This window comes from Leucobacter komagatae, assembly GCF_006716085.1.
GTDB lineage: Bacteria > Actinomycetota > Actinomycetes > Actinomycetales > Microbacteriaceae > Leucobacter > Leucobacter komagatae.
The window spans coordinates 1,494,694-1,725,379 of sequence record NZ_VFON01000001.1 but is presented as its reverse complement, the minus strand read 5'-3'; the positions used below and the strand labels follow the sequence as shown (position 1 = coordinate 1,725,379).

General features: G+C 66.7%; 194 protein-coding genes, 5 tRNA genes and 1 pseudogene (2 of these 200 running past the window's edge). 125 read left to right on the top strand and 75 right to left on the bottom strand.

Translation table 11 applies throughout. The annotated features are described in order from the left end of the window. From FB468_RS07915 to FB468_RS07905, 3 genes are all read right to left on the bottom strand, one after another. Nucleotides 1-1,047, bottom strand: the 5' portion of a protein-coding gene (locus FB468_RS07915; protein ID WP_141886857.1) for an LppP/LprE family lipoprotein. It extends 6 nt beyond the left edge of the window; only the first 1,047 of its 1,053 coding nucleotides appear in the window; it begins with the start codon at nt 1,045-1,047; its stop codon lies off the left edge, out of view. Between the two features lie 192 nt (nt 1,048-1,239). Beyond that, a complete protein-coding gene (locus tag FB468_RS07910; RefSeq protein ID WP_141886856.1) occupies nt 1,240-2,028 on the bottom strand; it encodes an alpha/beta fold hydrolase in 789 nt (262 codons plus the stop codon). 83 nt (nt 2,029-2,111) lie between these two features. After that, the gene (locus tag FB468_RS07905; RefSeq protein ID WP_141886855.1) at nt 2,112-2,969 is read right to left on the bottom strand and encodes an alpha/beta fold hydrolase; all 858 of its coding nucleotides are present in this window, start codon (nt 2,967-2,969) and stop codon (nt 2,112-2,114) included. Nucleotides 2,970-3,199: 230 nt separating this feature from the next. Between FB468_RS07905 and FB468_RS07900 the strand changes: the two genes are divergently transcribed. Together FB468_RS07900 and FB468_RS07895 are read left to right on the top strand one after the other, a co-directional pair. Continuing rightward, nucleotides 3,200-4,288 carry a GNAT family N-acetyltransferase gene (locus FB468_RS07900; protein WP_141886854.1) on the top strand — a complete coding sequence of 363 codons (1,089 nt, stop codon included), beginning with the start codon at nt 3,200-3,202 and terminating at the stop codon, nt 4,286-4,288. A 12-nt stretch (nt 4,289-4,300) separates the two neighbouring features. Continuing rightward, complete coding sequence (locus tag FB468_RS07895; protein ID WP_211359105.1) at nt 4,301-4,819, top strand: GNAT family N-acetyltransferase; 519 nt, start codon at nt 4,301-4,303, stop codon at nt 4,817-4,819. 72 nt (nt 4,820-4,891) lie between these two features. Here the strand turns inward: FB468_RS07895 and FB468_RS07890 are convergent, their stop codons facing one another. The 3 genes from FB468_RS07890 to FB468_RS07880 form a co-directional block, all read right to left on the bottom strand. After that, on the bottom strand, nt 4,892-5,374 hold the full coding sequence (locus FB468_RS07890; protein ID WP_141886852.1) for a GNAT family N-acetyltransferase: 483 nt from the start codon (nt 5,372-5,374) through the stop codon (nt 4,892-4,894). A 111-nt stretch (nt 5,375-5,485) separates the two neighbouring features. After that, nucleotides 5,486-6,565: an NAD(P)/FAD-dependent oxidoreductase gene (locus FB468_RS07885; RefSeq protein WP_141886851.1), complete on the bottom strand. Its 1,080-nt coding sequence runs from the start codon at nt 6,563-6,565 to the stop codon at nt 5,486-5,488. 9 nt (nt 6,566-6,574) lie between these two features. After that, nucleotides 6,575-7,087 carry a GNAT family N-acetyltransferase gene (locus FB468_RS07880; protein WP_141886850.1) on the bottom strand — a complete coding sequence of 171 codons (513 nt, stop codon included), beginning with the start codon at nt 7,085-7,087 and terminating at the stop codon, nt 6,575-6,577. 101 nt (nt 7,088-7,188) lie between these two features. Here FB468_RS07880 and FB468_RS07875 point away from each other — a divergent pair, with 101 nt between their 5' ends. Genes FB468_RS07875 through FB468_RS07865 form a run of 3 tightly spaced genes read left to right on the top strand, consistent with a single transcriptional unit; the run spans nt 7,189 to nt 8,798 of the window. Then, nucleotides 7,189-7,692, top strand: a complete 504-nt coding sequence (locus FB468_RS07875) for a hypothetical protein (RefSeq protein WP_141886849.1) — start codon at nt 7,189-7,191, stop codon at nt 7,690-7,692. Between the two features lie 56 nt (nt 7,693-7,748). After that, nucleotides 7,749-8,135 (top strand): hypothetical protein, encoded by a 387-nt coding sequence (locus tag FB468_RS07870; protein WP_141886848.1) that lies wholly within the window; start codon nt 7,749-7,751, stop codon nt 8,133-8,135. A gap of 54 nt (nt 8,136-8,189) precedes the next feature. Then, on the top strand, nt 8,190-8,798 hold the full coding sequence (locus FB468_RS07865) for a class I SAM-dependent methyltransferase (RefSeq protein ID WP_141886847.1): 609 nt from the start codon (nt 8,190-8,192) through the stop codon (nt 8,796-8,798). Here the strand turns inward: FB468_RS07865 and FB468_RS17105 are convergent. The 4 genes from FB468_RS17105 to FB468_RS07850 form a co-directional block, all read right to left on the bottom strand. After that, complete coding sequence (locus FB468_RS17105) at nt 8,795-8,935, bottom strand: hypothetical protein (RefSeq protein WP_170219664.1); 141 nt, start codon at nt 8,933-8,935, stop codon at nt 8,795-8,797. The genes FB468_RS07865 and FB468_RS17105 overlap by 4 nt on opposite strands. Nucleotides 8,936-9,056: 121 nt before the next feature. Then, nucleotides 9,057-9,548 (bottom strand): SUKH-4 family immunity protein, encoded by a 492-nt coding sequence (locus tag FB468_RS07860; RefSeq protein ID WP_170219663.1) that lies wholly within the window; start codon nt 9,546-9,548, stop codon nt 9,057-9,059. 136 nt (nt 9,549-9,684) lie between these two features. Further along, nucleotides 9,685-10,746 (bottom strand): LLM class flavin-dependent oxidoreductase, encoded by a 1,062-nt coding sequence (locus tag FB468_RS07855; RefSeq protein WP_141886845.1) that lies wholly within the window; start codon nt 10,744-10,746, stop codon nt 9,685-9,687. 66 nt (nt 10,747-10,812) lie between these two features. Further along, complete coding sequence (locus FB468_RS07850; RefSeq protein ID WP_211359104.1) at nt 10,813-11,628, bottom strand: sulfite exporter TauE/SafE family protein; 816 nt, start codon at nt 11,626-11,628, stop codon at nt 10,813-10,815. Nucleotides 11,629-11,710: 82 nt separating this feature from the next. On the opposite strand from FB468_RS07850, the gene FB468_RS07845 reads away from it, so the two are divergent. Next, entirely contained in the window at nt 11,711-12,499 is a 789-nt protein-coding gene (locus tag FB468_RS07845; RefSeq protein ID WP_141886844.1) for an AraC family transcriptional regulator, read from the top strand. Here FB468_RS07845 and FB468_RS07840 read toward each other — a convergent pair. Beyond that, nucleotides 12,496-13,140, bottom strand: coding sequence for a TetR/AcrR family transcriptional regulator (locus tag FB468_RS07840; protein ID WP_141886843.1), 645 nt, complete (start codon nt 13,138-13,140; stop codon nt 12,496-12,498). The two genes, FB468_RS07845 and FB468_RS07840, sit on opposite strands and share 4 nt — an antisense overlap. A 79-nt stretch (nt 13,141-13,219) precedes the next feature. Here FB468_RS07840 and FB468_RS07835 point away from each other — a divergent pair, with 79 nt between their 5' ends. The 12 genes from FB468_RS07835 to FB468_RS07780 all read left to right on the top strand — a co-directional run bounded on the left by FB468_RS07835 (nt 13,220) and on the right by FB468_RS07780 (nt 24,093). Further along, a complete protein-coding gene (locus tag FB468_RS07835) occupies nt 13,220-14,680 on the top strand; it encodes an MDR family MFS transporter (protein WP_246055804.1) in 1,461 nt (486 codons plus the stop codon). Nucleotides 14,681-14,958: 278 nt separating this feature from the next. Next, nucleotides 14,959-15,723, top strand: coding sequence for an ABC transporter ATP-binding protein (locus FB468_RS07830; RefSeq protein WP_141886841.1), 765 nt, complete (start codon nt 14,959-14,961; stop codon nt 15,721-15,723). After that, the gene (locus FB468_RS07825) at nt 15,720-17,120 is read left to right on the top strand and encodes an ABC transporter permease (protein ID WP_141886840.1); all 1,401 of its coding nucleotides are present in this window, start codon (nt 15,720-15,722) and stop codon (nt 17,118-17,120) included. The genes FB468_RS07830 and FB468_RS07825 overlap by 4 nt, the downstream gene beginning before the upstream one ends. 82 nt (nt 17,121-17,202) lie before the next feature. Further along, entirely contained in the window at nt 17,203-18,756 is a 1,554-nt protein-coding gene (locus tag FB468_RS07820) for a leucyl aminopeptidase family protein (RefSeq protein ID WP_141886839.1), read from the top strand. A gap of 4 nt (nt 18,757-18,760) precedes the next feature. Next, nucleotides 18,761-20,050, top strand: coding sequence for a M18 family aminopeptidase (locus tag FB468_RS07815; protein WP_141886838.1), 1,290 nt, complete (start codon nt 18,761-18,763; stop codon nt 20,048-20,050). A 96-nt stretch (nt 20,051-20,146) separates the two neighbouring features. Beyond that, the gene (locus FB468_RS07810; protein ID WP_141886837.1) at nt 20,147-20,431 is read left to right on the top strand and encodes a hypothetical protein; all 285 of its coding nucleotides are present in this window, start codon (nt 20,147-20,149) and stop codon (nt 20,429-20,431) included. A 130-nt stretch (nt 20,432-20,561) separates the two neighbouring features. Beyond that, nucleotides 20,562-20,634: transfer RNA gene (locus tag FB468_RS07805), tRNA-Glu, on the top strand. 26 nt (nt 20,635-20,660) lie between these two features. Then, nucleotides 20,661-20,734: transfer RNA gene (locus tag FB468_RS07800), tRNA-Asp, on the top strand. Nucleotides 20,735-20,819: 85 nt separating this feature from the next. Then, nucleotides 20,820-20,892: transfer RNA gene (locus tag FB468_RS07795), tRNA-Phe, on the top strand. Between the two features lie 128 nt (nt 20,893-21,020). Beyond that, a tRNA-Asp gene (locus FB468_RS07790) sits at nt 21,021-21,097 on the top strand. Between the two features lie 222 nt (nt 21,098-21,319). Further along, a complete protein-coding gene (locus FB468_RS07785) occupies nt 21,320-22,558 on the top strand; it encodes an MFS transporter (RefSeq protein ID WP_141886836.1) in 1,239 nt (412 codons plus the stop codon). A gap of 65 nt (nt 22,559-22,623) precedes the next feature. Then, a complete protein-coding gene (locus tag FB468_RS07780; protein WP_141886835.1) occupies nt 22,624-24,093 on the top strand; it encodes a flavin monoamine oxidase family protein in 1,470 nt (489 codons plus the stop codon). 96 nt (nt 24,094-24,189) lie between these two features. Here the strand turns inward: FB468_RS07780 and FB468_RS07775 are convergent, their stop codons facing one another. From FB468_RS07775 to nrdI, 4 genes are all read right to left on the bottom strand, one after another. Then, nucleotides 24,190-24,789 (bottom strand): NADPH-dependent FMN reductase, encoded by a 600-nt coding sequence (locus FB468_RS07775; RefSeq protein WP_211359103.1) that lies wholly within the window; start codon nt 24,787-24,789, stop codon nt 24,190-24,192. After that, nucleotides 24,770-25,798, bottom strand: a complete 1,029-nt coding sequence (nrdF, locus tag FB468_RS07770) for a class 1b ribonucleoside-diphosphate reductase subunit beta (RefSeq protein WP_141886834.1) — start codon at nt 25,796-25,798, stop codon at nt 24,770-24,772. The genes FB468_RS07775 and nrdF overlap by 20 nt, the downstream gene beginning before the upstream one ends. A gap of 49 nt (nt 25,799-25,847) precedes the next feature. Next, a complete protein-coding gene (gene nrdE, locus FB468_RS07765; protein WP_141888196.1) occupies nt 25,848-28,028 on the bottom strand; it encodes a class 1b ribonucleoside-diphosphate reductase subunit alpha in 2,181 nt (726 codons plus the stop codon). 64 nt (nt 28,029-28,092) lie between these two features. Further along, a complete protein-coding gene (gene nrdI / locus FB468_RS07760; protein ID WP_211359174.1) occupies nt 28,093-28,536 on the bottom strand; it encodes a class Ib ribonucleoside-diphosphate reductase assembly flavoprotein NrdI in 444 nt (147 codons plus the stop codon). Between the two features lie 287 nt (nt 28,537-28,823). On the opposite strand from nrdI, the gene FB468_RS07755 reads away from it, so the two are divergent. Beyond that, nucleotides 28,824-30,671 carry a phosphoenolpyruvate carboxykinase (GTP) gene (locus tag FB468_RS07755; protein ID WP_141886832.1) on the top strand — a complete coding sequence of 616 codons (1,848 nt, stop codon included), beginning with the start codon at nt 28,824-28,826 and terminating at the stop codon, nt 30,669-30,671. Beyond that, nucleotides 30,668-31,369, top strand: a complete 702-nt coding sequence (locus tag FB468_RS07750; protein WP_141886831.1) for a metal-dependent transcriptional regulator — start codon at nt 30,668-30,670, stop codon at nt 31,367-31,369. Before FB468_RS07755 ends, FB468_RS07750 begins: the two co-directional genes overlap by 4 nt. Here FB468_RS07750 and FB468_RS07745 read toward each other — a convergent pair. Next, entirely contained in the window at nt 31,366-32,427 is a 1,062-nt protein-coding gene (locus FB468_RS07745) for a lysylphosphatidylglycerol synthase transmembrane domain-containing protein (RefSeq protein WP_170219662.1), read from the bottom strand. The genes FB468_RS07750 and FB468_RS07745 overlap by 4 nt on opposite strands. Further along, nucleotides 32,424-33,176 carry a glycosyltransferase family 2 protein gene (locus tag FB468_RS07740; protein WP_170219661.1) on the bottom strand — a complete coding sequence of 251 codons (753 nt, stop codon included), beginning with the start codon at nt 33,174-33,176 and terminating at the stop codon, nt 32,424-32,426. Before FB468_RS07740 ends, FB468_RS07745 begins: the two co-directional genes overlap by 4 nt. A gap of 116 nt (nt 33,177-33,292) precedes the next feature. Between FB468_RS07740 and FB468_RS17555 the strand changes: the two genes are divergently transcribed. The 3 genes from FB468_RS17555 (at nt 33,293) to FB468_RS07725 (ending at nt 36,796) form a co-directional block, all read left to right on the top strand. After that, complete coding sequence (locus tag FB468_RS17555; protein WP_141886828.1) at nt 33,293-34,042, top strand: GNAT family N-acetyltransferase; 750 nt, start codon at nt 33,293-33,295, stop codon at nt 34,040-34,042. Between the two features lie 102 nt (nt 34,043-34,144). Then, nucleotides 34,145-35,350: a Fic family protein gene (locus FB468_RS17550; RefSeq protein ID WP_141886827.1), complete on the top strand. Its 1,206-nt coding sequence runs from the start codon at nt 34,145-34,147 to the stop codon at nt 35,348-35,350. A gap of 36 nt (nt 35,351-35,386) precedes the next feature. Further along, nucleotides 35,387-36,796 (top strand): DUF6138 family protein, encoded by a 1,410-nt coding sequence (locus FB468_RS07725; protein WP_141886826.1) that lies wholly within the window; start codon nt 35,387-35,389, stop codon nt 36,794-36,796. Between the two features lie 8 nt (nt 36,797-36,804). Here FB468_RS07725 and FB468_RS07720 read toward each other — a convergent pair whose 3' ends face one another. Together FB468_RS07720 and FB468_RS07715 are read right to left on the bottom strand one after the other, a co-directional pair. Beyond that, nucleotides 36,805-38,148: a permease gene (locus FB468_RS07720; protein ID WP_141886825.1), complete on the bottom strand. Its 1,344-nt coding sequence runs from the start codon at nt 38,146-38,148 to the stop codon at nt 36,805-36,807. Continuing rightward, nucleotides 38,145-38,855 carry an ABC transporter ATP-binding protein gene (locus FB468_RS07715; protein WP_141886824.1) on the bottom strand — a complete coding sequence of 237 codons (711 nt, stop codon included), beginning with the start codon at nt 38,853-38,855 and terminating at the stop codon, nt 38,145-38,147. Before FB468_RS07715 ends, FB468_RS07720 begins: the two co-directional genes overlap by 4 nt. Before the next feature lie 194 nt (nt 38,856-39,049). Here FB468_RS07715 and FB468_RS07710 point away from each other — a divergent pair, with 194 nt between their 5' ends. The 7 genes from FB468_RS07710 to FB468_RS07680 all read left to right on the top strand — a co-directional run bounded on the left by FB468_RS07710 (nt 39,050) and on the right by FB468_RS07680 (nt 48,335). Continuing rightward, nucleotides 39,050-40,303, top strand: a complete 1,254-nt coding sequence (locus FB468_RS07710; protein WP_170219660.1) for a sensor histidine kinase — start codon at nt 39,050-39,052, stop codon at nt 40,301-40,303. Continuing rightward, nucleotides 40,300-41,019, top strand: a complete 720-nt coding sequence (locus FB468_RS07705; RefSeq protein WP_141886822.1) for a response regulator transcription factor — start codon at nt 40,300-40,302, stop codon at nt 41,017-41,019. The genes FB468_RS07710 and FB468_RS07705 overlap by 4 nt, the downstream gene beginning before the upstream one ends. A gap of 270 nt (nt 41,020-41,289) precedes the next feature. Beyond that, nucleotides 41,290-44,955 carry a Calx-beta domain-containing protein gene (locus FB468_RS07700; RefSeq protein WP_141886821.1) on the top strand — a complete coding sequence of 1,222 codons (3,666 nt, stop codon included), beginning with the start codon at nt 41,290-41,292 and terminating at the stop codon, nt 44,953-44,955. Nucleotides 44,956-45,257: 302 nt separating this feature from the next. After that, a complete protein-coding gene (locus FB468_RS07695; RefSeq protein ID WP_246055803.1) occupies nt 45,258-46,724 on the top strand; it encodes an amino acid permease in 1,467 nt (488 codons plus the stop codon). Between the two features lie 216 nt (nt 46,725-46,940). After that, nucleotides 46,941-47,444 (top strand): FBP domain-containing protein, encoded by a 504-nt coding sequence (locus FB468_RS07690; RefSeq protein WP_141886820.1) that lies wholly within the window; start codon nt 46,941-46,943, stop codon nt 47,442-47,444. 20 nt (nt 47,445-47,464) lie between these two features. Beyond that, nucleotides 47,465-47,893, top strand: coding sequence for a DUF6389 family protein (locus tag FB468_RS07685; RefSeq protein WP_141886819.1), 429 nt, complete (start codon nt 47,465-47,467; stop codon nt 47,891-47,893). A gap of 13 nt (nt 47,894-47,906) precedes the next feature. After that, nucleotides 47,907-48,335 carry a hypothetical protein gene (locus tag FB468_RS07680; protein ID WP_141886818.1) on the top strand — a complete coding sequence of 143 codons (429 nt, stop codon included), beginning with the start codon at nt 47,907-47,909 and terminating at the stop codon, nt 48,333-48,335. On the opposite strand, the gene FB468_RS07675 is transcribed toward FB468_RS07680, so the two are convergent. Continuing rightward, complete coding sequence (locus FB468_RS07675) at nt 48,332-48,757, bottom strand: ester cyclase (RefSeq protein WP_141886817.1); 426 nt, start codon at nt 48,755-48,757, stop codon at nt 48,332-48,334. The two genes, FB468_RS07680 and FB468_RS07675, sit on opposite strands and share 4 nt — an antisense overlap. A 141-nt stretch (nt 48,758-48,898) precedes the next feature. Between FB468_RS07675 and FB468_RS07670 the strand changes: the two genes are divergently transcribed. Next, on the top strand, nt 48,899-50,083 hold the full coding sequence (locus tag FB468_RS07670) for an MFS transporter (protein ID WP_141886816.1): 1,185 nt from the start codon (nt 48,899-48,901) through the stop codon (nt 50,081-50,083). Here FB468_RS07670 and FB468_RS07665 read toward each other — a convergent pair. Continuing rightward, nucleotides 50,064-50,762, bottom strand: a complete 699-nt coding sequence (locus FB468_RS07665) for a TetR/AcrR family transcriptional regulator (RefSeq protein WP_141886815.1) — start codon at nt 50,760-50,762, stop codon at nt 50,064-50,066. The two genes, FB468_RS07670 and FB468_RS07665, sit on opposite strands and share 20 nt — an antisense overlap. 32 nt (nt 50,763-50,794) lie before the next feature. After that, on the bottom strand, nt 50,795-52,009 hold the full coding sequence (locus FB468_RS07660) for a serine hydrolase domain-containing protein (RefSeq protein ID WP_141886814.1): 1,215 nt from the start codon (nt 52,007-52,009) through the stop codon (nt 50,795-50,797). 305 nt (nt 52,010-52,314) lie between these two features. Between FB468_RS07660 and FB468_RS07655 the strand changes: the two genes are divergently transcribed. Beyond that, nucleotides 52,315-52,776: a tRNA (cytidine(34)-2'-O)-methyltransferase gene (locus FB468_RS07655; RefSeq protein WP_141886813.1), complete on the top strand. Its 462-nt coding sequence runs from the start codon at nt 52,315-52,317 to the stop codon at nt 52,774-52,776. Between the two features lie 15 nt (nt 52,777-52,791). On the opposite strand, the gene FB468_RS07650 is transcribed toward FB468_RS07655, so the two are convergent. Further along, the gene (locus FB468_RS07650; protein ID WP_246055802.1) at nt 52,792-55,140 is read right to left on the bottom strand and encodes a helix-turn-helix transcriptional regulator; all 2,349 of its coding nucleotides are present in this window, start codon (nt 55,138-55,140) and stop codon (nt 52,792-52,794) included. A gap of 418 nt (nt 55,141-55,558) precedes the next feature. On the opposite strand from FB468_RS07650, the gene FB468_RS17240 reads away from it, so the two are divergent. The 6 genes from FB468_RS17240 (at nt 55,559) to FB468_RS07610 (ending at nt 64,036) form a co-directional block, all read left to right on the top strand. Then, nucleotides 55,559-59,023: a choice-of-anchor G family protein gene (locus FB468_RS17240; protein ID WP_211359101.1), complete on the top strand. Its 3,465-nt coding sequence runs from the start codon at nt 55,559-55,561 to the stop codon at nt 59,021-59,023. 153 nt (nt 59,024-59,176) lie between these two features. After that, complete coding sequence (locus tag FB468_RS07630) at nt 59,177-59,995, top strand: DUF5819 family protein (protein ID WP_141886812.1); 819 nt, start codon at nt 59,177-59,179, stop codon at nt 59,993-59,995. 38 nt (nt 59,996-60,033) lie between these two features. Continuing rightward, a complete protein-coding gene (locus FB468_RS07625; protein WP_170219659.1) occupies nt 60,034-61,074 on the top strand; it encodes an HTTM domain-containing protein in 1,041 nt (346 codons plus the stop codon). Nucleotides 61,075-61,338: 264 nt separating this feature from the next. Beyond that, on the top strand, nt 61,339-62,316 hold the full coding sequence (locus tag FB468_RS07620) for a metal ABC transporter substrate-binding protein (protein WP_141886810.1): 978 nt from the start codon (nt 61,339-61,341) through the stop codon (nt 62,314-62,316). Next, nucleotides 62,313-63,056 carry a metal ABC transporter ATP-binding protein gene (locus FB468_RS07615; protein ID WP_141886809.1) on the top strand — a complete coding sequence of 248 codons (744 nt, stop codon included), beginning with the start codon at nt 62,313-62,315 and terminating at the stop codon, nt 63,054-63,056. The genes FB468_RS07620 and FB468_RS07615 overlap by 4 nt, the downstream gene beginning before the upstream one ends. Next, nucleotides 63,053-64,036, top strand: a complete 984-nt coding sequence (locus FB468_RS07610) for a metal ABC transporter permease (RefSeq protein WP_141886808.1) — start codon at nt 63,053-63,055, stop codon at nt 64,034-64,036. Before FB468_RS07615 ends, FB468_RS07610 begins: the two co-directional genes overlap by 4 nt. Before the next feature lie 95 nt (nt 64,037-64,131). Here the strand turns inward: FB468_RS07610 and trxA are convergent, their stop codons facing one another. Continuing rightward, nucleotides 64,132-64,527, bottom strand: a complete 396-nt coding sequence (gene trxA / locus FB468_RS07605) for a thioredoxin (RefSeq protein ID WP_141886807.1) — start codon at nt 64,525-64,527, stop codon at nt 64,132-64,134. A gap of 286 nt (nt 64,528-64,813) precedes the next feature. On the opposite strand from trxA, the gene FB468_RS07600 reads away from it, so the two are divergent. Further along, nucleotides 64,814-65,335 (top strand): hypothetical protein, encoded by a 522-nt coding sequence (locus FB468_RS07600; RefSeq protein WP_141886806.1) that lies wholly within the window; start codon nt 64,814-64,816, stop codon nt 65,333-65,335. A gap of 8 nt (nt 65,336-65,343) precedes the next feature. Here FB468_RS07600 and FB468_RS07595 read toward each other — a convergent pair whose 3' ends face one another. Then, the gene (locus tag FB468_RS07595) at nt 65,344-66,852 is read right to left on the bottom strand and encodes a SulP family inorganic anion transporter (protein ID WP_141886805.1); all 1,509 of its coding nucleotides are present in this window, start codon (nt 66,850-66,852) and stop codon (nt 65,344-65,346) included. Between the two features lie 21 nt (nt 66,853-66,873). Further along, nucleotides 66,874-67,461: a GNAT family N-acetyltransferase gene (locus FB468_RS07590; RefSeq protein WP_246055801.1), complete on the bottom strand. Its 588-nt coding sequence runs from the start codon at nt 67,459-67,461 to the stop codon at nt 66,874-66,876. A gap of 163 nt (nt 67,462-67,624) precedes the next feature. Here FB468_RS07590 and FB468_RS07585 point away from each other — a divergent pair. Continuing rightward, nucleotides 67,625-68,706, top strand: a pseudogene (locus FB468_RS07585) (fatty acid desaturase family protein). A gap of 83 nt (nt 68,707-68,789) precedes the next feature. Next, complete coding sequence (locus FB468_RS07580; protein WP_141886803.1) at nt 68,790-70,256, top strand: phytoene desaturase family protein; 1,467 nt, start codon at nt 68,790-68,792, stop codon at nt 70,254-70,256. Between the two features lie 412 nt (nt 70,257-70,668). Here the strand turns inward: FB468_RS07580 and FB468_RS07575 are convergent, their stop codons facing one another. After that, the gene (locus FB468_RS07575) at nt 70,669-73,257 is read right to left on the bottom strand and encodes a LuxR C-terminal-related transcriptional regulator (protein WP_141886802.1); all 2,589 of its coding nucleotides are present in this window, start codon (nt 73,255-73,257) and stop codon (nt 70,669-70,671) included. A gap of 148 nt (nt 73,258-73,405) precedes the next feature. Next, nucleotides 73,406-75,157: a bifunctional 3'-5' exonuclease/DNA polymerase gene (locus tag FB468_RS07570; RefSeq protein ID WP_281290271.1), complete on the bottom strand. Its 1,752-nt coding sequence runs from the start codon at nt 75,155-75,157 to the stop codon at nt 73,406-73,408. Between the two features lie 319 nt (nt 75,158-75,476). Between FB468_RS07570 and FB468_RS07565 the strand changes: the two genes are divergently transcribed. Further along, the gene (locus FB468_RS07565) at nt 75,477-75,683 is read left to right on the top strand and encodes a cold-shock protein (RefSeq protein WP_141886801.1); all 207 of its coding nucleotides are present in this window, start codon (nt 75,477-75,479) and stop codon (nt 75,681-75,683) included. A 149-nt stretch (nt 75,684-75,832) separates the two neighbouring features. Further along, complete coding sequence (locus FB468_RS07560; RefSeq protein WP_211359100.1) at nt 75,833-76,414, top strand: CueP family metal-binding protein; 582 nt, start codon at nt 75,833-75,835, stop codon at nt 76,412-76,414. 262 nt (nt 76,415-76,676) lie between these two features. Here FB468_RS07560 and FB468_RS07555 read toward each other — a convergent pair whose 3' ends face one another. After that, entirely contained in the window at nt 76,677-77,399 is a 723-nt protein-coding gene (locus FB468_RS07555; RefSeq protein WP_141886800.1) for a glucosamine-6-phosphate deaminase, read from the bottom strand. An 11-nt stretch (nt 77,400-77,410) separates the two neighbouring features. Beyond that, nucleotides 77,411-77,905, bottom strand: coding sequence for an inorganic diphosphatase (locus FB468_RS07550; RefSeq protein WP_141886799.1), 495 nt, complete (start codon nt 77,903-77,905; stop codon nt 77,411-77,413). 151 nt (nt 77,906-78,056) lie between these two features. Here FB468_RS07550 and tilS point away from each other — a divergent pair, with 151 nt between their 5' ends. From tilS to FB468_RS07500, 10 genes are all read left to right on the top strand, one after another. Further along, a complete protein-coding gene (gene tilS / locus FB468_RS07545; RefSeq protein ID WP_425460821.1) occupies nt 78,057-79,076 on the top strand; it encodes a tRNA lysidine(34) synthetase TilS in 1,020 nt (339 codons plus the stop codon). Between the two features lie 35 nt (nt 79,077-79,111). Next, nucleotides 79,112-79,669: a hypoxanthine phosphoribosyltransferase gene (gene hpt / locus FB468_RS07540; RefSeq protein ID WP_141886798.1), complete on the top strand. Its 558-nt coding sequence runs from the start codon at nt 79,112-79,114 to the stop codon at nt 79,667-79,669. Nucleotides 79,670-79,775: 106 nt separating this feature from the next. Beyond that, nucleotides 79,776-81,788, top strand: a complete 2,013-nt coding sequence (gene ftsH / locus FB468_RS07535) for an ATP-dependent zinc metalloprotease FtsH (protein WP_141886797.1) — start codon at nt 79,776-79,778, stop codon at nt 81,786-81,788. A gap of 5 nt (nt 81,789-81,793) precedes the next feature. Further along, nucleotides 81,794-82,384 (top strand): GTP cyclohydrolase I FolE, encoded by a 591-nt coding sequence (gene folE, locus FB468_RS07530; protein ID WP_246055799.1) that lies wholly within the window; start codon nt 81,794-81,796, stop codon nt 82,382-82,384. Further along, entirely contained in the window at nt 82,381-83,586 is a 1,206-nt protein-coding gene (folP, locus tag FB468_RS07525) for a dihydropteroate synthase (protein ID WP_141886796.1), read from the top strand. Before folE ends, folP begins: the two co-directional genes overlap by 4 nt. Further along, nucleotides 83,583-84,116, top strand: a complete 534-nt coding sequence (folK, locus tag FB468_RS07520; protein ID WP_141886795.1) for a 2-amino-4-hydroxy-6-hydroxymethyldihydropteridine diphosphokinase — start codon at nt 83,583-83,585, stop codon at nt 84,114-84,116. The genes folP and folK overlap by 4 nt, the downstream gene beginning before the upstream one ends. After that, a complete protein-coding gene (locus FB468_RS07515; protein ID WP_141886794.1) occupies nt 84,116-84,616 on the top strand; it encodes a DUF3180 domain-containing protein in 501 nt (166 codons plus the stop codon). Before folK ends, FB468_RS07515 begins: the two co-directional genes overlap by 1 nt. Beyond that, the gene (locus FB468_RS07510) at nt 84,613-85,110 is read left to right on the top strand and encodes a PH domain-containing protein (protein ID WP_141886793.1); all 498 of its coding nucleotides are present in this window, start codon (nt 84,613-84,615) and stop codon (nt 85,108-85,110) included. The genes FB468_RS07515 and FB468_RS07510 overlap by 4 nt, the downstream gene beginning before the upstream one ends. Before the next feature lie 89 nt (nt 85,111-85,199). Beyond that, on the top strand, nt 85,200-86,876 hold the full coding sequence (locus FB468_RS07505) for a PH domain-containing protein (protein ID WP_246055798.1): 1,677 nt from the start codon (nt 85,200-85,202) through the stop codon (nt 86,874-86,876). Continuing rightward, nucleotides 86,857-87,558 (top strand): DUF2520 domain-containing protein, encoded by a 702-nt coding sequence (locus FB468_RS07500; RefSeq protein WP_141886792.1) that lies wholly within the window; start codon nt 86,857-86,859, stop codon nt 87,556-87,558. The genes FB468_RS07505 and FB468_RS07500 overlap by 20 nt, the downstream gene beginning before the upstream one ends. Before the next feature lie 26 nt (nt 87,559-87,584). Here FB468_RS07500 and FB468_RS07495 read toward each other — a convergent pair whose 3' ends face one another. Both FB468_RS07495 and FB468_RS07490 read right to left on the bottom strand, forming a co-directional pair. Next, nucleotides 87,585-88,028, bottom strand: a complete 444-nt coding sequence (locus FB468_RS07495) for a hypothetical protein (protein WP_141886791.1) — start codon at nt 88,026-88,028, stop codon at nt 87,585-87,587. Beyond that, nucleotides 88,015-89,613: a multicopper oxidase family protein gene (locus FB468_RS07490; protein WP_170219658.1), complete on the bottom strand. Its 1,599-nt coding sequence runs from the start codon at nt 89,611-89,613 to the stop codon at nt 88,015-88,017. The genes FB468_RS07495 and FB468_RS07490 overlap by 14 nt, the downstream gene beginning before the upstream one ends. 383 nt (nt 89,614-89,996) lie before the next feature. Between FB468_RS07490 and lysS the strand changes: the two genes are divergently transcribed. From lysS to cls, 3 genes are all read left to right on the top strand, one after another. Further along, the gene (gene lysS / locus FB468_RS07485) at nt 89,997-91,544 is read left to right on the top strand and encodes a lysine--tRNA ligase (protein ID WP_141886789.1); all 1,548 of its coding nucleotides are present in this window, start codon (nt 89,997-89,999) and stop codon (nt 91,542-91,544) included. 115 nt (nt 91,545-91,659) lie between these two features. Next, nucleotides 91,660-91,836 carry a hypothetical protein gene (locus tag FB468_RS17095; RefSeq protein WP_170219657.1) on the top strand — a complete coding sequence of 59 codons (177 nt, stop codon included), beginning with the start codon at nt 91,660-91,662 and terminating at the stop codon, nt 91,834-91,836. A gap of 75 nt (nt 91,837-91,911) precedes the next feature. Further along, entirely contained in the window at nt 91,912-93,390 is a 1,479-nt protein-coding gene (cls, locus tag FB468_RS07480) for a cardiolipin synthase (protein WP_141886788.1), read from the top strand. On the opposite strand, the gene FB468_RS07475 is transcribed toward cls, so the two are convergent. After that, complete coding sequence (locus tag FB468_RS07475) at nt 93,376-93,960, bottom strand: histidine phosphatase family protein (protein WP_141886787.1); 585 nt, start codon at nt 93,958-93,960, stop codon at nt 93,376-93,378. The two genes, cls and FB468_RS07475, sit on opposite strands and share 15 nt — an antisense overlap. 132 nt (nt 93,961-94,092) lie before the next feature. On the opposite strand from FB468_RS07475, the gene FB468_RS07470 reads away from it, so the two are divergent. From FB468_RS07470 to FB468_RS07450, 5 genes are read left to right on the top strand one after another with little or no spacing between them, the layout of a single operon-like run. Further along, nucleotides 94,093-95,700, top strand: coding sequence for a carboxyl transferase domain-containing protein (locus tag FB468_RS07470; protein WP_141886786.1), 1,608 nt, complete (start codon nt 94,093-94,095; stop codon nt 95,698-95,700). Continuing rightward, nucleotides 95,700-97,820: an acetyl/propionyl/methylcrotonyl-CoA carboxylase subunit alpha gene (locus FB468_RS07465; protein WP_141886785.1), complete on the top strand. Its 2,121-nt coding sequence runs from the start codon at nt 95,700-95,702 to the stop codon at nt 97,818-97,820. The genes FB468_RS07470 and FB468_RS07465 overlap by 1 nt, the downstream gene beginning before the upstream one ends. Then, the gene (locus FB468_RS07460) at nt 97,817-98,362 is read left to right on the top strand and encodes a MaoC family dehydratase (protein WP_141886784.1); all 546 of its coding nucleotides are present in this window, start codon (nt 97,817-97,819) and stop codon (nt 98,360-98,362) included. The genes FB468_RS07465 and FB468_RS07460 overlap by 4 nt, the downstream gene beginning before the upstream one ends. Then, nucleotides 98,359-99,159, top strand: coding sequence for an HpcH/HpaI aldolase/citrate lyase family protein (locus FB468_RS07455; RefSeq protein WP_141886783.1), 801 nt, complete (start codon nt 98,359-98,361; stop codon nt 99,157-99,159). The genes FB468_RS07460 and FB468_RS07455 overlap by 4 nt, the downstream gene beginning before the upstream one ends. 3 nt (nt 99,160-99,162) lie before the next feature. Further along, nucleotides 99,163-99,963 (top strand): NUDIX hydrolase, encoded by an 801-nt coding sequence (locus tag FB468_RS07450; protein ID WP_141886782.1) that lies wholly within the window; start codon nt 99,163-99,165, stop codon nt 99,961-99,963. Here FB468_RS07450 and FB468_RS07445 read toward each other — a convergent pair. From FB468_RS07445 to FB468_RS07430, 4 genes are all read right to left on the bottom strand, one after another. Continuing rightward, nucleotides 99,960-100,550 carry a TetR/AcrR family transcriptional regulator gene (locus tag FB468_RS07445; protein ID WP_141886781.1) on the bottom strand — a complete coding sequence of 197 codons (591 nt, stop codon included), beginning with the start codon at nt 100,548-100,550 and terminating at the stop codon, nt 99,960-99,962. The genes FB468_RS07450 and FB468_RS07445 overlap by 4 nt on opposite strands. Nucleotides 100,551-100,646: 96 nt before the next feature. Further along, entirely contained in the window at nt 100,647-102,320 is a 1,674-nt protein-coding gene (locus tag FB468_RS07440) for an AMP-binding protein (RefSeq protein ID WP_141886780.1), read from the bottom strand. A 202-nt stretch (nt 102,321-102,522) separates the two neighbouring features. Continuing rightward, nucleotides 102,523-102,753 carry a helix-turn-helix domain-containing protein gene (locus tag FB468_RS07435; protein WP_141886779.1) on the bottom strand — a complete coding sequence of 77 codons (231 nt, stop codon included), beginning with the start codon at nt 102,751-102,753 and terminating at the stop codon, nt 102,523-102,525. After that, on the bottom strand, nt 102,750-103,409 hold the full coding sequence (locus tag FB468_RS07430; protein ID WP_141886778.1) for a hypothetical protein: 660 nt from the start codon (nt 103,407-103,409) through the stop codon (nt 102,750-102,752). The genes FB468_RS07435 and FB468_RS07430 overlap by 4 nt, the downstream gene beginning before the upstream one ends. A 256-nt stretch (nt 103,410-103,665) precedes the next feature. Here FB468_RS07430 and FB468_RS07425 point away from each other — a divergent pair, with 256 nt between their 5' ends. Then, nucleotides 103,666-106,191 carry an ATP-dependent Clp protease ATP-binding subunit gene (locus FB468_RS07425; RefSeq protein ID WP_141886777.1) on the top strand — a complete coding sequence of 842 codons (2,526 nt, stop codon included), beginning with the start codon at nt 103,666-103,668 and terminating at the stop codon, nt 106,189-106,191. A gap of 365 nt (nt 106,192-106,556) precedes the next feature. Here the strand turns inward: FB468_RS07425 and FB468_RS07420 are convergent, their stop codons facing one another. Continuing rightward, nucleotides 106,557-107,135 (bottom strand): methylated-DNA--[protein]-cysteine S-methyltransferase, encoded by a 579-nt coding sequence (locus FB468_RS07420; RefSeq protein ID WP_141886776.1) that lies wholly within the window; start codon nt 107,133-107,135, stop codon nt 106,557-106,559. Then, nucleotides 107,132-108,724 carry a DNA-3-methyladenine glycosylase 2 family protein gene (locus FB468_RS07415; RefSeq protein ID WP_141886775.1) on the bottom strand — a complete coding sequence of 531 codons (1,593 nt, stop codon included), beginning with the start codon at nt 108,722-108,724 and terminating at the stop codon, nt 107,132-107,134. Before FB468_RS07415 ends, FB468_RS07420 begins: the two co-directional genes overlap by 4 nt. An 86-nt stretch (nt 108,725-108,810) precedes the next feature. On the opposite strand from FB468_RS07415, the gene FB468_RS07410 reads away from it, so the two are divergent. Both FB468_RS07410 and FB468_RS07405 read left to right on the top strand, forming a co-directional pair. After that, nucleotides 108,811-109,335, top strand: a complete 525-nt coding sequence (locus FB468_RS07410) for an amino-acid N-acetyltransferase (protein ID WP_141886774.1) — start codon at nt 108,811-108,813, stop codon at nt 109,333-109,335. A gap of 25 nt (nt 109,336-109,360) precedes the next feature. Next, nucleotides 109,361-110,023 carry a hypothetical protein gene (locus FB468_RS07405; RefSeq protein WP_141886773.1) on the top strand — a complete coding sequence of 221 codons (663 nt, stop codon included), beginning with the start codon at nt 109,361-109,363 and terminating at the stop codon, nt 110,021-110,023. On the opposite strand, the gene FB468_RS07400 is transcribed toward FB468_RS07405, so the two are convergent. Then, nucleotides 110,020-111,015, bottom strand: a complete 996-nt coding sequence (locus FB468_RS07400) for an IS481 family transposase (RefSeq protein WP_141886772.1) — start codon at nt 111,013-111,015, stop codon at nt 110,020-110,022. The genes FB468_RS07405 and FB468_RS07400 overlap by 4 nt on opposite strands. A 166-nt stretch (nt 111,016-111,181) precedes the next feature. Between FB468_RS07400 and FB468_RS07395 the strand changes: the two genes are divergently transcribed. Continuing rightward, the gene (locus tag FB468_RS07395) at nt 111,182-112,051 is read left to right on the top strand and encodes a DUF4190 domain-containing protein (protein ID WP_141886771.1); all 870 of its coding nucleotides are present in this window, start codon (nt 111,182-111,184) and stop codon (nt 112,049-112,051) included. Here the strand turns inward: FB468_RS07395 and FB468_RS07390 are convergent. The 3 genes from FB468_RS07390 to FB468_RS07380 all read right to left on the bottom strand — a co-directional run bounded on the left by FB468_RS07390 (nt 112,048) and on the right by FB468_RS07380 (nt 115,435). Beyond that, the gene (locus FB468_RS07390) at nt 112,048-113,796 is read right to left on the bottom strand and encodes an FAD-binding dehydrogenase (protein WP_141886770.1); all 1,749 of its coding nucleotides are present in this window, start codon (nt 113,794-113,796) and stop codon (nt 112,048-112,050) included. The genes FB468_RS07395 and FB468_RS07390 overlap by 4 nt on opposite strands. A gap of 9 nt (nt 113,797-113,805) precedes the next feature. Then, a complete protein-coding gene (locus FB468_RS07385) occupies nt 113,806-114,486 on the bottom strand; it encodes a lysophospholipid acyltransferase family protein (RefSeq protein ID WP_246055797.1) in 681 nt (226 codons plus the stop codon). A 67-nt stretch (nt 114,487-114,553) separates the two neighbouring features. Further along, nucleotides 114,554-115,435, bottom strand: coding sequence for a M15 family metallopeptidase (locus tag FB468_RS07380; protein ID WP_246055796.1), 882 nt, complete (start codon nt 115,433-115,435; stop codon nt 114,554-114,556). A 43-nt stretch (nt 115,436-115,478) separates the two neighbouring features. Between FB468_RS07380 and FB468_RS07375 the strand changes: the two genes are divergently transcribed. Together FB468_RS07375 and FB468_RS07370 are read left to right on the top strand one after the other, a co-directional pair. Next, nucleotides 115,479-116,726 (top strand): CapA family protein, encoded by a 1,248-nt coding sequence (locus FB468_RS07375; RefSeq protein WP_246055948.1) that lies wholly within the window; start codon nt 115,479-115,481, stop codon nt 116,724-116,726. A 46-nt stretch (nt 116,727-116,772) separates the two neighbouring features. Beyond that, entirely contained in the window at nt 116,773-117,357 is a 585-nt protein-coding gene (locus FB468_RS07370; protein ID WP_141886769.1) for a DUF4916 domain-containing protein, read from the top strand. Between the two features lie 219 nt (nt 117,358-117,576). On the opposite strand, the gene FB468_RS07365 is transcribed toward FB468_RS07370, so the two are convergent. The 5 genes from FB468_RS07365 to FB468_RS07345 form a co-directional block, all read right to left on the bottom strand. Further along, nucleotides 117,577-118,044 (bottom strand): SprT-like domain-containing protein, encoded by a 468-nt coding sequence (locus FB468_RS07365; RefSeq protein WP_141886768.1) that lies wholly within the window; start codon nt 118,042-118,044, stop codon nt 117,577-117,579. 2 nt (nt 118,045-118,046) lie between these two features. Beyond that, nucleotides 118,047-118,910, bottom strand: a complete 864-nt coding sequence (locus FB468_RS07360) for a spermidine synthase (protein WP_141886767.1) — start codon at nt 118,908-118,910, stop codon at nt 118,047-118,049. Continuing rightward, nucleotides 118,907-119,179, bottom strand: a complete 273-nt coding sequence (locus FB468_RS07355; protein WP_141886766.1) for a glutaredoxin domain-containing protein — start codon at nt 119,177-119,179, stop codon at nt 118,907-118,909. The genes FB468_RS07360 and FB468_RS07355 overlap by 4 nt, the downstream gene beginning before the upstream one ends. Nucleotides 119,180-119,236: 57 nt before the next feature. Continuing rightward, entirely contained in the window at nt 119,237-119,887 is a 651-nt protein-coding gene (locus tag FB468_RS07350) for a phosphatase PAP2 family protein (RefSeq protein ID WP_141886765.1), read from the bottom strand. Between the two features lie 83 nt (nt 119,888-119,970). After that, complete coding sequence (locus tag FB468_RS07345; RefSeq protein WP_141886764.1) at nt 119,971-121,038, bottom strand: DUF7847 domain-containing protein; 1,068 nt, start codon at nt 121,036-121,038, stop codon at nt 119,971-119,973. A 286-nt stretch (nt 121,039-121,324) separates the two neighbouring features. Here FB468_RS07345 and rpoB point away from each other — a divergent pair, with 286 nt between their 5' ends. From rpoB to FB468_RS07285, 12 genes are all read left to right on the top strand, one after another. Further along, nucleotides 121,325-124,840 (top strand): DNA-directed RNA polymerase subunit beta, encoded by a 3,516-nt coding sequence (gene rpoB, locus FB468_RS07340; protein WP_141886763.1) that lies wholly within the window; start codon nt 121,325-121,327, stop codon nt 124,838-124,840. 78 nt (nt 124,841-124,918) lie between these two features. Further along, nucleotides 124,919-128,809, top strand: coding sequence for a DNA-directed RNA polymerase subunit beta' (gene rpoC / locus FB468_RS07335; protein ID WP_141886762.1), 3,891 nt, complete (start codon nt 124,919-124,921; stop codon nt 128,807-128,809). 518 nt (nt 128,810-129,327) lie between these two features. Continuing rightward, the gene (locus tag FB468_RS07330; RefSeq protein ID WP_141886761.1) at nt 129,328-130,308 is read left to right on the top strand and encodes a hypothetical protein; all 981 of its coding nucleotides are present in this window, start codon (nt 129,328-129,330) and stop codon (nt 130,306-130,308) included. Continuing rightward, entirely contained in the window at nt 130,308-130,790 is a 483-nt protein-coding gene (locus FB468_RS07325; protein WP_141886760.1) for a hypothetical protein, read from the top strand. The genes FB468_RS07330 and FB468_RS07325 overlap by 1 nt, the downstream gene beginning before the upstream one ends. Beyond that, nucleotides 130,787-131,428: a spermidine/putrescine ABC transporter substrate-binding protein gene (locus FB468_RS07320; RefSeq protein WP_342777243.1), complete on the top strand. Its 642-nt coding sequence runs from the start codon at nt 130,787-130,789 to the stop codon at nt 131,426-131,428. Before FB468_RS07325 ends, FB468_RS07320 begins: the two co-directional genes overlap by 4 nt. A gap of 262 nt (nt 131,429-131,690) precedes the next feature. Then, entirely contained in the window at nt 131,691-132,062 is a 372-nt protein-coding gene (rpsL, locus tag FB468_RS07315) for a 30S ribosomal protein S12 (protein WP_119284773.1), read from the top strand. Next, complete coding sequence (gene rpsG / locus FB468_RS07310) at nt 132,062-132,532, top strand: 30S ribosomal protein S7 (protein WP_042544729.1); 471 nt, start codon at nt 132,062-132,064, stop codon at nt 132,530-132,532. The genes rpsL and rpsG overlap by 1 nt, the downstream gene beginning before the upstream one ends. 96 nt (nt 132,533-132,628) lie before the next feature. After that, a complete protein-coding gene (gene fusA, locus FB468_RS07305) occupies nt 132,629-134,743 on the top strand; it encodes an elongation factor G (protein WP_141886759.1) in 2,115 nt (704 codons plus the stop codon). Nucleotides 134,744-134,906: 163 nt separating this feature from the next. Beyond that, nucleotides 134,907-136,100: an elongation factor Tu gene (gene tuf / locus FB468_RS07300; protein ID WP_141886758.1), complete on the top strand. Its 1,194-nt coding sequence runs from the start codon at nt 134,907-134,909 to the stop codon at nt 136,098-136,100. A 182-nt stretch (nt 136,101-136,282) separates the two neighbouring features. Continuing rightward, nucleotides 136,283-138,079: a polysaccharide biosynthesis protein gene (locus FB468_RS07295; protein WP_246055795.1), complete on the top strand. Its 1,797-nt coding sequence runs from the start codon at nt 136,283-136,285 to the stop codon at nt 138,077-138,079. Further along, the gene (locus tag FB468_RS07290) at nt 138,076-139,173 is read left to right on the top strand and encodes an MraY family glycosyltransferase (RefSeq protein WP_141886757.1); all 1,098 of its coding nucleotides are present in this window, start codon (nt 138,076-138,078) and stop codon (nt 139,171-139,173) included. The genes FB468_RS07295 and FB468_RS07290 overlap by 4 nt, the downstream gene beginning before the upstream one ends. 17 nt (nt 139,174-139,190) lie before the next feature. Beyond that, entirely contained in the window at nt 139,191-140,567 is a 1,377-nt protein-coding gene (locus FB468_RS07285) for an MFS transporter (RefSeq protein ID WP_141886756.1), read from the top strand. On the opposite strand, the gene FB468_RS07280 is transcribed toward FB468_RS07285, so the two are convergent. Next, nucleotides 140,564-141,013: a YdeI/OmpD-associated family protein gene (locus FB468_RS07280; RefSeq protein ID WP_141886755.1), complete on the bottom strand. Its 450-nt coding sequence runs from the start codon at nt 141,011-141,013 to the stop codon at nt 140,564-140,566. The genes FB468_RS07285 and FB468_RS07280 overlap by 4 nt on opposite strands. A 204-nt stretch (nt 141,014-141,217) precedes the next feature. On the opposite strand from FB468_RS07280, the gene FB468_RS07275 reads away from it, so the two are divergent. The 4 genes from FB468_RS07275 to FB468_RS07260 all read left to right on the top strand — a co-directional run bounded on the left by FB468_RS07275 (nt 141,218) and on the right by FB468_RS07260 (nt 145,806). Continuing rightward, complete coding sequence (locus FB468_RS07275) at nt 141,218-141,775, top strand: hypothetical protein (protein ID WP_141886754.1); 558 nt, start codon at nt 141,218-141,220, stop codon at nt 141,773-141,775. A 133-nt stretch (nt 141,776-141,908) separates the two neighbouring features. Then, on the top strand, nt 141,909-142,487 hold the full coding sequence (locus FB468_RS07270) for a S24 family peptidase (protein WP_141886753.1): 579 nt from the start codon (nt 141,909-141,911) through the stop codon (nt 142,485-142,487). Beyond that, nucleotides 142,484-143,158: a hypothetical protein gene (locus FB468_RS07265; RefSeq protein WP_141886752.1), complete on the top strand. Its 675-nt coding sequence runs from the start codon at nt 142,484-142,486 to the stop codon at nt 143,156-143,158. Before FB468_RS07270 ends, FB468_RS07265 begins: the two co-directional genes overlap by 4 nt. A gap of 137 nt (nt 143,159-143,295) precedes the next feature. Beyond that, nucleotides 143,296-145,806, top strand: a complete 2,511-nt coding sequence (locus FB468_RS07260; protein ID WP_141886751.1) for a helix-turn-helix domain-containing protein — start codon at nt 143,296-143,298, stop codon at nt 145,804-145,806. Nucleotides 145,807-145,849: 43 nt separating this feature from the next. On the opposite strand, the gene FB468_RS07255 is transcribed toward FB468_RS07260, so the two are convergent. Together FB468_RS07255 and FB468_RS07250 are read right to left on the bottom strand one after the other, a co-directional pair. Then, nucleotides 145,850-147,199, bottom strand: coding sequence for an FtsX-like permease family protein (locus FB468_RS07255; RefSeq protein WP_141886750.1), 1,350 nt, complete (start codon nt 147,197-147,199; stop codon nt 145,850-145,852). Beyond that, on the bottom strand, nt 147,196-147,969 hold the full coding sequence (locus FB468_RS07250) for an ABC transporter ATP-binding protein (RefSeq protein ID WP_141886749.1): 774 nt from the start codon (nt 147,967-147,969) through the stop codon (nt 147,196-147,198). The genes FB468_RS07255 and FB468_RS07250 overlap by 4 nt, the downstream gene beginning before the upstream one ends. Nucleotides 147,970-148,093: 124 nt before the next feature. Between FB468_RS07250 and FB468_RS07245 the strand changes: the two genes are divergently transcribed. Together FB468_RS07245 and FB468_RS07240 are read left to right on the top strand one after the other, a co-directional pair. Next, the gene (locus FB468_RS07245; RefSeq protein WP_141886748.1) at nt 148,094-149,407 is read left to right on the top strand and encodes a sensor histidine kinase; all 1,314 of its coding nucleotides are present in this window, start codon (nt 148,094-148,096) and stop codon (nt 149,405-149,407) included. Further along, entirely contained in the window at nt 149,385-150,032 is a 648-nt protein-coding gene (locus FB468_RS07240; RefSeq protein WP_170219656.1) for a response regulator transcription factor, read from the top strand. Before FB468_RS07245 ends, FB468_RS07240 begins: the two co-directional genes overlap by 23 nt. A 169-nt stretch (nt 150,033-150,201) precedes the next feature. Here FB468_RS07240 and FB468_RS07235 read toward each other — a convergent pair whose 3' ends face one another. The 4 genes from FB468_RS07235 to FB468_RS07220 all read right to left on the bottom strand — a co-directional run bounded on the left by FB468_RS07235 (nt 150,202) and on the right by FB468_RS07220 (nt 155,223). Then, on the bottom strand, nt 150,202-151,818 hold the full coding sequence (locus tag FB468_RS07235; RefSeq protein ID WP_141886747.1) for an amidohydrolase: 1,617 nt from the start codon (nt 151,816-151,818) through the stop codon (nt 150,202-150,204). Between the two features lie 106 nt (nt 151,819-151,924). After that, nucleotides 151,925-152,563, bottom strand: coding sequence for a hypothetical protein (locus tag FB468_RS07230; RefSeq protein WP_141886746.1), 639 nt, complete (start codon nt 152,561-152,563; stop codon nt 151,925-151,927). A gap of 132 nt (nt 152,564-152,695) precedes the next feature. Continuing rightward, the gene (locus FB468_RS07225; protein ID WP_141886745.1) at nt 152,696-153,019 is read right to left on the bottom strand and encodes a hypothetical protein; all 324 of its coding nucleotides are present in this window, start codon (nt 153,017-153,019) and stop codon (nt 152,696-152,698) included. Between the two features lie 152 nt (nt 153,020-153,171). Next, nucleotides 153,172-155,223 carry an alkaline phosphatase family protein gene (locus tag FB468_RS07220; RefSeq protein ID WP_141886744.1) on the bottom strand — a complete coding sequence of 684 codons (2,052 nt, stop codon included), beginning with the start codon at nt 155,221-155,223 and terminating at the stop codon, nt 153,172-153,174. A gap of 267 nt (nt 155,224-155,490) precedes the next feature. Here FB468_RS07220 and FB468_RS07215 point away from each other — a divergent pair, with 267 nt between their 5' ends. The 6 genes from FB468_RS07215 to FB468_RS07195 all read left to right on the top strand — a co-directional run bounded on the left by FB468_RS07215 (nt 155,491) and on the right by FB468_RS07195 (nt 160,478). Then, nucleotides 155,491-155,703 (top strand): heavy-metal-associated domain-containing protein, encoded by a 213-nt coding sequence (locus FB468_RS07215; protein WP_141886743.1) that lies wholly within the window; start codon nt 155,491-155,493, stop codon nt 155,701-155,703. Further along, a complete protein-coding gene (locus FB468_RS17090) occupies nt 155,700-155,861 on the top strand; it encodes a hypothetical protein (RefSeq protein ID WP_170219580.1) in 162 nt (53 codons plus the stop codon). Before FB468_RS07215 ends, FB468_RS17090 begins: the two co-directional genes overlap by 4 nt. Before the next feature lie 56 nt (nt 155,862-155,917). Further along, complete coding sequence (locus FB468_RS07210) at nt 155,918-158,185, top strand: heavy metal translocating P-type ATPase (RefSeq protein ID WP_141886742.1); 2,268 nt, start codon at nt 155,918-155,920, stop codon at nt 158,183-158,185. Nucleotides 158,186-158,235: 50 nt separating this feature from the next. Next, nucleotides 158,236-158,514, top strand: a complete 279-nt coding sequence (locus FB468_RS07205) for a YHS domain-containing protein (RefSeq protein ID WP_141886741.1) — start codon at nt 158,236-158,238, stop codon at nt 158,512-158,514. Between the two features lie 123 nt (nt 158,515-158,637). Next, complete coding sequence (locus tag FB468_RS07200; RefSeq protein WP_141886740.1) at nt 158,638-160,056, top strand: dihydrolipoyl dehydrogenase family protein; 1,419 nt, start codon at nt 158,638-158,640, stop codon at nt 160,054-160,056. Nucleotides 160,057-160,166: 110 nt separating this feature from the next. Further along, nucleotides 160,167-160,478, top strand: coding sequence for a metal-sensitive transcriptional regulator (locus FB468_RS07195; protein WP_211359099.1), 312 nt, complete (start codon nt 160,167-160,169; stop codon nt 160,476-160,478). Here the strand turns inward: FB468_RS07195 and FB468_RS07190 are convergent. Continuing rightward, a complete protein-coding gene (locus tag FB468_RS07190; RefSeq protein ID WP_141886739.1) occupies nt 160,475-161,692 on the bottom strand; it encodes a cysteine desulfurase-like protein in 1,218 nt (405 codons plus the stop codon). The two genes, FB468_RS07195 and FB468_RS07190, sit on opposite strands and share 4 nt — an antisense overlap. Before the next feature lie 166 nt (nt 161,693-161,858). On the opposite strand from FB468_RS07190, the gene FB468_RS07185 reads away from it, so the two are divergent. From FB468_RS07185 to FB468_RS07175, 3 genes are all read left to right on the top strand, one after another. After that, on the top strand, nt 161,859-163,370 hold the full coding sequence (locus FB468_RS07185) for a Na+/H+ antiporter NhaC family protein (protein WP_170219655.1): 1,512 nt from the start codon (nt 161,859-161,861) through the stop codon (nt 163,368-163,370). 133 nt (nt 163,371-163,503) lie between these two features. Continuing rightward, nucleotides 163,504-164,064, top strand: coding sequence for an Lrp/AsnC family transcriptional regulator (locus FB468_RS07180; protein WP_141886737.1), 561 nt, complete (start codon nt 163,504-163,506; stop codon nt 164,062-164,064). A 6-nt stretch (nt 164,065-164,070) separates the two neighbouring features. After that, entirely contained in the window at nt 164,071-164,283 is a 213-nt protein-coding gene (locus FB468_RS07175; RefSeq protein ID WP_141886736.1) for a helix-hairpin-helix domain-containing protein, read from the top strand. Between the two features lie 34 nt (nt 164,284-164,317). Here FB468_RS07175 and FB468_RS07170 read toward each other — a convergent pair whose 3' ends face one another. After that, nucleotides 164,318-165,070 (bottom strand): GNAT family N-acetyltransferase, encoded by a 753-nt coding sequence (locus tag FB468_RS07170; RefSeq protein WP_141886735.1) that lies wholly within the window; start codon nt 165,068-165,070, stop codon nt 164,318-164,320. Nucleotides 165,071-165,127: 57 nt separating this feature from the next. Further along, the gene (locus FB468_RS07165; RefSeq protein ID WP_246055794.1) at nt 165,128-165,883 is read right to left on the bottom strand and encodes a GntR family transcriptional regulator; all 756 of its coding nucleotides are present in this window, start codon (nt 165,881-165,883) and stop codon (nt 165,128-165,130) included. Nucleotides 165,884-166,025: 142 nt separating this feature from the next. Here FB468_RS07165 and FB468_RS07160 point away from each other — a divergent pair, with 142 nt between their 5' ends. From FB468_RS07160 to FB468_RS07140, 5 genes are all read left to right on the top strand, one after another. Then, nucleotides 166,026-166,760, top strand: coding sequence for an HAD family hydrolase (locus FB468_RS07160; RefSeq protein ID WP_170219654.1), 735 nt, complete (start codon nt 166,026-166,028; stop codon nt 166,758-166,760). A 10-nt stretch (nt 166,761-166,770) separates the two neighbouring features. Continuing rightward, nucleotides 166,771-167,712, top strand: coding sequence for a phosphate/phosphite/phosphonate ABC transporter substrate-binding protein (locus FB468_RS07155; RefSeq protein WP_246055793.1), 942 nt, complete (start codon nt 166,771-166,773; stop codon nt 167,710-167,712). 75 nt (nt 167,713-167,787) lie between these two features. Further along, complete coding sequence (phnC, locus tag FB468_RS07150) at nt 167,788-168,612, top strand: phosphonate ABC transporter ATP-binding protein (protein ID WP_141886732.1); 825 nt, start codon at nt 167,788-167,790, stop codon at nt 168,610-168,612. Then, nucleotides 168,609-170,345 (top strand): phosphonate ABC transporter, permease protein PhnE, encoded by a 1,737-nt coding sequence (phnE, locus tag FB468_RS07145; protein ID WP_141886731.1) that lies wholly within the window; start codon nt 168,609-168,611, stop codon nt 170,343-170,345. Before phnC ends, phnE begins: the two co-directional genes overlap by 4 nt. Nucleotides 170,346-170,452: 107 nt before the next feature. Continuing rightward, nucleotides 170,453-173,503 (top strand): LamG domain-containing protein, encoded by a 3,051-nt coding sequence (locus FB468_RS07140; protein ID WP_141886730.1) that lies wholly within the window; start codon nt 170,453-170,455, stop codon nt 173,501-173,503. A gap of 93 nt (nt 173,504-173,596) precedes the next feature. On the opposite strand, the gene FB468_RS07135 is transcribed toward FB468_RS07140, so the two are convergent. Then, nucleotides 173,597-174,973 carry an APC family permease gene (locus FB468_RS07135; RefSeq protein ID WP_170219653.1) on the bottom strand — a complete coding sequence of 459 codons (1,377 nt, stop codon included), beginning with the start codon at nt 174,971-174,973 and terminating at the stop codon, nt 173,597-173,599. A gap of 26 nt (nt 174,974-174,999) precedes the next feature. After that, entirely contained in the window at nt 175,000-175,896 is an 897-nt protein-coding gene (locus FB468_RS07130; protein ID WP_170219652.1) for a proline iminopeptidase-family hydrolase, read from the bottom strand. A gap of 82 nt (nt 175,897-175,978) precedes the next feature. Between FB468_RS07130 and FB468_RS07125 the strand changes: the two genes are divergently transcribed. From FB468_RS07125 to FB468_RS07110, 4 genes are all read left to right on the top strand, one after another. Then, entirely contained in the window at nt 175,979-176,764 is a 786-nt protein-coding gene (locus tag FB468_RS07125) for a FadR/GntR family transcriptional regulator (protein ID WP_141886728.1), read from the top strand. 71 nt (nt 176,765-176,835) lie between these two features. After that, entirely contained in the window at nt 176,836-179,571 is a 2,736-nt protein-coding gene (locus FB468_RS07120; RefSeq protein ID WP_141886727.1) for a YhgE/Pip domain-containing protein, read from the top strand. Next, the gene (locus tag FB468_RS07115) at nt 179,568-181,754 is read left to right on the top strand and encodes a YhgE/Pip domain-containing protein (protein WP_141886726.1); all 2,187 of its coding nucleotides are present in this window, start codon (nt 179,568-179,570) and stop codon (nt 181,752-181,754) included. Before FB468_RS07120 ends, FB468_RS07115 begins: the two co-directional genes overlap by 4 nt. 10 nt (nt 181,755-181,764) lie before the next feature. After that, nucleotides 181,765-182,397, top strand: a complete 633-nt coding sequence (locus tag FB468_RS07110) for a TetR/AcrR family transcriptional regulator (protein ID WP_141886725.1) — start codon at nt 181,765-181,767, stop codon at nt 182,395-182,397. Nucleotides 182,398-182,408: 11 nt separating this feature from the next. Here FB468_RS07110 and FB468_RS07105 read toward each other — a convergent pair whose 3' ends face one another. Continuing rightward, complete coding sequence (locus tag FB468_RS07105) at nt 182,409-184,826, bottom strand: RCC1 domain-containing protein (RefSeq protein ID WP_141886724.1); 2,418 nt, start codon at nt 184,824-184,826, stop codon at nt 182,409-182,411. Between the two features lie 279 nt (nt 184,827-185,105). On the opposite strand from FB468_RS07105, the gene FB468_RS07100 reads away from it, so the two are divergent. The 11 genes from FB468_RS07100 to FB468_RS07050 all read left to right on the top strand — a co-directional run bounded on the left by FB468_RS07100 (nt 185,106) and on the right by FB468_RS07050 (nt 196,425). Further along, nucleotides 185,106-187,802 carry a hypothetical protein gene (locus FB468_RS07100; protein WP_141886723.1) on the top strand — a complete coding sequence of 899 codons (2,697 nt, stop codon included), beginning with the start codon at nt 185,106-185,108 and terminating at the stop codon, nt 187,800-187,802. A 187-nt stretch (nt 187,803-187,989) separates the two neighbouring features. Then, nucleotides 187,990-188,655: a GntR family transcriptional regulator gene (locus tag FB468_RS07095; RefSeq protein WP_246055792.1), complete on the top strand. Its 666-nt coding sequence runs from the start codon at nt 187,990-187,992 to the stop codon at nt 188,653-188,655. 77 nt (nt 188,656-188,732) lie between these two features. Continuing rightward, entirely contained in the window at nt 188,733-189,506 is a 774-nt protein-coding gene (locus FB468_RS07090) for an MBL fold metallo-hydrolase (RefSeq protein ID WP_141886722.1), read from the top strand. 25 nt (nt 189,507-189,531) lie between these two features. Next, nucleotides 189,532-190,317, top strand: coding sequence for an NAD-dependent epimerase/dehydratase family protein (locus tag FB468_RS07085; protein WP_141886721.1), 786 nt, complete (start codon nt 189,532-189,534; stop codon nt 190,315-190,317). Further along, complete coding sequence (locus FB468_RS07080; RefSeq protein ID WP_246055791.1) at nt 190,314-191,306, top strand: phosphoglycerate dehydrogenase; 993 nt, start codon at nt 190,314-190,316, stop codon at nt 191,304-191,306. Before FB468_RS07085 ends, FB468_RS07080 begins: the two co-directional genes overlap by 4 nt. Then, the gene (locus FB468_RS07075; RefSeq protein ID WP_141886720.1) at nt 191,303-192,109 is read left to right on the top strand and encodes a hydroxypyruvate isomerase family protein; all 807 of its coding nucleotides are present in this window, start codon (nt 191,303-191,305) and stop codon (nt 192,107-192,109) included. Before FB468_RS07080 ends, FB468_RS07075 begins: the two co-directional genes overlap by 4 nt. Then, the gene (locus FB468_RS07070; protein ID WP_141886719.1) at nt 192,106-192,786 is read left to right on the top strand and encodes a hypothetical protein; all 681 of its coding nucleotides are present in this window, start codon (nt 192,106-192,108) and stop codon (nt 192,784-192,786) included. The genes FB468_RS07075 and FB468_RS07070 overlap by 4 nt, the downstream gene beginning before the upstream one ends. Next, nucleotides 192,783-194,030, top strand: coding sequence for a 3-oxo-tetronate kinase (otnK, locus tag FB468_RS07065; protein WP_141886718.1), 1,248 nt, complete (start codon nt 192,783-192,785; stop codon nt 194,028-194,030). The genes FB468_RS07070 and otnK overlap by 4 nt, the downstream gene beginning before the upstream one ends. Next, entirely contained in the window at nt 194,027-194,668 is a 642-nt protein-coding gene (locus tag FB468_RS07060; protein WP_141886717.1) for a class II aldolase/adducin family protein, read from the top strand. The genes otnK and FB468_RS07060 overlap by 4 nt, the downstream gene beginning before the upstream one ends. Beyond that, nucleotides 194,665-195,345, top strand: coding sequence for a substrate-binding domain-containing protein (locus FB468_RS07055; protein ID WP_141886716.1), 681 nt, complete (start codon nt 194,665-194,667; stop codon nt 195,343-195,345). The genes FB468_RS07060 and FB468_RS07055 overlap by 4 nt, the downstream gene beginning before the upstream one ends. A 108-nt stretch (nt 195,346-195,453) precedes the next feature. Next, complete coding sequence (locus FB468_RS07050; protein WP_170219651.1) at nt 195,454-196,425, top strand: nucleoside hydrolase; 972 nt, start codon at nt 195,454-195,456, stop codon at nt 196,423-196,425. Nucleotides 196,426-196,500: 75 nt separating this feature from the next. Here the strand turns inward: FB468_RS07050 and FB468_RS07045 are convergent, their stop codons facing one another. The 6 genes from FB468_RS07045 to FB468_RS07020 all read right to left on the bottom strand — a co-directional run bounded on the left by FB468_RS07045 (nt 196,501) and on the right by FB468_RS07020 (nt 201,563). Then, nucleotides 196,501-196,989, bottom strand: coding sequence for a cytidine/deoxycytidylate deaminase family protein (locus FB468_RS07045; RefSeq protein ID WP_141886714.1), 489 nt, complete (start codon nt 196,987-196,989; stop codon nt 196,501-196,503). An 83-nt stretch (nt 196,990-197,072) separates the two neighbouring features. After that, a complete protein-coding gene (locus FB468_RS07040; RefSeq protein ID WP_141886713.1) occupies nt 197,073-198,032 on the bottom strand; it encodes a nucleoside hydrolase in 960 nt (319 codons plus the stop codon). A gap of 80 nt (nt 198,033-198,112) precedes the next feature. Further along, nucleotides 198,113-199,429: an MFS transporter gene (locus FB468_RS07035; RefSeq protein WP_141886712.1), complete on the bottom strand. Its 1,317-nt coding sequence runs from the start codon at nt 199,427-199,429 to the stop codon at nt 198,113-198,115. Nucleotides 199,430-199,631: 202 nt separating this feature from the next. Next, nucleotides 199,632-200,186, bottom strand: coding sequence for a hypothetical protein (locus FB468_RS07030; RefSeq protein ID WP_141886711.1), 555 nt, complete (start codon nt 200,184-200,186; stop codon nt 199,632-199,634). Nucleotides 200,187-200,326: 140 nt separating this feature from the next. Continuing rightward, nucleotides 200,327-201,106, bottom strand: a complete 780-nt coding sequence (locus tag FB468_RS07025) for a thioesterase family protein (protein WP_141886710.1) — start codon at nt 201,104-201,106, stop codon at nt 200,327-200,329. An 85-nt stretch (nt 201,107-201,191) separates the two neighbouring features. Beyond that, nucleotides 201,192-201,563: a hypothetical protein gene (locus FB468_RS07020; RefSeq protein ID WP_141886709.1), complete on the bottom strand. Its 372-nt coding sequence runs from the start codon at nt 201,561-201,563 to the stop codon at nt 201,192-201,194. Between the two features lie 320 nt (nt 201,564-201,883). On the opposite strand from FB468_RS07020, the gene FB468_RS07015 reads away from it, so the two are divergent. Next, on the top strand, nt 201,884-204,547 hold the full coding sequence (locus FB468_RS07015; RefSeq protein WP_141886708.1) for a DUF7507 domain-containing protein: 2,664 nt from the start codon (nt 201,884-201,886) through the stop codon (nt 204,545-204,547). Nucleotides 204,548-204,669: 122 nt separating this feature from the next. Here the strand turns inward: FB468_RS07015 and FB468_RS07010 are convergent, their stop codons facing one another. The 6 genes from FB468_RS07010 to FB468_RS06985 all read right to left on the bottom strand — a co-directional run bounded on the left by FB468_RS07010 (nt 204,670) and on the right by FB468_RS06985 (nt 213,786). Then, nucleotides 204,670-206,607 carry a heavy metal translocating P-type ATPase gene (locus FB468_RS07010; protein WP_141886707.1) on the bottom strand — a complete coding sequence of 646 codons (1,938 nt, stop codon included), beginning with the start codon at nt 206,605-206,607 and terminating at the stop codon, nt 204,670-204,672. Continuing rightward, nucleotides 206,604-206,978, bottom strand: a complete 375-nt coding sequence (cmtR, locus tag FB468_RS07005; protein ID WP_141886706.1) for a Cd(II)/Pb(II)-sensing metalloregulatory transcriptional regulator CmtR — start codon at nt 206,976-206,978, stop codon at nt 206,604-206,606. Before cmtR ends, FB468_RS07010 begins: the two co-directional genes overlap by 4 nt. Nucleotides 206,979-207,124: 146 nt before the next feature. After that, nucleotides 207,125-207,586: a hypothetical protein gene (locus FB468_RS07000; protein WP_141886705.1), complete on the bottom strand. Its 462-nt coding sequence runs from the start codon at nt 207,584-207,586 to the stop codon at nt 207,125-207,127. A gap of 368 nt (nt 207,587-207,954) precedes the next feature. Continuing rightward, a complete protein-coding gene (locus tag FB468_RS06995; RefSeq protein ID WP_141886704.1) occupies nt 207,955-209,142 on the bottom strand; it encodes a hypothetical protein in 1,188 nt (395 codons plus the stop codon). Between the two features lie 135 nt (nt 209,143-209,277). After that, nucleotides 209,278-210,678: a hypothetical protein gene (locus tag FB468_RS06990; RefSeq protein ID WP_141886703.1), complete on the bottom strand. Its 1,401-nt coding sequence runs from the start codon at nt 210,676-210,678 to the stop codon at nt 209,278-209,280. Nucleotides 210,679-211,650: 972 nt separating this feature from the next. Then, on the bottom strand, nt 211,651-213,786 hold the full coding sequence (locus FB468_RS06985) for a hypothetical protein (RefSeq protein ID WP_170219650.1): 2,136 nt from the start codon (nt 213,784-213,786) through the stop codon (nt 211,651-211,653). A 1,279-nt stretch (nt 213,787-215,065) separates the two neighbouring features. Between FB468_RS06985 and FB468_RS06980 the strand changes: the two genes are divergently transcribed. The 3 genes from FB468_RS06980 (at nt 215,066) to FB468_RS06970 (ending at nt 219,527) form a co-directional block, all read left to right on the top strand. Then, entirely contained in the window at nt 215,066-215,305 is a 240-nt protein-coding gene (locus FB468_RS06980; protein ID WP_141886701.1) for a hypothetical protein, read from the top strand. A 676-nt stretch (nt 215,306-215,981) separates the two neighbouring features. Further along, nucleotides 215,982-216,251 carry a hypothetical protein gene (locus FB468_RS06975; protein ID WP_141886700.1) on the top strand — a complete coding sequence of 90 codons (270 nt, stop codon included), beginning with the start codon at nt 215,982-215,984 and terminating at the stop codon, nt 216,249-216,251. Between the two features lie 483 nt (nt 216,252-216,734). Continuing rightward, on the top strand, nt 216,735-219,527 hold the full coding sequence (locus tag FB468_RS06970) for an RCC1 domain-containing protein (protein ID WP_170219649.1): 2,793 nt from the start codon (nt 216,735-216,737) through the stop codon (nt 219,525-219,527). A gap of 357 nt (nt 219,528-219,884) precedes the next feature. Here the strand turns inward: FB468_RS06970 and FB468_RS06965 are convergent. Beyond that, nucleotides 219,885-219,957: transfer RNA gene (locus tag FB468_RS06965), tRNA-Arg, on the bottom strand. Between the two features lie 92 nt (nt 219,958-220,049). On the opposite strand from FB468_RS06965, the gene argS reads away from it, so the two are divergent. Further along, nucleotides 220,050-221,729, top strand: coding sequence for an arginine--tRNA ligase (gene argS / locus FB468_RS06960; protein ID WP_141886698.1), 1,680 nt, complete (start codon nt 220,050-220,052; stop codon nt 221,727-221,729). Nucleotides 221,730-221,732: 3 nt separating this feature from the next. Continuing rightward, the gene (locus tag FB468_RS06955) at nt 221,733-222,479 is read left to right on the top strand and encodes an LmeA family phospholipid-binding protein (protein ID WP_141886697.1); all 747 of its coding nucleotides are present in this window, start codon (nt 221,733-221,735) and stop codon (nt 222,477-222,479) included. A 33-nt stretch (nt 222,480-222,512) separates the two neighbouring features. Here the strand turns inward: FB468_RS06955 and FB468_RS06950 are convergent, their stop codons facing one another. After that, entirely contained in the window at nt 222,513-223,259 is a 747-nt protein-coding gene (locus FB468_RS06950) for a DUF981 domain-containing protein (RefSeq protein ID WP_246055790.1), read from the bottom strand. A gap of 219 nt (nt 223,260-223,478) precedes the next feature. Here FB468_RS06950 and FB468_RS06945 point away from each other — a divergent pair, with 219 nt between their 5' ends. From FB468_RS06945 to FB468_RS06925, 5 genes are all read left to right on the top strand, one after another. Next, a complete protein-coding gene (locus tag FB468_RS06945; RefSeq protein WP_141886696.1) occupies nt 223,479-224,999 on the top strand; it encodes a serine hydrolase domain-containing protein in 1,521 nt (506 codons plus the stop codon). 174 nt (nt 225,000-225,173) lie between these two features. After that, the gene (lysA, locus tag FB468_RS06940; protein ID WP_141886695.1) at nt 225,174-226,577 is read left to right on the top strand and encodes a diaminopimelate decarboxylase; all 1,404 of its coding nucleotides are present in this window, start codon (nt 225,174-225,176) and stop codon (nt 226,575-226,577) included. Nucleotides 226,578-226,600: 23 nt separating this feature from the next. Then, complete coding sequence (locus FB468_RS06935; RefSeq protein ID WP_425460807.1) at nt 226,601-227,926, top strand: homoserine dehydrogenase; 1,326 nt, start codon at nt 226,601-226,603, stop codon at nt 227,924-227,926. Then, nucleotides 227,923-228,879: a homoserine kinase gene (thrB, locus tag FB468_RS06930; RefSeq protein WP_141886694.1), complete on the top strand. Its 957-nt coding sequence runs from the start codon at nt 227,923-227,925 to the stop codon at nt 228,877-228,879. The genes FB468_RS06935 and thrB overlap by 4 nt, the downstream gene beginning before the upstream one ends. A 124-nt stretch (nt 228,880-229,003) precedes the next feature. Beyond that, nucleotides 229,004-230,686: the 5' portion of a hypothetical protein gene (locus FB468_RS06925; protein ID WP_141886693.1), read on the top strand. 228 nt of this gene lie beyond the right edge of the window; the window shows 1,683 of its 1,911 coding nt (coding positions 1-1,683); its start codon is at nt 229,004-229,006; its stop codon lies beyond the right edge, outside the window.

The following is a 230,686-nucleotide window of genomic DNA, read 5'->3' as shown; positions in this document are numbered from 1 at the left end:
GGGCGGGAGCGCGCCCTCGCGCACGACCGACTTCGTCTCTGGGGCCCACGTGAACGTCGAGTGCGCATCGCCCGCATCCGACTGGTAGTCGGCACGCAGCGCGTACTTTGAGACCCGGGTGACGGTCACGGTGCCCTCAAGCGCGGTGTCAGAGTCTGAGCCCACGAAGTCGCCGTAGTGGAACAGGAGCACCCGGGCAGCCGTCGAATCACGATCCGCTGACGCGGGCAGGAGCGCCCACGACAGCGGCATGCACGCGTCGAACGTGTGCTCCGCAAGCTCGATGGCGCGGTGGACATCGTGCCCGTGATCTCCCGCTGCTGCGAGCTGTGCGGCCGCCCGCTCGATCGCCGGCTTCGCAGCGTGGTCAACGCACGACGTCGTCACGGTGCGCGCGAGGCTCGGGTTCGCGGCGAGGATCGCGTCGACGGCTGATTGCTCGTAGGAGTTCGCCGCGTTCTCGATGAGAACGATCCAAACATCGCCCACGAACGAGTGGGAGACGCCGATCGCGCCACGCATATCGCCCGTCGCGATGGTCTTCGTGAAGACCGTGGCGGGGCCGCGAGTGGACTCGGCGAAGTCTGCCCCGCGGAGGTCGTTGATGAGTGGCTGCATTGCAGACTGCGGTAGCTCAGCGGTGAGCTGGTAGAGGTACACGCTGTCGAGGTAGATCACCCAGTTGCAGCTGCGCTCTTGCACAACCGATTTCACCGCCGTGAGCGCGCCGGGGGTCGCGAACTCGTTGAACATGGCCCTGTCGGTCTCGCCGAACTTCGCGGTGATGCGCTCGCGCCCGAACGACGTAAGAAAGTCGGTCTGTTCGGCCTCGGCGGCCGGGTTCACGGCGTCGCACTGCGGGATGGTGATCGCGGCACTCTCGCCGGTGCCGGCTCCCGTATCGACGAGCCCGGGCGGCGTGGGGGTCGCCCCTGTGTCTTCCCGCTCCTCGGGCTGCGACTGGCAGGCGGCGAGGAACGGAGTGAGCGCAATGAAGAGGGCGCCCAGGGCGGCGGCGACCCACGCACTCGCGTGTCGCTGTCTCATGTCGCTACCCCACCCGCCCGGCGGACGCCCGGCGCATTCGTTTCCACGCTAGGGGATTTCTACGAGAAAACCAGGTGAATCAAAACAATCCGAACGTTTCTGGTCACCGAACGCGGGCCCCGTCGGGCATTCTGGGAGCCCGTGCGAGGCCGGCCCGATGATTGCTGCCCGCTCCCGACCGGTCGTTGTGCGTCAGCGTAGCCTGTGACTCGCTGCCCGCGATAGCCATTCCCGCACCAGCGCCCCCACTGCCTCGGGTTGCTCGATGTGCACGTTGTGGCCCGCGCTGTCGAGCACCGCGAAGGTTCCGCGCGGGTAGTGGTCAGCCGCGGCGAGCCCGTCAGCGAACCCGACGACGTGATCTTGCCTGCCGAAGACGTGCAGTGCTGGGGCGGTGAACGGTGCCGGGTGTTCCAGCTCGGGCACGTAGGCGTCGGTATAGGTCGCGTTGAGCCGGGCGAGCACCCGCAGCTTCGCTCCGCGAATGCCGGGCAACACGAACCGTTCGAACCCGCGCAGCGCGGCCTCGGTGTGCAGCACGGCCATCTCCTCGAACTCAGCGCGTGCCTCCCCGGCGAGCTCAAGGACCCGCTCATCGTGGATCAGGATCTCGCGCGGCGGGAGCTCACGCAGCGCGCGGTCGAGTTCGAAGGCGCCGGCGAGGGTCGCGAGCCCCAGGCACTGCGGCGCGAGGGAGTGCGCGACATGGCGCGCCACCATTGCGCCAAACGAGTTCCCGATGATCGCGAAGGGTTCATCGCTGACGATTTCGCGAACCTCGGAGAGCACGGCGTCAGCGACTTCCTTTGGGGTTGCCGCTCCGGTGTCGGTTGCCCCCTCAGCCCAGGGGAGGTCAACGTAGACGCGCCGCCAGCCGGTGTCTCCGACCATCTCCTCGAGCGGCAGCATGATGCGGTGGTCGACACCGAATCCGTGCACCGTAATGAGGGGGAAGCCATCGCCGTGAGTCTCTGCAATCACCCTACGAGCCTAGCCACACGGGGCGCAGCCGCTTGCGAGGGACCGGCCGGCCGAAGCCGTCGCGATCCTGATCTCGTGGCCCGCTACCGGGCGAGTGCGGCCGCGAGCACCTCGCGACCGTGGGTCCAGAGCAGCGCGCCGCCCGCGTCTTCGCGCAGCTTACGCGTCGCGCCCGGGATGCGCGCGGCGAGGGTCGCGCCGTGGTCGGGGGAGTGGCTGAGGTCGTGCGCGCCGAACCACACCTGCACGGGGCAGGCGATGCGGTGAAGATCGAGGCCCCAGGTGCGCATCGCGAGCACGGTGTCTTGCACGTAGCCGGCTCCCGCGTTCGCGAACCCCTCCGCGAGCGCATTGCGGTACCTCGGCAGGAACGTGGGCGACGAGTAGAACGCCCTGTCGCTTTCGTGCGAACCGCCGAGGACCATCTCTTCCATCGCCTGTGCGGTGAAGCCGGCGAGTACGGCGGCGGCCTCGCCCGGGGTGGCCTCTGCGAGATCGGAGAGCGCGGTCGCTTCGGGAGGGAGCAGCGCGTGGATGTCGGGGTGCTGGAGCTCGTCCGCTGGTGAGGCAAGCACGAGGCGTTCGGCGCTACCCGTGAGCGCGAGGGCGAGCCCAAAGATGGCGCCCTGCGAGTTCGCGACGACGGGAAGCGGGCTGGCGTCGGAGCCGAGCACGCCGGCCACGAATGCGAGGTAGTCGGCCGCGGTCGACTCGATCGTTCGTTCGTCCGCGGGTGAGGAATCGCCAATGCCGGGCCGGTCCATCGTGATGAGTTGGACGCCCATCTCGACGAGCGCGTCTTCGCCGAACGCCATCGACTTGCCGGTCGCGGCGCCCGCGACGAACAGCACGGGCTCACCGTCTTTCGGGCCCCAGCTTGAGCCCGCGAGTGCCCGGCCGTCGGGGAGGCTAACGCGGTGGTGCTGCGGCTCGAATTCCATGGGTTCCAGTGTATTTGGGCGAGCGCGGAATCGGCGGCCCGGTCGCTGTTTTCCTGGAAGTTGCTGGGAACCACGCGCCGCTGTTCTGTCAGCAGGTGCGGCTGCAATAGCATTGACGATGCAGCAACTTGTACATACGTCCAAGTTCGGAAAGCCTAAGCGTCGTCACTCCCACTGAAAGCTGCTCATTTTGATCACCTCGACAGCCCTACCGTGAAAGGATCCCGGCCATGAGCCACCGAGCTAACTCGACAACGAAGAACGAACCCGCCGCAGGCTCAGCGGAGCTCGGCCCGCTCTCGGAGCGCGTGAGTGCGCCGGTCGAGCCCGTTATCCCCGGCTCAGAGCACGGCCTCGTCTGGCGCGAGCTGCGACAGACCGACCTCGACGCGCTACTCGAATTCGAGCGGGCGGTCGACGCGTCCGACGACCCCGAGGCCACCACCGACCTCGCAGACCTCGAAGAACGCTTCGATACGCCGGGGTTCGACCCTGGTACGGACAGTTTGATCGCCGTGAATGCTCAGGGCGCGGTCGTCGCGTATGGCGAGGCGTTCCTCGAAGCCACTGGGGAGGCAATTGTCACCGTGCACGTGAATGGGCGAGTGCACCCGGAGTGGCGCCGCCGGGGCCTCGGAACGAGACTGCTGCGCTGGCAGGAAGCACGGGGCCGGCAGCAGCTCGCGGCTTCCAAGCTGCGGCTCCCGGCGATGCTCAGCACGCTCGTTGGAGAGCAGGCCGACGGTCAGCGCGCGTTGTTCGAAGCGGAGGGATTCGTTCCCGCGCGCTGGTGGATCGAGATGGAACGCCCCCTTGACGGGCTGGGGCCCGAGGCGCCGCTTGCGGCCGGACTGAGGGTTGAGCCCTACACCGCACGATGGTCGGAGCAGGCGCGCCTGGTGATCAACGATGCGTTTCGCGATCACTGGGGGAGCCAGCCCACGTTACGCGGAGAGTGGGAGGACGCTCAGCAATCGGAAGACTTCCGTGCGAGCTGGAGCGCGGTGGCAATCGCGACCCTCGAGAATGGCGAAGACGAACTTGTGGGGGCGATCACGGTCGAAGGTGACGAAGACGAGTGGGAGGCCTGCGGATACCGCTTCGGCAACGTTGATGAGCTCGGGGTAACGCGTGACTGGCGCGGTCGGGGCGTCGCGAGCGCGCTCCTTGGACACTCTATGCGGGCGATGCGTGGTGCAGGCATGGATCGGGCAACACTTGACGTCGACAGCGATAGCCCCACCGGCGCACACGCGCTTTATGCCCGACTCGGGTTCGCCGAGACCGGGCGTTCGGTGACCTACGCCAAGACCTTCTGACAGGACAATATGATGCAGATCACCCCAACAATGAGACGGGCAACGATCGATGATGCCGCCGCGGTACTCCAACTGTTCGACGGCGCAATCGCCTGGTTTGCTGAGATTGGCAATACCGAGCAGTGGGGCACTGAACCGTGGTCAACGCAGGAGCGACAGATCGCCCGCGTCGAGGAGGCCTGCGCCCTTCCCGAGGCATGGGTGGCGGTTGATGGCTCAGGCGCAGTCTGTGGATTTATTGCGCTCGGGGACGCAATGCCGTACGTACCTGCCGCGCCGCACCCAGAACTGTACGTGCGCGTGCTCATCGCATCGCGCGACCCTCGGGTCAGGGGCGTTGGCCGCGCGCTGATGACGCTCGCCGACGAGCGTGCACGTGAGATGGGTATCACCGAGCTCCGCCTGGACTGCTTCGGCGGCGGGACTGGCGCGCTCGTGAGGTATTACGAGTCGTGCGGGTACGAGCGCACCAGCACCTTTGACGAGGGAGGTTGGCCGGGGCAAGTGCTCGCACGGTCTCTCGCGCGCTGAGGGGTTTGTGAGAAACGCAGCGAGAGGGAGCCCGCCGTCGGCCGAAAAGAGGTAACGCCGTCGCGGGCGCACTCAGAGCGTCTTACGCATCCGGAAGTTTGTGAGCGCAACGCCGTCGCGCACGACCTCCTGAGGGCGCTCCGCTTCGAAGCCGAGGCGTTCGAACACCGGCCTTGCTGTGATGCTCACGTCGGCAGCAAGTTCGCCCGCTCCCGTGGCACGGGCCCGACCCTCGGCCTCAGCGAGCAGCGCACGGGCGACTCCGCGTCCGCCCCACGCCGGGTCAACGAACAGCATGTCGATGAAGCCACTGCTGCTCACATCCGAGAAACCCACGACCTTCGCTCCCGCGACCGCGACGAAGCTATCGCGGCCCGACATGGCACCGTGCCAGCCCGTGCGGTCGCGCTCTCCAGGCCTCGCCCACACCCAAAGTTGCTCTGGCGAGTAGTCTGCTGCCGCAGTCTCCATGACTGCAGCGGTGAAGATCGCGAGGGTCGCGTCTGCGTCGGCCTCGGTGTACTCACGTATGTGCGAGGAAGCCGGTTCAACCATGCGAATATTCTACGGAGGGCATGCGGCCGATCCAGATCTGCGCTCGCCGCAGCGAAGCTACCCGGAGACGTCGGTGAGGGGCACGAGTTCGGCCGGCATCGGCCACCGTCGTTATGCGAACGGAAGCAGTCGCGCGTGATCCTCAGCGATCCGCCGCCCGATCGCCCCCGAAAGAATGATCGCGGGGTGCGCGACCGCGAGATACAAGCCAGGCAGCTCCGGGGCGGGGCCGACGAGCGGCTCACCGGCGCTGGGCATCGGGCGATCCGCGATCACCGCCCCGTCGAGCCGGATGTCGCCGGCATCGTCAAAGCTCGCGCGGATCGCCGCGAGCGCGGGGGCTGCAAGCAGCGCAGGATCGCCGGTGAACCCTGGCGGCACATCCTCCGCAGCGAGGAGCGTCGTGTCATTGAGCTGCCGGATCTCGAGTTCCGGCGTCGACACAATTCCCCGGACGATCGGCCGTCGGGTGGAGAACCGGAGCAGAGCGCACGGCGCCGGAGCGAGGTCGATGCTGACGCCGGCCGCTGCGGCGAGCGCGGCGGAACCAGTGCCCGCGGCGAGCACGACGCCTGCACCGGTGAGTCGACCGTCGGCTGTTGTGACGCCAGTGACGCGGCCGTGCTCTACGACGAGTCCAGTGACGGCGGTCTCAGGTCGGACCTCTGCACCGCGCATCCGGGCGCTGTCGAGCAGTGCCTCGGTGAGGGCGACCGGATCCACCCCCGCGTCGTCGGGAGCGTACGCGACGACCTCCGGTGCGTCGCGCAGCGTCGGCTCAAGCTCGCGCGCTTCTGCTCCTGTGATGAGGCGCATGGGGTTCCCCGCGGCCACGTGTGCGGCGACGAACTCGCGCGTGAGCGAGTCGGTCTCCTCCCACGAGATCGCCCCGTATGCGCGGTGGCCGACGGTGCTCCCAGCGCTGGGGAGTTCGGCGAGCAGGGTGGCGAAGTCGGCGCGTGCCTGGGAGCGGAGCGGTGACCGTTGTGAGCCTGCGGGGCTCTTAGCGGCACCGACCCACGCAAACGATGCTGCCGTCGTGCCGCGACCGGGCCGACCGGCGTCGAGGACGACGACTTCGTGGCCCGCCTGCGCGAGGCTGTGCGCAGCGACGGCGCCGACGATTCCCGCCCCGACGACGATGATGGGGCTCTGGCCGGGTGCTGCGCTGCGGCTCTCGCTGGTGGTCACAATCGGAGCCTAGCCCTGGGGTCCGTTCTCCAGCGGCTCTGGTTCGCCGCCGCTTGAGAGCTGCTTGCGCATCTTGACGCTCGTCGTTTCGTACCCGAGGGACTCGTAGAGACCCCTGGCGGTCGTGTTGAACCCGAAGACGTTGAGCCCGAGCGTCGCGGCGCCCTGCGAGCGTGCATACTCTTCTGCCAACCGCATGCCCTCGCGCCCGAGCCCACGGCCACGGAAGGCCGGGTCGACGACGATGTCCCAGATCCACCAGGCGGTCGGATCGTCAGAATTGTCGCGGCCCACCCACAGGTAGCCGACAGCCGTGTCTGTCTCGTCGACGATGTTGAATACCGCGTTGGTGAGCGACGGCTGACCCTCCGGGAACGCGGACGCGAGACTGTGCGCGGCCTGACTTGCTGCGGCCTCTGGTGTCGCCCCTGTGGCGATGAGGTCTGCCTCATACTCGGTCTGCGAGGCACTCAGCCAGGCCGGGAAGTCATGCCGAGGGAGCGGAACCAGTCGGACAGTCATAAGAGGTATTCTCGCAGGCTCGCGGTGTCGCGGTGTTCGGGCGTTGGCACTAGAACGCACGTGGTCGTTGCTGCGAGGATGGAGCGCACGGAGGTACGCAAGTGAGTGGATGGCCAGCGACTGACTCGTCTGAGGTGCCCGGCGGGCGTCGGCGGGGCCCAGCCCGGGTGCGCGAGGCGCTGAGCCTAGGCCTTATGCTGCTGCCGCTCGTGGCGGTCGCAGCCTTCCTGCTCGTGAACAGTGGAGTCTGGGTGACGGGCCTCGCCGTGTTTTTCTCGGACGGCGCCGAGACGGTGCGTCGCGACCCGGGCTGGATTCTTGCCGTGCTTGCCCTCGCCGCGACCTTGGCGTGCGCGGTGCTTGGCCTTCTGGGCACGCGTGACCGGTGGAAGTACAACCGCAGGTGGCAGCGTGGGCTGATGGGGTCGATCGCGGCGACGCTGAGCACGGTGCTCTTCTCATCCTGGACGATGACGCAGGCTCTGCAGCACGGGAGCGAGCCCAAGGTGGGACTCTCGATGTTTGTGACGATGTGCGCGATGCTGTACGGCGTGCTGTGTGCGATGGTGTCGCCGCGGGATGCGGTGTTCGAGCCCGAACGGTAGCCTGCTCAGGCAAGGCGAATGCCAATTCGTCCTGACCCTGACGCTCTGGAGGTGCGATGGCCGACCGCAACGATCTCAAGATCGTCGGCGATGAGCTTATTGTCGTTCCGAGGGGGCTCGACAAGCTTTGGGGGTTCCGCAAACGGATCGTCGTTGCGCTCGAAGATATTGCGGCTGTCGAGGTCGAGCAGCGCCCACTCCGTGTGGCCACGGGTTGGCGCGGCCCTGGGCTCGACGCTGGGCTGAAGCGCAGCGGCAGTTTTCACCCCGCGGGCGAGCTCACCTACTGGAACGTGTCTGGGCTGGGCCCTGCGCTCCTCATCCAAATTCGTGGCGGAGCGCCGTTTGACCGGCTCTACCTATCGGTCGCGGATCCCGAGGCGGCGCGAACGCTGATTGCCGAGGCCATTGAGCGGGCCAATGGGCAACAAGTCGCTCACTAGCCGATGCTTCAGCATCCTTGACCGGTCTCACGCCTGAGCTACTACATTTGGCTTATGGCGAGGGAACACGTGCGCAGGGCATACTCTGGGCGCGCGGCAGAGTACACCGAGCTGTTGGGCGGTATCGAGCACACCGCTCGGGCAGATCGAGACTACGTTGCCGCTTGGGCGAAGTCCGTTGATGGCCCGATTGTCGACGTCGGCTGCGGGCCGGGGCAGTGGACACACTTCCTCGCCGAGCTCGGTTCGGACATTGTCGGGATCGACCCGGTTCCCGCGTTCATCGCGGAAGCGCGCGCACGCTATGGCGCTTCGCGTTTTCGCGCGGGAGATGCCGAAACCCTAGGAGTGAGCGACGGGAGTCTTGTGGGCGTCTTGGCCTGGTACTCGCTCATTCACGAGGAACCGTCGTCGATCGGTGCGGCCTTTACCTCGATCGCGAGAGCCCTCAAGCCCGGTGGAACCGTGCTGCTGGGTTTCTTCGACGGTGACGCAAGGACGCCGTTCTCGCACGCCGTGGCTACTGCCTACTTTTGGTCAGAGGAGGCCCTCGGGGAGGAACTCGAGAAAGCCGGGCTCCGTGTGCGCGAAGCGGTTCGTAGGCAGGATCCCGGAGCAAGACCGCACGGCGCCTTGATCGCGCAAAAAGTCGGCCTCGACTAGAGGTACTTCCTTGCAACTTCCTCTGCGGTCAGTGCGTGCGGGTACCTATCGAACTTGTGTCTTGCCTCGTCCCACGCTTGCAGGTCGTAGAGATCCTCGGCGCGCGAGAGTCGCAAAGTGATGGACGTTGTGTTCAAGACGTGCTCCTTTGCCTCAGGATAATGCGGGGCCGGTGAGAACGCCGATAGCGCTTGTGTCTCTCATAAAGGTGGTCTGCCTGGGCTGCGGGCCAAGGCAGAGCACGCTGACACGAGCACCTCAGAGCAGGTCGTCCTTCGCGTTCTCGAGTGCGCCCGACCACCAGGAGTCACTGGACAGTGCGGACCGATCGGCCGTCTTCAGCTCACTGCGGAGTCGCTTGAGCCGCGTCCGGTGGGGTACTGGTTGCTTCTGCACAGCGCGGGCCGAGATCTCACCTCTCGCGAAGCGTTCCAGTCGCTCCCGCATCTCGTCGGCGGAGTAGACCACGGGGCCGGAAATGCTGGGGCCGGCGTCGAGATATCGGCCAAACGCAGCAAGGCACGCGTCGAAAGCTGAGCGGCTCGCGTTGAGCGGCCATTCGGCCGACAGGTCGGCGGCGAGTACCCAGACGGAGCCATCGGCCGTGTCCTCGGCAACGAGGAACTCTGTGGGGCTGTGAAGATGTCCGATCACGGCAAGCTCGCGCCCGGGCCGGCTAGCAATAGCGGCCGCATCGGCCCCATCGGCGTAGAACTGGAATCCCAGAGCACTGCCCCGTTCATCGCCCATCATGCCCCCTCAGCGTCTGCCAATGACCCGCAGCGAGCCTATCGCGTGCGGCAAGCCGCGGGGCGGGGCTAACGAGGGAGAGCGAGGGTGCAAACCCGAAGTTGCGCGAGGGCGTCCCCTCGCGCAACTCAGGGTGCTAGACCGCGTCGCCCTCCGCGGGCCCCTCCGTGTTCGGCTTCCAGCCGAGCGCGGGCGCAACGTGCTTCGCGAACGAGTCGAGAATATGCAGGTTGTACTCGGGCCCGAGCTGGTTCGGGATGGTCAGCATGAGCGTGTCAGCCGCCATCACTGCCTCGTCAGCCTTGAGCTGCTCGATGAGCCGGTCGGGCGTATCTGCGTACGTCTTGCCGAACGTCGAGCGGAACCCGTCGATGACACCGATCTGATCCTGCGACTCCGACCCGGGTCCGCCCCCGCGGAGCCCGAAGTAGAGTTCGTCTTGCTCGGTGACGATCGGGAACACGCTGCGGCTCACAGAGACGCGCGGCTTTCCAGTGTGGCCGGCTTCCCGATAGGCCTCACGGAACGCGTCGATCTGCTTGCGCTGCAGAATGCCGAGCGGTTCGCCCGTCGCCTCGGTAACGAGGGTCGAGCTCATCAGGTTCACGCCCATCTTTCCGGCGTTGATCGCGGTGTCGGTCGAGCCGGCGCCCCACCAGACCCGCTCGCGCAGGCCGGGCGAGTGCGGTTCGATCGCGAGCCGTCCGGGAGGCGACATCTTCGGGTCGGCCTCGACGAGCGCCTCGCCCTCGATCGCGCGGAGGAACAGGTCGAACTTCGGGCGCGCGAGGTCGGCTCCGCGCGGATCCTGCGACCCCGTATACCCGAACGCCTCGTAGCCACGCAGCGCGGTCTCGGGTGACCCCCGGCTCACGCCGAGCGCGAGCCTGCCGTCGGAAATGAGGTCGAGCGCCGCAGCTTCCTCAGCAAGGTAGAGCGGGTTTTCGTAGCGCAGGTCGATGACGCCGGTGCCAACCTCGATGCGGTTCGTGCGAGCCGCCATCGCGGTGAGTAGCGGTATCGGCGACGCGGCCTGGCGCGCGAAGTGGTGCACGCGCACGTAGGCGCCGTTCACGCCGATCTCGTCGGCGCCCTCGGCAAGCTCGATCGTCTGCTTGAGCATGTCGCCCGCGGTGCGCACGCGCGACCCAGGAACGGGGCCGTAGTGGCCGAAAGAGAGGAATCCGAATGATCTCATGCTCGGTGTAACGCGCCCCCGCGAATTACATTCCCGCGCATATAGTTCGGGATCGCGCGACCTCCGCTACCCCCAGAGCGTGCGGGCGAGCACCGTTACGAGAACGGCCACGAGCAGCGCGATGTAGCCCCACGCGTGCACCCCGTCAGGGAGTCGCGGTGGGCGCCTGCGCCAGAGCACGACGACCGGGATCGAACCTACAAGCAGCAGCGCCGCTGCCCCAAGGTCGACCGCGCCGACCGACAGCACGCCGCCGCCGGGCGACGCGTGCGAGGTGAGCAGGAATGCGGCGAGCGCGGGGATTGAGACGCAGAGCGTGAGCGGATTCGCGAGCGCCGCCGCAGCCATCATCGGCTTTCCCGCGCGCCGCAGGAGCGGGACCGTCATGACCGAGCCGCCGACGCCGAGGAATGACGCGAGCGCGCCGATGGGGGCGCCGAGGCCCGCCCGGATCGCGAAGCGCTCACCCGGGGCGTTGTCGCGACCGCTTTGCGCCGGCAGTGGGCGGAGAAACCCGGGCCGCAGCAGCGCATCGAGGATCGTCACCGTCAGGTACGCAACGAACCCCCACAGGATCAGCGCCGGAGGCGCGACGGACGCCGCGAGCGCGCCGAGCGCCCCTCCGGCGCCGAGCAGCATGAGGAGGGGGAGCGTGCCGCGCAGTTCCAGCAGGATCGATCTTGGGGTCGCCGCCGTCGCGACGGCTGCGTTCACGGCCATCACCACCGCCGAGGTCGCGACGGCCGTCACCGCGGCATCGGGGCCGAGCGCGGAATCGAGGAGCAGGATCACGGGGACAGTGACGAACCCGCCCCCGAACCCGAACAAGACCGTGGTTGCGCCGGTGAAGACGCCGACGAGAATAACAAGAAGAATGCTCACTCATCCCATTTCAGCGCTTGGCATCGGGGCTGACAATCGAATAAAAGCCATAAGGATTCGAATTTCGGCCTAGCATAGTGTCATGCGCAACGTCTCCCTCGCGGCGCTCGACAGCTCGGCCCTCTCGGTGCTGCCGATCGCGACCGACTACCCGCCGGGGCACCTGCTCGACTGGCACGAGCACAGGCGCGCGCAGTTGCTCTACGCCGCCACCGGCACCATGCTCGTCGAGACCGCCGACGGCGCCTGGACCGTGCCGGGGGAGCGGGCTGTGCTCATCCCGCCGCGAACGCAGCACCGCGTGCGCATGCTCGACGTGCAAACGAACAGCCTCTACATTGAGCCCGGTGCCGTGCCCTGGTGGCCCGAGACGTGCCGGGCGGTCGACGTGCCCCCGCTGCTGCGTGAGCTGCTGCGCGCCGCCGCCGACCTCGGCAGGCCCGCGGTTGTTCATGGGGGCGACGCGTCGGGCGCCGATGGGCCGCGTGCTCGGGCGATGCTCGACCTGATCCTCATCGAGCTCGAGCGTGTGCGTGAGGCTCCGCTCCACCTGCCGATTCCTGCCGAGCCGCCGTTCGCCGAGCTCTGCCGGCGGTACATTGCAGTGCCCGACGCCGGTGTCACGAACGCGGAGTGGGCGGCCGACGCGAGCATGGGCGAGCGTACGCTTGGCCGTGAGTTTCGGGAGGCTACGGGGATGAGCCCGGCCGCCTGGCGGGCGCGGGCGCGGTTGCTCGTGGCGATCCCGTTGCTGCGCCACCGCACCGTCACTGAGGTGTCGGGTGAGCTGGGCTACGCCTCGCCCGCGGCCTTCTCGTTCGCGTTTACGAGAGCCTTTGGCGAAGCCCCGTCGACGCTGCGCGCCGACTAGCGGGGCGCGCCGCCAATGTCTAAGCGCCCGGGCCTGATGGCGTCGAGCGTCGCGCGCACGAGCGCCATGCGAGCTTCGGGCGTGCGGTCTTCCGAGCGCATGAGCACCTCGGAGAGGACGCCGAGCATCGAGCCCACGAGCGCCCGCAGCACCAGGCGCATGTCGGCCTCTTCCGCCTCGCTGATCACGCGATCCTGCGCCGCTGCCCAGCGCGACCACAGCGCCTCGCCAACCCGATCTTGCGACTCCGACATGCGCGCGTACTGGTGCGCGGTGAGATCTGAGGAGCCCGCAAGGATCGCCTGGTAGCGGCGGCTCCGCTCGTACTCCGCCTCCTGATCCAGCTCGTTGAGTTTCTGCTCGACCGCGTACTGGAGCGCATCCCACGGCGCCTCGGATACCGGGCGCGACAGTACCATCTCGACAACGGCGGCGGTGTCTTCGGCCGCAGTCGAGAAGAACGCCTCGTCCTTCGTAGCGAAGTAGCGGAAGAACGTGCGCTCGGACATCCCAGCCGCCGTGGCGATCTCTTCCACCGTCGTTGCGTCGTAGCCGCGCTCGAAGAACAGCTCGAGGGCGACGTCGGCGATCCGCTGGCGGGAGGCCTGGCGAGAGAGCTCGCGGAGCGTTGGCTTCGGCATGCTCTCAGGTTAACAGCGCGAATATGACATAGGCTGACACTCTTGTCAGTCAATGTCATATTGTGATTTCGGAGGACCCTTGAGTCAAAGCACACACGAAAACGCGCAGCCCGTCGCGGCGCCGGCAGCGCAGGGTGGGCGCGGAACTGCGCTGATCTGGATCCTGCTCGCCGGCGCGTTCGTCATGGTGCTCAACGAGACCGTGATGGGCGTCGCCCTGCCGCCGCTCATGCGCGAGTTCGGCGTGAGCGCCTCCGCCGGGCAGTGGCTCACTACGGCCTACATGCTCGTGATGGCGGTCGTCATTCCGATGTCTGGGTTCCTGCTGCAGCGCTTCACGCCGCGCGCGATCTTTGTTGCGGCGCTCGGACTCTTCACACTCGGCACCGCGGCCGCGGCCTTCGCGCCGGTGTTCGGCATGCTCGTGTTCGCGCGCATCGCGCAGGCCGCGGGCACCGCGATCATCATGCCCTTGCTGTCGACGACGATTCTCACCCGCATTCCGGAGGAGCGGCGTGGGCGCATGATGGGGCTCATCGCAATCGTCATGTCGGCGGCGCCGGCGCTCGGCCCGACCTTCTCGGGCATGCTTATCACTGCGCTCGGCTGGCGCGCGGTCTTCCTTTCGGTGCTGCCGATTGCTGTCGTGGTGCTCGTCGTCGGAGGGCTTCTCATCGGGAAGGGGGAGAAGGGCGCCCCCGTGAAGTTCGACGTGCTCTCGGCGCTGCTCTCCGTCGTCGCGTTCGGTGGCCTGGTGTACGGGCTTGGCAGCCTCGGGCAGGCGGTTGACGGTGGGGCGCCCGTGCCGCCCGCGATCCCGATCGTGCTGGGCGCTGTCGGTCTCGTGCTCTTCATCTGGCGGCAGCTCGCGCTGCAGCGCCGCGGCGCTGCGTTCCTCGACCTGCGCCCGTTCCGAGAGCGCCCATTCTGGGTGGGCATCGTGCTCATCTCGGTCGTGATGCTGTCGATGTTCGGCTCGCTCATCCTGCTGCCGATCTACATGCAGAACGTGCTCGGACTCACCCCGCTCGCGGCCGGCCTCGCGGTACTGCCAGGCGGGTTGCTCATGGGCGTCGCGGCGCCGTTCGTCGGCGCGCTGTTCGACAAGGTGGGGGCGCGGCCGCTCGTCATCCCCGGGGCGTTCGTCGTGTCGGCCGCGCTCGTGCTGTTCATGCAGCTCGGGGCGTCGAGCCCCGTGTGGCTCGTCGTCGTCGCGATGCTCGTGCTGAACCTCGGCATCGCCCTCATGATGACGCCGCTCATGACCTCGTCGCTCGGGTCGCTCGCGCCCGAGCTCTACAGCCACGGCAGCGCGATCTTCTCGACGGTGCAGCAGCTCGCGGGCGCGGTCGGAACCGCGATGTTCGTGACGCTTATGGCGGTCGGCACATCAAACGCTGCGGTGGCCGGGGCTGAGGCCGCTGCTGCGACGGCGCAGGGCATCCATGTGGCGTTCATTGTTGCAGCGGCGAGCTCGGTGCTCGCGGTCGTGCTCGCGTTCTTCGTGCCGAAGAAGCGCCCCGCCACTGTGGCGGGGTAGGGGCCTCGGCCCCGGGGCTGCCGCTCGGCCCCGCTCGCTCGCCCGGCCGCCATTCCCACTCAAATAATCTGTTCCACCCCAAACTCCTTGAGTATTTGGGGGTGAACGGAACATTTGAGTGGGAGCGGGGAGCGGGGAGCCGGGAGCGGGGTGCCGGGAGCGGGGAGTGGGCGCGGAGAGCGGGGCGCCCGAGCGGCGGCGGAGCCGGTACCCGGGTACCATCCGGGCGGCACCGTAGGGCGATCCGCCAGTACCACCGGCCGACGTACCGTCGAGGTATGAATGCACAAGCAGCAGCAATTGAGACCGTCGCTGGGGTCGCAAACCTCGGCAAGTACTACGGGGCGGGCGAGCAGCGGGTCGTCGCGCTGCACGACGTCTCCGTTGGCGTCGGCCGCGGCCAGTTCACCGCAATCATGGGCCCGTCGGGCTCGGGCAAGTCGACGCTCATGCACGTCATGGCAGGCCTCGACACCCCCAGCGCAGGCCAGGTGTGGCTCGGCGGCGACGAGATCTCTGGCCTCGGCGACGCCGAGCTCACGAAGCTGCGCCGCCGCCGCATCGGATTCATCTTCCAGGCCTTCAACCTCGTGCCGACGCTCGACGTGCGCGGCAACATCATGCTGCCGTTCCAGCTCGACGGCAAGAAGCCGAGCCTGCAGGAGATGGCGTGGATCGACGCCCTCTTGAACCAGCTCGGCCTCGCGAGTCGCCTCGACCACCGCCCGCACGAGCTCTCGGGCGGCCAGCAGCAGCGCGTCGCGATCGCCCGCGCCCTCGCGACGAAGCCCGACGTCATCTTCGCGGATGAGCCGACGGGCGCCCTCGACTCCCGCACCGGGCGTGAGGTGCTGAAGCTGCTGCGCTCGGCCGTGACAAACTCGGGCCAGAGCATCGTCATGGTCACGCACGACCCGATCGCGGCGAGCTACGCCGATCGCATCGTGTTCCTCGGCGATGGCCAAATCGTCGCCGACCGCGGCCCGATGACGGCGGAAGAGATCTCGGCGACCATGCTGAACCTTGAAGGGCACGCAGCATGAGCGCCGCGCAGGGATCCGCGCTGCGCGAGCACGCCGCAACCGTCGTCGTCTCGGGTCTGAGCACGCTGTTTGCCGTCGCCCTCATCCTCACCACGGGAGTGATGGGCGCCGCCCTCGACCCCGAACTCATCGAGGGCTCTGGCACGTTCCGTATGACCTTGCTCATGGTGTCGGCGATCTTCATCATCATCGCGCTGTACGTTGGCGCGATCGTCACCGCGAACACGTTCGCGACGATCATTGCGGGGCGCACCCGCACGATCGCGCTGTACCGCCTCATCGGGTCGACGTCGGCGCGGATCCGCTCACGCGTCGCCGGTGAGGGCCTCCTCATGGGGGCGATCGGCGCGGCCATCGGTTTCGTGCTCGCCGAGGCCCTCATCGCGGGTGTCGTGCACTTCGGCGCGGGCTGGGGCTGGCTCCCTGAGGGGCCGAACTACCCGCTGTTCGACCCGCTCGCGATCCTCGCCGTCGCGGTCGTGACGCTCACGACATGGGCCGCGGCGTGGGCGGGATCCCGCCGCGTCGGGTCGGTGTCGCCGATCGCGGCGACGGGCGCCTCGGTCGAGCTGCGCCCGGAGGAATCGCGCGGCAGGCGTGCAAGGACGGTGTGGGCCTGGATCCTGATCGTGATCGGCGCCGCGCTGCTCGCCGGTGGCATCGCGCTCAGCGTGCTCACCCCGATGGCGCTCATGGTGTCGTTCTTCGGCGGGCTGTTCTCGTTCACGGGCATCGCGGTCGGCGCCCACTTCATCATGCCGCCCGTGCTGGGGCTCACCGGCAAGCTCATCGACCGCGGCCCGACCGGCTCGCTCGCCGCGGCGAACGCCGTGCGGTTCCCCGAGCGCAGCGCGCGCTCGACGATCGGCCTCGTGATCGGCGTCACCCTCGTCATCATGTTTGCTGTCGCGCTCGAGAGCTATCGGTCGATGACGCTCGCCGCGTTCGACAACGACCCGGCCATGGCGGCGATCTTGAACGAGACGCTCGCCGTGACGACCGCGATCTTCACAGGCCTCGTCGGTTTCTCGGCGATCATCGCCGCGGTCGGCATGGTGAACACGCTGTCGCTCAGCGTGCTGCAGCGCACTCGCGAACTCGGGCTGCTGCGCGCGCTCGGGTTCACCGGGTCGCAGGTGCGGCGCATGGTCGTCGCGGAGAGCGCGCAGATGACGCTCGCGGCGCTCGGGTTCGGGATCGTGCTCGGCGTGTTCTACGGCTGGGTGGCCGCGCAGTCGCTGCTCGGTTCACAGATCGGGTTCGCGGCGCCGGGGGTGCCGTGGCTCGTGATCGCCGGCGTCGCGCTCTTCGGCGTCGCGCTCGCCCTGGTCGCTGCCGCCGCCCCCGCGCGGCGTGCGGTGCGGGTATCGCCGGTCACCGCGCTCTCCGTCGCGTAGCAGCGTTTCGCCCCCGCAGGCCCTCACGAACTGTTCTTGTGGGGGCCTGCGGTGCGTTACCCCCGAGGGATAGGGTGGGGGCATGAGTGTAGTGATTGACCCATCCTTCGATCCTGTCCCTTCGCTCGCGCAGACAACTGACGTTGTCATCGGCTCCGGCGCCGATGTCACCGCAGCGCCCGTCCGCGCGTGCCTGATCGCCGCCGAGGGGGATCTGCCATCATGTGATCACCTCGAAGGCCAGACCCGCGAGTCGCTTGCGGCCGCCGGATTCACCGGGAAGGCCGGCCAGACGCTGCGCCTCCCCGGCCAGACGCTCTGCGTGCTCGTCGGCACCGGCAAGGGCATCACCTCGGCTGCTGAGCTCCGCAACGCGGTCGCTTCCTTCACCCGCGCTGCGAGCGAGTCGGACGCCCTCGCTCTCGACCTCACCGAAGTGATCTCCGACGAGCTGAGCGCGCGCGACGCCGCGCTCGCCGCAACCGAGGGCGCCGTGCTCGCGCGCTACCGGTTTGAGGCGCTGAAGGGCGAGGCGAAGAACGTCGCGCTGAAGACGCTGACGCTCGGCGTCGCCGACGCAGACCAGGCTGCAGCCAAGGAGGGCGTCGCTCGCGGGCTCGTGCTCGCACGCGCGGCCTCGATCTCGCGCGACCTCGGCAACACCCCGCCGCGTCATCTCACCGCTGAGAAGTTCGCTGACATCGCCGCGAAGCTCGGCCCGGAGTTCGGCCTCGAGGTTGAGATCTTCGACCGTGACGCGCTCATCGAGCTCGGCACCGGCGGTCTGCTCGGCGTCAATGCTGGCTCCGTCGACGAGCCCCGCATGATCAAGCTGCGTTACACGCCCGAGGGCGCGAACGCGAACACCCCGCACCTTGGCCTCGTTGGCAAGGGCATCATGTTCGACTCGGGCGGCGTGAGCCTGAAGCCCCCGACGTCGATGGGTGACATGAAGATGGACATGATGGGTGCGGGCGCCGTCTTCTCGGCGATGCTCGGCCTGCGCGAGCTCGGCGTGACGAACAAGGTCACCGGCTGGCTCATGTGCACCGACAACATGCTCTCGGGCACCGCGACGAAGATCGGCGACGTGCTCACGATCCGTGGTGGCAAGACCATCGAGGTGAAGAACTCGGACGCCGAGGGCCGCATCGTCATGGCGGACGGCCTCGTGCTCGCAACTGAGGAAGCCGATCGCCCCGACGCGATTGTCGACATTGCGACCCTTACCGGCAACGCGATGGCGGCGCTTGGGCTCCGCACGGCAGCGACCTTCGCGAACAACGATGAGGTCGCGGCGCAGCTTGCGGCGGCGGCTGACCTCACCGACGAGCGCGTCTGGCAGATGCCGCTCGATCACCGCTACGCCGACCAGATGAAGTCGAACGTCGCCGACCTGTCGAACATCGGCGGCCCGTACGGCGGTGCGATCCTCGCAGCCCTGTTCCTCAACGAGTTCGTCGCTGACGTGCCGTGGGGCCACATCGACATCGCCCCGACGATGGAGGTCGCGAGCGACGACCTGTGGCGCTCGACAGGCTCGACCGGTTTCGGCGCGCGCCTGCTCACCGAGCTCGCCGCAGCGTTCACGGCTCCCGCCGCGACAGACGCACCGCAGTCAAGCGAGATGAACTAGCGCCATGACCGAGACGCTGCTTGAGAGTCGCGACGACTACATCAATGAGTTCATCGGGTTCGTAGGATCATCGCCGAGCTCGTACCACGCGGCGCGATTTTCGGCAGCGATGCTCGTGGGCCAGGGGTTCACCGAGCTCACTGAAGACGACGCGTGGGGGCCGATCGCATCCGGCGCCCGCGGCGTCGTCGTGCGCGACGGCGCGGTTATCGCCTGGCGCGCGGGCGAGACCGTCTCCGCGACGAGCCCCGTGCGCGTGCTCGGAGCGCACACCGATTCGCCCGGCTTCGTCTTGAAGCCGCAGCCTGACTTCACGGCCGCGGGCTGGTCGCAGGCCGGGGTCGAGGTCTACGGCGGGCCGCTCATCAACTCGTGGCTCGACCGCGACCTCGGGTTCGCGGGGCGCATCGTTACCCGCTCGGGGGAGGAGCGCCTCGTCTGCACGCAGGCCGTCGCTCGCATCCCGCAGCTCGCGATCCACCTCGACCGCGACGCGAACTCGGGTCTGACGCTCGATCGGCAGCGCCACACGCAGCCCATTCTCGCGGTCTCCGCGCCCGACACCTCGGTGATGGAGCTGCTCGCGGCCGCGAGCGACGCCGCGGCCGACGACATCGCGGGCACCGACGTGCGGCTGTACGACACGCAGCCTGCGAGCAGGATCGGGGCGCGCCAGGAATTCCTCGCTTCGCCGCGGCTCGACAACCTGAGCTCGACCTTCGCTGGCCTGGTGGCGCTCATCGAGACCGAGCCCGCGCCCGGCACCGTCTCTGTGTTCGCGTCGTTCGACCATGAAGAGCTCGGTTCGGAGACCCGCTCAGGTGCCGCAGGGCCGTTCCTGGCGGACGTTCTTGGTCGGTTGCGTGCCGGGCTTGGTGCGACGCCCGATGAGGCCGCTCGCGCGCTCGCAGCGTCGTGGTGCCTGTCGGCCGACGCTGGGCACTCGGTGCACCCGAACTACCAAGAGAAGCACGACCCGAACGTGCGCCCGCTCGCGGGCAAGGGGCCGATGCTGAAGATCAACGCGAACCAGCGCTACGCGAGCGATGCGCACGGAGCTGCCCTCTGGCAGCGCGCGTGCGAGGCCGCCGGGGTTCAGACGCAGGAGTTCGTCTCGAATAACACGGTTCCGTGCGGCTCGACGATCGGTCCGATCACGGCAACGAGGATCGGGATCCGCACCGTCGACGTCGGAGTTCCGCTGCTGTCGATGCACTCGGCGCGCGAACTCGCGCACGTCGATGACTTGCACGGGCTCGCCCGCGCGGTCGGCGCGTTTTACGCTGGCGCGTAGCTCCGAACGCGCTGAATGACGCTCAGCTGCGCGCAAGGGTGCGCAGCTGAGCGTTTCTTCATCGTATTTTTTATGTCTGTTCGATAGGATCGGGCCATGAGCGAGGTGCAACGGCAGGGTGAGAAGGTGCTAGCGCTCCCCACAGACCGACTGATGCCAAACATCCAGCGGTTCGGGCAGCAGGCGATTGAGTTCACTTTTCTGGGCCCCAACATGCAAGGTCAGCCCACCTGGATCATGTGGAACGCGAACGAACCGTACCTCATCGGCATGCTCAGCCAGGGCAAGATGGGTTACCACTTCGAGCAGCGCACCGGCGACGGCGTACAGCGGCTCGAAAACATCTCGCTCAACCGAGTGCAGCGCGCTCTCGGCGGATAACGTCGGGTCTTGGCCCCGCTCTGCGGCAGGCGTGCGACACGCCAGGGATACCGGATGGCTGCCGGGATTTGCGTCACCCGGCATTCGTGCCCTAAGCTCATATCTCGGTAGCAAGGCAAGAAATTGCCGCGGCCCCATCGTTTAGCGGCCTAGGACACCGCCCTTTCACGGCGGCAGCACGGGTTCGAATCCCGTTGGGGTCACTATACCGACACAATTAAATATGCATGGCCCTGTAGCGCAGTTGGTTAGCGCGCCGCCCTGTCACGGCGGAGGTCGCGGGTTCAAGTCCCGTCAGGGTCGCTGAATTGAGGAGCCCTTCTAAGGAAGGGTTTCTTCATTCAAGCGGCGATTGCCAGAGTTGGTCACCCAGTTCAAACGATCGTCTGGCTCTGTAGCTCAGTTGGTAGAGCGTTCGACTGAAAATCGAAAGGTCACCGGATCGATGCCGGTCGGAGCCACGTAGCGGCTATTACACCGTTACTGAACCCTCATGAGGCTTCTACTCGTGGGGGTTCTTTTACTTGCGATGTTTCAGCCCGGCCTGCCGGAGCTGTAATTCGCGAGAGCATAACTGAATAACACGTATGGCCCTGTAGCGCAGTTGGTTAGCGCGCCGCCCTGTCACGGCGGAGGTCGCGGGTTCAAGTCCCGTCAGGGTCGCCACAGAAAGAAGCCCCTCTCCGGAGGGGCTTCTTTGCGTTTGTGCTCAGAGTAAATCGCGCCTCGTTTTGATCCCAGGCGCCACGTCAGGCGAATGGCGGGTTGTGAATAAGCAAGTTTCGCTATATGGTTTTGCTCTGGCAGCAAAACATTTGGGGTTTTGCTGCTTCTTAACGAATTCATTGTTGAATTTGTTCTCAATGCCGAGATGGAAAGTGCGCCTTCATGACTAAGACGAGTCCCGCAACCAAGTGGGTGATGCTGAGCCTGTCATACCTGGTTCTCATCGCTTGCTTCATCCCCTACATCGGGTGGACCCCGAGCCTGCTCGAGATCTCCGAGGATCTGTCGCTCAGCGCGAGCCAGGCCGGCCTGCTCGCCTCGATCACCGCCCTCGTCGGCGGCATCATCCTGCCCTTCGCCGGGGTGATCGGCGACAAGATCGGAATCAAGAAGATCATCCTCGTTGGTCTCGTCGCGGCGATCGTCGGCCAGTTCGTCTTCGCCCTCGCGCCTGACTACGGCATGCTCATGCTCGGACGCGCCATTAGTGGCCTCGGCGTTGGCCTGTTGTTCGTCGGCCCGTACACGATGGCGATCAACTGGTTCGAGCGCGAGCGCAAGAGCGGTATCGCGCTCGGCGTGATGTTCACGACCGACGGCATTGGCTCGGTGTTTGCGCTCTACCTGTTCGCAATCGTGCTCGTCGCGTTCGGCTGGCGCACCGGTTCAACCATCGGCGGGATCTTCCTCATTGTCGTCCTCGTCATCGCGGCACTCTTCCTCAAAGACGTACCGCCGGCCCAGGCAGACGAAGCCGCGCAGGAAGCTGACACCAGCGGCCGCTCCGCCCTCAGCTGGCTGTTCAGCCGCAACGTCCTGGTCGCCGCCGCCTTTTTCATCGGTGAGTGGGGCATTTTCGCGGTTGTCGCGGTCTGGATGCCGACGATCCTTATCGAGGAGGCCGGATGGTCGACCACGGCCGCGGGCTTCTTCGCGTCCTGCTACGTGCTCGCTGGCGTCGCGACGTCGATCATCTTCGGCCTCATCTCTGACAGCCTGGGCAAGCGCAAGAACCTGATCCTGCTCGCCGGTCTCGCGATGACGCTCTTCATGGGCGCGCTCACCGTGAGCATCGCCTCCGGCAACTACGTGTTCGCCGCGATTTGCCTGCCGCTCGTTGGCCTGGGCGTCTACACCGGCATGCCGCTCGCCCTGGCCCTCGCGACCGAGTCTGTGCCCGCGCGCATGGCCGGCGCGGTCAACGGCTTCGTGCTCGGCATTGGCTTCATCGTTGGCGGCTTCGTGTACCCGTACGTGATGGGCCTGGTGAAGGATTCCACCGGAGACTACGTGCTCGGCTTCGTCGGCATGGTTGTGGCCACCGCGATCCTGAACCTCTGCTTCCCCTTCCTCGCCAAAGACGTGCGGCGCGCGCAGCCAGCCGAAGCGCTCGCGCGCTAGGCAGCGTGCGCGGCTGACCGCCGCGCACGCACACCGTCACGAGACCGAACAACAAAGGAGTGTTCATGGCTGACGTCTCACGTCGAAGCCTCTTAGTCGGGGCAGCCGCGGTCGCGGGCCTCGCCACCGCAGGAATCATCGCGGGCAACGTCATCACCCGGCGAGCCGGAGCTGACGAGCGCGGCGAGAACTGGGACGTCATCGTCGTAGGCGCAGGGTCGGCCGGGATCGGCGCGGCCCGGCGCCTCGTCGACCAGAACCCGAGCCTTCGGGTGGCGATCGTTGAGGCCAGGGACAGGATCGGTGGGCGCATGTTCACCGATCGCACGTCGATGGGGATCCCGGTGGAGCGGGGCTGCGAGCTCGTGCACGGTGGCCCCTACGCCGACACCTACCCCTGGATCAAGGAGGCCGGGTTCGACATGCGGATGTTCGCCAAGAACTACATTCGCTTGAACGACGCCGACGACAACGCTCCTTCCCACGCGTGGCACGCCCCTGACGCGCCAGCGTCGTGGGCATTCCCCGCGGGCATCCCAGACGGCCTCGTGAAGTTCGACCTCGCGGGGGAGGGCCAGCCGCTGCCCGAGGCGCTGCCGCGGGAGAAAGCCGACGCCTACCTAGCCCGACTGGGTATTGCGCCCGACAACATCCCGAGTGGGCTCCGATACCTGCTGACCGACGACGCGGAACCGCTGTACGCGACCGATGCGGCCGCGGTCGGCGAGGTACTGACAGCGTGCATTCGATACTCCCTGCACCCCGAAGAGGCGCCCGAGCCCGAGAAGCTCGACGCGGACGACCCGAAGCGCAACGACGGCGACTACAAGATCATTGGCGGGTACGACCAGCTGCTGACCTTTATCGCCGACGACATTCCCGTATTCCTCGACACGGTGGTTGAAGAAGTGCAGCACTCGAAAAGCGGGGTGGAGCTGTTCACATCGCAGGGCACCATGTCGGCCCGCCGCGTCATCATGGCAGTTCCAGCCGGGGTCATGCAGCGCAGGGACATCGATTTCTCCGCCGGGCTTCCCGACCGCAAGTGGGTGGCATTCGACGAATTCCAGTACAGCCATATCTTCAAGTGCCTGCTCGAATTCGAAGGGCAGGTGTTCACTCCCGACGGCAGCGCGACCTGGGGCTACGCGGAGTCGATGGATCTCACCCCGACGACGCTGTGGAACGCGTCGATCGCCCAACCTGAATACGGCGGGCAGGTCGTTGTCGGTTGGGAAACGGGCGAGGCCGCTCGGGAGCTCCACGCGCTGCCGGTCGAGCAGAAGTACGAGGCGGTCTTGGACGTTGTGCGTAAGAGCGCGGGCGACTCCGGGCTGCAGTACAAGAAGGCTCTCATGACTGACTGGGCGAACGAGCCCTTCAGCTGGGGAGCCTACGGGCACGGCGGCAACGAGAAGGACATGTCCGCGCCGACCGATGACGTACTGTTCTGGGCGGGGATGCGCACGAGCACGGTGACGGCGTCATATGTGTCAGGCGTCGACCAGGCCGATGAACTCCTGAAGCACCTGTAGGCCCTTGGGCCGCCCCGGCAGCGAACGACAAGCGAGGCCCTGTACGAAAGAGGGGCGCCACGATATGAATTGCGCGGCGCCCCTCCTGCGTGCTGATTACTCTTCCGGTGCTCCCCGGTCGGTCACCGAGACAAGACGGCACAGCCGCTCGACGTAGTCGCGTAGGAATGCGGTCGTTGACCCCTGGACGATGTGCTCGCCCTCAAACAGGTCTGGCGACTGAGAGAGGAAGACCTCGGGCTGGCCGAGCCCAGGCATATCGAAATATGACAGCGCCAGCCGCAGGTTCTTCTGGGCGGAGTAACCGCCCATTCTTCCTACGGAGTGGCTCACAATGCCGAACGGCAGCCCGAGCCACGCGACGTCCCCGTTCGGCTTCGAGCCGACGTCGACAGCGTTTTTCAAGCAGGCGGGAACGGTCCGATTGTTCTCGGGCGTGACAAACAGCACCCCGGCGGAGCGCTTGATGGTGTCGCGGAACACCGCGTAGGCCGCCGGTGTCGGCTTGTCGCCCACGGCTGGGTCGTCGTAGTCGAAATCGTAGAGCGGGAGGTCTCTGATTTCGACGATGGCGGCCTCGAACCCGGGCGGGAAGAGCGAGATGCACTCGCGCGCGATTTTCCGTGCGATCGACCCCTGCCGCAAGCTGCCGACGATGACGCTGATCATCTTCGCATTAGAAATCCCAGTCGGCATCTGTCGTCTCCTCACCCTTGCCCATGACGTAGCTCGAGCCCGAGCCGCTGAAGAAATCGTGGTTCTCCTCGCTACCGGGGGAGAGCGCGGCGAGGATCTCGGGGTTCACCTCGGTTTCCGCGGCCGAGAATCTCGCTGGGTAGCCGAGATTCATGAGTGCCTTGTTTGCGTTGTACCTCACAAACACAGCGACGTCGTCCATGAGCCCGAGCGGCTCGTACAGCTCCCCGGAGTACTGGAGCTCGAGTTCGTACAGCTCCTCGAGTAGCTCGAACGTGAAATCGCGCATTTCGGCCTGCTCGGCTGCGCTGCGAGTTTCCAAGCCGCGTTGGTACTTGTAGCCCGAGTAGTACCCGTGCACGGCCTTGTCTCGCAGGATCAGCCGGATCATGTCGGCGGTATTGGTGAGGGTTGCGTGCACTGAGAAGTGCAGCGGGAGGTAGAACCCCGCGTACAGCAGCAGCGACGAGAGCAGCGTCGACGAAACCTTGCGTTTCAGCGGGTCGGGGCCGAAATAGTGTTTGAGGACCTTCTTGCAGCGTTCCTGTAGCAGGTCGTTGCCAACTGCCCAGCGGTAGGCGTCATCGATCTCGGGGGTCGAGGTCAGTGTTGAGAACACTGACGAGTAGGAGCGCGCGTGCACGGACTGCATGAAGGCGATGTTGGTGTAGACCGCTTCCTCATGCTCCGTGCGGGCGTCCTGGATCTGGCAGATCTCGCCGACGGTGGCCTGCACGGTGTCGAGCATCGTGAGGCCGGTGAAGACTCGCATAGTGAGGGTGCGCTCTACTGCGCTCATTCGTTGCCAGGCGGGGATGTCGTTCGAGAGCGGCACCTTCTCGGGCAGCCAGAAGTTAGCTGTGAGGCGGTTCCACACCTCGAGATCCTTTTCGTCGGTGACTCGGTTCCAGTTGATAGGGCGGAGCCGCGCTGCCGGGTCGGTGCGATACGTGGGCGGGGTGACGGAGATGTCGCTGAGGGGCCTGTCAGTGGCGGGAGTGTGAGTCATCGGACGGTTGCCTTTCTGCGGGGTGTTGCTCGGGGTGTTGCGCCGGGTGTCAGAGCGCGCATGAGACGCAGCCCTCGATCTCGGTGCCCTCGAGTGCTGGCTGACGGAGGCGGATGTAGTACAGGGTCTTGATGCCCTTGCGCCACGCGTAGATCTGCGCCCTGTTGATGTCGCGGGTCGTCGCCGTGTCCTTGAAGAACAGCGTCAGCGAGAGGCCCTGATCGACGTGCTGCGTCGCCGCGGCGTACGTGTCGATGATCTTCTCGGGGCCGATCTCGTACGCGTCCTGGAAATATTCAAGGTTGTCGTCCGTCATGTGCGGAGCGGGGTAGTAGACCCGCCCGAGCTTGCCCTCCTTTCGGATCTCGACCTTCGCGGCGATCGGGTGGATCGACGCAGTCGAGTTGTTGACGTAGCTGATAGACCCCGTCGGGGGGATCGCTTGCAAGTAGGCGTTGTAGATACCGTGTTCGCGCACGGCGCGCTGCAGCTCCCGCCACTCGTCGACGCTTGGCAGCGAGATACCGGCCGCACTGAAGATGTCTCGCACCCGTTGCGTCTCTGGCTGCCACTCCTGCGCGACGTAGCGCTCGAAGTAGCTGCCGTCGGCATACGCGCTGCGGTCGAAGCCGTCGAAGGTCTTGCCCCGCTCAACTGCCAGCCTGTTCGACGCTCGGATCGCGTGGTACGCGACAACCCGGAAGTAGGCATCGGTGAAGTCGATCCCCTCCTCGCTGCCGTAGTGAATGCGCTCAGAGGCGAGGTACCCGTGCAGATTCATCTGCCCCAGGCCGATCGCGTGCGACGCCGCATTCCCCGCGGCGACCGAGGGCACCGCGTCGACCTCGGTCTTGTCAGACACGCTCGTGAGCGCCCGCACAGCGGCTTCCACCGTCTGCCCGAAGTCGGGCGATGCCATCGCCTGGGCGATGTTCAACGAGCCAAGGTTACAGGAGATGTCGTGCCCGACGGTCGCGTACCCAATAGCCGCATCGTATTCGGAGGGGGTGTTCACCTGCAGTATCTCGGAGCACAGGTTCGACATGTTCACCCACCCCTCAAGCGGGTTCGCCCGGTTTACCGTGTCCTCGAACAGAATGTATGGGTAGCCTGACTCGAACTGGAGCTCGGCGAGTGTCTTGAAGAACTCGCGCGCGCTAACCGTGGTTTTTCTGATCCCTGGGTGTGCGACAAGGTCGTCGTAGTGGTCGCTCACGGACAGGTCAGACAGCGGGGTGCCATATTCGCGCAGCACGTCGTAAGGCGAGAACAGGTGCATGTCTTCGTTGTTCTTCGCAAGCTCGAACGTGACGTCTGGGATGACGACGCCGAGCGACAGGGTCTTGATGCGGATCTTCTCGTCGGCATTTTCGCGCTTTGTGTCGAGGAAACGCATGATGTCGGGGTGGTGGGCGTGGAGGTAGGCCGCTCCCGCACCCTGGCGCGCCCCGAGCTGATTTGCGTACGAGAAGCTGTCTTCGAGAATCTTCATGACGGGGACGACGCCGGAGGCCTGGTTCTCAATGTGCTTGATCGGGGCGCCGGTCTCTCGCAGGTTCGTGAGAAGCAGCGCGACCCCTCCGCCACGCTTCGAGAGCTGCAGCGCCGAGTTCACACCGCGGCCGATCGACTCGAGGTTGTCTTCGAAGCGCAAGAGGAAACACGAGACGAGCTCCCCGCGCTGCGCCTTCCCCGCGTTCAGGAAGGTGGGCGTCGCGGGCTGGAACCGGCCCGAGAGCATCTCATCAACCAGCTGTGCCGCAAGGGCCTCGTCTCCCTGACCGAGGAAGAGCGCGGTCGCGACGACCCGCTCCTCGAAGTTCTCCAGGTACTCGGCGCCGTCAAAAGTCTTGAGCGCGTACGAGGTGAAGAACTTGAACGCGCCGAGGAACGTCTGGAACTGATGCCCTGCAGCTGTCGCGGAGGTGTGCAGTCGGTCGACGAAGGCCGGCGGGTACGCGCGAAGGAAGGACTCTTCGTAGTAGTTGTTGGCGACCAGCCAGTCGAGCCGAGACCAGACCGAGCCGAAGCGTTTCGTCGACGGCCCAACGTGCTGCGCGAGATAGGCCGCCGCGGCCTCCCGATCCTTGTCGAACTGGATCGACCCGTCGGCGGCGAAGAGATTCAGCTGCGCGTTGAGCGCGTGATAGTCCTTGCGCTCGCCGATGCCGGCGCGCTGCGGTGCGGGCGGCGCAGGCGGCGCGGTCGCGGAGGTCGCCGGGGGGTTCATGAGTGTCATTGGTCGTGCCTTTCGTCGGGTGGGGTGGGGAGTAAAAGTGGGGAGTGCCCGGGCCTCAGCTGGTCACCGATGGGTGGTGCGTGCGCTGCCAGAACTCTGCGAGGCCATCGTTGACTCGTGCGACGTCGCGGTCGGTGCCGAGAAGCTCGAATCGGTACAGCTCCGGCACCCCGCATTTCGCCGAGATGATGGGCCCCGCGATGCAGTAGTGCTCGCCAAAGTTGGTATTTCCCGCGGTGATGACGCCTCGGATGAGGCCCCGGTTCGCCGGGTCATTGAGAAAGTGGATGACCTGCTTCGGCACGGCACCGGCCTGTTCACCCCCGCCGTAGGTTGGCAGCACAAGCACGAAAGGGTTGGCGACGCGAATCAGCCCCTCCGTACGGGGCCTGAGTGGGATTCGAGTCGCGGCGCGGTCGAGCCGGTCCACGAACCTGCGCGTGTTTTCAGACACGCTGGAGAAGAACACCACGTCGTGTGAATCGATGCTGTCGAGCACTCGGGTGGGTGGCGCCTCCCGGTGTGCTCTGGCCTGTCTGCTGTTCACCAGCTGCCTGCCTTCCGTGTTGCTGCGAGAGACACTGCTCGCTAGATGTTGTGCCAAGTGCCGGATTTTGCACTACATCTAGTGTTAACATGATCGTGGCGAGGGTAACTACGACACGCCAATGTTTGAAGTACGTAATACCGAACATTAGAGTTGGCTACATCGAGTGATTTGTGATTCCACTGGTTTGGGTGCCGAGCCGCGCCCAGTCCAGCGAACGAGAGAGAACGAGGTGACGCATGGCCGTTTGGACCACCGCGCATATCCCAGCCGAGCTGCGACACGAGAGCGTCCGGCAGTTTGTGCGGGAATGGGCCGAGATCACGGAGCCCGACAGGATCGAGCTTGTCTCCGCCGCAGACGACGCCAGGCTGCTTGAAGAGGCTCTGGCCGCGGGCGAACTGCGGCAGGCCGGGGTAGGTCGCTTCTACGCCCGCTCCCACCCGCACGACACCGCGCGTTCGGAAGCACGCACGGTCGTCGCTACCTCGGACGAGGCCGACCGCGGCCGCTACGACAACTGGCAGCCGGCGGCTGAAGTGCGAGCCACCCTCACCGAGCGCATGCGTGGCGCGTCGCGCGGCAAGACGCTGTACGTCGTGCCCTACCTCATGGCGCCGCCTGGCACGCCGCTCGCTCCCTACGCCGCGGGAGTCGAGTTGACAGACGACCGAACGGTTGTGCTCCAGATGGTCCGAATGGCTCGCGTGGGCATCGAGTATCTCGAGGGGCTTGTCGACCCCGATTTCTTCGTCCGAGGGGTGCACGTCACCGGCGAGCTCGACGCGCTCGGCCAGGGCACGGAGGAGGATCAGCGGCTGTTCGCCACGATCGCCGACGAACGCACGATCCTTCACTTCGGCTCCGCATACGGCGGAAATGCGCTCCTCGGGAAGATTGCTCACGGGCTCAGGCAGGCGTCCTACGACGGGCAGGCGTCTGGGCGGTTCCTCGCGGAGCAGTTCCTGCTGCTCGGCATCCGCGACCTCGAAACCGGGCGAACCTATCACGTCTGTGGCGGGTTCCCGAGCGCCTCTGGAAAGACGAACCTGGCGATGACGCTTCCGCCAGATGCCCTCGGCGCACGGTACCGCGTTGACTTCTACGGTGACGACATCGCCTGGCTGTGGGTTGACGAGCAGGGGCGGCTGCGCGGGATCAACCCCGAGAACGGGGCGTTTGGCGTTGCGAAAGACACGAACGACGCAACCAACCCGACAGCCATGGCCGCGATCGCCGAAGGGTCGGGCACGATTTTCACGAACACCGCCTACAACGAGATTACGGGGGAGGTGTGGTGGGAAGGCTTGACACCCGAACCGCCAGCCGAGGTCGAAGGCTGGCTCGACTGGCGCGGCGACCCGATCGCGGGCCGCGGCCCAGAGCGGCGCGACGACCCGTGGGCGCACCCGAACAGCCGGTTCACCATTCCACTTAGCAGGATCCCGAACCTCGCCGACGATGCGGATGATCCCGACGGGGTCGTGATTGACGCCGTCATCTTTGGCGGACGCACGCGCGATCGGGAGCCACTGATCCGGGCGATTGACGACCTCGCCGAGGGTGTCTACGACGGGCTCACGCTGGGCGCTGAGGCAACGTTCGCGGCCGAGGGGCTCGATGGGCAGCTGAGGTACGATCCCATGTCGATGCGGCCATTCTTCTCGTACTCCGAGGGGCGCTACGCCAAGCACTGGCTCGACGTCCTCGGCGCGCTCAATGTCGCGCCCGCCTTCGCCCACGTGAACTGGTTTCAGCGTGACGAGGGGCGCTACCTGTGGCCCGGCTACCGCGAAAACCTCAGGGCTCTCCTTTGGTTGCTGCAATACCGCGAGGGCCAGGTGACGGGTACCCGAACTGCCGTCGGTGTCGTGCCGCAACCTCATGAGCTCGACCTCACCGGCCTCGAGCTTCCCGCGGGCGACCTTTCGCGGCTGCTGGAGGTCGACGGCCCCAGGTGGGCAGAGGAGATGGGGTACCGGCACGAGCACCTCGCGGGGCTTCCTGACATCCCGGCAGAGATCTGGGCCGCTCACGACCGCGTTGCCGCAGCGCTGGCCGCGGGTGGGAGTGACGACGCGAGATGACTGCCGGCGCGAGCCCGCGGTCAGCGCCAGACACTCGCTTCCTCCGCGCAATCTGGACGATCCCAGAACTCAGCGAACACCCTGTGACGGTGTCCCGTCTCGCGCGGAGCCTCGGCCACACGCCGGGAACGGTGTCGGACAGAATCAAGCGGCTCGCGTCGCGGGGCCTCGTCGAACATGAGCGCTATGGTGCCGTCGCGCTCACCCCTGAGGGGAAGCGCGACGCGCTGCGCGCCGTGCGGGTGCACAGGCAGTTGCGGTGCGTGCTCGCCGAGCTGTTCGACTACCCCTGGCCCGAGCTGTCTGACGACGCAGAGGGCCTTGAAGTGGCAGTGACCGACCGCTTCATGACTCTTGCGGCGCAGCGGCTCGGTTCGCCCGAGTTCGACCCGTATGGCGAGCCGATCCCGCGCCTCGACGGAACTGTGCCCGCGCTGCTCGACGGGCCGCTCATGACCGCGAGCACCGCGCACGCGAGGATTTCGCGTGTTGTCTCGGCGTCGAAGGCCGTGCTGCGCACACTCGATGGGCACAGCCTTCGCCCTGGCGCCACGCTGCAGGTTGTCTCGTGGAACCCTTCCGTTGGGGTGCTGCGGGTGACGGGCCCCCGTGGCGAGGCTGAACTCGGGCTCGCTGCGGTGCGGTCGCTGCGCACGCTCCGAGAACCGGGCGTGCAGGCCGCGTTCGGGGCGGGCTAGCCGTCGCGGCCCGGTGCGAGCGCTGCCCGCCGACCGCCCCGCGCCACGCTGTGCTGGTAGAACGCCCACCCGAAGGCGATCGTGCCGACGAGCAGGATCGCGCGAGCGAGCGTGATCGCCGCCAGAACAAGCGCGTTCGGCAGCCCGCCCGACGCGAGTAGGCCGATCATCACCACCTCGTACCCGCCAACGCCGTTCGGGGTCGTCACGACCATGCTCACGACCGTCGCGAGGCCGTAGGCGACGAAGACGAGTGCGGGGTCGGCGCGCATGCCGAAGGCGGCGAGCGCGACCCAGAACAGGCCGGCATCGCAGACGTGCACGAGGAACGACCAGGCGAACGGTGCGCGGAGGGCGCGCGGCGAGCGCAGGATCTCCATGAGTTCGACATGCAGCCCATCGAAGAAGCGCACGACATTCTCCGTCCGCACGCCTGCCGGCCTGCCGATGACTCGGCCACCCCAGTTGGCGACCCGCACAACCACTCCGGCGAAGCGGTGCAGAGGTCGGCGGCGGCGCAAGAGCAGCACGCCCCCACCTGTCGCCGCGAGCGCGAGCGCACCGACCCCCGCGGCTGACCACATTATGAGGGGTGTGCCCTGGCCGCTAGTGGCCAGCCAGGTCGCCGCGGCGAGCAGCATGAGACTGAACGACACGAATGTCACCGCGAAGCGCGCGAGCTGCGCGAGGGTGCCCTTCGCCGCGGGAACCCCCATGCCCGAGAGCTTCCAGCTCGCGTACGTGATGCCGGCGGCGCCGCCCGACGGCAGCATGTGGTTCGCGAAGTTGAACTCGAGCGACATCCGCATCGCCGTGAACGGGCGCATCCCGCGCAGCTCGCCCCTGGCGCGCAAGCACGAAAAGAGTGCCTCCCCGGTGACGGCGAAGCTCAAGAGCTGGACGGGGACGAGCAGCGCCATGATCCACGGATTCACGAGCGGGAGGCTGCGGGCGGCGTCTACGACCGTCGGCCACGCGGCCGCGACGATCCCGGCGACGAGGCAGAGGGCGATCCCGCTGATCCAGAACCTGGGCGAGCGTGCCCAGCCGGCGCTCACGTGATGCGCCCCGACCACCGGGTTCGGTTGCCGTAGCGGTGCCTCGCGAGGGTCATGCTGTCGGTTTCGTAGTACCGGCTGAGCTTCTTCCGGTCGATGGAGCGAAACAGCCGGGCTTGCACGACGAGGGTCGGTGCGTAGCGGAGCCGGTGCCCGGTTCTCAGGAGCGCGATCGTGACGTCCACGTCCTCGCTCACCTGCGCGTCCCCGAGCTCGATGAGGTGCCGCGCCTTCTGCCACGCGTCGCGGCGAAGCGCGCTGTTGAAGCCGTAGAGCATTGGGCTCACCCCGATGCTGCGCTCATGCCAGACTCGAAACCCGCGGTACCACCACCCGAACCAGAGGCGATGACCGGGGGAGAGCTCGGCGATCGCGGCACTCCCGCCCTGGCCGTCGAGGCTCGGGTCGCGAAAGTCCGTGCGAATACGCGCGACCCAGTCGGGTGGCACGACGGTGTCGGCGTCAATCCGGGCGATGACGTCGGAGCGCGCCGCGTCGAAGCCGGTGGTGCGTGCGAAGGTCACGCCCCGTCGGGGCTCAGTCACGACGCGAACCCCGGGGAAGCGGCGCGCGATCTCTGCGCTTCCGTCGCTGCACCCGTTGTCAACGACGATGATCTCGTCGGCAGGCGCCGTCTGCGACACGAGCGCGTCAAGGCAGCGCTCGATGATCCGCGCTTCATTGTGTATTGGGATCACGACCGAGACGGTCGGGCCTGTCGGTTCAGCGGGAATCGGCGAATGTGTCACTATTCCATTCATTCGCGAACGAGGTCGCAGCGCGATGGCCCCGAAGCGAGCCTGGGGGTAGCGCTGGCGCTACCGTTGCTCCCGAAGTTCGGGAGCGCTCACGATAATCTGGAGGAATGAACGACCCCAAAACCGCAACGCTGCACGACGTCCGAGCCGCCATCGACGCGCTCGACGGCCAGATCGTCGAGCTCATCGCGAACCGACAGCGCTGGGTCGAGGCCGCGGGGGCTCTAAAGAGCGACGAGCAAGCGGTGCGGGCGCCAGACCGGGTCGAGCAGGTGATCAGCAAGGTCCGCGGGCTCGCGGTCGAGCGCGGGGCGTCGCCGGAGGTCGTCGAGGCCGCCTACCGCGCCCTCGTCGCAGCGTTCATTGAGCACGAGCTCGCCGTGCACAGTGACGCCGTGCAGGCGGGCGATGCCCGCCTGGCGATCCGGCCCGCGCTCGGGCCCGACGAGTACCCGGCGCTCGTCGATATTTGGCGAAGCGCGGTGCGCGCGACCCACGACTTCCTCGCTGAGGGTGACTTTGCGCGCATTGAGGGGAACCTTGCCGCAGCGTACTTCCCGGCCGTGACGCTCGTTGTCGCCGAGCGCGGCGGGGTGGCCGTCGGGTTCGCGGGGGTTGCCGAGGGTGGCCTCGAGATGCTCTTCGTTGACGACTCCGCGCGTGGTACTGGGGTGGGGAGCGCGCTGCTTGCCCACGCGATCGAGCGACTCGGCGTGACCAGGGTTGACGTCAACGAGCAGAATCCGGGTGCTCACGGCTTCTACGTGAGCCGCGGCTTCGAAGAAGTCGGGCGCAGCGAGCTCGATGGTGACGGGCAGCCGTACCCGATCCTCCACCTGGCGCTCGCCGCGCGCTGAGCGGCCTCCCGGTCGCGCTGACCGGCCTCCTGGCCGCGCTAACCTTGGGTACAGCAACACTTACTAAAGATTAATCGCATAACCTTTAGTAAGATCGCTGCCATGACGAACAGGGGCAGAACAAGCGGGACAGGCGCATGGCCCGCGGTGGAGTACGAACCTCACCCTTGGGTTCGTACCGGGGAGGAAGTGGCGTCGCGTCGGGCGCTCATGCGCGCGAGGGGTGACTACGAGGCAGCGGTGCCGCCAACGATCGCTGATGTAGCGGTGGTCGTGTCGGGCGAAGTTCAGGCACTCGCGGCTGACGCGAGCGGGGAACTCGCTCGATTCGATGCTGAAGTGGGGGCGATCGCGGCGCCGTTCACGGGGATACTCCTGAGAACGGAGTCGGCATCGAGCTCGGAGATCGAGAACCTCACGGCGAGTGCAAAACAGGTTGCGCTCGCTGAGCTGGGCGCATCCGACTCTGCAAACGCGCGACTTGTCGCCGCCAACGTGCGCGCGATGGAGGCTGCGCTCGCGGTTGCCGAGAATATTAGCGAAGAATCGATCATCGCAATGCACGCTGCGCTGCTTGAGGAGAGCGATCGTGACCACACTGGGCGATTCCGTGACCAGCAAGTGTGGATCGGTGGAGGCGGCATCTCGCCCCACGAGGCCACCTTTGTCCCGCCACACCATTCCCGAGTGCAACCGCTGATGCACGACCTGGTGCAGTTTGCCGGGAGGACCGACATCCCGGTGCTGGTCCAAGCTGCCCTCGCGCACGCACAATTCGAGACGATCCACCCCTTCACAGATGGGAATGGTCGCACGGGAAGAGCACTGATTCACACAATACTCAAGCAGGGTGGGCTCACTCGAAACCTCGCAGTACCCGTGTCTGCGGGGCTCTTGGCCAATACCCAACGATACTTCGATGCTCTGGGGGAGTTCCGGTCTGGTAACCCTGAAGCGATTATTGGTGCTGTGGCGCAGGCGGCCTTTCACGCGGTCGAGAACGGTTCGCGGCTCGTCACAGATCTGCGGGAGTGCGAGGCGGCCTGGGCCAAGCACATACCGGCCCGGCGTGGCTCCGCGGTCGCCCGGCTGAGCGACGTGTTGCTCGCACAACCCGTCGTGACGACCCAGATCGTTGCCGAGCGCTTGCACGTCTCGATTCCTGCCGCGCAAAACGCGATCGATCGCTTCGCCGCTGCGGGCGCGCTACTGCCGGTACATGCGCAGCGCCGCAACCGGGTGTGGTTCGCACCGCAAATTCTTGCCGCGCTCGATAGCTTCGGGAGTAGGGCGAGGAGGTCGCGCTAAACTCCGAGCGTCACACCACCTGAGAGGGCGACACGCATGGCTGGCATTGAGTACCTGATCTTCGACGACGCCCTGCGCGACGCGAGCAAGCGGGCGGTGTTCGACCGCACGATTCAGGCGGTGAACGACGGCACCGCTCGCCGAGTCAAACTCAGTCGGGGCCAGGGGGTCGACACCGACGGCGAGAAGCTCCTCGGCTCGGCGGTGCTTGAGTACGCCCTCGGGCTCGTCCCGGCCGACGAGTTCGACGCGGCGGCGGCCCGTGACTTCTCCGAACGCATGCGCGCGCTGTTCGGGTGGTACGACATCACGTACACGCTCACCCAGTGGGTCGAGAAGTGGCTCTGCACGCCCTACTTCGAGAACCGCGGTGGCGACTGGGACCAGGATTGGCAGCTGCGCGCCGATGCCGACGCAAGCCATCTGCCCGAGTCGTTCTTCGAGTTCGCCTGCTACGTCGCTATCGGCGAGCTGAAGCACGGCCCGAGCTACGCGTCGGTGAGCGCGAACCGCATCTTCGACTGGGTGACGAAGCTCGGCAGCGACCTTCCTGAGCGGCTCAAGAAGCACGGCACGGGCGAACTCCCCAAAGAGCTCGCCGCATTCCGGGGCGCGGGCGACGCCGAGGGCGTGACAGCGAAAGCGAACGACGCGCTCGCGACGATCAGGATCACCGTGAAGCACGAGAACGCCGCGAGCTACGGGGCGGCCCTCGACTACCTCACGCGGCTCCTCGACACAACCGACTTCCCCAGGTCGTATGCGATCGAATTCCGTGGGCCGACGAAGCAGTACCTCCAGGCGAAGAAGCTCCCGAAGAAGTCAGTGAACCAGCTCTTCGCTTGTGCCGCCGCGTACCCAGAGCTCTGGCCCAAGGTCGCGGCCTACGCCCGCAGCGCGATGGCCGAGTACAACTGGTACACGAACCTCGACGACGAGGAGTGCGCGATGCCGGGCACCTTTGCCGTATTCGCGCTCGGGATCGCGGAAGCTCAGTCGGGCGGTCACGACTTCGTGCCCCTCGTGCTCGAGTACCTGCGGGAGGTCGACGGCGAGCACCAGTCGCTGCACCAGCACTTCCTCACCGCGCACATCGCTGAGCACGGCTTCGACGACGCCGGGCTCTCCTACCTGCTCGCCTGCGCCGGAAACATCCAACACCTGCAGCACCTGAAGACATACCCTGCGCTCATCGCGAATGAGCGCAGCCTGAACGCGCTTCTCGCCCTCCGCGGTGCGAGCGAGTCGGATGACCCGAGCGGCATCTCGGCGCTCGCCGCAAACCTTCGCGGCGAACCCGTCGAAGACTACGCCTGGCGGCACGCGCTCTACGCGATCTGGGGCGACGCGGCCGAGGAACGGGACGCCGACGGCCGCGTCGGCGCGAAGCTCATCGACGGGGCGCCGACAGAGCTGCGGCCCCTGTACGAGGCGATCCTCGCGTAGCTTCGCGACTACTCCCCGCGCGACGGTGCCGTGATGACTCGCGTGAGCACGGGACCGGTAGCGGCGACTCCGCAGCGAACGAGGAACATACCGAGCACCAGGATCCCGATCGCGGCGGCGAGGAACAGCGGTGCGACGGCCACCGCGATGAACACGACGGGCGCGGCCACCAGCGATGCCGATGCCGCGGACCCCACGACCGCGATCGCCGCGGGGTGCATCACTCTGCGTCTGCGCGACCGGTCGATGACCGCGCGCGGCATTCCGATCCGGTCGAGCGCGACGTAAAGCTCACGTCGCTCGAGCACCGCGGCGGTCTGCGTGAGCGCCACCTGGCACGCAACGACAACGAACGAGACCGCGGTGAGCGCGAGGAGCATGGTCCGGGTGTCGGCGAACAGCAGTAGCTGGTCGCGTGTCATGATCTGGCGACTCTCGCTCCGGCTGATCGTGTCGAGGTAGCCGAGCAGCGACCCCGCGGGCACGAGCACGAAACTCGCGAGCGCGAGCCCCGAGACGGCGCGCCACGCGGCGCGCGGGTCGTCGTCGATGCCGAGGGCTGCCACGAGCGCCGCGGGGTCTGCGGTGCGCGCCGCCGTGACGCGGGCCGCGACGCCCACCGCGAGCGGGCCCACGAGCCCCAGTACCGCCATGAGTGAGAGGATCGTGACCGCGAGCGCCGCGACGATCGCGACGACGCCCCACCCGGGCGACGCGAGTTGCACGAGTAGCACCGCTGCGACGAGCACGACGAGGGCCACCACCGCGCGCAGCCAGCTCAGGCGCGGGGCATTCTGTCGCGTGCGAACACCGAGCGGGGTGAGTGCGACGGCGCGGAGCCCCGCGAGCGCGCTCACTGCGGCGACCGTGACGAGCGCGGGCGGGAGAGCGGCCCACGCCCACCAGGGCAGCCACAGCTGACCGGCGCCGAGTGGATCCCCATAGACCGGCAGCGCCTCGAACGCGAACGGGAGAGCGGCTGCGAGCGCCGTGCCGAGCCCGACACCCGCGGCGGCCATCAGCGTGACCTCGGTGACCGCGATGCGCCGCACGCGAGCGGCCGATGTGCCGAGCAGCCGGAGCGTCGCGAGCCGGTCGTCACGGCTGCGAGCTGCGAGCCTCGCCGTCGAACTTCCGAGCGTCACCAGTGGCACGAGCAGCGCGCCGGCAAGCCCCACCGCGAGAACCGGGTAGCCCGCCTCGGGCGAGGGCACGAGCCAGAACGCCCGTGCGAGCATCGCCACCGCGAACGCGAGTACGGTGGTGAGACACGCGGCGATGAGCTGCATCACCGCGATGGTCGCGGTGCGCTTCCCCGGTCGCGCGAGCATGAGCGGCGCTCGCCTGTTCATGCGCCCGCCTCGATCCGGCCATCGCTCAATCGTACGGTCCGGTCGCAGCGCCCCGCGATGCGCTCGTCGTGCGTGACGATGATGAGGGCGCAGTCAGAGCCCGTACCCGCGGAGAGGAGCTCGCCGAGAACGTCGCTCGCGGTTGCCGAGTCGAGAGCGCCTGTCGGCTCGTCCGCGAAAACGAGCGTTGGCCGCGTGACGAGCGCACGCGCGATCGCGACCCGATGAGCTTCCCCGCCCGAGAGCTGGCCGATGCGACGTTCGTCCGTCCCCGCGAGGCCGAACCTGTCGAGCTCGTCGGTGGCGCGCTGCCGCGCCGCACCGCGTGGCACGCCAGCGAGCAGAAGTGGGAGGGCGACGTTCTCCCACGCGAGTAACTCCGGCAACAGCATGCCCTGCTGAAACACGAAGCCGAACCGGCGGAGGCGCAGCCCCGAGCGCTCGCTATCGGTGAGGGCCGCGAGGTCGTCAAACCCGCTTTCGTTCGGACGACGCAAGATCACGGTGCCCGAGTCGGCGGGCTCGATGCCAGCGAGCGCGTGCAGCAGCGTTGATTTGCCAGAGCCCGACGGCCCCATGATCGCGACGGCCTCGCCCGGCCGCACGGTCACGCTCGCGTCGACGAGCGCGCGAGTTTGCCCGAACGTTTTCGACACGTGCTCGGCGCGGAGGAGCCAGTGCGGGTCGGAATAGTGATGGTTGGTCATGAGGGCCTCTCTTTGAGGGGAGGGGTGTGTGGCAACGCTACGGCCGCGGTGGCTGCGGACGGCAGGGCCCCCGGGTTGATCCAGGCGCGGTGGGCTTCCACCCACGGGTGGTGGCGCTCACCCGGCGAGCGCAGTAGCGTCGAGAGCGGACTCGCGCCGCCACGATGGTGCCGCGGGCGCAGAAGGAGGACCGGGTGAGCTCAGCCGCTAGTGGGGAACGTGAGCTTGCACTGCCTCCCGCGCGCTCCCGGATTGCCGAGTGGTTTGCCTCGAGGCCGCGCATCGGAGACGTCGCCGTCATCCTCGCGTGCGCGGTACCGGCCGGGGTTGCGCTCATCATTGAGTCGCGGGAGCTCGGCTCGCTCGGCTGGGCGTGCGTCTTCGGGGTCGCCGTCACGCTCTGGTGGCGTCGCAGCCACCCCCTCGCCGTGCTGCTCATAGCCGTCGGAATCGCGTCGCTCAACCCTGTCTACGCGCACTCGCTCGCGGGTCCCAGCTCGGAGATGGTCTTCGGGGTGTTTGCGCTCGCGACCCGTGCCCGGCTGCGCACGACCCTCATCGGTGCGGCGCTCGCGGCGGTGGTCGTGCTCGGCGTCTCAGCGGCCGCGGTCGCGATAGGTATTCGAGAGGCCCTCCCCGCCGCGATCATTCAGCCGTTCGGGGTCGCAGCGCTCGCCGCGGGGGTCGCCGTGCGAACGGCGAAGGGTCGGCGTGCGGCCATCGAACAGGTCATCGCCCTGCGCGAGGAGCGCGCGGCAGCCGCCGAGCGAGCGAGAATCACGGCGGAAATGCACGACGTTGTCGCGCACTCGGTCACCGTGATGGTCGCTCTCGCTGGCGGTGCCGCCGCGGGGTGGGAGAAACACCCCGAGCGGGCACGAGCGGCGCTCACCCAGCTCGGGGAGGTCGGGGCGGGCGCGCTCGAGGAGATGCAGCAAATCCTGCGGATGCTCCGCGACGGAGACCCGGTGCTCGACGGCGCGATTGAAGCTTCGGGGCACAATGTGGCGTCGCTTGGGGAGCTCATCGAGGTGTTCCAGAGTGTGGGCCTTCCCGTGACACTCGCGATCGAGGGCGAAGTGCCGGCGGACCCGGGCCTGCGAACAACGGTGTACCGGATCGTGCAGGAGTCGCTCACGAATGCGCTCCGGCACGCACGCAACGTGACGTTTGTCGAGGTGCGGGTCTCGCCGACCGCGGACGACGTCACCGTCAGGGTGACTGACAACGGACGTGGCGGCGCGGGGCTTGGGGCCGGGCCTGGCCCTGGGCTAGGTTCTGTGCCTTGCTCTGTGCCTGGCTCGGGCGTCGGGCTCTCGGCGATGCGTGAGCGTGCGCGCGCGTTCGGCGGCGAGCTCTCGGCGGGCCCGCTGCCCGCCGCCGCGGGCGGGGCAAGCGCCGGCTGGCAGACCAGGGTGACGCTGCCTCGGTCGGGGGTGACGCGGTGAAGCCGGTCTCCGTTGTGGTCGTCGACGACCAGCCGCTCGCGCGTACCGGGCACGCCCTCATCCTCGACTCCGCAGACGGGATAGAGGTCGTCGGTGAAGCGGGCAACGGCCTCGAAGCGCTTGACACCGTCGCGCGGATGGAGCCCGACGTCGTACTCATGGATGTGCGCATGCCGATTATGAACGGCATCGAGGCGACGCGCATTCTCGCCGAGCGGCACCCCCAGGTGCGGGTGATCGTGCTCACCACGTTCGACCTTGACGAGTACGCGTTCGGCAGTCTGCGGGCGGGCGCGAGCGCGTTTCTGCTCAAGACCTCGAAGCCGGCGGCGCTGACTGAGGCCGTGCTCGCGGTGGCGGCGGGCGAATCTGTCGTGTCCCCGCGGCTCACCGCGCAGCTCGTCGCTCACTTCGTTGCATCCGGTTCCCCGCGGTCGGGGGCGGGTGGGCCCAGCGGGCCGGATCCTGCTGGGGGCGATGCAGCCGGGGACGATGCCGGCGGCGGCCTCGCGGGGCTGAGCCCGCGCGAGCGCGACGTGTTCGCAGGCATTGTACGCGGCGAGACGAACGCCGAGATTGCGGCCGCGCTGCATCTTGCGCAGTCGACCGTGAAATCGCACGTGAACGCGATCTTCGCGAAGCTGCACCTGCGTGACCGGGTGCACGCCGTGATCCTCGGCTACGAGCTTGGCCTTTCCGAGGCGCATCGGCCTTGATCGGGGGCCGCTGACTCGGAGCGGGGTCAGCGGGCGTGGTCGCCGTCGGAGTGGCCGCTCAGTGCACATGACCCGCTGGACTCGGCGACCGGATCCCTCCTGAAGCGCCTCGCGCATCGAGATAGCTGATGCATAGGCATTTGCATGATACTGCTTATTGTTTGCGTGCGAATCGCTAGACCGCAACATTGTTCGTGGGTAGGCTGATGGCGGTGTCTGGCCCGCTGGCCAGCCTGAGAACGACACCGGGGAAGCTAGCGAAGGGGAGCGATGTCGCGCGCGCAGATGAAAAAGATTCAGGGAACACGGGGTCTCAAGCGCGGGCGGCGCTTGCTCGCCGGTGTCGCGGCGATCGCCATGCTCGGCGGGGCGGGCCTTGCGACTGCGGCCCCCGCCCTCGCGGACAACTCCGCCACGGGAACGAGCGTCGTGCAGTTCACGGACACCGAGATGCTCGCCTGCGTCAACGACAAGCTCGGCGGCGGGCGGCCAGCGACCGAGCCCGTCACCCATGACGACCTGAACACGATCTTCGGGCTCTCGTGCAGCAGCCAGTTTGCGGTCACCTCCCTCGACGGCATCGAACACGCGCAAAAGATCACCAACCTGTTCTTCGCGGGAGGGAAGCACGATTTCTCAGCCCCCGGCTCGCTCGCCGCTGCTGCGGGGATGCCGAAGCTCAATAGCCTCACCCTTACAGACGCGAACGTCACGAACGCCTCGTTTGCCGACGTCGGCGATATCGCTGGGCTCACAACGCTCAGCCTCACCGGCAGCCCGGAATTCTCTGACCTGGCGCCGCTCGGTAGGCTCGCCAAGCTCAGCAGGCTCGACGTCTCGCGAAACGTGAAGCTCCAAGACCTCTCGCCGCTGCGTGATTCGACAGCGCTGCGTGATTTCACCGCATCACAGAATCCGCTACTCGTTGACCTCTCGCCCCTTGGCGGGCTCACATCGCTAACGTCGGTGAGTGTCTACAAGACCGCTGTCGAGACCCTTGAACCGCTGTCTGAGCTCACCAACCTCACTGACATCAGCGCCGGATACACGAACGTCACGACACTCGAGCCCCTCGCGAAGCTTGTGAAGATGCGCAACCTGAGCTTCGACTACGCGAAGCTGCAGAGTCTTGCCGGCATTGAAGACATGGCGGCCTTGCGCACCCTTGAGGTGAACTACAACTCCGACATTGGCGACGATATCGGAGCGCTTGGCGACAAGCCCGAGCTCAGCCGGATCCACATGAACGCGATCGGCGCGACCTCGCTCAAACCGCTCTTCGGGCTGACGGGCCTGACGAGTCTGCAGGCGCTGGGCAACGGGATCTCGTCGCTCGAGGGGTTCCAGGATGCCCCCGAGACGGCGTCGAAGGGGTCGTTCGCGGTGACCGCGCAGCGTATCACCGGCCCAGAGAAATACGTGCCGAAGGGCGCGAAACTCTTCCGGCATGATGCGACGGGCCAGCTCGCAAACCGTGACGGTTCGTTCCCGGCCCCGGGCGGCAACCTCAAGCCGACCCCTGCACCCGAGCTGCCGCTCATAAATATCGAGGTGATCAAGGCCTGGCCCGACCTCGAGTACACGTTCGCGGAGGAGGGGAAATCGAACGACCGCTTTACCGGAACCGTCGCGATGCCAATCGTGTGGAGCTCGATCACGAGCGACGACAGTGCGACCGTTCCGCTCGGCGAAACGTGGCAGCACGAAGTGACGTTCACGGACGGCTTCCCGATGGCCGTGGTCACGCTCTCTGACACCGCCCCCAAGTGGTTGAGCGTGACGGGTGCCGTGCTCTCAGGGCAGCCAGATGCGGCAGGCGACTGGACCTTTGATGTTCGTGTCGCTGACGCGCTCGGGAACACGATGACGCAGCGGTTCGACATCACCGTGCCCAAGCCGAACACCAGCTTCTTCGAGATCAGCGAGGACCAGGAGGTTGTCGCCGACGGTGACACTAAGGTCGAGTTCGAGGTCTCCCGTACGGACGCTGTAGAGAACCCGTACACCGGCGAAGCGAGCGTTCGAGTTCGCACCGCTGATGGAACGGCGAAGGCTGGCGAGCACTACGAGGCGCTCGATACGACCGTGACGTGGGGCGCGAACGATCCCGAGCCCGTGAAGACGGTGAGCGTGAAGGTGTTCGGTGGCGACGCCGGGAGCGACGAGGTCGCACTCACTGTCAAACTCTCCGACCCCACACCCGACAAGTTCACGGAACTCGGTGGCGGGTTCACCACGGATCTGACGATCGCATACCCGCAGGCGGAGCCGTCGGTGTTCTCCATCAGCAAGCCGCAGCTGGTGACAGCGGCCGCGAAGCAGCCCGGGCATCAGCCCGGCGATGGCGAACAGGATGTCACGTTCACAGTGACCCGAGCAGACAGCGAAACTCACCCGTGGAAGGGTGACGCGAGCGTCGCCGTGAAGATCACCGACCCCCGTGCGGCCGACGGCGACGACTACTCCGCGGTTATCCCGCTCACTTGGAAACGGGGCGACACCGCCGAGAAGGAGATCTCGATCACGGTCAAGCCTGGCAGCGCGGGCGACCCGAAGCGCCTGCTCGCGCTCCGCGTGATTGCTGCCGACCCTCTTGACCCATACGCGAAGCCGGCGACCCTACCGCTGAGCGCGCTGACGATCACCTACCCGAAGCCCGACGCGACGTCGTTTGCGATCAGCGCTGACCAGGGCGGCCTTGCCGGCTCGAAGTTCTCATTCGAGGTCAGCCGCGAGGACGCGGCAGCGAACCCCTGGACAGGGGAGGCGAGCGTGAACGTCGAGACGAAGGACGGCTCAGCGGTCGCGGGAACGCACTACAAGGCCCGCTCCGAGCGTCTCACCTGGGCTGCCGATGACACTGCCCCGAAGACCGTGGTTGTCGAGTCGCTTGAGGTGCCCGCGGGCGACCCGGAGCGCGCGTTTGAGGTCGTGCTCTCAGACCCGGAGCCCAGTGCATTCAGCCTGGTGGCCGACCGCGGCTCGGCCACGGTGACCCTCAAGGCGGCGGTGCCGAATCCGACGGTGTTCGCGGTCGGTGACGATCAGCGCGGCGCCGCGGGTGATGTGTTGACGTTCGCGGTTTCGCGTTCGGACGCGGAGGTTGATCCGTGGACGGGAGAGGCGAGCGTGCGTGTGCGGACCGTTGATGGTTCGGCGGTTGCCGGTGAGCACTATGAGGCTGTCGACGCGGTTGTGACGTGGGCGGCGGGTGATGCTGCGGAGAAGACCGTCGATGTCGCGACGACACGTGTCGCTGCGGGGGATCCGGAGCGGTTGTTCACGCTCACGCTCAGCGACGGGGCACCTGCCGCTTACAGTGAGCTCGGGCGGGCATCTGCGCGTGGAACAGTGTCGGCGGCGGTGCCGAACGCGACGGTGTTCGCGGTGGGTGACGACCAGCGCGGCGTCGCGGGTGACGTGTTGACGTTCACGCTGTCGCGTTCGGACGCGGAGGTGGATCCGTGGACGGGTGAGGCGAGTGTGCGTGTGCGGACGGTTGATGGTTCGGCGGTTGCCGGTGAGCAGTATGAGGCGGTCGACGCGGTTGTAACGTGGGCTGCCGGTGATGCTGCGGAGAAGACCATTGACGTCCTGACGACCCGTGTCGCGTCAGGGGAGCCGGAGCGGTCGTTCACGCTCACTCTTACCGAGCCGAGTGAACACACGGCGCTCGGTGACCGCGGTTCAGCCATCGGAACCGTGACGTACGAGAAGGGTGAGGCCCCCGGTGGCGATGGGGATGACGATGGCGGCCCTGGGCCCAAGCCGGGTACTGACGGGGACTCGGGCAAGGCCCCCGGCCAACAGCCAGGCGGCCCGCTCGCCAACTCAGGGGCGGGCTCGCTGGTGTGGGCGCTCACTGCGGGGGCCGGCGCGCTCGCGCTCGCTGCGGGCGGTCTGATCCTGTTCGCACGCGTGCGCCGCACCCAATAGAACGGCGTCTCGATGGTGGGCCCCGCACAGTCAGCTGCCGACTGGGCGGGGCCCACTTCGTCGCTGAGCGGTCGTTCACGGCCGGGAACCCCCGAAATGGGGGAATTCGTGGCCCCGGAAACCGCTGTCGAAACGGTGTCGGGCGGCGGATCCGGTTGGCAGCCACTGTCGCGGCAAGTGAATTCGCGGGGAAGATGGCTTTGCACGAGAAACCTGAAATCGCTGTGCAGAACTTCGTTTAGCGGGATTCGCCTTGCTGCGTAGCCTGTGGTGATCCGCAGAGACGCGACGATAGGGCAGGTATGCGAGCGAATTACGATAAACCGGTTTCACCAGCGACCTCAGTGGCGCAGGTCGTGCCCGCCAAGGGCAGCGGCAAGTCCAAGAAGCTGGCATCACGCCACATTACGATGATCACGCTCGGCGGCATCATCGGCGCAAGCCTCTTCGTCGGCTCGGGCAATGTGATCCGCTCAGTCGGCCCCGCCGCACTCGTGTCGTACCTCATTGGCGGCGTGCTCGTGTTCCTTGCGATGCGGATGCTCGGCGAGATGGCGGCTGCCCGCCCGACGACGGGCTCCTTCATGGAGTACGCCCGGGTTGGCCTTGGTGACTGGGCCGCCTACTTCGTGGGTTGGCTGTACTGGTACTTCTGGGTTGGCGTCATCGCGTTCGAAGCGGTCGTGAGCGGTGCGATCTTGCACAGTTGGATGCCCGGGGTGCCCGAGTGGGTCTTCTCGATCGCGATGATGCTTATTTTCACGATCACGAACGTCGTCTCCGTGCGCTCCTTCGGCGAGGTCGAATTCTGGCTCGCGAGCATCAAGGTCGTGGCGATCGTCGTCTTCCTCGGCGTCGGCGTGCTCTTCGCGCTTGGCTTCTGGCCCGGCGGGTCATTCTCGCTGCCGAACCTGTGGGAGCACGGCGGCTTCGCGCCGAACGGTGTCTGGCCGGTGATTGCGGGCGTTGCCATCGTGATCTTCTCGTACTTCGGCACCGAGATCGCCGTCATGGCGGCAGCAGAGTCGGAGAACCCCGCAAAGGGCGTGCGGCAGGCGACGACCACCGTTGTATGGCGCATCCTGCTCTTCTTCGTGGGCGCAGTGTTCCTCATCGTGGTGATCGTGCCCTGGAACGAGCTGCCCGACCCGCAGGTTGAGGGCCCCTTCGTGCACGTCTTCACCCTCTACGGCATCCCGGCGGCGGGCGCGATCATGAGCGCCGTCACCCTTACCGCGGTGTGCTCGGTCTTGAACTCGGGCCTGTACTCGGCGGCCCGCATGTTCGCAGCGCTCGCGGAGCAGGGCTACGCCCCCGAGGTCGTCGCGAAGCGCTCGCGCAACGGCGTGCCCATCGCCGCGGTCATCGCGTCGACCCTGGGTGGATATGCGGCCGTGATCGTGAATTTCGCGGCGCCCGAGTCGGGCATTTTCGACTTCATCATGAACTCCGCGGGCCTCGTTGCCCTGTTCGTTTACGCGTTCATCGCCGCGACGCAGATTCGCATGCGGCAGCGGATGTCGAAGGAGGAAGTCGCCGGGCTCGAACTCAAGATGTGGCTGCACCCCTGGCTTGGCATCCTCGTCATCCTCGCCGTCATCGGGATCGTCGTCATCATGGTCGTGAGCGGCGATGGCACCCGCACTCAGGTGTGGACGAGCCTGATCTCGGTCGCGGTGCTCGCGGTGTTCTGGCCGGCGGTTCGGAAACGGCTCGCGCGGGTCCGCGCGGCCAAGGCAGCCGCTGGCGAAACTGACAGCCCCAGCTAGTCTCGCCAGAGTACACTCGGACCCATGAGTTACCGAGAGCTGTACTCGCAGCGTCAGGAGGTCGTCAGCGAAGCCCTTGCTGACGGTGAGTGACTGCACTGCCCTCGCGGTGGGAACGCTTAGCGCGTTCCCACCGCGGCTTCGGTGAACCCACTCCTCATTTCTCTGGGAGTTCTTCCCGCGCACGCTCGCGGACGACTCCCGAAAGGCTGACTCATGCAACCCCTGACAGAATCCTTCATCCGCTCGTCATTTGTGAACGCGTCGAGGCGCGAGACGAAAGAGCTCTCGCTGCCAGCGAGCTTCGAAACCCTCACCGACGCAGATTGGGCCGAGCTCGACTTCTACGGCTGGCGCGACCCGAAGTTCGTGCGCCGCGCGTACGCCGTGCTGCCGCTGCTCGATGGCGACCCGGTCGGCGTGATCTTCATGCAGGCTGAGGCGACGCCCCGCTCGCGGGCCATGTGCAACTGGTGCCAGGACGTGCGGTTGCCGAACGAAGTCGTATTCTGGGCGGCGAAGCGGGTCGGGGACGCCGGTCGCCGAGGGAGCACCGTCGGGATCCTGCTCTGCCGTGAGTTTCAGTGCTCGAAGAACGTGCGCAACGACCCGCCTCCCGCCTACGAGGGCTTCGATGTGGCCGCGGCGCGTGTGCAGCGCATCGACACACTTCGTCTGAAGGCCGCGAGCTTCGCCGACATGCTTCTCGCGGGCAGGTAGCCTCACGCTACGCTGGCTCCATGAACCAGCGTGACTATGAGACCGCCCTCCGGCCACTGCTTGGGGCGCACTCCGACAGCGTTCGGCGGCGCCTCGAGCGGTTCGCCGCGGCCGCTGGAACCAGTGTCGACGCGATCGTTGTGAACGTCTTCGTTGACCAGGATGGCGAGGGCCCCTTCGACGTCGTGGCCCGCTTTGAGGGCCACGAGGGATTCGCGCTCGACCGGCGTTTCGACGACGAGCGCGAGCTGTTCGGAGTCACCTGGGGTGAGCTCGGCTGGGAGCCTGACGTGCCCGCACGGCCAGCTGGCTGGTCGCGTGACGACCTCGAGGACGCGGCAATCGCCTGCGTCGCCTCGTGGCTGCGCCCCCTGCTCCCGGAAGTTCTGGGCGAGACCGTCTGGCGACTGGAGTCGCCAGACGGCTTGGTCGCCGGCGACCTGGGCTGACAGAATCGTTCGCATGGGAGTTCTCACGACGTACTTCATTGCTGGCTCGGACGCAGAGGCCGCCGCCCTCGTCGATACTGGGCCCGCGGGGCTCCCGTCCGTCGATGGGGTCGACGCAACGGTGCAGGCTGGAACGCTGCTCGCGCTTCTCACCGGGCGTGACTACGACGAGATCGTTGAGGATCGGGCTTGGGCGCGACTGGTGAGTGATCCCGACGACGAAAGCGCCTGGGTGGTCTCCATGCCGGAGCCATTCACGAGTGCCCTTGCGTCAGCCACGGACGAGCGGCTCGCCGAGACGGTCGTCCCCTGGTCGCAGACGGAGGAGTTCTGGGGGAACGGGGATCCTGATCACCTCCTCCCGATGCTGCGCGAGTGGCGCGACCTGGCGCGGCGCGCGACGGCGGAGGGCGCGGCGCTTTACTGCTGGATGGCGCTCTAGTTGACCGGCGCGGTGAGCTGGGTCATGAGGCCCGCCGCGTCCTGCTGAATCCAGTACTCGACGATGCGGCCTGCCTCGACCCGGTAGACAGCGCTGCCGACGGTCTCGATCGGGCGGCCCGTGGGCTCGTGCCCGTCAATGTCGCCCACGTGGTGACCGCGCTGAATCCACCGTGCATAGGCGCGGTCGCCGTCGACGAGTAACTCGTCGACCTCGAACTCGAACTGGCCGAACATTTCGAGCATCTCTTCGACGTGCTCCGTGTAGTTCGCGGGCCCGCGCTCGAGCGTCTCGCGTGCGCCCGCCCTGACCTGGTGAGCGAGTACGGTTTGCGACATGTAGTGCTCAGCGCGCTCGGGTGACTGGCCGCTGCGCACCTCGCCGAGAAATCCTCGAACGGTCTCTTCAGTGCTGCGCGTCATGGAGGAATTCTATCGTTTTGCGGTGCACCCGACCGCGCGCCACAGAGCCGCTTTGCGATCGAGCGCTCGCGTGAGAACATTGGTGTCACCAATGGTTACACGCGGTCAGGGTTGACCGCGCTGCGCGAGGGAGCACAGATCATGGAACAGCAGGGAAGCCCAGCGCAGGCGGCGTCAGTCGGGGGACTTGGCGCCGCCGCGCTCGTCGCCCTCGCGTGCGGTACGACGCTCGGCAATGTCGGCGGCAACGTCATGCCCGCGCTGCTCGCCGGGTTCGGAGAGCGGTTCTCGCTCACCGACACCGCAGCGGGGATGGTCGCGGCCGCCCAACTGCTCGCGACGGCGGTCGTGACGCTGCTGCTCGCCGCTCGCGCGTCGCGCTCGGGCAGGGTGCAGCTCGCCCGGATCGGCCTGATCGTTGCCACGATCGGGTTTGCTGCGGCCTGGCTCAGCCCCACCGTCGCGATACTCGTCGGCGCGAACGTCGCGGCCGGAGCTGGGCTCGGCGCGGTGTTCGCCGCGGGGACGGCGGCCTTAGGGTCCACCCCCGACGTCGACCGCGCCACCTTCCGCACCGTGCTCGTCGCGACACTCGCAACCGCGGCGCTCATCCTTGCGGTCTCGTTCGCGAACGAGGCTGGCGGCGGTACTGCCGGGTTTGCGGTGCTCGCGGCGTGCTGCGCCTTCGGTCTTTGGGGCGTTCGCGGGTTGCCCGAGCGGCCCGGCGACCACGCTGCCGAGACCGGCCCGCGGCCCTCGCTGCTGTTTCTCGCCGCCGTGCTCGCGTTCGGGGTCGTCGAGCAGGGTACCTGGTCGTACGCGGCTGTGTTCGGGATGCGGCACGCGGGGCTTGCCGAGGGCGCTGCGTCGCTTGCGCTGAGCGTCGCGGCGCTTGCGGCGCTCGTCGGGGTTCCGCTCGGCACGTTCGCGTCGCTGCGCCTTGGCAGGGTCGTCGCGCTCGTGGGCGTCGCGCTCCTCGAGTTCGCGGCCCGAACGCTCGTCGTCGTCACCGAGAGCGCGGCCGTCTTTTCGGTCGCGACGAGCCTGTGGCAGGTCTGCTACCTCGCGCTCCTCGTGCAGATTCTCGCGCTCGCTGCGGGGCTCGACCGAAGCGGGCGCCTCGTCGCCGCGACGGCGGGCGCCGTGGCGCTGGGAACCGGACTTGGGCCGGCCGTCATCGGGGCGATGCTCGATGCGATCGGGCCTTGGGGCCTCGCTGTTGCGCTTCTCGCGCTTGGGATCCTGGCCCTCGTGCCCCTCGCAAGGTTCGCCGCGCGGGTGCCGACGACCGCGCCCGCCGGTGCCGCTAGCGCCCGGAACGCCTGAACCGGATGCCGTCGATCACCAGGCTGAGCGCCGACTCGAAGATCTCATCGTTCGAGATGCCCGCGAGCTCGGGCGCGGCCTTCGCAAGGTGGGGGAATTCCTGCGCGGGGGCGAGCAGATACTCCCGCTGCATCGCGAGTTCGTCACCCGCGCGCGCAGCGGGATCCATCACGAGCACCGACGCCTCGTAAGCGCTGAGCGCGAGCGTGAGGTCCGTGACCGTGCGGTACAGCACGGCCGCATCGCGGCCCGAGAACCCGGCGCGCTCGAAGGTAGCGAGCACGAGCTCGGCGCCTCGAAACTCGGCCTGGCTGCGCGAGACGCGCGCGGCGACGAGAGAGGCGATCCCGGGGTGCACGAGGTACGCCGCGCGCACCCGCCTGGCGAGCTGCGCGAACGCGTCGTCCCACTCGCCCTGCGGCTCAAACCCCTCGAGCGCCTCCTCGAGCACGCGCTCCGCGAGGCCGAGCACGATCTGATCCTTGCCCGAGAAATGCCGCAGCACGGCCGTGTGGTTCACCCCGAGTTCGGTGCCGAGTTTGCGGAGCGTGAGCGCCGCGGGCCCGTCGCGCTCGACAACCAAGGCGGCAGCGTCGAGAATCAGGGGAGCCGAGAGTTGAGCTCGGCGCGGTCGCGACCCTGACGCCTTGGCAGGGGTCGCGGCGGGCTGGGATGGCATGAGAATGAGCCTACCTGGCGGCGACTTCGGCGCTACTCCGACGCGACGACCGCCCGCACAACCGCGGCGAGGGCGGCGCACGTTTCGGCGTCGCGGGCGTCGTCGTCAGGGTCATTCCAGGCGCTCGTCTTCACGATGACGGTCTCGCTATCGGGGTCGATCCACAGGAATTGGCCGTGCACGCCGAGGCCGGTGTATGCGCGGCGCTCACCCCCGAGCGTCCACCACTGGTTCGAATAGCCGTAGTGGGCGGTGCCACCCCCATCCATGAGAGCGCCGACCTGGAACTGCGGGAGGTCCGAGCCGCGACTGCGTGCCACCCACGCCTCGGGCACGAGCTGGGTCTCACCGACACGGCCCCCCGCGGCCATGATGGAGCCGACCCTCGCGAGATCACGGACGGTCGCGTTGAGCGACCCGCCCCCGAGAGCGGTGCGGGGCTTGCCGCGGGTGAGGAAATAGAAGGCATCTGACTCGGCGCCCATCGGCTCCCAGAGATGCTCCGTCGCATACTGCGCGAGCGTCTTGCCGGTTGCGGCCTCAAGCAGCCAGCCGATGACGTGTGTGTCGACGGTCGAGTAGTTGAACGCCGTTCCGGGCTCGCGCAGGCGAGGGAGCGCGCGGATCACGTCAAGCACCGATCCACCCGTCGTGACGGCCTCCTCGAACTGCTTGATGGGCGCGTCTGGCACCGTCCAGTCCTCGACGCCGCCGACGCCACTTGACATGTTCAGCAGGTGTTCGAGCGTGACACCGTCGTAACCTGAGCCCTTGAGCGAGGGCACGTAGTCAACGACCGGATTGGTGACCGCGCGAATCTCGCCGCGCTCGAGAGCAATGCCGACGAGCATTGAGGTGACCGACTTCGTGAGCGAGAAGAGCTGGAACTTTGCCGTCGGGCCCGCGAACCGCCCCGGGTAGCTCTCGTGGACGACCTCGCCGCGGTGTGCGACGAGGAAAGCGGTCGTGTGCGTGCGATCGTGCAGCTCAGCGATTGAGCGGAGTCGCCCCTCGAACTCGTAGCGTACCCCGGAGACGCCAAGCGGTGTGCTGCTGGTCGGGAGGGCGCGAGCTGCGAGGGGACGGTGCACCGTTTCGGTTGGCATGACCCTGTCCATGTGGGTGAAAGTCCACTCGTTGACCGGGCGGGAGAACGCGATGTCGCCCTGGTGTCGCCAGAGCCAGGCGGCCCCCGCGGCGGCTGCCCCAACTGCCGCTGTGATACCCAGTGCGCGTCCGATTCGCATGTCTGCTCCTTTGCTCGTTGCTGCTCTGGCGTTGTGACTTGTCGTCACTGCGCCCTGTTGCCGCTTTCCTTATTGTAAGCACAGGTTACCGGCGGTGTCACCGATGGTGACATTGGTGCGGGCTGCTTGCCGGGGCGGACTGGATTGGGTTGGGTGCGTTGGTTGTGTCTGGGAAAGGCGCTGCCAATGCCCAGCCCTTCGGGAAAAGTGCATTCCCTCTGCAGAACACAGGCCGTGGTGCTTATCGGATGGGGTGGAAGTGGGCCGCGCGCCTCGGCCCACCCCTCGGAGAGTATTCTGTGTGGGTGACTCGCATTCTCTTCTTTGAGCCCCGCATCGCAGGCAACACCGGCAACACGATCCGCCTCGCGGCGGGCACGGGGGCCGAGCTCCACATTGTGAACCCGCTCTTTGATTTTGAGGATTCAAAGCTCAAGCGGGCCGGGCTCGACTACCACGACCTTGCAGTTGTGCACCTGCACGACTCATTCGAGGCTGCGATTGAGGCGCTTGCGCCCGCGCGAGTTTTTGCGTTCACCGCCCGCACCACGCGACCATACACAGACGTCGCATATGAGCCGACCGACGTGCTGCTCTTCGGGCCGGAGCCGACTGGCCTGCCGCCCGAGATTCTTGCACATGAGGCGGTGACCGACCGGCTCCGCATTCCTATGCTCCCCGGCCCGCGCTCGATGAACCTCGCGAACTGCGCGGCGATCGCGAGCTACGAGGCCTGGCGCCAGCAGGGCTTTGCGGGCGCGGCCTAGCTCAGTCCTAGATAATTATCGTGGCGATTCCGTGCGCCTATTGCCTTGCGAGATCAGTTCGTCCTGATGCTCGCTAGGCGCGGCGAACATTGCCACCTGCGCGAGATCCTTGCGAGACTGCAGCCCGAGTTTCGCGCGAGCTTGAGAGATATGTGACTCCACAGTACGGATGCTGCAGTGCAAGCGTGCCGCGATCTCCTTGTTGCTCAGTCCCTCCGCAGCAAGGCTGGCGGTCTCCTTCTCTCGGTTGGTCAGGCGTATCCTCTCGTCTGAGCGATTCGGGTCAGCCTCATAGTTTGGTATGCGTTTCTCTAGGAATCGTTCGAGCTCCTCAAGCCTGCTCTTGCACTCAGTAGCTGCCGTCGTTGCGCGGCGGCTGACATAGATGTCGCGTGCTTGGCGCAATGCTGACAAGGCTGGCCCCCACGCCTCGAAAACAAGTAGGGCATCGGCTGTGCGAATGAGTTCTTTTGGATTCTCTTCAAGGGCAGCGCAAACGTACTTGTGGAGAAGCGCGGGTACTGGGGCAGTAGCTGCACCCGGTGGAGGTAGCTGGTGCTGCAGCAGTGGCGGCTTGCCGTTTCCAAAACACAGAAAGAGTGCGTAGGGAGCAGAAAAACTTGACGGCGGGAGGTGCTCGTCATGTCCGGAATCGGCTGCAGCCCGCGCTGCGTCCAACGTCGCTAACGTCTCGTGGAGGTACGCCTCGAGGCGAAGCGGTACGAGGTGTGGAGCACACTTCACAAGTTCGGACCACTCGATGACGCTTCTGGCGAGATCACCGCAGGCGATGGCCATAGTCGCAGCGGCATAGTGGCGTACCCAGCGGGCGTGGAACTCATGCAGATGGGTGCGTCTTGACTCCGAACGAAGTTCCTGCGCAAAGCGTGACCCTTGCCCAATGAACAAAGCGGAGAGGGCCTGAGAGAGCAACAAGGTGCCTGACGTATGCGGCAGGTCGGCGAGCACTTGCGTTGATGCCCTGGGGGCGGGTGCGCCAGTTGAAAGCCAGGAACCTGCGATGACCTGCCCTGTCCGTGCAGCTTCGAGGTCGAGTAGGGTATCTGCAAGCAGTCCGAGCGCGTTGTTGCTATCTCTACTACTGATCTCGCGGATCGAATCGAGGTGGTGCGCAACGGGTTCTGACCCGTTCCACACCTGGATGATGGTCTGTGTGGCAGCTTCCTCGGCCCCCATGGTGGGAGAGTGTTCTCGAGCGACAGGAGTGAGAGCAAGCTCATTCAGCTTGGAGTGTAGACCTAGCCAACCAAGATAAGCGTTTGTGCCGGGTTCGCCAGGAGGTGGGCCGATGTGAGCAAGCCCAGCTTCTGGGCTGACGAGTGCGCCAAGTACTGCCGCGCGAAGTGGCGGTGGGATGAGCACAGGGGCATCGGTCTGACGGAGCAATAGTGACTCCGCAAACTTGTGTTCACCGAAGTTTACAAGTTCGACAATTGACTGCTCGATTGCTGCGGTCCGCTGTTCCTCGAGAGTGGGGTCGTTTGCTGCTGCATCATTCTGGAATGGCCGTGTGCAAAACAACGACTCGGCGACGGAGAGCGGGAAGCCCAGCGAGCGGCGCCTCAGGAGACGTCGCTGAACAGCGTCCTCAAACCTTGAGGTCTCCGTTGCTGAGGCCCGACTTCGGACTGCGGCGGCGAGTAGCGGTGGTACGCGGTAGAGTGTCTGAGTTTCATCGCCGATGAGTGCCCCATAACTCACCAGAGCATCGCAGTTATCGCTACCAACCAAGTCCTCAATCCCAGCTAGATCCATCTGGCCAAGCTGAGAAACGACGCTTGCAGCTGCGACGGTGCTTGGAGGCATGTCTCCTACAGAGTCTGCGATGCTCCGCAACACTGACGCGACGATCCCGGCAGGTGTCGAAGTTGGAACCATCGGGCGCGGGAATACCGAGAGTCCTCGGGTATTCGAGAGCTCGAGGAGTGCAAGTGCCCAGCGAGGGCGGCCCTCTGCCAGCGAAACTATGGCATGGATGGTGCCAGAATCTAGGATGCGGGGGCTGTGCTCGTGAAGTAGTCGCTCGATGTTGTTTGCAGAGAGCGGTGGGAGCTGAATTGAGTGGGCAGTGTCAAGAGCTGTCAACAAGTCGTCGCGGCCAGCTCGTAGCGCCTCAACGGAGAGGTGGAAAGAACTGTGCTGGTTATCTGTGTGGAGCACCGCAAGCCCGCGCCCGCCGCGTTGCAGGTGCTCAAGCCACGATCGAACAAACTCGGGGTCTGCGTGCTCCAGTGAGTCAACAAGTATTGTCGCCGTCGGGAGCGCGGTGCGAAGCACGGTCAACGCTGAGGCGTTCGCGGCGTTGATCACGACGCTGTCTTTGTGCCCGATGCTCGAGTTCACGCGTTCCAGAAAGTAGCTTCTACCGATGCCGGTTGGTGCGGATACGACTACTGAATTGTTGCGTGAGAGCTGTTCTACTGAGTCGAGGACGTGATCTGAGTGGAATTCGGTGCGTCTTTGCATACCCTTGCAAATCCTCTCTCAAGTCGGAATCGGATCCAATGAGGGTGCAAAAAGTATCCCCCCAAAGCTGAGAGTACTCAATATGTGCGGATCTTCAACAGCCACCTCATGTATTTAACATTGGATTTCAGTAGTTTTCTGACCGGGAGTCAGTACTACGGAGTTTGCTGGAAGAACCCTGAGAGCCCGACATATGCTCACGAAGGCTGACGCAGCTTTCTCGTGTGACGCCGCAACGCGTTGCCGAGCAGCTGCTGGCTTGAGCCGCTGTTGAGGAAACAAGGGAGCGAACAGTATGGAACTCAGACAACCAGTCGGGAGGGGGCCGTCGCGAGCGCGACCGGTCGCGATCCTCACGGCCGCCGCAATGGTGGCCGGACCGGCAATATTTGGAAGTACGGCGGCCTTCGCCGATGACTACACGACGGCTGCGGACTCTGCGGCGCACGGTCACTGGCTCGCGCTCGAGGGCCTGGGCATTGACGTCGTTGGAGCGGCCTACACAAAGTCGGAGTTTCCGGCCACAGCTGGCCCAGTCTCCGACCCGCTCAACGTAAGCGTGCTGAACGGGCTTGGGAGCATCAACCTCGGAACGCTTGCGCTCCCGCTGATCAAGCCATCGTCATCAGCCCCTGGGCTCCTTGAACTTGGAAACCTCGGTGCGATTGCGAGCTACAGCGCTTCACCAAGCTCGACGAAGTCTGTCGCGTCATCGGGTCTCATCAACTCCGATGGTTCGCTGAACATTGACGTGGCGAACAGTGGCGAGTATGGTTTCGCCAAGCTTGACGCGAGCCAGCTGCTCAGCCAGCTGCTCGGCGATCAGGTGCGAAATGCGCTGCTTGATGAAGCCTCCATCCAGATCGGAGCCTTGGGGTCACAGGCAACCTCAGACGCCGGCGCAGTCGGTAGCGAGTACATGCTGACCGACCTCAAGCTCGATGTGCACAGTCCGGCTGTCGGCGGAGTCGTGAACACGGTGAACACCACCCTCGGTACTGCTCTTCAGCCGATTCAGGATCTGCTCGGTCCGGGCGGTGGGATCGAATCGATTCTGGGTGGTCTCGTGCGGACCATCGGGGCCCTCCCGCTGGTCAACGCGTCTCTGAACGATGCTTCTATTGACACAGCCCCACTGCTTGATACTGTCCGACAGAAGCTCCTCCAGGAGCCCCTCGCGAACACTGACAACAGTGTCATCGTTGACCTGAGCACGGGAGCAATCAGGGTCGACCTCGCCTCTCTTGTCGTGGATCGAAGCGGGGCAACAAGCCTCAGCACGCTGCCGGCAAACACTGAGGTGCTTCACGGCGATACTGTAAATGCAATCCTTGACGGTGTGACCGACGCACTCACAGGCAACGGGCCAAACTCTGCAGTGTCTAAGATTGTTGACACGGTAACTGAGGGGCTCTACAGCGTTAATCTCAACGTCTCAGTCCAGGTGAGCATTCCTCTTGTAGTTAACGCTCCGGTCACTATTCGGGGCACACTTGGTGGTTTTACTGGCGCAGCAGGTCACACGGCCCCTGTCATCGACGTGAGCCAAATCCGCATTGCTGGGGTGTCCGTTGGGACCGTCGTTCAGCCCATCGCTGATGCGTTGTCTGGGGTTGTGACGAGCATCGGCGGTGTCCTGAATGGCGTGCTTGATGGGGTTATCGACAATCTGCAGCCGTTGGTGCACGGTGCTGTTTCGCCTGTGGTCAGCAGTGTTCTCACTGATGGACTAGGCCCCGTGCTCCGAAACGTCGCGAACATCACGATCAACCACCAGCCGACCATGGCGCCCTTTAACGAAAGTGGCGGCGATCTCGGGCCTGGCTCGTTCACCGTTCGCGCATTGAATGTGAGTCTCTTGCCAAACGTTGGCACAAATGGTGCAGTTGCGCTTCAGCTTGGTTCGTCCACGGTGAAGGCGCTGGCAGAGGAGCCGGGTACTGAGCCCGGCACAGATCCCGGTGTCGACCCGGGTGCAGACCCTGGTACTGATCCGGGTACGGACCCTGGCACTGATCCGGGCACCGATCCTGGTGTAGATCCGGGTACCGATCCGGGTACTGACCCGGGTACTGATCCGGGCACGGACCCTGGTACTGATCCGGTAGCGGATCCTGGCACTGATCCGGGTACCGATCCGGGAACGGATCCGGGCACCGATCCCGGTACTGACCCGGGTACTGATCCGGGCACGGACCCTGGTGCTGATCCGGGTACGGACCCTGGTACTGATCCGGGCACGGACCCGGGTACCGATCCGGGTACTGATCCGGGCACGGACCCTGGTGCTGATCCGGGCACGGACCCCGGTACTGATCCGGGTGTAGATCCGGGTACGGACCCCGGTACTGAACCGGGCACGGACCCGGGTACCGATCCGGGTACTGATCCGGGCACGGACCCTGGTACTGATCCGGGTGCAGATCCGGGCACAGACCCTGGTACTGATCCGGGCACCGATCCGGGCACGGACCCCGGTACTGATCCGGGCACGGACCCTGGTACTGAACCGGGCACGGACCCGGGTGCAGATCCGGGCACAGACCCTGGTACTGATCCGGGCGCCGATCCTGGCACCGATCCTGGTGTAGATCCGGGTACCGACCCGGGCACTGATCCCGGTACTGAACCGGGCACTGAACCGGGTACGGACCCTGGTACTGATCCGGGCACGGACCCGGGTGTAGATCCGGGTACTGACCCGGGCACCGATCCGGGTACTGATCCGGGCACGGACCCTGGTACTGATCCGGGCACGGACCCGGGCACGGACCCTGGTACTGATCCGGGCACGGACCCGGGCACGGACCCTGGTACTGATCCGGGCACCGATCCGGGTACTGATCCGGGTACGGACCCCGGTGCCGATCCTGGTGTAGACCCAGGCACCGATCCGGGTACGGACCCGGGCACCGATCCGGGTACTGATCCGGGCACCGATCCGGGTACTGATCCGGGTACGGACCCCGGTGCCGATCCTGGTGTAGACCCAGGCACCGATCCGGGTACGGACCCGGGCACCGATCCGGGTACTGATCCGGGCACCGATCCGGGTACTGATCCGGGTACGGACCCCGGTGCCGATCCTGGTGTAGACCCAGGCACCGATCCTGGTACGGACCCGGGCACCGATCCGGGTACTGATCCGGGCACCGATCCGGGTACGGATCCGGGCACCGATCCCGGTGTAGATCCGGGTACTGATCCGGGCACCGATCCTGGTACGGACCCGGGCACCGATCCGGGTGCGGACCCCGGTACCGATCCTGGTACTGATCCGGGCGCCGATCCTGGCACCGATCCAGGTAGCGACCCCGGCGAAGACCCAAGGGTTGATCCGGGCACCGACCCAGGTACCGATCCGGGCACCGACCCAGGTACCGATCCGGGTACGGATCCGGGCACCGACCCAGGTACCGATCCGGGCACTGATCCGGGTACGGATCCGGGCACCGACCCAGGTACGGATCCTGGTACCGACCCTGGTACCGACCCAGGTACCGATCCGGGCACTGATCCGGGTGCTGACCCAGGGGCAGACCCAGCTGTTGATCCGGGTTCCGATCCGGGCAACCAGCCTGGCGGTAAGCCAGGCGTGAAGCCCGGGGTAAACGGTAAGGGACACCCGCTGTCCGCTACCGGTGGGGCCGACATGCTCGGCTTCGGAATCCTCACGGCGGTGCTGTTGGCAGCAGGCATCACACTGACACTGACTTCGCGGGCGAGGGCCCGTGGAAACGTGCCAAGCAGTGAAGCCTAAGCCATAGCGCAGCGCAGCGCGGCGATCCGAGTAGAAATACCGGGTCGCCGCGTTGCGCTTTTGCGCTACGGTGAAACCAGTCGAACTTTCAGGGAAGAAAGAGCGTGCAATTTGAAAACTTCGGATCAGCCAAGAGTTAGCAATTCACGAGGCGTGAGCTCAGCGCAACGTAAGAAGCTCCCCAAATCGGCGCGAGTCGTTGCCATCGGGGCTGTTGCTTTGTTGGCCGTTCACATGTTCTTCACGGCGGTCTACAACACGCCTTATTCTGACCTCAAGTATCAAGTCTTACCCGGGGCGACCGCAGATCAGTATGTGCGCCCCTACCTCGTGCAGGACTACAAGATCTTTGCCCCTGACCCGGTCGACACCGATCGCCAGCTGTGGGTTCGAGCATGGGTCGAATTGGAAGATGGCGAACGCGTCCGGTCAGAGTGGGTGAATGCTTCAGCGGTGGAGCTTGCAGAGCCGTACCGCCGCACACTGCGGAAACAGCTCTCAGTTGTCGGAGCAGAGCGTCTGATGACGAGCTACCGGGGCCTGAGCGAGGCGCAGCAGCGTGTCGCGGCGGAGAACCACCTCGCCGGAGAAGAACTGTACGGTCTTCGGGATGCGCTGGTGGCTGCTGATGATTCGAACAGCGCTGAAGTTCGGTCGTTCATTCGTGCGACAAACTATACGGCCTCGTACGCGACTCAGGTTGCCCACGCGATGTGGGGCGACAAGGGGGAGGTCAAGGCCGTGCAGGTGCGGGCGGTCTATGACCCAGTAGTTCGTTGGACTGACCGTCACGACCCTGAGGCCAAGCGGCCGCCAAGCAAATATACGGACATGGGTTGGGTGCCGGCTATGGAGTGGCCCGGGCAGGACAGGGAAGCGTTCGCGCGGAGCTTTCAGGCCTGGGCTGACAAGGCAGGTGTGGAAGCGGAACTCGAGGCCGCAGCCACCATCGACGAAGCGGAGGGGGAATGATCATGGCGAGTGCGATATCAAACACATGGGAGCGCCTCATGAACTGGTTCCTTGAGAGTAGACACGCGACTTACGGCCTCGCCCTGCTGCGCATCGGACTCGGTGCTTCGACGGTCGCAATTCTTGCTCTGTACCTGCCGAACTTTTCATACACCTTCGGGCACGGGTCGCAGTGGGGGGCTGCGATGTTCCGCGACTCGTCGGTGCATTCGTACTTCTGGCCAATCACGGCGCTCTTCTCCCGCACCGATCCAGACCCGCTCATTCTCGCCAAAATCATCGTGCTGATGGCAGTCGCGGCAGCCTACGCGCTGGGCTGGCGGATGCGGGTCGTGTCGCCGCTATTTGTTGCGCTCTGGCTGGGGTTCACGACGCTTGACCCGGTAGTGACGAACACCGGGCACTACCAGACCTTCCGGCTCTTCATCATCTTCTTGTTGTTCGCCGACACCTCGTACCGCTGGTCACTTGACGCTCGTCGCCGCGCGAAACGCGAGGCCCGCCGGGGCGTGGCAGCGCGGCCTCTGGGCTTCGGTAGGTGGCGCGTACCGGAGTGGTTCCCGGTGCTGAGCAACAACGTCGCGGTTGTGCTGATCGGGTATCAGCTCTGCGTCATCTATGTCACGAGTGCGCTCTGGAAGTTGCAGGGCGCAACCTGGGTGTCGGGCGTTGCCTCGTACTATCCGCTGCAGGTCGAAGAACTCACTCTGGTGCCGTGGCTCAACCACCTTGCCTGGCAGGTTACGCCCGCCGTGTTTATCGCCTCATGGCTCAGCGTTTACGGTCAGCTGCTGTTCCCCGTGCTGCTGCTCAATCGCTGGAGCCGGATCGTCGGTCTGGTGCTCGTCACGGGGATGCATGCGTCAATCGCGATCCTCCTCGCGTTGCCGTGGTTCTCGCTCATGATGATCCTCGGCGACATGATCTTCATTCGCGACCGTACTTGGCGTCGCGCCGCCGACTGGGTAAACCAGCGCGTGAGGAAGGCGCCCGTCCCGATAGTAGGGGAAGGGGAAGCCGAGGCCACCGGAAAGCCTCAATCGGAGCCAAGCCCCGGGCCCGTTCTGACAGGCGCATAGGAACTGGTAACAGTCTCAGCATGTAGTGAGGGCCGCGATCCGATTCATCGGAGCGCGGCCCTTGCCATTTCCGGTGCTATCGAAGACTGAGTGTCGGCATGGGAGAAGGCGAGTGCGGCGATCGTTGTTGGCCGCGCACAAAGACGGGGTTCGGGCGCCAGGCTTTGTAAGTTCGGCTACCCGAAGTCTATAGTTGTGAATACCAAACCTAGCGTCGAGGATGCTGGGGTTCGAAGTCACAGCTCTCGGAGGAACCACTTGCCCATGCCATTCAGCACTCGCCCATCCGTGCGTGCCACCCTCGCAGCCGCTGCGGTGTCGACGGCCGCCACGTTCCTGCTCGCTGGCTGCGCGAGCCCGACCACGGGCGCTAGCGGCGCCAGCGGCACCAGCAGCAACCCAACCGGCGAAGCCGACGATCGCCCCGTCGTACTCACGACGTTCACAGTGCTTGCCGACATCGCCGAAAACGTCGCGGGGGAGCACCTGCGCGTCGAGTCGATCACCAAGGTGGGCGCCGAGATCCACGGCTACGAGCCAACTCCGGGCGACATCCGCAAGGCAAGCGAGGCCGACCTCATCCTTGACAACGGGATGGGGCTCGAAGCCTGGTTCGAGCAGTTCGTGAGCGACCTCGACGTGCCCCACGCCGTGGTGAGTGAGGGCATCGAAGCGATCGACATCCGCGAGGACGCCTACAGTGGCATGCCGAACCCCCATGCCTGGATGAGCCCGCTGAACGTGCAGATCTACGTCGACAACATGGCCGACGCTTTCGTCGACATCGACCCCGAGAACGAGAGCGACTACCGGGCCAACGCCGAGGCTTACAAGCAGACGTTGCAAACCGTGCAGGACGAGCTCGTCGCCTCGCTCGATGTGCTGCCCAACAACGAGCGGGCGCTCGTGAGCTGCGAGGGTGCGTTCTCGTACCTTGCGCGCGACGCGGGCCTCACGGAGAAGTACATCTGGGCCGTGAACGCCGAGCAGCAGGCGACACCGAAGCAGATCGCGTCGGCGATCGAGTTCGTGCGCGAGAACAACGTTCCCGCCGTGTTCTGCGAGTCGACCGTGTCTGATGCGCCCATGCGGCAGGTGGAGGAAGCGACCGACGCGGTACTCGGCGACGTGCTCTACGTCGATTCCCTGTCCGAGCCTGACGGTCCCGTACCCACGTACCTCGATCTCATCAGGCACGACGCGGATGCAATCGTCGCGGCGCTCTCGGGGGCGCGCAAGTGAGCGCCCCGGCGATCCTGGTCGACGACGTCACCGTGCACTACGGTGAGGTGCTCGCCCTGAACGGTGCGTCGCTCACGCTCGAGCGCGGCCGCGTCTGCGGGCTCGTCGGCATGAACGGCTCGGGCAAGTCGACACTCTTCAAGACCATCATGGGGATGGTCCGCCCTGATCGGGGTTCGGTGCTCATCAACGGCCAAAGCCCCGCTCGGGTGCGCAAGACGGGCACGGTCGGGTACGTGCCGCAGAGCGAGGACGTCGACTGGGGGTTTCCGCTCTCGGTGCGCGACGTGGTCATGACGGGTCGCTACGGGAAGATGGGACTCACGCGCAGGCCGCGGGCGGAAGATCATCGCGCGGTCGACCACGCGCTCGAGCGGGTCGAGCTCACGGAGTACGCGGATCGGCAGATCGGCCAGCTCTCCGGCGGGCAGAAGAAGCGCACGTTCGTTGCGCGCGGGATTGCACAGGGCGCTACAACGCTGCTGCTCGACGAGCCGTTTGCCGGCGTCGATAAGCGCTCCGAAGCGACGATCACGCGCCTGCTGCGCGAACTCGCGGACGAGGGCGCGACCGTGCTCGTCTCGACCCACGACCTGCACGCGCTGCCGAGCCTCGCAGACGAGGCGATCCTGCTCATGCGCCGCGTGCTCATGCACGGCCCGCCCGAAGAGGTGCTGCGCCCAGAAAACCTCGCCATGGCCTTCGGCCTCGACGTCCTCGATCGGAGCGAAACCAAGTGAACCTCGTCGATTTCTTCCTCGAACCCCTGAGCTACGACTTCATGACGCGCGCGCTCGCGACGACGCTCATCGCATCGATCGTCTGCGCGGTCCTGTCGTGCTGGCTCGTCCTCATCGGGTGGTCACTCATGGGCGACGCCGTGTCGCACGCCGTCTTGCCCGGCGTTGTGCTCGCCTACATCGCGGGGGCGCCGTTCGCGCTCGGCGCGGTGCTCTTCGGGTTCCTCGCCGTTGCGCTGATCGGGGCCGTTCGCGACACGAGCAGGGTGAAGGAGGATGCGGCGATCGGGATCGTGTTCACCACCCTCTTCGCCCTCGGGCTCGTGCTCATCTCCGTCACTCCCTCGCAGACCGACCTGAATCACATCATCTTTGGCAACCTGCTCGGCGTCTCGCAGGGCGAGCTCGTGCAGATCGTGATCCTTGGCGCGATCACCTTCGCCGTGCTCATCGCGAAGCGTCGCGACTTCACTCTGTTCGCGTTCGACCCGACCCACGCGCACGCGATCGGACTGAACCCGCGCCTGCTCGGCGCCACCCTGCTCGGGCTGCTTGCGCTCACATCGGTCGTCGCGCTGCAGGCCGTCGGCGTGGTGCTCGTTGTCGCGATGCTCATCATCCCGGGCGCGACGGCGTACTTGCTCACCGACAGGTTTTCTCGCATGCTCATCATCGCCCCCGCGATCTCAGCGCTCTGCGCCGTCGTCGGGCTGTACTTCAGCTACTACCTCGACGCGGCCTCGGGCGGCATGGTCGTGCTCGCGCAGGGAGCCGTGTTCGCGCTCGTCTACCTGTTCAGCCCGCGGCACGGTCTCATCGGCACACGACTGCTCGCGCGGCGCAGGCGGCGCGGGCTTGGGATGGAGCCGAGTGCGGCTGCCGATGCCGCAGCCGGTGTCGATGTGGGTGCCGGTGCCGCCGATGCCGCTCTCCCCGCCGTTTCGGCAGCGGGTGCAGCGCGGGGCGCGATCCAGAACTAAGCAAGCCCGGTCGCGGGCGCAACGCACGAACTGTGCGTACGCGCCCGCGACCGGGCACATCCGGGGCAACCGGGCAGGGCCCGGCCCGCGGACGGCTACTCGGCGGCCGACTCGTTTCCGGCGGCCGCTGCGTTCTCGGCCTGCGCGAGCTGGGTGCGCACCTCGTCCATATCGAGCCCGCGAACCGCGTCGATGAGCTGCGTGAGCGTCGGCGCGGGGAGGGCGCCCGCCTGGGCAAAGACGTTGATGCCGTCGCGGAACGCCATGATCGTCGGGATCGAGGTGATGCCGAACATCCCCGCGAGCTCTTGCTCGGCCTCCGTGTCGATCTTGCCAAACACGATGTCGCTGTTCTCTTCTGACGCGGTCTCGAAGACGGGAGCGAACGACCGGCACGGGCCGCACCAGGCCGCCCAGAAATCGAGCAGCACGATGCCGCCCGCCGAAATCGTCTGCTCGAGGTTGTCCTTGGTGATCTCTACTGTGCTCATAGTGTGCGGCCGGTGAGGGTTGTCTCCCGTGCCTCCCTCTCTGCAATCCAGGGTACGGGGAGGGTAGCGCGCTGGGCGAGCGCTGTTCTCCACTGGCTAAACATGCCCTGGTTCAGCCTGTGAGGCGACCGGGCCCGGGGTTTCCCAGGCCCGGGGTGGCGCGGGGCCCTAAGGTGGCAGGGAGCGCTCCCGATTTGTGAGCGATGCCAAGGGCGCTGGGGCACCCTTGAGCCGCCGCCGCCGCCGGCGGCACTGGCGCGAAACCGACGTCCGAGGAGGGGCACACATGGCTTGGACACCACAGGCTGCTCAGGAACGCCTGACGCTCGCGGCGCGGGCGCTGAAGCTGTGGGGGCCACGACAGTATCGTGTCGCCGTCCTCGTCGCAGTCGGGTTTGCGGCGCTCATCGGGGTCGCGACCGTGATCATCCCGAACCCCTGGTTCTCGCGGGAGATCGCGACAGTGTGGTGGAACTACCCGGTCTGGATCCTGACAGCCATCGGCGCTGGCCTCCTCGCGGCAACCTACATGCGACCCGCGGCGCAGGGTGCGCTCGCTGAGGAGGAGGCCCCGGCGGAGCGCAAGGCCACGCGGATGGGGATTGCGGGTGGGGTGCTGAGCTGGTTTGCAGTCGGTTGCCCCGTCTGCAACAAGATCGCGCTCCTGGCTCTTGGCTACTCCGGCGCAATCACCTGGTTTGCGCCGCTGCAGCCCATCCTCGCCGTCGCCGCGCTGGTGCTCACCGGGGTAGCGCTGGTGTGGCGGTTGAGCGGCCAGATCGCCTGCCCGGTTCGGGTCGCGGCGTAGCCCTGCCGCTACTCCACCCCGAGCCCACCCGAGAGGCGCTCGTGCAGGGTGCGCGTCGCCGCATTCATGCCGACAAGTTCGACGGTGGTGCCGCGCCGCGCGTACTTCGTCGTGATCGCGTCGAGCGCGGCAACCGATGACGCGTCCCAGACGTGTGCGTCTGTCATGTCGACGATGACGCGGGCCGGGTCGCCGGTGTAGTCAAACATTGTTGTGAGGTCGTTGCTCGATGCGAAGAAGAGCTCGCCGGTGACGCGGTAGGTTACCGCCCCCTCGCTGGGCACCCGCTCGACGGCGACGACGTGCGCTACCCGGCGCACGAACAGTACCGCCGCGACGACCACGCCGGCGATGACGCCGATCGCGAGGTTGTGCGTTGCAAGCACGACGGCAACCGTCGCCACCATCACGAACGTCTCGCTCTTCGGGAGCCGCCGGAGTGTGCTCGGCGCGATCGAATGCCAATCGAACGCGGCAACCGACACCATAATCATCACGGCAACGAGCGCCGCCATCGGGATCAGCGACACAAGGTCGCCAAGAACGAGGATCAGGATCAGCAGGAACGCGCCAGCAAGGAACGTCGAGATGCGGGTGCGGGCGCCAGACACCTTGACGTTGATCATGGTCTGGCCGACAACCGCGCAGCCGCCCATCCCGCCAAACATTCCCGCGAGCATATTCGCGACGCCCTGCGCCCAGGTCTCCCGCGTCTTGTTCGAGGGGGTATCGGTGATGTCGTCGACGAGCTTTGCGGTGAGCAGTGATTCCATGAGGCCGACGAGCGCCATCCCGAGGGCGAACGGCCCGATGATGCTGAGGGTCTCCCAGGTGAGCGGAACGCTCGGGAAGAAGAACTCGGGGAGGCTGGCGGGAAGGTCGCCCTTGTCGCCGACCGTCGGCACGTTGATTGCGAACGTGACGGCGGCAGCGGTGATCAGGATCACGGACACGAGCGGCGCCGGCACTGCCCTCGTGATCTTCGGCATGAGGACCATAATGAGGATCCCGGCGGCCACCAGCGGGTAGACGGCCCATGGGACCCCGATGAGCTCGGGAATCTGGGCGCCAAAGACGAGTAGCGCGAGTGCGTTCACGAAGCCGACCATGACGCTGCGCGGGATGAACCGCATGAGCTTTGCGACGCCGAGCACGGCGAGCACGATCTGCAGGGCGCCCGCGAGGAGGACCGTGGCGATGAAGTAGTCGAAGCCGTAGTCGCGCATGACCGGGGCGATGACGAGAGCGACGGCACCGGTTGCCGCGGTAATCATCGCGGGCCTGCCGCCGAGAAACGCGATCGAGACCGCCATCACGAAGGAAGAGAACAGCCCGACCTTCGGGTCAACTCCAGCGATGACTGAGAATGCGATCGCCTCAGGGATCAGCGCGAGCGCGACAACGAGACCCGCGAGGGCCTCGCGGAGGAGGAGCCTGGGGGAGCGCAGCGCCTGGAGGGTCGTCGGCGCCCCGCTCGAGAGCGCGCGGGTAGCGGGGGGCTCGGCTGGCGTGGCCATGCGGGTCCTTTCTGGGCGCGGTCAGGCCTGCGATACCCACTCGTCGGCGAGCAGCGCATAGGTGACGCCGTCGATCCAGCCGAGGTCGCGGTGCAGAGAGTCGCGTACGGAGTACGATTCACGTCGCATCCCGACGCGCTCCATGAGGCGCCACGAGGGCTCGTTTTCCGCGAACGCGCCGGCCTCGATACGGCGGAGCCCGAGATCGGTGAAACAGAGCTCGATCACCGCTCGCACAGCCTCTGTCGCGTAGCCACGGCCCCCGGCATCGGGGTGGAACGTCCAGCCAAGCTCTGCTTGCACACCCGCGGCGCCGTCGCGAACCTCGCGCTGGCCCCAGCCGTCGCCGGCCTTCAACATGATGTCGCCGACGATGCGACCGTCGAGCTCAACGACGAGGTTGTCGAGGTACTTCTCAGGGTACGTCGCGATCCAGTCGGCGTGGTCGATGGGGTGCCAGCCGAGCCACTTGCCGACGTCGGGGAGCTGGCGGTGTTGCCAGATTGCCTCTGCGTCGGTGAGCTCCGCTGGACGAATCGTCAGGCGTTCGGTGCGACGTGGCCAGTCAAGCGAGCGGAACGGTGGGAGCGGGGGCGTTTCTGTTGGCACGAATGCAAGCCTAGCTGCGCGGGCAGCCTCTGCGCATGCGTGCTCGGCACATGTACGGCGTTCTGCATGCCGAACCAAGTATGTTGAGCGAAGCGATCGGCATCTGCCAGTGGCTCGACCAGAGTGGCTCGACGAGCCACTCGAAACCGCATGGGTGCTGATCATGACAACGACAGTTTTACCTACCCTCACTGGCCTCGGGCCGCTCAAGTACACGCGGGCGCGCGCTGAAGACTTCCCGCCCATCGCGAAGGCGTACACGCGACTGTCACAGACCGCGCGCGAATCGGGGCTGTTCGCTCGCACGCCGTGGTTCTACTGGCTTGTCGCGGCAGGGATCGCCGTCGGCCTCGCGGCAACGACCGCTGGCTCGATCCTGCTCGGTGACTCCTGGTTCCAACTGCTGATGGCTGCGGCCTACGCGCTGCTCTTCACCCAGATCGCGTTCCTCACCCACGAGGCGGCGCGCCGTCAGCTCCTCACGACCGGCCCCGCGAACGACAGGCAGGCCCGCGTCCTCGCCGCGAGTATTGGCATGAGCTACGCCTGGCGGGATTCGAAGCACACGAGGCATCACGCCAACCCGAACCGGGTGGGCAAAGACCCCGACATCGAGATCGACACGATCTCGTTCATTGAGGAGGACGCGGTGAAAGCACGCGGTCTCCTGCGCTTCATCACGCAGCGACAGGGGGTGGCTGTTCTTCCCGCTCTTGACGCTTGAGGGCCTCAACCTGCACCGGCACTCGATCGCCTACCTCCTGCGGCGCGAGCCGATACAAGGGGCGGTGGATCGAACTCTCCATCATCGTTGCCCGCTTCGCGGTGATCCTCGTCCCGGTCTTCGTGTTTCTTCCCGTCGGCCTCGCGTTCGCGTTCATGGGCGTGCAACTCGCGGTGTTCGGCGTGTACATGGGGGCGTCGTTCGCTCCCAACCACAAGGGGATGCCGGTTATCGCCCACGATGCGAAGCTCGACTTCTTCTCGAAGCAGGCGCGCACCTCACGCAACATCCGCGGCGGCTGGTGGGCGACGTGGCTCATGGGCGGGCTGAACTACCAGGTTGAGCACCACCTGTTCCCGAACATGGCGCGGCCCAACCTCTCAAAGGTGCGGGCACTCGTGCGCGAGCACTGCAAGACGCTTGGGGTGCCGTATACCGAAACCTCACTGATCCGCTCCTACGCCATTGTGATCGAATACCTCAATCGCGTCGGCCTTGCCGCGCGCGACCCGTTTGAGTGACCGAGCACCGCGGAGTACCGCAGAGCCTAGCGGAGTACCGCAGAGGGTAGCTGGGCTACCGACGCCGACTACACTCAGGGATCATGCGATCCTCACAGCGCGCCGCGGTTATCGGCTCGGGGCCGAACGGTCTCGCTGCGGCGGTGACGCTCGCGCGCGCCGGCGTTCCCGTCACGGTGTTCGAGGCGATGGACACGCTGGGTGGAGGTGCTCGCACGCTCTCGCACGTGGCCCCTGGCGTCGTGCACGACGTGTGCTCTGCGATCCACCCGATGGCGCTCGCGACGGGGTTCTTTCGTGAGTTTGAGCTCACGAAGCGCATCGGATTCGTCATCCCAGACGCGTCGTTCGCGCACCCGCTCGATGGTGCAGCGGGTGATCGGGCCGCCGTCGCCTACCGTGACCTCGCGCGCACGGCAACTGAACTGGGGCGGGACGGCGCGGCGTACGCGCGGCTGTACGGCCCGATCCTGCAGCGACTCGAGGGGACACTCGACCTCGCTCTCGGGGGTGCGCTGCTGCGCTGGCCGCGCGACCCGCTTGCGGCGATCGCCCTCGGAGCGCGAACGCTCGAGCAGGGCTCGCCCGTCTGGAACGCGAGGTTCCGTGAGGAGCTGGCGCCCGCGCTGGTCTCTGGCGTGGCCGCTCACAACATCGGTCCCATGCCGGGGCTCGCGGCGGCCGGGGTGGCGTTCGTGCTTGGCGCGCTCGCGCACGCGTCAGGCTGGCCGGTTCCTGTCGGAGGGTCGCAGGCGATCAGCGACGCGCTCGCGGCCGACCTGCTTGCCCACGGCGGGAAGATCGAGCTCGGTCGCACCGTGACGAACCTCAGCGAGCTCGCCGACTTTGACGTCAAGCTGTTTGACACCTCTGCGCGGGGTCTCGCCGAGATCGCGGGCGACGCGTTGCCGGCAGGGTACCGGCGGCGGCTCGCGCGGTTTAGGTACGGGAACGCGGCGGCAAAGGTAGACCTCGTGCTCGACGGCCCGATCCCGTGGCGCGACGCTCGCGTCGCCGAAGCCCCGACGGTTCACCTCGGGGGTTCTCGCGCCGAGATTGCGGCGGCCGAGCGTGACGTCGCGCGCGGCCGGCACGCCGCGCGCCCGTACGTGCTGCTCGCGCAACCTGCGGCCTTCGACGAAGGGCGAAACCCCCCGGGGGTGCACGCGGTGACGAGCTACACGCACGTCCCGCGAGGGTCAACGGTGGACGTGACGGAGACCGTGCTGGCGCAGATCGAGCGGTTCGCGCCCGGTGCGCGCGACAGGATCACGGCCGTGCGCGCCACGACGGCCGCAGAACTTGGGCGTGAAAACCTGAACTACGTGGCGGGTGACTTCAGCGCCGGCCAGGTGTCGGTGCGCCAGTTGCTTGCGCGCCCGGTGCTCGCGCGCGAGCCGTGGAAGACTCCGGCCGATGGCGTCTACCTGTGCTCGTCTTCGACGGCGCCGGGGCCCGGTGTGCACGGGCTCTCCGGGTGGTACGCGGCGCGGGCGGCACTCGCTCGTGAGTATGGGCAGACCGCCCCGGCTCTCGGGCTCGGACACTAGCTGGCACGTTCGCTGACCGTGTCAGCGGGGAGCGCCGTCTCGGCGCTGCGGAGTGGGCGTGGTGTGCGGAATTGCAGAACCGCCGAGCCTTGCCGCAGAGGGGGAGTGGTGTGGTGTGTGGAGAGTCGCAATATTTGGGGGAAGCGATGGGGGGAAGCCCACTCCCCACACACCAGACCGTTCTCACCAGATACCAGATTTGGGGGAAGGTATCTCATCGTTGATGTGGTGAGAAGTCCTACAGTGAGAACCACCGGGACTAATGAAACAGTACTTGAAACCCAAGCCATACGGGAGGCCTAAGGGCGATATTGGGTGCAGAATCGCCGCTCTTAAGTAGTCGGACTACTCGGCCCCGCCTTGAAATGTGAGTATTTAGGCGTGTTTTGAGGGTCGACGTAGGGGGTTTGCCCTACGACTCTGCGGAACTACCTGAGGATGCAATCGCCACGCTCGACAGAGCCGCGCTCAAGTCCTTCCGAGACGAGAGCCCGAGCTTCTTCATGGAACGAGCGATGTGGTTCTCGACCGTGCGAATGCTCAGTGTCAGCCGTTCAGCGATTTCGCGGTTGCTGAGCGTTGCAGTGAGTGGCGCGATCTCGAGTTCGCGCGGGGTGAGCGTCTCGACTGCGGGGGCCCTGTCGGCGAAACTCGACCTTGCCAGTGGCTCGCGGAACATGATGAATGCCTGTTTGGCCTCGGCGACGGCTTTCGCGTAGGCAGTGTTGCCGGGCACGCCGCGAGTCACCTGAGCACGCTCGATGTCTGCCAGGAAATCCGCAGCCGTCGAAAGCTCGGGGGCCGACGACAGCTGCGACACGTAGAACACCAGGTTCGGGTCTTGATTGAGCGCCGCGCGAGCGAACCGCGAGATTCGCCGCGACCACGCGTACGACGGATGCCGGGAGAACCTGTCGAGGACGCCCAGGGCTTCCTCGCCGGGGTCGAGCTGAAAGGCAAACCGGGCCATTGACCAGGCGGTATCGATGAGTGACCGCTTGAAGCATTCCCTGCCATCGCTGAGAAAGCGCTTGCTCGCGCCGAGGCGATCTCCGCTGAAGAGCACCTCAAGGGCCTCCCCGAACTCGGGCCGCATGCCCGGCATTGTGCCGCGCAGTGACGAGTACCGCTTGCTCTCGTTCAAGAGTGACCGGGCGATGTCTGTGCGACCGTCCCGGAAGTGCAGCAGCGCGGACCAGCGAAGCATCGCGGCGTAGAGCACCGCAAACCTGAGGTCGAGGTCGCCGACTGACAGTGCTTGGCTGAGGGTCTCGCGTGCCTCGGGCAGCCGGCCCAGCCCGAGGAGAATCTGCGAGCGAACGTACGAGTCGACGAGGAAGGGCATCGGGTCGTCCCCTGGAAGCAGACTGATGGGGTCTGCGAGCATGCCCTCGAGTGTGTCGTCAAGCGCGCTGTGCCTGACGACGGTGATGAGATGCGTCTGGTCCGCGAGGGCGCGCTGCAGCGGGATCGGCGCGGGGGGATCCTGCGCCTCTGACGGCGGGAAAATGTGTCCCGTCGCCGCCCGAATATAGTCCGCGACTGTCTCGCTGAAGCCGACGGGGTCAGTGCCAGGCTCAGCGAGCCAGGCGCTGACCTCCGCGGTGAGGCCCTCCTGCGCGAACAGTAGGTACATCGCGTAGGCGTTGAGCGCTGGCGTGAAGTCAGCGTGCTGGGCTCGCAGCGCGGTCGCGTGACGGGGTTCCCACGGGGGCGGCTGTTCGCCCAGCATCTGCTCGTGGAGCGCGAGCTGCAGCAGCTCGACGGCGTTCTCGGAGGTGGGCGGCGTGCGGGTGAGTACCTCAGCGGCTGTGCCGGGGTACCCGCCCGCCTGCATGAGCGCGTCGAGGTAGGCGATCGCGTGCGGCGGATTCGAGAGCCGGCGCCAGTCGCGGGAGGCGGCGATGAGGCGCTGCTCTGCGTCCTCCCGGATGAACCGCGCGAGGCCGGCGTTGTGTGCGTCGTGGGAGTCAGAGTGAACGGCGAGCGGTAGGTGGGGTGTTGCCGGCATCACCGACGGGTATGGCTGCTCAGGCAGCGGACTGGCTAGCCGCCTGAGCAGGGTGAGCGCGGAGAGGTGCAAGACGTCGACGGGCCGCTGCCGGAAGTAATCGGTGATCAGTGCGGGGCGGGGCGACAAGCGGAGCTCGCCGTGCGGGTCCCGAAACGCCGTAACGAGGCCGCTCTGAGTGAGCGTCACGGCAGTATCAGGATCGTGGGCATGGACGCCCTCGGCAGGGAGATTGCCGGCGAGGGCAAGCGCGTGAAGGAGTCTGAAGGCGGAGTCGGGGAGCGACGCCACGAGTCTCTCGACGGTCTCTTCGAGGTGCTCGCTCCAGAACTCGCTGCGGGCTGAGGACCACCCTTGGCCGTCAGTTTGAAAGCTGCTGGAGTCTCCCGCGGCGCGCAGGATATCGGCGGCGACGCCGGTGACTCCTGACGACATTGAAAAGATCTCTGACGCCATTTCGGGGCTGATCGGGGCGCCGAGAAGCGACTCGGCCAGCACGCCCACCTGCTCAAAACTGAGAGGCCTGAGCTCAACCCGTGCGTCGGCCCGTAGGAGGCGCGAGATCATGCGTTGCTCAGTGGTCAACTGTTTGAACGGCGCTGAGGCGAATACACCGGTGACGGTGTCTCGGTGAACGAGCGGCGCAAGGGCCTGGGCCGATGCGAGATCGAGCCACTCGGCGTCGTCGACGAGAATGACAGAATTCGTGCTCCTCGCGAGTTCGACGGAGAGGGCATCTTGGATCTCGTCAGGGGTGCTTTGCGGGTGCAGTCGGTCTGCCTGAACGCCCGACTGCCGCAGGGCCGCGTACTTGACTGAGGACAGCGCTGGCGTCGCGCGGACCCGCATGACGGCAAACCCGAGCGCGGTGAGCGAGGTCTCGAGTTCTTGCAGGAGCGAGGTCTTGCCGAGTTCGAGGTCTCCGACGAGGCGCACTGACTTCCGGGCGCGGACGAGGCCGATGAGCGTATCGAGTTCTTTTGCGCGCACGGTGGACGATCCCCTTTTCCCTGCGATGGGCCGCGTCGGTGGAGGTACGGGAACGACAATATTCGTCGCCTGTAACACAATTGTAACGCGTCTGCGGTTGGATAAACTGCGCTGGTAGCGGAGGTGGGTGCCGCGGGGTGGGGTAAATCTACGACTTCGTCGCGCGATCGGAAATGCTCAGGTCGAGCCGGAAGTCGACGTCGCCGCCGCGAAAGAGCAGCTCGGCGGCGGTGTCGGCCGCGTCGAGCACAACCTGCGCCACCGCGTCAGCGTGCTCGGCCGGGCTGTGCACGATGATCTCGTCGTGCAGGAAGAACGCGAGGTGGGGGCGTCTGCCAAACACCGGCCCCGACGCCGCCGCCGCGCGGTCTGACTGAACCTCGGGGAACGCTGCAAGGTTGCGCCGAATCTCGGCCAGCCAGGCGAGCGCCCACTCGGCAGCGGTTCCCTGGACGACGAAGTTTCGGGTGAACCTCCCGCGATCCCGAGCCGCGCGCCGCGCGTTCTGTTCGTCACGTTGGGTCGCGCCGGGCTGGCTCGCGAGCGACTGCGCCTCCTGCCAGTCGGGCTCGACCGGCGGCGTCGAGCGGCCAAGCCACGTTGACACCGCCCCGCCGCGCTCGCCGGTCTCCGCGGCGCGGTCGACGAATCCCATGGCGGCGGGGAATGCGCGCCTGAGGTGGGGGAGGAGGCGCCCGCTCTCACCCGAGGTGGCCCCGTACATCGCCCCGAGCATTGCGATCTTGGCCTCGTCGCGGGATTCGATGGCGCTTGAGCGCACGATGCCCTCGTAGAGGTCCTTGCCCCGCCCGGCACTGGCCATCGCGCGGTCGCCCGACATCGCCGCGAGGGCGCGCGGTTCGAGCTGAGAAACGTCGGCCGAGACGAGCTTCCAGCCCGGGTCGGCGCGGAGCGCTGGCCGCAGGGAGCGCGGGAGCTGGAGTGCGCCGCCACCGCTGGAGGCCCACCTGCCCGTGACGACCCCGCCGGGGAGGTAGACGGGGCGGTACCGGTCGTCGGTGACCCACTCATCGAGCCAGGCCCAGCCGTTCGCCGTGAGCAGGCGCGAGAGTTTCTTGTATTCGAGGAGCGGGGCGATCGCCGGGTGGTCGTACTCCGCAAGCTCCCACTGCGAGGTCGAGGAGGCGTGAATGCCCGCGCGCCGCAGCGCGGTGAGAAGCTTCGGCGGCGAATCGAGCGAGGCGTTCGGGTCGCCGAGCGCGGCCCGAACGCGGTCACCCGCCGCGGCGAGCTTCGCGGGTTTCTCGGCGTACGTCGCGGGGCGGGGCCCGAGTGACTCGGTAAGGATCCGGTCGTGCTCCCTGGAATCCCAGGGCAGGCCCGCGGCTGCGAGCTCTGACGCGATGAGGGCACCCGCCGACTCTGCCGCGAGCAGCAGCGCGAGGCGACCCGGGCGGGCTGAAGTGTTTACCGCGTTACGCTGCCGCTCGAACTCGCGGAGCACATCAGTGATCTCAAAGGGGTTGCGGCTCGTCGCCGGCTGCGTATCCAGGTCGAAGCGGGCAGGGCCAGCGGTCGCCGCTGTCGGCCCCTGCGGGGGTTCGGGGGCCGCCCAATCGAGCAGCTGAAACGCCGAACGGTCGCGCACGAACTCGGACGAGCGGAGGATCTGGTGGCACAGGGTGAGATCGTGGCAGCGCTCAACCCGAACCCCTGACGCGAGGAGGGTGGCGTAGATCGCGGGTGTGTGATGCCACACCCATCGAGGTGCGCTCGAAGCCTCAAGCCCTGCAACGAAGGCGGCGAGGTCGTTGGCCGGGACGACGACCGGCTCTTGGGGTTCCCCTCCCGCCGCGATGGCTGCCATCATGAAGTCCCCCGAGGGCATCTGGCCGAGCGCGCACCAGTGGGCTGTCGGCAGCGGCGGGTTCTCTTGCACCGTCTAACGGTACCGAGCGCCACCGACAGTTGCGTGAAGCCCGGGCAACTTCGCGCCCCGAGGCTGTTTGAGTGAGGGGTAGCTGACGCCTAGTGAACGCAAAAGTTAAGGATTTATCACGAAAGTTTGTTCGGGCTTGTTTTGGGCGGGGGTGCGGTATGGTTGCTCGTATCGGCGCTTTCTTTCCGATTGCTTCGCTTCAGTGTCTCTCAGCCGCTGGTGTGTTTCCCCGGGCTGTCCCGCTGATAAGTTCAATCCGCGCACATGCGCGACCATTACGAGCCGCCTCGGCGGCTCCGCATCACAAAGGAATGCTCTTATGGCAACCGGCACCGTCAAGTGGTTCAACAGTGAAAAAGGCTACGGGTTCATCGCACCCGACGACGGCTCGGCAGACCTCTTCGCGCACTACAGCGCTATTGAGGGCAGCGGGCGTCGCGACCTCGAGGAGAACCAGCAGGTTGAGTTCGACACTGAGGATGGAGCTCGCGGCCCGCAGGCTGTGAACATCCGCAAGCTGTCCTAAGCGACTTTTAAGGGGGTGTCATCCGCGTTCGCGTGGGTGGCGCCCCCTTTTGTATAGGCGGGCTTACCGCGGGCTCGCAGGCACGCGGACACGCGGGCTTGCAGGTCCGCCTCAGCGAATGCTCGAAGCGTTCTGCGAGAATACCCCTCATGGGTATACGACTTGCATTCGCATCGCTTCTCGCCGCGGCTCTTTTCCTCACCGGCTGTGCCTCGGCACAGGAGACCGCAGAGGAGGCCCCGCCGGCCGCACTTGAGCAGATCGCCGCGCTAGGGATCGGAACCGCCGACGCCAAAGCGATCATCGAGGGGCTCGACACGCTGCCCGTCGACAAGCGGCCGTCTCCGGACAACCTCATTGCGTCCGTGCAGCCTGGCGAACTCGTGTTGCAGCCCGGCAACGTGACGATGCCCATCGACGAAGACAGGTTCTATTTGTCGATCGCGCCCTATGTGAACCAGACGCACCCGTGTGACTTTCACAGTCTGACGACCTGCCTCGGCGAGTTGCAGAACACCCCCGTTGAGCTGACGGTCACGGACGTTGCGTCCGGAGAGACGGTCATCAGCGAGATCACCGCGACCGCTGACAACGGGTTCGTGGGAGTGTGGTTGCCGCGAGACGGGGAGTTCAACGTGCGCATCGTCGGCGAGAACGGTGCTGCCGAGCAGCGCGTCACGACCGGCGCGGAAGACCCGACCTGCCTCACGACGATGCAGCTGCGGGCGTAGGCGGCGCCAGCACGCGCAGAGCCTCTGGTATTACGCCCGAAGCCCCGAGACATCGACCGCTACGCCTGGTTTCTGCCGTCGGTATGCCGAATCTCTCAGGAATGGGGATACCAATGGTAGATCCCATGCGGTGTGTGCGGTGTGTGTGTGTGTGTGTGTGTGTGTGTGTGTGTGTGTGTGTGGCAAACGCCGGCACCCCAGCACACGCAGAAGCGAGGCGAGGCGCGGGTTTCCCCGGCCTCACCTCGCTCGTGCTGAAGCGCTAGGAGAGCTGCGAAGCAGCCGCCCTGTCAATCGCGTAGACGACGTTCTCATGGTGCTGCGCAAGGCTCGCGGGCACGTCGGGGGTGACGGGGCCCTCGATCGCGGCGGCAACCGCCGCGGCCTTCGCCTCGCCGACGGCGACGATGACGAGCTTGCGGGCGTCCATAATCGTCCCGAGGCCCTGTGTGATGGCCTCGGTTGGCACGTCAGCAGCGCTGTCGAAGAAGCGCGCGTTATCGGCGATCGTCTCGGCAGTGAGCGAGACCCGTCGGGTCCGCGAGTCGAGCGGTGAGCCCGGCTCGTTGAACCCCAGGTGGCCGTTTCGGCCAATCCCGAGGATCTGGACATCGACGCCGCCAGCGGCCGTGATCGCCTCCTCGTAGGCAGCCGCAGCTTCCTCGGTAGCCTCCGCGGACGGGACCGCGACGCGAGAGGGCTCGAGGCCCACCGGCTCAACGACGGTCTTCGTGATGACCGAGTGGTAGCTCTCGGGGTGCTCGGGGTCGATGCCGGCATACTCGTCGAGGGCGAACCCTCGAACCGCCGACTGGTCGAGCCCGCGCTCGCGCGCGAGCTCAGCCCAGGCGGCGTAGAGCGACAGCGGGGAAGAGCCCGTAGCGAGGCCGATCACCGCGTCAGGCTGGGCCGAAATCGCGGCGATCACGTGTTCGGCTGCGAACCTGCCGAGCTCGTCGACGTCGTCAAAGACGCGTACTTCCACCGGGGCTAGCCTCAGTGGCCCTGAGCTGCGAGGCGCTCCTGCGCCTCGACGATGAGCTTCTCGGCGTCGGCCGCGGTGCCCCAGGCGTCAACCTTGACCCACTTGCCCTCCTCGAGGTCCTTGTAACGCTCGAAGAAGTGGCCGATTTCCTTGCGGGTGTACTCGGGGATGTCCTCGACATCCTGGATGTGTGACCAGCGCGGATCCTTCACCTGCACCGCGATGACCTTGTCGTCGCCGCCTGCCTCGTCGCTCATCTTGAGCACGCCAACGGGGCGGACCTTGATGCCGACGCCGGGGTAGACGGGGTAGTCGAGCAGCACCAGCACGTCGAGCGGATCGCCGTCCTCTCCGAGGGTCTCCTCGAAGAATCCGTAGTCGGCCGGGTACACGAAGTTCGTGTAGAGCACGCGGTCAAGGTAGACGCGCCCGGTCTCGTGATCGATCTCGTACTTGTTGCGGCTTCCCTTAGGGATCTCGATGACGGCGTCGAATGCGGCGGTCATGCGCGCTCCTTCGTGCTAGCGGTCGACCGGTGTCGGCCTGGTTGCGAAATATTGCCGAAGCTAAGGCTACCCGATGCGCTGGCCGGGGTACCGTTGAGCCGTGGAGCATCCGGAGTTTATGCAGATTCGGCGGGCCGTTCGGCGCACGCTTATGGGGCTGCCGCGCACCGCTCGCGACGCTGAACCGCTTGTGCTCGTCGGGTTGTCAGGGGGAGCGGACTCGCTCGCCCTTGCCGCCGCCGTCGCCGCGGAAGCCCACCGAGCGGGGGTGAGCGCGGGGGCGGTGGTCGTCGACCACGCGCTCCAATCAGGATCGCACGACGTCGCAGAGGCCGCCGCGACCCAGGCAGGCGAACTCGGGCTCGCCCCGGTCGCCGTGCGCCGGGTCGCGGTTGTGGCGGGGAGCGGGCCTGAGGCCGCCGCGCGCGAGGCGCGCTACGGTGCATTCATAGACGTCGCGGCCGAGTTGGGTGCGGTCGCGGTTCTCACGGCCCACACGCGCGACGATCAGGCCGAGCAGGTGCTGCTTGCGCTTGCGCGTGGCTCGGGCACGAGAAGCATCGCCGGTATCCCTGGCAGGCGTGCGCTCGCGGCCGGGATTGAACTGCTGCGCCCGCTGCTTGGTGAGGACCCAGAGATTTCGCGGGCGACGACGGAGGCCGCGTGCGCCGAGCTTGGACTGGCTCCGTGGCACGATCCGCACAACCGCGATACCTCTTACGCGCGCGTTCGCGTCCGCGAGACCGTGCTGCCAGTGCTCACCCGTGAGCTTGGGCCGGGGGTCGCCGCGGGGCTCGCCCGAAGCGCCGACCTCGCTCGTGAGGACGCCGACGCGCTCGACGAGTGGGCAGGCCGGGCCGTGGAAGCGCTGCTGCCCGCAGCGCAGCCAACCGCGGAAGGTCGGGTGATTGACGCCGGGGGCGTGAGCGTGCTGCAGGGGCTCCCCGCCGCAGTTCGACAGCGGACGATCCACCGAATTGCGCGTGAGCACTTCGGCGTCGCCCTGAGCCGTGAGCACACGCTGAGCATCGCGGCGCTCGTCACGCACTGGAAGGGGCAGGGCCCGGTGTTCGTGCCGGGTCTCCGTGTCACGCGCCTCGCGGGAGAGCTCGCGTTTGACCCGCAGCGTGGCTCACCGCGGGAAGACCGCGGTGGCGCCTCGAAAAGCTGATCCACCACTCATCCACAGCGCACTACGATGGACGCATGGACGCGAAACATCTTGGTGATGACCTCACCGTAGTGCTGCACACAGAAGAGGAACTGCGGGTACGCCTCGCGGAACTCGCACGCGAGATCGAGCGCGACTACCCCGAGGAGCCCCCGCTGCTCGTCGGCGTGCTGAAGGGCGCGGTCATGGTGATGGCCGACCTCGCGCGCGAGCTCAACTTCCACGCTCAGATGGACTGGATGGCGGTCTCCTCGTACGGGGTGGGAACAAAGTCGAGCGGCGTCGTGAAGATTCTGAAGGACCTCGACGCCGATATCACTGGGCGCGATGTGCTTATCGTTGAAGACATCATCGACTCTGGCCTCACGCTTTCTTGGCTCAAGGAAAACCTCGAGAGCCGGGGCGCCAAGTCCGTGCGGATCTGCACGATGCTGCGCAAGCCCGAAGCGCTCAAGGTAGAGGTCGATGTTGCCTACGTCGGCTTCGACATCCCCGTCGAGTTCGTCGTCGGCTACGGCCTGGACTATGCCGAGGACTACCGAAACCTTCGCGACGTCGCCATCCTGGCGCCGCACGTCTACTCGGGAGAGTAGCCGAAGGCGCTCCGCCCTGAGCGGACAAGCGCATCGAGGCAGGAGAAGTGTCAGACGCCTCGGATACGCTTAGCTCGCTATATTCTGCCGATCGAAAGGCCCAGACTTGGCTGAAAAATCACCCGAGACCCCGGTAAAGGGACGGCGCCTGCTCAAGGGACCGTTCGTGTACATCGCCATCGCGGTGGTGTTTCTGCTGCTCGGGTGGTCGTTCCTCTCCGGCGCCAACACCCGTGAGGTGAGCACTGAGCGAGGCCTCGAGCTCATTGCCGAGGGCAAGGTCAAGCAGGCGGAAATCATCGACGGTGACCAGCGTGTGAACCTGTCGCTCACGAAGGCGGACAAGAAGGCGGGCAGCGACAACGTCTTCTTCTACTACGTCAACCAGCGCGGTGCCGAGGTCATGAAGGCGATTGACGAGGCGAAGCCAAAGGACGGCTTTAACGATGTCGTGCCGAAGCCGAACCCGTTCTGGTCGCTGCTCGGCTTCATCCTGCCGCTGCTCTTGATCGGCGTGCTGCTGTGGTGGATGATGTCGTCGATGCAGGGCGGCGGCCGCGGCGTCATGCAGTTCGGCAAGTCGAAGGCGAAGCTCGTCTCCAAGGAGACCCCGGTCGTGACGTTCGCCGACGTGGCGGGCGCCGACGAGGCCGTCGAAGAGCTCGAAGAGATCAAGGACTTCCTGCAGGACGCGTCGCGATTCCAGGCTGTTGGCGCGCGCATCCCGAAGGGCGTGCTGCTGTACGGTCCTCCCGGCACCGGTAAGACGCTGCTCGCGCGCGCCGTCGCTGGCGAGGCCGGCGTGCCGTTCTACTCGATCTCGGGCTCCGATTTTGTTGAGATGTTCGTGGGCGTCGGCGCGAGCCGCGTGCGCGACCTCTTCAAAGAGGCGAAGGCGAACGCCCCCGCGATCATCTTCATCGATGAGATCGATGCCGTCGGCCAGCGCCGCGGCCAGGGCATGGGCGGCGGCCACGACGAGCGCGAGCAGACGCTCAACCAGCTGCTCGTCGAGATGGACGGGTTCGACCCGAAGGCAAACGTCATCATGATTGCGGCGACGAACCGCGCCGACATGCTTGATCCCGCGCTCTTGCGCCCGGGCCGATTCGACCGCCAGATCGGTGTCGACGCACCCGACATGCGCGGCCGCCTCATGATCCTGCAGGTGCACGCGAAGGGCAAGCCGCTCTCGCAGAACGTCGACCTTGAGGTTGTCGCACGGAAGACCCCCGGGTTCTCGGGCGCTGACCTCGCGAACGTGCTCAACGAGGCCGCGCTGCTCACGGCGCGCTCGAACGCGCAGCTCATCGACAACCGCGCGCTCGACGAGGCAATCGACCGAGTGATCGCGGGCCCCCAGCGCCGCACGCGCGTGATGAAGGACCAGGAGAAGCTCATCACCGCGTACCACGAGGGTGGTCACGCGCTTGTGGCGGCTTCGCTGAATCACACGGACCCCGTGACGAAGGTCACGATCCTGCCCCGCGGTCGCGCGCTCGGCTACACGATGGTGATTCCGCTCGAGGACAAGTACTCAGTGACGCGCAACGAGCTGCAGGATCAGCTCGCCTACGCGCTCGGCGGCCGCGTCGCCGAGGAGCTCGTGTTCCACGACCCGACCACCGGCGCCGGAAACGACATCGAGAAGGCTACTTCGACCGCTCGCAAGATGGTCACCGAGTACGGCATGACGACCAGCGTCGGCCCTGTGAAGCTTGGCCAGGCGCAGCCCGGTGCGTTCATGGGAGACTTCGGTCAGTCGCGTGACTATTCCGAGGGGCTCGCCGTGCAGATCGACGCCGAGGTGCGTTCGCTCCTCGAGCAGGCGCACAACGAGGCCTACGAGGTGCTCGTCGCGAACCGCGACGTGCTCGACCGGCTCGCGGCCGAGCTGCTCGAGAAGGAGACGCTCGACCACATTCAGCTCGCTGAGATCTTCCGCGACGTGAAGAAGCTCGACCCGCGCGCGACCTGGCTTTCGCACGGGGACAGGCCGGTTTCCGATCGCCCGCCGATCGAGGTTCCCGCCGCAGTTCGCACGGACGGGCCGACAGCAGACAAGGTCGCGGAGAGCGAAGACGCGACCGCGCCGCAGCCTGAGACCCCGTCGGAGTAGCTCGGGTGAGCGCCGGAGTGGATCGGGATCGGGTCGCCCGGGCAGTTCGTGAACTGCTCGGCGCGATCGGTGCCGACCCAGAAAGCGACGAGCTCCGGGCGACGCCGAGCCGCGTCGCCGAGTCGTATGCCGAGTTCTTTGCGGGAGTCGGCGTCGACCCGCAGCAGTTTCTCGCCGACGCCGTGCCCGTCGACGGCGAGACAGGCGAGCTCGTGCTCATGCGCGATATTGCCCTGAGGTCGGTGTGTGAGCACCACCTGCTCCCGTTCCGTGGGAAGGCACACGTGGCTTACCAGCCGCGCGACCGCGTCGTCGGGCTGAGCGCGCTGCCCCGCGTTGTCGACACCCTCGCGGCGCGCCCGCAGGTGCAGGAGCGGCTGGGGGAACAGATCGCGCAGACGCTGCAAGACGGGCTCGACCCGCTCGGCGTGCTCGTCGTGCTCGAAGCAAGCCACGGGTGCGTCTCTGACCGGGGAGTGCGCGAGGCCGACGCCGAGGCCGTGACGATCGCGTCGCGAGGTTCGCTCGCAGACCCGGCGGCCCGCGCGGAGGTCGTGGCGCTCATCGCCCCCGCTGGTTCGCGGAGCGCGCTGTGACCCGCGCCCTCGCCGCGCCCGTCATCCTCGGCGTGCTCAACACGACCCCTGACTCGTTCAGCGACGGCGGTCGCTACCTTGACCCCGCGGCGGCCGTCGCGCGTGCGCGCGACCTCGTCGCTGCGGGCGCCGACGTCATCGACGTTGGCGGGGAGTCGACGCGGCCGGGCGCGGTTGCCGTGCCGCGCGAGGAAGAGCTCGCCCGAGTGCTCCCCGTGATCAAGGAGCTCGCGGGCGCCGGGCTGTCTGTGTCGATCGACACGCTCCACGCCGCGACGGCGGAAGCCGCGGTTGCCGCTGGCGCGCGGTTCATCAATGATGTCTCCGGCGGTCTGCACGACCCCAACATGCTCGCAGTCGCCTCCGCCGCGGCAGCGGAGCACGGGGTCCGCCTGATGCTGGGGCACTGGCGGGGAATCCCCGACCCAGCGCACGAGCGCTCTAACTACGGCGACGTCGTCCGCGAGGTGCGCGCCGAACTCGCAGCGCGCGCTGACGCCGCGATCGCGGCGGGGGTCGACCCCAGCCTCATCGTGCTCGACCCGGGCCTCGGTTTCGACAAGACTGGTGAGCAGTGCTGGGAGCTGCTGCGCAGGCTCGGGGAGCTGCAAGAGCTCGGCTACCCGGTGCTGATTGGTGCCTCTCGGAAGCGAATGCTCGGTGCAGTACTCGCGGGTGTGACGGGAGCACCCAGCGCGCCGTCGGACCGAGACGGTGCCACCGCCGTTGTCAGCGCGCTGTGCTCCCGGGCCGGAGTGTGGGGCGTTCGGGTGCATGACGTTGCCGCAACCGCGGCAGCGATCGCCGTCGAGCGGGCCTGGGCCGGCGACGCCGCGGGCGACCGGATCACGCTCACCGGCCTTGAAGTGTTTGCCCACCACGGCGTGTTCGACTTCGAACGTGAGCGGGGCCAGCGGTTTCTGATCGACATCGAGATCTCGGTCGACCTCAGGGCCGCCGCCGCGGGCGATGACCTGTCGAACACCGTGCACTACGGGGAGCTCGCCGACGCGATCGTCGCGGCCGTTGCGGCTGACCCGGTCGATCTCATCGAGACCGTTGCCGAGCGTGTCGCGCAGCTCGCTCTCGGCTACCCGGGGGTGAGCCGCGCTCGTGTCACGGTGCACAAGCCTGACGCGCCAATCGCCGCGCCCTTCACCGACGTGTCAGTGACCGTCGACCGCGTGAGGGCGAAGTCGTGATCGCGCAGGTGGTGCCGGTGCTGTTCGCGTTCGGCTCGAACCTCGGGGGCCGGGACGACACGATTCGCTCGGCTCAACGGGAGCTTGCGGCGACGCCCGGGATCCAGAACTTCCTCGCATCGCCGCTCCGCGAGACGGTCGCGCTCACGCTCGCGGGCCCCGACCCGCTCGCGCCGAAGTACATCAACGGGGTCGCGCGCGCCGACACGACTCTCGCGCCGCACGACCTGCTCGACGTGATGCAGCGCATCGAGTCAGAGCACGGTCGCGTGCGCGACAAGCGCTGGGGCGACCGCACGCTCGACATCGACCTCATCCTGTTCGGCGGCCGGGTCATCGCTGACGAGCGCCTCACGGTGCCGCATCCGCGAGCGCACGAGCGTGACTTCGTGCTCTCGCCGTGGCTCGAACTCGATCCCGACGCGGTGCTCATGGGGCACGGGCGCGTCGCCGAACTGCTTGCGCGTATCGGCGACACGACGGCGCCGCTCGGCGCGTCTGATGCCGGGCCTCAGGTAGAGGACCGCTGATGGCCGGGCGACACAGGTTTCGCGGCCTGAACCCGCTGCACCTCGTGGGTACGGGCGCGGTCGGCGCGGCGCTCGCGCTGCTCATCCAGGCCTGGCTGTCGTCGCGCGGCCGCCCACCGATCGTGCTGCCGTACTCGCTCCCGGTGACGCTCGTGGCCCTCGCCATCGTGCTCATCGTGCTCGGTCTCCGTCTGCGTCGGCACATTGCAAAGGGCATCGGGGCCGTGAACCCGTTCCAGGCTGTCCGGCTCCTCGCGACCGCACTCGCGGGGCAGATCGTCGCTGCGCTGTTCGCGGGCTTCGGCGGCGGTCTCCTGCTATCGCTCGTCGGGCGAACGGTGCCTGCGCCGACCCCGACCTGGCTGCCGATGCTCATCACGGCGATGGCCGCGATCGCGTTGCTCATGTGCGCGATCATCACCGAGCACATGTGCCGGATCCCGCCCAGCGAGGACCCGGAGGCCGACGGGGACGCGGGTCTGGCTACACTTGAGACGTGACCCATCAGACTCTCCCCGCGCTTGAGCCCCAGTGGCACCGTGTTTCGCCGAAGTACGCTGTCTCCGATCTCGTGATCAATATCGTGAGCTCGTTCCTGCCGCTCATTGTGATTATCATCGTGTCGCTCAGCAATCACGGTGACGTGCCGCTCTGGCTCACGCTCGTGCTCTGGGGTCTCGTCGCGTTCTTCCTCATCAATTCGCTGTTCGCGTTCCGCAGGGTCAAAGCGATCGGGTACGTGCTTCGCGAGGACGACCTGCTGTTCCGCCGCGGGATTATGTTTGAGCGCGTCGTCGCAGTGCCGTACGGTCGCCTGCAGCTCGTTGACATCACCCGTGGCCCGCTCCTGCGTGCCCTCGGGCTGTCGACGCTGAAGTTTGTGACGGCGTCGGCCGCCACGGGCGTGCAGCTTCCGGGCCTCACCGCGAGCGACGCTGAGGCGCTGCGTGACAGGCTTGTTGAGCTCGCCGAGTCGCGGCGGTCGGGGCTGTGACCTTCCACGGAATCCCAGGGGAGGGGCCGGTGGGCCAGCCCGGGCAGCCTGCGCAGCCGCCGGCTCACCCCGCGCCCCAGGCACTGCCGGTGCAGCCGCCCGCACAGCCGACTCCAGTGTCGCTTCCGGGAACGGCCGACGCCGAGGGCTGGCGCAGGCTGCACCCGTTCTCCCCGCTGCTGCGCGGCGGCCTCGTGCTGCTCGTGCTCATCGGCGTGTTTATCGCGAACTTCCGCGACCTTTTTGTGCGCATGATCGTCGGGGCGACGACCCATCAGCCCGTCGGCGAGGACGAGTTTTCCGAGGTGCTCGGCATGCTCTCGAACGGCCAGACGCTCTTGCTCGTGCTCGGCGGTGTGATCCTGCTGTTGCTCGTGATCATGGGCCTCTCCTGGGTCGCGTGGCGGTTCCACACCTACCGCGTCACCGCTGACGCCGTAGAGTCGCGCTCGGGAGTCGTGTTCCGCCAGCACCGTCGGGCACCGCTCGACCGCGTGCAGAGCGTCAATCTGCAGCGGCCGCTGCTCGCGCGGTTGCTCGGGCTCACGAAGATCGAGGTGCTCACGGGCGGCCAGGGCGGCAAGGTCGAGCTCGCCTACCTCGGGCACAACGATGCGAAGGCAGTCCGTGAGCGCATTCTGCAGCTCGCGACCGCCCGCCGCTCGGGCACCGACGTCTCGGTGGCCCCCGAACACATCCAGCCGGCGGCCGCTGTGTCGTACGACGGGCGGGCATACGCGCAGCCGACCGACGCGCTCACGGAGCGCGTGCAGAACTTTGCCGACTTCGACGTTGATCCCGAGGCCGCGGCAACGCAGTCGCTCGTGCGGGTGCCCGTCGGGCGGTTGTTCGGCTCCATCCTCCTGAGCTGGGAGGCAGTGATCACGCTGATCCTGCTGCTCGTCGCCATCTTCTGGGGCGTCGTGAGCTCGGCCATCGGCGCGTTCACCGGAAACAGCGGCTTCCTCGCAGCCGGCGGTATCTCGCTCATCACGGTCATTCCGCTCATCCTGGTGACTGTCGGCATGATGTTCGCCCAGTTCAACAAGGGCTTTAACTTCACCCTGTCGCGCGGCAGAGACTCCGTGCGCGTGGGCTCGGGCCTTACCTCGACCGTGACCGACTCGATTCCGTTCGGTCGTATCCACGCGATTGAAGCGCTCCAGCCGCTCTTCTGGCGCCCATTCGGCTGGTGGCGCGTGCGCGTGACGCTCGCGGGCCACTCGGTGTCTGAAGCCGGGCAGAGCGTCACTCAGAACGTCGTGCTCCCTGTCGGCAGGCACGAAGACGTCGTGCGGGTCATGGAGACACTTGTGCCGGGGGCGGCGACGGGCATCACCGAGGGTCTGATCGGCCGTGGCGAGGGCTACGTCGGCGCGGGCCCGCGGTCGGCCTGGCTGCTGTGGTTTGGCAGGCGCCGTGCCGGGATCCGGATCGAGATTCCCGCCGCACCGGCCGCGCTCACCGACGCGACGCTCCGCATCAGGCGGGGCGCGCTCACGCGCTCCTTCATCATCATGCCGATCGTGCGTGCGCAGTCGGTGCAGCTCAGCCGCCCGATGTGGCACTACCTGATGCGGCTTGGCGCGATCCAGGCGCACACCGTGCTCGGCCCCGTGCGCGTCTCGGTGCGAGGGCTCGCTCTCGCTGACGCCCGCCGCGTGTTCGACGAGCTCGCGGCCGCCGTGTTGCTCGTGCAGCGCGCCGAGTCCGATGGACACCCGACCGCGAGGCGCGGCGAGGGCGATGAGCACCCCGCAGGCTAGCCGCCTCGGAATCGGGATCGTCGGGGCCGGCCGCGTCGGCCCCGTACTCGGGCGCGCCCTCGCCGGGGCAGGGCACGCGATCGTCGGCATCAGCGCGGTGAGCGAAGAGAGCCGCGAGCGCGCCGAGGCGATGCTGCCCGGGGTCCCAATCCTCGAGGTCCAGGAGATCGTGCGCCGCTCGGAGCTCGTGCTGCTCGCGATCCCCGGCAGCGAGCTTCCTGGTCTCATCTCCGGCCTTGCGAAGCTCGGCGCTTGGCAGCCGGGGCAGCTTGTCATCCACACGGCTCCTGAGCACGGCACAGCGGTGTTCGCGGACGCGCCCGGCGTGATTCCGATCGCGCTGCACCCCGGCATCGTGTTCACCGGCACGAGCCTTGACCTCGCGCGGCTGTCGGGCGCGACGGTCGCGGTTACGGCACCAAGCGTGGTGCAGCCGATCGGGCAGGCACTCGTGGTCGAGATGGGGGCAGAGCCCGTGATCGTGACCGAGCAGGATCGCGCGGCGTACGCTGCCGCTGTCGTCGAGGCAGCTGCGGCCGTGCGCGCGGCAGCTAACGGCGCCATTCGCGCGCTTGACGCGCTCGGAATAGGCATGGCCGACCGGATCGTCGGTGGCACTGCCCGGGCCGCGCTCGATGAGGAGCTCGGCCGCCACGGGGGAGACCCCGGGCTCGGGGCGTAGTGCCTTCGACGCCGTGTCCCCGACCGCTACCTCGCGGTGGCGCGCCTCGCGTACTTCACCGCCAGGTAGACGCCGCACGCGAGCGTCGCGATTCCGAGCGGAATGTGCAGCGCCATGCCCAGGCTCAGGTGCCCGAGGGTGAACTGCACGAGTTCGAGGCCCAGCAGTAGCAGCGACAGGTTGAACGCGTCGCGCGGCCAGCCCGCCTTCCCCTTCCACGCCGCGAGCATCACAAAGACCTGCACGATCGCGACCGCGACGACCGTCATCGCGACCATCCGGTGCATGGTCTGCGGGCTGGGGCTCATCGCATCGAGCATCGCCCCGGCGAGGAACGGCTGCGCGGCGAGGAGGGCGGCGTGAATGATCAGGATCCACCGCGCAATCACGGCGACAGCGCTGTCGGTGGGCACCGTCTCTGCGGGTGCCGGGCCCGCCGTGCCCGAGTCGTCTCGGTCAGTGGCCGTCATGTGAACCTCCATCGCGGATAGCTGGGGTGTCGAGCGGACCCGCGGCCTCGCCCGGCCGCACGACAACGAACTGCGCCATCATGCCCTGGTCTTCATGCTGCAGCAGGTGGCAGTGGAACATATACGGCAGGTGCGGGTCGGTCGACGTCCCAAACTCGACGTCGATGATGACCGTGCGGCTCGGCGGCGCGTAGACGGTGTCTTTCCACCCGCGCAGCTCGGCCGCGGGAGTGCGCCCGTCGATCGAGTGCACTCTGAACCTGGCGTTGTGGATGTGCAGGTTGTGCGGCAGGAAATGCTCGTTGGTGACGAACCAGCGCTCGCGGTCGCCGACGGTGACCACCTCGTCGATCCGGGCCATGTTCATGCGCCGGTGGTTGATCTTGTTGTCCTGCAGCGTGACCGTGCGCCGCTTGTCTGGCTCGGCCTCAGCGGGGAACGCGGCCGCGAAGAAGCCCCCCGCGTCGACCCAGTCGGTGAGGTCCGAAAGACTCGCGTGCTTCACGGCGTCTGAGCCCCCGCCCGACCCCGCCTCGCCGCGAGTGAGCTCGAGCACATCGAAAGCGTCGCGGGTGCCACTCGCGCGCTCAGTGGTGCCGAGGAGCCCGAGCGTGTGCGGCACAGAGCGCAGCATCGCGGTCTGGCCGGGTTCGAGCGCGACGACGACCTCGGCCCGCTCTCCCGGGGTGAGTGTGACCCCGGCGACCGACGCGGGCTCGGGCAGCAGCCCAGAGTCGGTGCCGACGAGCAGGAGCGGGCCCGCGTCAAGTTCAAAGCGGTAGCTGCGCGCGGTCGAGCCGTTCAAGATTCTGAGCCTGGTGAGCTCACGGGTCGCCGCAAACGACGGCGATACTGTGCCGTTCACGAGCAGGGTATCGCCGAGCATCCCGGCCGCGTCGCGCCTGCGCTCGTCGAACGAGCCGTCAGCCGCGAAGCTCCGGTCGGCCACGACAACGGGCACATCGTCGACCCCGTAGTCGCTTGGCAGTGGCGAGTCCTCGGGCGAAACCTTGTCGTCGATGATGAACATGCCGGCGAGCCCGCGGTAGACGTGGGCCTCGGTCGTGCCGTGGTTGTGCGGGTGGTACCAGAGGGTCGCTGCCGGCTGCTCGACCGTCCACTCCGCCGCCCAGGTCTTGCCCGGGTGAATGGGCTGGTGCGGCCCGCCGTCGGCGAGCGCCGGAACTTTCATGCCGTGCCAGTGCGTTGTCGTGACCTCGGAGAGCTCGTTGCGCACCACCACGCGCACTTTCTCGCCGTTTGCAGCGCGCAGGGTTGGGCCACCGAAGGCGCCGTTGTACCCCCACGTCGGGGTACGCACTCCGGCCGTGAAGGTTGTCTCGCCCGTCTGTGCAGCGAGTTCGAAGGTGCGCACCCCGTCGGCTGAAATCACTCCCGTGTCGAGCGGCGGGATCGCGAGGGGTGTCCGGTCTAGCGTGTTGCCCGGCCCCGGGCTTGCCCCGGGGGAGAGGATCGGCCGAGGGCTGAGCCGCCATCCCCCGAGCGCGACGATTGAGGTCGTGACGGCGCCGGCTGCGGCGACCGCGAGCACGCCTCTGCGGGTGATCCGCGATGAGCCGGGCATGAATCTCCTTGCCGCGCGCGTCGAGAGGTCGCGCTTCTCCTCCAGTATCGCCCACAACCCCGGCCCCCGGCGCATCGCCCTCGGGAATACGCTCATCTCCCGGTTCCTCTCTCAGCACCCTCCACCCACCACCAGCTCATACCCATGTCTTCTGCACTTGCAATGCCCGATTCTTGAGTTTCTGGCATAGGTATTGCAGTTCACAGGCGCTGGGGCGGTGGCGGGGTGGCTGCGGTGGCTAGGTTTGCTGGGGCGGCTGGGCGGGTGCGGTGGCTGGGGCCGCTGGGCTGAACCTGGCAGCTGCGGCGGGCGCAAATGCGGGAACGGCGTGGGCCTCGCGTAGGATGGATGCCTACGCCTACACAACGGAGGAACCCGCCCAAATGAGCGAGCAGACTGCGCCGAACCCCGCCACTGAAGAAGTTCAGAGCGAAGAGGAAATCTTCGAGCAGAAGCGCATCCGCCTCGAGAAGCGGGAGCGGCTGAACGCCGCGGGTGATCTTGCCGGTGGCGCGTACCCGGTTGCAGTGCCGGTCACGACCACAATCCCTGAGGTTCGCGCGAAGTGGGGGCACCTCGAAGAGACCCCCGACTCGCAGTCGGGCGAGACCGTCGGCATCGCCGGCCGCATTGTCTTCCAGCGCAACACTGGCAAGCTCTGCTTCGCCTCGATCCAGGCCGGCGACGGCACCCGCATTCAGGCGATGCTGTCGCTCGCTGAGGTCGGCGAGGAGTCGCTCGCGGAGTATAAGGAGCTCACCGACCTCGGTGACCACCTCTTCGTAAAGGGTGAGGTCATCTCGAGTCGTCGCGGCGAGCTCTCGGTGATGGTCACGGAGTGGCAGGTCGCCGCCAAGGCGATTGCCCCGCTGCCGAACCTGCACGCCGAGCTGAACGAGGAGACCCGGGTGCGCCAGCGCTACCTCGACCTCATCGCGCGCGAGCAGGCCCGCATCAACGTGCTCACCCGTGCGCGCACGATGGCGAGCCTCCGCGACACCTTCGCGAAGCGCGGCTTCATCGAGGTCGAGACCCCGATGCTGCAGACGATGCACGGCGGCGCTTCGGCCCGCCCGTTCGTTACGAACTCGAACGCGTTCGATATGGACCTCTACCTGCGCATCGCGCCCGAGCTCTTCCTGAAGCGCGCGGCCGTCGGCGGGCTCGAGCGCGTCTTCGAAATCAACCGCAACTTCCGCAACGAGGGCGCCGACTCGACCCACAGCCCCGAGTTCGCGATGCTCGAGTCGTACCAGGCATACACCGACTACAACGGCATCGCCGACCTCACGCAGGAGCTGGTGCAGAACTCCGCGCTCGCCGCAAACGTCGGCACCGAGCGTGAGGGCACGCACGTCGTGAAGTGGGCTGACGGCACACTCTTCGACCTCGGTGGTGAGTGGAACCGCATCTCGATGTACGACTCGCTCTCGGAGGCCGCGGGAAAGCAGATCACGCCCGAGACGAGCGTCGCCGAGCTGCAAGCACTCGCTGACGCCGAGGGCGTCGAGGTGCCGCTCGCGAACCACGGAAAACTCGTCGAAGAGCTGTGGGAGCACTTCGTGATCGACTCGCTCACCACCCCGACCTTCGTCATGGACTTCCCGGTCGAGACGAGCCCGCTCACGCGTCACCACCGCTCGATTCCGGGTGTCGTCGAGAAGTGGGACCTGTACATCCGCGGCTTCGAGCTCGCGACCGGGTACTCTGAGCTCATCGACCCGGTCGTGCAGCGCGAGCGCTTCGTGCAGCAGGCCGCTGAGGGCGCGCGCGGCGACGTCGAGGCAATGAAGGTCGACGAAGAGTTCCTCCGCGCGCTCGAGCACGCCATGCCCCCGACCGGCGGCATGGGCATGGGCATGGACCGCCTGCTCATGGCGCTCACCGGCCTCGGCATCCGCGAGACGATCCTCTTCCCGCTCGTCAAGTAGCGGCAGCAAGGCACCAGTCGAAGGGCCCCCGATTCCGGGGGCCCTTCGTTTTCACGGGAAACGGTCGAGTCGCGCCCAGGTAATCCCAGGGGCGCTGGGGGTAAAGTTGGCAACTATGGATAACTGGTGGATGAATGCGGTCTGGTCACTCACGCCGACCGTGCTCATTGGTCTCTTTTTCTGGATGGTTATGAGGCTCATTCTGCGGGCTGATCGCACTGAGCGACGCATCTACCGAGAGATCGAGAACGAAGAGCGCCAGAAGGCCGGCCTGCCCGCCCGCGAAGAGTAGCTTCCGCTTTTTCGCTACAGTTAGTGCAGGCGCGGGTCCCCGCGTTGCCACTGTAGTTCCAGGGAAAGGGCCGACATGGAGTTCTTTTCCGGCTGGAACTGGCCCGCGATTGGCGCTGCCGTCGCGCTCGCGATCGACATGGCGATTCGCGTCGTTGCGTTGTTCGTCGTACCGCGCAACCGCCGCCCAACCTCGGGAATGGCGTGGTTGCTCGCCATCTTCCTGCTGCCGGTTCCCGGCCTCATCGTCTTTCTCATTATCGGCAGTAACAGGCTTCCGAAGCATCGCGAGGCGAAGCAAGATGCGATCAACGAGTTGGTCTCAAGTCTCGCGGAGCGCGAAGACCAGCGCCTGACCTCAGACATCGACGCGATGGAGCCCGGGCTCGAGAGCGCCGTGCGGCTCGGCCAGACGCTCGGCGCGCAGCCGATGCTGCGCGGCAACCTCGCGACGATGACGATTGACTACGAGCTGTCGTTCCACCAGATCGCTCAGGCGATCGACGGCGCCACAGACTACGTCCACGTGCAGTTCTACATTCTCGTGCACGACGACACGACCGACGTGGTCTTCACGGCAATGCGGCGCGCGGTCGAGCGCGGCGTGAAGGTGCGCGTGATGCTCGACCACATCTCGGCGGTGCGCAATCCCGGCCGGAGACGAACCGCCCAGAGTCTCGAAGAGATGGGCGCCGAGTGGACATACATGCTGCCCGTCCGCCCGTGGCGCGGCGAGTACCAGCGCCCCGACCTGCGCAACCACCGCAAGCTCGTCGTCGTCGACGGAAAGGTCGGGTTCACGGGCTCGCAGAACCTCGTCGATTCGAGCTACAACAAGCGCGGCAACATTCGCCGCGGTCTGCACTGGCGCGACATCATGGTGCGAGTAGAAGGCCCGATCGTGCTCGGGCTTGAGGCCGTGTTCCAGGCCGACTGGTACCTCGAGACCGACACCTACCTCGAGCAGCTCGACATCGAGTCGTTCGAGACCGAGTTTCCGGGCGACCTCGACTGCCAGATCGTGCCGAGTGGCCCGGGGTACGCGGCGGAGAATAACCTGCAGGTGTTCGTCTCGCTCCTGTACGCGGCCCGGCACCGCATCAGCATCACGAGCCCCTACTTCGTGCCTGACGGCTCGATCATGAACGCGCTTCGGGCCGCCACCGCGCGCGGCGTCGAAGTCGAACTCTTCGTCTCAGAGATCGGCGACCAGGCGCTCGTCTACCACGCGCAGCGCTCGTACTATGAGGAGCTGCTGAACGCGGGGGTGCGCATCTGGATGTACCGCCCGCCCTTCATCTTGCACTCGAAGCACTTCACGATCGACGACGACGTCGCCGTGGTCGGTTCATCGAACATGGACCCCCGCTCGTTCGGCCTGAACATGGAGATCTCGATGGTCGTGCGGGGCGCGAGCTTCGTGCGCGACCTCGACGAGGTCACCGACTATTACCGCGCGAATTCGCGCGAGCTGCTGCCTGAGGAGTGGGCGAAGCAGCCGGTGCGCTCGCAGCTGCTCGACGGCCTCGCGCGCCTGACGTCAGCCCTGCAGTAGCGGGGTCGCGGCGGTCGACTCCATGCGAGTCGCCGCGTACCCGGTCGCCCCGCGCCGGAGCAGCCAAATCTCGCCGTTCAGGATCCGCGGGACGTCGTCGCCCGTGAGGCGCTGGATGCCGGCGCGCAGCATCGCGCCGTGCGCGACGACAACGCCGCCCGGGGCAGCGCCGTAGAGCTCTTCGATTGCCTGGGCGGAACGCTCAGCGACGGCCTCGAGTGGCTCAGCGCCAGGGATTCCGTCGAGCCCTGGCCAGCGCGCCTCGATGTCTGCGACCGAGAGGCCCTCGGCCTCGCCGAAGTCACGCTCCCACAGCCCGTCGTTGATCGTGGGGGAGCCGAGGCTGAGCCCGGTCGCGATGATCTCGGCGGTCTCGATCGCGCGGCCCAGGGGCGACGCGTGCACGGACGACCACGCGCGGGCGGAGAGTGCCGCCGCAGCCCCGCGCGCCTGCTCCCTGCCTGTGCCGTTGAGCGGCACCTCGGTGCGGCCCTGGATGCGCCTTGCCCGGTTCCAGTCGGTCTCGCCGTGGCGAACGAGGGCGAGCACGGGCACATCAGCGGTAGTCATACCTCCACGCTAGTCGAGGCGGCCGGTGCGTGCGCTGGGCGGATCGCCGCTAGACAATTCAGTTAGTGACCGCTAACCTAATCTCGAGCGGGCGCACAGACGCGCTCGACCGTGAACCGGAAGGGGACGTCGATGGAGACTCTCGCGAGCCAGGCGAGACCTGCAAGCGCCGAGTACCGCGCGAACGAGGAGGCGCACAGAGCCGCCGTCAAGGGGCTGCGCGAGCGCCTCGCTGAGATCGCGCTCGGCGGCAGCGAAGCGTCGCGCGAGCGCCATGTCGGGCGAGGCAAACTGCTGCCGCGGGAGCGCGTCGAACGCCTCGTCGACCGGGGCAGCCCGCTGCTCGAGGTCGGAGCCCTCGCGGCCGACGGCGTCTACGACGAAGACATTCCCGCTGCGGGTCTCATCACCGCCGTCGGCGAAGTCCACGGCCGCAAGGTGATGATCATCGCGAACGACCCGACGGTCAAGGGCGGCACGTACATGCCGCTCACGGTCAAGAAGCACCTCCGCGCGCAAGAGATCGCCTCCGAAAACGAGCTGCCCTGCGTGAGCCTCGTCGACTCGGGCGGCGCGTTCCTGCCGTTGCAAGACGACGTCTTCCCGGACCGCGAACACTTCGGGCGCATCTTCTACAACCAGGCGCGCATGTCGGCCCGCGGCATCGCTCAGATCGCCGCCGTGATGGGGTCGAGCACCGCGGGCGGCGCCTACGTTCCCGCCATGAGCGACGAGGTCGTCATCGTGCGCGAGCAGGGCACGATCTTCCTCGGCGGCCCGCCCCTCGTGCGGGCGGCCACGGGCGAGGTCGTGAGCGCCGAGGAGCTCGGCGGCGGCGTCACCCACACCCGCGACTCCGGCGTCGCAGACCACCTCGCCGAGAACGACGAGCACGCGCTCGAGATCGTGCGCGACATTATCGCGCAGCTGCCGGCGCCCGCGCCCCGCGCCTGGGACGTTGCCGAGCCGGAGGAGCCCGCCGTCGACCCCAGCCAGCTCTACGGGGTCGTACCGCCAGAGCCGCAGTCGCCATACGACGCTCGCGAGATCATTGCGCGCATCGTCGACGGCAGCCGCTTCCACGAGTTCAAGCGCGACTTCGGTTCGACGCTCGTCACGGGCTTCGCCCACATCGAGGGCCACCCCGTCGGCATCATCGCGAACAACGGCGTGCTGTTTGCCGAGTCGGCTCAGAAGGGCGCGCACTTCGTGCAGCTCTGCGACACGCGCAAGATCCCGCTCGTGTTCCTGCAGAACCTGTCGGGCTTCATGGTCGGCCGCGAATACGAGCGCGGCGGCATCGCGAAGCACGGCGCGAAGATGGTCACCGCCGTCGCCTGCGCCCGCGTGCCGAAACTCACCGTGATCGTGGGCGGATCCTTCGGGGCCGGCAACTACGCCATGAGCGGCCGCGCCTACTCGCCCCGCTTCCTCTGGATGTGGCCGACGTCGCGCATCGGCGTGATGGGCGGCCCGCAGGCGGCGTCGGTGCTCGCGACGGTGAAGCGCGACAAGATCGAAGCCGCCGGGGGCATCTGGACCGCGGAGGAGGAGGCCGAGTTCTCGCGCCCGACCCTCGAGCGGTTCGCCGAGCAGAGCGACGCACGCTACGCGAGCGCCCGGCTGTGGGACGACGGGATCATCGATCCGCTCGACACTCGCGGGGTGCTTGGCCTCGCGCTCGATACCGTTTCGCGGGCGCCGCTCGCGGATCAGGGCTATGGAATCTTTCGGATGTGATGGCGATGTTCTCTTCAGTACTTATTGCAAACCGCGGCGAGATCGCCTGCCGGATTATCAGGACCCTGCGCGACCTCGGCGTCCGCTCGGTCGCCGTCTACAGCGAGGTCGACGCCGACGCTCCGCACGTGCGGCTCGCTGACGAGGCCGTCGCGCTCGACGGCTCAGAGCCCGGCAGCGCCGGCGGCTACCTCAGCGTCTCGCAGATCATCGCCGCGGCGAAGGCGACCGGGGCCGAAGCGATCCACCCCGGCTACGGCTTCCTGTCGGAGCAGCCGGCGCTCGCGCTCGCGTGCGCAGAGGCCGGGATCGTGTTCGTCGGCCCATCGGTTGAAGCTCTTGAGGTGATGGGTGACAAGATCCGCGCCCGCGAGCGTGTGTCGAAGCGTGGCGTGCCCGTCGTACCGGGCGTCTCAGAGCCGGGGCTCTCGAACGACGAGCTCGTCGCCCGCTCCCAGGGCCTCACGTTCCCCGTGCTCGTGAAGCCCGCTGCCGGTGGCGGCGGCAAGGGCATGCACGCCGTCGCGCGGCCGGAAGACCTCGCCGAGGCACTCGCGACCGCGCGGCGCGAGGCGAAGGCGTCGTTCGGTGACGACACCCTGTTCCTCGAGCGATTGATCACCCGCCCCCGCCACATCGAGGTGCAGGTCGTCGCCGACAGTCACGGCACCGTGATCCACCTCGGCGAGCGCGAGTGCTCGCTGCAGCGCCGGCATCAGAAGGTCATTGAGGAGGCGCCGGCGCCGAACCTCAGCGACGAGCTGCGGGCGCAGCTCGCGGAGGCCGCCGTCGAGACCGCGCGCAGCATCGATTACCTGGGCGCGGGTACCGTCGAGTTCATCGTGTCGGCAGACGACCCGAACGAGTTCGCGTTCATGGAGATGAACACGCGGCTGCAGGTCGAGCACCCCGTCACCGAGGAGGTCACGGGGGTGGATCTCGTTGCCGCGCAGCTGCGCGTCGCAGCGGGCGAGCCGCTCGGCATCGAACAGGCAGACGTGCGGCTCGACGGTCACTCGGTTGAGGCGCGCATCTACGCTGAGGATCCGCGGGCGGGCTTCCTGCCAACGGGCGGCGTGCTTGAGGCGGTGTCGCTCCCCGCGGGCGAAGGCATCCGCGTCGACGCGGCCCTCACCGAGGGGTCGAAGATCACCTCGGACTACGACCCGATGCTCGCGAAGGTCATCACCTGGGCACCCGACCGCGCCGGGGCGATCCGGCTGCTGCGCGGCGCGCTCACCGACACGGTGACGCTCGGCGTTGACACGAACGTCGAGTTCCTGCGCCTCTTGCTCGACGATGCCGATGTGCGCGCGGGCCTGCTCGACACCGCGCTCATCGAGCGGGTCACGCCCGAGCTCGCGTTCCGCGATCCTGACGACACCGTGTTCGCCGCCGCGGCGCTCGTACTCCACGCGCGCGAGATCGCCGCATCTCCCCCCAGGGCGGCGGGCCTCGGCTGGCGCGTCGGCGAGCACGCGGCGGCCCGCTTCCGCCTCCGCGTCGCCGGGCAGACGGATACCGTTCGCACGGTGTACGTCGAGGGGGATCCGGGGACCGCGCGCGTGCGCGTCGACGAGGGCGAGTGGCGCGCCGCGGGGGTCCGCGTGACCGACCGCTTGGGTGCCACGGAGCGCCCGGCCGGCACCGCCCAGATCAGGATCGACGGCCGCACCGAGCACGCCCACTTCGTGTTCGACCCGCGCGCGATGAGCGCCCGGCCGGGCAGCATCGCCGGCGCGCTGCGACTCGCGATCGGCGGGGCCACATGGCGATTCGAGGACGTCGTGCTTGAGCGCGTGACCCGCTCGGACGCTGCGGCCCCCGAGCTGCTGTCGCCGATGCCGGGCGCCGTGGTCGCGGTACACGCGGAAGACGGCGCTGCCGTCGCCGCGGGCCAGCCCGTGCTCAGCGTCGAGGCGATGAAGATGGAGCACGTGCTCCGCGCCCCGGTCGCCGGAACGCTCGTGCTGCGCGTCGCCGCGGGCCAGCAGGTCGGCGCGAACGAGGTGCTTGCCGAGGTCACGCCCGACGCAGACGCGACCGGATCGGAGCCAACTCAACTAGGATCGGCCGGAGACCAGCCGAGCGACGCAGCCAAGGAGGGCGCAGCACGATGACCGGACGCATCTTTGAACAGCGGGGGCGATACTTCGAAGAGTTCGAGGAGGGCGACGTCTACGTGCACGCGCCCGCCCGCACCGTCACCGAGGCTGACAACGTGCTGTTTACGACGCTCACCATGAACCCGCAGTCGCTGCACCTCGACGCCGAGTGGTCGGCCTCGACGGAGTTCGGCGAGCGGCTCGTGAATAGCATGTTCACGCTGTCGACCCTCGTCGGGCTTTCCGTCGCGCAGCTCACCCAGGGCACGATCGTCGCAAATCTCGGGTTTACCGACATCCGCTTCCCCTCGCCTATGCGCGCTGGCGACACGATGACGGCCGAAACGCGCATCATTGGCAAGCGCCTCTCGAAGTCCCGCCCCGGTCAGGGCGTGGTCGAGTTTGAGCACACCGCGCGCGATCAGCGGGGCAACATTGTCGCGGTCGCAAAGCGGTCGACGCTCATGCGCTGCCGCCCCGAGGGGGCTTCCGGCGTTGACGCCATAGGTTCAGCCGAATCGGTAACGCCCGGCAACGACGGGGCGGGCGAGGCATGATCACCGGGCCGGCGCTGCTCTTCTGCCCGGGAGATCGCCCAGACCGCTACGCGAAGGCGTTCGAGCGTGCCGACAGTGTCATCATCGACCTGGAAGACGCCGTCGCCCCCGCGGATAAGGAGGCGGCGCGGGCGGCGCTTGTGTCGACGCCGCTCGACCCCGCTCGGGTGATCGTTCGCGTGAACCCCCGCACGTCGGAGTTCTTCGCAGCCGATATCGCCGCCGTCGAGCAGACCGCGTACCGCACGATCATGCTGCCGAAGGCCGAGCAGCCGAGCGATCTCGACGGTCTCGAAGCGTACGATGTGATCGCGCTCTGCGAGACCCCCCTCGGCGTGCGTGACGCCGATGCGCTCGCCGCAGACCCGCGAGTGACGGCGCTCACGTGGGGCGCCGAAGACCTCGTCGCTGCGATCGGTGGGTTCAAGAGCCGCACGCCCGACGGCGGGTTCGGCAAGCTCGCTGAGTACTCGCGAGCGCGGGTGCTCATTGCCGCTGCGGCCGCGGGGAAGCCCGCCTACGACACCGTGCACACCGACCTCGCCGATGACGAGGGGCTGCGCGAGGAGGCATCAGAGGCCGCGGCCTCCGGGTTCAGGGGCGCAATGTGCTTGCATCCGCGCCAGGTGTCGATTCTGCGGGAGGCGTACCTGCCTGACGCCGCGGCGATCGCGTGGGCGACGGGCGTGCTCGAAGCAGCGGCGACGACGCCGAGCGGCGTCTTTGCCTACAATGGCCAGATGATCGACGAACCCCTTCTGCGCCAGGCGCGCCGCATCGCGGAGGCAACGGGCTGACCCATGGCGTTCGAGGCGGGCGGGCGAGGCGCGGCTGATACGCCGCGGCCGCCCGTCGTGCCGCGTCGCTCGGCGTCGCTCTTGCTCGTGCGAGACGACCCCCTGCGAGTACTCATGCTCAGGCGGGGGAGCACGAGGGGCGCGTTCCCGTCTGCGCTCGTTTTCCCGGGCGGTGTGCTCGAGCCTGAGGACAGCGTCGTTGCCGCAGCTCACGGGTACGACGCCACCGACGAGTTCGCGGCGCTGCGCGCGGCCGCGATACGCGAGACGTGGGAGGAAGTCGGGGTGCTGCTTGCCAGGGACCCGAGCGATCGGTTTCTGACCCGGCCCCAGGTTCCGACACCCCTCGCGGCAGGCGCCGGGGGGCTCGGCGGCGTGCTTGGGGCAGCCGCCGCGCGGCTCGCACTCGACGAGGTCGTGCCCTTCGGGCGGTGGATCACGCCGGTTGAGGGGAAGCGCAGATTTGACACCGACTTCTTTCTCGCCCGCGCGCCGGAGGAGCAGGAGCCGACGGCGGACGGAGTTGAGGCGGTCGCGCTGCGCTGGGTCGAGCCAGCCGAGGTGCCCGCGCTCACGAACGAGATGCTGCTGCTGCCGACGCTCATGAACCTCAGGCGCCTCGGTTCGTTCGGGTCGGTCTCCGAAGCGATCGAGGCGGCGCCGAGCTTGCCGCGAGTGCCTGTGACCTCGACGGTGGGGTTCGACGGGGCGGGCAACCCTGTCGTGCGAATCCCTGCCGAGGCGGGCTACGGCATCACCGAGTTCTACCCCAAAGACCTCGGGCACTTCCAGTTCGAGCGCTAGGCCGAGTCGGCAGTAAAGAGCGCGCTGAGCGCGAGGTCCGCGAGGATATCCCGGACCCTCGACGGCGATGCGAGCGACCCGCTGTAGGGGGTCGAATTGAGCAGGCCGAAGACGGCGTGCAGCCTGACCGTGAGGTCGGCCCTGCTCGCGTCAGGCATGAGGCGCTCGGTGATCTGCACCCACCCGTTCACGTACCGGCGCTGCAGGCTACGCACTCGGCGCCGGGGCTCCTCTGGAAGGTTCACGAGCTCACGCTCCTGCGCAAGGATCACGTCGCGCTCGTTCGTCGCGAAGTCGAGGTGGAATCGGACGAGCCTGCGGAGGGTCTCCTCGTCGCTGAGCCCCTCCGCGATGATCGCCTCGTAGCCCGCGAGCAGCCGCTCACTCGCACCCACGAGAAGCTGCGTGAGAATGTCTTCTTTGCTCGAAAAATGACGGTACAGCGCTGGGCCGCTCACGCCGACGGCCGATCCGAGAAGATCGATTGAGACGCCGCTGAAGCCGCGCTCCGCGATGAGCGAAGCAGCGGCCTCGAGATAGCGCTCCCGGCGCTGGGCCTTGGCGACCTCCCTGGGCGAACTGGACATGGCCTCATCGTATCCCAGCACCGCGACTTCGGCGTGATACCGCTGCCGGTCGGTTACCAAGCGGTAACCGTGGCAGGGTAGGCCCAGGGTCGGTGGCTAGTGAATCGCCGCGTCGGCGAGCGCTTGCCTGAGCACGAACTTCTGGATCTTGCCGCTCGGTGTGCGTGGAAGCGCGTCCATGACGACAACGCGTTCAGGCCAGTAGGGCTTCGCGACGCCCTTCTCGTTGAAAAACGACTTGAGGTCTTCCAGCTCGAAGACGGCGTCGGGGTTCTGGAGGGTGACGACCGCGCACGCGATCTCCTGGAGGCGAGGGTGCGGCAGCGCGATGACCGCAACGTCTCGGATGTCGGTGTGCTCGTAGAGCACGTTCTCGACGTAGGCGACGGGAATGTTCTCGCCGCCACGAATGATGACGTCTTTCGTGCGCCCCGCGATCCGGATATACCCCTCCTCATCCATCGTCGCGATGTCGCCGGTCTTGAACCACTCGCCGTCGAACTCCTGCCTCGTCTGGCGGAGCTTGCCGAGGTACCCCTGGAAGAGGAACGGGCCGCGCACCTGCAGGTCGCCCTCAACGCCGGCGGGCACGGCCTCGCCGTGCTGCGAGACGACCCGAACCGCCATCCCGGGAAGAGCCCGGCCGTCGGTGTTGACGATCTTGTCGGTCGGGTCCTGCGGGGTTCCCATCGTTGCGAGGCAGCACTCGGTCTGGCCCCACCCGCCGAACACCGACATCGACGAGAGGAGGCTGTTCGCCCGTTCGACATAGACCCGCGGAATCGGGGCGCCCATGCAGCAGAAGCGCTTGAGCGAGGACAGGTCCCTGTGCTCGAGGCCGTCGGAGCTGATGAGGTCGTGGAGGAAGGGCGTCGCGCCCGACGTGTGCTCGATGCCGTATCGCTCGACGAGCCCGAGGAACTCCTCGACGTCCCACGTTGCCTGGAAGACGCCCGTGCCGCCGAGGATGATCGGTAGCGAGACGCCGTACAGGTAGCCGGTGAGGTGGCCGAACGTCGAGGCCATGTGAATCACCGAGGTCTCGTTCATGCCGAGCCTGTCAGGCCAGGGGAGGGCCCCCGCGATCAGCGTGTTGTGGGTGTGCATCACACCCTTCGGCTGGCCCGTCGTGCCCGACGTAAACATGAGCAGGGCGACATCGTTCGGGTTCGGGCGCCTGGCCGCAAACTCGGAAGGCGAGACGGTCTCCTCCCACGGCGTATCGATGAACGATTCCCAGCTGCGCGTGCCGTCTGGGGAATCACCGTTTGAGTCGACCACGAGCACGTGCTCGAGGCTGGGCAGGTTCGGGCGGAGCCGCGAGATCATCTCAGGGTAGTCAAAACCCCGGAACTCGGCGGCGGTCACCAGCACCTTGGCGCGCGATTTCCGCAGCATGTAGGAGACCTCGCGATCGCGGTAGATCGGGATCAGGGGGCTGGTTACGGCGCCAACGCGCACCGCAGCGTAGTGGGCGATCAGCCACTCGCGGCGGTTGGGCAACTGGATGGAAACCGTGTCGCCAGGCTCGACCCCGAGGTCGATAAACCCGAGGGCCGCGCGATCGACGAGGCGTTTGAACGCCGCATACGTGAGTTCGCCAGCGCCGTCAACGATCGCGAGCCCGTTGGGGGAGGCGGCCGAGGCGGCATCGAGGTAGTCCGTGATCAGGCGATTCTGCCACCAGCCGGCCTCCGTGAGCGTCGTGACTTGCTCGTCTGTGATGAGGGACTCAAAGAGCGGAGCCCCAGCTGTATCTCTGCTGGCCATGATTGATGCTCTCTCGTAACCGCGTGTGTGTGAGGGGCCGGTAACTTCACCGCGTGGGGAGATACCGAGGCGCGGTCGCGGGTCGCGTCATCCCGGACTGCACAACAGGGACGAATGTAGCATGAAATATTAGAGTTTTGAAGTTTCTCTTTTGGGATGGGCTCTCGTGTGGGGTGCCGAGTGGGGCAGGAGTGGGTTTGGTTTATGCGGTGGTGACGAGCAGGTCGCCCACCTCGCAGTTGAGGGCGCGGCAGATTGCGGTGAGCGTTGTGAATCGAATGGCCTTCGCCCGATCGTTCTTGAGTACTGAGAGGTTCACAATGCTCACGCCGACCCGGTCAGCGAGCTCGGTGAGCGTCATGCCGCGCTCGGCGAGAAGCTCGTCGAGGCGGCAATGGATCGCGTGGCCTTCCACGGGCTCGGCCGGGGTCATACGAGCCCCTCGGTCTCGCGCTGCAGTCGCGCCCCGACCGCGTAAGCAAATAGTACGACGGTGAACGCGAGTGTCCCGAGCAGTACGGGTGTGGGGTTGCCGCTAGCAAGCATCCACACCTCGAGATTTCCCTCGGACAGTCTGTGGATGAGCTCGTTCGAGGCCATCTGCTGGAGCAAAGAGGAGAAGAAGTACCCAGCCGCTCCAAGTGTTGCGCCAACAAAGAGAATCGCCGTGTTTGCGCGGCTAAAAACCCTCCCGCGGAACGTGTTTCGGCCCAGCAGGATGAGTGCAGTGACTACTGCGAGGGTGGCAATGTAGGCGACGGTGTGCTGTGCGGTGAGGTAGCCGGTTTCGATTGACGTTAGCCGGTCGACCGTGACCGAGCCTGCGGAGACGTCAATGGGAAAAGGTGTTCCGCTCGTTGTGTCATGCAGCTCTGCTGTCGCATGGAGTCCATAGGTCTTGACTGGCACGGTATGCGACCCCGTAGCGTGTAGTTCCGCGAGTCGGTAGATGTATGTCGAGGTGCGCTCAACGGCCGCAAGTAGCACGATTGCTAGCAAAACCACCAGCGTGACGCGGTCGGCTTTGTTCGGGCGATAGTCATTGGCGGTCGCCTCGGGGTGCGTGGGGTTCGCTGGCCTGCTCCGCATATGTATCCTCCGCTGTCTGGCCGGAGGTACAGCGCACGATCCGGCGATCCTTATCGATAATCGTTGTTATCGCTAATCGATAACTTAGGCGCTCATGGGCCGTCGCGTCAAGCGCGCTGGCCTCAAACGATCGGTCGCGTTGCCGCAAGCGTGCGCCGTAACGCCTCTGGCGAACACGGCCCCACTGACAGGGAAGGGCGCGTAGCCTTTAACCAGCGGCGGTTCCATACCCCGTGGACCGTCAAGGAGGGTATAGATGTTTGAGAGATTCACTGACCGCGCTCGCCGCGTGATCGTGCTCGCCCAGGAAGAGGCGAAGCTGCTCAACCACAACTACATTGGTACTGAGCACATTCTGCTCGGCCTCATTCACGAGGGCGAGGGTGTCGCAGCGAAGGCTCTTGAGCAGCTCGACATTTCACTCGACGCTGTGCGCGCGCAGGTTACCGAAATTATCGGAACCGGTCAGCAGCCGCCGTCGGGCCACATTCCGTTCACGCCTCGCGCGAAGAAGATGCTTGAGCTGAGCCTGCGCGAGTCGCTGCAGCTCGGCCACAACTACATTGGCACTGAGCACATCCTGCTCGGCCTCATCCGCGAGGGCGAGGGTGTCGCAGCCCAGGTGCTCGTGAAGCTCGGCGCCGACCTGAACCGCGTGCGCCAGGCCGTGATCCAGCTCCTCTCCGGCTACCAGGCAGGCAAGGAGAACGCGACCGTTGGTGCCCCCGAGGCCGGCGACGCCCCCAAGGGCTCGCAGGTGCTCGACCAGTTCGGCCGTAACCTCACGCAGGCTGCCCGTGAGGGCAAGCTCGACCCCGTTATCGGGCGTGAGAAGGAGGTCGAGCGGGTCATGCAGATCCTCTCGCGCCGCTCCAAGAACAACCCCGTGCTCATCGGTGAACCGGGCGTCGGCAAGACCGCGGTCGTCGAGGGTCTCGCACAGGCCATCGTCAAGGGCGAGGTTCCCGAGACACTGAAGGACAAGCAGGTCTACGTGCTCGACCTGTCGTCGATGATCGCCGGTAGCCGCTACCGTGGCGACTTCGAGGAGCGCCTGAAGAAGGTCACCAAGGAGATCCGCAACCGCGGCGACATCATCATCTTCATCGACGAGATCCACACGCTCGTCGGTGCCGGTGCTGCCGAGGGAGCGATCGACGCGGCGAACATCTTGAAGCCGATGCTCTCGCGCGGCGAGCTGCAGACCATCGGTGCGACCACGCTCGACGAGTTCCGCAAGCACTTCGAGAAGGACGCAGCGCTCGAGCGCCGCTTCCAGTCGATCATGGTGAACGAGCCGTCGCTGCCGCACACCATCAACATTCTGAAGGGTCTCCGCGACCGCTACGAAGCGCACCACAAGGTCTCGATCACCGACGGCGCAATCGTCGCCGCCGTGAATCTCGCGGACCGGTACGTTCAGGATCGCTTCCTCCCAGACAAGGCCATCGACCTGATCGACGAGGCCGGCGCACGCCTGCGCCTCTCGATCCTGTCGAGCCCGCCTGAGCTGCGTGAATTCGACGAGAAGATCGCCGTGGTTCGCGCCGACAAGGAGCAGGCGATCGAGGCCCAGGACTTCGAGAAGGCCGCGAACAAGCGCGACGAAGAGAAGAAGCTCATCGCCGAACGCCTCCGCCTCGAGAAGCAGTGGCGCGCGGGCGACGTCGCGACGAACGCTGAGGTCGATGAGGGGCTCATCGCCGAGGTGCTCGCGCAGGCGACCGGCATTCCCGTGTTCAAGCTCACCGAGGAAGAGACCTCGCGTCTCCGCTTCATGGAGGATGCCCTGCACCAGCGGGTCATCGGCCAGAACGAGGCAATCTCGGCGCTCGCGAAGACGATCCGCCGCCAGCGCGCTGGCCTGAAGGATCCGAAGCGCCCCTCGGGCTCGTTCATCTTCGCCGGCCCCACCGGTGTCGGCAAGACCGAGCTCGCGAAGGCACTCGCCGAGTTCCTGTTCGACGATGAAGACGCGCTCATCTCGCTCGACATGTCCGAGTACGGCGAGAAGCACACCGTTTCGCGCCTGTTCGGTGCCCCTCCCGGGTTCGTTGGGTTCGAAGAGGGCGGCCAGCTCACCGAGAAGGTGCGCCGCAAGCCGTTCTCCGTCGTGCTCTTCGACGAGATCGAGAAGGCTCACCCCGACATCTTCAACTCGCTCCTGCAGGTGCTTGAAGAGGGTCGCCTCACCGACGGCCAGGGCCGCGTGGTCGACTTCAAGAACACCGTCATCATCATGACGACCAACCTCGGTTCGTCGGCGATCGCCGGTGGCCCGGTCGGCTTCCAGCTCGAGGGCGACTCGCAGGTCGGTTACGAGACGATGAAGGGCAAGGTCAACGAGGAGCTGAAGAAGCACTTCAAGCCCGAGTTCCTGAACCGTGTCGACGACACGATCGTCTTCCCGCAGCTGTCGAAGACCGAGCTGCTGCAGATCGTGGACCTGTTCGTGAAGCAGCTGAAGGATCGCCTGCTCGACCGCGACATGTACATCGAGATCACGACGCCCGCGCGCGAACGGCTCGCAGAGATCGGGTACGACCCGACGCTCGGCGCACGTCCGCTGCGCCGCGCGATGCAGCGGGAGATTGAGGACCAGCTCTCGGAGAAGATCCTTGGCGCCGAACTGCTCGCTGGCGACACCGTGATGGTTGATGTGGAGGAGGGGAAGTTCACCTTCGCCACCAAGCGCGACCAGGAGAAGTCGCACGGCGAGGCCTCGGCTTCGGCTGCGGCAGCTGCCGCCTCGACCGGGCTCACCCCCGGCCAGGGCGAGTAAGCTCCACCGCGTTCACACCCCGGAGGGGGCTCGGCATTGCGCCGGGCCCCCTCCGGGCTTTTGGGGTGTTTGGGTGTTTGGGTGTTTGGGTGTGTTTGGGGCGTGCTCGGTGCCGTCCCTCCGCAGGCGGCGCGCCCTCCGTATGGGATCAACCCTTGCAATGCCCGAAACCGCCAAATCGGGGATTCCTTTTGCAGATCACAGACGGATGGACTGGGAGGGGCCGGAACTGCATGGGTAGAGGGCTTGGGGCCTCTGGCCTGGGGCTTGGAGCCTGGGGCTGGGGCCTGGGGCCTGGGGCCTGGGGCCTGGGGCCTGGGGCTGGGCCTGGGCGCTGGGGCCTGGGGCGGCGCCCGGGCCGGTCTCTACGCCACAGCGCCCTCGTGCCTGAGTAGCCTGTGCTTCACTTCGGTGCCGAAGAGGTACCCACCGAGCCCGCCGTCAGCGCGAACGATCCGATGGCAGGGAACAACCAGTGCGACGAGGTTGGTCGCGCACCCCGACGCCGCCGCCCGAACCGCGGCGGGCCGACCCGCCAGCGCTGCGAGTTTCGAATAGGTGACCGAGTCACCCGCCGGAACACTGCGAAGCGCCCGCCACACCTCACCCCGAAACGGGGTCTCTCGCTGCCCGACCCGCAGCGTATCGATGGCTTGCAGGTTACCGGCAGCGTACGCGGCAAGCGCCTCAGGTATGGCTCCGGAAGTCGTCGGGTGGTCGGCGAGCCCGCGCGCTGCGAGCTCGGGGTCGCTCTTGGTAAGCCGCTCCCAGAGCGGGTCAGAGGTCGGAGTAGTGGGTGTGGTCACCGGGGCCGCGGGTTCAGCCCCAGTGGCAGGCTGCGCGAGGAAGCCGGCCGCGCACACCGCGCCGTCCTCAGGCCGCCACACGGCGAGAAACGGCTGGCCGACGACGTCGACGATCGCATACGAGAGGGGAGTGCTCATGAGTGCTCCTTGCGGGGAGTCGTGGACGAAGAGGGGGCAGTTGCTGGAGTCGCCTTCGCGAGGAAGTCGGCCCACAGAAACTGGGTCGCGTAGCCGCGGAATGGCCGCCAGGCCTCGGCCGCCTGCTCCGCCTCGCGAGCACCGGCCACCCCAAGCGCTCGGCGGAGGATAAGGTCGCCCGAGGGGTACGCGTCGGGGTCGCCGAGGGCGCGCATCGCGATGAGCTCGACAGTCCAGGGGCCGATGCCGCGGAGCGCGATGAGCTCGGCCCGAGCGCGCTCGCGGTCGGCACCCGGGCCGATGTCGAGCCCGCCCTCGAGTGCCCGTGCCAGCCCCTGTAGTGTCGCGGCCCTGGCGCCAGTGATGCGAAGCGTCGCCTGCAGCGTCTCGGGTGTCTCCGCCGCGATGCGCGCGACCGAGATATGGCCCGCGAACGCGTGCTGGCCGTCAGCCGGTGCCGTTGTCTCGAGTTCTGCCGGAGCCGCGTACCCGGCAACGAGCCGACCCTGGAGCGTGCGGGCGGCCGCGAGTGAAACCTGTTGACCGAGCACCGTGGCGAGCGCGAATTCGTGCGGTTCGCGAGCGCCCGGTAACCGCAACCCCGGCCTGGCGGCGACCAGGGGCGCAAGCACTGGGTCCGTATCGAACGCGGCGGCGAGCTGTGACGGGTCAGCATCGAGGTCGAGCATGCGCCGCACGGCCCCGATCGCGGGCATTGTGTCGGCGAGGCTCGGCAGCGCGAGCGACACCGGCACACCGAGCATGCCTGGCTGTTGGAGCGCGACCTCGGGGATGTCGTGCCACGCGATCGTCACCGCCGCTGTTCCACCGGGCACGTCGATCGCGTGCGATGTTGGCGAGTCAGGATCGGCCCCGATCGCGTCGCGCCCGGGGATCGCGTGGGCCGCAAGGAACGCACGGGTCGCGCGCCTGTCGAACGGTGCGCGGGTCTGGAGACGGAGCGCCACACTCGGGCTTCCGAGCGGGCTGAGGCCGGGTCGATCCTGAACGATGCCGCGCGCGAGCTGCGACGGGGCGACACCGAACTCCTCTCGCATCGTTTCCCCGAACTGACGCACGCTGCCGAACCCCGCCGCGAACGCGACGTCGGTGAGCGAGAACGTCGTCTGCTCGATGAGCGTCCGCGCCGCGTGCGCGCGCCTGGTCCGAGCGAGCTGGAGCGGGGTCGCGCCGATCTCGTCGAGCAGCATGCGCCGGAGATGCCGCTCGCTCACGGCCAGCGAGCTCGCGAGCCCGGTGACCCCGACTGCGTCGACAGCCCCGTCGCGGATGCCGCGGACGGCGCGGGCGACGAGGTCGCTGCGGTGATCCCAATCCCTGCTCCCGGGAAGCGCGTCTGGGCGGCAGCGCTTGCACGCGCGGAACCCGGCAGCGACGCAGGCGGCCGCGCTCGGGAAGAACCGGCAATTCTCAGGCTTTGGCTTGCGCGCAGGGCACGACGGTCGGCAGTAAATGCCGGTGCTCGTGACGCCGAGGTAGAAACGCCCATCCCACCGCCGGTCGCGGCCCGAGGCTGCGCGATAGCACGCGTCGAAGCTGAGTGGGAGGGGTGGAGAGGAGGAGGGCACGGAAACATTCTGCCGCGCGCCGCTGGGCCGGGCACGCGGAAATCGGACACGGCGGTGGGGTATGCGGCGCGGACTAGACTTTGTGCATGAGTGTGAGCGACCCTAGCGCTATCAATGTCCGCCCCGCGACGACCCACGACGTCGTGAAGATCGTGAACCTCATGGAGCCCCTCGTTGCCCGCCGAATTCTGCTTGGCAAAGACCTTGTCGAGCTGTATGGCGCCGTTCCCGGGTTCATGGTTGCAGAGGACGCGGCCGGCAAGGTCATCGGCTACGGTGCCCTGCACGTCATGTGGGAGCACTTAGGCGAGGTACGCACTCTTGGCGTCTCGGAGGAGTACCTCGGCAAGGGCGTTGGTCGCGCCGTGCTCCTCGCGCTCGAGGAACGCGCACGCGGGCTCGGCCTGCAGCAGCTCTTCTGCCTGACGTTTGAGACCGAGTTCTTCGGACGCAACGGCTTCGAAGAGGTCGGGGAGAACACCGAGCTCGTGGCCGCGGAAGTGTACGCTGAGCTGCTCCGCTCACACGACGAGGGCATCGCGGAGTTCCTCGACCTCGCGCGCGTGAAACCGAACACGCTCGGCAACACGCGTATGCTAAAGCGCCTGTAGCGACTTTGCGGGGTACGCTGAGGCCATGGCCAGGCGACCACCTCAAGACCCGTCGGAGCAGCACGAACCGCGCTCGGTTCTGCGCGATCCTGTTGGGCCCGAGGACCGCAGCGTCTACGTGCGCCGCAGGCTCATCGTGCTGCTCGGGCTCGTGGCGGTCATCGCCACCATCGTGCTGATCGTCGTGCGACCCGGGTCGAGCACACCGAGTGACACAAAAGACGTGAAGGTTCCCTCCGACGTGGCGGAGACCCCAAAGGCCGACCCAAAGAAGGCGGGGGAGCCTGTCGCGTGCGCCCAGTCCGCCCTCGAGGTCGTGCCGGTGACTGACCAGGGTTCGTACGGCGAGGGCGAGTACCCGCAGCTCTCACTCACCGTGAAGAACACCGGCAAGGACGCGTGCGTCGCCGACCTCGGCACCGCCGGGATGTCGTTCACCGTGTCGAGCGGAAGCGACGACGTCTGGCGGTCGACTGACTGCCAGACCGGCGCGGAGTCGCTGCCCGTTGTGCTGAAACCGGGCGAGACGCTCGAGAGCGAAGCGATTCCGTGGGATCGGACCCGTTCAAGCACCGAAACCTGCGAGATCACCCGCGACCCCGTCGTGGCAGGCGGGGCCTCGTATCACCTCAGCGCGGGAGCCGGCGGGGCTGAGGGCGAAGAGACCGCCCAGTTCTTGCTCTACTAGCTGTACTGCCCGGGGAGGTTGCTCGATAGTCGTGTGACTGGCGGGAGCTGCCCGATGGCCGAGTGGGGCCTGTGCTGATTGTAGTAGTGCAGCCACGCGGGAAGTGCTTTCCGTCTCGCCTGCTCTGAAGAGTAGTGCCGACTGTACGCCCACCCGTCCGCGAGGGTGCGATGGAACCGCTCGATTTTCCCGTTGGTCTGCGGCCGGTACGGGCGTGTCCACTTCGGTGTGATTCCCAAGCCGCTGCAGGCATCACGCCAGGCGTGAGAGCGGTACGCGGATCCGTTGTCCGAGAGCACCCGCTCGACCCGCACCCCGCGATCTTGGAACCAGGACACGGCCCGCTGGAGTACTCCGATCGCGGTCTCGGCCCGCTCGTCATCGTGGATCTCGGCATACGCGACTCGGGAGTGGTCATCGATCACGGTGTGCACGTAGGCGTGCCGCATCAGCACGTCACGCCTACGGCTCCGTTCCTTCCCGGGAGTCGCAGCCCGGTTCTTCCCACCCTGGACTCGTCCGACCGTGCGCCAGCCTCCTCCGTCAGGAATGTTGCCGAGCTTCTTCACATCGACATGGATCAGGGAACCCGGATGCGGGTGTTCGTACCTGCGGGCTGGTTCCCCGGTCTTCCGGTCGATGTGGGAGAGCCGGTTCAACCGTTCCCGCACCAAGACTGCGTGAACCGTGGAGGGTGGAAGCTGCAGGAGACCGCCGATCTCGACCGGGCCGAGTCGGCGCGTGATCCGCAGGTGCTTGATCTTCCGCACGATCGGGCGCGGGGTCTGGTTCGGGTGGGCGTGCGGGCGAGAGGATCGGTCGGTCATGCCGGCGATCCCATGCTCGGCGTAGCGTCGAGCCCATTTCTGAGCGGTCGGCCAGGCGACGTGGAAATAGTCAGCGGCGTGCGCGACTGTCCATCCTTCATTGATGATGAGGCGGGCGATGCGGAGTCGTTGGCGTGGGGTCAGGGCTGCGTTAGCGTGGGACACGAGAACCTCCGGTGTAGAGCTGTAGTGGTAGCAGCTCCACTCTGCCCGGAGGTTCTCGTCTCTGTCACGGAGTCCAGATCAAACAACGACCCTGGACACTACAACTAGCCCGGGCCCCGGTACCTTCACCGTGAGGCCTAAAGGCAATGCCCCGTAGAATTGGGGCATGACTCAGCTGCCCCCGGACCTGACCCCAAACCAGCCGCCTCTCGACGGGAACGCCGACAGCGGTGCTTCGACCCCCGAGACAGCGGGGGCACAGGTTCCCCCGGCGCAGCCTACCTACGAACAACCCTCGTACGGGCAGCCCGCATTTGAGCAGCCCGCGGCGTACCAGGATCCCGCATACCAGGTCCCCGCATACGGACAGCCGGCGTACGGTCAGCCGGGCTACCCGCAGCAGGGCTACCCCGTCGGAACCCCGATGCCGCAGGGCCCGCCACCCACGAACGTGTTCGCGATTGTCGGGTTCGTCGCCGTGTTCTTCTCAGGTATCGCCGGCGTGATCCTCGGCCACATCGCACTGAACAAGATCAAGCGCTCGGGCGAGGGCGGCCGTGGGTTCGCGCTCGCCGCGACGATCATCGGCTACGTGCGCATCGGTCTGAGCGTGCTCGGCACGATCCTCTTCTTCGTCTTCATGGGCGTCTTCGGCGCGGCGGCCCAGACCAGCGGTTGGTCGAGCGACCACGGCAGCGAGTACTACAACGGCGACTCCTCCGAGACCGAGGGCTTCGACGGCGAGTGGGACCCCGAGTTTGGTGATATGCCGTGGCTCGGCACCGAGAACGAGGCCGTCTGCACTGCGCTGCTCGCGCCCGAGGTGTCGATCTTCGACGACGCCAGCACCTACTACCGCGACCTGCTGCGGGCCTCTGGCGACGCAGAACTCAACACGCTGCTCGAAGAGCTCATCGGATACGCCGATGGGGGCGATGTCTCTTCGGACGAGGCGATGGACAAGCGCTTGCAGGCCGAGCTCAAGTGGTCTGAGGTGAGCTCCGAGATGGCAAGCGTCTGCATGGGCGAGCGCTAACCCGCGGCGACCGCGCGGCCGGCAGCGCGCCCGGAGAACAGGCAGCCTCCGAGGAACGTTCCCTCCAGCGCGTTGTAGCCGTGCACCCCGCCGCCGCCGAACCCCGCGGCCTCGCCCACGGCGTAGAGGCCGGGAATCGGTGCGCCATCAGCCCCGAGCGCCCGCGATGACAGGTCAGTCTGTACCCCGCCGAGCGACTTCCGCGTGAGCACGTGTAGCTTAATGCCGACAAGCGGGCCCGCCGACTCGTCGAGCAGCTTGTGCGGTTTCGTTGTGCGCGTCAGGCGATCGCCCAGATAGCGGCGCGAATTGTGCACGCTCATCGCCTGCGCATCCTTTGAAAACGGGTTGTCGAACTCGGCATCGCGGGCGCGTACCACCCGCTCGACCTCGGCGGCGTCGAGGAGCGGCTGGTCGGTCAGTGCGTTCATCTTCTCGACGAGTTCCGCGACCGAAGCCGCGGTCACGAAGTCGGCGCCGCGATCGATGAAGGCTTGCACTGGGCCCGGCGCGCCCTTGCCGAGGCGTGTCTTCATGAGGAGCTTCTTGTCTCGGTTCGTGAGATCGGGGTTCTGCTCCGACCCCGACAGGGCGAACTCCTTCGCCGCGATCCTGCTCGTCACGATGAACCACGAGTGGTCGTGTTCGGCGAGGTCGGGGGTGGTCCGCAGGAGTCGCAGCGTGCCGAGCGTGTCGTGCCCCGGCAGGCCCGGGGCGGGGAGCCGCCGCCCGAGGGCGTCGAGCCAGAGGGGCGACGGGCCGGGCAGGATCCTGATCGCGTGGCTCGGCCAGACCGGATACCAGTTCTTGATGCCCTCGGTGTAGTGCCACATACGATCCTGATTCACCAGGCGCGCTCCCGCCGCCCCCGCGATCGCGAGCATGCGCCCGTCGACATACGCGGGGACGCCGGTCACCATTTCGCGCGGGGGAGCGCCGAGTCGCTCGGGCCAGTGCGCGCGCACGAGGTCGTGGTTGCCGCCGATGCCGCCGCTCGCGACGATGATGCTCGGCGCGCGGAGCCCAAACTCGCCGAGTTCGACGCGGTTGGACGCGGCGCCGCGGTCGCCGTCGTCGTGCGCGAGCACCGTGCCGCGCACGCCGACAACCGCTCCGCCCTCCGTGACGAGCTCGTCGACCCTGTGCCGGTGCCTGAACTCGGTTCGCCCCGCCTCGACTGCCTCGTAAGCGGACTCAACGAACGGGCGCACGACTCCCGTGCCGGTGCCCCACGAAACGTGAAACCTCGGTACGGAGTTTCCGTGGCCCGTGGCGGTGAGGTCGCCGCGCTCGGCCCAGCCGACCATCGGGGTGAGGTCGATGCCGACCTCACGAAGCCAGGCGCGTTTCTCACCCGCAGCCCACTCGACGTAGGCTCGACCCCAGCGCTGACCCCAGGTGTCGGAGTCTGGGGCGGCTGAGCGGCTGCCACCGCTGGCTCCGTCGGCAGCCTCGTCGGCTCCGGCAGCTTTGTCGGCTCCGTCGCTGGGGTGCGCGAGCCGATCCCACTGGGCGCTGCCCTGCCAGTCTTGCCAAGCGAGGTCGAACGAATCTTTTACGCCGAGGCGGCGTTGCTCGGGAGAGTCTACGAGAAACAGCCCGCCGAACGACCACCAGGCCTGGCCGCCGACGTTCTGCGGCCCCTCTTGGTCAACGATGATCGTGCGCAGCCCCGCTGCGTAGGCCTCTCGTGCGGCGACGAGGCCAGAGAGCCCGGCCCCAACGACAATGACATCAGCGTCCATGCCGCCATGCTACGCGCCGGTGCTGCCCTCGGCGAACTTTTCTGCGCACTCCTGCCCCGAGAGGGCCTGGATCGCGCCCATGATCCGCTCCGTTGCTTCACGCCGGGCCCGGCCTCCGGGGAGGGCGCCGAGGTCGCTGAGGTCGAGCGGGGCGCCAAACAGGATCGCGACGCGTTCGCGGCGGCCCGTCTGCGGATTGCGGAGGGCTCGATTGGTGCCCCAGAGCCCCACAGGTACGACCGTCGCGCCCGTCTCGAGCGCGAGCCACGCCGCACCGCTGCGCCCCCGGTAGAGCCTGCCATCCTGCGACCGACTGCCCTCCGGGAACACCACGAACGCGCTGCCTGACTCGAGCACCTCGCGGCCGGCATCGAGCGCCGCCTGCGCCGTCGAGGAGCTGCCGCGAACCACGGGGACGGCGCCGATCCCCTCGAAGAACCACCGGCCGAGCGCGCCACGGAACAGCGATGCTTTCGCAAGGAACTGCACCCGGCGCGGCGTGAACGACGGGATAAGGATCGTGTCGAGCATCGACTCGTGATTGCTCACGAGGAGCAGCGGCCCGGTGCTCGGCACGAGCTCCCGGCCCGTCACGCGCGGGCGGTAGCGGAGCCACAGCGCTGGCCGCAGGATCGCTCGGCCAACGGTGAAGATGGGGCCTGGGCGAGCCGGTTTCGCTGGGATGGTCACCGCACGAGTGTAGCGCCCAGCGCATACCGGGGCGGGGCCCAGGGCCGCGACTCGCGGGCCGTGCCGGCTAGCTATAGTCGGGGGCGGCGGGTAGGCCGAAGAACTCCTCAAGCGTCGTGACGCCCTGGTCGCGCATCTCGAGCGCGAGGTCTGGGCCGACGTACCTGAAGTGCCATGGTTCGGGCATGAACCCGGTGACCTGCTCCTTGCCCTCGGGGTACCGCACGATGAAGCCGTAGTCGGCGGCGTTCTCCGCGAGCCAGGAACCCGCGGGGGTGTCGCCGAAGCAGCCGTCGAGGTAGCAGGAGCCGTGGTCGTCGAGGTCAACGACGAGCCCCGTCTGGTGCTCCGAGTGCCCCGGCCTCGCCGAGTACCTGTCGGCCGCCGCAGCGCCGTCGCGGTTCACGTACCCGTCGTACAGCGCAACCTGCGTGGCGTAGTCGCGGTACGCGCTGATGATCCAGACGGAGTGGCCTGCCTCCTTCGCGCCGCCGATGAGCGCTTCGACCGCGCGCGCCGCGGGTTCCCGAAGTGGCTGGGCGAACTCGTTCTCGACGCCGTTCGTCGCGACGAGGTCGCCAGGCGCCCAGTCGATCGGGTTGAGCGGACGAGCCTTGTTGCTCACCACCCAGAGCGAAGCGGGGTCGTCGATCGACTGTGCGCCGCGGTCGAATGCGTGCGGCTCCGCGGTCGGGGTTGGGGTCGCTGGCTTGTCTGCCTTCGGGGCCTCCGTGCCGGGCGAGGCTGTGGGCGGAGCAGGGTCTGCGGGCGCGCAGGCCGTGAGGGCGCCCAATGCCACGAGTGTCGCGGCGCCCAGGGCAGCAGCTCGGCGCGCGCGTCGCGCCGAGCTCGGCGCTGCGTTCCCAGCTTCGCTCGGAATCATTGCTCCGCTCACAGGGGACGCGGAGGCGGCTGTATCCGGGCGCGTGCCGAGACCGTGAAGCTTCATGGGATCAGCCTAACGAAGGCCTTAAGCTAAAACTGTGGCTGACATGATGCAACCGGACCCCTCCCAGCGGGCCTCGCGGCGCCCTAAGCGCGCGGGGCTCATCGCGATCATTCTCGCGGCGGTGCTCCTGCTCGGCGGGGCAGCGGTTGCGGCGGCGCTGCTGTTGGGTGGAACGACGGATCCGGATCCTGATCCCACCCAGAAACCCAGCCCGTCGCCGAGCGCCGAGACGCCGGAACCGCCCGCGGCGCCGAAGGCGACCCACGTCATCGCGATGGGCGACATGCTGCCCCACGATTCGGTGAACGAGAACGCGCAGCAGCCGGGTGGCGGGTACGACTACGCGCCGTTCTTCGCAGGGATCCGCACGCAGCTCGATGCCGCGGACGTGACGTTCTGCAACCAGGAGGTGCCGAGCGCGGGCGTCGAGTTCGGTGTGAGCGGCTACCCGACGTTCAACGCGCCGACCGAGTTTGCGCGCGACCTGCGCGGGGCCGCCGGCTGTGACCTCGTGAATCTCGCGACGAATCACAACGCAGACAAGGGCACCGAAGGGATCGCCGCGACCCGGGCTGCGTGGGATGCGCTGAGCCCGGCGATCGTGAGTGGTGCGAACCGTAGCGCTGACGAGCAGGGAGCCGTTTCGGTGCTTGAACAGGACGGTAAGACGTTCGCGCTCGTCTCGTTCGCCGAGTTCTCGAACGCGCCGGTCGACAGGGTCTCGATGAACTTCATGGACGACGACGCGCTCGTGCAGAAGCTCATGACGCAGGCCCGCGAGAAGGCCGACGTCGTGATCGTCTCGGCGCACTGGGGCACCGAGGATTCGCACGAGGTGAACGATGCGCAGCGCGCCTTCGCAGCGAAGCTTGCCGGCCTGGGCGCTGACGTTGTCGTCGGCACTGGTCCCCACGTGCTGCAGCCCGTGACCTGGCTCGACCGGGTTGATGGCGGGAAGACGCTCGTCTGGTATTCAATCGGCAACATGCTGAGCACTCAGCTCGAGCTCGACCAGCGCACCGGCATCATCGCCGGGTTCGACGTCACCACTGACGCAGACGGGCGCGTGCAGATCGAGAACCCGACGGCGATTCCGACGTACATGCACTACGAATGGACCGCGGAGCAGGAGGCCGCCGGTGACCTTGCGGCCCGCCACAAGCTGTCGCTCACACCGCTCGCGGATTCGGCAGACCTGCTCGGGCAGGCGCGCTTTGGAGTTACGGCCGAGGATCAGTACGCCGCAACGGCGAGTATTCTTGGGCCCGACGTGACCGTGCTCGAACGATAACCGGCGCAAAGGCCTGAAACTCGGGTCAGCCTGGCAGAATGAGAGCATGGCGATAGGAACCGCAGACCTCCCTGACCTCCCAGACCCCGACGGCCCGGAGGATCGCCCCGCGCCCGCGGGCAACCCGGGCTGGCTGAACGAGGAAGAACTGCAGTTCGTGCGCGGCCGGACGCCGGTGCTCTACGTTGAAGCCGTGCCCGTCAGGCTCGACGGCCTCGGCAAGGTCATCGAGGTAGGGCTGCTGCTGCGCAGCACTGCCGAAGGGCACCTCACGCGGGCGTTCGTCTCTGGCCGCGTGAGGTTCGGCGAGCCGCTGCGCGAGGCGCTCTTCCGGCACCTCGAGAACGACCTCGGGCCGATGGCGTTTCCGCAGATGCCGACCACGCTCATGCCCGCGCAGGTTGCCGAGTACTTCCCGATGCCCGGCATCTCCCAGTACGTCGACGAGCGGCAGCACGCGGTTTCGTTGGTGTATGTGGTGCCGGTGACGGGCAGCTGCGACCCGAGGCAGGATGCCCTCGAGGTGACGTGGATGACGCCGGAGGACGCGCTCGCCGCCGACACGCTCAATGAGTTGCCGGGCGGGCGGGGCGAGCTGCTGCGCCAGGTGCTGAGCACGGTCGGCTGCTGAGCCCTGCTGGTGGCTGACGGCTGACGGCTGACGGCCGACGGCTGGTGCTGGTGCTGGTGCTGGTGCTCGGCCCCGTCCATTCGCCCCAATTATTCTGAAGCACCTCAAACTCCGGGCTTATTTGATGCCCAGGCGATTATTTGGGGTGGAATGGGGCGGCGGTCGGAGCGAGGCGGCAGAGCGGGGCGAGGTGAAGCGGAGCGGCGGGAAAGCCCCACCCTACGCGGCGCGGCGCTCCCAGACGATGAGGTGCGCACGCGAGAAGCCCCGGGCGCACTTCGCGCATGAAGCCTCCCGCACCGGCTTTCGGAAGCGGTAGTGCTCGTGCCCGCCAGGGCAGTGCCCCACCCACGGCGCGCGCTCGTGCGCGATTTCACCCTGGTGGGTGCGCCCGCCGACGTACCCGAGGTCGCGAGCGATGCGCGCCCACTTCGGGCCGTGCGCGGCGGCGGGCCCGGCGATCGCGTGCGCGACCTCGTGGAGCAAGATCTGGTGGACCTCGTCATCGTCGAACTTTTCTGCGAGGTACTTTGAGACGCTGATGCGGCGGTCCGTGTAGTTGCAGAGCCCGGCACGGCGCTTCGCGTTGTCGAACGCAAACGTCCACGAGCCTGCGCCGAACAACGGGTCGAGGTGGTGACGGATCAGCGCCTCAGCCCAGTGCCTCACCCGATGCAGCTCGCTCACGGCTACGCACCGAAAATGCCGGGCGAGGGCGCGGGCGAGTCGACGGCCGTCGCGTCAGTGACGGGCTTGGTCGAACCGATAAGCCCACTGAGCTCCTGGCCCTCAAGTAACCGCGCGGGGTGCGGGCCGCCCGCGAGCAGCCGGGGCAGCCAGTCGAGCTCGCCAACAGGCGAGTCTGCGGGGGAGTTCGACGCAATGATGACAACGTTGCCGAAGCGGCGGCCCTTCAAGACCTGCGGTTCTGCGACAGCGACGACCTCGCTGAACAGCGACTTGAGGGTCGCAAGCTGGCCCCGCACGAAGGGCAACCCCGTGCCGTCTGCAGCATTCACAACGACGACACCGTGCGGCGCGAGGAGCGGGCGCACGAGCTCATAGAACTCCACGCTGGAGACGTGCGCGGGAGTCTGGGAGCCCGAAAAGATGTCAACGACGATGAGATCCATCGCGCCGTGCATGCCGGCGGGCAGCTTGCCGAGCACGGCGCGCGCGTCGCCGTGCCTGACTCGGATACTTGCGCGCTTCGGCAGGGGCGCGGCTTCGCGGACCAGATCGACGAGGGCGCTCTCAAGCTCAACGACCTGCTGCCTGCTCCCGGGGCGCGTCGCCTCAATGTAGCGGGGGAGCGAGAATGCTCCGCCCCCAAGGTGCAGCGCAGAGATCGGGGCGCCGGCGGGTCGGAACAAGTCAATGACGTGACCGATGCGCCGCATGTATTCGAAGAACAGGTCTGATGGGTCGCGCAGGTTGACGTGCGACTGCGGCGTGCCGTCGATGACGAGTTCAATGGCGCCATCAACCCACTTGTCGGCCTCGATCGAAGCGGTGCGCCCGGAGGCAAGCGTGACGGGCGGGGGGAGGATCACACCAGCCCGAGCTCGGTGAGCTTCGCGCGCATGTCTGCGTCGCTCGGCTCGACCTGGTGGGTGCCGTCGGGGTAGGTGATGACGGGAATGTTCTTACGGCCGCTGATGTCGGCAGCGACGTCTGCCGCCTCGGGCGTCTCGACGAGGTCGATCCACTCGTAGGCAACCTGTGCTTCGCCGAACACGCGCTTTGCGCGGCGGCAGTCGCCGCACCAATCAGCGCCGAAGATGCGGATGCTTGGGGTCTCGGTCTGCTGGGTCTCACTCATGCCGCCAATCTTACGTTCTTCCAGCTGCGAGTGGGCGGCGGGGCAGCAGCCTGTGGATTACTGCGGCAACACGCGTCGCCGCCAGAGTCGCTGGGCGATGACGGCCGCGGCGATCCCGATAATTGCCCCCGCTACGGTGTCGCTCAGCCAGTGCACACCGAGCGCAGTTCTGCTCCACATCATTGCTGCGGTCCAGGAGACGGCCGCGATCCACATCCATGTGATCGTTGAGCAGCTCACGAACGTAGCGCCACTCCGCTGAACGGAGGCGACGGCGTACGCGAGCGAGACCGCGAGCGCCGCCGCGCCCATTGAGTGGCCGGATGGGTACGAATACCCATCCCACGGGTAGAGCGCCTCCATCGGTCGGGGGCGCGCGACGAGCAGCTTTATCGTCTCGGAGAGAACGACGCCGAGGATCAGGGCCGTCGCGATCGCGGCGGCCTCCCTGCCGAAGCGGCGCGTCAGTAGGAGCGCGCATGCCACCGCGCCGCAGGCGGCAACGCCGACACTGGAACCGATCTCAGCGAGGAACGCGGCGACGGTGAACGCCGCGGATCGTGGATTCAGTCGCACCGCGTCTCGCCAAGACTCGTCGAGCGGGAGCGGTCCCGTGTGGCCGAAGTGCAGGTATGCGCCGAGCCCGGCTACCGCGAGGATCGCGACGGTCGCCCAGATGATTCCTGGGGCCGCGGGCTTCGAAGTCATAGGAGCCACAGTATCCGGCGAGCCTGCCCAGTCCCTGGCAGCAAACCTCGGATTTGCTGAGACGGTTCGACACGGTGGCGCCGCTAGCCGAGGTGGGAGCCCGGCGGCACGGTGACGAACGGATCTGCGAGCTGCGCGGGTGCGTAGCCCGCGGCGCGGGCCGCGTGGTACTGGTACAGGGACGCAGCGAGAGGATCCTGTCGTGTGCGCGCGTCGAGGTACACATTGGCCGTCGCGGCTGCCGTCACCGGCAGGATCGCGGCCCCTGAAATCACCACCGGTAGCCCTGCAAGGTACGACGCGAGGAAGCGTGGGCCGGTGATGCCGGTCTCCCCGGCCGGGCTGGGCATGAGTGCCTGAGTGAGGCCCCAGAACAGCAAAACCAGGATGCCTGCGGCAGCGGCTGCAACGAGCCCCAGCAAGAGATATAGCCCGACGACGCGCCAGCCTCGGCCGCGGGTCAGGCTCCAGGCCCGGCGAACCGCGTTCCAAGCTGAGGTGCGCTCGCAGACGATGATTGCGGGCGCGATTGAAATGCGCGCCGAGAACCACAAGATCGGGACAAAAATGCCCAGGAGGAGTAGTACGAGAAGCACTACGGCGGGCGCCATTGCCTGACTTAGGCCAGCGACCAGACCGAATATGATGCCGGCAATCACACCCGCGATGCCAGCGGCAATGCCCAATGCGATTGCGAACGCGATGACGAGGCCGCCGTAGCCAACAAGTCTGCCAAACACGGGGCGGGTCGCCGCCCAGAGCTCGGCCGGGGTGCCGCGGTGCCCGAGCGCCTCAAATCTCACGCTATTCGCGACGTAGCCCTGTAGCACCGCGCCGCCCAACACTGAGACGACGTAGTAGACAACCGAGGATAGTAGCGTCAGAAGGAGGATGCCGACTGTGGCTGAGTCGTACCTCGGGCTCGGCTCGTCGTTGAGGCCCGCGGCATCAGAGAGCGCCGTAGGGATCGCAAACAGCAGGTGAACCGCGAGGGGCAGGAGCATCGCCCAGAGCACGAGTGGCTTTGGATTGCGAGCGACCGCAGAGAACCCGCGCGAGAAAATCGCTCCGAATGTGAGCGGCCCCGGGAAGAGGGGAGGCACGGGGGTGCCGGATGGGCGGGGGTGCTGTGCCGAAGGCTGAGGTGTCACTCGCTTCACTGCTCCTGGGAATCGGGATCTATGGTCCGTGTACCCCCAACACATCGCCCAGTCTTGCACGCTTTTGCGAAACCTGAGAATCAGGCCCGGCGAAGCCCTTGTCAGGTGATAACGATGGTGTTACAGTAGAAAGCTGCACTATGGACACGAGTCTGCCTTCATATAGCGGAAGGCCCCGGGAGTTGGCGCGCAGGCGCAGATGAACCCCGTGTGACCGCAGAGCATTTCTTCGCAAGACCAAGTCAATCGGCCCGACGGGGCCCACGGAGGTACTTCCTTGGCTGCTGCGCGCAACGCATCGTCCACCAATAACCCGAAGAATGGTCGCAATCACTCGCGACTCTCATTCGCCAAGATTTCCGACACGCTGTCGGTGCCGAACCTGCTGGCACTGCAGCTCGAGAGCTTCGACTGGCTCGTCGGCAACGACGCGTGGGCTGCACGCGTCAAAGAGGCACAGGCTCAGGGGCGCGACGACATCGCGCTGAAGAGCGGCCTCGAGGAGATCTTCGAGGAGATGTCCCCGATCGAGGACAACGCTGGCACCATGCAGCTCTCCTTCGAGAACCCGATCCTTGACGATCAGAAGTTCTCGATCGACGAGTGCAAGGAGCGCGGCAAGACCTACTCTGCCCCCCTCTACGTTGAGGCGGCGTTCTACAACACCGAGACCCAGGTGCTGAAGAGCCAGACGGTCTACATGGGCGACTTCCCGCTCATGACCGACAAGGGCACCTTCATCATCAACGGCACCGAGCGCGTCATCGTTTCGCAGCTCGTCCGTTCGCCCGGCGTCTACTTCGAGCGCCAGCAGGAGAAGACCTCGGACAAGGATGTCTTCTCGGCACGCGTCATCCCGAGCCGCGGTGCGTGGCTCGAGTTCGAGATCGACAAGCGCGACCAGGTCGGCGTTCGCATCGACCGCAAGCGTAAGCAGTCGGTCACCGTGTTCCTCAAGGCACTCGGCATGACCACCGGCGAGATTCTTGAAGAGTTCGCGGGCTACGAGTCGATCGCCCTCACCCTTGAGAAGGACGGCATCGTCGAGAAGGAAGGCGTCAGCCTTCAGGAGGAAGCCCTCAAGGATATCTACCGCAAGCAGCGCCCGGGCGAGCAGGTTGCGATCGAAGCCGCGCGCGCGCTCCTCGACAACAGCTACTTCAACCCGAAGCGCTACGACCTCGCGAAGGTCGGTCGCTACAAGATCAACCGCAAGCTCGGCCTCGAAGCTCCGATCACCGATTCGGTGCTCTCGCTCGAGGACATCGTTGCGACGATCAAGTACCTCGTTGGCCTCCACGCAGGCACCGAGACCCTGCCCGGCACCCGCGACGGCAAGGCATTCGACAACCGCCTGGACACCGACGACATCGACCACTTCGGTAACCGTCGTATCCGCGCCGTTGGCGAGCTGATCCAGAACCAGGTGCGCACCGGCCTGAGCCGTATGGAGCGCGTTGTCCGCGAGCGTATGACCACGCAGGACATCGAGGCGATCACCCCGAACACCCTGATCAACACGCGCCCCGTGCTCGCGGCGATCAAGGAGTTCTTCGGAACCTCGCAGCTCTCGCAGTTCATGGACCAGAACAACCCGCTCGCGGGCCTGACGAACAAGCGTCGTCTGTCGGCCCTCGGCCCGGGTGGTCTCTCGCGTGACCGCGCAGGCGTCGAGGTGCGAGACGTTCACCCGTCGCACTACGGCCGCATGTGCCCGATTGAGACCCCGGAAGGCCCGAACATTGGTCTGATCGGCGCGCTCGCAACCTTCGCGCGCATCAACGCGTTCGGCTTCATCGAGACCCCGTACCGTCGCATCGTCGATGGCACCGTCACCGACCAGGTCGACTACCTCACCGCTCACGAAGAGGACGAGTTCCTCATCGCTCAGGCAGGTGCTCCCGTTGACAAGGACGGCAAGTTCGCTGAGAAGCAGGTCCTCGCTCGCCCCCGTGGCTCCGAGGTGCAGCTCGTCGACGCCGACCAGGTCCAGTACATGGACGTCTCGGCGCGCCAGATGGTCTCCGTCGCGACCTCGCTGATCCCGTTCCTCGAGCACGACGATGCGAACCGCGCGCTCATGGGTGCGAACATGCAGCGTCAGGCTGTGCCGCTCGTTCGCTCCGAGTCGCCGCTCGTCGGCACCGGTATGGAGGGCTACGCAGCCATCGATGCTGGCGACGTGATCGTCGCAGAGCAGGCTGGCGTGATCCAGGACGTGTCGGCTGACGTCGTCACCGTGATGCTCGATGAGGGCGGCACGAAGAAGTACTACATGCGCAAGTTCGACCGCTCGAACCAGGGCACGAACTACAACCACCGCGTTATCGTCAAGGCTGGCGAGCGGATCGAGGCTGGCGAGGTCATCGCCGACGGCCCCGCAACCGAGAACGGTGAGCTCGCGCTCGGCAAGAACCTCCTCGTAGCGTTCATGCCGTGGGAGGGTCACAACTTCGAGGACGCGATCATCCTCAGCCAGAACCTCGTGAAGGACGACACGCTGTCGTCGATCCACATCGAGGAGTACGACGTCGACGCCCGCGACACCAAGCTTGGTAAGGAAGAGATCACTCGCGATCTCCCCAACGCGAGCATGGAGGCGCTGAAGGATCTCGACGAGCGCGGCATCATCCGGATCGGCGCAGAGGTCAACCCCGGCGACATCCTCGTCGGCAAGGTGACCCCGAAGGGCGAGACCGAGCTCTCGGCCGAGGAGCGCCTGCTCCGCGCCATCTTCAACGAGAAGAGCCGCGAGGTTCGCGACACCTCGCTGAAGGTTCCGCACGGCGTTGCAGGCACCGTCACCTCCGTGAAGGTGTTCGACGCTGAGAACGACAACGACGACGACCTCGGGTCGGGCGTCAATCAGCGTGTGGTCGTCTACATTGCGCAGAAGCGTAAGATCACCGAGGGCGACAAGCTTGCTGGCCGTCACGGCAACAAGGGCGTCATCTCGAAGATCCTCCCCGTCGAGGACATGCCGTTCCTCGAGGATGGCACGCCGGTCGACGTGATCCTGAACCCGCTCGGTATCCCGGGCCGAATGAACTTCGGTCAGGTCCTCGAGATCCACCTCGGCTGGATCGCGAAGCAGGGTTGGAAGGTCGACGGATCGCCTGAGTGGGCTGCGAAGCTCGCTGAGTCGGCGCTCCAGGCAGAGCCGAACACGAAGGTTGCGACCCCCGTGTTCGACGGTGCTTCGGAGCTCGAGATCGCGGGCCTCCTCGACTCGACGACCCCGAACCGCGACGGTGAGCGCCTCATCGACTCGAGCGGAAAGACCCGTCTGTTCGACGGCCGCTCGGGCGAGCCGTACCCGTACCCGATCTCGGTCGGTTACATGTACATCCTGAAGCTGCACCACCTCGTCGACGACAAGATCCACGCTCGTTCGACCGGCCCGTACTCGATGATCACCCAGCAGCCGCTCGGTGGTAAGGCGCAGTTCGGTGGCCAGCGCTTCGGTGAGATGGAAGTGTGGGCCCTCGAGGCCTACGGCGCCGCGTACGCTCTCCAGGAGCTGCTCACGGTCAAGTCCGATGACATCCTCGGCCGCGTGAAGGTCTACGAGGCCATCGTCCGCGGTGAGAACATCCCGGAGCCGGGCGTGCCCGAGTCGTTCCGCGTTCTCATGAAGGAGATGCAGTCGCTTTGCCTGAACGTCGAGGTGCTCGGAGCGGACGGCAACGCCGTCAGCCTGCGCGACAACGACGACGAGGCACACCGTACAGCGGAGGAGCTCGGTATTAACCTTTCGACCCGCTTCGAGGCAGCTTCGGCTGACGAGATCTAAATTGATCGGCGCCCCGCTGTGAGGCGGGGCGCGCAGCCGATCTGATTTTTTTAAAGTTTTCATACCAAGGAGAACAATTTGCTCGAGGGTACGAGTTTCAATGAGCTGCAGATTCGTCTGGCAACCGCCGACGACATCCGTGGCTGGTCTTTCGGTGAGGTCAAGAAGCCGGAGACCATTAACTACCGCACGCTGAAGCCTGAGAAGGATGGTCTGTTCGGCGAGCAGATCTTCGGCCCCAGCCGTGACTGGGAGTGCGCGTGTGGCAAGTACAAGCGCGTCCGTTACAAGGGCATCGTCTGTGAGCGCTGTGGCGTTGAGGTGACGAAGTCGTCGGTACGTCGTGAGCGCATGGGCCACATCGAGCTCGCCGCTCCCGTGACCCACATCTGGTACTTCAAGGGCGTGCCGTCACGCCTCGGCTACCTGCTCGACATGGCGCCGAAGGACCTCGAGAAGGTCATCTACTTCGCTGCGTACATGATCATCGACATCGATGAAGAGGGCCGCCACGAAGATATGGCAGAGCTTGAGGCTGAGCTGCGGCTCGAGCTGAAGGCGCTGTCGGACCAGCGTGACATTGCTGTCGCTCAGCGCCAGCAGCAGGCTGAGACCGATCTCGCTGCGCTCGAGGCGGAGGGCGCGAAGGCTGATCAGCGCCGCCGCGCCGAGGCCTCGGCTGAGAAGGACATGACGCTCATCCGTCGCGGCTTCGACGACGACATCGCTCGTCTCGAGCGCGTCTGGGACGACTTCCGCAACCTCAAGGTTGGCGACCTCAAGCCTGAGGACGCTGTCTTCGCGGACCTCATGGACCGCTACGGCGATTACTTCGAGGCCTACATGGGCGCCGAGGCGATCAAGAAGCGCCTTGAGGCTTTCGATCTTGAGGCAGAGGCTGAGACGCTGCACCTCCAGATCGCTGAGGGCAAGGGCCAGAAGAAGATCCGTGCGATCAAGCGCCTGAAGGTCGTCAGCGCCTTCCTGCAGACCGGTGCAAGCCCGGCCGCTATGGTGCTCGACGTCGTTCCCGTGATCCCGCCCGAGCTTCGCCCGATGGTGCAGCTCGACGGTGGCCGCTTCGCGACCTCGGATCTCAATGACCTCTACCGTCGTGTGATCAACCGCAACAACCGTCTGCGTCGCCTGCTCGATCTCGGCGCCCCCGAGATCATCGTGAACAACGAGAAGCGCATGCTCCAGGAAGCTGTCGACGCGCTGTTCGACAACGGCCGCCGCGGCCGCCCGGTGACGGGCACCGGCAACCGTGCACTGAAGTCGCTCTCCGACATGCTCAAGGGCAAGCAGGGCCGCTTCCGTCAGAACCTGCTGGGTAAGCGTGTTGACTACTCGGGCCGTTCGGTCATCGTTGTCGGCCCGCAGCTCAAGCTGCACCAGTGTGGTCTGCCGAAGCAGATGGCGCTCGAGCTGTTCAAGCCGTTCGTCATCAAGCGCCTGATGGACCTCTCGCACGCACAGAACGTGAAGGCTGCCAAGCGCATGGTCGAGCGTTCGCGCAGCGAGGTCTGGGACGTGCTCGAAGAGATCATCCGCGAGCGCCCCGTGATGCTGAACCGTGCACCTACCCTGCACCGCCTCGGCATCCAGGCGTTCGAGCCGCAGCTCGTTGAGGGCAAGGCGATCCAGCTGCACCCGCTCGTCTGTGCAGCGTTCAACGCTGACTTCGACGGCGACCAGATGGCAGTCCACCTGCCGCTGTCGGTCGAGGCTCAGGCCGAGGCGCGCGTGCTCATGCTCGCGTCGAACAACATCCTGAAGCCGTCGGATGGCCGTCCGGTGACCCTGCCGTCGCAGGATATGATCATCGGCCTGCACCACCTCACCACGGTGAAGCCCGGTGCTGTCGGCGAGGGCCGCGCGTTCGGTTCGATCGCAGAGGCGATCCTCGCTATGGACGAGCACACGCTCGACCTCGGCGCACTCGCCAAGATCCGCCTCACCGGATACACCGACGCTTCGGGTGTGACCTCGGAGAAGCCCGTGCTCGTCGAGACCACTCTCGGCCGCGCGATCTTCAACGAGGCGCTGCCCGCTGACTACGTGTACTTCGAGCAGGTTGCTGACAAGGGCACGCTGTCGACGCTGGTCAACGACCTCGCCGAGCGCTACCCGAAGGTGGAGGTCGCTGCGACCCTCGACCGCATCAAGGACGCCGGTTTCCACTGGGCGACCCGTTCGGGCGTGACCGTTGCGCTGTCTGACATCGTGACCCCGTCGAACAAGGCCGAGATCCTTGCCGCGCACGAGACCGAGGCAGCCGCAGTGCAGAAGCGCTTCGACCGCGGTCTCATCACCGAGCAGGAGCGTCACGCAGATCTCGTGAAGATCTGGACCCAGGCAACCGACGAGGTCGCCGAGGCCATGCGCGACGCGTTCCCCGCTGACAACACCATCTTCCGTATGGTGTCGTCGGGTGCTCGTGGTAACTGGCTGCAGATCCGTAACATCGCCGGTATGCGTGGCCTCGTGTCCGACCCGAAGGGCGAGATTATCCCGCGCCCGATCATTAACTCGTACCGCGAGGGCCTGTCGGTGGCGGAGTACTTCATCGCGACCCACGGTGCGCGTAAGGGTCTTGCTGATACCGCGCTGCGTACCGCTGACTCGGGTTACCTCACGCGTCGTCTGGTCGACGTTTCGCAGGATGTCATCATCCGCGAGGAAGACTGTGGCACGCGCCGCGGCCTCGACCTGCCGATCGCAGCAGAGGTTGACGGACAGATCGTTCGCGACGAGAACGTCGAGAACTCGGTCTACGCTCGTACCCTCGCTGCTGACGCGGTGAACGCTGCCGGTGACGTTGTCGCTGCTGCGGGCTCCGACGTGGGCGACGTCGCGATCGACCTGCTCGTCGGCGCTGGCGTGACCGAGATCAAGGTGCGCTCCGTGCTCACCTGTGAGTCTGCGGTTGGCGTGTGTGCGACGTGCTACGGCCGTTCGCTCGCGACCGGTCAGCGCGTTGACATCGGCGAGGCCGTCGGCATCATCGCTGCTCAGTCGATTGGTGAGCCGGGTACCCAGCTGACCATGCGTACCTTCCACACCGGTGGTTCGGCTTCGGCTGACGACATCACGCAGGGTCTTCCCCGCGTGCAGGAGCTCTTTGAGGCCCGTACCCCGAAGGGTGCGTCGCCGATCGCTGAGGCCGCAGGCCGCATCACGATTGAAGACACCGAGAAGAGCCGTCGCCTGATCCTCACGCCTGATGATGGCACCGAGGAGAAGCAGTACCCCGTGCTGAAGCGTTCGACGCTCATCGTTGAGGACGGCGATCACGTCGAGCTTGGCCAGCCCTTCATCCAGGGCACCCTGGACCCGAAGGACATCCTGCAGGTCGGCTCGACCGAGGGCGGCAAGCACATCCCGGGTGAGCGCGCAGTGCAGAAGTACCTCGTTGAGGGCGTGCAGGGCGTCTACCGCTCGCAGGGCGTGCCGATCCACGATAAGCACATCGAGGTCATCGTTCGCCAGATGCTCCGCAAGGTCACCGTGGTTGACCACGGCGAGACCGAGCTGCTCCCGGGCGAGCTCGTCGACCGGTCGCGCTACCAGCGCATCAACCGCGAGGCGCTCGTCGATGGCAAGCGTGCAGCGACCGCGCGTCCAGAGGTCATGGGTATCACCAAGGCATCGCTCGCGACCGAGTCGTGGCTCTCGGCGGCCTCCTTCCAGGAGACCACCCGCGTGCTCACGCAGGCTGCGATGGAGGGATCGAAGGATCCGCTCGTCGGCCTGAAGGAGAACGTCATCATCGGTAAGCTCATCCCGGCTGGTACGGGCCTGAGCACCTACACTGATGTCGACGTCTCGGCTACGGAAGAGGCTCGCGCCGAGCGTTACCCGAACCGCATGTACGCGGGCGAGGGCACGTTCGACGAGAACGACTTCTCGTTCGTCGACTTCGACACCTTCACCTCTGACGAGTTCAACCCCGGCAACTACAGCTAGCGGGTAGCCAGTTAGACGTAAAGCGGGCCTTCACCTTCGGGTGGGGGCCCGCTTTCGTGTGTATGGGCCGCTCTGCCTGCACCGCTTCTCACCTTCACGGCCCGGGGACGCACACACTGCCTGGGATACGCACATCCAATGCCCCTCCGCGCGGGCTTCGGCTTACGAAGTGCAGAAGCCATACGCAGGGACGGGTGGGGGAGCGCCGGTGCGGGTGGGGGAGCGGCAGTGCGGGTGGGGCAGCGGCCGCCCCGCCCTGGACCGCGGCTCGCTCAGACGTTCGGTCTGGGATCTGCACATCCAATGCCGGCCCGGGCGGACTTGGACAGAACCAGTGCGGATCCCAGACCCAGTGAAGTTGGGAGAGCAGGGCGCCTGGGGCTGGGCTGAAGCCGGGAGAACCAGCGCCACAGCCCCGGATTCACAGTTTCACCCCTGACTTCCGCGCGGGAACGCCCATTTCTCGCACAGAGCTTGTATCGTGGCGGCAGAAACCAAGGCACGCGAGAGGTAGAGCCATGAGCGATGAGCGCGAGACACCCGTCGACCCCGGTGCGCCGGTAGAAGAGCAGGCGGCCACCGAGACGGCGGTGCAGGACGCCGTCGAGCGTGCGACAAACGGGTCAGAAGACCTCGCCGCCGACATTGTCGTTGACGCGCAGGGCACGGTCGTGGACTCAGGCGCCCAGGCCGCCGTCGTCGCAGGCGCCGAAGCGCTCTCCGAGCAGGCCCACCGCGAGCAGGCGGCGAGCGTCGACACCCAGCTCGACCTGGAAACCCCGGGAGAGCGTGCCCCGCTCATCCCCGAGGTCGAAGAGCTCCCGTCAGCGGCAGCAGCCCCAGCAGTCGCGGCCGCGCCGGCGGTACCGACCGGCGTGCAGTTTGCCGAGCCAGCTCGTGACGGCGAAATCAGGATCAGCGCAGACCACCCGATGGCCGCGCTCTACATGCAGTCGCCGATGCCGCCTGATCTCAAGGGGAACCGCGCGGGCGGCGTGCTGATCGCGCTGCTCGGCACCCTCGCCTTCGCGGTGCTGTACGCCGGCATCATCTCGGCGATGATCGCACGTGACTTCCCGCCGTCGACGTTCCTCACCGAGGGGCTGCTTCCGTGGGTAACCTCGTGGGGCTTCATTGCGGGCGTCGTTGGGTTCTTCGTCGGCCTCTCGATTCTCGTGCTGATCTTCGGCCGCGCAGGGTGGTGGGCCTACGTTATTTTCAGCCTGTTCGTTGGCATCGTCGTGTGGGTCGCAACCTCCGCAACGTTCGCGCTGACAGGTACGCCTGACGGGCCGCTCGTTGGTGCCGGTGGGTTCATCGAGACCGCGCGTGTCCTCGCGTTCACCGTGCCGACGCTTGGCGCCGCGATCCTCGCCCGCGAGGTCGCGGTCTGGTTCGGGGCCTGGATCGGTTCGCGCGGCCGCCGCATGACCGCGAAGAACGCCGCGCTGCTCGAGGAGTACGAGGCGGCCCTCACAGAGGTGCGGGCGAAGCAGTAATGGTCGAGGGCGCGAAGCGTGGGGTGACCCGGGGGTACGTCCTCGGGTTGCTCGGCGCCGCCCTCGTTGTGACCGCGGCACTCGTCGTCGCCTCGTGGGGCCTGATTGGTATGGCGCTCGGCCGTGAGCCCGTTGAGAGCGACGGCGTTCCGCTGTGGTTCGGCGTGCTGAGCATCGGCCTCGGCCTCGCGCTCCTCGGGGTTCTGCTCTGGCAGCAGGCCCTGTCCCTCCTCCGCGGCCGCAAGAGCCCGGTCGCCGGAATCATGGTCGTCGCGGGGTTTGGCGCCTACCTGCTGTGGGGCCTGTGCGGCATCGCCGTCGGGCTGGGAACCGAGGAAACGTGGTTTAGTCCGTTCGCCCTCGTCCTGATCCCGATTTGGATCATCGCCGTCGCGCTCTTCTGGCTCGTACTCGCCAGGCGCATCTACACCGACCGCCCAACCCCGAAGTGGCCGTGGGAGCGCCGCGAGGAACAGGGGTGAACCTGGTGGGCGTGATCGACGAGCGGGTGGGCGGCGCGGTTGACGCGTGGCTCGCGTGGGTGCCAAAGTGGGAGCCCGCGGGCTACCGGGCGCGGAGCAGGATCTGCCGCCGGTGCACCGGTTCGCCCGTGTTGATCGCGTCGGGCATCCCTGAGGGGACGCCGCACCAGGTGACGCACGCGCTCGTCTCGCGGATCCAGCGAATCGTCGACAGGCTCGTTGACGAGTACACGGCGGAGCACCTGCCGATGCTGCACGCCGAGCTCGGGGGCGCTGACCTGTGGCGGGTGGGCGGCTACGACCCGGCGGCCGGGCTCGACCCTGAGTATGACGGCCTCGACCCAGACCCCGAGCCCACCGAGGCGAGTCAGCCTTTCCTGTTCACCATGGCGGGCCTCGCTGCCGAGGTGCAGCCTGAACCCCCTCTTCCGCGGCCCCCGCTGAGCGCGGAGGAGAAAGAGCAGCTGCGTCGCGAGATCAACCTTGCCGACCTCCGCGCAGCCGACGTCGGCAACGAGGTGTGCTTTTCGTTGATGGCGCACCGCCCCCGGATCGAGGCTGCGATCGACAGGTTCGTTGAGCCCCAGGTGCGAGCTGTGCTCGACGAGCTGTCGCGCCACCTTGAACCGCCCATGTAGCGTGGGTTTCGACCCTTGCGCAGCGGGCGCGCAGCGCGTAAAGTTGTTCCTTGGTGCACTCCACCTGCTTCGCGCGTGCGCGGATGTGGGCGGAGCGCGCCAAGGGTCACTCGCTCCCAGAGCTGAAACCCCCACGGCATAGCTGCACTCGGATTTTCGATTTCGGTCGGAGAAACAGCAGCTCAGCGCGTGCGCAAGCTCGTGCAAATGCTCGCCCATTTGAAGCATTCCTGTCACCGTGCAGGACCTACTAGGAGAATCAGTGCCTACTATTCAGCAGCTGGTTCGCAAGGGGCGGACGCCGAAGGTCACTAAGACCAAGGCTCCCGCACTGAAGGCGAACCCACAGCAGCGCGGTGTGTGCACCCGTGTGTACACCACCACCCCCAAGAAGCCGAACTCGGCGATGCGTAAGGTCGCTCGTGTGAAGCTTTCGAACGGTACCGAGGTTACGGCCTACATCCCCGGTGAGGGCCACAACCTGCAGGAGCACTCGATGGTGCTCGTGCGCGGTGGTCGTGTGAAGGACCTCCCCGGTGTTCGTTACAAGATCGTGCGCGGCGCACTCGACACGCAGGCGGTCAAGGACCGCAAGCAAGCTCGTAGCCGCTACGGTGCAAAGAAGGTGAAGTAATGCCCCGTAAAGGACCTGCTCCCAAGCGTCCCGTAGTCGCCGATCCGGTTTACGGTGCACCCATCGTCAGCCAGCTCGTCAACAAGATTCTTGTTGACGGCAAGAAGGGCCTCGCAGAGCGCATTGTGTACAACGCGCTCGAGGTCGTCGCTGAGAAGAGCGGCCAGGATGCCGTGGTCGTACTCAAGAAGGCGCTCGACAACGTGCGCCCCACCCTTGAGGTACGTTCGCGTCGTGTTGGCGGCTCGACCTACCAGGTGCCCGTAGAGGTTAAGCCGCACCGTGCGAACACCCTCGCACTGCGTTGGCTGACCAGCTACGCAAAGGCCCGTCGCGAGAACTCGATGACGGATCGCCTGACCAACGAGATCCTCGACGCTTCGAACGGCCTTGGCGCCGCTGTGAAGCGCCGCGAGGACACGCACAAGATGGCAGAGTCGAACCGCGCGTTCGCTCACTACCGCTGGTAGTCATCTGAGTGAGGGGCGGGTCGTTACCCGGTCCGCCCTTCATTTGCGGGTGCGCCCGCGACCCACACTTACATCCCCACCCTGGAGGAGAACCCCGTGGCACAAGACGTGCTCACCGACCTGAGCAAGGTCCGTAACATCGGCATCATGGCCCACATCGATGCCGGCAAGACCACCACCACCGAGCGCATCCTGTTTTACACGGGTGTGAACCACAAGCTGGGCGAGACCCACGACGGTGGCGCGACGACTGACTGGATGGAGCAGGAGAAGGAGCGCGGCATCACGATCACGTCGGCCGCCGTGACCTGCTTCTGGAACAAGAACCAGATCAACATCATCGACACCCCCGGCCACGTTGACTTCACCGTCGAGGTGGAGCGTTCGCTCCGCGTTCTCGACGGCGCTGTCGCAGTGTTCGACGGCAAGGAGGGCGTTGAGCCCCAGTCGGAGACCGTCTGGCGTCAGGCTGACAAGTACGGCGTTCCGCGCATCTGCTTCGTCAACAAGATGGACAAGATGGGCGCCGACTTCTACTTCACCGTAGACACCATCGTCAACCGCCTGGGCGCAAAGCCGCTCGTCATGCAGCTTCCGATCGGTGCCGAGTCTGACTTCATCGGCGTCGTCGACCTGCTCTCGATGAAGGCATTCGTCTGGGAGGGCGACTCGAAGGGTGACGTTACCCTCGGGGCGAACTACGAGACCCAGGAGATCCCCGCTGACCTCGTCGAGAAGGCGAAGGAATACCGCGAGAAGCTCGTCGAGACCGTCGCCGAGACCGACGACGCGCTCCTCGAGAAGTTCTTCGGTGGCGAAGAGATCAGCGTTGACGAGATCAAGGCTGGCATCCGCAAGCTCGTCGTCAACAACGAGATCTACCCGGTCTACTGCGGCTCGGCATTCAAGAACCGCGGCATCCAGCCGATGCTCGACGCGGTTGTTGACTTCCTCCCGAACCCGCTCGACGTTGGCGCTATCGAGGCGCACGACCCGCGCGACGAGTCGATCGTTATCGAGCGTCTCCCGCAGGCCGATCAGCCGTTCTCGGCTCTCGCCTTCAAGGTTGCAGTGCACCCGTTCTTCGGCCGCCTCACCTACGTCCGCGTCTACTCGGGCAAGGTCGAGTCGGGCGCCCAGGTCGTGAACTCGACCAAGGGCAAGAAGGAGCGCATCGGAAAGATCTTCCAGATGCACGCCAACAAGGAGAACCCGGTCGACGACCTTACCGCGGGCAACATCTACGCGGTCATCGGTCTCAAGGACACCACCACGGGCGACACCCTCTCGGATCCGAACAACCAGGTTGTTCTCGAGTCGATGACCTTCCCCGAGCCCGTTATCGAGGTTGCGATCGAGCCGAAGACCAAGGGCGACCAGGAGAAGCTCGGCACCGCGATCCAGAAGCTCGCTGAAGAGGATCCCACGTTCCGCGTGAGCCTCAACGCCGAGACCGGCCAGACCGTTATCGCGGGCATGGGCGAGCTCCACCTCGACATCCTTGTCGACCGCATGAAGCGCGAGTTCAAGGTCGAGGCGAACGTCGGCAAGCCGCAGGTTGCGTACCGCGAGACGATCCGCAAGACCGTCGCGAAGTACGACTACACCCACAAGAAGCAGACCGGTGGTTCCGGTCAGTTCGCAAAGGTGCAGATCTCGCTCGCGCCGCTCGAGGTCGAGTCGGACAAGATCTACGAGTTCGAGGACAAGGTCACCGGTGGCCGCGTTCCTCGCGAGTACATCCCGTCGGTCGACGCTGGTATCCAGGATGCAATGCAGTACGGCATCCTCGCTGGCTTCCCCGTTGTTGGCGTCAAGGCTCAGCTCCTCGATGGCCAGTACCACGATGTTGACTCGTCTGAGATGGCGTTCAAGATCGCCGGCTCGATGGCCTTCAAGGAGGCCGCACGCCAGGCTCAGCCTGTGCTGCTCGAGCCGATGATGGCCGTTGAGGTTCGTACTCCCGAGGAGTACATGGGCGACGTGATCGGCGACCTCAACTCCCGTCGTGGCCAGATCCAGTCGATGGAAGACGCGAGCGGCGTGAAGGTCGTTCGTGCGCTGGTTCCGCTTTCCGAGATGTTCGGGTACATTGGTGACCTCCGGTCGAAGACCAGCGGTCGTGCAGTGTTCTCGATGACCTTCGACTCCTATGCTGAGGTGCCGAAGGCTGTGGCCGATGAGATCGTTCAGAAGGCTAAGGGCGAGTAACATTGCCCCATCGATCGGGGGCGGGCTCGTCTCGCCCCCGATCACCCCGGCTCAGGTCGCGCAGACAGACCAGAGCTTGTAACATAAGTACACACCCTGTGTTCGTGCCCTCTCGAAACCGTCAAGAGGGAATCGACACAAGACTGTCCTGAGGAGGACCATAGTGGCGAAGGCCAAGTTCGAGCGGACCAAGCCGCACGTAAACATCGGAACGATCGGTCACGTTGACCACGGTAAGACCACCCTTACCGCAGCAATCTCGAAGACGCTCGCCGACAAGTACCCGTCGGACACGAACGTCCAGCGTGACTTCGCAACGATTGACTCCGCTCCCGAGGAGCGCCAGCGCGGCATTACCATCAACATCTCGCACGTTGAGTACGAGACCCCGAAGCGTCACTACGCTCACGTTGATGCACCCGGCCACGCCGACTACATCAAGAACATGATCACCGGTGCTGCTCAGATGGACGGCGCGATCCTCGTGGTTGCTGCTACTGACGGCATGATGGCCCAGACCAAGGAGCACATCCTCCTTGCGAAGCAGGTCGGCGTTCCTTACCTCCTCGTCGCGCTCAACAAGTGCGACCAGGTCGACGACGAGGAAATCCTCGAGCTCGTCGAGATGGAGGTCCGCGAGGAGCTCTCGAAGCAGGGTTACCCGGGAGACGACGTCCCCGTCGTCCGCGTTTCGGGCTACCAGGCACTCCAGGGCGAAGAGAAGTGGGTTAACTCCGTTCTCGAGCTCATGGAAGCAGTCGACGAGAACGTTCCCGACCCCGTACGTGACCGTGACAAGCCGTTCCTCATGCCTGTTGAGGACGTCTTCACGATCACCGGCCGTGGCACCGTTGTTACGGGTCGCGCCGAGCGTGGCACGCTGAAGATCAACTCGGAAATCGAGATCGTTGGTCTGCGCCCGACGCAGAAGACCACCGTGACCGGTATCGAGATGTTCCACAAGCAGCTCGACGAGGCATGGGCAGGCGAGAACTGTGGCCTCCTGCTTCGCGGCACCAAGCGCGAGGACGTTGAGCGCGGTCAGGTTATCGTCGAGCCCGGCTCGATCACCCCGCACACCAACTTCGAGGGCACTGCCTACATCCTCAAGAAGGAAGAGGGCGGCCGCCACAACCCGTTCGAGACGAACTACCGTCCGCAGTTCTACTTCCGTACGACTGACGTGACCGGTGTTATCACGCTGCCCGAGGACAAGCCGATGGTTATGCCCGGCGACACCACCGACATGACGGTCGAGCTCATCCAGCCGATCGCTATGGAAGAGGGCCTCGGCTTCGCTATCCGTGAGGGTGGCCGCACCGTTGGCGCCGGCACCGTGACCAAGGTTATTGCCTAAGTTACAGCCGACAGTCTCTGAACTGTAGAAGAACCCCGGAGGGAAACCTCCGGGGTTCTTTGCGTCTCCCGGGGCGTGCGGGGCAGGGAAGAAGCCAGACCGCGCTATCCTTGACTCTATTCATAACGTTCGGGTTACGCCGGGCAGTTGGGGGCACAAGCCCAGACAGACGAGGAGGGCGCGTGCGGAAGCCTGCGAGTGGTCGGTTTGCACACTTCGTTGAGACCTACGGTGGCCTGTACCTGCTGGACGTGATGGCTTGGGCCATCGGCATCATCATCGCGCTCGTGCTGCGATTCGATTTCGCCTTCACGCGCATCCACTGGGGGTGGACGCTCGCGGTCATCGGTGTCGCCGCCGCGCTGCAGCTGCTCTTCGGCTGGGTCTTCTGGGTGTACCGCAGCCGCTACCAAATCGGCAGCTTCGACGAGGTGCGCGCGGTCGTCTTCAACGTCACCGCGGTGACGGCAGTGACCTGGGTCTTCGCCTTTCTCGTCGGGTACGGCAACGGCATCCCCCGCAGCACGCTCGTGATCGCTGCGCCCATTACGTTCTCCGTGATGGGGGTCGCTCGCTACATGATCCGTATCCTCACGGAACGCAGCCTGAAGCCAGCGAAGGCCGAGCGAGTGCTGCTCTACGGAGCGGGCTACCTCGGCATTCAGACCGCGAAGCGCCTGCTGACGGACGCGAAGTCCGAATACCTCCCCGTCGGCTTCCTCGATGACGACCCGGCGAAAAGCAATCAGGAGGTGCGCGGCGTCAAGGTGCTCGGTGGGATTCAGGATCTCGGGCGTTTGGTGCGGTCCACGGGTGCGACCTCGCTGCTCGTGTGCATCGGCGACGCTGACGCGGGCATGCTGCGTCGCCTTGACACCGAGGCCGACAAGCTCGGCGTCAACGTGATGGTGCTGCCGCCGCTGAACCAGATTCTCGACAACTCCGCCTCCATCTCGAGCGTCCGTGAGCTCTCCATTGAGGACATCATTGGGCGCCACCCCGTGCGGCTGAGCACCGAGTCGATCGCCGAGTACCTACAGGGCAAGCGCGTGCTCGTCACCGGAGCGGGTGGATCGATTGGGTCTGAGCTCTGCAGGCAGCTCGTGAACTTCGCGCCGAAAGAGCTCATCATGCTCGACCGCGATGAGACGGCGCTGCAGGAGGTGCAGATTTCCATCGCGGGGCACGGCCTGCTCGACACGAATGATGTCGTGCTCGCCGACATCCGCGACTCCGACTCGCTCCGCGAGATCTTCGTCGAGCGCCAGCCCGAGGTGGTGTTCCACGCGGCGGCGCTGAAGCACCTCCCGATGCTTGAGCAGTACCCCGATGAGGCTTGGAAGACGAACGTCGTCGGCACCTTGAACGTGCTCAACGCGGCGCGTGCCGTAAACGTCGGCACGTTCGTGAACATCTCGACCGACAAAGCCGCGAACCCGACGAGCGTGCTCGGTCACTCGAAGCGCGTCGCCGAGAAACTCACGGGGTGGATGGCTGAGCAGACGGGCAACCGGTATCTCTCGGTGCGATTCGGCAATGTCATCGGCAGCAGGGGATCCATGCTCCCGACCTTCCGTAACCTCATCGAGAAGGGCGGGCCGATCACGGTGACGCACCCGGAGGCCACGCGCTTCTTCATGACGATCCCGGAGGCCTCGCAGCTCGTGATCCAGGCGGGCGGAATCGGCCGCCCGGGGGAGGTGCTGATCCTCGACATGGGGGAGCCGGTGCGCATTCTTGACGTCGCGAAGCGGATGATCGCGCAATCGGGCAAGGACATCGAGATCGTCTACACGGGGCTCCGCCACGGCGAGAAGCTACACGAGGTGCTGACGGGAGACGGTGAGGGCAACGAACGGCCCTTCCACCCGAAGATCTCACACGCCCACATCGGGGTCATCAGCCCCGACATTCTTGACCACGACGGCTGGGTCGCGAGGCTCAACCTCACCGACGCTGCAGAGGGGCGCGTGCAATGACCGCGTTCGCTGGTATGTTCGCGCTCGTGCTCTCGCTCGTACTGCCGTTCGCGGTGAAGCCTCTGCTCGTGAAGCTTGGCGTGATGGACGTGCCGAACGAACGCTCCTCGCACGAAAAGCCCGTGCTTCGTGGGCTCGGCCTCTCGGTGCTGATCGCGATCGTGGTCGTGGAGGCCGTGGCTGTCGTCGACGTCTTCGCGACGTACGGCGGGAGCTTCCCGTGGCAGATGCTGCTCGTCATTGCGCTGGGTACGCTCGCTTCGGGGCTCTTGGGCCTCGGCGAAGACCTCAGAGGCGTCAGCGTGCCAGTGCGGAGCGCGCTGCTGCTCGTCATCGCGGCGTCAACCACGGTCGCGCTGATCTGGATTGTGCGCGGCTCGTTCGGGACGGGGCCCTACTTCGGCTGGATTGTGTCGCCGGGGATGCCCGAAAGCATGCCGTGGGTGAGCCTGATACCGGCGTGGGTGCTCGTGCCGCTCGCGGTGTATGGCGTGCTGTTCATCTCGAGCTACATCAACGTCGCGAACTTCATGGACGGGCTCAACGGCATCAGCGGACTGCACGGCGTCATCGCGGGCCTCGCGTTTGCCGCGGCCGGCTACTTCTGGATGGGCGGGGGGTGGCTCACGATTGCAGGCCTCGTGCTTGCCGCAGGGTTCGCCGGCTTCCTGCCCTGGAACCTCACGAAGCCCGGAGCGTTTCTCGGAGACGTCGGGAGCTATCTACTCGGCGGCGCCGTCGCGGTCACAAGCTTCGCGGCGTTCGTCGCTGGCGTGCCGGTGCTCGCCGCTATCGGCCCGACGATCATCTACTTCGGCGACGTCGGCACGACGCTCGTGAAGCGCGTGCGCGCGGGCCACAAGTGGGACGAGCCGCACAAGGAGCACGCCTACCAGCGGCTCCAGCAGCTCGGCATGTCACACCTCGCGGCCTCGAGCATCAATGCGGCGTTCACACTCGCCGCGTCGCTCCTCGGGCTCGCGTCGATCTTCGTCGCCCCGATCTGGTGGCTCGTGCTGCTCGTGCTCGGCCTCGCGCTCGTTGTGCTCTACCAGCTCACCCCGAGGCTCCTCGCGAAGAAGTTCGCCGCGTAGCCCAGCTGGCTCATAGGATGTTCCCTGTGAGTGAGACCAACCGCACAGTTTCAGAGCGCCTCGACGCGCTGCCGTTTACCCGGGGGCACCTTCGCGTGCTCTCGGGGTCGGGGCTTGGCTGGGCGCTCGACGCCATGGATGTCGGGCTCATCTCGTTCATCATCGCCGCGCTCACCCAGCACTGGGGCCTCACGAAGGGTGAGGGCGGGCTCATCGCGTCGGTCGGCTTCCTGGGCATGGCCATCGGAGCGAGCCTCGGAGGCCTCCTGGCCGACCGTATTGGCCGCCGGCAGGTCTTTGCACTCACCCTGCTCATCTACGGCCTTGCGACGGGCGCGAGCGCGCTCGTCGGTGGTCTCGCGCTGCTCCTCATCTTCAGGTTCCTCGTCGGCCTCGGCCTCGGCGCTGAGCTGCCGGTCGCGTCGACGTATGTGTCCGAGTTCGCGCCAGCGCGAATCCGCGGCAGGATCATCGTCATCCTTGAGGCGTTCTGGGCGGTCGGCTGGACCGCGTCTGCGATCATTGGCTACTTCGTCGTCCCGGCATCTGAGAACGGCTGGCGCTGGGCTTTCGTCATCGGGGCGGTGCCGGCGGTCTACGCGCTCGTCGTGCGGCTCGGCCTGCCCGAGTCACCCCGCTGGCTCGCCTCGCGCGGGCGCACGGCCGAGGCCGAAAAGATCGTCGCGGAGTTCGAGGCGTCCGCGGGCATGGGCGCGGGGTCCGGGGCAGCACCGAGCTCGCCGACCCCCGAGGTGGCACCCCCGCCCGCTCCTGAGGCTCAAGCGGCCGCCGTGCACAACCGGCTGGCCGCGATCTGGGCGCCCGAGTACCGCACCCGCACCGCAGCGATCTGGGCGGTCTGGTTCTGTGTGAACTTCGCCTACTACGGCGCGTTCATCTGGATCCCCTCGATCCTGGTCGACGCGGGCTTCGGCCTCGTCCGCTCCTTCGGATTCACCCTGCTCATTACGCTCGCGCAGCTGCCCGGCTACGCGGTCGCCGCATGGCTCATTGAGAAGTGGGGCCGCAGGCTCACCCTGTCGGTGTTTCTCATCGGCTCCGCGGCGTCGGCACTCGCGTTCGGCACGGCTGAGACCGAGGGCGCAATCATCGCCGCGGGCATGGCCCTCTCGTTCTTTAACCTCGGGGCCTGGGGCGCGCTCTACGCGGTCACGCCCGAGATCTACCCGACGTCGCTGCGCGGCACGGGGGCCGGCTGGGCCGCGGGCTTCGGGCGCATCGCGTCGATCATCGCCCCGCTCCTCGTCCCCGTCATGCTCTCGGCTGGCGGAGCGGGCCTGACGTTCGCGGTGTTCGCCGTGTTCTTTGTCGTCGCGGCAGCCGCGGCGTGGGCGCTCGTCGAGTACCGCGGGAAGGCCCTCGAAGAGGATTAGCCGAGCTGTGCCCGGACCGCTTCGACGATAGCGGCGATCCGGCGATCCTTCGTCTCATCGCGCACCGCACCCGACACGGCGGCGGCGTGCTCTTTCCGCGCCGTGAACGAGAGCGCATCGAACGCCTCGCGCGCGCCAGGATGGCGCGCTAGTGCGCTCGCGAGCGCGTCGGGCACCTCCACCGTGCGCTCCGCACTATCGACCGTGATGCTCGCGGTGACCGTGTCGCCGACCTCGACGCCGAGGAGCGCGCGGTTCGCCTTGGAAATGCCGATGACGTAGTCGCCGCCCATGCTCGCGAGGCGCAGTCTCGCACGCCTGCCCGCGATCTCCACCACTACGGGCGCGCGCTTCCCGCCGCCGAGTTCGAGCATCTGCTCCTCGGAGAGCGTGATTGCCGTTGCCGGGCCGAAGGGTTCAAGAGTGGTTACGACGCATACAGCCATGGGGTCAAGTATGACCCAGGGTTTGCCTGCGTACGCGCTTTTTCGTCACGCGTAGATCTCGGTGCGCGACCCCGCAGATCTTGCTCGAACTCCTGGGGGCACCGCCCTGAGCCGGTTGACTCGTATTCGAGGCAAGCAAGCAAGATCAACACACAGACTCGCACAGGTTCTCACCCACATACCCCCTGAGAAAGGTAAGTCACCATGGCTACGCAGACATCCACCAAGAAGAAGATCGCGATCGCTGGCGGTTCGCTCCTCCTCATCGCAGGCATCACCGTCGGTGGCGCACTCGTTACCCAGAACAGCACGATCTTCGACAACGTGTTCAGCACCGACATCTCGGACACCTCAGCAGACGGCGAGCTCCTCGTCACCGGCGCTCCGATGACCAACACCTTCACCGGCCAGATGGACGGCGAAGCGGTGACCGGGTACTACACGGCGACCAACACCTCGACGAACGCGACGCTCACCGTGACGCTCGCCTCGCAGGTTCAGCCGGGCGGCGCGAACGGCGCGAAGCTCGCAGGCGCACTCGACACCCGAGTCGCGGTTGACGGCGGCACGCTCGTCGGCACCGGCAAGCTCGCCGACATGCGCCTCGACGGTAGCGACTCGTTCGAGCTCGCACCGGGCCAGAGCGCCAAGGTACGCGTCGACGTCTTCGTAGACGACGCCGCAGCGTTCAACGCGGCTGACCTCGACGACTCGAAGGTCACGGCCGACTACCTGTTCAACAGCATCGCCAAGAGCAACTAACACTGCGCTGAATCAAAACTAGCGGCGCCGAGCAGTCCCAACCCCGGATCTCTACTGCTCGGCGCCGCGCGCGCATTCCGCGCACACCCCAAACTTTTCGGCCCCACGCGGGCCGCCTACCCCGGAGGACGACATGCGAAGCATCATTCTGACCCTGCGAACGCTCTCGAGCATTGCCCTGGTGGCGCTCGCCGTCCCGTTTCTCTGGGCGACAGTCAGCGGCGACTACTACATGACCGTGACGGGCGTCTCCATGCAGCCCACCTACGAGGTCGGTGACGTGCTCGTCGTGCAGGCCCCCAAGGGCGACGAGCTGCAGACGCCCGGCAAGCCCGTTGTCGTCTCGTTCTCGGCAGGCGACACGTCTGACCAGTACGTCCACCGCGTCGAGACCGTCACCGAAGACGGCGCCATCCTCAAGGGCGACGGCAACGAGGTCAGCGACCCGCTCCCCGTGACACAGGAGCAGGTGCTCGGCACCCCGCGCTTCGCGCTGCAGGGAACCTGGGCGACCCTCTTCCGCATGTCCGAGCTCTGGGCCGTGCGCCTCATTGTCGGCGCCGTGTTCCTCATCGCACTCTTCGTACCGAGCAAGCGCAAGGACCGTTCGGCGACGGCTGGCCCCGCCGAGGCCTCGGCGGAGCGCGCTGATGACGCGACGGAGGCCGAGCGAGTACTCGCGGGGCTCGTCTCCGGAGGGCAGTCACGATGACGGCGCGGCGACTCCTCGCGACACTCATCGCGGGGGGCTTCGCCGTTACCGCGGCTGCGGTCTCGGTGTCGGCCCCCAGTCCCGCGCTCGCGACGCAGCCCGCCGGCGGTGAGAGCACTGGGGCCCTCACGGTCACACCGGCGAGGCAGCTCTTCAACGTGACGCTGCACCCCGGCGAGGAGGCGCTCGCCACGGCCCAGGTGCACAACGGCTCTGGCGCAGATCTTGAGCTAGCGCTCACGCCCGTCGTCGTAGGCGAAGACGGCCCTGGCGACGGGGCTGACGCGCTGCTCCTCTCATCCCTCCGCACGACGGATTGCACGGTTGCGCGCATGGCGGAGGCAGGCGCAATAACGCTTGCTGCGGCGATGCCGCTGCCGCAGGGCACGATCACCGCCGGTTCGACTATTGACCTGTGCGTGCGGGTGAGCTACCCCGAGGCTGTTGCCGACGAGGGCACAGCGGTGTCGGTCGTCGACCTCGCGTTCACGGGGATTGAGCGCGGCACCCCAGTGCGCCCGGTCACCCCTGTCGGCCCCGACCTGGCAGGTACCGGCGCCACCGGCGCCCCGCAGGTCGCGCTGCTGCTCGGCGCGGCGGGGCTCATCACCGCGGGCGCCGCCTCACTGCTTCGCCACCCCCGGCGATCACCTACTGCGAAGGAGAGCTGATGCGCGATATCCTGCCTGTACTGAACGAACGGGACGGGCGCCCGATGTCCCTCATCCAGCGGGGGCTACCGCCCTGGCAGCAAGAGGGGGAGCCTGTGTACGCTCGAAACACCGAGGTCCAGCGTATAGTCCGATATGTGATCGACGGCACGTCCGTGTCTGTCATCGGCCAGCACTGGTCTGGCCGCACCGAGCTATTGAAGCGGTCGGCCGACGCGCTCCGCGCGATCGGGCTCGCGATCGTGCAGCTCCGCGGCATTGAGCACGCGCGCCCGCTTGAGGCCTTCAAAGTCGCCCTCCCAAACCTCCCGGCGAACCGACGCCCCGACGCCGAGCTCGCCATCGAGCTTCCCCGTGCCATCACAGAGCTCTTGAGCGAGGGCCCGGCCGTCGTGCTCGTCGACGACATCGACCTCCTTGACGAGGCGTCGTGGGTACTGCTCGAGCAGATCCACAAGGCGACGGGCGTGCCGATCGTCGGGACTTCCGAGTCGCGCAGCGACATCGAGCCCGACGAGCGCCTGCTCATTCGGATGGCTCACCCCGTCGTGAAGCTCACGCTCGAGGAGCTTCGCCTCGACGCGATCCACGACCTGCTTGAGGAACGGCTCGGAGACCAGGTCGCGCCCTCGCTGAGCGGCCGGATCCACATGAAGTCTGGCGGGCTCCCCGGCTACGCGATCGCCTTCGCTGACAGCGCCAAGCGGCGTGCGAAGATTCGCAAGCAGGGCAACGTCTGGCACGACGGCGCCGATCTGTGGTCGGACGAGCTTGAGGGCGCGTTCGAGTCGCTCCTCTACCGGTATTCCGAAGAGACGCGCGAGGCGCTTGAGATGCTCGTCGCGACCGGTCCGTTGTCTGTCGACCAGGCGACGACGCTCGTCGGCCAGGAGGAGATCGAGCGGCTCGAGGGCCGCGGGCTCGTGCGGCTCTTCTCCGCGGGCACCGGGCCTCGCGTGACCGTCAACCCACCCGGCATCAGTGACTACTTCAGGCACCGGGCGCCGTCTGTGCGGGGTGTGCGACTTCGTCACCAGATCGAAGAGGTGCTGGGCCCAGAGTTCGGCATGGAGATCGCCGAGCAGCCGCAGGTTCCGCGCCAGTTTGCCGACGTCATCCCGAACCCCGAGGTTCCGCTCGTCGCTCGCGCATTCCGCGACCGCTTCGAGGCAGACCTTGCCCGTACCTGGGCGAACTGGTCTGAGCGGCCCACGCCCGGCACCGGCATCGCGGCGCTCGAGCTTCGCCTCACCGGCGACTCGCCGGAGGGCCAGATCGAGGCAATCGTCGACGGGACCCCACTCGACGCCGCCGAGCCCATCGAGGCGCTGTACTTCCGTTACCTGCACGCGCGCTGGCTCGTGACCCAGCAGCGGCCGCTCGAAACTATCGAGGAGACGCTGCAGGGAAGCTCAGACCTCGGCCACCCCGGTGCGGTCGAGGCGCTCACGATCGGGTTCCGCGCCGAACAGATCGAAATCACCGACGAGATGCTCACCCGCATCGAGGAGATCTCCGAGCTGCCTGGAATGGAGGGCGACGTCGGTGGGCTGATCCTCATCGCGATGCACGCGCTTGGCGGGCGCCCGGCGACCGCCCTCGAGCAGTTCGCGAAGCTCCCTGACACCGGCTGGGTGCCGCGCTTCGCAGCTCCGCTGCGCGGGCTCGCGCTCGTCACTGCCGGGCGCCCGCAGGAGGCGCTCGAGTGGGCGTCGTCGCAGCTCTCTGTCGCCCGCGAACGGTTCGACCGCTCGGCGGTCGTCGCGCAGGCGTATGTCGCGGTGATGGCGCTGCTCACGATGAGCCGCTACGCCGACGCGACGGCCGCGGGCAGCATCGCCGCAAGCGGCCAGTTCCAGGCGGCGAACATGCTGTTCGGCCCCGACCGCGCGCTCATGAACGCGCTCGCGATCGCGGCCCGCCGCAGCGGCCGAATCAGCTCCGTCGGTACCCTCATCGAGCGCGGCGAGTCGTACAAGGGGAGGAGCGACGCGGTGCCCATGGGCGCGCTCGGCTTCCCTGCCGCGATGGTCACCGAGATCGACAGCACGGCTGAAGAGACGAGCGCGGCCTACCGCGCGCTCGCCGCTGAGCTGAGCGGGCGCGGCTACGAATTCTCGGCAGCCGGGTCATCGATGCTCGCGATGCTGCTCGATTTCGACATCGACGCGGCAGTCGCCGAGCGGTCGCGGCTTGAATACCTCGGGGGCACGGTGTTTCTTGCCTACCTCGACGCCAGGATCGCACACCACAACAGGGACGCGGATGGGCTCGTCGAGGCCGCGAGGTGGCTGCGACGTGAGCACGCGAACGACTCTGCGCTGAAGTACTTCCTCGCCGCGGCGAGGCTGCACCGTGAGGCGGGCGATGAGGATCGGGCGACCGAGGTGCGCGAGGAGGTCGCGGCGCTCATGGCCTCGGAGGATCCCGCGACAGAGGTCGCGCTCACGCAGGTCGAGTCGAGCCTCGGGTTCACCCAGCGCGAGCGGGAGATCATCGACCTCGTCGCCGAGGGCATGAACAACCCCGCGATCGCGAGCGCGCTCAGCCTGTCAGTGCGCACCGTCGAGACGCACCTGCGAAACATTCGCCGCAAGTCTGGTGCGCTCGAGCGCGAAGAGATCGGCGAGTACTCGACACACAGGTAGTGGCGGGCGGGCCGGGCCATTGCGGCCCGGCCCGCTTCTCTCCCTACACTGCAGCGAGCTGCGTTCGCACCGACCGACGCCCGCGGGCGGCGACGGGGAGCAGGGTCGCGGTGACCGTGAGCGCGCAACCAATTGCCCCGATGGACCCAGCGTGCGCGAAATCGACGATCGGGGTCGAGGGCGTGAAATTCGAGAGGGCGAGCGCCGACACGGCCGCGGTCGTGACGAGAACCAGGCAGGCGAGCAGCATCGCCGTGCCCACGTGGATGACGGCCTGCAGCGCGGCTGCGGCGATGACCGTGCGCGCCTCGGCACCGGTGGCGCGGAGCAGTGCCTGCTCTGCGCCCTGGGTCCGGTTGCTCATGAAGAGCACGACGGCCGCCCCGTACACCGCGAGCAGGATGGGCCCGCCGAACATGAGCACCACCTGCGATGCGGCGAGCGTGATGCCGCTACTGCCGAGCGCCTGCACCGCGGGGTTCGAGGTCGCCGCCACCGTGTAGAGGCCCCCGAAGAGGGCAGCCCCGGTGAACAGCGGCGTGATCGCCGCGGTTGAGCGACTCAGATGGTAGTTGGCCTCGTGCCTGGCGAGGTACCAGGCCGCGCCCGCGCGGGCAGGGATGAGCGCTGACCAGCCGCGCAGCACGAGGGGGTAGAGCGCGGGCCCGGCTGCGACGAGGACGAGTGTCAGTGTCACGGGCAATATCGGCGCGAGCGAGAAGAACTGCGACACGCTTCCAACACCCGCGAGTGCGGTGCCGCACCAGGCGGCAGCCGCGACCGCCACGCCGAGCGCGAGCCACCGCCACCATCGCATCCGCTTTCCCTCGATCTCCGGCTCCCGGAGCGCCGCGAGTGCCGGGGTGCGTGCGGCGGAGCGGGCGGCGCGGGCTCCGCCGAGCAGCGCGACGACGATTGAGCCGCCAACGCACACGGCGAGTGTGAGCGGGCCCGTCACGATCGGGATCTCGGTGTAGCCGCCCGACCCCTCCTCGAACGCCGAGTGAATCGTCGGCCCGGCGAGGACGCTCGCGAGCCCGTATCCCAGCACCCCGCCGGCAGCCCCGGAACCGAAGACCTGGGTGAGCACCACGGCCGCGGTCTGGCCGGGGCTCACCCCGGCGAGGCGCCATCGTGCATAGGTGGGCTGACCGAGGTTGACCGCGAGTCGCGCAACTGCGGCCGTGACGACGACCCCGGCGGGTGCGGTAAACGTGAGCACCGCGCCCGCGGCTCCGGAGAAGCCCTCAAGGTACTGGCCGCCCGCGATGAGCCCGGTTTCGATCATGCTGACCCCGACGCCGCAGGCGAGAGCGGCCACCGTCGAGACGAGGACGAGCCCGACCCAGGCCTCCCAGCCCGCGCGGAGCTCCGACACCGCGAGGCCGATCATGCGAGTGCTCCATCCCTAACAGCTGGTGCCCCCGTCGGGGCTGAGCGTTGCGCCTCGAGGAGCTCGGCGGCTGAGCACCCGCGCAGCTGCGCGACGACCGCGCCGTCGCGCAGCACGATCGCGCGGTCTGCCCGTGCGGCGGCCTCGAGGTCGTGCGTGACGAGTACCACGCTGCGCTCGCCCACAGCGTAGTCGCGCAGCAGGCCGAGCACTCTCGCACCTGTCACCGAGTCGAGCGCCCCCGTCGGCTCGTCAGCAAAGACGAGGCGAGGCTGGGCCGCGAGGACTCGCGCGAGCGCGACTCGCTGCTGCTGTCCGCCCGAGAGCGCGCCCGGCCGCTTGCGTGCGTGCTGTAGGAGCCCCACCTGGTCGAGGGCGGCGCTGACGTTCGGCGCCCGGCGCCGCGCGAGGCGCGCCGGGAGGGCCACGTTCTCTCGCACCCTCAACGACGAGATGAGGTTGTAGTTCTGGAAGACGAAGCCAACCGTGTCTCGCCGGAGGCGCGCGAGGCGGGCCTCGCTTGCGCGCTCGACCAGCTCTCCGGCGAGCACAATTTGACCGGTGTTGACGCGCTCAAGCCCTGCGAGGCAGTAGAGCAGCGTCGACTTGCCCGAGCCCGAAGGGCCGACGATGCTCACCATCTCGCCGGGCTCGACCGCAACGCTCACGTCACGCAGCACGGATACGCGCTCGGTTCGGCCTGTCGGATAGCTCTTGGAGATGCCCGCTGCCCAGAGCAGCGGGGCACGGGAGGGCGTGGAAGTGTTCATGCGACCAGTCCACCGTTTGGCACCGGATTGCGCAGTGCCCCGGGGGCCATGGCGAGGGTAGACCTGGCGCTACTTTTCAGCGCAGGATGCCTCGTCGCCCCCTCCCGCACCGTAGCCTAGGGGCATGAGAGCTCAGACGGTGTTGCAGGCGCTGATGCTGCCGCCGTGGCGCTACCTCGGGTCGCTCTGGCCGTGGCGCTCGCTCGGGTTCGTCGTGTCGAGCGCGATCCTCGCTCCCGTACTGATCGCGATCCTTGTACCGACGCTCCTGCTCCTGCCGCTCTGGGGGATCGCGCTCGCCTGGCTCGACAGGCGCAGGCTCACGCTGCTCGGCTTCCCGCGCCCGGCGAGCGGTCACGTGCGGGTGCCGCCGGGGGAGCGGCAAAACTGGCTCGGCGTGCGCCTCACCGAGCCGGCGACCTGGCGCGAAACGCTCTCCCTGCTGCTTGGCATCGTGTTTGGTGCGGTGTCGCTGGCCACCGTGGGTATGCAGGGCCTCGTGATCGCGGCAGGCGTGACGATGGTAGGAATGGCGAAGCGTGGCGAGCTGAGCGCGAACCTCTTCAGCGACATCGTGGTGACCCTGGGCCCTGAGAACTGGTGGCAGCCGATTCCTGTCGTACTGCTCGCGCTTCCGGTATTCGCCTACGTGAACGGGTTGCTCGCGGCCCTGCACGGCGGGTGCGTGCGGTGGCTCATCGCGCCGCGCATCGCAGAGATCGACGAGCGGGTCATCCGGCTCACCCGTTCGCGCGCGGCCATCGTGGCAGCAAACGAGGCCGAGCGTCGCAGGCTCGAGCGCGACCTCCACGACGGCGTGCAGCAGGAGCTCGTGGCGATCGCGGCCCGCCTCGGAATCCTTGAACTCGAGCTCGCCCACGGTGACGACGCGGCGCGCGTCGCGGCACTGGAGGCGGCCCAGAAGCAGACCGAGCGCGCGCTCGCGGCGCTCCGCGACACTGTCAGAGGGATCCACCCGGCGGTGCTCTCCGACCATGGGCTCGCTGCGGCTCTCACCGAGCTCGGTGCCCGCAGCGCAATACCGCTGCGGGTCGACGACCGGGGGTTCCCGCGACTGAGTGCGGAGTGCGAGGCGGCCGCCTACTTCTTCGTGGCGGAGGCCGTGACGAACGCCGCAAAGCACACGTCGGCGCCGTTCGTTCGGGTCGAGCTCTCTGCTCGCAGTGGGCGGGCTTTTATCGATGCGAGTGACGCGGGACACGGCGGCATTGACATAGAGCGGGGCGGCGGCAGCGGCAGTGGGTTGCGCGGGCTCGCCGAGCGCGCGGACGCGCTTGGCGGCTCGCTGACCGTCCGGAGCCCGGTCGGTGGGCCCACGCGGTTGACACTGTCGCTGCCGCTTGCCGCTGAGCTCTCGTTCACCGGGCCGGAGAACAGGAAGGGGGCAGAAGCGCATGCGGATCCTGCTCGCCGATGACGCCGCCCTGCTGCGGGAAGCGCTCCAAGCGCTGCTTGAGCGGCTCGGGCACGAGGTCGTCGCCACGGCCGGCGACGCCACGGAACTCGTCGCCGTCTACCGGGCGCTCGAGACCGCGCCAGACCTCGTCGTGACCGACGTACGGATGCCGCCGTCTCGCACAGACGACGGGCTGCGCGCTGCGCTCGAGATCCGTGAGCTGTCGCCCGAGCAGCCCGTGCTCGCCCTGTCGCAGTACGTCGCAGACCGCTACGCCCGAGACCTGCTCACGCTGCCCGAGGGAGGGGTGGGATACCTGCTGAAAGAGCGGGTAAACCGCGTCGCCGACTTCGACCAGGCGCTCGCCGCCGTCACGGCTGGTGGAACCATCATCGACCCCGAGGTGACGCGGCACCTGTTGCGGCAGGGTCAGCCAGGGCCGCTCGCTGAGCTCACCGCTCGCGAGCGCGAGGTGCTGGAGCTCATGGCCGAGGGCGCGTCGAACGCCGAGATCGCGGCGCAACTCTACGTGAGCGACGCCGCGGTGCGCAAACACATCGGCAGCATCTTCACGCGGCTGGGGCTGCAGCCGAGCGACGAGAACCGGCGGGTGCGCGCGATCCTCACGTATCTGCAGGCGCGGTAGCAGCGGGCGGGCCGGGGTTGTGAGCCTGGGCGCCCTCCTTCTGAGTCCTCCTCACTCTCTCCGCTTTCTCGCGCCCACCGAAACTTTCTCTCAGGATTGACGTCGTTCGGCCGGGTGGAGTACGTCAATCGTGAGGGAAAGTGGCCCGTTGAAACGTGGGCTCCCCGACCTACAGCGCGTCGTGGACGAACCGGCCGTCGACGACGGTTGCCGCGATCGCGAGCGTCGCGAGCTCATCGGGCGTCGCTGAGACCGGGTCGCCTGCCCAGACCGTGAGGTCGGCGAGGGCGCCGGGCGCGATGACCCCGCGGTCTTCGTGCCCGCGAGCCTGGGCCGGCCACAGCGTGTAGGCGAGCAGCGCCTCCTCACCCGTCAGTCGCTGTTCGGGCTCGAACACGGGTGCCCCTGCGACACCGGGTGTGCTGCGACCGCGCGCCCACGCCATTCCGATGCGGGGGTCGTAGTGCGCGACCGGCCAGTCCGAGCCGAGCGTCACGCGCGTGCCAGTCTCGAGCACGTCGCGCACCCGGTAGCCGGTAGCCGCGCGGTCGCCGAGCCGCACCGCCCAGTTGTCGCTGTCGTCGCCCTCGCGCCACTGCATGTGCAGGGGCTGCATCGACGCGGTGATGCCGGAGCCGGTGAGCTTCTCGAGATCCTCATCCGCGAGCACCTCAAGATGCTCGATCGAGTGCGGGCGTGCCGCCCCGTGGTCGGGGAGCTCGGCGTACGCGTCGAGCACGCGGTTCACCGCGAAGTCTCCGACGGCGTGCGTCGCGATGATCATGCCGGCATCGTGGTAGGCCCGCACTACCTCGCGGTAGCGGTTCCAGTCGGGCCAGAAGGCGTGCACGCCGTCGCCGCAGCTGTCGGGTTGATGCAGCCAGGCCGTGCCGGTGTCGATGACGCCGTCGCTGAACAGCTTGATACCGTCGGACTCCCAGAGGCGGCCACGCCGATCCTTCGCTGCGATGACGCGCTCGACTGCCGCGTCGTCGTCGGTGACCGCGTGCCAGTGGTGCACCACAAGCCGGTGATCGAGTTCGCCGCGCTCTTCAAGCTCCTCGACGAGGTCGACAGTGCGCGGCTTGCCGTCCATGATCGCGCCACCCGTGAGGCCGGACGCGGCGAGCGTGCGGAACATGTCGCGCAGCGCGTCACGCTCTGCGTCGTGCGAGAGCGCGGGCACGGCGTCGAAGACCAGCTTGTAGGCGCTCGGCTCGCGCAGCTCGCCCGTGAGCGCCCCCGCCTCATCGACGACGACCTCAGACATGTCGGCAAATGAAGGCGCCTCGGTCACGCCAGCGGCCGCGAGCGCTGCGGCGTTGGCGAGCCCCGAGTGCAGGTCGTAGAACATTGCCGCGAAGGGCCTGCCGCCGACGGCGGCATCGAACAGGTCGCCCCGCACGCCGGTCGCCTCAAATGGCTCGAACTCAAGGTTCCAGCCCAGAACCCAGGCATCGGCGGGCAGCGTGGCGGCGTACGACTCGACGGCTGCCTGGAGCTCTGCGACCGAGCCCAGCCCGCCAAGGTCGACGCCGCGCGTCACATCGGCGGCCCAGTGCGGGTGCGTGTGTGAATCAAACAGCCCGGGGGTGACCGTCGCGCCGGCCGCGTCCCGCACCGGGTACCCAGCCGCGGTCGCGAGCGCCTCGATCTCGGTGTCGTCGCCGACCGAGGTGATGCGGCCGCGCTCGACGAGCAGCGCGCTGGCGCCAGCGTGCAGGGGCGTGTTCGTGATGAGCTGTGCGCCTATGAGCGCGAAACCTGTCGGGGTGGGGAGCGTCATGAGCGCCTTCCTTCAAATTGGCGGGGTAAGAGTGTGCGGGCGCGCCGATGCCGACCGGCGCGCGATAGTTCCGGCGGAGCGGGGTGGGAGTGGCTTGTCGCGGCCGCTACGCGGCGATTCTGGATCGGCCCGCGCGAGGCGACCGCCACATCACAACCGTGCTGACCGCGGGACTCGAAAGCTCGCACTGATGCGAGAAACCGAGCGCCTCGTACTGGCTCACGTGCTGCGGGGTACGAGCCTCGAGGGAAGCGAGGGAGCCCGCTTCGTCGATCTCGCGGAGCCTGTGCGAGACGAGGGCGGCCTCGATATCGGGTGCCGTCGCCGGGCGGGTACCGCGCGCATGGTGCTGGGCGGTGCCAACTCCGACGAGGTGCCAGTAGGGTTCGTTCGGGTGCTTGTCTGCGCAGGCGGCGTCGTGGGCGCCGAGTACCCGCAGCCCGCGGCGCCCGACACCGCGCAGCAGCACGCCAGTCTTTGCGGGCAGCTCTGGGAGCCAGCGCGATACGTGCCCGGGCGCGCGCCAGAGTGCGACGCCGACGATGCGGTCGCCCTCAATTGCGACGTCGACCGTGCGGAGCCCCGTGCGACGCATGTTCCAAACGAAGTAGTCGGCTATCTTGCGCTGACGGTGGAGCGTACCAAGGGGGAGGAGCTGAGTGACGAGTGGCTCGTCCGTGAACGCCTCTGCGAGGACCTTCGCTGCTTCGCGCACTCTTCTTGGCTCAAGGGTACGAATCTCCAACTATCTCTCCTCTGTCGGACCCGCCATTGGGTCGAGCCGGCGTTCGCCACCATGCTACTGCTCCGGAGGGCGCCGTGGCTGAGCACTTGATGGGCGTGCCGGCACCGGCCTGAGGCGCAGCCCGTTCGGGCGCTACCCCGAGGGCGTCATCGGGAGTGCAAGTAGTGGCTGAATCCCTGCGAACCAGGGGAGTGCCTGCAGCACCACGACGACCACGCCGACGGTCAGCCCGAAGACCGCGAGGCCCGCGCCGCGCAGCTCGGGGTGAGCGCGAAAATCAGCTCGGCCAGCGAAGGCCGCGATAATGGCCGCAATCGCGCAGACGACGGAGGCCAGCGGGACGGCGAACGCGATGACCCCGATGCCCGCGAGCGCCGCCGTCGCGACCGCGTGCCCTGCGACTCCCTGCTTCGACATGCGCGGCTGCGTATCGTGGTCATCGGTCGCGTCGGTCATGTCCACCTCTCATGCGTTCTCCCTCGATGGCATCGATGCTACGCAGCACCCCGGAGAGTGTCTAGCGTGGCTGCAATGGCTCGGGCCGATCTCCGCCCCGAGAGGAGGCGCAGACCGGCCCGAGGTGCCCCGCGAGACGTGCTCAGTACGCGCTACGCGTCGAGGCGCCTCCGGCTGCGGATGAACAGGTATGCGCCGGCGCCCAGGATGGCCGTTGCGCCGAGAGCGAGGCCCGTAACAGCGCCACCGGTCGAGGCGAGCCCCGCCCCGTCGCCCGTGCCTGACGCGGTGCCCGTGCCGGGCTTCGAGCCGGTGCCGGTACCTGTGCCCGTCTCTGTGTCGGGCTTCGTCCCGGGGACCTCGGGCTCGGGCTTCTCCTCCGTCGGTGCTGCGGTCACCGTGATTGGCTGGCTCAGCTCGGTGCCATCCGCGCGAATCGCGATGATGGTGTGTTCGCCCGCCGGGGTGGCGGCCGGAACGGTGAGCTCGTGCGAGAGCGCACCGGCGGCGTCAGCCGTCGCGGTGCCGAGATCCTGTGGCTCGGAGCGCAGCTCGAACGCGACGACCTCCTCTGGCGCGAACCCGGTGCCCGACGCCGTGACAGTCTTGCCCGCCTCGACGGTCGCTGCCGAGAGGCTCAGCTCCGCGGGCACCGCGGGCGCCTCGCCCTGGCTGACGCGCACCTGGTCGATGACCCAGAACGCGGAGTTGTTGCCGCCATACTCGAAGTGCAGGCTGGCGGTTTTCGGGAGGTCGCCGCCCTCGGTGCGTGGCAGGTCGAATGCGAAGCGCTCAACTTTGTTGACCGGGTTGAGGCGGGTGCCGTCGCCAGGGTAGGTTACGAGGGTGTGCGGGGCGATGCCCGAGGCCTCGTCGAACACGACGCTCACGATCGCCTTCTGCGGGCCGTCGACGGCATAGTCAGACACGAACGAGATGTCGAGCTGCTCAGCGCCGTTGAGCTCGTAGGCGGGACTCTTCAGGGTCGAGTCGAACATGTTGCCGCCTCGGGGGCTCACGTCGGCCCACTCGTCGGAGTCGGCGACGGCGAACACGTCACGAGAGTAAACGTTGTTCTCGCGGAACTGGCCGAGCTCGACGTTCGAGAAGAAGTCGTCGGTCATGAACGTCCAGCCACTGAACTCGGGCGCGCCGCCGGAGGGCATTTTCGAGTTGTCGATGCTCCACCCCTCGGGGGTCGCTGCGGTCCAGCCGAGGAGATCGGCCGGGCCCTTCTCCTGCACAGCGGGCTGCAGCTGGGGGCGCAGCGTGTCGAAGTCGTCGGGAACGAGGTCGTTCACCACGGATCCGTCGAGGTCCCAGGCCGGGTCGTTCGCGATCCCGACGTGCGAGAGCACGGTCGGGGCAATATCGGTCACCTTGACATCGTGTCGCACAGTGCCGGGGGCAAATGGCGAGCCGTTTGCGGCGACAAACGTCTTGCGCTCGAGCTTCGTTGAGCCGCCGTGGCCGCCCGTCGGGGTGTGGCCGTGGTCGGACGTGACAACGACGAGCCAGTCCTCAGCGTTGTACGTCGGGCGCTGCTTGATCGCGTTCACCATCTCGCCGATCTGACCGTCGGCCTTTTGGAGCGCCTTGCGGTATGCCTCGGAGCTTGAGCCGGAGCTGTGACCTGCGCCGTCCACCTCGTCGAGGTGCACGAAGACGTCGTCTGTGGCCTGCGCCGAGAGCGCCGAGACGACCGCCTGCGTGGTGAGCGTGTCGTTGCCAAACCTGCTGCGGCTGTCGACTGCAGCCCCGAAGATCGTCGTCGAGATGGGCCCCCAGGTGCCGACAACCGTGGTGTTTCGGTCCGGGAGGTTCTGCTCGATGCGCGTGAGGTAGTCAGGGAACGCGCCGTAGTTCGGGCTCGTGAAATTGTTGTCAACGACACCGTGCTTGGGGGCCCAGACGCCGGTGGCGATCGTCGACCAGCCCGGGCCAGACACTGTCGGCGACATGGGGGCGCCGGCGAGGTTGCTGGTCGCGCTGAGGCCACCGGCTCGCAGAGCGCTCACTGTCGGGGTGGTGCTGTCGGCCATGATGTCGAACGATGCGCCGTCGACGCCAATGACGAGCGTTTTGGGAGTTTTTGTCGTCTCCTGGGCGATGCCCTCGGCGAGTGCCGGGGTCGCCGCCGTCGCGATGCCTGTCGCCCCGAGAAGGAGCGCGGCCGCTGCTGCGGTGATGTGGGTGTGCTTCAAGTCAGTCTCCTGGAAGTCGGATAGGCGCGCTGGGTAGCGGCCCGGAGACTGAGTTTTCCGGGTGAAAGTTGTCCATACAAGCGGATCGCCAGTTGTATTGACAACCTTCAAGTCTCGGCAAGGTCGCGTTCGCCCCCACGTCGACAGGCCGTAACTTTCGCGTCCAGGGAACGCGGAAATTCCACTTGCGCAGATACCCTAGGGGGGTATATTGTTCTGGGTGTGGAGATACCCGCATGGGGTATCCTGATGAAGGAGGAACAAGCTATGGCTACAACCGAGTATCAGGTCACTGGAATGACGTGCTCCCACTGCGAGATGTCGATTCGCGAGGAGGTCGAGCAGATCGACGGGGTCACCGGCATCGACGTGAGCGCAGCGAGCGGCAAGCTCGAGGTCACCACCGACGGCGCGCTCGACGACGCGGCGGTGCTCGCGGCGGTTGAAGAGGCGGGCTACTCGGCGGTGCGCGCCTCATGAAGCCCCCAGCGCGCCTCGCCCTCTACGGCGCCGGCCTCGTCGTGGCCTTCGGCGCCGCGTACGGCCTCGCCAGCGTGATTGTCCCGGCAAGTTTCGTGGCCGACTGGGTCGCAAGCGGCGAAGCGCACGATCCCGAGCAGACCGCGCACGAGAACTAGCCAATGCCACCCGCTGACACGCTCAGCGGGTGCCGGTGAGAATGAAGGAATTCGAAATGAGTACATCCGCGCTCCCCAGTACACACTCCGGTGTCGAACTCGAGATCGGCGGCATGACGTGCGCATCGTGTGCGAACCGCATCGAAAAGAAACTCAACAAGCTCGACGGTGTCGTCGCGACCGTGAACTATGCGACCGAGAAGGCGAAGGTCACCGTCCCCGAGGGGTACGACCCGGCGCTGCTCATCGCAGAGGTCGAGAAGACCGGCTACACCGCGGTGATGCCGGAGCCGAAGGGGGCAAAGAAAGACACCAAGAGTGGCGACGGGAACGATGCGGAAGACGCCGAGCTGACGTCGCTGCGGCATCGCCTGATCGGCTCGATCGTGCTCACCGTTCCGGTGATCGCGATGGCAATGATTCCGGCGCTGCAGTTCACGTACTGGCAGTGGGCGTCACTCGCGCTCGCGGCCCCCGTGATCGTGTGGGCGGCCTGGCCGTTCCACAAGGCAGCGTGGGTAAACCTCAAACACGGCGCCGCGACGATGGACACGCTCATCTCGATGGGCACCTCCGCAGCGTTCCTGTGGTCGCTCTACGCGCTCTTCTTCGGCACCGCCGGCGTCCCCGGCATGACGCACCCGTTCGAGTTCACGCTCGCCCCCTCTGACGGCGCGGCGAACATCTACCTCGAGGTTGGCGCGGGCGTCACCATGTTCATCCTGGCGGGCCGCTACTTCGAGAAGCGCTCGAAGAAGCAGGCCGGCGCAGCCCTGCGTGCCCTGCTCGAGCTTGGCGCGAAGGAGGTCGCGGTGCTGCGCGGCGGGGTCGAAACCAAGATCCCCGTCGAAGACCTGCGCGTCGGTGACGAATTCGTTGTGCGCCCCGGCGAGAAGATCGCGACGGACGGCACTGTCGTCTCGGGTACCTCCGCCGTTGACGCCTCCATGCTGACGGGCGAGGCGATCCCCGTCGAGGTTGCCGAGGGCGACACCGTCACCGGCGCCACCACCAACGTTGGCGGGCGACTTGTCGTGCGCACCACGCGGATCGGGTCTGACACGCAGCTCGCGCAGATGGCGCAGCTCGTCGAAGACGCGCAGACGGGCAAGGCCGAGGTGCAGCGGCTCGCTGACAGGATCTCGGGCGTCTTCGTGCCGATCGTGATCGTCGTCGCCGCCGTCACGCTTGGTGGCTGGCTCGGCGCGGGCTTCCCGGTCTCAGCAGCGTTCACCGCGGCCGTCGCCGTGCTCGTCATCGCCTGCCCCTGCGCGCTTGGGCTCGCAACCCCCACCGCGCTGCTCGTCGGCACGGGCCGCGGCGCCCAGATGGGCGTGCTCATCAAGGGGCCAGAGGTGCTCGAGTCCACCCGCAAGGTCGACACTGTCGTGCTCGACAAGACCGGCACCGTCACGACCGGCAAGATGACGCTCGTTGATGTGGTGACCGAGCCCGGCTCTGACCGGGCGGAGCTCTTGCGACTCGCGGGGGCTCTCGAGGACGCCTCGGAGCACCCGATCGCGCAGGCGATCGCGAAGGGAGCGACGCAGGAGGTCGGAACGCTGCCCGTCGTTGAGGGCTTCGCGAACATCGAGGGCAAGGGCGTGCAGGGCGTCGTCGATGGGCACGCCGTGCTTGTCGGGCGCGACTCGCTCCTCGCCGAGTGGTCGCTACAGCTGAGCGGCGAGCTCGCCGCCACGAAAGCGCGCGCCGAGGGCGAGGGCAAGACCGTCGTCGCCGTGGGCTGGGATGGCAAGGCGCGTGGGATCCTGGTCGTCGCCGACACCGTGAAGGACACGAGCGTCGAGGCGATTCGCCAGCTCAAGGCCCTGGGCCTGTCGCCCGTGCTCCTCACCGGCGACAACGAGGCTGTCGCTCGCCACATCGCCGCGGAGGTCGGGATCGACGAGGTGATCGCTGAGGTGCTGCCCCAGGACAAGGTGGACGTCGTTCAGCGGCTACAGGCGGAGGGCAAGGTCGTCGCGATGATCGGCGACGGCGTGAACGACGCTCCCGCTCTCGCGCAGGCCGACCTCGGCCTCGCGATGGGCACCGGTGCGGACGTCGCGATCGAAGCGTCCGACATCACCCTGGTGCGGGGCGACCTGCGCAGCGCGGTCGATGCGATCCGTCTGTCGCGGAAGACGCTTGGCACCATCAAGACGAACCTCTTCTGGGCGTTCGCCTACAACGTCGCTGCGATTCCCGTCGCGGCGCTCGGCATGCTGAACCCGATGCTCGCCGGTGCGGCGATGGCGCTCTCGAGCGTCTTCGTCGTCGGCAACAGCCTGCGCTTGCGCGGCTTCAAGAGCACCGCCGTCTAGCGGCAACACTGAACTGCACTGAACTGAACTACGTTTCGAGAGGACACCTCATGACCGAACAGACAACCCCAACGGCGAGCTGCTGCGGTGGCGGCGCGAAGGCAACCACGGTGGCGGCCGATGGCCGCACCGACCTGCTGAGCGGGGGCACCCCTGACGCAGAGATGACCACCTGCCCCGTTATGGTCGGCAGTCCGGTGAACAAAGCGAAGGCAGTCGAAGCGGGGCTCTACCGCGACTTCGAGGGCGAGCGCTACTTCTTCTGCTGCGCCGGCTGCGGCCCCGCCTTCGACGCAGACCCCGCGAAGTACGCGGCGAACATGGCATAGCGCGAAGCCGAAAGTCACGCAAAGGGGTCTGTGGAAACACAGGCCCCTTTGCACGTCGTGCGACAGAATGGCACCCAATTCCCGGCTGGTAGCCGGTCCGCGACAATGGGGAAGGGGACCCGCATGGATACCGCAGAACACACCTCGACCGACTACGACCTCATCGTCATCGGTGCCGGGCCGGTCGGTGAAAACGTCGCCGATTACGCCGTCGGCCCCAATGTGCGCGTCGCGATCGTCGAGGCCGAACTCGTCGGCGGAGAGTGCTCGTACTGGGCCTGCATGCCATCGAAGGCACTGCTGCGGAGTGGCCACGCCATCCGGGCCGCGGGGCGGCTCCCGGGCGCTCGCGAGGCGGTTACTGGTGAGCTCAACGCCGCCGCGGTGCTCGCGCGGCGCGACGCCTTCACGAACAACTGGGATGACTCTGGCCAGGCCGAATGGGTCGGCGCAGAGGGGATCGACCTCATCCGGGGCTTTGGCGAACTCGTCGGGAGGGGGCGCGTGCGGGTGGGGGAGCGCACCCTGACCGCCCGGGCCGTTGCGCTCGCGACGGGGTCAGTGCCAACGCTGCCGGATGTCCCGGGCCTTGCGGAATCGCGCGCCTGGGGCACACGTGAGGTGACGTCGACCGAGGAGGTGCCGCAGAGTCTCATCGTGCTCGGCGGCGGTGTCGCCGGTACCGAGATGGCGTTCGCGTTCGCCGCGCTCGGAACCAGCGTGACGCTGCTCTCGCGTGGGGCGCTCCTCGGGCGTGAGGAGCCGTTCGTCGGAGCCATGCTTGCGGCCGCGCTCGCCGCCGAGGGCGTTGACGTTCGGATCGGTGTCGCGCCCGTGCGTGTTGACCGCGGGGCCGACGGCAACGTCTCGGTTGAGCTCGCTGGTGGCACGACGGTGCGCGCCGCCGAGCTCCTCGTCGCGACCGGTCGCCGCCCTGCGACCACCGGCCTCGGGCTCGAGAGGGTCGGCGTCGACGCGCAGCTGACGGTTGACGACACCATGCTCGTCGCGGGCACCGACTGGCTGTACGCCGTCGGCGACGTGAACGGCCGCGCGCTGCTCACGCACCAGGGCAAGTACCAGGCGCGCGCGGCCGGCGAGGCGATCGCCGCGCGGTTTGCCGGCGATGGCGTGCGTGATGGGGCGTGGGGAGCCCATGCTGCGACGGCAGATCACGTCGCCGTGCCGCGGGTGGTGTTCTCCGACCCGGAGGTCGCTGCGGTCGGGCTCACCGAGGCGCAGGCGCGCGAGGCCGACCTCGACCTCAGAACGGTCGAGTACGACATCGGCCAGGTGGCGGGGGCGAAGCTTCACGCGGACGGGTACGTTGGCAGGGCCAAGCTCGTGGTCGACGAGGCGCGCGGCGTGATCGTTGGGGCGACGTTCGTCGGGCAGGACGTCGCGGATCTGGTGCACGCGGCGACGATCGCTATCGTGGGGGAGGTTCCGATGGAACGGCTGTGGCACGCGGTGCCGGCATACCCGACGATCAGCGAGGTGTGGCTGAGGCTCCTCGAAACGTACCGAAGTGAGGCAGGGTAGCTGGTGCCCCGCGGCGGCATGCAGCCCTGAGCGAAACACCGCCCATGAGATACCCTGAGGGGGTATCCTGATGAATGTGGCGCTTCGCCGCGATGAGGGAGGGCATGGCCATGGAAGCAGTGCAACACACGCAGGGGAGCGCGCACGGGTACATCAGCGATAAAGAGAAGTACCTGCAGCGTCTGAAGCGTATCGAGGGCCAGGCGCGGGGCATCTCTCGCATGGTTGACGAAGAGAAGTACTGCATCGACATCCTCACCCAGATCAGCGCGCTCACGAGCGCGCTGCAGGCGGTCGGTCTTGGCCTGCTCGACGACCACCTGGCGCACTGTGTCGTCGACGCTGCCCGGAAGGACGGGCCGGAGGCGCAGGAGAAGCTCAAGGAGGCGAGCGACGCGATCGCCCGCCTCGTCAAGTCCTAGGCGGCCGTCGGCCCCTCCGCGATAGCTTCGCTCAGAGCGACGAGGAGGCCATCGACCTCCTCTCGGGTGTTGTACGGCGCGAGGCCGAAGCGCACGCCGCCGATCTCGCCGAGGCCGAGCGCGCCACAGACCTCGATCGCGTAGAAGTGGCCGGCCTGAGCGATGAATCCGCGCTCGCGCAGCCGTGCCTCAACCACGAGCGGCGCGATCCCGTCGATGGTGATGAGCAGCGTTGAGGTGCGCTCGCTTGCGCGCGAGAAGCAGGTGACTCCCGGAAGCTCGGCGAGGCCTGCCTCGATGGCGTCGCGAAGTTCGAGTTCGTAGTCATCCATCTCGCGCATGGCTGACAGGATCCGCTCACGGCGCGTACCTTCGGCCCCGCCGAGGCTCGCGATGTAGTCGATCGCGGCAGTCGCGCCCGCGAGCATCTCGTAGGGGAGCGTGCCGAGCTCAAAGCGCTCGGGCACCGTCTCTGGCGACGGGCGCAGCTTGTCGGGGTGGAGCGAGTCGAGCAGCTCGGGCGACGCTGCGAGCATGCCGAAGTGCGGGCCGAAGAACTTGTAGGGCGAGGCGACGAAGAAATCTGCTCCCATTGCTGCGACGTCGACACCCGCGTGTGCGGTGTAGTGCACGCCGTCGACGTAGGTGAGCGCGCCACGGGAGTGGGCGATCGCGGAGATCGCGGCGACGTCCGGTCGAGTGCCGACGAGGTTCGATGCGGCCGTCACGGCGACGAGTTTGGTGCGGTCGTCAACGAGCGCTTCGTATTGCGCGGCGGGGAGCTCGCTCGTTTCGGGGTCGAGCCGCGCCCAGCGTACCTCGACGCCCGCCCGCTCGGCGGCGATGAGCCACGGGGCAACGTTGCAGTCGTGGTCGGCTTGCGACAGCACGATGTTGTCACCCTCGGCCCACGTCCGGCCGAGGGTGCGCGAGAAGTCGAAGGTGAGCTGGGTGGCGCTTCGGCCCTGCACGATGCCGCGCGGGTCGGCGCCGAGCAGGTCTGCAGCCGCGGCGCGGAACTCGAGCACCGCGTCGTCGGCGTTCCGCCCGGGGAGCGAGCCCCGGCTGCGATTTGAAATCGGTGACGTGCCCGCTTTCGCGATGGCCTCCGCGACCACGCTTGGCATCTGTGTGCCGCCCGGCGCGTCGAGGAAGACGAGCTCGTGTGCTACCGCGGGGAAGTCTGCGCGGATCGCTGCGCCGAACTTGGACATCGTTGTACCTCCGGTGATCGTTAAAGAAGTAGGCTTGAAACCACGATAGATCAAAGTTGATGCGCGACAAAACTATTGATTCAAAACCAAATGCTGCTAGAGTCCGATGCATCACGTCGCGGGAACGTCGCGGCCCGAACTTCACCAACGAATGCTGGAGGACACGTTGTCAACTCAAAGCCGCACTGAGGCGCAGCCCTCGAAGCGCCTCGAATTTCGCGTCGGCGCGCTCGGCGCGTTCATCGCCCCGCTCATCTTCGCCATCGGAACCTTCGTCTACTTCGTCGGCTTCGTCGTGCTCGACCTGACCGCGATCGCCGCCGTCGGTTTCCTTGGCCTGTTCGTTGCGTCATGGTTGGCGAAGGGTCAGGAGAAGTTCTGGAACGCCGCTATCGACGGCATCGCGTCGCGCACGTCGGCCACGCTGTTCCTGCTCATGTTGCTGGTCGGCGTGCTCGCCCAGATGTTTAAGGCCACGGGCGTGAGCTCGGGCTTTGTGTGGCTCGCGCAGGAGGCGCACATCTCCGGCGGCGTGTTCGTGATGATCACGTTCCTCATCACCTGCGCGATTGCGCTCGCGACGGGGTCGTCGCTCGGCACCATGCTCGCGATGTTCCCGATCCTGTACACGGCGGGCGCCGCGATCGGGGCCTCGCCGGTGTTGCTTGCCGGCGCGATCCTCTCGGGAGCGATCTTCGGCGACAACATCGCGCCGATCTCCGACACGACCGTGATCTCTGCGACGACGCAGCGCTACCGGCGTCGCGCCGGGCTTGCCGACGTCGGCGGAGTCGTGCGTAGCCGCCTCCGCTACGCACTCCCCGCGGCAGGCATCGCGGCGGTCGCGTTTCTTGTCGCCGGTCTCCTCACGTCGAGCGGTTCGGCGCAGTCGAACATTGTCGCCGATGCGAGCCCGACCGGCCTCTGGATGCTGCTCGCCATCGCCGCGCTCATCCTTGTGGCGTTCATTGCCCGCGACCTCTTCCTTGCCGTCGGCGTCGGCCTCGTTGTCGGCACCGTCGTCGCCCTCGTGACGGGCCTCGCAACACCCGGGCAGGTGCTCGGCGCGGCCGACGGCGCCCCGACCGGCTACATCACCGATGGTCTGTCGAGCATGCTGCCGCTTGTCTGCCTGCTCGTCGCGGTGTTCGCGATGATCGGCGTCGTTGAGTCCTCCGGAATGTTTGACCGGATCGTCGAGGCGATCATCAGTTCCCCGCGGTTCCAGAGCGCCCGCGGCGCCGAGGCCGCGATCGGCCTTTCCGGCGCGCTCTGCACGGTCGTGCTTGCTGGCCTCAACGGGCCGGGTCTCATGTTCGCTGGCCCGCTCTCAGACAAGATCGGAGCGGCAGTGGGGCTGCACCCGTACCGCCGCTCAAACGTCATGGACTGCGCCGCAATGGGTGTCGGCGTGATCGTGCCGATCGCGAGCACCTTCCTGCTCGTTGCGAGCCTCGGCACGCAGGGCTACGAGGGCATCCCCGAGTTGAGCGTGTTCGCGATCCTCGGTGCGGCGTTCTATCCGTTCGCGCTCACCGCGATGACGGTGTTCTCCATCGTCACGGGCTGGGGCCGTCGCTACGAGGGCAGGGATGGCGTCGAACTCGTCGAGCCCGACCCCGAGTGGCAAGCGGAGATGACGGGTACGCTTCCCGTCGTTGGTCTGGAGCGGCGCTAGCCGGATCCGGATCCGTGGTCACCGCGAGGGGCACCGGCGCGCGTCGCGCAGCGGGTGCCCCTCGCGCTTTGTACAATGCAGTGAGCGGCGAAGACGCACATCTCACCGAAATGCGAAGGGGAGTCGGCACGACATGAACGCGAAGAGGTCGACCTTTGGCAGCCTCGCCGACGGGCTGACGAACGACCCGCCTATCGTCGCGCTCGACGAGACAGACATCAAGCTGTTGTCGATGCTGCACGACAACGCGCGCGCCACGCTCAAGAGCTTGGCAGACGCCGTCGGGCTCACTGCCCCTGCGGTCTCCGAGCGCATGGCCCAGATGAAGCAGGAGGGCGTCATCCGCGGCTACCGCGTTGACATCGATTGGCGCGCGCTCGGCTACACGCTCACCACCTACCTCTCGGTCGTCATTCGTACCGGCGCGAGCCGCGATGACGTTGTGGCTGCGCTGCAGGCGATCCCCGAGGTCGAAGAGACGTCGGTCGTGACGGGGTCCTCCGACCTCATTCTGCTCATCCGTACCAAGGGCTTCGACCACCTGAAGCGCATCATTGCCGAGTACGTCTGGGCGCGGGATGACCTCGAGTTCACCGAGACCCGCCTCGCGTTCTTCTCCGAGAGCGCCGCGGGCGTGGAGCAGCACAGGCTCGACCAGATTCTCGCGGAGCTGCGCGCGGGCGACGAAGCCTAGGCACGCATGTCTACACGTGATGTGCCAGAGCAGATTGGGGACCTGCCACGGATCGGTCGGCCGGCGACCTCGGCGCTCCTGCTGGCAGGGATATCGACGCTCGCCGAGGTGAGCGGGCTTTCGCGAGCGGAACTGCTGTCGTTGCACGGGGTGGGCCCGAAGGCAGTGCGAATCCTCGAGGCGGCGCTCGCCGAGAACGGCCAGACGCTCAGGCAGTGACACGGAGACGCGAGAACGCAGTGGCGCTGGCTAGCTAGCCGGTCGCGGCCGGGGCGATGAACCTGCGAACCGGTTCGCGTGCCTCGAATCCGAGGCGCTCGTAGATCCCGGCGCCGTCGGGTGACGCGGTGAGGATCGCGTGACGCACACCATGGCTGCGCCCGACTGCGAGCGCTGCTTCGGCCAGCTGGCTGCCGATACCGCGCCTGCGGTGCGACGCAGCGGTCACGATGTGTTCGACAGCGAGGGCCCTCCCGGCGACGACGGCCGCGCCGCACCCGACGGCGACGCCATCGACCTCCGCGAGGAGGTGGTGGACTGTGCGGTCAGTGCCGAGCCCCGCCGACGCGAGGGCGCGAAGCGTTACCGGGTTTGGGGCCTCGCCCGTCCAGATTTCCTCCCAGGCGGCGAGGTCGCGCTCAGTTTCGACGGGGCGAACGGTGGCCGGCCCCGGTCGCGCCGTGGAGGGGGACCCGGACCCGCTGCCCAGGGCGAGCGTCATGACGGGCTCCTCCTCGACGAACTCAAAGCCTCGCGCGCGGAGCTGCGCCTCGACGTCGAATTCGGGCCGCTCGGGCCACGAATGCCACAGCGCCGGCGTCCTACCAAATTCAGCGACCGCATCCCCCAGTGCTGCCGCGGTCGCGTAGAGCACCCCGTTGAGTTCCTCATGCGGGGCGCCTGTTCGGAACCAGGCGAGCGCCGTGGATCGGGTCGCATCGCCCGCGCGGGCGAGGTGGGTATCGACGTACAGCGAGAACGCGTCTGGGGCTTCGATGGGCGGCACCTTTCTCTCGGCGGGAGTCTACCGGTGACGCCGCGATGGGCGGGCGAACCCGGCCGGCTACCGGAGAAACTCGGCGCGGTTCAGCGCGTTGCTGTCGCTTGAGGTCGCCACCTGAAACGTTACGGTGTCGGGCAGGTACCTGTCTTCGCCGAACTCGATGGGGGCGCCACCGCGCGTGAAGCTCACGCGCCTAACCCGGAGGAGCGGGCTTGACCTGCGGATCCCGAGGAGCTCGGCGTCGGCACTCGAAGCGGGGATCGCGTCGATCGAGTGCTCGGCGTGGGCGGTGTCGACGCCAAAATGCGTGCGCAGTGTCTCGACGACGGACGCTTCATCGTCGGGGATGCTCGCGACCTTGTCGGCGATCCACTCGGGGTAGCAGGTGCGTTCAAGCATGACGGTGCGGCCGTCGAGCGAGCGCGTGCGCGTCACCCGGATGACGCGGGAGCTCGGAGCCACGCGCAGGCTGCGCGCCTCGCCCTGAGACGCCTCGCCGAACTCCGCGAGCCGCACGAGGCCTCCGGGAGTCATCCCCTTGCTGCGCGCCCACTGCGCGAACGAGCGCAGCTCGGCGAACGACTGGTTCTGTCTGCTGGAGCGGACGACCCAACCCGACCCCTGCACGGGGGCGACGAGGCCGCGGCCCTCGAGCGCGGCGAGCGCGTTGCGCACTGTGCCGCGCGCGGCGCCGTAGTGCTGGCTCAGCTTCGATTCCGACGGCAGCGTCGTTCCCGGGGCGAACTCGCCGTCAACGATGCGCGCGAGAAGGTCGCGCATAATCGCCGTGTGCGAGCGTGTGGAATCGGCCGTCATGCTGCCAGCGTACGCCCGGAAATCGGCGCCGGTGGACAGCCGTTCACAGCTGTCCCGCCCTGCGGCGCCTAAGCACCCAGTGTTCAGGTGTCGTTCACCGTCTTGTTGCGAACTGCATACCTGGTCACGGGGTAATGATCAGGTGATTCAGCAGCCAACCTCACCCCATTCGGGCACCGCGCTCGGCGCCGTGCTGTTCGACCTTGACGGCACGCTCGTTGACAGCGAGCGGAGCTGGCTTGAGGCGATCCGGGCCGCGCTCACCGCGAGCACCGGGGAAGCCCCCGAAGAGCTCGTCGCGGCGTTCGAAGGGGTCGCCGTTGACGACGCCGGTCGCCGACTGGTCGAGACGTACGGCCACGCTGGCACGCCCGCGGAGGTGGCCCGCTTGCTTGAGGAGCGTTCGATCGCTGCCTTCGCCGGAAGCCTGCGCTGGCTCGCCGGCGCTGAGGAGACCCTGCACCGGCTGCGGGTCGCCGGGACGCCGATCGGGCTCGTGACGAGCTCGACGCGAACCTGGGTCTCGGCGGTTGACAGCCTCGCTGGCCTCGGCAGCTTCGACACCGTCGTCACCGCCGACGACGTGCCGAAGACAAAGCCCGACCCCGAGCCGTACGCGCGTGCTGCCCGAGCGCTCGGCGTCGCGCCGGCGAACTGCGTCGCATTCGAGGATTCCGAGGTCGGCATCCGCTCCGCACGATCCGCCGGCTGCACCGTCGTGCGTGTGGGGGAGCCGCGGCCCGAGATCGATCTCCTCGCCGACGTGACGATCGCGAGCTTCGCGGGCGTTACTCCCGACTGGATCGCCGCGCTCACGCCGCGCCAGCCGCTCACAGCTTCCATCCGACTCACACCGATTCACACTCACTCGCTTTGAAAGGCACACCGTGAAGAAGAACACACTCACCCGCGGGCTCGCGCTCGTCGCAGGCATCACGCTCATGGGCACCCTCGCCGCCTGCTCGGCAGGGCCCGCAGGCGACGGCGCGAGCGCATCCGAGGGGTTCGCGAAAGACGCTGACACGCTCGTCATGGGCATGGTCCCCGACCAGCAGTCAGTCGAGAACACGTTCCAGCCGCTCGTCGACTACATCGCGGCAAAAACCGGGAAGAAGGTTGAGCTCATCCAGTCGACCGACTACGCAGCGCTCGTCGAGGCCTCGATTGCGGGCCGCATCGATATCGGTAGCTTCTCTGGCTTCACCTACGTTGCGGCGACGAACGGCGGTGCTGAGCTCGAGCCGCTCGGCGTGACCGTCACGAAGGAGGGCGAAGAGCCAGGCTACGAGTCGCTCACCGTCGTGCCGAAGGGCTCAGACATCGCCTCGATCGCCGACCTGAAGGGCCACAAAGTGTGCTTCGTCGACCCGGGTTCGACCTCGGGTTACCTCTACCCGAGCGCCGAGCTGCTCGCGGCCGGCATCGACCCTGAAAAGGACATCACGCCGGTCATGGCGGGCGGGCACGACGCATCCGCGCAGAAGACCGCGCAGGGCGTCGAGTGCGAGGCCGGGTTCGCCGAGGACGCCGTCGTCGAGACGACGGGCATCGCCGATGGCCTGTTCGCCGAGGGCGACCTTGAGGTCATCAACCGCGTGACCGTGCCCGGCGCGCCAATCGTGATGTCGAAGAAGCTTCCCGCCGACACGCAGACGGAGCTGCAGGACCTCATGAAGAACCTGACGCTCGCAGACATCGAGGCCGAGGGCATCGCGGTCACCGACGCGTTCAAGGCGTTCTTCTACGAGCTCGTCCCGGTCGAGGACTCGTACTACGACAGCGTCCGCAAGGTCTGTGAGCAGACCGGCGCGGCGCAGTGCCAGCCGTAACACCCCCTCGGGGTTCGGTCGTCATCGGCCGAACCCCGCCCCACCCCGCCGCGTAGCTCCTGGAGTCTGACCCTCATGCATCATCCCGCCGCCATCCAGCTCGATACCCTCACGAAGCGCTACGGCGCGACCGTCGCGCTCGACGACGTCACCCTCGACATCGCTCCGGGGGAGCAGACGGTTCTTCTTGGCCTTTCGGGGTCGGGGAAGTCGACGCTCCTCCGCCACCTCAACGGGCTCGAACGGGCCGACTCGGGGAGCGTTTCAGTGCTCGGCGTGCACGTCGACGCCGCCCGCGGGCGCTCGCTCAGGCAGCTGCGCAGCAGGATCGGCTTCGTCTTCCAGCAGTTCGAGCTCGTCGGGCCGAGAACGGTGCTCGAGAACGTGCTCACGGGGGCGCTCTCGGAGTTGCGCGGCCCGCGCCTCGGGCTGCTCGCCTACCCCAAAGCGCTCCGCATCCGAGCCGCCGAACTGCTCGCCGAGGTCGGGCTCGAGGAGCGTGCGTTCCAGCGCGCCGACACGCTCTCGGGCGGGCAGCAGCAGCGCGTCGCGATCGCCCGCGCCCTCATGCAGGAGCCCGAGATCTTGCTCGCTGACGAGCCGGTCGCCTCGCTCGACCCCGAATCGTCACAGCAGATCATGGCGCTCATTCAGGAGCTCGCCGAGCGGCGGCACCTCACGGTCGTGTGCAGTCTGCACCAGGTCGACCTCGCGCTCGCGTGGGGGAGCCGTATCGTCGGGCTTCAGGCTGGAAGGGTCGTGCTCGACGCCCCAGCGCGTGACCTCGACGAGGCGTCGGTCATGGCGATCTACAAGCGCGGTGCCGCCGGAAAGCGCGCCGACAGCACCGGGGAGACCCAGCGCGCTCCCCAGCCCGAGCTCAGCGGGGCGGCGGCGTGACCGCGATCATCACCCCCGTCCGCCCGGCCGCTCGGACGGGCGCGAAGCTCCCGCTCCCATCGCGGAACGCGCTCACCGCCGGGGCCCTGCTCCTCGCCCTCCTCGCGGTCGGGCTGTGGTCGCTGTCTGGCGTTGGGCTGTCGTGGCAGCAGATCGCCCGAGGCGTCGACTACGCGGGCAGCTTCCTCGCACGGGCGGTACCGTTCGTGTGGCCTTCCATCCCCGAGATCCTCTGGCTTTCGGCGCTCACACTCGCCATCGTGTTCTGCGGCACAGCGATGGCAGCGATCATCTCGATCCCGGTCGCGTACCTCGCGGCGCGCAATACGACGCCGACCCGCTGGGGCGGCGCGCTCGGGAGGTTCCTCGGGGTTGCCACCCGCGCGGCTCCCGACGCAATCATGGCGATGATCTTTGCGATGGTGATTGGCCAGGGCGCGCTCGCGGGCGTCCTCGCGCTCGGGATCCACTCGGTCGGCATGATTAGCAAACTCACCGCCGACGCGATCGAGCAGGTACCCGACGGGCCCCGGCTTGCGCTGCGCGCGGCGGGGGCCACGAAATCGCAGGAGTTCTGGGGAGCGGTTTGGCCGCAGGTACTCCCGGCCTTCATCGCGATCGTGCTGCACCGCGCAGACATCAACCTCCGGGTGTCCGTGATCCTCGGGTTCGTCGGCGTCGCGGGGCTCGGCCAGCAACTCAGCATCGCGATGCAGACCCTGAACTATCGCGAGGCGCTGCCGTTCGCAATCATCATCTTCGTGCTCTGCGTCGCCTTCGAGATCGTCTCGGCGCTCATCCGCCGTTTCCTGCTTGGCGCGCCCGTCGCGCGCCGCACGCTCGCGCACCGTTTCGTGCGCGCGCTGCCCGGCGCCGAGGCAGGTGCAGGGCAAGACGCTGGCCCCTCCGGGAAGTCTGCGGCGAAAGGTCGCTCGCTTGGCCGCGCGGCGGGTGCCGGTCGGGTGCCGTGGACAGCGGACCGACTGAAATCTTCGGCGCTCGTCTGGGGCACCGCGACCCTCATCGGCGTCTCGATCGCGCTTGCGGCGACCCAGGAGAGTAGCTTCGCGAACTTCTGGAAGAATCTCGGCATCGCCGCGGCGCGGCTCTGGCCGCCGGCGCTGCCGCCCGAGAAGTGGGAAGCGACGGCGGTCGCGCTCACGGAGACCGTGCAGATCGCCTTCGCGGCGACACTCCTCGCGCTCGCCGGGTCCCTGATCCTTGGCGTGTTTTCTGCGCGAAACGTCGCCCCGAATCCCGCGGTGCGCGGCGCCTCACGGTTCGTGCTCGTCGTGATCCGCGGGCTCCCGGAGCTGCTGCTCGCGCTCTTCTTCATCATTCTCACCGGCCTCGGCCCCGGCGCCGCCGTACTCGCGCTCGCCATCGGCGGTGTCGGTCTGCTCGGCAAGCTGTTCGCGGACTCGATCGAGGAGGTCGACAGGGGCCCCGAGGGTGCCCTCAAGGCAGTCGGCGCGACGCGCACGCAGGTCTTTTCCGCGGCGACGTTTCCGCAGGCGACACCCGCGCTCGTCGGGCACACGCTCTACCTGCTCGACACCAACATCCGCTCAGCGACGGTGCTCGGCATCGTCGGCGGCGGCGGCATCGGCTACATGCTGTCGAGTGCCGCGCGCATCAACCAGCACGAACTCCTCGCCCTGCTGCTCTGCGTGCTCGTGATCGTGTTCGCGGTTGAGGGTCTCGCCTCCTGGATCAGGCGGCTCATCGCCTAGCCCAGTCGCCCATCGAGGGCGCTTCAGACCCACTCTCTGCTTTTCCCGCATCACCCTCCCCGGTGGTGGGCCGCCCCCTGCCCGCCACACCCCTGAAAGGAACCCCCATGTTCAACTCCGAACGCACACCGAGTGTGCCCGCGTGCCTCACACGTGCGCAGCGCAAGGCGCCGCGCACGGCGCTGCTCGGAAGCGCCATCGCGGCGATGACCGCAGTGGCGCTCCTCGCCCCAACACTCCCCGCCCAGGCGGTGCCGCAGGCGGTGCCGACCGCAGCGACCGCGGGAGCGCCAGCCGAGGCGATGACTCAGGCCCGAATCGACGCTGCGAACGACGCCTACAACGGGGCGGCGGCAACGCTCGAGTTCATCACGATGTCTGACACCGAGCTCGGCGGCACCGCCACAGCCGAGAAGACCTCTGAGCAGGTCGCGTACGAGGGCATCCAGCCCCACTTCAAGAGCATCACTGACTGGGCGACGGCGAAGGGGTTCACCCCCAAAGTCGTCGTCGACAACGGTGACGTAGTGGGCGCAAACGACCCCGAGTACTCCGCGCACCTGCGCGGCGACTCCGAGAAGGTCGCCGGCTGGTACCGTGCCGTCGAGCGGGTGATGCGCGAGAGCTTCCCCGACGCCAACGTGCTGCTCACTCAGGGCAACCACGACATTGCAGACCTCATGGGGAAGACGTTTGACGACGCGCGCGCCGAGCGCGCCGGCGATAACGCCCCGGAGTGGTTCTACCCGCGGGCTGAGAGCGACTACGTCAGCAACTTCCACACGACGGTTGAGGGCATCGACTTCATCGGGCTTGACTACAACGGTAAGCACACGTTTGGGTACACCGGCCAGCGCACTGGCTACCAGGAGTACCTGAAGCAGACGCTCGCGGGCATCGCAGCGAAGCCCGACTACGACCCGAAGAAGCCGATCTTCGTGTCGATCCACAGCGGCTACGCTGGCACCTCGCTCGGCGGCCCGTTCCACGGCGACTACGACATGGCCGGCCCCGAGCTGCAGCGCATCCTCGCCGACTACCCGCAGGCCGTGCTCGGCTCGGCCCACACCCACTTCTCGTCGAACCCCGAGACGAGCATCTACCAGAAAGACTTCACGGTCTACGAGAACGCCTCGATGAACTACATCTACCAGGATGTGCCGGGGGACTTCATCGGCGGCGGCTACTTCGACGGCAACCAGGGCGACGCAGCAAAGGGTGTGCCACAGAAGAGCGCCAACTTCGTGACGGTGCTCGAAGACGGCAGCACCGTGATTCGCCGCTTCGATGTCACCCACAAGCGCTGGCTCGGCATGCCGTGGGTCGTCGACACTACGAAGGGCAAGGCCGGCTTCACCTACACGAGCGACAAGCGCAGCAAGATTGCGCCGTGGTGGGACAGCGCGGCTGTGACCGCGCGCGACGTGACCGAGACGTCAGCGACGATCGGGTTCGAGCAGGCGAAGGACGACGAGCTCGTCAACTACTACGAGGTGCAGATCGCCGACCAGGCTGGCAACCCCGTCGCGTTCACTGCGAACCAGGTGCCCGACTTCGGCGCGAAGAAGTCGAAAGCGTTCACCGGGAGCTTCAAGGCCTACTCACGCTTCTACATGAGCCCGAACACGATGGGCTTCGATATCGGCGGGCTCGACGCCGCGAAGACGTACACGGTAAACGTGTTCGCGTTCGACGACTTCCAGAACAAGTCTGAGGCGCTCGCGGGCACGTTCCGCACGGCGGGTACGCTCGTGTTCCCTGACTTCCCTGAAGCCGGGGCCGAGGCCCCCGGCGGCGAGTTCTTGAACCTCGCGTTTGAGGGCGACCTGAGCGATGCGGGCACTGCCGCAAAGGTGGCACCGAAGGCGGCACCGGTTGGGTCAGTGAGCTATGTTCCGGCCGACCGAAACGGCGCCGCGGGGCAGGCAGTGCGTATCGGGGCCGGGGCAGGCAGCTACGTCGACCTCGGCTCAAGACCCGAGTTCGACCTCGGCACCGACAAAGACCTCACGATGACTTTCTGGACGAAGGTCACGAACGTCGGCGGCTACGGCGCCATCATCAGCAACAAGAACTGGAGCAACTACTACCGCTCGGGCCTCAACGTGGCACCGCAGGGCGGAGACACCGGCAAGCTCGAGTTCACCCTCGGCGATGACAAGAACGGCGTCTACGCAACGGGTGACGTCACGAACTACAAGAACTCGTGGCACCACATGGCGTTTACCGTCGACCGTGAGCGCAACACGGCGAGCACCTACATGGACGGCCAGCTCGTGAAAGAGGCGAGCATCGAGTCGGTCGGAAGCCTCACGAGCGGCCTGAATATGCTCATCGGCGTCGACGGGGGCAAGAGCTACGGCGTCGGCCTCGACATGGACGACCTGAAGATGTGGGACTCCGCGCTCACCGCTGACGAGATCGCGGCCTTGCACGGCGCCGACGACACGGGGGCTGAGACTGATGCGCTCACACGGGCCGTCGAGTACTCGGACGAGCTACTCACCGCCAACGAGAGCGCGGCCGCAAACGGCCGCGTGTTCGACGAGGCGCTCACGGAAGCGCTCACCGCAGCCGTCGAGCGGGCGCGCGCGGCGCTCGGAGCGGCGGCGCCGACCGAAGCCGACCTGCGCGCGAGCTATGACTCACTGCGCGCGGCGGTCGCCGCGGTTGAGGATCAGCCGGTGCGGTTCACCTATGCCGCCCGCGCGACGAACGGCGCGGTGACGCCGGCCGAGGGCGTCGCGGATCTCGGGGGTGAGCTGCGGCTCGCGCTCGAGCCCGCCCCCGGATACACAGCGGTCGACGCGGTAGTCGCCGTGGAGGGAGCCGAGGGCTTCGCAGTCGAGGGCACGGAGCTCGTGCTGCGAAACGTGCAGGGGCGCGTGAGCGTCGACATCGAGTTCGCGAAGGTCGTTGACGGCGGGCCCGGTGATGGTGGCCCCGGCGGTCCCGGTGATGGCGGCAATGGCGGCCCGGGCTCCGGAACCGGCTCAGGCGACGATAGCTCAGGCAGCACGGGTGTAGGCACCCGCGCGGACATCGCCGCGACCGGCGGTACTTCCGCGGCGGTCTGGGCGCTGACCGGCCTTGCCTCGGCGCTCACGGTCGTGGCCGGCATCGTGCTCGCGCTGCGAGCCCGCCTGCGCCGCCACTAGGCCGCGCACACGAGAGGGGCGGTGGGGATCAAGCGATCCCCACCGCCCCTCTCGCACTGCAACACGGTGCCGGAGAGGCCCCGCGTGAGGCGGCTAGGCTGCCGCGCGCTCGCGTCTTGCGCGCAACGCCCAGTAGCCCGCGAGCAGCGCCCCAAGCCCGAGCCAGCCGAGACCGATGAGCTGCGCGTTCACATTCGCGTTCCAGAGCGCGTACCCGAGTACGGCGGTGCCGATGATCGGGGAGACCCAGTGGAGAAAGACGTTGCGGCCCGCGGCTCTGAGGCCGAAGTGGACGATGACGGCGATGTTGAGCAGGATGTACGCGGTGAGCGCGCCGAACGTGACGAGCGTCGTGAGGAGCTCTTGTTCGGTCGTGCCAAGAATGCCGACAACGAGCGAGAGCCCAGCGATGAGCAGCATCGCGTTGCGTGGAACCTGGCGATCACTCACGCGCGCGAAGACGCGAGGCAACTGGCCGTCGCGGGCCATGCTGAAGACCAGGCGGCTCGAGGTCGCCTGCGAGGCGATCGAGTTGGCGAAGATCGCGATGAGGGCCGAGGTGAGGGTGATAAGGATCTTGAACCACGGCCCGATGATCTCGCCGGCGATGTTGTAGAACGCGTTGTTCGTCGCGCCACCCGACGCAAACGTCGTGCCGGTTGGGACGAACAGGGCGGCCAGGTAGACCTGCACGACGAACAGGAACGTCACCGCGATGAGCACGATGATCGTTGCGCGAGAGACCGTTGCGCCCCCGCCCTTCGCCTCCTCGTTCAGCGTTGAGATCGCGTCAAAACCGATGAAGCTCAAGGCTGCGATCGGGATGGCCCCGAACACGATCGCCCATGAGAACTCCTGCGCCTGGAAGATCGGCGCCAGTGAGAACTCCGCGCGCCCCTCGGCGACGGCGACGAGCGCCCCGACGACGAAGATCGCGAGGACGACAACCTGGATCGCCAGGAAGATCTTGTTTATGCCCGCCGTGAGCGTGATGCCGCGCAGGTTGATTGCCGCAGCGAGCACGACGAACACGATAATCCAGACGAACTCGGGTACGCCCGGCACGACGGTCACCATCGCGGCCGCCGCGAACACCGAGAGTAGCGCAGGCAGAAGCAGATAGTCGAGCAGGATCGCCCAGCCAGCGATGAACCCGAAGAACCGGTTGATACCGAGACGAACGTACGAGTACACCGACCCGGCGACCGGGAAGCGCTTCGCCATCTCCTTGTAGCTGAGCGCGCTGAACAGCATCGCGAAGGCGGCGACCAGGTAGACGAGGGCGGGCATGCCGCCCGAGAAGTTGTAGATGATGCCGAAGACGGCGAGCGGCGCCATCGGCACCATGTAGATGAGACCGTAGACGACGACGTCGAGCAGCGACATCGACCGCCTGAGCTCTTGGGCGTAGCCGAGGTCCTCGAGCGAGGTGGCGCCCTCGGGGGCGTCAGCGGGGGAGGCGTGCGTCATTGCAGTGTGCTTTCTGTGAGGGGTGGTTAGTTGTTGCGCAGAAAGGCTCTGAGCTCTGCGAGATAGGGGCCTGGCTGCTCAAGGTGCACCGAGTGAGTCCCCCCGGGGAACACGTGCACTGAGCTGTGGCTATTCAGCGCAGCGAACGCACGGATGGTTTCGGGGCGGGCCTCGTCGTCGGCCCCCGTCAGCCACAGGTTCGGGATGGTGAGGTCGCGCACGACGCCGGAGCGGTCTTCGTCGCGAAGGTTGCCGGTCTGGGTGAACTCGTTCGGCCCCCACATGGCGTTGTAGGCCAGCGCGTTCTGGCCGGCGTCTGACTCCTGGATCGGCGTGGGCCACGGCTCGATGTTGCAAAAGTGGCGCCTGTAGAACTCGGCCTCCGCGGCGGCGTAGCCGGCGTGCTCAGGCCCCGCTGTGATGGCTGCCTGGTGGGGCGCGGGAAGCTCGGCGATGAGTATCGCGGCGTCTGCGACCCACCGCTTGGTGTCGACGAGGGGGCTCGCCAGCGTCAGCGAAGCTGCGCGATGAGGCTGCGCCTCGTGGAATGCGAGCGCAAGCATGCCGCCCCACGAGTGACCGTAGAGGTGGAAGCGGTCGAACCCGAGGTGACGGGTGAGCCTGTCGAGGTGGTCAACGTGCGCGTCGACTGTCCAGGCAGTGTTATCACCCGCTGCGTCGGAACGCCCGCAACCGATCTGGTCGTAGCGGAGCACCGGGCGGTCTGCTGAGAGTGCGTCGAGCGGCGCGAGATAGTCGCTCGGCGACCCGGGCCCACCGTGGAGCAGGACGATGGGCAGCGGTGCGGGCCCGGTGGCGGCGGTGGGCTGCGCCGGGCTGGTGAGCTGGTACCAGAGGCCGCCGTGCGGGGTTGGGGCGAGGCCGTTCTCGACAGTGGTGGAGGCGGTGGGGCCGTGCGGCACAGGAACTCCTTTGATCGTGATAGACACATCATTGCACAAAAGGTTCCATCATGAGACCTTTTGAGTGTGGGTTAATGGAGCTATGGCATTCGAGGCGGACCAGCGTGGTGGGCGGCAGCTCGTCTCTGCTCGCGTGGAGACCGGGCCGGCGCAGACGCTCGCTGACGAGATTGCCGACCGGCTCGTTACGGCGCTTGCTGTGGGGGACTATCTTCCTGGCGCTCGTCTCCCGGCGGAGCGCGAACTCGCGGCAATGCTCGGCGTCGGTCGGGTGACCGTGCGCGCGGCAATTGAGCGGCTCGTGGGGCTCGGGCTCATTCGCAAACAGCAGGGCCGCGGCGGTGGCAACTTCGTCGTCGAACCCACGACTGACGATGCCCGCGCGTCGATCGCGAGGGTGCTTTCGGCGACGTGGGATCGGCTGATTGATCAGCACGAAGCGCAAACGTGGATGCACGGAGCGATCGCAGCGGCCGCGGCAGATAGGCGCACCGCGGCGGACGTCGAGGTGCTTCGCGAGCGCCTCGACGGGTACCGTGAAGCCGAGTCAGGCCGCGCTGCCCAGAAGGCCGACGAGGCGTTTCACCTCGCGATTACCGAAGCTGCCAACAGCCCGGCGCTCGCCGGGCTGTTGTTCTCGCTCGAATCCCAAATCCACCTCTCGGCGCCGGCGCACCCGTGGGGGAGCGAACGTGGCCGGCGCGATATGGAGGCGCGCGCGCTTCGCGACCACGAGCTCCTGTTCGAGGCGATTTCGGCAGGCGATTCGCCGCGCGCGCACGAGGTCGGGAGGGTGCACGCGCGAATTAACCGTGAGCACCTCGAGAATGCACTCCGCGACGCCCGAGCAAGCGGCACGGTGACCTGACCGGGCGACAGGTTCGCCCGCCGCAAAAACAACTTGCACAGCGATGTGCAAGTATCGGGTACACTGTTTCGGTGCGGCAAAGTTGGAATATCTTTCGGAGAGACGTCGGGCGGCTCGCCCGACAGCGGAAAAGCTGGGTTATCGTCATCGGTATCCTCATCACGCCTGCCCTCTACGCGTGGTTCAACATCAACGCGTTCTGGGACCCGTACGCAAACACCGCGAACGTCAACATCGCCGTCGCGAACCTCGACTCTGGCGCGAAGTCTGAGCTCACGGGCGAGGTGAACATCGGCGACCAGGTCGTCGACCAGCTGAAGGCCAACGACCAGTTGGGCTGGCAGTTCATGAGCGAGGCGAAGGCCAAAGAAGCGGTCAAGCGCGGCGACGTCTACGCGACCATCGTCATCCCAGAAGACTTCAGCAGCGACCTCCTCAGCATGACCTCTGGCGACTTCACGCAGCCCGCGCTCCAGTACTTCGTGAACGAGAAGGCAAGCGCCATCGCGCCGAAGATCACCGACGTCGGCGCGTCAACCCTCGATAAGCAGATCACGAGCGCCTTCAAAGAGCAGGTCGCGAAAGCCGCGACCGAGGCCGTGAAAGACGCGGGCGATTCGGTCGAGCTCAAGCTCTTGAACGCCCGCAACGACACACTCAATGCCTTCGACCGCACGACGAAGACACTCGACGAGGCTGACAAGAACATCGACAAGATGCGCCAGGGCCTCGATACATCGCGCGACTCGCTCGCCTCGACGCGGGCAACACTCGTTGACGTTGGCGCGACGCTCGGAGACGTGCAGGTCGGCGTACGCCAGGCGCAGGCGATCGTTGCTGAGACGCAGCAGCAGGTCGTCGCGTTCGGTGACGCCGCGACCTCGGCCTACCTCACGGGGACCACGGCGCTTGCGGACGCGGCCGGCTCGGCGAACGCGTCGGTCGCCGAGCTCACGCAGCAGCTGAAGCAGGCGAACGTGCGCATCGACGCGTCGATCACCGAGATCACGGCCGTCATCGACGCGAATGACAAGGCCATCGCGCAGCTGCAGGATCTCGTCGACCAGGCTGACCCGACCTCGCCCGTGGTTGGGCAGCTCCAGAGCGCCCTCGACGCGCTCAAAGCGCAGAACGCGGCGCACGGCGAGGTGCTGGGGAAGCTCCAGCAGGCGAACACCGACGCGTCCGGCGCCCTGCAAGCGGTCTCCGATGCGTCGACCGCGCTGAGCCAAGCTATGAAGGATACGCGCACCGCGGCCGCGGGGATGCGGCAGGTGCTCAGCAGCACGGTGCCGACGCTCAACGCAGCGATGTCGCAGCTGTCAGCGAGCGCGGGCGCCTTCGCGTCGGCCCTCACCGCGCAGCAGGCTGTGCTTGAGCAGGCTGACTCGCTGCTCGGCGGCATCGATACCCAGCTCGGCTCGACGGGCGAGGCGCTCGACAGCTTCAAGGCTGACCTGAACGGTATTCGGGGCGGAGTCACGACGGCGCGCGCCGACGTGCTCGCGCTCGGGGCCGCGTCAGAGTGGGGAACGCTGAACACCCTCACCGGGCTCGAACCCGCGCAGATCGCCGAGTTCGTCGCGTCGCCCGTCACCGTCGACGAGCAGGTCGTCTTCCCAATCAACGCGTACGGTTCCGCGATGGCGGCGCTGTTCACGAACCTGTCGCTGTGGATCGGCGCGTTCGTGCTCATGGTCATTTTTAAGATCGAGGTCGACACCGAGGGCTTGCGCGAGGTTACCGTGCGCCAGGCTTACTTCGGCAGGTTCTTCCTGCTCGCGACGCTCGCCGCGCTCCAAGCGCTCATCGTGTGTATCGGCAACCTCGTGATCGGGATCCAGACCGTGAGCGCCGTGGCCTACGTCGCGACGGGCGTGTTCACAGCCTTGGTCTATGTGAGCATCATCTACGCGCTCTCCGTCGCCTTCGGGCACGTTGGGCGGGGGCTCTGTGTGCTGCTCGTCATCATGCAGATCCCTGGCGCCTCGGGGCTCTACCCGATCGAACTCATGCCGGGCTTCTTCCGCGCCATCTACCCGTTCCTGCCGTTCTCGTACGGCATCGACGCGATGCGCGAGACCATCGCCGGGTTCTACGGTGGCCACTACTGGCGCTTCGTCGGAGTGCTCGCGCTCATGGGTCTGCTCGCCATCGTGCTCGGGCTCGTGCTGCGCCGCCGCCTCGCGAACTTCAACCTGCTCTTCAACCGCCAGATCGCGTCGACCGATCTGCTCATCGGCGAAAAGGTGCAGGTCGTCGGGTCGGGCTACCGCCTGAGCGACGTGATTCACGCGATGCAGAACCGGGGCGAGTACCGCGAAGACCTCGAGCGGAGGGCGAAGCCCTTCACCCAGCACTACCCGGCGATGCTGCGAGCCACCCTCATCGTGGGCGCGGTCGGCATGGTCGTGATCGGGGTGATCGCGTGGGCGCTGCCGGGCGGCAAGGCCCCGCTGCTCGGGGTGTGGGTGCTCTGGTGCCTCATCATCATGGGCTTCCTCGTCGTCATCGAGTACATCAAGCAGAGCTTCCTGCACGCCCGGGAGGTTGCGACGCTCGACGACGACGAGCTGCGCGACGCCGTGCTCACCGACCGCACGGGGCTGCACACCGATCCTGAAATGGCGCTCGCCACCGCGCTGCCGGAGACGGTGCCGCTCGCGGTGAGCGGGGCCGCGAGCCCGGGAGGTGACGCGCCGTCGCAGGGCGAAGACATCGATGACGTGATGGCCGAGCTCTTCGGCGACGCACCCGAGCAGACAAACGATACGACCGACACAAGCGAGGGAGGGCCGCGCGCATGAACAACGTACTGAGCCTCATGAGGCGCGACCTGCGCCACGCGACCCGCAACGTGATGGCGTCGATCGTGCTCTTCGGCCTCGTGATTATCCCGTCGCTGTTCACCTGGTTCAACGTGATCGCGAGCTGGGACCCGTTCGCAAACACAAGCAACCTGAAGGTCGCCGTCGCGAGCACTGATGCCGGTTTCCAGAGCGACCTCATGCCCATCCCGATCAACGTCGGCGAGCAGGTGCTCTCGGAGCTGCGCGCGAACGACGGGCTCGACTGGGTCATCACGACGAAGGAAGACGCGATCGACGGCACGAAGTCGGGCGCGTACTACGCCGCGATCGTGCTTCCCCCCTCGTTCAGCTCTGACATGCTCACGTTCTACGCGGACGGGGCGGACCGGACGAGCATCAAGTTCTACACGAACGAGAAGAAGAACGCCCTCGCGCCGAAGATCACCGAGCAGGGCGCCGAGGGGGTGTCGTCGCAGATTAGCGAGGCGTTCACTGTGACGCTGAGCGAGGTCGCGCTCAGCCTCGTCTCGTCGGTCTCCGACTATCTCACCGACGACAACACGCAGGCGGCGCTCACTCGCGTCGAGTCGCGGATCGGGAACATCGCGACGCAACTGCGCGGCGGGGCCCGTACCGCCGAAACGCTTAGCGCTCTCGTCGAATCGAGCGTGCCGCTCGTCGACAGTGCCGAGTCGCTTGTCTCGGCCGCCGGTGCCGCGTTTGACGACAGCTCGACGGCGCTTGGCAGCGGCTCGGCCGCGGTCGGAGACCTGAAGGGGGCGCTGCAGGGCGCGACCCAGTCGCTCGTCGACGCGCTCGGCGCGACGGCGGGCAGCTACGATGCCGTCGCGGCGCGAATCGACGAGCTCTATGCACAGGCGGGGAAGGTCGGTGGCAGCCAGGCGGCCGCGCTGAACTCCCTCGCCGACTCGGTGCAGGTGCAAATCGACCAGACAACCGCCCTCAAGCAGAAGCTCGTCGACGAGGTGCAGCCGCTCGTACCCGAGTCGGGCCAGGCCGGGTTTGCCCGCGTGCTGACGAGCCTCGACGAGTCGATCGCTCGGCAGGAGGGCGTGCGCGACCGCATGCGCCAGTCGGCGGCAGATATTGCGAACGGATCGGGATCCGCGCAGGAGTCGCACGACGCCATCGCCGCGGCGGTGGCCGAAGCTAAGAAAGCGGTGACCGACGCGAAGGACGCGTACGCCTCGGGTCTGAAGCCGCAGCTCGACGCCCTCGCCGGCACGCTCGACACGATCAGCGGCGACATCGCCGGCATCCGCGACAGCCTTGCCGGGTCTTCGTCGGGGCTCGCTGGCGCCGCCGGCTCCGTCCGCACGGTGCTCACCGAGTCGGGCGAGGCCACGACGAAGCTCGCGACCTCGCTGAACGAGACCGCCGACAAGTTTGGCGAGCTGCAGCGCGCGATCGCGAAGGCCGCCGACACCGGCGACCTCAGCGAGATCTCTGAGATCATCGGCGCCGGCCCAGCCGTGCTTGCGACCTCGCTCGCCGAGCCCCTGCGGGTCGAACGCACCGCGGTGTTCCCAATCGTCGGGTTCGGCGCGGGCATGGCGCCGCTCTACAGCGTGCTCGCGCTGTGGGTCGGGGCGCTGCTCATGACCGTCACCATCCGCGTCGACGTGAACGAGGAGTCGCTGCCAGACCGGCCAGAACTCACTCCGACCCAGAAGTATCTGGGGCGCTACGGCGTCTTCGCGCTTGTCGGGCTTGCCCAGAGCACCGTCCTCACGCTCGGGCTCGTGCTCTTCGTGCAGATCGAACCGGCGCACCCGCTGCTACTCATTCTCGCGGGGTGGGTGATCTCGCTCGTCTTCACGATCATCATCTACACGTTCGTTGTCGCGTTCGGTAACGCGGGCAAGGCGCTCGCGGTGCTCTTGCTCGTGATCCAAATCTCTGGATCTGGCGGCGCGTACCCGCTGGAGCTGCTCCCTCAGTGGTTCCAGAACATCAGCCCGTTCCTCCCAGCGACCTACGCGATCCAGGCGCTGCGCGCCGCGGTCGCCGGTGTCTACGGCGGCGACTTCTGGATCGCGCTCGGGATGCTGCTGCTCTTCGTCGTCCCCGCCCTGCTACTCGGGCTCGTGCTGCGGCGGCCCATGATCCCGTTCAACCGGAAGCTCATGGATGCACTCGAGTCAACGAAGCTGATGTGACGGCCTGAGCATGTCGATACAGGAAACGCCGCTCGACGGCCGCAGGAAAGATGCGACGAAGAACCGCGAGCTACTTTTGCGCGCCGCCCGCGCGGCAATCGCGGAGAACGCCGCGGCCTCGCTCGACACCATCGCGCAGGCCGCCGGGCTCACCCGGCGGGCGGTGTACGGGCACTTCCCAGACCGCGACGCGCTTGTTCGCGAGGTGATCGCTGACGGGGCCCGCGAGTTCGACGCGATCGCTGAGGGCGACGCGCTGAGTTCTGACGCACGCCTTGCCCTCGCGCAACTTGCGACTGGGTTGTGGCGGGCGCAGCTCACCGTTCGCGCCTCAGTGAACATCGCTTCGGTCGAGCAGTACCGGCGAGAGTCTGCTGAGGCGTTTGCTGCCCTTCGAAAACGACTTTCGACGGTCACTCTCGAAGGGATCGACTCGGGCACACTCCGCGCGGACTTGGCGGCAGATGTGCTCGCGTTGCTCATCGAGGAAGCTGCGAAGGCCGCTCTCCGCGATGATCGGGTGGTTGCTGGCGCTGACGCGACGACCGTGATCAAAGTCGTACTGAGCATCGCTGGGCTGTCGTGGCGCGAACAGGAAAGCCTGCTGGGCTCACACCCCGAGGTCGTTACCGGGGCAAGTTGAGGCGCCCGGTGCTACTCGCTTGGGGATTCGCGGCCGGCTACTCCGGGTGTGCGCCCGAGGGGCTTGTGCGAACTTTCCGTTGCCTCCGCAGCCGGGGCGTCCGGGGTTTCGACGCCCGGTGACGTCTCGTCGGCAGACGGCTCTTCGTTTCCCTCTGTGTCGCTGATGTCACCGGCTGCATCTGCGCCGTCGTCGAGAACGGGTTCTTCGCCGGGCGTTGGTTCTTCGGCGAGAGTGCTCGCTGTCTTGGCCGCTGCATCAAGCTCGATAAGGATCGGCGTGGCCTGAAGCCCCTGCTTGGCGTTTCCGAGCCGACCGTCAGTTTGCCAGCCCCAACCGTAGAGCTCATTGTTCGCTCCGAGCGCGAACGAGTGGATTTGTCCTGCCGCGATGTCGGTGTACCCACCTGGAATCGCGGGGAGCGGTACGAGAAGAGGCAACGAGGACTGCGCAGGAGCCTCATAGCCGAGCGCCTGAGCGCCCCAGGAGTACACCTGGCCGCGGGTGCTGAGGCCCATGGAGCGGCCCTCGCCGGCAGCAAGCTTGACGAAGCGCACGCCCTCAGGCTGCTGAATCTTTTTCGGCTCCCAGTAAATTGACGAGGTCGAACCATCAAGTGCGAGCCCTGCTTCGCCTGCCTCGTTGAGGCCCCACGCGATGATCTCACCGGTGTCCGTGAGCGCAAGGGTCTGTTGCGCGTTCGAACTACTGTTTGCCGCGATCTGGACGATTCGGGCGTCACCTGGCATCGGCAGCTGCGTGAGCGTGTTGGTCTTACGCACAGACTGTCCGAGGCCCAATTGGCCCTGCCGGTTGGTGCCCATGACCCAGACCCGGCCCTCGGTATCAATGGCGTACGTTGACTGGCTTCCGGCCTCTACCGAGACAAACTTCAGTCCTTTCGGCTGCTCAAGCAAGGAGGGCGCGAGATACCCGTTCGGTTCTGCCCTCGAGCCGGTGGCGCCCTCCGCTCCCGAGCCCCAGCCCCAGATTCGGCCGTCGGTGTCGAGGGCGAGCGAGTGCTGTGCTCCTGCAGAAACCTGGGTGTAAGTCACCCCGCGGTAGGGCACTGCTGGCAGTGGGGACTTGTAGTGCTGCGAGAACTTGTCTATGCCGGTCTTGCCCTGCTCGTCGCTTCCCCATCCGTAGATGTGGCCGTCGAATCCCAGCGCCAGCGTGTGGTCTGCTCCAGCGGAGACTTGCTTGAACGGGGTCGCACCTCGCATGTCAAGTGGCGTGACAGCGGATTCCACGGCAGCGCTCGATCCGGTTCCAGCTTGCCCAAAGCGGTTCGCGCCCCATCCGAATGCGGTTTCGCCGTCAGCGCCGAGAGCGGTTGAGTGGCCGCCGCCCGCGGCGATACGCTGCGGAGCTTGGCCCAGGAGCCGCCCTGGGATCTGCGCCTCGCTGCGAACCTGGTTGCTCAGAAAACGCTCGGGGAGAGCGATGGAGGCGGCCACTGTGTACCCCTCTAGCCACGCGTCGCTCGAGACCTCGACAGGAATCGAGTGGAGTTGTTGTTCGAGCGTGGTTCGCGGTGCCGTTGCGGTCTGGGCGACGGTGACGGTCGAGACGCCCCCTGTGGAAGAGCTCGACCAGACGGTTTCGAAGCCGTTGTCCGTAGTGCTTTCTGGAAGCTGACCGGGGGTGACGCCGCTTGGCAGCGTGAAGGTGGTGGCTACGGCGTCGCCGCGGCGAAGATAGAGGTCTTCGCCGCTGCTTTCAGGGTGTGTCGAGGCCTGAACCTGCATTGTTGCTGGCGAGGTTCCTGTCACATCGAGCCCGTAAACACCCGTCTTCACATTCCAGGCCATCGGCATGATGGCGCTGTCGTCCGGGTGCAGGCTGGTGAGCCCATCGGAGGTTTCGGTCGTCGACCGAATGGTGAGAGCCTCTTCCGGTACAACGGCCGCGATCTCGCTCTCGATGGCGAATGACGCGGCGGGAAGGGAGACAGGCCTGTCATGGGTGATGGTCGTGGTAGCGCGCACAGTGTGTCGCCCCTCAGCCTCAGCGCTGGTCCAAGCGCGGGTGAAGCCGTCGCCTGCTTCGGGTGCCGGTAGATCGACCGGTCGCACACCAGCTGGCAGCGCTACGACGGTGTCGATTTGGTCGCCGACACCGAGCGAAAGGGGCTCCTCGGCCGCGGCCTGCGTCGCGAACGAAACTACGCCGCTCGCAGCGCCCGGGCCAAACGCATCGCCAGTCTCGGGTGTTGCCTCGAGGTTGTATACCCCGGCGTCAATTCGGAGCGACTTCGCAAACCGACTGTTGTGGACAGTGGAGCTGTCAGTTGAGACTGCGCCGACCATGGTTGAGGTGACCCCCAGGGCGGCGACGACGAGTGCTGCGCAAGCCGCAAGGCCCATGCCGACGCGCTTCGCGACGGTGCGCTGCGTGTGTGCGCCGCGATCTGTGTGCTGCCTCATGGTGGCCCCCTTCGTTGTACCCAGTCAATCCGAGGTGGCGGGAGGAACTATGAGTTTGGGCCCGTTCTACGCAACCTGGTGCGCAAACCTACGCGTGCTTGAAAAAAGCCTACGTATACGTGTTGTTCACGCCTTGGCAGAAGGCGAGCAAGTCACGTTGACAAAATTTCAGAATGTATGAATACTAGGGGCGCGGATCGCCCGGAGTGTCCGCTCTCGCCGAGCCGGCGAGCTTGAGGCGTTGACGCTGTCGCGCCCACTAGATGAGAGAAGTGAGTAATGTCACAACACAAGAGATTTCGACGTGTCACTGCCGGAATGGCCACCGCGCTCGTCGCTTTCACTGGAGTCGGGGCGGGCGCTGCCTTTGCGGAGGAACCCGCAGCGCCGTCGCAGATCGAGCGTGTGGCGGGCCAGGAGATTCCCGCCGCAGTATTGAATGCCGAGCGGCTCGAGGGAAAATTTGTGATCGCAGGCGAGGGCCGTTCGTACTACGTCTACCCGGCGCCGCAAGGGATGACGTTCGTGCAGACCCTCGACGATCAGCGATACTACGACGATGCTTTGGTGAATAGTTCTGCCCAATTCGGCTTCTATACGTTCCCGGGCTTGGGTCGTGCCGGGGAGGTTCGCTCGGCCGACGGGCGATGTCTTACACAGACTGAACCCATGGTCATGATGTCGTGCAATGGGGATGTGAAGCAGCAATTCCGATTGCGCGAGAACGCTCAACTGGTGGCCGTTGACACTGGGTATGGGCTTCACGGGGTCAGGCGGACTCAGTGGGACGGGGAGCCGCCGCTGCACGCAACGAACAGGGTGATGGGGGCCTCCACCCTGAGGCTCTCGCTGCTCCAGCCTTCGAAACCCGATTACCCCGAGTTCTCGGCTCAGCTGAAGTCAGTTGACGCCCCCAATCGGTCGGCCGTCATCTCAGGCACCGGAAAGCCTGGTGGTGAGGTGACGCTCAACGGTGGTTCGTCGGTGCGCATCGCGGCTGACGGTACGTGGTCGGGGAGCGTGGCCCAGCTGGCCTTCGGTGACAATAGTGTGCGAGTTGACTACTTTGAGGACGGGGTACGCACCAGCAGTGCCAGTGTTACCGTGAGGCTCGAGATTGCTCCGCTGTCGGCGCGAGCTGAATTCTCGAACGATCTTTCGTCCTTCGCCTCGATCTCGGGCACAGCCCACCCCGGAGCGACCGTGGAGATTACGCGGGGCAACGCGCTCGTGGCATCAGGCATCTCCGATGCTGCGACAGGCGCCTACCGGTTTGACGTGGCGCCCCCGCACGCGGGTGGGGTGCAGTCTTACGCGGCACGCCAGATTGTCGATGGCAAGGACGCCGGCAGCGCTTCCGTGCAGATCGACTTCGGGGCTGCCGTAACGATCGCGACCCCGGTCAGTGGTCAGGTGCATGGTGGTGGCCCACTCCGTTTCCAGGGGCACGGCGTTGCCGGCGGGTTGGTCTCGCTGACCCAACGCGGCGTGACGGGGGTCCAGGGAAGCGCAACGGTCGCATCGAATGGTGTCTGGACAATTGAACTGAACAGTGTCGCTCACAAGAACGCGCTCTTTGTCGTTGAGCAGCGGGGCCGCGGCGCCAACACCACCACGGCGAGCGTTGAGATCAACGTCGGAGTGACGGGTGAGGAGCTTGACGTGCTCACGCCGGTACAGGGATCGAACGTCGCCCCCGGTGTTGTAAAGTTCGCTGGCACGGCCAACGCGGGCTCGACGGTCGAGCTTCGCTCAAATCTCACCGGAAACCTTCTTGGCAGCGCCACTACTGATGCGAGCGGGCGCTGGTCTGCGGACGTGAACCGCCCGCTCACCGCAGGAAACTACACGATTCTTGTACAGAACGGTGGGCTGCAGGTCGCCCGCTCCTTCGTCGTGACAGCACCCGTTGTTCAGGAAAAGCTTGAGGTAACGGCTCCCGTTCAAGGCGAGCGCCTGCGCCCGGGCACTGTGACCTTCGTCGGTACGGCGAATGCTGGCGCGCGCATCGAGTTGCGCTCGAACGTCTCTGGCGCGCTGCTGGGGTCGACCACTGCGAATTCGCTCGGCAACTGGGTGACTGACGTAAACCGACCGCTCGGAGCGGGCGACTATCGAATTGTCGTGAAAAACGGCACCCTCGAAGTGCAGCGCTCATTTATTGTCGGTGACACGCCAGTTGCGGCGCCTCTGACCGTGACAAGCCCGGCTCAGCAGGCGACTGTGGCTCCTGGAATCGTGACGTTCCGCGGGGCCGCTGCCCCGGGCGCGGCGATCGAAATTCGTTCTATCACTACGCACGCGCTCCTCGGGCACGGAACTGCGAATGGGAGCGGCGCTTGGGTAATCGATATCAACCGCCCGCTCGGTGCAGACACCTACGCCTTCCGGGTGCAGTCAGGTACACAGTCCGTCGAACGACAGTTCAAGGTCGCGACCACTCCGAGTGTTAACGAGCAACTCGCAGTCGCCACGCCCGCCGCGGGGGGCACCGTCAAAACTGGCAAGGTGACATTTACCGGCACGGCCAATGCGGGTGCCAAGGTTGAGCTGCGTTCGAACGTCTCCGGTGTGCTGCTCGGTGAAGGCACAGCGAACCAGGCGGGGAACTGGAGTGCTGAGACCCAGCGCGCCCTCACCCCAGGGATGTACACCGTAGTCGTAAAGAACGGTTCGAAGACCGTGGAGCGTACCTTCCGTGTCGCGGACATTCCAGTCGTGGGTCAGCTTGACGTCGTGGCACCGGCGCAGGGCGCAACGGTGAACCCGGGCCCCGTGGCATTTACGGGAACGGCAGATCCAGCCGCGAAGGTAGTGCTTCGCTCGAATGTCTCGGGGTTGAGCCTCGGTGAAACCACCGCAGATGGTGCAGGCAAGTGGTCAGTCCGTACTGACATCCAGCTCGGCGTTGGGTCCTACACGATCCTCGTCCAGAGTGAAGGAAATGAGGTCGCGAGAAGCTTCCAGATTCGCTAGTCGGAAATAGGCACGATGGGGTAGTGGCGGCGTGGGTGGCGGCTACCCCATCACCCTTTTCAATTGCGGTCGTGGGGGGTGCTCTTGCGGTCGGCCTCCCGCGGTGTCGCGCCTGTGCTGTCTGCCTGCTCCCTGTAAGCTGAATGACACTTAGGCCCCAAGGTCAGCGTGGAAACAGGAGTGTGGTGTGACGGAGCGGAACACGGCGAAGCAGCCCATCGCGGACCAGATGTACACCGTGCTGCTGCACCAGTTCATGTCTGGCGAGCGCGGGGCGGGGGAGAGCCTGAACATCGGTGCGCTCTCCCGCGAGCTCGATGTGAGCCAGACTCCGCTGCGCGAAGCGCTCGCCCGGCTTGAGCACACGGGGCTGGTCGAGCGGGTTGCGCTGCGCGGCTACCGCGTCGCCCCGATGATGACCCGCACCGACGTGCAGCAGTTGCTCGAAGCCCGGCTTGTCTTGGAGCCCCGCCTCGCTCACGACGCCGCTCTGCGCGCCACCCCCGAGTTTCTTGCAAAGCTGCGCGAGAGCCTCACGGAGTTCGAGCGGTCAGCAGAAGCCGCAGACATGGAAGCCGAAGGCTTCAATATGTACTGGCGGTCTGATGACAGGTTCCACAACCTCATCGCTGAGCAGTCGGGCAACCGCTTTCTCGAGCTCGCCTACAGTGCGCTGAGCGGCCAGATCCAGCGTTTTCGACTCTTCTCAAAGCTGGGCCGCACGGGGGCGCGGCACGCTGCCCCCGAGCACAACGCGATCTTTGAAGCGATCGCGGCTGGCGACGGCGACGCGGCAGCGGAAGCGATGCGCCTGCACGTCTCGGGAGCGACCGAGCGACTCTTCGGCGTGTAGCGGGCAGAATCGGCGGATGGACAACCCGGCATATCTGAAGATAGTATAGCGAATACTATTGCGAAGGAGGTGTGGTGGTGCAGACTGCAGCAAGCACCGGGGGAGTGCCCGGTCAGTACACAGCGCATTCGCTTGTCGAGGGGTTTCCCGGCAAATCCGCATCACACGGCGCGTTCGGGTGGAGCAGCCTCTGGCTGCTCGACGACGGCACAAGGCGTGTGCTCATCGACGCGGGCCAGCCCGCCTACATCCCACTCATCCACGCGGGTCTCGAACGCCTGGGGCTCACCCCCGGCGACGTGACTGACGTGCTACTCACGCACATGCACTGGGACCACGTCTCGAATTTCACGATGTTCGAGAACGCTGTTACCTGGGTCGGTGAAGACGAACTCGCCTGGGCTGCCGAGCAGCCGGCCGGCACCAAGTTCATCCCCGACCTGCACGTCCAAGAGCTCATGCGGCGCACTGACGGCGTCGAACGGATGCGGCCGGGACAGGAGATCATCCCCGGGATTCACGCTGTTGAGAGCGCTGGCCACACCCCGCACCACCTTGCCTTCTTCACCGAACGCACCGAGCAGCCGCTCGTCTTCGCTGGGGATTCCGTGAAGAACGTGCACGAGCTCGCGACCTCCCGCGTCGACTCGACGATGGACGATGACGCGAGCGTGCGGACGATCGACAGGCTCCGCTCGCTCATGCGTGACACCGCGGGCCTGTTGCTGCCTGGCCACGACGTCGGGCTCGCGCTCGACGGCGGTGAGGTGCGCCGGGTGCGGGAGCAGCGCGCGCAGATCAGCTTCTTCGCTGACGCACTGAGCGACGAGACAGACCGTTCCATTGGCTGAATCCACGGAACACGAAGGGACGAAGATGACTACTGTGCTCTACACGGGCGGGGCGGGCCGAATGGGCAGCGTCATCCGCGAGGGGCTCGCTGGCCGCTACGAGCGCGTCGTGCTGTACGTGCGCTCGGAGCCGACCGAGCCACTGTTTCCCGGCGAGGAAGTCGTTATCGGTGACCTCGACAACCTCGATGCCCTCACCGCGGCGGCTCAGGGCGTCGATGTGATTGTGCACCTGGGGGCGGTCGCCGACGAGGCCTCATTCGACCGCATCCGCAGCGCGAACATTGACGGGACGTACCACGTCTACGAAGCGGCCCGCCGCGCGGGCGTGCGCCGTGTCGTGTTTGCAAGCTCGAACCACATCATCGGTTTTCACCCCTCATCCGAGCGTCTCGACGAGACCGCAACGGTTCGGCCCGACACGTTCTACGGCGTCTCGAAGGCGTTCGGGGAGGCCCTCGCGAGCCTCTACCACGACAAGTGGGGCGTTGAGTCGGTGCTGCTGCGCATCGGCACCTTCAGGCCCAAGCCCGAAGACGTGAGGCAGCTCGCGCTCTGGTTGAGCTGGCGAGACGGCATCGAGCTCACGCGCTGCGCGATCGAAAGCGGGCCGGTCGGCTGCCAGGTCGTCTACGGCTGCTCGGCAAACACCGACCGGTGGTGGGACGCAGACGCCGGTTGGGCCGCGATCGGGTTCGTGCCGCAGGACAACGCGGCAGACTACGCGTCCGAGGTCGACTTTGGCGCCCCCGCCCCCAGATACCACGGTGGGGCGTTTACCGCCCCCGAATACGAAGGAGGGATCTGGTGACAACCGCTGCCGAATCCGTCGATGTGCTCATCACCACCGCGTTCCTCACAGCGGGTGACGAAGTCGACACCATGCTGCGCGACGCTGGCCTGACGACCAAACACGCGCCACACCTCGCTGACCTGCCGCTGCCCGAGCGCCAAGCGGTGCTTACGGGCGTGCGCGCGGTGATCGCAGGGACCCAGCCGTTTACCTCCGCAGATCTTGCGTGCGCGGAAGACCTGCAGATCCTTGTGCGCACCGGCGTCGGCTACGACAGCGTCGACGTGAGCGCCGCAACCGAGTGCGGCGTACCCGTCTGTGTGACGGCGGGAGCGAATCGTCAGGCGGTCGCCGAGCACGTCTTCGCGCTCATGCTGGGCGCGGCGCGGCGCGTGCCCGAGAACATCTCAAACCTCGCGGCGGGGAGCTGGCAGCAGCTCACGGGCCGCGAGTTGCGCGGCGCGACCCTCGGCATCCTTGGCCTCGGCTCCATTGGCAAGGCTGTTGCCCGTATCGCGCAGGGCTTTGGCATGAGCGTTATCGCGTACGATCCGTTCTTCGATGAGGCGTTCGCGGCTGAGCATGGCGTCACTCGCGCTGACCTCGACGGGGTGCTCGCCCAGGCCGACTTCGTGACGCTGCACCTGTTCCTCGACGAGTCGACGCGCAACCTCATCGATGCTGCGCGGCTGAGCACGATGAAGCGCGACTCGATTCTCATCAATACGGCTCGCGGTGGCATCGTCGACGAGGCGGCCCTGGTCGAAGCCGTGCGGGGCGGGATCATTGGGGGTGCGGCCCTCGACGTGTTCGCGGAAGAGCCGCTGTCTGCCGACAACCCGCTGCTGCACACGCCGGGTATCCTCGCAACCACCCACGTCGCAGGCGCGACGCGTGAGGCACGCGGCGAGTCGGGGCGCATGGCCGCCGAGAACGTCATCGCCGTGCTCGCGGGCGGGCAGCCCGCGTTCGTGGTGAACCCGGAGTACGGCAGCGCCGCGGTATGAGGATCGAGTCTACGGGCGGCCCGCTGAAGCTCGCCGCCAACCTCAAATGGATGTACACGGAGCTCGCGTTCGAGGCGCGGTTCGACGCTGCGGCGGCTTCGGGGTTCACCGGTGTCGAGTTCGCCTCACCCTACGAGCTGCCAGCCGTTCGCGTGCGTGAGCTGCTCGACGACGCCGGGCTCACTCAAGCACTCATCAACACCCCCGCCGGCCCAGCCGGGTCACCAACGGTGATGGGAGCGGCCTATGTACCCGGTGCGCGGTCAGAATTTCGCGCCGGCGTCGAGCGGGCCCTCGAGTACGCCGGGGTGCTTGGCACCCCCATCGTGCATGTCATGGCGGGCCTGAAGCCTGCCGATGCAGACCATGACCTCGCGTTCGCGACCTACGTCACGAACATCGGGTGGGCAGCCGAGCGCGCGCGCGACGCGGGCGTGCAGATTGTGCTCGAAGCCATTAACAAGCGCGAGCAGCCCGCCTACGGCCTCGCGTCGATGGAGGCCGCGGCCGCCGTCGCTGAGGCCGTCGGACCCGATACCGTCGGGGTGCTGTTCGACGTCTACCACGCGCAGACTGACCGCGGAAACCTCATCGAGCGATTCGAGCGGCTCGCCCCGCTCGTGAAGCACGTGCAGGTCGCCGACAACCCCGGCCGCGGGGAGCCCGGCACGGGGGAGATCGCGTACGACCGCGTGCTCGCGGCGATCGCCCGCACCGGCTACGACGGCTGGATCGGCTGCGAATACGGCCCGCTCGGCGACACCGACGCGGGCCTCACCTGGATCGAGAGGATCACCCGATGACGAACCCCAAGATCGCGCTCGTGAGCGCGACGGCGCTCGCGATCGAGCCGGCCGCCACCGCCATTCGCGCGGCGATGCCGGAGAGCGACCTGTGGAACCTGCTCGACGATCGCCTGCTGCAGGATATGGAGCAGCCGGGCACCATCAGTGAGCCGCTCGCGGCGCGCATGGACGGCCTCATCGAGACCGCGCTCAAGGGAGGCGCTGACGGCGTGCTGCTCACCTGCTCGCAGTACGGCAGCAGGGCAGACGAGCGCGACCTGGCGGCTGACGGCGCCGCCGTGTTCTCCGCGGATGGCCCACTGTTCGATGCGACGGTCGCGCTCGCGCCGTCGACCGTGCTGCTCGTAGCCTCGCTCGACGCCGCCGCAGCCGACAGCTCCGCGCGGTTGCAGCAGGCCTTCGACGCGGCTGGCATCGCCACAGCGATTCTGCCGATTGTTGTCGCCGACGCCGCTCGGCCGCTGTCGGTGGCCGAGCTGACCGGGGTGCTCTCCGAAGCAATCGCCCGAGCCACTGCGGAAGCAGGCAGGCTGTTCGACGCGATCGTGCTCGCACAGTACTCACTCGCGCCGGCCGCTGAGGGGCTGCGTTCCCAGTCGCCGTCTCCGGTGCTCGACGGGCCGAGCGCTGCCGCGGCCAGGCTGCGCGACATCATTGCGGGCGGTGCCCGATGATCGGCGTGATCGCCGACGACGTGACCGGCGCGACCGACGTCGCCGCCGCCCTCGGACGGGCGGGGCTGCGCACGGTACTGGCGCTCAACACGGAAGCGCCCCTCTCCGAGCAGGATCTCACGACTGTCGACGCGATCGTCGTCGGCCTGAAGACACGCTCGATTTCGGTCGCCGAGGCTGTTCAGGCGAGCCTCGAAGCGCTGCGAGCGCTCAGAAGTGCCGGGGCGACCCGGTTCTACTTCAAGTACTGCTCGACGTTCGACTCGACGCCGGAGGGCAACATCGGCCCCGTCACGGAGGCGCTCGCTACCGAACTCGGGGTCGGCACCGTCGTCACTACGCCGGCCGCCCCGATTCACGGACGCACGGTCGTGGACGGCCACCTGCTCGTTGACGGGGTGCCGCTGCAGGAGACGCACATGGCGCAGCACCCGATCACGCCCATGCTCGACTCCTCGCTCGAACGGCTCCTCGCCCCGCAGATTGCTGGCGGCATCGGCACGCTGCAGCTCGAAACAGTGCGCGCGGGCGCGGAGGCAGTGACCGCGGCGATCGCCGTCGCGGCGACGTCGGCTGGCGCCGGACGCGTCGCCCACGTCATCGCCGACGCTCTCGAGGAATCAGACCTCAGAGCCATCGCCGAGGCCGTTGATGGTCATGCGCTTGTCGCGGGGTCGGCCGGGCTCGTCGGCGCCATCGCCGAGCGTGAGCCCGCCTCCGGTCGTAAGCTTGGCGCGCCCGCGCCGGGCCGCACCGCGATCATCGCGGGGAGCTGCTCCCGGCGCACGCTCGAACAGATCGCCGCGTTCCGCGCCGCGGGCGGGGCCTCGCACCACGTGGTCGCGCAGCCGGGCGACAGCGCGGAGGGCCTGGCCGCCGCCGCGCTTGCGTGGTGGGACGCCCAGCCCGGCAACGCGTCGGCGCTGATTTACTCGTCGAGCCCCGCGGCGGAACGCGACGCGCGTATCCCAAACGTCGGCGAGCTCTATGAAGACGTCGCGGGCATTGTCGCGCGCGGGCTTTCGGAGCGCGGCGTCACGCGCATGCTCATCGCTGGCGGCGAGACCTCCGGCGCCGTGATCCGCGAGCTCGGCACGGCCGCCGCTGTCGTCGGCGCGGAGGCAGCGGTTGGCGCGCCCTGGATTCACGACACCGAACGCGACGCTCACCTCGTGCTGAAGTCGGGCAACTTCGGTGGCCCAGACTTCTTCGTCGACGTCGCGCTTGCCGGGGGTACCCGGTGAGCGGCGCGCGCTCGGAGCTGGAGCGGATCGCGCACTCGATCCACAGGCGCGGACTCACCCACGGCCGCACGGGCAATCTCGCGGTGCGCGAGGGGGAACGGATCCTCGTCACCCCGACAGGCGTCGGCCTCGACGAGGTCGAGGCGAGCGAGCTCTCCGTGCTCGACCGCTCGGGCCGTCACCTCGACGGCCCGAAGCCCACGAAAGAAGCGTTCTTGCACGTCGCCGTGATGCGCGCGCGCCCGCAGACACACGCGATCGTGCACACGCACTCCGTGCACGCGGCGGCCCTCTCGTGCCTCGCCGACCTGAACCCGACGGAACCGCTGCCGCCGCTCACCGCGTACTACGGGATGCGCGTCGGGCAGTTGCAGGTGTTGCCGTACTTCGCGCCGGGCGACCCGGCCGCGACGCAGGCCGTCGAACGCGCGGCGGAGAGCGGGCACGCGCTTCTGCTGCGCAACCACGGACCAGTGGTTGCCGGCGCGAGCCTCGGCGAGGCCCTTGACGCCTTGGAAGAGCTCGAGCACACCACCCAGATCTATCTTCTGACCGCAGGCATGCGCACCGCCCCGCTCTCGCCAGCGCAGCTCGCGGCGCTCTCGGCGCCAGCGACGACCGAAAGGCCCCGCCCATGATCACCCTGTACTCCGGGCTCGTCGTCCGCAAACCGCTCGTCGACACGCTCATTCCCGCGTTCGAAGAAGCGACGGGGGAGCGCATCGAAGCGACGTTTGAACCGACGACCGTGCTGCTCGAGAAGATCGCCGGGGGCGATCGCCCAGACCTGCTCCTCGGGGTCTCCTCCTCACTCGGGGAGCTTGCGAACGAGGGAGTGCTCGACCCGGCGTCGATTGCCGATATCGCCGTCTCCGCGGTCGGCTTCGCGCGGCTGCCCGAGTCCCCTGCGCCAGCAGGCGGCGGAGCCGATGAATTTCTTCGCTACCTGCTCGCATCGCGCGCTGTCGCCTACACGCTTTCGGGTGCGAGTGGCCTGCACTTCATGCGGGTGCTCAGCGACCGCGGGCTGCTCGAGCGGCTCGACGAGCGAGCTGTGCGGCTTCCCGCGGGGCTCACAGCAGAGGCCGTCATCGACGGCCGCGCCGACGTCGCGATCCAGCAGGTGAGCGAGCTGCGGTCGGTCACGGGTGAACACATCGTGGCCCCGATTCCGCACGAGCTGCAGGCATACGGGCGGTTCGCGATCGGCGCACGCGTCGGCGCACCCGCCGCCGCGGTGGCCTTCGCGAAGACCCTCAGTGAGGAGCCCGCGCAGGCCGCGTTCGCGGGCATGGGCCTCAGCGCCCCAGAGTGACCGACAGCGAGAGCTTCCACTCCGCGCGGTGCGGGGCGGCAAACGACAGAGTCTTGGGCGTGGGCCCGAGGCCGTGAACACGGGAGTGTGACGATGAGAAAAGTGGTGGTGGACACCGATACCGGCGTTGACGACGCGCTGGCGCTGATGCTGCTTGCGGCCGACCCCGAGGTCGAGATCCTTGCGGTGATCAGTGTGTTCGGAAACTGCACCGGCGAGCGCGCCGCTGACAACGCCCGCTACGTGCTCGATACCTGCGGGCGCACTGATGTGCCCGTCTACCGCGGCAGCGACGTGCCCGTGAAACAGGAGCTGCGGCTGAACCCCGGTATTCACGGTGAGGACGGATTCGGCAATACGGGGCTGCGGCCAGCGGTGTCGGTGGCGACGGAGCCGAACGGCGTCGACGTGCTGCTCGAGCTCGTCGCGCAGCACAAGGGAGAGATCGACTACCTCGCGATCGGCCCGCAGACGAACCTCGCACGCGCGCTCGAGGTCGAGCCGAAGCTGCTCGAGAAGCTGCGCAGCACGACGATCGTTGGCACGCTGGGCCCGGCCCTCTACCGCGATACCGAGCCGTGGGCCGACCGCCGCTTCAGGGTGTCTCGTGACCCGAACGTCACGTTCGACATTGACGCCGCCGAGGCCGTCGCGGGTGCGGTGGGCGACGTCACCTGGTGCGGGCCGTACGTGACGCGTCAGGCGCTCGTTCCCGAGGACTTCTTCCTCGAGATCGCGAGCTCGACCGGGTACGCGCCGGCCGAGCTCATCACGAAGATCAGCGCAGACTACGCCGGGTTCTACTCGCGGTCGTACCCGCAGCCCGGCGACGAGCGCGTCATGGGCATCAACGACAGCATGGCGGTCGCGGCGCTGCTGCGCCCCGACCTTGTCACGGCGTCGGTCATGCGGCCCCTGCAGACGTTTGCAGACCCGCAGACTGGCGACCGCTACCTTGCCGGCGTACACCCCGCGCGCGACGAGACCCGGCCGCTCCACCGCGTTGTGGTCGACATGGACTTTGACGGCGTACTCGACATGATCGGGGAGACCCTGCGTCGCCCCCTTCCGTGGCGGTAACGCGCAACGGAAACACCAGCGCCCGCGGGCGAGCCGATTGGCTCGCCCGCGGGCGCTGGGCGTGTGTGGCTGTGCCTAGTCGTCGTACGAGCGCGCGCGGATCCAGGGCATCGGCAGGAGTGCGCCGGGAGCGAGCGCTTCGACCCTGCCCTCACCGACGTCCGTCAGCACACGCAGGTCGCTGCCGAACTTCGGGATGAGTTCGCGGCACACCCCGCACGGGTTGATGACGTGGGGCACGTCGTCGGGCGCGAGGCCGACCGATACGATTCGCGTGATCGCGACATCGCCGCCGATCTTCGCGTTCGCCACCGCGGCGCTCTCCGCGCACACCTTCACGCGCGGGGTCGCGAGGCTCACCCCGAGATAGAGTGCGCCCGACTCGCCGCGGGCCGCCGCCGCGACGCGCACGGCGCCCGGGTCGTGGACGCGGGTGAGGAGCGCGCTTGCGGCCTCGATGAGCTCGGCGTCGGCAGCGGTGAGCGCTGCGGGGGTGGGATCCGGATCGGCGCTGTGCGCCTCGGAAGTACTGTGCGCTTCGGAAGCGCTGTGTTTCTGTGTCATGGTGTGCCTTTCTGCGGCAGATACGCGGCGGCCCCTGTGCGGCGCGAGCGTGCGCTCGACCGCACAGGGGCCGCCCTGGGCGCTTAGGCCGTTCCGCCTCCCGCGGCGATGATTGATGCAGTGAGCGCGGCCGCGACCGCGTCGCGGTCGATGTCGAGCAGCACGTCGACGTTCGGCACGCCCTTCCACCGGTCGATCATCTGCACAACTGTCTGGCCGCGCGTGTGCTTGCCGTCGAGTTCGACATCGACCCGCAGCCGCTGCACCTCGAACCAGTCGGGGTTCAGTGCGTAGGCGACGCACGGCACGTCGTTCAAGTGCATCCCCTCGGTCTTCCACTCGGGCATCTCGACGGTGTCGTCGTGCTTGTCGGGGTAGCCGATCATCTCGCACAGCGCCCGCCCCATCGGTGAGCCCGACTCCCAGAGCTCGGCGATGCGCTCGGGCGACACCGAGAACTTGCGCGACACGTCGAGACCAACCTGAGTGAGCGGGGCACCCGACTGGATGACGATCTCGGCGGCCTCGGGGTCGTTGTAGATGTTCGCGCTCGCGACCGGGGTCACGTTGCCCCATGTAAGGGCGGCGCCACCCATGTAGATGATGCGCTTCACCGAGCTCGCGAACCGGGGCTCGAGCTTGATCGCGAGCGCCACGTTCGTGAGCGGCGCGAGGGCCATGATGCTGATCTGGCCCGGCTCGGCCATCACCGCGTCAATCATGCGGAGCACTGCGTCAGAAGGGGCGTCGGCGTCGGGTGCTGGGTCGGGGTACTCCCAGTAGCCGACGCCGCCCTTGCGGTGAATGTACTCGGCGTAGTGCGGCTCGCCAACGAGCGGGCGTGCCGCGCCCGACCAGATCGGCAGCTCGGGGCGGCCCGCGATGTGCGCGATCTTGCGGGCGTTCGCCGTCGCGGTTTCCACGCGCACGTTGCCGAAGACCGTCGTGAGGGCCTCAACCCTGAAGGCGTCGGTTGAGAGCGCCCAGAACAGGGCTCCGGCGTCGTCGATGCCGGGGTCGGTGTCGATGATGAATCGTTCCATGTGTCGTTCGCTTTCTGTGCGGCCCCGAGGGGCGTCGTCGTTTGCCCCGAGGGAGCGCGGTCTGCCTGCGTCGCTGTGAGTTACTCGCCTACGAAGAGGCCGTTGCGGCGCTTCGCGAGGATGTACAGCACCACGCTGATCGCGCAGAGTACGGCAATGTAGGTGGGGAAGACCCACATGAGGCCCTGGTTCTGCAGCCACAGCAGCAGGTAGGAGGCGGTGCCGCCGAACAGCGCGACGCCGATGCCGTAGCCGAGGCCCAGGCCCGTTCCACGAATGTGCTGGGGGAGGAGGGAGTTCGCGACGACGACGAAGATCGTCATGTTGAGCAGCAGCACCACGGCGCCGCCGAACATCACGCCGGCGAGGGTGCCGATGCCGGGCTGCGAGTAGAGGAGCGCGAGGAAGATCGTCGGGATGGCAGCGACGCGGGCGATCACGAACCACCGAGACATCGGGAAGCGGTCGAGCACGCGGCTGAGCACCCACGCACCGAGCGTCAGGAAAATGCCCATGCCTGTGGTGATTGCGAAGACAGCCGTCGGGTCTTCGCCGTACAGGCCGTTCGCAAGGTTCGGCAGGCCCGCGATCCAGGTGTAGTTGTACGCCTGGATCGCACCGACGATGAAGATCGTAGCGAGCACGCTCAGCCAGTACTTGCGCACGTCGCGCCAGACCGAGTTCTTCTTTGTCGGGACGGCGCCGATGGTGTGGATCGCCTCGGTGTTCAGGGTCTCGGGCAGCGTGCGGCGCAGCCAGAGCACGATGAGGCCGAGGGCGCCGCCGATGATGAAGGGGATGCGCCAGCCGTACGCGGCGAGTGCTTCTGGGCCGAGCAGCGCGCTGATGCAGAAGATCGAGAGCGGTGCGAGCAGGTTGCCGAGGTTGTTGAAGAACGCGAAGAAGCCGGCGACGTAGCCCGGGCGGCCGGGAACGAGCTCGAGCGCGTAGGCAGTTCCGAGGGGTGCCTCAACGCCAGCCGAGAGGCCCTGGAGTAGGCGCGCGGCAACGACGATGATGGGGGCCGCGATGCCGATCGTCTCGTAGCCGGGCAGCACGCCAATAATAAAGCTGCCGAGAGCGACGGCGCCGATCGCGAAGATCATGATCTTGCGGCGCCCAAACCGGTCAGCCACGAAGCCAAATACGGCGCCGCCGAGCGGGCGGGCGACGAAGCCGACGGCGAAGACGGCGAGCGCGTTCAGCGTCGAGGCGACGGGGTTGTCTGAGGGGAAGAACGTCGCGCCCAGGTAGACCGACAGCAGGCCGAAGATCGCCCAGTCGTACCACTCGAGGGCGTGCCCCCAGCTCAGGGCGCGGAGGTTGCGGCGCTCGACCTTGCTGGGTTTCTTGGTGAGCTGCGGCGGGGCTGCCACTGCTTCTGATTGCGTGCTCATAGAGCTCCTTCGCTCGACCCTCCGGTGCCGGAGGAAGTCCGTCTGAAACTGCTGAAAACCCGGGCGGGCTGCAGGCTGGCTATCACTATAGTATAGGCGATCGTGTATTAATAGCGGCGCTGCAAGATTGGCCCCCGTCGCCGTTCAGCAGGGCAGGAAACGGCCCCGCGAAACCGCTCGGGGCGCTGCGAGAGGGTGGCGCCTAGGAGTATTTGCCCCGGGGGAGAAGGGTGAAGGTCAGCGCGAAGAGCGCCACGAAGCCAGCCGCAACGCCAAGGAAGCCGGCACCGCCGCCGAGCTCGATCGCTGCCTGCGTGGTGAGCCCGCGCGAGCGCAGTAGTTGAACGAAGAAGCCGCCGGCAATTGCTCCGGTGATGCCCGCGCCGACCGAGGTAAAACCGCGGGAGAGCGGTGACCAGGCTCCGCCGAGCAGGTTTCCCGCCGCAATTCCGGCCGTCACTACCGCGGCGACCGCCGCCGCAACCGCCTGAGTGTTGATGTACTCCTGCGGGGATGAGAACCTGTCAACCCCGCCCTTGCCCCAGTGGGCGGGATACCGGCCCGGCAAATCGGTCCAGGATGACTCGATCACCCAGGAGCACAGCACGAACAGGGCGGGCAAGGCGACGCCCGCCGTAATGACCCGGGAAAGCTCGGCGGCGGAGAGGCCAGCGAAACGCCGTGGGCCCTGTCGGCCGCGCGCGGGTTTGCTCTCGGCGCTGTCGGTATCGCCTGCCGGTGGGGTGAGGGATGGCATCGGGTGCTTTCGTTGTGCGCGGGGGTTCTCTCGCCACGTTACCGCGCGGGCGCCTGCCGCGCCCGCGTGTAAGTCTGGGGGTTGCGTGGCTCTCCCGTGCCCCGGGGCTAGCCTGGCCGGTGTTCCAGGTCGGGCACCCGCTACGCGCGAATCGTGAGCGTCTGTGAGAGTGTGCCGACCGGCCCGTTCTCGTCGTGCACCACAGACTCGGTTAAGCCGACCGAGTCTGGCCCGAACGACACAGTGGTGTCGAGCCCCAGCCAGTCGCCTGCGGGCGCGCGGAAGAAGGAGACGTTGAGATCGATGTTCGGGAAGCCAATTTCGAGCGGGTTCACCCGCGGAACGAGGCCGTTTGCGAAGTCGAGCATGCCGATGAGACGCGCCTGGTTGCTGACCGCGACGCCTTCAATGAGCTGGGTGTCGGTGCGGATCCAGCTGCGAGCGCGACCCGTTCCAAGGCAATCGCGGCGTGCCATGACAGTGTTGACGCACTCGCCATTCCACGTCGTGCCGAACGGGTACTCGGGGGTTGAATCGAGCGGGGGCATGTCGGGGAACGCGGTTCCCGAGAGACCTGTAGTGTCGGCTGTCTGCAGCATCCACGCGCGAGCCCTCACCCCCACGCGCCCGCCCGCGGTGAGTACGGCCTCGACAAGTTCTATCGTGCGGCCGGGGCGGATGACGGATACCTCGACCGTAAACTCGCCGATCGGCAGTACGCCGAGGATGTCGCAGGCTAGCGAAGCCATGCGCAGTTCGCCGCCGCGCCCCACGTGATCCTGCTCAAGGAGATGGGCGAGCAGCCCGATTGCCGGGGCGATGTGCTGCTCGTCCGGGTTCCAGGCCCCGCCTGTCGACTCGGTCGCGACGAAGGTCGTGGCGGAGAGCTGCCGGAAGTATGCGGGCTGGGAAGCAGTCATCGTTGCTACGACCTTTCGGGGGAGCCGTGCTTGGCGCGGACGTATGGTCAGACTCTATCGTTGCTGCGCGGCCCGCGCTGCCCGCTTACGGGGGTGAGGGGCGCTCGCCGCGGGCGCGCTCAGCCCGGAGGCGGAGCTCAGTCGTCGATGGCGGCTCTGGGACCGCGGTGAGCCCGGTGACGAGGTCGCGGGGAATAAAGCTGAATGACCCGCCAGGGTACGCGGGGGAGGCGATCTCGGTGTAGGCCCTTCCGCCGCGCATGGTTGGCACGTTGTGGGTGACGCTCGTGGTCCGCCTCAGCGGAACGCGCGTGCGTGTTCTGCCAACGAGTAGTGCGTCGCCATCGTCGAGCACGAGTGTTGAATACCCGGCAGCGAGGAACCAGAGTGCGGCCGCTGCGACGATGCCACCGCCGATCACGTAGAGCGCACGGTCTACGTGTGCTGTCTCTTGCATGAGGTCCCGAGAGGCGAGGAAAACTGCCCCAATGAGCAATACAACAGCGAGGGTACGTGTGACGAGGGCGAACCTCAGTGAGGAGAGGCGTAGAGGTCGGTGCACGGTACTGAGTTTAGCTGCACCAGTGGGGCTGATTCGGCCTCTGACTTGGGGAAACTGATGGCCAGGCCTCCAGCTTGCGATGCGGGAAGCATCGAGATACTGTGCTTATGCCACCTGTGGAATTCTGATATTTCATCTCCCGTGTTCGTGACTTCGTTGACGGAGACGTCCTGTGCGGGCGCCGACGGGAGGGCCCAATCAAATGGAGAGAATTGTTGAAGAAAAAGACAACAACCAAACCCGCGGCAGCGGGAGCAGCGCTACTCGTGCTCTTAGGGGCAGCGACCGGCGTTACCTCTGCGGGCGCCGCCGAACTGAGCGACTTCGACGAGACCCCGCTGAGCGCACCTGAGTCGCGCGCCATCGCCGAGGCGAGCGCAGGTGAAGCGCGCATCACATCGGGGAACATGACCACCGGCCCACTGCAGAACTCGGCGAAGACAACCTACGTTGGCAACAACGGTGGGTGGTGGGTCGACACCGTCAACTCCCCACAGGACGTCACCTACCCGACGGCAGGGAACACCGGCATCGTGCAGATCGGGGGCACGTGTATCTCGAAGAACACCAGCCCCACCGCTGGCTCTGCGCCGATCGTCCAGACCGGAGACGGCTCGCAGTGTATGCCGTTCACAGCCGAGATCACGAGCGAGGGGTTCTTTACGTTCCGTGCGAACTCGCCCGGTGCCCCCTCACACGGCCGGTATTTTGGTGACGGAAACTCGGGCGGCGTGCTCGACCTCATCTCGTCAACCCCACTCGTGCTGTTCGCAATACCTGAAGACCCGGCTGGGGCGCTCGCGGCCTCGGGGTCGCTGCAAGACGTCGACGGCGACGGGGTTATCCGCGCCGGGGACGCGGTTGAGTGGGCAGTCGAGGTGAAGAACTCCGGCAACGTTCGACTACGCAACCTCACCCTCGCCGGAGGAGCGACCTGCACGCCCGACTTCGTCGACGCTGGGAAAAGCATCACCTGCGTCGCCCGCACGACGCTGACGCAGGCCGACATTGATTCGGGCGCGATTGCCGCGAAGTTTTCTGGCACCGGCACGACGCCCGCTGGGAGCCGGGTGAATCTCGCCGAGGTCTCGGCAACCGTGCAGATTGCCGGGAACATCACTGGCGAGGCCACGCTGAGCTCGGACCTGGGGAAGGCGCCAAAGGCCGGCGACACAGTCACCTACGCCTTTGCGGTGAAGAACACTGGGTCAGTCACCCTCGGCACGGTCGAGGCGACTCCTTCCGCAGGAAAGGTAGAATCGTGCGCCACGCTGCCGCTGGCACCGGGCGAGACCCTTCACTGCACGATCACGCGCACGCTCGCACAGAGCGACATTGATGCGGGCTCGCTGGCGCTCACCGTGTCGGCAACCGGATCAACGGCCGGGGGCACGACAAGCCCGCTGGCCGAGGCGAGCGTGACCGACACGATCGCGCAGTCGGAGAAACTGCAGGCCAGCTACAAGAGCGACGCAACCGGTCAGCCAGCGGTGGGGCAGCAGATCACCTACACGGCCACGCTGAAGAACACGGGCAACGTGACCCTGCGAGATCTTGCAGTGCAGGGCACCCTCGGTACCGCGGCTGCATGCGCAGCCACCACCCTCGCACCGGGAGCCACGACAACCTGCAAGGTGGCCTACACCGTGACGCAGGCGGACATTGACGCAGGGCAGATCGATCAGGGCCTGACCGTCTCCGGTCGTGGCGTTCAGGCGGCCGTCGCCCAGCTCGACGCCGGCAACATCGTAGACACGATTGCCCACGTGCCGAGCACAACGCTCGGGCTTTCCACGCACGCGACCGCAGATCTCAAGGTCGGCGCCACCGTCGAGGTGAACGCCGCGATCGTGAACACCGGCAACGTGACCCTGAACGGGGTAGAGATTCAGGCGTCGCGCGGAAAGGCTTCCGCCTGCGGTGTCACGACACTCGCCCCCGGTGCGAGCACCGACTGCACGATCACGGTGAATGTCTCACAGAGCGACATTGACGCCGGCGTCATCGAGACTGACGTCACCGGGACGGCACAGACCCCGGCGGGCGTGGTCACCCCGATCTCGGCCGGAGCGATCGCTCTGCCGATCAACGCTTACCCGGGTGGTGAGACCGCGCTCGTGATCGCGCCTGATGCAGAGTTCGTCGTTGGCGAAGACATCGAGTTCACCGCAACCATCGAGAACTCGGGCAACGTGACGCTGCAGCTCACTGAGGTCACCCGCGAGAGCACTGGCGATGCGCTCACCTGTGACACCGCGCGTCTTGCACCGGGCGAAACCGCAATCTGCTCCTTCACTCACGCGGTGCTGCAGAGCGACATCGATGCGGGAAACATCACGGAGACGGTGCTCGCCGAGGTGACGCTGCCGGGCGGCGCCACGCGCTCGCTCGCCCCGGCCCAGGTGTCGGTGGGTATCGCCGCGGAGATCGCGGGAGCGCTCGACATCACCGCTGCTGCAGCCGGTCCGTTCGCGGAGGGGGAGCGGGTGACCTTCACGGCGCAGCTCACGAACTCGAGCAACGTCACCGTCGAGAACATCGTCGTGACCGAGCCCACCGGCTCGAAGCGTGGCGCGGTGGAGTGCGCCGCAACGACGCTCGCTCCCGGTGAGTCGACCGAGTGCAGCCAGACCGTCACCGTTTCGCGGGCCGACGTTGCAGCCGGCAAGCTCTCCGTTACCTGGACGGCGAGCGGTCAGACACTGCTGGGTGACCCCGTTGAGCTCGCGAGCGGTACGGCATCAGTTGGCACGACCGTGCACGCGATCGCAGCGACCGGTGGCCCCGCACTGGGCGGCCTCTTCGCAGGCGTCGCCGCACTCCTCGCGGCGCTCGGCGGTGGCCTGATCTTCGCAGCCCGCCGCTCGGCAGCGAAGTAAGACCCGTGTACCGGCGGCTGAGGACCCCATGCCTCGCCGCCGGTACACGCATCGCTTCGGCCTGCTCGCCCACCAAAGACGACAGCTCCGCAAACTCTGCAACAGCGCCGGCAGCCGCGGCGTTACAGATCGCTGCCTGCTTGACTCCGCCTGACGTGAGCCGCGCGCAGGCCGTTGGCGATGACAACGACTTCAGCCACCTCGTGGACAAGCACGACTGCGGCTAGGCCAAGCACGCCGGTGACTGCGAGTGGCACCAGGCAGGTGACGATAGCGAGCGATAGAACGATGTTCTGGTTCATGATGGCTCGACCGCGGCGAGCATGATTGAGAGCTCGCGGAATGATGCGGAGATCGTTGCCTGTGAGGGCTACATCAGCCGACTCGATTGCCGCGTCAGCACCCGTCACACCCATTGCGATCCCGACTGTCGCCGTGGCGAGGGCAGGGGCGTCGTTGATCCCATCGCCGATCATCCCTGTCGGGCGTTGCGCCACCGACGCTGAGATTTCCGCCGCCTTGTCTTCGGGGCGAAGCTCCGCGCGAACGTCGGTGATGCCCGCGGCGCCTGCGAGCACGTTCGCGGTGCGGGCGTTGTCGCCGGTCAGCATGATCACTTCAAGGCCCTGATCTTGTAGTGACGCGACCGCAGTCGGGGCTTCGGGACGTAGCTCATCGCGGATCCCGATCACACCGACGGTCTCGCCGTCGCGGGCGACCAAGACGCAGGTCTGCCCTTCGGCTTCCATCGCTGTGACCTGTGCGGCGAGTTCACCCGGCGCGATCCAACGCGGACTCCCGGCGGCGATGCTCTGGCCGGCGACGACCCCCGCGATCCCTTCTCCTGGTTGTTCGGTGACATCTGATGCAGGGGGAGTGCTGGGCGCCGCGGCCGTGATTGCTGCTGCGAGGGGGTGCGTGCTGAATTGCTCGAGGGCGGCGGCCCACTCGATCACCCGTTCGTGATCGACGCCCTCACCCGCCAGCACGGTGACGACCGACGGCTGATTTCGTGTGAGCGTGCCGGTCTTATCGAAGGCGATCCGGCGCAACGAGCCGAGCTGCTCGAACGCCGCGCCGCTCTTGACGATTACGCCAAAGCGACTCGCGGCTCCGATCGCAGACACCACGGTAACCGGAACGGCGATCGCCAACGCGCAGGGAGATGCCGCCACGAGCACGACGAGCGCGCGGGTGACCCAGATGAGCGGATCGCCGGTGATGAGCGAACCGAGCGTGCCGACTAGCGCGGCCAGGATCATGACCCCGGGCACCAGCGGCCTCGCGATCCGATCCGCAAGGCGTGCGCGGCGGCCGCGCTCGCGCTGTGCCTGCTCGACGAGGTTGACGAGCGTCGTTATCGAGTTGTCGGTGCCGTTTGCCGTTGCGACCAACTCGAGCGGGCCCGAAGCGTTTATCGACCCCGCTGCGACCTGGTCGCCGACGCTCACGTCGACGGGCATCGACTCTCCGGTGATCGCGGACGCGTCGACGCTGCTGCTCCCGGAGCTGATAGTCCCATCGGTGGCGACACGCTTTCCCGGAAGCACCAGGAACGTGTCGCCAACTGTGATTGAGGCGGCAGCAACTTCGAGTGTTTCGCCGTCTTGAACAAGCATCGCGGTCTCGGGGACGAGCTTGAGGAGGGAACGGAGACCAGATCGAGCCTTATCCATCGCCCGGTCTTCGAGAGCCTCCGCGATGGAGTACAGGAACGCCAGGGCGGCAGCCTCTTCGATGAACCCGAGCGCGATGGCTCCCGCCGCGCTGATCGTCATGAGGAGCGAGATGCCGAGCTTGCCGCGTGTGAAAAGACTGCGCAGTGCGCCGGGGACGAACGTATACGCCCCCAGCAGCAAGCCGATCCAGAACATGGCATGACTTGTATTGCCTGCGGCAGTGCTCTCTCCGGCTGTCGTCTCTGTGACGAGGCCGGTGAGGAAGAACGCGCCTGAGGCGAGTGGTACCAACAAAGCGCGGTCGCGCCACCAGGCGCGCTCACCGGACTCGGGATCGCCCGCCTGCTCTTCACGGTGATCGCATCCACACGCCGCGGTCACGGGGTGGCCCCGTTCGCGCCGGTGCTGGCGTTGCAGCAGCCCTGCACGGCGCAGTTCGCGGCGACACACGCGGCGCTCTCGTCGACGGCGAGCGTGACGTCGATAAGGCTCGTGAGTGCCGCGGCAAGGTGTGGGTCGGCAATCTCGTAGCGGGTCTGTCTGCCCTGATGCTCTGCGACGATGATGCCGCAGTCGCGCAGGCAAGCGAGGTGGTTCGATACATTCGAGCGCGTGAGCCCGAGTTCGCTCGAGAGAACGGCCGGATAGCTTGGCCCGTCGAGCAGCATCATGAGTATCCGGGAGCGGGACGGGTCGGCCATGGCGCGACCGAGCCTGTTCATGACATCGAGACGTGAAGCAATGGTCAGCATCTAGTGAACTATACAGTGTTTGCTGTACTTTCATCGATGCTGCCTGCGCTGTTCGCACAACGCCTCGCGGTGCTGTTTTTTTTTGGGGGGGGGCTGCCGGAGTCGGTATCCTTCCATCTTCTAGGGAGTCGCGTGCGGGTGTGCTGTCAGCAGCCTTGAATAATTGCTGCGTACTCCGCCTTAGGGAATAGGTCCGCGAGGTCCAGAGAGAACTCCTCGACAAACCCTCCGACAAGCTCGGGGTTGCCCTGTGCCATGTCGGTGTAGTCGATTGCAGCTTCTGTATTGTTGGCGCAACTCCCCACTGCCTCTTGCACAGTCGCGTGGTCAAGCTTGGTGTCACTGACGACAAACCAAGACGTGCCTTCGCTAAAGTCAGGAGCATCGTCTTGAGATTCGTAGACGCAGGCGCTCGCGAATAAGGTCCGCAGGTCATCCGGTTCGAGTGTCTTCGGCGATACCTGTTGCAGCGGGCCGTCGTTGACGTCCATGAGGTCTGACTTCGCTACACCGACACCACTTTGGAGAATCAGCCAGTTAAACGCTTCGTTGACGTCGGCCGCTGGTGTGCAGTCAGACCGCCCACCAGTATCAGGCTGCAGCAGCACCGTGCAGCCTGTTAGAGCAATGGCAAGCAGTGGAACGAGGGTAAGTGTCGAACAAACTTTTCAAACAAACTGGTGTACTCCTTTACAGTTTCCCCCGTCGCCAACCTAGCAGAGATTTGGCAAGAAGAGCGGCTGACCAGCGTCGCTCTCGGGACGGGAAGGGGTCGATGCAACGTGCCATATCTTCGCCAGCTCGGCGCAACGACCTCAACTCGTTGTCACTCCATCGCCCAGCGTGTTGAACACGCCCAGGTGGTTGACGAACGACGAAGCCGGCGTTGGAACCTCGAGAGGAGGCAAAGGTCCTGGCATCCGGTCCTGGCTCGTGGTCTTGCCTGCCGGTACCACGTGTGCGCGGCTAAGCGAACCTAGTATCGGGTCTCAAGTGGTCCACCCACCTGATAGGTAATATGTCCGTCCTCCTCAGCGATCTGCTCGACAACGGCGGTGATTGACGCGACCTCAGTCTCATCCGGGCGAAACACAACGATTTGGTCAGTGCTAAAGCGGATTGTGCCTCTGATCTCTCGACTCTTCGGGCTGACCTCTGCGATTCGCTGGTACCAGTCCACCCACATTGGGTACGGGTTCTGCTCTGCGGTGATGACGAGCGCAGGGTCATTGATGAGGACTTCAAAGGACCGATAGCCGTCTACCGTTGTGAGCTCGACCCGTACACCCTCAGAATTGGCCGCCGCGAGACGCTCCGACCACGCGGATACGGCCTCAACTGATGGCGCTAGGACACGAAGATTCGAGCGGCGATCCACGGACATTTCGGTGGCACCGAGCTCGGCGGCGGCGTCTGCAACTCGAATCATCGGTGCCGTTACAGTGCCCCCGAAAGACCATAACGGTAGCGCGGTGACTTCTGTGTCGTGATCTTCGAAGGCCCTCTCTTCGTCGACCGCCGTCGTCAAGACCGCAGCTGCGCTCTCAGAGGGGGACTTCACGACAAGCGAGTCAGGCGTGAGCCAGAGCTGCTCCAACTGGTAGTCCGCCGAAAGCGAGGTGAGCGCTTCGATGGTTGCCAGATGTTCCGTGGCGGGAGCTGAGCTGATTACGACGTCGCGCACGTCCATTCTGATCGACGTTGCGCCAGCGTTTCGGTAGACCGCAGCGACTGTGGTCATCCAAGAGGTGGCTGTCTCGTAATCTGGATCGTCATCGTACGGGGCTGTCTCGTAATCCGAAACGAGAATGTCGTCACTAGTATGGCTTTCACCAAGCCAGACATACCCGGTCGGGTTTGCCTCGCGCATGTCTTCGAAGACCGCTGCAAGGTCGATCGTGTTCGACGGGCAGCCGCTGTCGACTCGGTGCAGGGTTGCGTTCCCGTCGGTGATAGTGATGACGAGTTCAGTGCGTTTCCGGTTTGGGACGTCGCAGGCTCGCTCAACAACCGCGTCAATTATCTTCTTCTCCGGGGGAACTGTTACCCGTACCGACCCGACCAAAGGCGCGGGTATGCCCTGCGGTTTGTAACTGAGCACTTCTGTTCCGGTGATGCCAGGCACGGCCGCAAGTTTGGCAGCGTAGCGCTCAGCGTCCCTCACGGACGGGCCGATACTGCACGCAGCGAGGCCAAGAGCAACGGCTGCCGCCACAGCCATTGCCGCCACTCGCCTGAACCGTGTATGCCAAGGCTGGCGGACGTTGTGCGCGGTCGGAGAGATCATCGGCTGCACGGTCTAGCTCCCCTGACTGTTGGCGTTCAGATACTCGCTCCTGCCATCGGACCAACCCATTGCGACGGTGTCGATGGTGGTGAGTGGAAGGAGCCCCCGCAGCTCTTGTTCGGTGGCCTCGACGGTGGTGGAGGCCGCGTATGATTCGAACGTCACGTGAACACGGAGCTTGTCTGGGAAGCTCTGAATATGGACCTCCCGGATGTCGGTAGTCGCCGTGAGGATCTCGGCGGCAGCAGCTACTACGGCGCGGAGATCTGCGAGGCTTGCCACGCCCGCGTCAAGTCGGATCGTCAGGGCGTCGTTCTCAGCGGTCTTGAGCAGGATGGTGACTCGGCCCTTCCCTGCGGTGGAGACGGTTTTCACCGCGTTCAAACGCTCACCATTGTTCTCACCGAAGTAGTCGAGGACCTCGGTGATTCCTGCCAGGCTTGTCGTCGTTGCCACGATCGTTTCGTGCTCTCCGAACGTCGTAGCTTCTACCGCGGGTAGACGTGCGAGCTCACTGAGGAGGAGCTGGCGGGTCTCGGAGACCTCCGATGAGCCAAACGGTGTGTCAGCGAGCCGTGCCGAGAAAGGCACAGCAGCGTCTTCCGCGAGTTGACGGGCCTGAGCGACGTCTTCTCCCGCTAGTGCCTCAGCGTCGTCAATGGCGACGACGATCCCGGTGTCTGGCGCGTAGCTGATGCCCTTGTGCTCGAGCAGGAAAGCGTGAGAGAGGACCGGGAATACTGGAGCGAGGTCGTAGTCGGCAGGTACGTTGATATTGATTTTCTTGCCGTAACTCGTGATGGGGGAGACGTCGTCGTCGACGGATCCGGCGAAGTCGAACGGGTTATTCACGCCCACTGCACGGTGAGCTTGTGCCGCGAACGCGAACAGGTCGGCGGCGGTTGTCGTTTCCGCTCGAATTGAGGGTGGTTCGGTTGTCTCTTCGCCAGTCGCATAGTCAGTTCGAGCCTCGTAGCTCCAGACAAGCACATCTGCCTCAAACGATGCACTCTGCTGATCAAGCACGTTGAGAATCCGGGCGAAGTCCGCGAGCTCCTCCTTGTCTCCGCAAACTCCCGTGAGCCCTCGCTTCTCGACAGAAACGTTGGGGACCGGTGAGCGAGCTTCGTAGATGACTTCGTCGAAAATGGACTCTTCGCCGCAACTTGCCTCCACGAGTTCCCGTGCTTGTGCCTCGCTTGTTGAGAGGGCAATGCGTACCTCTCCTGTGTATCGACTGCCACCGGTCGGCCAGTTGTTGACATGGCTCCATTCGGCCGAGACCACCTGGTCCAGTTGCGAGACTTGCCGTTGCCATTTGTTGTAGGCGAAGCTCGTGGTGAAGCTGCCCAGCGCAATGACTGTTGCCAGTAACGCACAGAATGCTACAGCTACGAAGCCAAATTTCTTCATGCTTGTAGCCTATATCTGGTGAGTTCTCGGCGTGAATATGTCGACGCTCGTCAGATGTTGAACGAGGTCGTGGGTGTCCGGCGAGGCAGAGTGGGGACAGCTGCCGACGTTCCTGTGACGTGGCGGGTAGCGTGCTCGCCTGAGATGATTGCAGCTACTAGGAAGCAGCGGGTCCCGACGGGCCCGCATGCCCCGAATGGGTCTGAGTAGGCTTGCGGATATGACTGGAGCATTGATGCTGCAGAAGACGCTCATACGGTCCGACAGGGTGACGTGGTTGGCGCCGAAAGTGTTCTCCGTGGCCTCCTGGAGTACGCCCCGGCAAGGGCGCTTCGTGTTCGAGCACTCGTGGTGCAGGGGGAGCTCACTCACCCTCATGATGCTGAGGGTGGGCGGGGTCACTTCTCTGAATCGCTTCAAGTGGCCCAGGAAATCGACGGAGCGGATGATCTCCTCGCTGTAGAGCTGCGTGTCGCCAGCGAGATGCTCGTGCGAAAGCAAAAACGGCCCCAGCGCTGAGCGCTGAAGCCGTGTCACAAGCGCCCCCGTAGAGATCCAAACCCCCGACCTACGGATCTCAAGACCTGGAGGAGATTGAGTTCTGGAACCCTAGCGTCTGTCCCAACACCTTTGGCGAGTTGATTCAGATGTTCGACAGGATGGGGTGATCTCGGCTTTTCCGGGGATTGATTCTCGCTGGGTACCTCGAAAGCGAGTAGGTGGACCGGGCAGGAATGCTCGAAAAGTGAACACGTGGGGGCTAGGAAGAATGTGGTTGTCAAACGTTCAAACGCTAAACCAGTTCCACGGCTTTAGTTGCCGTGTACCTTTGGCGAGCTGGCCGAGCATACACACAGATCCGGTCGGCCCGTGCTGCCGTGGAGAAGATGTGACTGCGGATTCCAGCGCACAGTGGGGGTGAGGCGGTTATCCGCCTCACCCCCACTGTGTGTTGAGGAGTAAGAGCCGCGGTTAACGGATCTGGAAGCTCCTGGCGATTTCGTTGTTCTCGCTCTCCACGAGAACCGTGTACGCGCCAACCCCGAGCTGCACGCTCGTTGTCGCCGACCAGTTGCCCGCAGCGTTTGCGGTACCCGAGCCGAGCTCAAGGCCCGACACGTTTGAGCGCAGCACGACCTTCGCGTGCGGCTCCGCAAGCCCCGTGAACGTGACCGGGCCGGGGTTCACCGTCGCGCCCTGCGCGGGCGTCACGACGGTGAGGTGCCCCACCACGGCGACGTCGTCTACGAAGAACGTCCGGCTCTCCTCAAGTGACCCGTTGCGCACGATCACCGTGTAGGTGCCCTTCGCGAGGTCACGGTCAGTGACCGCTACCCAGTTCCCGGCCTGGTTCGTGGTGCCCTTGCCGAGCACGATGCCCGACACGTTCGAACGCAGCTCAATGACAGCGCCCGGGTTCGCGGTACCAGCGAACATGACCTTGCCGGTCTGAACGGTGCCGTTCGTCGCAGGCAGGGTCACCTGCAGGAACTCGGTGCCAGACGGCGTGTCAGCGACCGTGAACTGGCGGTCAACGCTCTGACTGCCCGACTTCACCTGGAAGTTGTAGGTGTCAGCGCCGAGCTGCCGGTTGACCTGCACCGACCAGCTCCCGTTCCCGGTTGCCGTACCGGCGCCAAGCATCGCGCCGGTCGTCTTCGAGCGCAGCTCGATCGCCGCGCCAGGGGTCGCCGTTCCGGTGAACGTGACCGTTCCCGGCTTCAGCGTCGCACCGTTTGCCGGGCTCGTCACGGTCAGCGGCGCGGTCACGGGCTTCTGCACGACGGAGAACGAGCGCGCCACTTCGAGCGTGCCGTTCTTCACGACAATCGTGTATTCGCCGGCGCCGAGCTGACGGTTTACGTCGACAGCCCAGGTGCCGTTCGCGGTCGCGATACCGGAGCCGAGGAGGCCGCCGGAAACGTTCGAGCGCAGCTCGATCTTCGCGCCCGTGTTCGCGGTACCCGTGAAGGTGACGGTGCCGGGCTGGAGCTTCGAGCCCTGGGCCGGGTTCACCACGTCAAGCTTCAGCTGCGGCGCGGGCGCCTCGATCGTAAATGAGCGAGCCACCTCACGTGCACCGTTCTTTACGAGGATCGTGTAGTTACCGGCACCCAACTGTCGGTTCACGGAAGCGGTCCACGCGCCGTTTGAGTTCGCCACGCCAGAGCCCAACAGGCTCCCGGTGAGGTTTGACCGTAGTTCAACCGTCGCGCCCGCGTTCGCGGTGCCCGTGAACGTGACCATGCCCGGCTGCAGCTTCTGGCCCTCGCCCGGGGTGATCACTTGCAGGGCCTCGTCAGTGACGCCGGGGTTGATCTCGACAGACGCCGTCGTGACGTTCGCGCCGCGGCCCGTCTGCTCAGCGGTGAACTTCAGGTTCTTCTTCGCGACATCCGCGACCGTGACCGTCCAGATCCCGTTCGACCCGACCGTCGCCGCGCCGAGCACACCCGGGCGGCCATTCTCACGCAGCGACACCTTGCCGCCGGGGACTCCGCGGCCCTGGAAGCGCAGCTCGCCACCGTTGTGGATGATTTCGTTCACCGGCGACTCGATCGACACGGCACTGCCGTAATCAGCACGGACCGAGACAGCGCCCGGCACTTCCTGGTTATTGACCGACTGTGTCAGCGAGTACTCCTGCGCCCCGCCACGGTTCGGGGATGGCAGCTCGGTCGAATACTTCCCGGTCGCCCGGTCAGCGGACGCGGTCGCGACAAGCGTGCTGCCCTGCCACACACTCACCTCGGCACCCGGCTCTGCGGTGCCGGAGACGATGGCGCGCTCGGACACGTTTGCGGGGAACGACACGTTGGCTTCGAGCTGGTCGGGCCCGAACTGTACGGTGAGCGTGGTCGAGCCGGTCACGACACCGTTCACACGGTGCTCGATGTTGAGGTTGTTCACGCCGAGCTTGAGGCCAGTCACTTCCATGTTCCAGCCACCCAGCGGCCTCACATAGGTGGACTGTGACCCTCCGTTGAGGGTCACAGTGGCGTCGGGCGTCCCGTGGCCGAGCAGGAGCACCGAACGGGCATTCTCATTGCGCGACTCTACCCAGGCGGAGAAATCGCGTTGCACGACCTCAGGCTGCAACTCACTCATCAGCAGATGACTACCGGCGATACTGCCGTTAGCGTGGTAGATGCTCTTCTCGTAGAGGACGTAGTGTTGCAGGCCTCGTGCGTTTGGCGGAGTGATCATTCCATCAGCGTCGATGTGCCAGGCCTGAAGAGGCCCTCCGTGACACGGTTGGATCTGGAGAAGTGTGTCGCCAGAGGCGAGACCGAGACAACGGCCGGACTCGGTTTTGATGGGCCCATAGTCGCCAACTCCTGGGTAGGTGAGTGTCGCAGCCTTCGCCTTGACTTCGGCCAAGGTGCCGGACCCCACGTACACTTGCCCGTCGGGCCCGTCAACGACCGTCGAGTAGCGACCGCCGATCACCAACACCCACTTGCCCTTGAGGCGCGGCTGCGAGGCAAATGCTTCCGGCGCGGCCGCTGCGGACACCTCGGCGGGCGCCGCTACCTCAGCGGGAACCGCTTCCTCGGCAAAGGCGGGGGCCGTACCCAGACCAACGCCCGTGGCCGCAATCAACGTGGCGGCCCCTGCCGCCACTAAGCGCCGCAAACGATGTTGCTGCAACATACACACTTCCTTCTCAATTCGACGCGCGCGTCAGATTTTCCCGCCTCACAAATGCACCTGGCAGGAAGGTTGGATGTTCACGGCAAACACACCGGAACCATATAAATCTAACATCACGAAATGTTAGTATTTCGCACAGGTTTTACCTCCTTAGCTGGGCTTTTGCGCGTATTCTGAGGGCAATCAGTGCACAGCATCGGTCTATCGACGTAGGCTCAGCCGCGCACCAAGTGCTCGCAAGGCCAGACCTACGCGCATGCTCGCACAGGCGCCTAGCCGTTGAACGCGCAACACGCATGTGTGAGAATTCATCGATGTGGTCGATGGAACCTGTAGGCCTCTAGATGCGCGTTGAGCCACCTCGAACGCGCCCGGACCTCGTTTCACGCGAGGCGCAAGTTTCCCCTGTGCCGGGTAAGCGCCACGCTCGGACGCAGGGCTGCAACTGAAGGGGCGATCGTATGTGCCTGTGCGGCGGCCCGAAGTGAGGCCTGTCTCGTGTGAGTGTGATGCTCCTTGACCCGTGATAAAGCTACGAGTTTGCCTCGAGTGTGGAGCAACGGGCGGTCCATTGTTGAAGGACGAGGGAAAGGTTCCTTGGGCTGTAGGGATGTAGTGGCGGGCGGGGCCGTGCTCGCAGCACTGTCGCTGGGAACTGCAGCCCCAGCGACGGCAGGCAATTGCGACGTCACCAGCGGTGCTGATTCCGGCCCAGAGACACGGCGGGCTGCCTTTGGACGTCGCAAATGGCAGTGCTCGAGAAGACACGATCACCGTTGCCCCCGGTCTGCCGATTCGCACCGAGGACGATCTGTTGGTGACCGACGACCTGAGAATAGTTCGTAACGGCAGCACGCTGACGCACGCTGATGGGTTCCACGGCTTCGATATGCTCACGTCCGAAGACAGAACGGCGACCAGTACAGGTAGCTTCGCTTTCGACCAGATGCTCGGGGACAACGACGAAGCATGAGGCAACACCGCCACCGTGTTCCACGAAACACCTGAAACGCCGATCTCGTTTGATGACGTCACCTTAAACTTCGGCGAAGACGGGACAGGCTTGAGTCTGTGGCGGAGCGGCGGGGCAACGGTTACCGTTACCGGTTCGGCCTTTATCGGTGGAGCGCAAGCAATCGCCATAGCCTCAACGGCTGAGGGCAGACCCCACAATGCCCTTCTGGAAGACACCGGATTCCGTGGACAGGAGCATTCCGCGGTGCAAATCGACGATCTCGACGATGGTTCGGGTAATGGCAGACTGACTGTGCGAAACTACCTCTTTGAAGGTATTTCGACCGAGGGCCTGGTGAATGCACCGCTTGCGGTAGGAGAGCTCAACGACCCAACAGGGTACGGTTCGCCCCAGATGGTGGTTGAAAGCTCACGGTTTGTGGGTACCGGTGGGGGCGGTTTCAGGGGGAGGACGCAACGCGGTCGTGTGACAGTCCTACTCGGCTTCATTCTCGGAACGGCATTGTCTGTCGCAAGCCAATACGAGTCACGCCATTGCTCCAGCGTGCTGACACACAACAGTGGTGTGCGTCCCAGACTCTTCCCTGTTCTGCATAGCTGCGCGCGCGGGAACAATCCACACTCGTTGGGGTGGAGCGCGACTGCTCCTAACCTGAGTCGCAGGCGCGGGCATCGTGCTCGTCTGCACCTATGCACTCGCGAACTTAGATGATGTGGACAAGTCAGCTGGTGGCAGATCCCAACACTCGGTCGCCGGGGAGACGGCGCTCGTTGAGCACGTCGTCGACAGCGACACCATCCTTGCGCACCGTAACGGCACCACTGCCACAGACCTGTCCGGCTTTTTGGAAGTAACACCCCTGAAGTCGGCCGCGGGAGTGGCCCGGATGTTTGCTGTGGAAACGATGCAACAGCGTTTCTCTCATCCCTGCTTTCTGAAGTAACCAAGGTTGAGCTCCGGCCGGATCCCACTCAACTCCAGGTCGACAAATACGGGAGACGTCTCCGGCACATTGAATTCCCGGAGACAAACAGGAGTGTTGTTCTCGAACTGTTCCAAGCAGAAGCCGGCCCCGGGCGCACCTATGGCAAGCCTTAACAAAGCCAAGCTGATTGCCAGGCTGCTGAAGCTGCCGAGAAGCCGCAGGACGCCGGCCACCGGGGTGCATGGAAGTAGCTGAATGCGGCTTGAGCTAGCAACCCCCGAGGATCGCGGGGCGGTATAACCTCTCCGCCTTAGCTGCTCAGAGATGCGCGACAAACACTACCGTTGCGTGGCTTCTCAGTTGCTGACGTGCCGTGTGCTCGCACGTAGGTGTCTCTGGAGTGCGCGTAGCTATGGGCACCTTTCTGCGCAGATCTACTGCCCAGCTCTGAGGAGCATTCGCCGACCAACTTCACTAGGAGTAGCTGAAAGGGGCTCTCTCATGTCACAGAACGAACGCAACGCCCTCCCGGAGGTAGTCGGCCCCAGGTTTGCACGCCGTCTCATCGCCCGGCCTGCAATCGCGCTTGCTTTGGTTTCTGCGGTATTGCTCTCTGCTCTCGGTATCTCATCGACAATGGTCGGGGCCGTCACGACGGACTCCTCGAGAGTCGCCGGGAACAGCTTTGTTGCTGCGGCTCGAGTCGACGTAGGGCCCTACGGGCTCGCCGCGGTTCCTTCCAACGGTTCAATGTTTGGGCCGGGCCCTGATTCCGGCGTGGTCCGTTTCTCGATGCAGCCCGAGGGTGCAAGCCCCATCGCTGCAGAGCGCGGAGAGGAATTCGCTCTCGAGATTCTCCTTCCCCTAGGAGTGCAGCCAGGTACACTTCCTGCGGACGAATCGGGCAATGGGTTTCGTCGCGCTTGGTCTACGCAAGAAGAAAACGGGCAGTGGGTTGTTCGCAGCGTCGTCACTGCCGAAACAGCTGGGGCCCTTACGCTTCCCTCTGGAACATTTGATATCGTCACCGAGTTTCCCGGCGTGCTTTCTGATGAAGCAGCCACCCTTCACGCAGAGATTAAACTGCCCGAACGGCTCATGAGTACTCACCCGAAGGACTCCGTTGTCCTTCCTGTTGCTTGGAACGTCACCGCTGGCGTCTACGGGCTCGGGCTCAGCGGTAGTACTGCTACGAACGCCGCAGTGAAAGTCTCAAGCCACCCCGACCTTGGCGGAGAGACGCTACACCTTCGCGCAGGTGACGCGATTGTCACGACCGTTTCGGTCCCATCTTCGGTCACGCCCGGTCGCCTCCCGGAGGCGACATCGCAAGCGGGCCTCACCACGACCTGGAGCAGCGTCCGTACCGGGGCTGGGTGGGATGTGACTCTAACAGAAACAATTACCGCTCCAATCGCGAATGTCCCGACTCGAACCGCACAGTTCCCAGTGTCTGTGAACCAACAAGCCTGGACGTCAGGCTTCACCATGAGCGCGCAGACAGTGCTCCCTGCACGGTTTACGAGTTCACAGGCACGGACGGAGACGAAAGTGCCTGGCCGTATCGCGAAGCCTGGACTCGGGAAGGTTTCTGCCGGCGGTGGCCAGTCGATGGCTCTTACCAACAAATGGCTGGCCTACGGCTGGGGCGTCAACGCAAGTGGTCAGGTGGGAAACGGGACGACTACCAACGTGTTGACGCCGACATGGCTTGGCTACCCCGGGTCGCAGGATTTCATTCAGGTTTCGGCCGGAGGAAACCACACGGTTGCGCTTAGCAGCGACCTGAAGGTCTACGGTTGGGGTGCTCGGCAGTGGTCGTTGGCGGGCGGGTCGCAAGTCGACAAGCCAGTTCAGGTCAGTAGTTCTAATTCCGGTGCCTTTACCCAGGTGTCCGCAGGTTACAACCATTCGTTGGCGCTCGGTCCTAATGGACGTGCTTGGGGATGGGGGTCTGCAAGCAACGGAGAGCTTGGCGGGAGTTCGTCATTCACCTGGCCCACGCAGTTGCAGAACCCGGCAGGAGTCCAGTTTGTGCAGGTGGAGGCCGGCGCCTCAACGACATTTGGACTTGGCTCGGACGGAACTGTGTGGGGAATGGGATCGAATGCTGGTGGACGGCTCGGACTCGGACCGAACGTGTCGAAGATGTCAAAGTTTACCCAGATCCCAATGCCAGACGACGCGCGGATCGTGCAGCTAGTGTCAAACAGCTCAACTACCGATTCCCACACCCTTGCGCTCACGGATCCTGGTGAAGTGATCGCGTGGGGAGCGAACTCAAGCGGTCAGGGCGGTACCGCGTCTGACGGCTCAATTCCGGCTGCGCTGTCTACTCCTACGCTTATTCAGCTCCCAGAGGGGGTGCGATTCACCCGGCTTGCTGCTGGCGGTGGCGTATCTCTCGGGCTCAGCTACGACGGATCCGTGTACTCATGGGGTGGTCGGACGCTCGGCTACGCAGCCTCGGGCAAGGTCGCCGTCCCGCATCAAATACCGTCCCTCACAGCGAAGGGTGGATACGTCGATATCGCGGCGGGTGACCAGCATGCGTTCGCCTCAAGTTCAGACGGCAATCTATACGGGTGGGGTTCTGGGCAGGGAGGACGACTTGGCAACAACAGCACAGCTTTTCAAACTGTCCCAGTGCTAGTTCCGCAGACGCTCAGCCGCGAAGCCGACGCCGCCGAAGAAACCGCCCCAACGGACACAGCAGCAGAAGCAGGTGTCGAAGCGGAAGTAGGAGATGCGGGTTGGGAGGCACCTGAAGGCACTGCCGATACCGGGGCAGAATTCCCGGACGAGGAGATCGGCGACCCTGATACCGATGAGGACGGCAGTCCCGTTTCTCAGCTCCCCGCCCAGATCGATCCAGCTAGCATCGGCCACGGTGGTGTCAAGCCGGACACCATTGTCCTGGCCGCTGAAAATGAGCGGTACACGGTGTGGACTGCGCGCGACCAGAGCGAGGCGATTTGTGTCATAGCTCTCGTACTTCCAGACGGGGCGTCGAACTCGTACTGTGCACGTCCTGATGTATTCGAGGCTTCCGGGGTCTCGGGGTCAATGGACAGTGGGACCGCTGCCAGCAGTGAGGATTCCATGCAGACGCTGCAGACTTATTTGCTGCCCGACGCAGTCGAAGCGGAAAAGGCTGCGAAGATGATCCCTGGCTCGAAGAACTACGGGCAACTATTGGTACGTTTCGGAGACTTTCGTCAGGAGGAAAGCCACCTGATCGAGCTTCCTTCGGGGGACAGGACGGTCGAAATGCTCGTACTGAGTGGTTCCTAGTTAGAAACCGCATGCTGTCTCGACTGACACCAGCTCAACAGGATCGGGAAGTTTCAGGGCGAAATGACGTCGCGTTGGAGAAACGTTCTCCAAACGGACAGGGTGGGGCTGCGAGGACAGCCCCACCCGACGAAGTGCTCGCGGCTCTTCTTCTCTGCCCAGATCTCGTAGACGGTGTTCGCGGAGACGCTTGGGCCGGATGCTGAACGTCATTGTGCGAGTTGTGACTGAGAAGCTGCCACTGTCTGATATCGCTTCCATAGCCGTGACCCGCTCAGCTACTCGCCGCCCCGAGCATCTCCGCAAAACAGAAACGGCCCCAGCGCTGAGCGCTGAGCGCTGAAGCCGTGTCACAAGTGCCCCCGGAGGGATTCGAACCCCCGACCTACGGTACCGGAAACCGGCGCTCTATCCCCTGAGCTACGGAGGCGAGCAGATGTAACTCCCCAAGCCTAGCGCACCTCCAGCGGCGTTTTTGCAACCGGTTCGGGGCGCGCCGAGCTGCCGGTAGACTTGACCCTCGTGACGCCTCTAGAACTTGCACAGGCCCTTGCCCAGATTCTCGCTGCCAACTTCGCCGCCCGCGGCGGAGACGCCGCCGAGATTGTTGTGACCGAACAGGACACGCAGCTGGAGCGACCGAAGAGCCGAGAGCACGGTGATTGGGCGTCGAACGTCGCGATGAAGTTCGCGAAGCGCATCGGCACGAACCCGCGCGAGCTCGCGCAAGAGCTCGCCGCTGAGATCGAGAAGATTGACGGCGTCGCGAAGGTTGACATCGCGGGCCCCGGCTTCATGAACATCACGCTTGACGCCGCGAGCGCGGGGGAGACCGCGCGTCGCGTCGTCGAACAGGGCGCAGCGTACGGCCGCAACGACTCGCTCGCCGGCCAGCGCATCAACCTCGAGTTCGTGAGCGCGAACCCGACGGGTCCGCTGCACATGGGGCACACCCGCTGGGCGGCGCTCGGCGATTCGACCGCGCGCGTGCTTCGCGCCGCGGGCGCTGAGGTGACGAACGAGTACTACATCAACGATGCGGGCGCGCAGATGAACAAGTTCGGCCGCTCGGTTCTCGCCGCGGTGCTGAACGAGGATGCCCCGGAAGACGCGTACCCGGGCGAGTACATCCAGGTGCTCGGCGCGAAGGTGCGCGAGCAGCTGCCGAACATCGCGGAGCTTGCCGCGAGCGACCGCGACGCGGCGCTCGAGCAGGTACAGGAGCTCGCGTACCAGCTGCAGCTCGCCGAGATCAAGGACTCGCTCGAACGCTTCAACGTGCACTTCGACGTGTTCTTCTCGGAGCGCACGCTGCATGCGAAGGGCGCGAACGGCGAGCCGAGCCCGATCGAGCTCGCGGTGGATCGCCTGCGTGACCAGGGGCACGTCTTTGAAGAGGACGACGCGATCTGGGTGCGCACGACCGCTTTCGGCGATGATAAGGATCGCGTGTTCACGCGCGGCAACGGCATCTACACCTACTTCGCGGCCGACGCGGCCTACTACCTCGACAAGATGGATCGCGGCTTCACTGAGAAGATCTACCTGCTCGGCGCTGACCACCACGGCTACATCGGCCGCCTCACCGCAATCGCTGGGGCAGCCGGTGACGACGTTGAGAAGAGCATCACGGTACTCATCGGCCAGCTGGTGAACCTCAACGGTGCTCGGCTGTCGAAGCGCGCCGGCAACATCATCGAGCTCGACGACCTCCTCGAGTGGCTTGGTGCCGACGCGCTGCGCTACTGGCTCGCGCGCTACCCGGCGGATTCGCCGCTCGCCCTCGACGGTGAGAAGGTGCGCAGTCGCACGAACGACAACCCCGTCTTCTACGTGCAGTACGCGCACGCGCGCACCTGCGCGGTGGATCGGAACGCGGCGGCCGCCGGCATCACCCGCGAGGTGTTCGCGCCCGAGCTGCTCACGCACGAGACCGAGACCGATCTGCTTGGCAAGCTCCAGCAGTACCCGGGCATCGTCGCAGGCGCCGCTGAGCTGCGCGAGCCGCACCGCATCGCCCGGTTCCTCGAAGAGCTCGCGGCCGTGTACCACCGCTGGTACGACAACTGCCGCGTGATCCCGCTTGGCGAGGAGCCGGTGGAAGACGTGCACCGCACGCGCCTGTGGCTCAACGACGCGGCTGGCCAGGTGCTGCGCAACGGCCTCGACCTGCTGGGCGTCTCCGCGCCTGAGCGGCTGTAGCGTATGGCGCGCACGCTGAAGGTGATCGTCGCCCTCGTGGTGACGGCGGGCGTGCTCGCCGGGCTGGGGGAGTGGGGGCTGAGGCTCGCGATTCCCGGCGTGGTTCGCGGCATCGCGCAAGAGCAGCTCGATATCCCGAGCAGCCACCCGGTTGAGGTTGACCTCGGCGGGTCGGCTCTGCTGCACGCCATCGGCGGCGGCGTTGGCGACATCACCGTCGAGATTCCCGACGCCCCGGTCGCCGACGGCGTTCGTGCGACGCTCATCTTTTCTGCGAAGCGCTCGCCGTTTGACCCGTCGAAGGGCGACATGACGGGTGCGAAGGCCGCCGTCTACGTGCCGACCGCTGACCTCGGTCCGATGATCTCCCTGCTCACGAACGGCGTCGTTGACTCGGGCAAGACAAGCAGCGGCGAGCTCGTCGTCGGTCGGCAGCTCGAGGCTCTTGGTTTCAGTGTGCCGATCGAGGCGACGCTCGGTCTCACAGCGGTCGATGGTGAGGTGCTCGTGGAGCCGCGCGGCCTGTCAGCCGTCGGTTTCGACCTCTCGGTTGATCAGCTCGCGTCGGCGACGGGCGGCCTGCTCGACCCGCTGCTGTCGGCGCGCCAGCTCTGCGTGCGGGAGTGGCTCCCGGCCGGGGCGACGCTGAGCGACATCCGGATCACGACGAGCGGCGCCCGCGTCGAGTTCGAGCTCGCGCCCGACTTCCTCGCGAACCCGCAGCAGCAGGAGCTCGGCACCTGCGGCTAGCCCGAAGCCGGCCGCAGGCACCGCCCCAGCGCGTTACTGCATTGTGTTGACGATGAGCCCGATGTGGGTGAAGAAGTTCATCGCGCCGAAGAGCAGGAAGATGATGCCGGTGACGAGCCAGGTCACGCCGACGAGCTTCGCGACGCCCGACATGGGCTGCTTCGACGAGAAGCCGCGAAGCGCGATGGGGAAGAGGGCTGCGCCGAGGCCGACGAAGGCGAACAGCAGCGACATGAAGATCGCCTCGATCATCGGGTAGTCCGCGACGATGCCCGAGATCGGCTCTTCCGCGGGGGCCGCAAACAGCTGGAAGACGAGCCCGGCGAGCGCTATTCCGAAGAGGGCGAGCCCCATGCCGAGCACGAAGATGCCCATCGGGCGGGCCACCGCGGCGGCTTCGGCCGCGCGGTCGTCTGCGGCGACGGTCTGGTCACCGCGCTTCCAGAGGTAGAGCGACGCGGCGAGGAGCAGCACGCCGAACGCGAGGCTCGGCTCGCCGAAGACGATGTTGTCGAACGGGAAGTACATGGCGAACGGCCACTCGAGCGTCATGTGCAGGCCGGTCGTGGTGAGGATCAGGCCGAGCACGCCAGCGGTGAGCGCCCAGCCCTCAGCCTTGAAGTCTCGGTCGCGCACGAGCGCGCGACCGAGCATGTACATGAAGATGAGCCCGGCGCCCGCGGCGACGGCCATGATGGTGTTGTAGGTCGGCATCTGGGTCCAGTCGATGACGAGACCCGTGTCGCGGCCCTTGAAGAAATCTTCGATGAAGCTTCCCATGATCAAATCCTTTCTGTGCACAAACAACGGAGCGTCCGTGAACGCCCATTGAAGTTGCGGGGGTGTACCCGGTGTAACCAATTACAGTCGTTGTGTATTCGTTTGCATGTATTTCTCGGGTGTGTCTGATGCCCCGAAGCTCGTGCCGATTCGATGCGCGCGGCGGCGCAGGCATAGGGTGGCAGAGGTCTCACGTTCACTGCCGCACAAAGGAAACCGATGTCTCACTCGCTCGACGCCACCGAAACCGCCGACATTCTCGCCCAGGCGGTCGCCGACTATGTCGGCACCCTCGCCCCCGCCGTGTCGGTGGCGGCTTTCGACCCGAATGGCGTCGTTGCGTGGCACGGGGTGGGGGAGCCGCGGCTCGACGGCGCGCCAGTCAGCCGGGCCACGGTGTTCAGGATCGCGTCGATGACGAAGAGCTTCCTTGCGGCCACGACGCTCGCGCTCGACGAGCAGGGAATCCTTGACCTGGCGGCGCCGGTCGCAGACTACCTCCCCGGGATGCGCTTCCGGTACCGCGGTGCGGAGTACCCGGTCACCGTCGGGGAGCTGCTCTCAAACCGCTCAGGCATGCCAGAGGACAACGCCTGGGCTGACCGCCAGCTCGGCTCGAGCCGCGACTACATCGCGGGCCTCTTCACCGAGGGAATCGAGCTGACCGCGGCCCCCGGCGTCGGCTATCAGTACTCGAACCTCGGTATGTCCCTCGTCGGACGCGTCGTCGAAGCAGCCGTCGGGCACAGCGTCGAAGACGAGATCCGAACACGGTTCATCGAACCGCTCGGCCTCTCGGGAACACGGTTTGCGACCGACCACTACGACGAGGGAACGGACATCGCACACGGCTTCCGCTCGTTCGATGCTGGGGCCTCGTTCGTGGAGGAGCCGTTCATCGGCGAGGGCGCGCTCGCCTGCATCGGCGGGCTCTTCAGCACGGTCGATGACATCGCGAAGTGGTCGTGGTTCCTGGCTTCCGCCTACACCGACGCGCCGCTGCGGCCCGACCTGCTTTCCGCCCGCGGCAGGCTCGAGATGCAGCGGATTCACACCCCTATCCCGGTTCCCGCCGCGACCGGTTTCCGTGACGTCACCAGCCTCGGCTATGGGCTGGGGCTGTTCCCCGCGTACGACAGGCACCTTGGCTCGACCGTCGACCACTCTGGCGGGCTTCCGGGATTCTCCTCGAACATGCGCTGGCACACCGACTCCGGCATCGGGGTCGTCGTGTTCGGAAACTCCGACGCCTTCCGCGCTGACACCCTCGCGATGGCAGCGTACGCGGGTGTGATGCGCGGACATGCGATCCCACCGCGCACGGTGAGGCCGTGGCCGCTCGCCCTCGAAGCCGGCGCGCTCATCGATGAACTGCTTCGCGCGGGTGACCCGCTCGCTGGCGCCGAGCAGGTGGTCTCGAGCAACTTCTTCGCCGACGTCCCCGATGAGGTACGCAGGCGCCGCGTTTCCGAGCTCCTCGAAACCGTTGGCACCCCCACCGAAGGCGCGTCGTTTGGCGAACGCATCGTCGGCGCCTCCGACGCCGCGCACCTCAGGTGGCGGATCGACTGCGAGCGCGGCGCGCTCGTCTGCGACATCCGACTCATCGGGCTGAGCGCCCCGCTCGTGCAGAGCCTCACCGTCGCGATCGCCGACGAGACCGGAACGAAGCCCCTCGCGGGCGAGACGGGGCTGCAGGTGCTCGGCGCCGTCGAGTTCGCGGGGGAGCCGGTTTCGTAACATCCGCGTTCGGGAACGCGCCGTCTATTAAGATAGAGGGGTTCGTTCGGAGTAGTTTTCCGTTCGCGCGGCTTCAGGGGCCAAGCCGGGTCCGCTCGCCACGGGTTGCAAGAGTGTAACTCTCCGAGCGTCCGAGCGTCCATGCGACACCCACCCAGAGCCGAGGAGCGTCCGATGACCGATCACCGAACCCGCGATGTCAATGCGATCGACGACCGTGTCTTTCCTCGCGGTGCCCGCCGCGGGAGTGAGTGCGGCGTCCTGAAGATTGGCGGCGTTCGTGCGACCGAGCTCGTCGAGCAGTTCGGCTCGCCGCTCTACGTCGTTGACGAGGATGCAACCCGCGCGACCGCCCGCGAAATTCGCGACGCGCTCCGGGGCGAGGCACAGCGTGTCGGCACCGACGCGACCGTGTACTACGCGAGCAAGGCCTTCCTGAGCGTGCAGACCGCGCAGTGGATGGCCGAGGAGGGCCTCGCGATTGACGTCGCGAGCGGCGGGGAGCTGATGGTCGCGCTCGCCGCGGGCGTTGACCCCGCGAAGATTGGCTTCCACGGCAACAACAAGTCGGAGTCGGAGATCGCGCGCGCGGTCGAAGCCGGGGTCGGCACCATCATCATCGACAGCGAGATTGAGGTCGCGCGCATCGCCGCGGCGACCGCCGCCGCCGGGAAGCGCCAGCGCGTGCGCCTCCGCGTGAACAGCGGGGTGCACGCGTCGACACACGACTACCTGGCGACCGCCCACGAAGACCAGAAGTTCGGCATGCCGCTCACCGACGCGCCCGCGCTCGTGCGCGAGATCGTGTCGCACGAGGGTCTCGACTTCGTCGGCCTGCACTGCCACATCGGCTCGCAGATCTTCGCGACCGAGGGCTTCCGTGAGTCTGCGCGCCGACTGCTCGGCGTGTACGTCGAGCTTGCGGAGATCGCGGGCCGCCAGATCCCTGAACTCAACCTTGGCGGCGGCTTCGGCATCGCGTATACCCCCGAGCAGGCAGCTGAGGCGCCGAACGTCGCCGACATCGCCAGGCAGCTCGCCGACATCGTCGCCGAGGCGTCGACTGAAGCCGGGATCGCGATCCCGCACCTCGCGTTCGAGCCCGGCCGCGCGGTCGTCGGTCAGTCGGGCGTGACGCTCTACACCGTCGGCACGACGAAGCGCGTCGACCTCACGGGAACCGGTGAGGCCGCCCCCGTCGACCGCGGGTACACCGAGCGGCTCTACATCAGCGTTGACGGGGGGATGAGCGACAACGCCCGCCCCGCGCTCTACGGCTCCGACTACCACGTGCGCATCGCGAACCGCCAGAGCGAGGCGGCGCCCGCGCTCGTCCGCGTCGTCGGCAAGCACTGCGAATCGGGCGACATCGTCGTCTACCGAGACGAGCTCCCGGCTGACGTGCAGCCGGGCGACACGCTCGCGGTCGCGGTCACCGGCGCGTACTGCTGGTCGCTGTCGAGCAACTACAACTTTGTTCCGAGGCCAGCCGTTGTCGCCGTGCGCGGCGGTGAGGGCCGCGTCATTGTGCGCGGCCAGACCGAGGCCGACCTGCTCGCCCAGAGCATCGTCGCCTAGCGCGACACTGAAGACGTACATCCATGAGAAACGGAGAACTACGGTTGAACGCGTATCGAGACCTTCGGGTTGCCCTGCTTGGCTGCGGGTCGGTTGGTGCCCAGGTGGCGCGACTGATTCTCGAGAACGGTGATGAGCTCGCCGCACGTATCGGGGCGAACCTCACCCTCGATGGCATCGCTGTCCGCTCGCTCGACGCCGAGCGCGATGTCGAGCTGCCGCGCGAGCTGTTCACGACCGACGCTGAGCGCCTCGTGCAGGGCGCCGACATCGTCATCGAGCTCATGGGCGGCATCGAGCCGGCGCGCTCCCTGATCCTCCTCGCCCTTGGCGGCGGCGCGGATGTCGTCACCGCGAACAAGGCGCTCATCGCCGCGCACGGCCGCGAGCTCTCCGACGCTGCCGACCAGGTTGGTGCGCAGCTGCTCTACGAGGCGTCGGTGGCCGCCGCGATCCCGATCCTCCGCCCGCTGCGCGAAAGCCTCGCGGGCGACCACATCACTCGTGTGATGGGCATCGTGAACGGCTCGACGAACTACATCTTGGATCGGATGGACCGCTTCGGTGAGTCCGCCGAGGACGCGATGAAGCTCGCGAGCGACCTGGGCTTCCTTGAGGCCGACCCGACGCTCGACGTCGAAGGCTTCGACGCAGCGCAGAAGGCGACGATCCTTGCAAGCATCGCGTTCCACACGGAAGTGCCCGAGAGCGCGGTGTACCGCGAGGGCATCACGGGCGTGACGCTCGAGCAGATCACCGCCGCCCGGCACGCCGGCTTCGTCATCAAGCTGCTTGCCGTCGCAGAGCGGCTCACCGCGTCTGACGGCACCGACGGTGTCTCCGTGCGCGTGTACCCCGCGCTCATCCCGCGCGAGCACCCGCTGGCCGCCGTGCACGAGGGCAAGAACGCCGTGTTCGTCGAGGCGGAGGCAGCGGGCGAACTCATGTTCTACGGCGCCGGCGCGGGCGGCAACGAGACCGCGTCCGCGGTGCTGGGCGACCTCGTCTCGGCCGCGCGCCGCCACGTTGTCGGCGGCCCGGGCATCCCAGGATCCACGCACGCCGAGTTCCCTGTGCTGCCCGTCGGTGAGGTGCTCACCGCCTACCAGGTCATGCTCGAGGTTCGTGACGAGCCCGGTGTGCTCGCGCGCGTCGCGGGCATCCTCGCGGCTCACGGCGTCTCGGCCGCGAGCGTCGAGCAGAACACTTCCAGCGAGGGGCGCGCGACGCTCATTATCGGAACGCACAGCGCGCGCGAGGCGGATCTCGCCGCGACCGTCGAATCGCTCCGCGCCGACGAGGCGGTTGCCGAGGTGTCGAGCGTGCTGCGCCGCGAGGGCCGCGCATGACCCGGGCGGAGCGCGCGTTCCGCGTCCACGTGCCGGCAACGAGCGCGAACCTCGGGCCGGGCTTCGACACGCTCGGGATCGCGCTCGCGTACGGTGACGAGCTGGTCGTCGCGACTCGCCCAGAGCCAGGCGCGACGGTCACCGTGATCGGTGTCGGCGAGGGCGAGGTGGACACCGACGAGCGCAACCTTGTCGTGCGTTCGGCCGCGTTCGTGTTCGAGCGACTCGGGCGCGAGATGCCGGGCCTGAATATCGAGGCCCGCAACCGCATCCCGCACGGCCGGGGCATGGGGTCCTCGGGCTCCGCGATCGTCTCGGGCGTGATGATCGCCGCCGGGCTGCTGGCGAGCGACCCGGAGAACCCGCTTGAGCTCAGCGAGGCGCAGATCTTCGCGTTCGCGACCGAGCTTGAGGGCCATCCCGACAACGTCGCGCCGGCACTCTTCGGCGGGCTCACCATCGCCTGGACGAATGAGCAGGGCCCGCGCTTCAAGCGGCTGCTCGTGCACCGCGGCGTCGCGCCGCTCGTGCTCGTGCCGACCTTCACGATGTCGACCGAGCACGCGCGCAGCCTGCAGCCGAAGCAGGTGCCGCACGAGGATGCGGTGTTCAACGTTTCGCGCTCGGCGCTGCTCATCGCGGCGCTCACGCAGAGCCCCGAGCTGCTGCTCGAGGCGACGGAGGATCGCCTGCACCAGAACTACCGCGGCGCGGCCATGCCCGAGACCCGCGACCTCATCGGAGCGCTCCGCGAGCGCGGGCACGCCGCGGTCGTTTCGGGGGCGGGGCCGTCGATCCTGGTAATGTCGAATGGGCCCGCGGAGCGGCTTGCCGCGGCTGACCTCGTCGCCGAGATTGCGCCGGAATGGCAAATTCTTACTCTGGCTGTCGACATCAAGGGTGCTACAGTAGAGGAGATCCCGGTCGACTCTGCGTTTTCTTCGCGAGGCTGACACTTCGTAATCTGTGTCCCGGATCGAATTCCCAGCTCGGGCGTTTGTCCCCGAGCTTTCCAGCACTCATGTGCATGTTTGTGGCCTGAGTGCTCAAACTTGATAGGTTCCGGAAGGAATACACGTGGAACTACACACTGAAGATCAGAACGCTGCCGCTGAGCCGGCGGAGACCGCGCCGGTTCGCCGTCGCGCCTCGCGTCGCGTGTCGGCTGCGGCCGGCGCTGCGGCGGACGTCGTCGCCGATGTCGCGGTGACAGAGGCCCCTGCCGCTCCCGCCGAGGCCCCCGCGGCTGAGGCTCCGGCGGCTGAGGCGCCCGCAGCTCCCGCAGAGAAGGCCGCGCCGAAGCGCGCAAGCCGCGCTCGCAAGAAGGCTGAGCCCGCAGCGGCTGACACCGAGGGCGCAGACGCTGCGGCGACTGCCGAGGCTCCCGCCGAGGAAGCACCCGCGAAGGCAGCACCGAAGACCCGTGCTTCCCGTGCGAAGGCCGCGCAGGCGGCCACCGAGGCTGCCGCTCCCGAAGCTGCTGTTGAGGCCGCAGCTGTTGAGGCCGCAGCTGAACAGCCCGCGGAAGCGCCGAAGAAGCGTGCAACCCGTTCGCGCAAGACGGCGACAACCGAGGCACCCGAGGCCTCGACCGAGACTCCCGCGGCCGAGGAGGCTCCCGCGAAGGACGCGGCTGACGCTGCTCCCGCAGACGGGAAGGCGAGCGAGACCGCTGAGGCCGCTGCTGAGCAGCCCGCTGCCGAGGAGACCGAGGCCCAGCCCGCACGCCGCTCGCGCCGCCGTTCGTCGCAGAACGCCGAGCAGACTGAGGGCGAGACCCCCGCTGCGGCCGACGAGTCGAAGTCGCGCGGACGCGGTGGCAACCAGAACGGTTCGAAGGGTGATAGCGCGAAGAGCGATGCACCCAAGGGCGACGCTCAGAAGGCTGAGGCTGACAAGCAAGGCCAGAACGACAAGCAGGGCCAGAACGACCGCTCCGACAACAAGCAGGAGAACGGTTCGCGTTCGAGCCGCACCCGTCAGCGGGACCGGAAGCGCCGCGGCGGCGACGACCTCGAGCCTGAGATCGCAGAAGACGACGTGCTGCTGCCCGTCGCAGGCATTCTCGACGTGCTCGACAACTACGCGTTCGTGCGCACGAGCGGCTACCTCCCGGGTGTCTCCGACGTGTACGTCGCGCTCGGCCAGGTGAAGAAGTACAGCCTGCGTCGCGGCGATGCAATCGTTGGCGCGATCCGCCAGCCCCGCGAGGGCGACAGCGGCGGCCGTCAGAAGTACAACGCGATCGTCAAGATCGATTCGGTGAACGGCAAGCCCGTCGAAGAGACCGAGAAGCGCGCAGACATCGCCGAGATGACCGCGATCTTCCCTGAGACCCCGCTTCGCTTCGCCACGGGCACGAAGGGGCTCGGCGCCGAGATCGACGCCGCCGCTCCGATGGGCCTGGGCCAGCGTGCACTTCTCGCGCTTCCGGCTGAGATCCCGGCCGCGCGCGTGCTTGCCGAGCTCGCGGGCGCGGTTACCGCGAACGCACCCGAGGCGCACCTGCTCCTCGTGCTGACGAACGCGCGCCCCGAAGAGGTCACCCACCTCCAGCGCACCGTCAGCGGTGAAGTGATCGCTGCGACGTTCGATCGCGCGGCAGAGGATCAGGCGACGATCGTTGAGCTCGCAATCGACCGCGCGAGCCGTCTCGTTGAGCTTGGCCACGACGTCATCGTGCTGCTCGACTCGCTCACGGACCTCGCTCACGCGGCTCAGCAGAGCCAGCAGGGCTCGCGCACCGCTCCCGAGGCCTCG

Coding starts and splice junctions, on each gene's coding strand:
- FB468_RS07675 (WP_141886817.1), bottom strand. CDS start 48,757: ATGACGCGCAGCACTGAAGAGACCGTTCGAGGATTTCTCGGCGAGGTG.
- FB468_RS07845 (WP_141886844.1), top strand. CDS start 11,711: ATGCGCAACGTCTCCCTCGCGGCGCTCGACAGCTCGGCCCTCTCGGTG.
- FB468_RS07055 (WP_141886716.1), top strand. CDS start 194,665: ATGATCACCCTGTACTCCGGGCTCGTCGTCCGCAAACCGCTCGTCGAC.
- FB468_RS17095 (WP_170219657.1), top strand. CDS start 91,660: ATGGATAACTGGTGGATGAATGCGGTCTGGTCACTCACGCCGACCGTG.
- otnK (WP_141886718.1), top strand. CDS start 192,783: ATGATCGGCGTGATCGCCGACGACGTGACCGGCGCGACCGACGTCGCC.
- FB468_RS07210 (WP_141886742.1), top strand. CDS start 155,918: ATGAGTACATCCGCGCTCCCCAGTACACACTCCGGTGTCGAACTCGAG.
- FB468_RS07440 (WP_141886780.1), bottom strand. CDS start 102,320: ATGGCCAGCAGAGATACAGCTGGGGCTCCGCTCTTTGAGTCCCTCATC.
- FB468_RS07105 (WP_141886724.1), bottom strand. CDS start 184,826: ATGAGGCAGCACACAGATCGCGGCGCACACACGCAGCGCACCGTCGCG.
- FB468_RS07165 (WP_246055794.1), bottom strand. CDS start 165,883: ATGACGGCCGATTCCACACGCTCGCACACGGCGATTATGCGCGACCTT.
- FB468_RS17555 (WP_141886828.1), top strand. CDS start 33,293: ATGAACGACCCCAAAACCGCAACGCTGCACGACGTCCGAGCCGCCATC.
- FB468_RS07425 (WP_141886777.1), top strand. CDS start 103,666: ATGTTTGAGAGATTCACTGACCGCGCTCGCCGCGTGATCGTGCTCGCC.
- FB468_RS07700 (WP_141886821.1), top strand. CDS start 41,290: ATGTCGCGCGCGCAGATGAAAAAGATTCAGGGAACACGGGGTCTCAAG.
- FB468_RS07565 (WP_141886801.1), top strand. CDS start 75,477: ATGGCAACCGGCACCGTCAAGTGGTTCAACAGTGAAAAAGGCTACGGG.
- FB468_RS07195 (WP_211359099.1), top strand. CDS start 160,167: ATGGAAGCAGTGCAACACACGCAGGGGAGCGCGCACGGGTACATCAGC.
- FB468_RS06990 (WP_141886703.1), bottom strand. CDS start 210,678: ATGAAGAAATTTGGCTTCGTAGCTGTAGCATTCTGTGCGTTACTGGCA.
- FB468_RS06955 (WP_141886697.1), top strand. CDS start 221,733: ATGGCGCGCACGCTGAAGGTGATCGTCGCCCTCGTGGTGACGGCGGGC.
- FB468_RS07880 (WP_141886850.1), bottom strand. CDS start 7,087: ATGACTGTCCGACTGGTTCCGCTCCCTCGGCATGACTTCCCGGCCTGG.
- FB468_RS07780 (WP_141886835.1), top strand. CDS start 22,624: ATGGCTGACGTCTCACGTCGAAGCCTCTTAGTCGGGGCAGCCGCGGTC.
- FB468_RS07115 (WP_141886726.1), top strand. CDS start 179,568: ATGAACAACGTACTGAGCCTCATGAGGCGCGACCTGCGCCACGCGACC.
- FB468_RS07355 (WP_141886766.1), bottom strand. CDS start 119,179: ATGAGTGAGACCCAGCAGACCGAGACCCCAAGCATCCGCATCTTCGGC.
- FB468_RS07665 (WP_141886815.1), bottom strand. CDS start 50,762: ATGCCATCCCAGCCCGCCGCGACCCCTGCCAAGGCGTCAGGGTCGCGA.
- FB468_RS07500 (WP_141886792.1), top strand. CDS start 86,857: ATGAGCACCCCGCAGGCTAGCCGCCTCGGAATCGGGATCGTCGGGGCC.
- FB468_RS07285 (WP_141886756.1), top strand. CDS start 139,191: ATGTTCCCTGTGAGTGAGACCAACCGCACAGTTTCAGAGCGCCTCGAC.
- FB468_RS06970 (WP_170219649.1), top strand. CDS start 216,735: ATGTCACAGAACGAACGCAACGCCCTCCCGGAGGTAGTCGGCCCCAGG.
- FB468_RS07035 (WP_141886712.1), bottom strand. CDS start 199,429: ATGAGCACGCAATCAGAAGCAGTGGCAGCCCCGCCGCAGCTCACCAAG.
- FB468_RS07580 (WP_141886803.1), top strand. CDS start 68,790: ATGCGATCCTCACAGCGCGCCGCGGTTATCGGCTCGGGGCCGAACGGT.
- FB468_RS07025 (WP_141886710.1), bottom strand. CDS start 201,106: ATGACTGCTTCCCAGCCCGCATACTTCCGGCAGCTCTCCGCCACGACC.
- FB468_RS07125 (WP_141886728.1), top strand. CDS start 175,979: ATGGCATTCGAGGCGGACCAGCGTGGTGGGCGGCAGCTCGTCTCTGCT.
- FB468_RS07135 (WP_170219653.1), bottom strand. CDS start 174,973: ATGACGCACGCCTCCCCCGCTGACGCCCCCGAGGGCGCCACCTCGCTC.
- FB468_RS07280 (WP_141886755.1), bottom strand. CDS start 141,013: ATGGCTGTATGCGTCGTAACCACTCTTGAACCCTTCGGCCCGGCAACG.
- FB468_RS07275 (WP_141886754.1), top strand. CDS start 141,218: ATGGCTACGCAGACATCCACCAAGAAGAAGATCGCGATCGCTGGCGGT.
- FB468_RS07595 (WP_141886805.1), bottom strand. CDS start 66,852: ATGGCCACGCCAGCCGAGCCCCCCGCTACCCGCGCGCTCTCGAGCGGG.
- FB468_RS07380 (WP_246055796.1), bottom strand. CDS start 115,435: ATGAAGCTTCACGGTCTCGGCACGCGCCCGGATACAGCCGCCTCCGCG.
- FB468_RS17550 (WP_141886827.1), top strand. CDS start 34,145: ATGACGAACAGGGGCAGAACAAGCGGGACAGGCGCATGGCCCGCGGTG.
- FB468_RS07455 (WP_141886783.1), top strand. CDS start 98,359: ATGATCACCGGGCCGGCGCTGCTCTTCTGCCCGGGAGATCGCCCAGAC.
- FB468_RS07180 (WP_141886737.1), top strand. CDS start 163,504: ATGAACGCGAAGAGGTCGACCTTTGGCAGCCTCGCCGACGGGCTGACG.
- FB468_RS07235 (WP_141886747.1), bottom strand. CDS start 151,818: ATGACGCTCCCCACCCCGACAGGTTTCGCGCTCATAGGCGCACAGCTC.
- FB468_RS07370 (WP_141886769.1), top strand. CDS start 116,773: ATGGCGATAGGAACCGCAGACCTCCCTGACCTCCCAGACCCCGACGGC.
- FB468_RS07720 (WP_141886825.1), bottom strand. CDS start 38,148: ATGAACAGGCGAGCGCCGCTCATGCTCGCGCGACCGGGGAAGCGCACC.
- FB468_RS07475 (WP_141886787.1), bottom strand. CDS start 93,960: ATGACTACCGCTGATGTGCCCGTGCTCGCCCTCGTTCGCCACGGCGAG.
- FB468_RS07620 (WP_141886810.1), top strand. CDS start 61,339: ATGCCATTCAGCACTCGCCCATCCGTGCGTGCCACCCTCGCAGCCGCT.
- FB468_RS07550 (WP_141886799.1), bottom strand. CDS start 77,905: ATGACCGCCGCATTCGACGCCGTCATCGAGATCCCTAAGGGAAGCCGC.
- lysS (WP_141886789.1), top strand. CDS start 89,997: ATGAGCGAGCAGACTGCGCCGAACCCCGCCACTGAAGAAGTTCAGAGC.
- FB468_RS07860 (WP_170219663.1), bottom strand. CDS start 9,548: ATGGGCGATGAACGGGGCAGTGCTCTGGGATTCCAGTTCTACGCCGAT.
- FB468_RS07825 (WP_141886840.1), top strand. CDS start 15,720: ATGAGCGCCGCGCAGGGATCCGCGCTGCGCGAGCACGCCGCAACCGTC.
- FB468_RS07290 (WP_141886757.1), top strand. CDS start 138,076: ATGACCGCGTTCGCTGGTATGTTCGCGCTCGTGCTCTCGCTCGTACTG.
- FB468_RS17090 (WP_170219580.1), top strand. CDS start 155,700: ATGAAGCCCCCAGCGCGCCTCGCCCTCTACGGCGCCGGCCTCGTCGTG.
- FB468_RS07085 (WP_141886721.1), top strand. CDS start 189,532: ATGACTACTGTGCTCTACACGGGCGGGGCGGGCCGAATGGGCAGCGTC.
- FB468_RS07750 (WP_141886831.1), top strand. CDS start 30,668: ATGACTGCCGGCGCGAGCCCGCGGTCAGCGCCAGACACTCGCTTCCTC.
- FB468_RS07820 (WP_141886839.1), top strand. CDS start 17,203: ATGAGTGTAGTGATTGACCCATCCTTCGATCCTGTCCCTTCGCTCGCG.
- FB468_RS07450 (WP_141886782.1), top strand. CDS start 99,163: ATGGCGTTCGAGGCGGGCGGGCGAGGCGCGGCTGATACGCCGCGGCCG.
- FB468_RS07625 (WP_170219659.1), top strand. CDS start 60,034: ATGAACTGGTTCCTTGAGAGTAGACACGCGACTTACGGCCTCGCCCTG.
- FB468_RS07325 (WP_141886760.1), top strand. CDS start 130,308: ATGGTCGAGGGCGCGAAGCGTGGGGTGACCCGGGGGTACGTCCTCGGG.
- FB468_RS07255 (WP_141886750.1), bottom strand. CDS start 147,199: ATGATCGGCCTCGCGGTGTCGGAGCTCCGCGCGGGCTGGGAGGCCTGG.
- FB468_RS07685 (WP_141886819.1), top strand. CDS start 47,465: ATGAACCAGCGTGACTATGAGACCGCCCTCCGGCCACTGCTTGGGGCG.
- trxA (WP_141886807.1), bottom strand. CDS start 64,527: ATGAGCACAGTAGAGATCACCAAGGACAACCTCGAGCAGACGATTTCG.
- FB468_RS06945 (WP_141886696.1), top strand. CDS start 223,479: ATGTCTCACTCGCTCGACGCCACCGAAACCGCCGACATTCTCGCCCAG.
- FB468_RS07670 (WP_141886816.1), top strand. CDS start 48,899: ATGGAACAGCAGGGAAGCCCAGCGCAGGCGGCGTCAGTCGGGGGACTT.
- FB468_RS06935 (WP_425460807.1), top strand. CDS start 226,601: ATGAGAAACGGAGAACTACGGTTGAACGCGTATCGAGACCTTCGGGTT.
- FB468_RS07390 (WP_141886770.1), bottom strand. CDS start 113,796: ATGGACGCTGATGTCATTGTCGTTGGGGCCGGGCTCTCTGGCCTCGTC.
- FB468_RS07100 (WP_141886723.1), top strand. CDS start 185,106: ATGTCACAACACAAGAGATTTCGACGTGTCACTGCCGGAATGGCCACC.
- FB468_RS07420 (WP_141886776.1), bottom strand. CDS start 107,135: ATGAGCACTCCCCTCTCGTATGCGATCGTCGACGTCGTCGGCCAGCCG.
- FB468_RS07410 (WP_141886774.1), top strand. CDS start 108,811: ATGAGTGTGAGCGACCCTAGCGCTATCAATGTCCGCCCCGCGACGACC.
- FB468_RS07075 (WP_141886720.1), top strand. CDS start 191,303: ATGAGGATCGAGTCTACGGGCGGCCCGCTGAAGCTCGCCGCCAACCTC.
- FB468_RS07020 (WP_141886709.1), bottom strand. CDS start 201,563: ATGCAAGAGACAGCACACGTAGACCGTGCGCTCTACGTGATCGGCGGT.
- FB468_RS07215 (WP_141886743.1), top strand. CDS start 155,491: ATGGCTACAACCGAGTATCAGGTCACTGGAATGACGTGCTCCCACTGC.
- FB468_RS07405 (WP_141886773.1), top strand. CDS start 109,361: ATGGCCAGGCGACCACCTCAAGACCCGTCGGAGCAGCACGAACCGCGC.
- FB468_RS07755 (WP_141886832.1), top strand. CDS start 28,824: ATGGCCGTTTGGACCACCGCGCATATCCCAGCCGAGCTGCGACACGAG.
- FB468_RS06985 (WP_170219650.1), bottom strand. CDS start 213,786: ATGAGTGAGTTGCAGCCTGAGGTCGTGCAACGCGATTTCTCCGCCTGG.
- FB468_RS07375 (WP_246055948.1), top strand. CDS start 115,479: ATGATGCAACCGGACCCCTCCCAGCGGGCCTCGCGGCGCCCTAAGCGC.
- FB468_RS07200 (WP_141886740.1), top strand. CDS start 158,638: ATGGATACCGCAGAACACACCTCGACCGACTACGACCTCATCGTCATC.
- FB468_RS07690 (WP_141886820.1), top strand. CDS start 46,941: ATGCAACCCCTGACAGAATCCTTCATCCGCTCGTCATTTGTGAACGCG.
- FB468_RS07900 (WP_141886854.1), top strand. CDS start 3,200: ATGAGCCACCGAGCTAACTCGACAACGAAGAACGAACCCGCCGCAGGC.
- FB468_RS07045 (WP_141886714.1), bottom strand. CDS start 196,989: ATGACACAGAAACACAGCGCTTCCGAAGCGCACAGTACTTCCGAGGCG.
- FB468_RS07470 (WP_141886786.1), top strand. CDS start 94,093: ATGGAGACTCTCGCGAGCCAGGCGAGACCTGCAAGCGCCGAGTACCGC.
- FB468_RS07265 (WP_141886752.1), top strand. CDS start 142,484: ATGACGGCGCGGCGACTCCTCGCGACACTCATCGCGGGGGGCTTCGCC.
- FB468_RS07680 (WP_141886818.1), top strand. CDS start 47,907: ATGGGAGTTCTCACGACGTACTTCATTGCTGGCTCGGACGCAGAGGCC.
- FB468_RS07465 (WP_141886785.1), top strand. CDS start 95,700: ATGGCGATGTTCTCTTCAGTACTTATTGCAAACCGCGGCGAGATCGCC.
- cmtR (WP_141886706.1), bottom strand. CDS start 206,978: ATGCTGACCATTGCTTCACGTCTCGATGTCATGAACAGGCTCGGTCGC.
- FB468_RS07830 (WP_141886841.1), top strand. CDS start 14,959: ATGAATGCACAAGCAGCAGCAATTGAGACCGTCGCTGGGGTCGCAAAC.
- FB468_RS07070 (WP_141886719.1), top strand. CDS start 192,106: ATGACGAACCCCAAGATCGCGCTCGTGAGCGCGACGGCGCTCGCGATC.
- lysA (WP_141886695.1), top strand. CDS start 225,174: ATGACCGATCACCGAACCCGCGATGTCAATGCGATCGACGACCGTGTC.
- FB468_RS17240 (WP_211359101.1), top strand. CDS start 55,559: ATGGAACTCAGACAACCAGTCGGGAGGGGGCCGTCGCGAGCGCGACCG.
- FB468_RS07445 (WP_141886781.1), bottom strand. CDS start 100,550: ATGTCCAGTTCGCCCAGGGAGGTCGCCAAGGCCCAGCGCCGGGAGCGC.
- FB468_RS07775 (WP_211359103.1), bottom strand. CDS start 24,789: ATGCCGACTGGGATTTCTAATGCGAAGATGATCAGCGTCATCGTCGGC.
- FB468_RS07840 (WP_141886843.1), bottom strand. CDS start 13,140: ATGCCGAAGCCAACGCTCCGCGAGCTCTCTCGCCAGGCCTCCCGCCAG.
- FB468_RS07695 (WP_246055803.1), top strand. CDS start 45,258: ATGCGAGCGAATTACGATAAACCGGTTTCACCAGCGACCTCAGTGGCG.
- FB468_RS07225 (WP_141886745.1), bottom strand. CDS start 153,019: ATGACCGACGCGACCGATGACCACGATACGCAGCCGCGCATGTCGAAG.
- phnC (WP_141886732.1), top strand. CDS start 167,788: ATGCATCATCCCGCCGCCATCCAGCTCGATACCCTCACGAAGCGCTAC.
- FB468_RS07270 (WP_141886753.1), top strand. CDS start 141,909: ATGCGAAGCATCATTCTGACCCTGCGAACGCTCTCGAGCATTGCCCTG.
- nrdF (WP_141886834.1), bottom strand. CDS start 25,798: ATGACTCACACTCCCGCCACTGACAGGCCCCTCAGCGACATCTCCGTC.
- hpt (WP_141886798.1), top strand. CDS start 79,112: ATGGACGCGAAACATCTTGGTGATGACCTCACCGTAGTGCTGCACACA.
- FB468_RS07515 (WP_141886794.1), top strand. CDS start 84,116: ATGGCCGGGCGACACAGGTTTCGCGGCCTGAACCCGCTGCACCTCGTG.
- FB468_RS07250 (WP_141886749.1), bottom strand. CDS start 147,969: ATGAACACTTCCACGCCCTCCCGTGCCCCGCTGCTCTGGGCAGCGGGC.
- FB468_RS06950 (WP_246055790.1), bottom strand. CDS start 223,259: ATGGGAAGCTTCATCGAAGATTTCTTCAAGGGCCGCGACACGGGTCTC.
- FB468_RS07240 (WP_170219656.1), top strand. CDS start 149,385: ATGCGGATCCTGCTCGCCGATGACGCCGCCCTGCTGCGGGAAGCGCTC.
- FB468_RS07855 (WP_141886845.1), bottom strand. CDS start 10,746: ATGAGATCATTCGGATTCCTCTCTTTCGGCCACTACGGCCCCGTTCCT.
- cls (WP_141886788.1), top strand. CDS start 91,912: ATGGAGTTCTTTTCCGGCTGGAACTGGCCCGCGATTGGCGCTGCCGTC.
- FB468_RS07245 (WP_141886748.1), top strand. CDS start 148,094: ATGAGAGCTCAGACGGTGTTGCAGGCGCTGATGCTGCCGCCGTGGCGC.
- FB468_RS07395 (WP_141886771.1), top strand. CDS start 111,182: ATGACTCAGCTGCCCCCGGACCTGACCCCAAACCAGCCGCCTCTCGAC.
- FB468_RS07725 (WP_141886826.1), top strand. CDS start 35,387: ATGGCTGGCATTGAGTACCTGATCTTCGACGACGCCCTGCGCGACGCG.
- nrdE (WP_141888196.1), bottom strand. CDS start 28,028: ATGAACCCCCCGGCGACCTCCGCGACCGCGCCGCCTGCGCCGCCCGCA.
- FB468_RS07865 (WP_141886847.1), top strand. CDS start 8,190: ATGGCGAGGGAACACGTGCGCAGGGCATACTCTGGGCGCGCGGCAGAG.
- FB468_RS07905 (WP_141886855.1), bottom strand. CDS start 2,969: ATGGAATTCGAGCCGCAGCACCACCGCGTTAGCCTCCCCGACGGCCGG.
- FB468_RS07560 (WP_211359100.1), top strand. CDS start 75,833: ATGGGTATACGACTTGCATTCGCATCGCTTCTCGCCGCGGCTCTTTTC.
- FB468_RS07495 (WP_141886791.1), bottom strand. CDS start 88,028: ATGACGGCCACTGACCGAGACGACTCGGGCACGGCGGGCCCGGCACCC.
- FB468_RS07205 (WP_141886741.1), top strand. CDS start 158,236: ATGACCGAACAGACAACCCCAACGGCGAGCTGCTGCGGTGGCGGCGCG.
- FB468_RS07815 (WP_141886838.1), top strand. CDS start 18,761: ATGACCGAGACGCTGCTTGAGAGTCGCGACGACTACATCAATGAGTTC.
- FB468_RS07175 (WP_141886736.1), top strand. CDS start 164,071: ATGTCTACACGTGATGTGCCAGAGCAGATTGGGGACCTGCCACGGATC.
- FB468_RS07600 (WP_141886806.1), top strand. CDS start 64,814: ATGGCTTGGACACCACAGGCTGCTCAGGAACGCCTGACGCTCGCGGCG.
- rpsG (WP_042544729.1), top strand. CDS start 132,062: ATGCCCCGTAAAGGACCTGCTCCCAAGCGTCCCGTAGTCGCCGATCCG.
- FB468_RS07330 (WP_141886761.1), top strand. CDS start 129,328: ATGAGCGATGAGCGCGAGACACCCGTCGACCCCGGTGCGCCGGTAGAA.
- FB468_RS07350 (WP_141886765.1), bottom strand. CDS start 119,887: ATGACTTCGAAGCCCGCGGCCCCAGGAATCATCTGGGCGACCGTCGCG.
- FB468_RS07870 (WP_141886848.1), top strand. CDS start 7,749: ATGGCCGACCGCAACGATCTCAAGATCGTCGGCGATGAGCTTATTGTC.
- tilS (WP_425460821.1), top strand. CDS start 78,057: ATGGGGCTGCCGCGCACCGCTCGCGACGCTGAACCGCTTGTGCTCGTC.
- FB468_RS07040 (WP_141886713.1), bottom strand. CDS start 198,032: ATGGAACGATTCATCATCGACACCGACCCCGGCATCGACGACGCCGGA.
- FB468_RS07460 (WP_141886784.1), top strand. CDS start 97,817: ATGACCGGACGCATCTTTGAACAGCGGGGGCGATACTTCGAAGAGTTC.
- FB468_RS07030 (WP_141886711.1), bottom strand. CDS start 200,186: ATGCCATCCCTCACCCCACCGGCAGGCGATACCGACAGCGCCGAGAGC.
- thrB (WP_141886694.1), top strand. CDS start 227,923: ATGACCCGGGCGGAGCGCGCGTTCCGCGTCCACGTGCCGGCAACGAGC.
- FB468_RS07190 (WP_141886739.1), bottom strand. CDS start 161,692: ATGTCCAAGTTCGGCGCAGCGATCCGCGCAGACTTCCCCGCGGTAGCA.
- FB468_RS07660 (WP_141886814.1), bottom strand. CDS start 52,009: ATGCGAATCGGACGCGCACTGGGTATCACAGCGGCAGTTGGGGCAGCC.
- FB468_RS07715 (WP_141886824.1), bottom strand. CDS start 38,855: ATGACCAACCATCACTATTCCGACCCGCACTGGCTCCTCCGCGCCGAG.
- FB468_RS07895 (WP_211359105.1), top strand. CDS start 4,301: ATGCAGATCACCCCAACAATGAGACGGGCAACGATCGATGATGCCGCC.
- FB468_RS07140 (WP_141886730.1), top strand. CDS start 170,453: ATGTTCAACTCCGAACGCACACCGAGTGTGCCCGCGTGCCTCACACGT.
- FB468_RS07430 (WP_141886778.1), bottom strand. CDS start 103,409: ATGCGGAGCAGGCCAGCGAACCCCACGCACCCCGAGGCGACCGCCAAT.
- FB468_RS07810 (WP_141886837.1), top strand. CDS start 20,147: ATGAGCGAGGTGCAACGGCAGGGTGAGAAGGTGCTAGCGCTCCCCACA.
- FB468_RS07890 (WP_141886852.1), bottom strand. CDS start 5,374: ATGGTTGAACCGGCTTCCTCGCACATACGTGAGTACACCGAGGCCGAC.
- FB468_RS07435 (WP_141886779.1), bottom strand. CDS start 102,753: ATGACCCCGGCCGAGCCCGTGGAAGGCCACGCGATCCATTGCCGCCTC.
- FB468_RS07490 (WP_170219658.1), bottom strand. CDS start 89,613: ATGCCCGGCTCATCGCGGATCACCCGCAGAGGCGTGCTCGCGGTCGCC.
- FB468_RS07110 (WP_141886725.1), top strand. CDS start 181,765: ATGTCGATACAGGAAACGCCGCTCGACGGCCGCAGGAAAGATGCGACG.
- FB468_RS07785 (WP_141886836.1), top strand. CDS start 21,320: ATGACTAAGACGAGTCCCGCAACCAAGTGGGTGATGCTGAGCCTGTCA.